Here is a 227590-nt window from a genome sequence, read left to right on the forward strand (position 1 = left end):
CCCGAACGTTTTCCGGCGCACCCCCTTTGCCATGCTGGAGATCTTCGTGCTGATGGCCCAGCACCCCGAGATCAAGGGCGTGCGCGCCGACACCGTGCGCTTGCTGCGCGAGCATCGCCACCTGATCGACGACAAGTTCCGCAACGATATCCGCAACACCAGCCTGTTCATCGAGCTGTTCAAGTGCGAAATCGGCATCCACCGCAACCTGCGGCGGATGAACCGCTACGGCATCCTCGGCCGCTACCTGCCGGAGTTCGGCCTGATCGTCGGGCAGATGCAGCACGACCTGTTCCACATCTACACGGTCGATGCGCACACCCTCAACCTGATCAAGCACTTGCGCAAGCTGCAGTACACCCCGGTTTCCGAGAAATTTCCGCTGGCCAGCAAGCTCATGGGCCGCCTGCCCAAGCCCGAGCTGATCTACCTGGCCGGCCTCTACCACGACATCGGCAAGGGTCGCCAGGGCGATCACTCCGAGCTGGGCGCAGTGGACGCACAGGCCTTCTGCGCGCGCCACCAGCTACCGGCCTGGGACAGCCGGCTGATCGTCTGGCTGGTGCAGAACCACCTGGTGATGTCTACCACTGCGCAACGCAAGGACCTTTCCGACCCTCAGGTGATCAACGACTTCGCCCTGCACGTGGGCGACGAGACGCGCCTGGACTACCTCTACGTGCTGACCGTGGCCGACATCAACGCCACCAACCCCAGCCTGTGGAACTCCTGGCGGGCGAGCCTCTTGCGCCAGCTCTACACCGAGACCAAGCGCGCCTTGCGCCGGGGCCTGGAAAACCCGCTGGACCGCGAGGAGCAGATCCGCCAGACCCAGAGCGCCGCACTCGACATCCTGGTGCGCGAAGGGACCGACCCGGACGACGTCGAACAGCTCTGGTCGCAACTGGGTGACGACTACTTCCTCAAACACACCGCCGCCGACGTGGCCTGGCACAGCGACGCGATCCTCCAGCAGCCGGCCGACGGCGGGCCGCTGGTACTGATCAAGGAAACCACCCAGCGCGAGTTCGAGGGCGGCACGCAGATCTTCATCTATGCCCCCGACCAGCACGATTTCTTCGCCGTGACCGTGGCCGCCATGGCCCAGCTCAACCTGAACATCCACGACGCCCGGATCATCACCTCGAGCAGCCAGTTCACCCTCGACACCTACATTGTGCTCGATAACGACGGCGGCTCGATCGGCGACAATCCGCAGCGGGTCAGGCAGATCCGCGACGGCTTGACCGAAGCGCTTCGCACCCCCGAAGACTACCCGACGATCATCCAGCGCCGGGTGCCGCGCCAGCTCAAGCACTTTGACTTCCCGCCGCAGGTGACCATCCTCAACGACGCCCAACGGCCAGTGACCATCCTCGAGATCACCGCCCCGGACCGCCCCGGCCTGCTGGCACGGATCGGGCGGATCTTCCTGGAGTTCGACATCTCGCTGCAGAACGCCAAGATCGCCACCCTAGGCGAGCGCGTGGAGGACGTGTTCTTCATCACCGACGCCGACAACCAGCCGCTGTCCGACCCGCAGCTGTGCAGCCGCCTGCAGGAGGCCATCGTCCGGCAGCTGCAGGCCGGCCAGGCCAGCGATGCCAGCCCCACCCGCATGACCTTTTGACGATAACGAGACCTTGCGCCAATGAACCCAGCACTGACCCAGCTCCAGCCCTACCCGTTCGAGAAACTGCGTGCCCTGCTGGGGAGCGTGAAACCGGCGGCGGACAAACGCCCGATCGCCCTGTCGATCGGCGAGCCGAAGCACGAATCGCCGGCCTTCGTCGCCAAGGCCATGACCGACAACCTCGACAAGCTGGCGGTCTACCCCAGCACCCTGGGCCTGCCGGCCCTGCGCCAGGCCATCGGCCAGTGGTGCGAGCGGCGCTTCGGCGTGCCGGCCGGCTGGCTGGACGCCGACCGCCATATCCTGCCGGTCAACGGCACCCGTGAGGCGCTGTTCGCCTTCACCCAGGCCGTGGTCGATCGCTCCGCGGACGGCCTGGTGGTCAGCCCCAACCCGTTCTACCAGATCTACGAAGGCGCGGCCCTACTGGCCGGCGCCACGCCGCACTACCTGCCCTGCCTGGAAAACAACGGTTTCAACCCGGATTTCGACGCCGTGCCGGCCGACGTCTGGAAACGTTGCCAGATCCTGTTCCTGTGCTCCCCGGGCAACCCCACTGGCGCCCTGGTGCCGATGGACACCCTGAAAAAGCTGATCGCCCTGGCCGACGAGCACGACTTCGTGATCGCCGCCGACGAGTGCTACAGCGAGCTGTACTTCGACGAGGAAACGCCACCACCGGGCTTGCTCAGCGCCTGCGCGGCACTGGGCCGAAATGACTTCAAGCGCTGCGTGGTGTTCCATAGCCTGTCCAAGCGCTCCAACTTGCCGGGCTTGCGCTCGGGCTTCGTCGCCGGCGACGCCGAAATCATCAAGCCGTTCCTGCTGTACCGCACCTACCACGGCTGCGCCATGCCGGTGCAGACCCAGCTGGCCAGCATCGCCGCCTGGCAGGACGAGGCCCATGTACGCGAAAACCGCGACCAGTACCGCGCCAAGTACGACGCCGTGCTCGACATCCTGCAGCCGGTGCTCGACGTGCAACGCCCGGACGGCAGTTTCTACCTGTGGGCCAAGGTACCGGGCAGCGATGCCGACTTCACCCGCGACCTGTTCGAGGCCGAGCATGTGACCGTGGTGCCGGGTTCGTACCTGTCCCGCGAAGTAGACGGAGTCAATCCGGGCGCCGGGCGCGTGCGCATGGCCCTGGTCGCGCCGCTGGCCGAATGCATCGAGGCGGCCGAGCGGATTCGCGCGTTCCTGGGCCGCTGATGGCAGGCGCCCCTCCTCACAGGGGGGCGCAATCTCTATCGAGACAAGCATTAAGTACCGCTGGTGCAGAACACTGGCGACCGATAGTTGGCACCTATCAACCCCTGAAGGTGCACAACCATGTCCGATACTCTCGTGGCAAACGCGATCTACCGTCTACGCCAGAAGCTGCATCTGCCCCAGGCGATAAAGCCGCGCAAGAAACGCTCGGTGGCCGATCACTCTGTATTCTGGCGCCCCGGCCAGACACTCAGGATCTCGTTCATCGGCACGCCATGCCCCTGGCTCAAGAAATCGATTTTCGACACCGCGTGCCAATGGCTGAAATATGCCAACCTGAACTTCGAGCTCCTGGACAACGATGTCGACAAAGCCGAGATCCGCATCCAGACCGATGTGCAGGAAGGCGTGAATTTCAGTTTCCTGGGCAACCAGGCCTTGGACGTGGGCGGTGCCACCATGGCATTGGGGGTCAAGCTGTCGGACCCGCTGTTCGAGCCGTTCGTACTGCATGAGTTCGGACACGCATTGGGGATGGAGCATGAGCACCAACACCCAAGGGCCAACATACCCTGGGACCTTGACGCGGTGCGCCAAATGCTGGCCGTGGTCCTGGCCGACGAGGCCAACAACCCGAATGACCTCGACGACCTGATCGAAGAGGACCTTGCCACTCAGTTCCTGCCCTTGCCCGACAACGGCGACCTGCTCATCCTGCCCTATGACAGGCGGTCGATCATGCACTACCCCATCAGGCAGAAACTCACGCGCCACGCGTTCAAGCGCAGCCATAACCTGAAAATCAGCAAAAAGGACAAGCGCTTCATGCGCCTGGTCTATCCGGCTTCATGCCAATAACTAGCGGACCTGCCCGAGGTTGGCCTCGCTCAGGTCCAGCTCGCCTAGCACCTGACGCACCACTTCGTCCCCGACCAGGTGCTGGCGATGCAACTCGTACAACTCCAGCCGCTGCGCACGCAGGGCCCGCAGGCGTAAACGACGTTCGAGCAGATCCATCTGCTCGGCCAACGCCCGGGCCTCGGCACTGTCGTTGTAGCTGTCCAGCTCATCGCGGTATTCGGCCATCAGCCGCGCCTTGAGCTCGGTGGCCAGGGTCGCCTGGGCGGCATCCTGCGGCGCGTTTGCATCGATCACCTCCTCGGCCTCAAGCGCATGGATCGCCGCCTCGGCGGTGCGCCGCCAGGCCTCCTGCACCTCCTGGTGCAAGCGCTCGTCCGGGCTCTTGGTTACCCCGCGCAGCAAGAGAGGCAAGGCAATACAGGCGCTGACCAGCGACAGCAAAATCACTCCGGCGGCGATGAAGATGAGCAGGTCGCGCTCGGGAAACGCCTTGCCCGCGCCGATCAGCAGCGGCACCGACATCACGCCCGCCAGGGTCACAGCACCACGTACGCCGCCCAGGGTCAGCAACCAGCAGGAGCGCGCGGTCGGCATCAGCACCAGCGCAGGCTTGCCGCGCCAGCGTCTGACCACGCCGATAGCCCGCCAGATGCTCTGCACCCAGATGAACCGCAACAGCACCAGCGCAGCGAAGATCGCCACCACATCCAGGCAGCGCCAGGCCAGGGTCGTCCAGGCTGCGGCTTCGTCGGTCACCACTGCCTTGATGATGTCCGGCAATTGCAGCCCCAGCAGCAGGAAGATCAGGCCGTTGAAGGCAAACTCCAGCAGCGACCAGACGCTGCGATTGAGCAGGCGCGTGCTGGTCTGCCGGGGCAGCAGGTCCAGCCAGCTCTGCATCATCCCGGCAGCCACCGCCGAGAGAATGCCGGATACGCCGAGCCGTTCAGCCAGTACGTAGGCGGCAAAGGGCAGCAGCAGCATGAATACCACGTGAGTCGCCGGGTCGTCCCAGCCGCGGGTGATCATCCACATACGCAGGCGCCCAACCAGCCAGCTCAGCGCCACCCCCACCGCCAGGCCGCCGAGGGCGACCAGGATGAAGGTCAGGCTGGCCTCGGTCAACGAGAACACTCCGGTGATCGCCGCCACCAGGGCAAACTTGAAGGTCACCAGGCCCGAAGCGTCATTCATCAGCGCCTCGCCCTGAAGCATGTGCATCAGCGGTGTCGGCAGGCGGTCCTGGGTGATGGCCGAGACGGCCACGGCGTCGGTGGGCGACAGCACCGCCGCCAGGGCGAAAGCCACCGCCAGCGGAATGCTCGGCAACAGCCAGTGGATGAAGTAGCCGGCGCCGACCACGGTGAACAGCACCAGCCCCACCGCCAGCGCCACCACGGGCCCGCGGATACGCCACAGTTCGCGCTTGGGCATGCGCCAGCCGTCGGCGAACAGCAGCGGCGGCAGGAACAGGAAAAGGAACAGCTCCGGGTCCAGCGCCACGTGCAGGCCCAGGGTCGGCCAGGCCAGCAAGGCGCCGGCGCCAATCTGCACCAGCGGCAGGGGCAGTGGCAGCACCCGCCCGACCAGTTTCGACACGCTCACCAGCATCAGCAGGATTAGAACGGTATAGGCTGACTGCATCGGCAAGCTTCCTGTTTGATCGGAGAAACCACAGCGAGGCGAAACATCGCCATTGAAACAATATGTTAGCGGGGACTCGCTATCGTGGACCGCTGCACGATAGTCGCAGCCTGGCCGGGAATGTGTAACACAATGCTACGCGAGAAGCGGTGAAACACATCGGCGACGCCTTCCAGCCCGCAGCCGTGGCGCCAGCCCCATCGATACCGCATAATCGGCCCACCCAATCTTCAAGGAGCATCGGGGACGCCTGGCCCGACCAGGCAGCCCCAGGCATTCAATGGCTTACACTCTCTACGGCATCAAAGCCTGCGACACCATGAAAAAGGCCCGCACCTGGCTTGAAGACAAGGCCATCGGCTACGACTTCCACGACTACAAGACCCAGGGCATCGACCGCGACAGCTTGAACCGCTGGTGCGACGAACATGGCTGGGAAGTCGTGCTGAACCGCGCCGGGACCACCTTCCGCAAGCTCGACGACGCCAGCAAGGCCGACCTCGACCAGGCCAAGGCCGTCGAACTGATGCTCGCCCAACCGTCGATGATCAAACGCCCGGTGCTCGACCTCGGCGAGCGTACCCTGGTCGGCTTCAAGCCTGACCTGTACGCCGCGGCGCTGGCCTGATCCCGCATTACGCTCCATCCCCTTTTCGTACGAGGTAATCGCATGTCTCAATCGCTGTTCAGCCTGGCCTTCGGTGTCGGCACCCAGAACCGCCAGGGCACCTGGCTGGAAGTCTTCTACGCACAACCCGTGCTCAAGCCATCCGCCGAGCTGGTCGCAGCCGTCGCACCAGTGCTGGGCTACGAAGGGGGCAACCAGGCCATCGCCTTCACCACCGCCCAGGCCGCCCAACTGGCCGACGCACTCAAGGGCGTCGATGCCGCCCAGGCCGCCCTGCTGACCCGCCTGGCCGAAAGCCACAAGCCGCTGGTCGCCACCCTGCTGGCCGAAGACGGCGCGCTGACCTCCACCCCAGAGGCCTACCTCAAGCTGCACCTGCTGTCGCACCGCCTGGTCAAGCCGCACGGCGTGTCGCTGGCCGGCATCTTCCCGCTGCTGCCGAACGTCGCCTGGACCAACCAGGGCGCGGTCGACCTGGCCGAACTGGCCGAGTTGCAACTGGAAGCGCGCCTGAAAGGCGAACTGCTGGAAGTGTTCTCGGTGGACAAGTTCCCGAAGATGACCGACTACGTCGTGCCGGCCGGCGTGCGTATCGCCGACACCGCCCGCGTGCGCCTGGGCGCCTACATCGGCGAAGGCACCACCATCATGCACGAAGGTTTCGTCAACTTTAACGCCGGCACCGAAGGCCCGGGCATGATCGAAGGCCGCGTCTCCGCCGGCGTATTCGTCGGCAAGGGTTCGGACCTGGGCGGCGGCTGCTCGACCATGGGCACCCTGTCCGGTGGCGGCAACATCGTCATCAAGGTCGGCGAAGGCTGCCTGATTGGCGCCAACGCCGGCATCGGCATCCCGCTGGGCGACCGCAACACCGTCGAGGCCGGCCTGTACATCACCGCCGGGACCAAGGTGAACCTGCTGGACGAGAACAACCAGCTGGTCAAGGTGGTCAAGGCCCGCGACCTGGCCGGCCAGACCGACCTGCTGTTCCGTCGCAACTCGCTCAATGGCGCGGTGGAGTGCAAGACTCACAAGTCGGCCATCGAGCTGAACGAGGCGCTGCACGCGCACAACTGAGAACCCGCCTGGGTTTGAAGTGATAAGATCGGGTCTGCTCCCAGGTTTTGCCTGTGGGCAGACCCGATTTTTCTTTCCAGGCCCCGCTAACATGTTCCAGCCCTCCCCCTGGCGTGCCGATTTCCCCGCCATCGGCGCCCTGCAACGGCAGCACCAGACCTACCTGGACAGCGCCGCCACCACCCAGAAGCCCCAGGCTCTGCTGGATGCCCTGGGTCATTACTATGGCCATGGCGCCGCCAACGTGCACCGCGCCCAGCACCTGCCCGGCGCCCTGGCCACCCAAGCCTTCGAGGGCACTCGCGACAAGCTCGCTGCCTGGCTCAATGCCGCCGACGCGCGGCAGATCGTCTTCACCCATGGTGCTACCTCGGCCCTGAACTTGCTGGCCTATGGCCTGGAGCACCGCTTCGAGGCCGGTGACGAGATTGTCGTCAGCGCGTTGGAACACCACGCCAATCTCCTGCCCTGGCAACAGTTGGCCCACCGACGTCAGCTGCGCCTGGTAGTACTGCCGGTGAACGATCTGGGGCAGGTAGATCTGGAACAAGCGCTGCAACTGATCGGCCCGCGCACCCGCGTGCTGGCGATCAGCCAACTGTCCAATGTGCTGGGGACCTGGCAGCCTCTGGCGCCGTTGCTGGCCCATGCCCGCGCCCAGGGCGTGCTGAGCGTGGTCGATGGCGCCCAGGGCGTGGTCCACGGGCGCCACGATGTGCAGCAGCTGGACTGCGACTTCTATGTGTTCTCCAGCCACAAGCTGTACGGCCCGGATGGCGTCGGCGTGCTGTACGGTCGCCAGCAGGCGCTGGCACTGCTGCGCCACTGGCAGTACGGCGGCGAGATGGTGCAGTTGGCGGACTACCAGGAGGCCAGCTTCCGCCCGGCACCGCTGGGATTCGAGGCCGGCACGCCGCCGATCGCCGGTGTCATTGGCCTGGGCGCCACCCTGGACTACCTGGCCAGCCTTGATGCCAATGCCGTGGCCGCCCATGAGGCCACCTTGCACCAGCACCTGGTGCGCGGCCTGGCCGATCGCGAGGGGGTTCGCCTGCTTGGCTCACCGCAAGCGGCACTCGCCAGCTTCGTCATTGACGGGGTGCACAACGCCGATATTGCCCATCTGCTGACCGAACAGGGCATCGCCGTGCGCGCCGGGCATCATTGCGCCATGCCGCTGCTCAGGCATCTGGGCCTGGACGGCGCGATCCGCGTGTCGCTGGGGCTTTACAGCGACAGCGACGACCTGCAACGGTTCTTCGACGCACTCGATCAGGGCCTGGAGCTGCTGCGATGAGCCTGTCGGCCGAGGCCAGCCAGGCGCTGGAGAGCTTCGAGCAAGCGCGCGGTTGGGAGCAGCGGGCGCGGTTGCTGATGCAATGGGGTGATCGGCTGGAGCCGCTGGACGACAGCGAGAAGATCGAGGCCAACCGGGTGCATGGCTGCGAGAGCCTGGTGTGGCTGGTGACCCAACAAGAAAAGGGTCAGTGGCATTTCAAAGCCGCTAGTGATGCACGGCTGTTGCGCGGCTTGCTGGCACTGCTGCTGGTGCGGGTGCAGGGCTTGGCGAGCGATCGATTGGCAGCGCTCGACCTGAGCGCCTGGTTTACCCAGTTGGGGCTTGAGCGGCAGTTGTCTCCGTCGCGCAGCAATGGGCTGCATGCAGTGTTGCTGAAGATGGCCGAACTCGCTACCCAAGCCTGAATCGCTGTTGGATTCATTGCGGGGCAAGCCCGCGATGACCTATTCGGCCTTGATCCGCTCAGAAGGCCGCCGCGCCCCGGCCACCAGCTTCTCCACGGCCTTGCTCGCCGCGACCATGCCGAAGGTCGCGGTCACCATCATCACCGCGCCGAATCCACCGGCGCAGTCCAGGCGCACGCCTTCACCGACAAAGCTCTTCTGCAGGCACACGCTGCCGTCGCCCTTGGGGTAGCGCAGCTGTTCGCTGGAAAACACGCACGGCACGCCATAGTTACGGCTGGTGTTGCGCGAGAAATTGTAGTCCCGGCGCAGGGTCGAGCGCACCCGTGAAGCCAACGGGTCGTTGAAGGTCTTGTTGAGGTCGCCGATCTGGATCTGTGTCGGATCGATCTGCCCGCCGGCGCCACCGGTGGTGACGATGGCGATCTTGCGGCGGCGGCACCAGGCGATCAGCGCCGCCTTGGCCATCACGCTGTCGATGCAGTCGATCACGCAGTCCATCTGCTCGGTGATGTGCTCGGCCATGGTCTCGCGGGTGACGAAATCGGCCACCGCGTGCACTGCGCAGGCCGGGTTGATCGCCCGCAGGCGCTCGGCCATCACCTCGACCTTGGCCCGGCCGACCTGGCCTTCGAGGGCGTGAGCCTGGCGGTTGGTGTTGCTCACGCAGACATCGTCCAGATCGAACAGGCTGATCTCGCCCACGCCGCTGCGGGCAAGCGCTTCGGCCGCCCACGAACCGACGCCGCCAATGCCGACGATGGCCACATGGGCCTGGCGCAAGCGTTGCAAGCCGTCGTCACCGTAGAGCCGGGCGACGCCGGCAAAGCGTGGATCTTCTGTGCTCATGCTGATACCCCGAAAAAACCGGCGCGCATTATAGGCCAAGCCATGGGGTCGCGGGCAAAGCGCACCACCCGATCATGCCGCCAGGGCATGCCAGAGCGGCCACGGGTTGGAAAAAGTCCTACCAAGCCTGCTTTAATGTCCTATCAAGTAACTATATCTGGACGACAGGCAGGCGGACTGAGAACTACATCCCCTGCCGATAATCCAACGGGTTACCTTCCTCGGAATCCGTGGCCCCACGCCCCAGCGGCTACGCCTCGCGCCCCTCTTCGGAACCTCGAACACCTATGCCATCACGCAAATTCGGTCTCAACCTGGTAGTGGTCCTGGCCATCGCCGCGCTGTTCACCGGGTTCTGGGCCTTGATCAACCGCCCGGTATCCGCCCCCGCCTGGCCGGAACAGATTTCCGGTTTTTCCTACTCGCCCTTCCGTCTCGGCCAAAGCCCACAGAAGGGCCAGTACCCCAGCGAGGATGAGATCCGCCAGGACCTTGAGCAACTGAACAAGCTGACCGACAACATCCGCATCTACACCGTCGAAGGTACCCAGGCCGAGGTGCCGCGCCTGGCCGAGGAGCTTGGCCTGCGCATCACCCTGGGGATCTGGATCAGCAACGACCAGGAACGCAACGAGCGGGAGATCGAAAAGGCCATCGGCCTGGCCAACACTTCGCGCAGCGTGGTGCGGGTGGTCGTCGGCAACGAGGCGTTGTTCCGCGAGGAAGTTAGCGCCGAGCAGTTGATCGGCTACCTCGACCGGGTCCGTGCCGCGGTCAAGGTGCCGGTGACCACCAGTGAGCAGTGGCACATCTGGAAGGAGCACCCGGAGCTGGCAAAACACGTCGACCTGATCGCCGCGCACATCCTGCCCTACTGGGAGTTCGTGCCCATGAAGGACTCGGTGCAGTTCGTCCTCGACCGCGCCCGCGAGTTGCGCAAGCAATTCCCACGCAAGCCGCTGCTGCTCTCGGAGGTCGGCTGGCCGAGCAACGGCCGCATGCGTGGCGGCGCCGACGCCACCCAGGCCGACCAGGCCATCTACCTGCGCACCCTGGTCAACACCCTCAACCGCCGCGGCTACAACTACTTCGTCATCGAGGCCTACGACCAGCCTTGGAAGGCCAGCGACGAAGGCTCGGTGGGCGCCTATTGGGGCGTGTACAACGCCGAGCGCCAGCAGAAATTCAACTTTGAAGGCCCGATCGTGGCGATCCCGCAATGGCGCGCCCTGGCCGTGGCCTCGGTGGTGCTGGCGATGATCGCCCTGGCCATCCTGCTGATCGACGGCTCGGCCCTGCGCCAGCGCGGGCGTACCTTCCTCACCTTCATCACCTTCCTGTGCGGGTCGGTGCTGGTGTGGATCGCCTACGACTACAGCCAGCAGTACAGCACCTGGTTCAGCCTGACGGTCGGTGTACTGCTGGCGCTGGGCGCCCTCGGGGTGTTCATCGTGCTGCTGACCGAGGCCCACGAACTGGCCGAGGCAGTGTGGATCCACAAGCGCCGCCGTGAGTTCCTGCCCGTGCAGGGCGACAGCGCCTATCGCCCGAAGGTCTCGGTGCACGTGCCGTGCTACAACGAGCCGCCGGAGATGGTGAAGCAGACCCTGGATGCCCTCGCCGCGCTGGACTACCCGGATTACGAAGTGCTGGTGATCGACAACAACACCAAGGACCCAGCCGTGTGGGAACCGCTCAAGGCCCACTGCGAGAAGCTCGGCGAGCGCTTCAGGTTCTTCCACGTCGCGCCGCTGGCCGGCTTCAAGGGCGGCGCGCTGAACTACCTGATCCCGCACACGGCCAAGGACGCCGAGGTGATCGCGGTGATCGACTCCGACTACTGTGTCGACCGCAATTGGCTCAAGCACATGGTGCCGCACTTCGCCGACCCGAAGATCGCCGTGGTGCAATCGCCCCAGGACTACCGCGACCAACACGAGAGCGCGTTCAAGAAGCTGTGCTACAGCGAATACAAGGGCTTCTTCCATATCGGCATGGTCACCCGCAACGACCGTGACGCGATCATCCAGCACGGCACCATGACCATGACCAGGCGCAGCGTGCTCGATGAACTGGGCTGGGCCGAGTGGTGCATCTGCGAGGATGCCGAGCTTGGCCTGCGCGTGTTCGAGAAGGGTCTGTCGGCGGCCTACGCCCACAACAGCTACGGCAAGGGCCTGATGCCCGACACCTTCATCGACTTCAAGAAGCAGCGCTTCCGCTGGGCCTACGGCGCCATCCAGATCATCAAGCACCACGCCGGCGCCCTGCTGCGTGGCAAGGGCAGCGAGCTGACCCGTGGCCAGCGCTACCACTTCCTGGCCGGCTGGCTGCCTTGGATTGCCGATGGCATGAACATTTTCTTCACCGTCGGCGCGCTGCTGTGGTCGGCGGCGATGATCATCGTGCCGCACCGGGTCGACCCGCCGCTGATGATGTTCGCCATTCCGCCGCTGGCGCTGTTCTTCTTCAAGGTCGGCAAGATCGTCTTCCTCTACCGCCGCGCGGTGGGCGTCAACCTGAAGGATGCCTTCGCCGCCGCGCTGGCGGGGCTGGCGCTGTCGCACACCATCGCCAAGGCGGTGCTGTACGGGTTCTTCACCAGCAGCATGCCGTTCTTCCGCACGCCAAAGAATGCCGACAGCCACGGTGTGCTGGTGGCGATCTCCGAGGCCCGCGAAGAACTGTTCATCATGTTGTTGCTGTGGGGTGCTGCACTGGGGATCTACCTGGTACAGGGGCTGCCGAGTTCGGATATGCGCTTCTGGGTAGCGATGCTGCTGGTGCAGTCGTTGCCATACCTGGCGGCGCTGGTGATGGCGTTGCTGTCGTCGTTGCCCAAGCCCTCCGAAAAGGTTGCAGAGCCACAACAGGCTTGAGATCGCCGGGGGCGCGTTGCGCCCCTTTCGCGACACAAGGCCGCTCCCACAGGATCACCGCAGCCCAGAAGGCCTGTGCAACTCCTGCGGGAGCGGCCTTGTGTCGCGAAAGGGCCGCACAGCGGCCCCATCGGCCCGTCAGTTTGATATAAGATAACGCCCCTCAGTTTCCCGCCTTGCCATGCCCCGGAGTCCCTCAATGACGGCCCCAGCCGAGCTCTCGCCTACCCTGCAACTGGCCTGCGACCTGATCCGTCGCCCCTCGGTCACCCCGGTCGATGCCGACTGCCAGACCCAGATGATGAACCGCCTGGGCGCCGTCGGCTTCCAGCTCGAGCCAATGCGTATCGAGGACGTCGACAATTTCTGGGCCACCCATGGCACCCAGGATGGCCCGGTGCTGTGCTTCGCCGGCCACACCGACGTGGTCCCCACCGGCCCGGTGCAGCAGTGGCAGCATGAGCCGTTCGAGGCGCTGATCGATGCCGACGGCATGCTCTGCGGCCGTGGCGCCGCCGACATGAAGGGCAGCCTGGCATCCATGGTGGTGGCCAGCGAGCGCTTCGTGCACGACTACCCGAACCACCGCGGCAAGGTCGCCTTCCTGATCACCAGCGACGAGGAAGGCCCGGCCCACCATGGCACCAAGGCCGTGGTCGAGCGCCTCAAGGCACGCAACGAACGCCTGGACTGGTGCATCGTCGGCGAGCCGTCCAGCACCACCCTGCTCGGTGACGTGGTCAAGAACGGCCGTCGCGGCTCGCTTGGCGCCAAGCTGACCGTGCGCGGCAAGCAAGGCCACGTGGCCTATCCGCATCTGGCGCGCAACCCGATCCACCTGGCCGCGCCGGCCCTGGCGGAACTTGCCGCCGAGCACTGGGACGAAGGCAACGCGTTCTTCCCGCCGACCAGCTTCCAGATCTCCAACCTCAACTCCGGCACCGGCGCCACCAACGTGGTCCCGGGCGAGCTGACCGCGCTGTTCAACTTCCGCTTCTCCACAGAATCGACGGTCGAGGGCCTGCAGCAGCGCGTCGCGGCGATCCTCGACAGGCATCAGCTGGAATGGAGCATCGACTGGGCGCTGTCGGGCCTGCCGTTCCTCACAGAGCCGGGCGATCTGCTCGATGCGGTGTCGTCGAGCATCAAGGCGGTCACCGGTCGCGAGACCCGTCCGTCGACCAGCGGCGGCACTTCCGACGGCCGCTTCATCGCCACCATGGGCACCCAGGTGGTCGAGCTCGGTCCGGTCAACGCCACCATCCACCAGGTGGACGAACGCATCCTGGCCAGCGACCTCGACCTGCTGACCGAAATCTACTACCAGACCCTGGTGCGGTTGCTCGCCTGATGCTCGCCTGCCCACTCTGCCAGGCACCCCTGGCGCGACTCGACAATGGCGTGGCCTGCCCCGCCGGCCACCGTTTCGACCGCGCCCGCCAGGGCTACCTGAACCTGCTGCCGGTGCAGCACAAGAACAGCCGCGATCCGGGCGATAACCAGGCCATGGTCGAAGCCCGCCGCGATTTCCTCGACGCCGGCCACTATGCGCCGGTGGCCCGGCGCCTGGCGCAACTGGCCGCCGAGCGCCAGCCACAGGCCTGGCTGGACATCGGCTGCGGCGAAGGCTACTACACCGCGCAAATCGCCCAGGCCCTGCCGGCGGCCGACGGCTACGCCCTGGATATCTCCCGCGAGGCGGTCAAGCGCGCCTGCCGCCGCGCCCCCGAGGTGACCTGGATGGTCGCCAGCATGGCCCGCGTGCCCATGGCCGATGCCAGCTGCGGTTTCATCGCCAGCGTGTTCAGCCCGCTCGACTGGCAGGAGGCCAAGCGCCTGCTGGCACCCGGCGGCGGCCTGATGCGGGTCGGCCCAACCAGCGGCCACCTGATGGAACTGCGCGAGGTGCTCTACGATGAAGTGCGCCCTTACGCCGACGACAAGCACCTGGCCCTGGTCCCCGAAGGCATGGCCCACGCCCACGGCGAGATTCTCGAGTTCCGCCTGACCCTGGCCGACGCCAAGGCCCGCGCCGACCTGCTGGCCATGACCCCGCACGGCTGGCGCGCCAGCGCCGAGAAGCGCGCGCGGGTGATCGACCAGCCCGAACCCTTCGAGGTCACCGTTTCCATGCGTTATGACTATTTCGTGCGCCAAGACTGAGCACACTGGAGCCCCCCATGCGTCAACCCGATATCGAGATCTACCTCAAGGACGACGACGTCGACCACAAGCAGATCGCCGACTGGCTCACCCAGGCCCTGGGGCCGTGCAGCGAATGGAAGCAGAAGGGCCAGACCTTCAAGTGCACGGCCGGTAACATTCCGGTCACTTGGTTACCGAAGGCTGTGGGAAAATGGAACAGCCTGTACCTGGAAAGCGACCAGACCCCGTGGGCCGACGACATCGCCTGCGCCCGGGCGGCATTCGCCGCGCTCAACGTCGAAGTGCGTTGCGCGCCAGGCAGCTGGACGGAGGAAGACGGGGAAGAAGATGCAGACCGTTGGATCCGCATCAGCGCCGACGGTGAACAGGAAATCACCTGGCGCACTCACTGAAGGCGTTCGCATCAGGCTGCAAGTTCCACGGTCAACTTGCAGCTTGAGCGTTAAGCCTCGAGGCTCAGAGCCCTACCACGTCCTCGGCCTGCAGGCCTTTCTGGCCTTGCACGAGGGCGTACTCGACCTGCTGCCCTTCGACCAGGGTGCGATGCCCCTCACCGCGGATAGCCCGATAGTGGACGAACACGTCCGCACCACCTTCGCGCTGAATGAAGCCATAACCCTTGGCATCGTTGAACCACTTCACATTCCCAGTCTCACGAGACGACATCTGAACTACTCCGGATTTTTATTTTGAAGATCGCCTTGCTGGCGCGGGTTCACCATCCGCGCCGACGCAGCTTGCACAAATATCCTGCAAGCGGCAGGCCGAGTATATGACAGGGAACAAAAAAAATTCATGACAGGGTCATTTTTGGCCGAATTTTGCTGAACTTACGCAGATACGGCAGACTAACGGGCTGTAAAACACGAAAACTTTCACCCAGGGCCCCACCCCATGACCCGTTCTCCCCTGCGCCGCCTCATCTTCGGCGCCCTGCGTCGCGTTCTCTACCTGTGGGTGCGCTCCGAAACCATCAACCAATCCTCGCTGACGCTCAAGCTCGACCGTAGCCGACCGGTGTTCTACGCCCTCTCCTCGCCGTCGCTCACCGACCTGGCCGTGATCGACCACGAGTGCACCAAGGCGGGGCTGCCACGCCCAGTGCTGCCGGTGGCTGTCGGCCCATTGCAGGAGCCTGCGGCGTTCTTCTACCTGACCCCCGAGCCTGACTGGCTCGGCCGCCAGGACAAACGCGGCGCGCCACCGACGCTGGAGCGCCTGGTTGCGGCGATCAGCCAGCACGCCGAGGAAGACGCGCAAATCATTCCGGTCAGCGTGTTCTGGGGCCAGACCCCCGCCAGCGAGTCGAGTCCGTGGAAGCTGCTGTTCGCCGACAGCTGGGCCGTCACCGGCCGCCTGCGCCGCCTGCTCAGCGTGCTGATCCTGGGGCGCAAGACCCGGGTGCAGTTCTCCGCGCCGATCCACCTGCGCGAACTGGTGCAGCACAACAAGGGCCACGAGCGCACCGTGCGCATGGCCCAGCGCATGATGCGCGTGCATTTCCGCAACCTGAAGACCGCGGTGATCGGCCCCGACATCTCGCACCGACGCAACCTGGTCAAGGGCCTGGTGCACGACCCGCTGGTGCGCCAGGCCATCAGCGACGAGGCCGACCGCGAGAAGATCCCCTACGCCAAGGCCGAGGCCAAGGCGCTGCACTACGGCAACGAGATCGCCTCGGACTACACCTACACCGCCATCCGCTTCCTCGAAGTGGTGCTCAGCTGGTTCTGGAACAAGATCTACGACGGCATCAAGGTCAACCACATTGAGCAGGTGCAGGGCATCGCCCCCGGTCACGAGGTGATCTACGTGCCCTGCCACCGCAGCCACATCGACTACCTGCTGCTGTCCTACCTGCTGTTCCGAAATGGCCTGACGCCGCCGCACATCGCCGCCGGCATCAACCTCAACATGCCGGTGATCGGCGGCCTGCTGCGCCGCGGCGGCGCCTTCTTCATGCGCCGCACGTTCAAGGGCAACCCGCTGTACACCGCGGTGTTCAACGAGTACCTGCACACCCTGTTCACCAAGGGTTTCCCGGTGGAGTACTTCGTCGAGGGCGGCCGTTCGCGCACCGGGCGCATGCTGCAGCCGCGCACCGGCATGCTGGCGATCACCCTGCGCAGCTTCCTGCGCTCCTCGCGCACGCCGATCGTCTTCGTCCCGGTGTACATCGGCTACGAGCGGGTGCTCGAAGGCCGCACCTACCTGGGCGAACTGCGCGGCGCCAGCAAGAAGAAAGAATCGATCTTCGACATCTTCAAGGTCATCGGCGCGCTCAAGCAGCGCTTCGGCCAGGTCTACGTCAACTTCGGCGAGCCGATCCGCCTCAATAGCTTCCTCGACGAACAGCAGCCCGGCTGGCGCGATCAGCCGCTCGGCCCGCAGTTCCGACCGGCCTGGCTCAACGACACCACCACCCGCCTGGGTGAGACCGTCGCCCGTCACCTGAACGAAGCTGCGGCGATCAACCCGGTCAACCTGGTGGCTCTGGCCCTGCTGTCGACCAGCCGCCTGGCCCTGGACGAGCGCGCCCTGACCCGCGTGCTCGACCTGTACCTGACCCTGCTGCGCCAGGTGCCCTACTCGCCGCACACCACCCTGCCAGAAGGTGACGGCAAGGCGCTGATCGACCACGTGCTGGGCATGGACCTGCTGGCCGAGCAGAAGGATGCGCTGGGCCGGATCCTCTACCTGGACGAAGCCAACGCGGTGCTGATGACCTACTACCGCAATAACGTGCTGCACATCTTCGCCCTACCGGGGCTGCTGGCGAGCTTCTTCCTCAGCAGCTCGCGCATGAGCCGCGACCTGCTGGGCCAGTACGTGCGAGCGTTGTATCCGTACCTGCAGGCCGAGCTGTTCCTGCGCTGGACGCCCGAGCAACTGGACGAGGTGATCGACCAATGGCTGACAGCGCTGGTCGAGCAGGGGCTGCTACGCCGGGAGCAGGACATCTACATGCGCCCGGCCCCCAGCTCGCGGCAGTTCGTCCTGCTGACGCTGCTGGCGCGCACCATCACCCAGACCCTGCAGCGCTTCTACATGGCCACCTCGTTGCTGCTCAACAGCGGCCAGCACACGCTGAGTGCCGAGGAGCTGGAGGAGCTGTGTGTGATGATGGCCCAGCGCCTGTCGATCCTGCATGGCCTGAACGCCCCGGAGTTCTTCGACAAGACCCTGTTCCGCCACTTCATCCAGACCCTGGTGCGCGAAGGCGTGCTGCAGCCGGACACCGATGGCAAGCTGGGCTACCACGACAAGCTCGCCGAGCTGGCCGAAGGCGTGGCCAAGCGGGTACTGTCGGCGGAGCTGCGCCTGTCGATCCGCCAGGTAGCCTTGCACCGCGATGAAACACCGGAACCTGTGGCGGTTGAGTGAACTGGCCCGATCCCGGTCTACCCGATACGCTGAACCTGCTCCATTCTGCCCATAAGGAAATCCCCATGATTCGCTCCTCCTTGCGCTTCACCACCCTGTGCGCCGGCCTGCTGCTGTCGGCCAGCGCCCTGGCCCTGTCGCTGGGCGACCTGTCCCAGAGCGACGCCTCCGGCGGCCTGAAGGACGCCCTCACCCAAGGCGCGCAGATCGCCGTCAAGCAATTGAGCACCCCCGGCGGTTTCAGCAACAACCCCGACGTGCGCATCGAGCTGCCGGGCAACCTCGGCAAGGCCGCCAAGGCCATGAAGATGTTCGGCAAGGGTGAACAGGTCGAAGCCCTGGAGACCAGCATGAACAAGGCCGCCGAGGCCGCTGTGCCGCAAGCCCAGGCGATCCTGGTGGACGCGGTGAAGAAGATGACCGTGACCGATGCCAAAGGCATCCTCAGCGGCGGCCAGGACTCGGCCACCCAGTACCTGAACAAGAGCAGCCGCGAGCAGATCCGCGCCAAGTTCCTGCCGATCGTCAAGCAGGCCACCGACAAGGTCGGCCTGGCCCAGCAGTACAACAACTTCGCCGGGCAGGCCGCAGGCCTGGGCGTGGTCGACGCCAAGAGCGCCAACATCGAGAACTACGTGACCGAGAAGGCGCTGGACGGTCTGTTCGAGATGATCGCCAAGCAGGAAGAGAGCATTCGCCAGAACCCGGCCGGTGCCGCGACCAGCCTGGCCAAGAAGGTGTTCGGCGCACTCTGAGGCGTCGGTTCCGATCGCGGGTCAAGCCCGCTCCCACCGTGGGAGCGGGCTTGACCCGCGATGTTGTCAGTCCTTCCTGACCCTGAACCACGCCGCATACAACGCCGGCAGGAACAACAGGGTCAACACCGTGGCGACGATCAACCCACCCATGATCGCCACCGCCATCGGCCCGTAGAACACGCTCCTCGACAGCGGAATCATCGCCAGCACCGCCGCCAGCGCGGTCAGCACGATCGGCCGGAAGCGCCGCACAGTGGCCTCGATGATCGCCTGCCAACGCGCCATCCCGGCGGCGATATCCTGTTCAATCTGGTCTACCAGGATCACCGAGTTACGCATGATCATCCCCGCCAGGGCGATGGTCCCGAGCATGGCGACGAAGCCGAACGGCTGGCGGAACACCAGCAGGAACAGGGTCACGCCGATCAGCCCCAGGGGCGCGGTGAGGAACACCATGAACATCCGCGAGAAACTGCGCAGCTGGATCATCAGCAGGCTCAGCACCACCACGATGAACAAGGGCATGCCGGCGTTCACCGAGCGCTGGCCACGCTCGGAGTCCTCCACTGTGCCGCCCACTTCCAGCAGGTAGCCATCGGGCAACCCGTCCTTGATCTGGGCCAGGGTCGGCTGGATCTGCTTGACCAGGGTCGCCGGCTGCTCCTTGTCGTAGATATCGGCGCGCACGGTGACAGTGGGCAAGCGGTTACGGTGCCAGATGATGCCTTCCTCGAAGCCGTATTCCAGGGTCGCCACCTGCGACAGGGCCACGCTCTGGCCGTTGTCGGTGGGTACCGCCAGGCTGCCTAGGTTACCCAACTCGCGCCGCTCCTCCGGGGTGCCGCGCAGGAGGATCTCGATCAGCTCGTTGTCCTCGCGGTACTGGCTGACGTTGCTGCCAGTCAGCGAGCTCTGCAGGAAGCTCGACAGGTGCGCGGTGCTCACTCCCAGCGCCCGGGCACGGTCCTGGTCGATATCCAGGTACACCGCCTTGCTCGGCTCTTCCCAGTCCAGGTGCACGTTGACCACATGAGGGTTCTCGCGCACCTTGGCCGCCACCTCGCGAGCCAGGGCGCGGACCTTCTCGATGTGCTCGCCGGTGACGCGGAACTGCACCGGATAGCCCACGGGCGGGCCGTTCTCCAGGCGCGTGACCCGCGAGCGCAGGTCCGGGAACTGCTGCTCGAGGGTGCCGATCAGCCAGCTGCGCAGACGCTCACGGTCCTCCAGCGACTTGGCCAACACCACGAACTGGGCAAAGCTCGCCGCCGGCAGTTGCTGGTCCAGCGGCAGGTAGAAGCGCGGCGAGCCAGTGCCGACGTAGGCGACATAGTTGGCGATGCCGTCCTGCTGCTTGAGCAGCGCCTCCAGCTGCTTGACCCGTTCGGCGGTGTTGTTCAGCGAAGCGCCTTCGGCCAGTTTCAGGTCGACCATCAGCTCCGGCCGGCCGGAGGCCGGGAAGAATTGCTGCGGCACAAAACGGAACAGCAGGATGCTGCCGACGAACGCGGCGATGGTCAGCACGATCACCGTCTTGCGCCGCCGCACGCACCACTCCACCACCCGCCTGACGCGCTGGTAGAACGGCGTGGCATAGGGGTCGGGGGCATGCCCGTCGGCGCCATGGCGGGCCGCGTGAAGCTTGGCCAGGTCCGGCAACAGGCGCTCGCCCAGGTAAGGCACGAACACCACCGCGGCGACCCAGGAGGTCAGCAGGGCAATGGTCACCACCTGGAAGATCGAGCGGGTGTACTCCCCCGTGCTCGAAGCCGCCGTGGCGATCGGCAGGAAACCGGCGGCGGTGATCAGGGTGCCGGTGAGCATCGGGAACGCGGTACTGGTCCAGGCGTAGCTCGCCGCCTTGAGCCGGTCGTAGCCCTGCTCCATCTTGATCGCCATCATCTCCACCGCGATGATCGCGTCGTCCACCAGCAGCCCCAGGGCCAGTACCAGCGCCCCCAGCGAGATCTTGTGCAGGCCGATGCCAAAGTAGTGCATGGCGGCGAAAGTCATGGCCAGTACCAGTGGGATCGCCAGCGCCACTACCAGGCCGGTACGCAGGCCCAGGGAGAAGAAGCTCACCAGCAGGACAATCGCCAGTGCCTCGATCAGCACCTGCACGAACTCGCCGACCCCGGCCTTCACCGCCGCCGGCTGGTCGGACACCTTGCGCAGCTCCATGCCCGCCGGCAGGCTCTGCGCCAGGCGGGCGAACTCGGCTTCCAGGGCCTTGCCGAGCACCAGGATGTCACCGCCGTTCTTCATCGACACCGCCAGGCCGATGGCATCCTCGCCCATGAAGCGCATGCGCGGCGCGGGTGGGTCGTTGAAACCGCGCTGCACGTCGGCGACATCGCTGATGCGGAAGGTGCGGTCACCGACGCGGATGGGGAACTGGCGAATCTGCTCGACGCTGTCGAAGCGCCCGCTGACCCGCAGTTGCAGGCGCTCGCTTGCGGTTTCGAAGAAGCCCGCTGTACTTACCGCGTTCTGCTCGCGCAGCGCCTGCTGCACGGCGGCCAACGGCACGCCCAGGGTGGCCAGCTTGACGTTGGACAGTTCGATCCAGACCTTCTCGTCCTGCAGGCCGATCAACTCGACCTTGCCCACGTCCTTGACCCGCTGCAATTGGATCTGGATACGGTCGGCGTAGTCCTTGAGCACGGCATAGTCGAAGCCGGCGCCGGTCAGGGCATAGATGTTGCCGAAGGTGGTGCCGAACTCGTCGTTGAAGAACGGCCCCTGCGCCTCGGGCGGCAGGGTGTGCTTGATGTCCGCGACTTTCTTGCGGATCTGGTACCACAGCTCGGGAATATCCGCGGAATGCATCGAGTCACGGGCCATGAAGGTGACCTGGGACTCACCGGGCCGCGAGAACGAGACGATCCGCTCGTACTCGCCGGTCTCCATCAGCTTCTTCTCGATGCGCTCGGTGACCTGGCGCGACACTTCCTCGGCGGTCGCCCCGGGCCACAGGGTGCGGATGACCATGGCCTTGAAGGTGAAGGGTGGATCTTCGCTCTGCCCCAGCTTGGTGTAAGACATGGCGCCGATCGCCGCCAGCAGGATCATCAGGAACAACACGATCTGGCGATTGCGCAGCGCCCAGGCGGAAAGGTTGAAACCCATCGGGACTTACTCCTTGGCCGCCAGGTTCACTTCACGATTGCTGCGGTCCACAGGCCGCACCTGTTGCCCTTCGCGCAGAACATGACCGCCCGCGGCGACCACCCAGTCGCCGGGCTGCAGTCCTTCGAGCACCGGCACGCTGTCGGCGCCATAGGCGCCCAGGCGCACCTGCGCACGCTCCAGGCGATTATCCTTGCCGACCCGCCAGACATAGGCCTGCCCGGCCTCTGCGGTCACCGCCGAGAGCGGCACCGCCAGTGGCGAGCGTTCGGCATGATCGATGAACACCCGGGCGCTCTGGCCGAGCTCGGCCGGCGTGGCATTGGAGGTGAAGGCGATGCGTGCGGCAAAGGTCCGCGAACGTGGGTCCGCCGCCGGAGAGAGCTCGCGAATCAGTCCCTCGAAACGCCGGTCAGGATGCGACCACAGTTCCACGCTCACCGCCTGGCCGACGGCAAAGCGGGCGAACTGCTGCTCGGGCAAGCCGATGGCCACTTCGCGCTCACCGTCGGCGGCGAGGGTGAACACGGTCTGCCCGGCGGCCACTACCTGGCCCACCTCGACCTGGCGCTTGGCAATCACCCCGGCCTGGGGCGCGCGCAGCACCGCGTACTCGGCCTGGTTGCCGGCCACTTCGAACTCGGCCTTGGCCTGCTTCAGCCGCGCCTGGCCGGCACGGTAGAGGTTCTCGGCGTTGTCGAACTGGGAGCGGCTGACCATCTGCCGGCCCAGTAGCTTCTGGTAGCGGTCGCGCTCGGCGCGCACCAGCGCCAGGTTGGCCTCGGCCGCCGCCAGCTGGGCGCGGTTGGCCTCCAGTTGCAGGCGCACGTCCTGGGGATCGAGTTCGGCCAGCGGCTGCTCGGCCTTGACCCGCTGCCCCTCTTCCACCAAGCGCTTGCTGACCTTGCCGCCAATGCGAAACGCCAGTTCGGGTTCAAAGCGCGCGCGCACCTCGCCTGGATAGCTGTCGGCCGAGGCCTGCGCGGGGTGCGGCTGGACCACCAGCGCCGGGCGCGGCGCGACAGGTGAAGCGGCCTCCTGGCCGCAAGCGGAGAGCAGAAGCACGGCGGCTGCCGGCAGGGCGAGGAACAACGCACGACGCAACATGATGAATGACCTTTGGCAGAGGGCGCATCGAATATTTATACTGGCGAGTATATTAAGTCAGCGAACCTGGCCGGGGAAGCGGGCGCGTTAGAGAAAATCCATAATAGTGTTGCGACGGATGCTGCAGCCGACACCTTCTCGACCCGGTAAGATGTGCCTCTTTCACATTGAATGCGGTCCCTCATGTCCAACGACGCACCCATCGGCCCAGGCCGGCCCAAGGACCTGGCCAAGCGCGAGGCCATTCTCGAAGCCGCCAAGCACCTGTTCCTCAGCCTTGGCTATGCCAACACCAGCATGGATGCGGTCGCGGCGGCGGCAGGTGTTTCCAAACTCACCGTCTACAGCCATTTCACCGACAAGCAGACGCTGTTCGGCGCGGCGGTCATGGCCACCTGCCAGAACCAGTTGCCTGACTTGATGTTCGAGTATCCGGAAGGGGTGGCGGTGGAGGATGTGCTGCTGAACATTGCCCGGGGGTTCCAGGCGCTCATCAGCAGTGACGAGGCGGTCAAGCTGAGTCGCCTGATCTTTGCCCTCGGCAGCCAGGATCCGGGGTTTGGGCAGTATTTCTACGAGGCGGGGCCGAAGCGGGTGATGGCCGGGATGGCGGCGCTGCTGCACTGTGTCGACCAGCAGGGGTTGCTGCGGATCGACAACCCGTTGCGGGCGGCGGAGCATTTCTTCTGCCTGGTGAAGGGGGCGCCGGATTATCGGTTGTTGCTGGGGTGCGCGCAGGCGCTGAGTGGGGATGAGGCTGAGGCGCATGTGCGGGAGGCTGTTGGGGTTTTTGTTCGGGCTTTTCGGGGGTAGTTCGGGTTCGGGTTCGGGGTGATTGTTTTGATTTTTTTATGCGCATTCGGGAAGTGTCAGATTTTTTGTGTGCGGGCCGGTAACGGCCTGCCGTCAGGCAGGCCCTGACTTTCACCAGGTCGGCCTGATGAACCGATCTCCGTACAAAATCGCGAATTGATTCATCGCACTTTTCCAATCATGCGCCGCTGAGCCCCAGTTCGCCGTGATGTTTCGCAGCCCCAGCCAGATCAGCTTGGTAGCTGCGTCATCGTTCGGGAAATGGCCTCGGGTCTTGATGATCTTGCGCAGCTGGGCATTGATACTCTCGATGGCGTTGGTGGTGTAGATCACTTTCCGGATGGCTGGTGGGAAGACAAAGAAGGGAATCACTCGATCCCAGGCGCGTCTCCAGGCCGCAACGACCGTTGGATACTGCTTGCCCCAGGGCCCGTTTTCAAACTCATCGAGTGCCTGCTCAGCCGCTTCGGCGTTGATGGCCTGGTAGATCGGCTTGAGCGCCTTGGCCAGTGCCCGCCGCTTGTCCCAGGCTGCAAAGTCCAGGCTGTTGCGGATCAGGTGCACGATGCACGTCTGCAGCGTCGTCTCTGGAAACACGGCGCTGAGAGCCTCTGGCATGCCTTTGAGGCCATCGGTCACGGCAATCAGCACATCCTCGACACCACGTGTCTTGAGATCGTTAAAGACCTTCATCCAGAACTTCGCACCCTCGGTGTTCTCGATCCAGATGCCCAAGATATCGCGCGTCCCGTCGGGTAGAACGCCCAGCGCCAAGTAAATGGCCTTGTTGCGCACCAAGCCTTCTTCGCGGATCTTCACCCGCAGTGCATCGAAGAAAATGACCGGGTACATGGGCTCCAGTGGCCGCTGCTGCCACGCGCCAATTTCTTCCATGACCTCGTCTGTCACAGAGCTGATGAAGTCGGGTGAGACCTCTGTTCCATACTGCTCGGACAGAAAGGCTCGGATCTCTCTGACCGTCATGCCACGGGCGTACATGGCGATGATCTTGTCATCGAAACCGGTGTACCGCCGCTCATGCTTGGGGATGAGAATGGGCGCAAAACTGCCGTCTCGGTCACGAGGAATTTCCAGCCGCAGCGGGCCATCGCCGGTCAAAACCGTCTTGCCACTCTTGCCGTTACGCTGGTTGGTTTCATCCTCTGGGCGCTGCGCGCCCGGCGGATAACCCAGGTGGTGGCCAAGTTCGGCGTGCAGAGCGCGTTCGATCAAGGCCTTCTTGAACGCCGCAGAGGCATCCTCGATAGCCTCTGCGGTCATCAGGCCCTCACCGAACTGCTCCAGCAGCTCTTTGGGGATTTTGGGCAGGTCACGCAAGGGTTTCTTTTTGGTTGGCATACATGCACCTCTTACTCATGTTATGCCCGAACACAAAATTTCTGACACCCTCCGCATTCGTAGAAGATAACGACATTTAGTCACCTTTCCGCCCTTACGGCGGCCTACTTTTGTCTTGGCAAAAGTAGGCAAAACCGTTCCGCTCCGTTCATCCGGCCCCTACGCTTCGCTTCGGGGTTCCCTCGCTCCGTTCTTGCTCCCGGGAGGACCGCGCTGAACGCCCCATCCTGGGGCGCAGCGCTTGACGGCCATCCATGGCCGTCACCTCCCTCCGCAAGAACTCCGCTCGGCCTCCTGAAGTCGCAATTGGCGGCGCCTGGACTATCGCGCGCTTAGAAGCAAGAGCAAGAGCAAGAAATGCGAAGTTAGTTGTTTTACAGTTCATTATGCATTGGCTATTCCAGCCCTTCCGCGGGGCGAGCCCGCTCCTACAGGATTATATATAACGTCGACTGTTGGGTGGGAGCGGGCTTGCCCCGCGATGCGATCGAAAGATTAATTAAGCTGCAACTAGCGACAGCTGCGCCAACCCAGGCGCCGCCCGTAACTTCGCGACTTCAGGAGGCCGAACGGAGGTCTTGCGGAGGGAGGTGACGGGCATGGATGCCCGTCAAGCGCTGGGGCCCAGGATGGGCCCTGCAGCGCGGCCCTCCCGGGAGCAAGGCCGGAGTGAGGGAACCCGGAGCGAAGCGCAGGGCCGGATGAATGGAGCGCAACGGCTTTGGTTACTTTGGCCAAGACCAATCTATGGTCACCCCATTTTTTGCAATACTGTTCATCAGATGGAATGGATGGCTTGCTTCAATCTATCCGGCGTCTATTGGGCTCGCATCCCGCGCCACGATGAGCATTCGCACCTGGCGATCCTAACAAAGTAGGCGGCTTCCAAGAGCCAATTGGTCGTTCAGGATCATCGCCAGGCCGATCGGCCGTTTATTTCATCTGTTGTTCAGCTATCGCAAAACCTGATGGTGAAACTCGGTGCAGCACAACGGGGTCAGGCGTTTATCGCGTCTGGCTCCGTTTTATATTGCGTGTGCCGAGTGGCAATGGCCCACGCAATGCGTGCCAGTTTGTTGGCCAACGCGCAGGCCACCACATTGGAGTGACGTCGCGCGAGCAATGAACGCACCCAATCGGCCAATGGGCCTTTCTGATACTTCAGGCGAAGCATGTAGACCCGTGCGCACAGCACCAGCAAATGCCGAAGGTTCTTGTCGCCACGCTTGCTGATCCCCAGCAAAGCTGGCCTACCACCAGTGCTGTACTGGCGGGGCACCAGACCTACAGAGGCCGCAAAGTCCCGGCTACTGCCGTACTGCCGAGCATCTCCCATTTCTACAGCCAGCAGGCTGGCGGTGATCGGCCCAACACACGGCATGCTCAGCAAACGACTGCCTAGATCATCGTCAGCCAGTTGGCTCTCCAGCTCTTTGTCCAACACCTTGATCTGCTCGCTCAAGTAGACGAAATGATCATGCAGGCGCTGCTGTAATGCGACGAGCCGTATTGGCAGGTCGTGCTCTTCAAGCACCGAAGCAAGGCGTTTGACCACTGCCAATCCGGTCGGCAGGCTGACACCGAATTCGAGCAGGAACCCATGCATCTGGTTCACCGTCTTGGTTCGGTCGCGGATCAATGATTCACGCATCCGATGAGAAACAGAGAGCGTTTGCTGCTCAGGCGATTTTGGCGTCACAAAGCGCATGGAGGGTCGGGAAGCGGCTTCGCAGATGGCTTGCGCATCGACGAAGTCATTCTTGTTGCTCTTGACGAAAGGTTTAACGAACTGCGGCGAGATCAGCTTGGCCTCATGATCCATCGCTTTGATTTCTCGCGCCAGGCAGTGTGAACCGGCACAGGCCTCCATCACTACCGTGCAAGGGGGATGATTGGCCAGAAACCGCATCATCTGCTGCCTTGAGCACTTCTTGCGCATTACCTCTTTGCCGAACTTGTCCTGGGCGTGCAGGTGGAAGGTATGTTTACCAATGTCGATGCCGATCAGGGTCACGCTGCTCATGATGACGGTCTCCGAAGTAAAAGCACCCTGCGAAAGCGTACGCCTCGCAGGGTGCCGGGGTGACCATCTCATTAAGTAACCCGCCGTAAGGGCGGAAAGGTGAATAAGCGTCGACATCACAAATGAATGCGCATACAACTTCAAAAACAAACACTACCCGAAACTAACGAACTAACGAACTAACGAACTAACGAACTAACGAACTAACCAACAGTCAAGCCTTCAAAGCCTTCTTGGGATATATATCGTACCGACTCGACTTCCCCTCCAGACTATGACTCGGCTTGGCCCCCTCGATAATAGGCGCCTTGCGCGGCCGCTTGACCACCACCCGATGCGTGGCCAACGCCAAAGCCGCCTCGAGCAAAGCCGGTGCATCCAGGTCATCACCGACCAAAGGCCGAAACACCCGCATTTCCTTCTTCACCAACGCGCTCTTGTCCCGATGCGGAAACATCGGATCCAGGTAGATCACCTGTGGCGCCTCCCCCTCCCAAGCCCGCATCCGCTCGATCGCATTACCAGTCAACAACCGCATGCGCGCAACGATCGGAGCAATCTCCTCATCGCCACGCGCCCGCACCAGACCATCCTCCAGCAGCGCGGCAATCAACGGCTGACGCTCGATCAGGGTCATCTGGCAACCCAGGCTGGCCAGTACGAACGCATCCTTGCCCAACCCCGCCGTAGCATCGAGCACCTGCGGCCGCACGCCCTGGGCGATGCCCACGGCCTTGGCGATCATCTGCCCGTTGCCACCGCCGTACAACCGCCGGTGCGCCGCCTGCCCCTCGACGAAATCCACCCGCACCGGCCCCGGCGCCTGCGGCCCGAGCTGCTGGATCTGCAGCCCTTCGTCCCCCAGCTGCACGGCGAATTCCGCGGCTTCATCGACCAACGGCAAGCCCAGCCGCTCGGCCCATGCCTCGGCCTGCGCCTGGAACTGCGGGGCCAGTGCCTCGACCCTGATACCTGCGCCTTGCTGCTGCTCTACCATCCGTTCCCGCACTCGAAAAAAATTAATGAAACCCCGGCCAGAGCCGATACAGGCAATATCCCGCTATTCTGCCAGAGCTCAACGTCCGCGACTGCCATGTCAGACACTCTTCCCATCGGCTTGACCTATTTGTCGCCCGTCGGCAACTACGGTCGACAGAATACCCAGGCACTGGGTGGCGTCAGCCATCTGTGGCAGGATTTCTTCGCCCGGGCCATGGCAGAGCAGCCGCAAGGCGAAGTCGACTCCTTCAGCCAGGCGCTGATGCAGTGCGACCAGGACAGCGGCGAACCAGTCGGCGGCGCCCGTGCCCTGGCGCTGATCGACGCCCAGCGCGCCCTGCCGGTTCACGACACCGAAGTAACCCCGCCCGAGCCCCTGTTCCTGCCCAAGGCGGAACTGGAAGCCAAGCTGCTGCCGCCCGCCCCCGAGCCCTTCGACACCGTCGAACTGATCGAGCAACAGCGCCAACTCGACATCAGCAACAGCTGGCTGCGCCCGGTGGTCATGAGCCAAGGCCACCCCATCGCTGAGCCCGGCCCCGGCCCATCGCCACGGCCGCTGTTCCTGCCGATCGCCGAGTTCGAGACCCATCTGCTCGATCCTGCGCCCGAACCCTTCGACGAGCAGACCCTGGCCAAGCAGCAGAACGACCTGGAATTCGATATCCACTGGGCGCGCCCGGTGGTGCTGAACAACGTGCGCGTGCACGCCTGAGTTCAACGGCAGATCTGCCAGAACCCCATGTCCAGGTGAAAGTGGTTGTGGTGCGCGGCATTGTAGTCCGGCCCCAGTGCCGTGCTGAAGCTTTCGCAGGCCGCCGCCTGCACTTGCCGCAGGAAGTCAGCCTTGGGGCCCTCTCCCCGCCAGTCCTGGGCCAGCACGATGCGCTGCCCATCCTTCAGACGAAAACCACTGATATCAAGCGCATTGGCCGTGGCATGCTGGCTGAGCCGGCCTTGCTTGCGGTGGTAGACATTGCGGCAGGCGAAACTGCCCAGATGATCGACCTGGGCCACCGACTGACCGAACACCCGCTGCGCTGCCGGCTGCAATCCATGCATTTCGAACAGTGCATAGGCCACCGCCAACGGACAACTGGCGAGGAAACTGCTGCTCAAGCGCGCCTGCCCACCCTCCACACGCCAGACGTTGCGCAGCGGGCAAGCGGCCTGCGGCGGGCTGTCACTCTGCGGTCGGTAACGCAGCGTGGTGGTCTGCAACGCCTGGCGGCATAGCTCGGGATCGTCGCGCAGGCGCGACAGCTTGTAAGGCGTCAGCAGATTCGGGGGCTGCCGAACATCCAGAGCGGCCCAGGGGTTCCAGGCAGCTGGCGGGCGCCAGCCCATCAACCAGGCGAGCAGCACAACCAACAGCAGGCTGAGCAACGCAATTAACGCTCTACCCATGGGCCCTCAACGGCGGAACAGGTCGTTGAGCTGGGCAAATGGCAGGGCCTGCTCGCCATAGCCGAAGGTGCCCTGCTCGCGGATCTCCAGCGCGGCCCGCTGGAAGGCGCCCAACGCCGCACGCGCCAGCGACGAGCCGACACTGATGCGCTTCACACCAAGGTCCTGCAGCTGATTCACGCTCAACGGTACCCCCGGCATGCCCATCAGCACATTCACAGGCCTGGGCGCTACAGCCTGCACCACTGCCCGGATCTCGTCGACGCTGCGCAGGCCGGGCGCGTACAACACGTCCGCTCCGGCCTCGGCATAGGCCTGCAGGCGGCGAATGGTGTCATCCAGGTCGAGGCGCCCGTGCAGCAGGTTCTCGGCGCGGGCACAGAGGGTGAAGGGGAAGGACAGGCTGCGGGCGGCCGCGACGGCGGCACGCACCCGTGCCACGGAAAGCTCGAAATCGTAGATCGGCGCATCGCTACGCCCGCTGGCATCTTCGATCGAACCACCCACCAGCCCCGCTTCGCCAGCGCGCTGGATGGTCCGGGCGCAGTCTTCCGGCAGGTCGCCGAAGCCGTTTTCCAGATCGGCCGCCACCGGCAACGGCGTGGCATCGACAATGGCACGGGCATTGTCGAGGGTCTCCTCGGGCGTCAGCGCGCCTTCGGCATCCGGCCGCCCGAGGCTGAACGCCAACCCGGCACTGGTGGTGGCCAGCGCCTCGAAACCCAGGCTGGCCAGCAACCGTGCGGAGCCGGCATCCCACGGGTTGGGAATGACGAACGCGCCATCACGCTCATGCAGTGCCTTGAAGGCTTCGGCTCGCAGGGTTTGCACATCCATGGTTCAACCTCCGACAGTCAGATCACAGTAACCCCAGTTGTTCGACCTCAGGGGCACGCGGCAATTCAGGCAGCGCCGCCAAGCCTGGCAACAGGCACATCAGGCGCTGGTGAAAACGCTGGGCCAGTGCCGCGGCCAGACGGTTGTCCGAGGTATGCAGGAAGACGTACGGGCGGCGCCCCTCCTCGATCCAGGCGGCGACCTTGTCGACCCAGGGCGTGAGAAAGCGCTCGTTGGCCTCGAGCTCGGGATGGCCGATGAACCGCACCTGCGGGTGCCGGGTAAAGGCCGCCGGGCGCGGCGGCACCTTGGGCTTCTTGGCCTGGGCATGGAGCACGGCGGGCTCGCGCGAAGCGCAGCTGAACAACGCACGCGGATCCAGGCAGATGCGCTCGACACCGCGTTCATGCAACAGGCGATTGAGTTGGCGCTCCTCCTCGCCACGGGCAAAGAACGCGTCGTTGCGCACCTCCACCGCCACCGGCACGCCGATCTCGTCGAGAAAGTGCGCTAGCTCTGCGAGCCGCGTCGGCCCGAACATCGCCGGCAACTGCAGCCAGTAAGGCGACACGCGTTCGCCCAAGGGCGCCATCAGCCGGGTGAAGTCCAGCGCCGAATCGAGCTGTTCGCGCAGGTCGCCCGCGTGGCTGACATCCCCTGGGAACTTGGCGGTGAACCGGAACCCAGCCGGCATGATCTGCGCCCAACGCTCTACCGTGGTTGGCGCGGGGCGGGCATAGAACGTGGTGTTGCCCTCGACGGCGTTGAATACCTGGCTGTACAGCCCGAGGAACTCGCTGGTACGGGCGTCGGCGGGGTACAGGTACTCGCGCCAGGCGTTTTCAGCCCAGGACGGGCAACCGAGAAAGTAAGGGAGGGGTGATGGCGTCATCCATCAAATGTACAGGTCCAGCCCCAGCACTTCCATCTCCCAGTCGGTGAAGCCGGCAGTGGTCAGGTAGCTGGCGAGCGCCGTTGAGGTCCGCCGGTCGCGGGCACGGGGGAAGATCAGGTCCTGCTGACGGGCCGGCAGGTTCTCGCCGCGACGGCTGGCGCGGCTGACCTGCGCGTCGATGTCCTCGATGATCTCGGCGTCGGCTTCGTCGATGGCTTCGTCACGCGCCGGCGCCTTGCGAGGCGCGCGCTTGATGGGGTAGCTCTGTGAGGAGAAGCCGTCGATACGCATGAAAGGGGCACTCAGGATCAATGATGGCAATTTAGCAGCATCAGGAATCCTTCGCTAATGCCCGAACTGATAACTGGACCACAGAACGCGCAAAAGGTTTTATCGTGAACGGCGATAGCCGACGAACTGCGTTCAACGCGCCTTGGGCGTAGCCACATTATCGCGCAGGTAAACCGGTTGCGCCTGCTCGGCGACGACCGCCTCCCCCCGCGCCCAGGCGAAACCGGCCAGAGTGAGGATGTCCAGTGCGCTGGGCAGGGCCACGGCATCGCTGGCCGCGACCTGCACGGCCAGCCGCTCGGCATAGCCCCAGCCGGTGCCGGCGCCGAACCAATCGCCCTCCAAGTCTTGCGGCAGCGCAACCCGATCGGGCGGCAGCACCGTTTCCTGGCCGATCAGACGCATCTCGCCCTGCTCGGCGCAGTAGCAGCCCCAGTACACCTCGTCCATGCGCGCATCGATGGCCGCGGCCACCTGCTGCACGCCTCGCTCACGCAGCGCGCCCTGGGCCAGCGCCGCCAGATTGGACACCGGCAGCACCGGACGCTCAAGAGCGAAAGCCAGCCCCTGGACCACGCCGATGGCGATACGCACGCCGGTGAAGGCGCCCGGGCCACGGCCAAAGGCGATGGCGTCCAGCGCGCTCAGCGCCACACCCGAGTCGGCCAGCAGTTGCTTGATCATCGGCAGCAGTTTCTGCGCGTGCAGGCGTGGGGCCACCTCGTAGTGACTGGTCACCTTGCCGTCGTACAGCAGGGCGACGGAACAGGCTTCGGTGGCGGTATCCAGGGCCAACAAGGTGGTCATCGAACGAGGTATCCAGGCGACAGGGGAAAAAGAGCGGCAGTATAAACGACAACGGCCCGCAAGCGGGCCGTCGTGACGCACGGTGATGGATCAGCTCAGGGCTGCCAGCACCTTGGCGGTGATCGATTCGACCGAGCCGACGCCTTCGATGTGGCTGTACTTCGGCTTGCCAGCATTGGCGGCCGACAGCTTCTGGTAGAAGTCCACCAGTGGCTTGGTCTGGCTGTGGTAGACCGACAGGCGGTGACGCACGGTTTCTTCCTTGTCGTCATCGCGCTGGATCAGGTCTTCGCCGGTGACGTCGTCCTTGCCTTCGACCTTCGGCGGGTTGTACTGGATATGGTAGGTACGGCCCGAGGCCAGGTGCACGCGGCGACCGGCCATGCGGCCGACGATCTCTTCGTCGTCCACGGCGATCTCGACCACGGCGTCGATGTCGACACCGGCGGCGACCATGGCTTCAGCTTGCGGGATGGTGCGCGGGAAGCCGTCGAACAGGCAGCCGTTGGCGCAGTCTGGTTGAGCGATGCGCTCCTTGACCAGGCTGATGATCAGCTCGTCGGAAACCAGCTGGCCGGCATCCATGACCTTTTTCAGCTCCAGGCCCAGCGGGGTGCCGGCCTTGACGGCGGCACGCAGCATGTCACCGGTGGAGATCTGCGGAATACCGAACTTCTCGGTGATGAACTTTGCCTGAGTACCTTTACCGGCCCCGGGAGCTCCCAGCAGAATTACGCGCATCTTGTGCTCCTCATATTTTTCTTTGCAAATCAACGGATTCGGCGCACAAGGCCAACTCCGGAAAATCGGACGAGACCGTAAAATCGGTCAAAAGGCTGCTCAAGATACACAGCGCCCGCCCCCCCGACAAGCGTCCAAAAGTGCCAGGAACGGGCCGCCCGCGGCTGGCCGGGGCACGGGTTGCGCCCGGCGCAACCGGCCGTCACGGGTTGGCGCAAGGCCAACCCGGCCCATCACCGAGACCGGTTTCGAACGACCTCAGCCGGTATTGCGCAAACCAGCCGCGATCCCCGCCACGGTCACCAGCAAGGCCTGCTCCAACGGGCTGTCCAGAGCGGCTTCACGGCTGCGCGAGCGCGCCAGCAGCTCGGCCTGCAGGCGGTGCAACGGGTCCAGGTAGGTGTTGCGCAGGCGGATGAATTCCAGGGTTTCCGGGCTGTGCGCCAGTAGCACCGGCTGCCCGGTCAGCCCCAGCACCACCTGGCACGACTGCGACAATAGGTCGCGCAGGTGCGCACCCAGCGGCAGCAGTTCGGGTTGCACCAGACGTTCGTCGTAGGCCTCGGCGATTTGTGCATCGGCCTTGGCCAGGACCATCTCCAGCATGTCGATGCGGGTACGGAAGAACGGCCATTGCTCGCGCATCTGCGCCAGCAGCGTCCCCTGTCCGCGTGCCAGGGCATTGTTCAGCGCCGTTTCCCAGCCCAGCCAGGCCGGCAGCATCAGCCTTGTCTGGGTCCAGCCGAATATCCACGGGATCGCCCGCAGGCTCTCGATGCCGCCGGCGCGGCGCTTGGCCGGGCGGCTTCCCAGCGGCAGGCGGCCGAGTTCCTGCTCGGGGGTGGACTGGCGGAAGTACTCGACGAAGTCCGGGTTTTCGCGCACCACGTCGCGGTAGGCCTTGACGCCATCGGCGGCCAACTGGTCCATCAACGCGCGCCAGGCCGGCTCCGGCGGTGGCGGCGGAAGCAGGGTCGCCTCCAGCACGGCGGCCAGGTAGAGGTTGAGGTTCTGCTCGGCAATGCCCGGCAAGCCGAACTTGAAGCGGATCATCTCGCCCTGCTCGGTGGTGCGGAAACGCCCGCCCACCGAGCCCGGCGGTTGCGACAGGATCGCCGCATGGGCCGGTCCGCCGCCGCGCCCGACCGTGCCGCCCCGGCCATGGAACAGCAGCAGCTCGACCTGGTGCTCGCGACAGATGCGCACCAGGTTCTCCTGGGCGCGGTACTGGGCCCAGGCCGCCGCGGTGGTGCCGGCGTCCTTGGCCGAGTCGGAATAGCCGATCATCACCTCCTGCGGCCCTTGCAAACCAGCGCGGTAGCCCGGCAAACCGAGCAGGCGTTCCATCACCGGGCCCGCGTTGTCCAGGTCGGCCAGGGTCTCGAACAACGGCACCACGCGCATCGACCGGGTCAGCCCGGCCTCCTTAAGCAACAATTGCACCGCCAGCACATCGGAGGCCGCGCCGGCCATGGAGATCACGTACGACCCCAGCGACGCCGCAGGCGCGGCGGCAATCTCGCGGCAGGTGGCGAGCACCTCGGCCGTCTCGGCCTGGGGCTGGAAATGCGCCGGCAACAGCGGGCGACGGTTGTTCAGTTCGGCCTGAAGGAACGTGATGCGTCGCTCCTCGTCCCACTCGGCATAGCGACCGAGGCCGAGGTAGTCGGTGATTTCCGACAGTGCATCGCGGTGGCGGGCGGCATCTTGGCGCACGTCCAGGCGCACCAGGAACAGGCCGAAGGTCACCGCGCGGCGAAGGCAGTCAAGCAACGGGCCGTCGGCGATCACACCCATGCCGCATTCATGCAGCGACTGATAGGCCAGTTCCAGCGGCGCGATCAGCTCGCGATTGTCCACCAGTACCGCAGCACTGGCAGGTTGTGTGCTCGTCAGCGAGGCATGGGCCCAGGCACGGGTGGCGCGCAGGCGATCGCGCAGTTGCTTGAGCAGGGCGCGATAGGGTTCGGCGCTGTCGCCGACCTTGTCTTTCAGCGCGGCGTTGGCCTGCTGCATGGAAAGCTCGGCGGCCAGGCCGTCGATATCGCGCAGGAACAGGTCGGCGGCCATCCAGCGCGCCAGCAGCAGGACTTCGCGGGTGACCGCCGCCGTAACGTTGGGGTTGCCGTCGCGGTCACCGCCCATCCAGGAGGCGAAGCGCACCGGCGCCGACTCCAGCGGCAGGCGCAGCCCGGTGGCCTCGAACAAGGCCGCGTCGACCTTGCGCAGGTGGTTGGGGATCGCCTGCCACAACGAGTGTTCGATGACCGCAAAGCCCCACTTGGCTTCATCCACCGGGGTCGGCCGGGTGCGACGGATCTCCTCGGTGTGCCAGGCCTCGGCGATCAGGCGGCGCAAGCGTTCACGCACCTGCTGGCGCTCGCCGGGAACGAGGTCGCGGTGGTCCTGCGCGGCCAGTTGCGCGGCAATGGCGTCGTACTTCTGGATCAGGGTGCGGCGGGCCACCTCGGTGGGATGGGCGGTAAGCACCAGCTCGATGTTCAGCCTGGCCAGTTGCCGGGCCAGCTCATCGTTGCCGTGGCCCGCCGCCTTCAGCCGCGCCAGCAGTTCCGGCAGCACCCGCGCCTCGAACGGCTCGGGCTGGTCGGCGTCGCGGCGCCGGATAAGCTGATACTGCTCGGCGATGTTGGCCAGGTTGAGAAACTGGTTGAATGCCCGCGCCACCGGCAGCAGGTCCTCCTCGGCCAGGTCGCCCAGGGTCGAGCTCAGTCGCTCGCCCTGCCCGCGCCGGTCGGCCTTGGCGCTGTGGCGGATGTCCTCGATCTTCTGCAGGAACGCCTCGCCATGCTGCTGGCGGATGGTCTCGCCCAGCAGTTCTCCCAAAAGGTGCACATCCTCGCGCAAGCGCAGATCGATATCACTCATCAGCCTTCTCCACTCCAGGAAACCGCATGCGCCCAAGAGTGCCCACTCGCGCCCGCGCCTGGCAAGCCAGAAGCGGCCAGAGCAACTAAAGTGAACACAGGACATCCGAAGCAATGCCACTACCAGGCTTTGACAGAGAGGTCATCATGAAAATTCGCCAACTCGCCGAGCACTGGGAACAGAACGCCGCCGGCCTCCTGAGTCCCACCGGCCATGTCCTGCACCTGGACATGGAAGCCGAAGCGCGCCTGGCCGCGCTGATCGACATGTACCCCAAGCGCAGCCCCGAGGAACTGCTGGGCGAATTGGTGGCGGCGGCGCTCGAGGAACTGGAAGCCAGCTTCCCCTACATCAAGGGCCAGCAGGTGATCGCCACCGACGAAGAAGGCGACCCGCTGTACGAGGATATCGGCCCCACACCACGCTTCCTGGCCCTCTCCCGACGCCACCTGCAAGCCCTCGGCAGGGTGCGCAAGGAGCCGTCGCACTGAACCTTTCCGGGTGCCGGGCGAAGCCCGGCATACCGTCATCCACGGCGGAAGTTCCAGGAAAAATCCGCTGACTGATTAGTCAGAAAAAAATACCTTTAGCGTGCAAATTTTTCTGAACTATTCAAAAAATGCCTGGGTCACAGCCAATAGCCATCACGGCAAAACCCTGTAAACACGGGCCTTTGCGCCCGACGCTGGCCACAGGGGAACAGCGATAGCCACCGCGTGGCATCGTCGTTTAACAGGAGTGACCCAATGGAGTTGACCACCATGAAGACCCGCATCGCACAACCTTCCTCCACTCACCTGCGCGGGCTCAAGCTGGCCGCGCTGGCCCTGGGCAGCAGCCTGGTGCTGGCCGGCTGCGCGGGCAAGCCGCCGACCGAGCAATACGCCGTGACCCAATCGGCGGTCAACTCGGCGGTCAGTGCAGGTGGCACCGAATTCGCCGCGGTGGAGATGAAGGCTGCCCAGGACAAGTTCAAGAAGGCCGAGATCGCCATGCACGACAAGCAGTACGACCAGGCCAAGCTGCTGGCCGAACAAGCCGAATGGGACGCCCGCGTCGCCGAGCGCAAGGCCCAGGCAGCCAAGGCCCAGAAAGCCGTACAGGATGCCCGCCAGGGTATCAACGACGTACGCGAGGAAGGCCTGCGCAGCGCCGAATGAGCCCTGCCCAGCCTCATGAGCCTTCGTTAACGATCAAAGGATGAACACTATGCGCAACTACGTCATGATTCCCGCCCTGCTGGCCTTGAGCGTGGGCCTTGCCGCCTGCTCCCACGACCCGAACGCCAACCTGGAGTCGGCCCGCACCAACTTCTCCGCCCTGCAGAGCGACCCACAGTCGAGCAAAGTGGCCGCGCTCGAGACCAAGGACGCTCAGGACTGGCTGAACAAGGCCGACAAAGCCTACATGGATCGCGAGGACTCGAAAAAAGTCGACCAGCTCGCCTACCTGACCAACCAGCGTGTCGAAGTGGCCAAGCAGACCATCGCCCTGCGTAGCGCCGAGGCCGAACTCAAGAACGCCGCCGCCCAGCGCGCCCAGGCCAAGCTGGACGCCCGCGACGCGCAGATCAAGAAGCTGCAGGACAGCCTGAACGCCAAGCAGACCGACCGTGGCACCCTGGTGACCTTCGGTGACGTGCTGTTCGACTTCAACAAGGCCGTGCTCAAGAGCAGCGCCTACCCCAACGTCACCAAGCTGGCCCAGTTCCTCCAGGAGAACCCTGAGCGCAAGGTGATCGTCGAGGGCTATACCGACAGCGTTGGTTCGGCCAACTACAACCAGACCCTGTCCGAGCGTCGCGCCGGTGCGGTGCGCATGGCACTGGTACGTGCCGGCGTCGATCCAGCACGCATCGTCGCCCAGGGCTACGGCAAGGAGTACCCGGTGGCCGACAACAGCAGCAACTCGGGCCGCGCGCAGAACCGTCGGGTGGAGGTGACCATCTCCAACGACAACCAGCCGGTGGCACCGCGCTCGGTGAGCCAGATCCAGTAATCGCTAGTGCTTGAGTGAAGAACCCCGCCTGATGGCGGGGTTTTTCATGGCTTGGGATTGAACATCGTGAAGGTGACGCCTCGCGGGGCAAGCCCGTTCCCACGCAAAAAACATCTTCTTGAAACCTGGTCTGGCACCGACCCCATCTGAAGGTCAGGACACGCTCACTGCACCTGCTGCGGCGTCTCCTGCCCCATGCAACGCACCGCGCGCTTGCGGTTGTCTACCAGCACCCCGGTCAGGCCCTTCTGCTCGGTGTCGAACAGCACCAGCACGCCATCGATGCACTGCGCCACCTGTGGCGCCGGCGTCAGCGAGACCTTGTAGTCTTCCCCCGGAATGGTCTTGAGCATGGTGAAATCCTGCAGCAACAGCGCATCCTCGGGCTTGGCGAAATGCAGGTAGCCGTAGTACCAGAGGGCTCCCACCGTCACGATGATGCTGCCGACACCGGTCAGGATCAGCGGGATGGCGTTGCGTTCTTCACTCATTGCTAGTTCTTCTCGTCAGGGTAGTTGGGTACTTCGGCCAGGCGGCGCAGGCCGTTGAAATGGGTAGGGTCTTCCAGGAAACGCAGCATCACCTGACGCCAGGTCGGATCGGCGAAGGTCTGCACATGGCCGCCCCGGGTCAATTGCAGCACCCGGGGCGGCGGCGCCTGGCGGTACAGGCGCAGGCCGTTGTCCAATGGTACGAGGTTGTCGTCGATGCTGTGGAAGAACAGCTTCGGCGGGCTGTCCAGGCGGGCGATCGAGTTGACCGCGCTGTCGCCGTCCGGCACCAACCACGACAGCGGCACCTGCAGCGGCCAGGTCATCCACGAAGTGCTCAGGGCATATCGCCCCACCGCCCGGTAGCTGGCGGGCACGCCATCGAACACCAGGGCGCTGAAGCGTCGGCGCTGCTCGGGGTGCTGGGCCAGGTAGTGGATGGCCATGGCCCCTCCGAGGCTCTGGCCGAGCAGCACCAGCGGCCGGCCCTGGGCCTGGGGCGCCTTGTCGAGCCAGTCCAGCGCCGCGCCGATGTCGCCGTACACTTCAGGCAATGTCGGCTTGCCCTGGGACAGCCCATAACCGCGATAGTCGATCATCAACACCTGGTAGCCTGCTTTCGGCAGCCAGTAGCTGCCGCCCAGGTGCCAGGCCAGGTTGCCGCCATTGCCATGCAGGTGCAGCACCGTGCCCTTGACCTCGACACCCTGCGGCACGGGCAGCCACCAGCCATGCAGGCGCGTGCCGTCGGCGGCGCTGAGGGTCAGGTCCTGATACTGCAGATGGGCCCTTTGCGGGGTGAACGGCTGACCGGGCTCGGGATAGAACAGCAGGCTGCTGCAACCGCCCAACAGCAGCAGCCCGAGGCCGAAGGCGAGGTGACGGCAGGCGTCAGAGAATGTTCGCGTAGTCGGCTTCAATACGGTCCAGGCTCAGGTGGTTGAGGAAGTTGGAGAAGCACATCCAGGCCGACAGCGCGTTGAGGTCGCGGAACTGCTCGGGCAGGTACTTGGGCGGTTCGACCAGCCCTTCCTCGACCAGCTGGCGCAGCGTGCGCATGTCTTCCAGGGTGGTCTTGCCGCAGAACAGCAAAGGGATCTGCTCGAGCTTGCCCTTCTTCACGGCCAACTGAATGTAGTTGTAAACCATGATGAAGCCCTTGAGGTAGGACAAGTCCTTGGTGAATGGCAGGCCGTTGGGCACCGAGCCACGGAACACCCGGCTGGCGTTGCTGTAGCTCTGCCCCATCTCGAAGCCCTGGCCGCGGAAGAACTCGAAGACCTGCAGGAAGTCGGCGCCCTCCTCCACCATGTGGATGGCACGGGTACGGTTGGTGAGCTTGCGCAGACGGCTGGGGTAGGAGGCAAAGGCGATCACCTCCATGAGGATCGCCAGGCCCTCCTGGGTCACCGTCGACGAGGGCGGGCCCTTGGCCAGGAAAGTACAGATCGGCTGGTTCAGCCCGTTGAGGGTAGTGCCGACGTGCACCAGGCCTTCATGCACTTCCAGGGCGCGCACGTCGCGGCTGTTGAACATGGCGTCGGCGCGCACCTTGATGTAGTCGGCCCCGGCCGCGGCGTCGGCAACGATGCCGTCGGACTCGAACACGCGGATGGTCTCCTCGGCCTCGCCGAACACCTTGTTCAAGCGACGCTGGAGGATCTCCACCGCTTCCTTGGCCGTGAGGTTCTTCGGCTCGTCCTTCAGGTCGCCGCGACCGTCGATGTTGTTCAGGTAATCCGAGAGCATCAGGCCCAGGTCGGCCAGGGTCGGGTCGCCGGCGTGGAAGGCGTCGGAGGCGGCGCCATAGAGCTCCTGAGAGATCAGCCCGAAGTCCTCGGTGCCGCGTGCCTCGAGCATGCGCACCACCATGCGGTATTCCTTGCACATGCGCCGCATGATCTGCCCGACCGGATTGAACTGGCCCAACTGCCGGGTGATGTCGCGCTCGATACTCTGGAACTCGGCCTTCACCGCGCTGGAGTCGAACGACAGCGGGCGGTTCTGGTAGTAGGCACGGTCCACCGCTGGTGGCTCCTTGCCCTTGGCCTTGAGAAAGCCCTGGCGGATGCCATCGTCCCATTTCACCGCGTCAAGCACGCGGATCGGGGTCTGCGTGGCGACGATGCGGTCGGACAGCGTGCGTATGGTCTGCTGGTACTCGTCCACGCGGGACTCCTTCTTGAAGCCTCATCGCGGGGCAAGCCCGCTCCCACAACCAGGAGCGGGCTTGCCCCGCGACGAGGCCGGTATGCTCACGGCTATTTACCGGAACGCTGGAAGCGCGCCACCTCGACGAACAGATCGGAGTTGGCGGGATCTTCCAGATACGCCAGCACCCGCTCGGTCGGGCTGTCGATCAGCACGCCCTCGCCGTTATCTTCCGGCACTTCGGTGTTGCGTCCGCTCAGTTCTTTCTTGGCGACAGCCTGCTGCACCTGCTCGACATCGAGGTTGTAGACCACCAGCTGCTTGCCGTCGATCACCTCGAAGCCACCGATCAGGAAATTGCCACCCAGGCGCTTGGGCACCCCGGCCGACAGGTACCAGCGGTTGCCGTGCCGGGCCACGGTGAAGGCGTATTCCTCGGGGGCCTTGCCCTGGGCACGGGCCACCGCTTTGTAGGTATTGCCACCCGCGCGGCTGATGCTCAGTTTCAGCGGCTGGCCCCAGGCATCCTTGCTGCTCCACTGCCCGAGCAGGGCCTTGGGCGCCGGCTGGTTGGCCGGCAGTGGCTCGTCGAACGTCACCAGACAACCGCCCAGCAGGAGGAATGACAAGGTCAACAACACCACACGCCAGGCTTTCATCAGGTTCTCCTTGAAAAGTCGTTCGCCACTCAGGCCGAAGCCAGCACCATCTGCAGGTATCGGACAAGGATAGCGAGCATCTGCTCATCGGCCTGCGCATTCGCATCCTTGAGCAGGCCCTGATATTCCATCTGCTCGATTATCGCCGTCAACATCTGGGCATCCTGCTCGGGCTGGCGCGAGCCGACAACCTGCAGGATCTGCCGTGCGCCATGCAGCAGGATCTGCTCGTGGGCCTGCACCAGCTCGGCCAGGCGCGGGCACAGCAGCGCCTCCTGGCGGAAGGCCTGCTCGGCCATGAGGAAGTCGCGGCGGTTGTTCAGCTGGCGCAGGACGTAGTCGGCCAGCATGCGCGCCACTTCATCGGCCAGGTGCGCCCGGGCCTCGGGGGTGCCGTCGCCCTGGGCCAGCAACTGGCGCAGCACACCTTCGGTGTTGGTCCACAGCTTGGCCATGTAAGCCGCGCTGCGTTCGACGTACTGGGCGAAGGTATCGGCCAGCAGGTCCTGGATATCCTTGAAGTAGTAGGTGGTGGCCGACAACGGCACGCCGGCCTCGGCAGCCACGGCACGGTGGCGCACGCCGCGCACGCCATCGCGCACGACGATGCGCATGGCGGCGTCGAGGATCTGCTGGCGGCGCTGCTCGCTGCCCTGGCGGACGGTCTTGCGGCCCTGATACTGCACGCTCTCGGCGACGGCGGTGGCGATACCGGCGGCACCCTGGTGGGGCATTGCGGGGGTCACTCTGGTTTACCTCACGAACAGTGGGTTGCCTGCCCGGCAATGAGGCCGGCACTGACAACATAAAGCTTCAGGCATGAAAAAGCCGCCTCGAAAGGCGGCTTGTTCAGATCGCTCAGGCCTGTGGACGCATGTGCGGGAACAGGATCACGTCGCGGATCGACGGCGAGTTGGTCAGCAGCATCACCAGGCGGTCGATGCCGATGCCTTCACCGGCGGTCGGCGGCATGCCGTATTCCAGGGCGCGGACGAAGTCGGCATCGTAGTGCATGGCCTCGTCGTCACCGGCGTCCTTTTCGGCCACCTGGGCCAGGAAGCGCTCGGCCTGGTCTTCGGCATCGTTGAGCTCGGAGTAGGCGTTGGCAATCTCGCGGCCACCGATGAACAGCTCGAAGCGGTCGGTCACGGCCGGGTTGTCGTCGTTGCGACGGGCCAGCGGCGACACTTCGAACGGGTACTCGGTGATGAAGTGCGGCTGTTCCAGCTTGTGCTCGACCAACTCTTCGAAAATCATCACCTGCAGCTTGCCCAGGCCTTCGTGGCCGAGCACCTTGGCGCCGGCTTTCTTGGCGATCTCGCGGGCACGGTCGACGTCCTGCAGGTCGGCGGCGGTGAGCTCCGGGTTGTACTTGAGGATCGAGTCGAACACCGACAGGCGCACGAACGGCTCGCCGAAGTGGAACACCTTGTCGCCATACGGCACGTCGGTGCTGCCCAGTACCAGCTGCGCCAGCTCGCGGAACAGTTCCTCGGTGAGGTCCATGTTGTCGCGGTAGTCGGCGTAGGCCTGGTAGAACTCGAGCATGGTGAATTCAGGGTTGTGACGAGTCGAAACGCCTTCGTTACGGAAGTTGCGGTTGATCTCGAACACCTTCTCGAAACCACCGACCACCAGGCGCTTGAGGTACAGCTCCGGCGCGATGCGCAGGAACATGGCCATGTCCAGGGCGTTGTGGTGGGTTTCGAACGGCTTGGCCGCGGCGCCGCCGGGGATGGTCTGCAGCATCGGGGTTTCGACTTCGAGGAAGTCGCGCTCGATGAGGAACTTGCGGATGTGCGAGATCACCTGCGAACGCACACGGAAGGTGTGGCGGGTTTCCTCGTTGACCATCAGGTCGACGTAGCGCTGGCGGTAGCGCTGCTCGGTGTCGGTCAGGCCGTGGTGCTTGTCCGGCAGTGGGCGCAGCGACTTGGTCAGCAGGCGCACGCGGGTCATCTCGACGTACAGGTCACCCTTGCCGGAGCGGGCCAGGGTGCCCTCGGCGCTGATGATGTCACCCAGGTCCCAGGTCTTGACCGCGGCCAGGGTCTCTTCCGGCAGGGTCTTGCGATTGACGTAGACCTGGATGCGGCCGGTCATGTCCTGGATGACCATGAACGAGCCACGGTTGAGCATGATGCGACCGGCGACCTTGACCGGGATGGCGGCTGCTTCCAGCTCTTCCTTGGTCTTGTCCGCGTACTGTTTCTGCAGGTCGTTGCAGTAGCTGTCGCGGCGGAAGTCGTTGGGGAAGGCATTGCCCTTGGCGCGCTCGGCGGCAAGTTTTTCCTTGCGCAGGGCGATCAGGGCGTTTTCTTCCTGTTGCAGGTCTTGCGCTTCGGTCTTGAGGTCGCTCATGTCGTCATTCTTTCCATCAGGTGTTCGTTGCCCCTGTCGGGCAGGGCACGCGATACGGGCCCTGGGCCTCGTATCGCGGCGGTGGTGTGCGGTTTACAGCCCCTGCTTGAGGCTCGCTTCCAGGTACTGGTCGAGGTCGCCGTCCAGGACCTTCTGACAGTCGCTGCGCTCCACGCCGGTACGCAGGTCCTTGATGCGCGAGTCGTCGAGCACGTAGGAGCGGATCTGGTGGCCCCAGCCGATGTCCGACTTACTGTCCTCCAAGGCCTGGGAGGCGGCGTTGCGCTTCTGCATTTCCAGCTCGTACAACTTGGCCCGCAGCATTTTCATGGCGGTGTCCTTGTTGGCGTGCTGGGAGCGTTCGTTCTGGCAGGCCACCACGGTGTTGGTCGGCACGTGGGTGATACGCACCGCCGAGTCGGTGGTGTTGACGTGCTGACCACCGGCACCGGAGGAGCGGTAGGTGTCGATGCGCAGGTCGGACGGGTTGATCTCGATCTCGACCTTGTCGTCGATCTCGGGCGAGACGAACACCGCCGAGAACGAGGTGTGGCGACGGGCGCCGGAGTCGAACGGGCTCTTGCGCACCAGGCGGTGCACGCCGATCTCGGTGCGCAGCCAGCCGAAGGCGTACTCGCCCTTGATGTGCACGGTGGCGCCCTTGATGCCGGCGACTTCACCTTCGGACAGTTCGATGATGGTGGCGTCGAAGCCGCGCTTGTCGGCCCAGCGCAGGTACATGCGCAGCAGGATGTTGGCCCAGTCCTGGGCCTCGGTGCCGCCGGAGCCGGCCTGGATGTCCAGGTAGGCGTTGTTCGGGTCCATCTCGCCGCTGAACATGCGACGGAACTCAAGCTGGGCGAGGGATTCCTCAAGCCCTTGCAGCTCGGTCTCGACATCGCTGACAGCGCCTTCATCGCCCTCCTCGACAGCCATGTCGAGCAGGTCCTTGCAGTCGGTCAGGCCGTTGGACAGTTTATCGAGGGTCTCGACCACCTGCGCCAGCATGGCGCGCTCGCGGCCCAGGGCCTGGGCGTACTCGGGTTTGTTCCAGACAGCGGCGTCTTCCAGCTCGCGGTTTACTTCGACCAGACGATCATGTTTGTGATCGTAGTCAAAGATACCCCCGAATGGACTGGGAACGCTCGGTGAGGTCCTTGATGGTGTTCAGGATCGGTTGGATTTCCATGGGCGGGCTGCTCTCGTGCGAATTCGGTGAAAAGCCCGCGAGTATAACCGAGTCTGGGGCCTGGCGGCAGACCCGCCGGGCGGTATGCGCTAATCCCTGTGCGTCCCAATCGACCCACTACGCCAGGATCAGCGTGCCTCCATGTGGGCAATCATCAACTGCACGCTCTCGTTCCCGCGAAACTCATTGACATCCAGCTTGTAGGCCAGCTCTACCCAGCGCACCGTAGGGTTCGGCCAGACCTCGCGATCGATGCCGAAGGCAATTCCGTCCAGACGCACCGCTCCGCACTCGCTCTTGAGTACCACCTTCAGGTGGCGCTCCCCCACGACGCGTTGTTCGACCAGCTGAAACACCCCATGAAACAACGGCTCTGGAAAGTGCTGTCCCCAAGGCCCGGCATTGCGCAATGCCCGCGCCAGGTCCAGGTGAAACTCTTCGACCGCCAGGGTGCCGTCCGACAACAGCCGACCAGTCAGGTCATCCTCACGCAACTGACGCCGCACCTCTTCATCGAACGCCTCGGCAAACGAAGGAAAGTTTTCGGCCGGCAACGACAGACCAGCTGCCATCGCGTGCCCGCCAAACTTGCTGATCAAGGCCGGATGACGCGCCGCCACGGCATCCAGCGCGTCGCGGATATGGAACCCCGGCACCGAGCGCGCCGAGCCCTTGAGCATCCCCTCCCCCGCATCGGCGAAGGCGATGGTCGGACGGTGGTAACGCTCCTTCAACCGCGAGGCAAGAATGCCGATCACCCCCTGGTGCCAGTCGGCGTCGAACAGGCACAGGCCATAGGGCATGGACTCGACTGGCAGGTCCTTGAGCTGGGCCAGCGCCTCGCGCTGCATGCCCTGCTCGATGGACTTGCGGTCCTGGTTCAGGCCATCGAGCTGCTGGGCCATGTCCAGCGCCAACGCCGCGTCCTCGCACAGCAGGCACTCGATGCCCAGGCTCATGTCGTCCAGGCGCCCGGCGGCGTTGAGCCGAGGGCCGAGGATGAAGCCCAGGTCGGTGGAAGTGATGCGTCGATGATCTCGCCGCGCCACCTCGAGAATAGCCTTGAGCCCGGGGCGGGCGCGGCCGGCGCGGATTCGCTCCAGCCCCTGGTGCACCAGGATGCGGTTGTTGGCGTCCAGCGGCACCACGTCGGCGACGCTGCCCAGCGCCACCAGATCGAGCAACTCACCGATGTTCGGCTGCGGCTGAGCCTCGTAGCGCCCCAGGATGCGCAGGCGCGCGCGCAGGGCCATCAGCACGTAGAAGATTACCCCCACGCCGGCCAGGGACTTGCTCGGGAACCCGCATCCCGGCTGGTTCGGATTGACGATGGCATCGGCGGCGGGCAACTGTTCGCCCGGCAGGTGGTGGTCGGTAACCAGCACCTTGAGCCCGGCGGCCTTGGCGGCCGCTACACCCTCGACGCTGGAGATGCCGTTGTCCACGGTGATCAGCAACTGCGGCTGGCGCTGCAGGGCGACCTCGACGATCTCCGGGGTCAAGCCGTATCCGTATTCGAAACGATTGGGCACCAGGTAATCGACATGCGCCGCGCCCAGCAGGCGCAGGCCAAGCACACCGACGGTACTGGCGGTGGCGCCGTCGGCGTCGAAGTCGCCGACAATGAGAATGCGCTGGCGCTGGTCGAGTGCCTCGACCAGCAGGTCCACCGCCGCATCGATACCCTTGAGCTGCTGGAATGGCAGCAGGCGCGCCAGGCTCTTGTCCAGTTCAGCCTCGGTCTGAACGCCACGGGCGGCGTACAGGCGTGTCAGCAGGGGTGGCAGGTTGCCCAACAATGGCAGGGGCGACGGCAGGGGACGGGGTTCGATACGCATGGGGTCTTCGATAATCTGGTGTGAATCAGGTCAGCCGCGCTCGCCGAGCAGCCACTGCAGCTGCACTTCGTGCTGGCCACGGTCGTCGGTGACGAACACCGTGCCTTCGCTGATCATCACATCCCACTTGATGGTGCGCGGCATGTCGGTGGCGAGGATCTCCAGCACGTCTTGCGGCACGGCGGCGATGCTCAGGTTCTTCAGGCCCTTGACTGCGCCAAGCACCTTGTTCTCCCAAACGCGCAAGCTGCCATAGGCCAACAGACTGGTGCGCTCGGTCCGCCGCGAGCACCAGGTCAGGCGGTCGGCGTCGGGCTGGCCAACCTCGATCCAGTGCAGGATGCGATCGTCCAGGCTTTTTTCCCACAGGGCCGCCTCATCGACGTCCGACAGGCCGCGACCGAAGGACAGCTGCTCGTTGTACCAGAGGGCATAGGCCAGCAGGCGCACGGCCATGCGTTCTTCGGTTTCCGAGGGATGACGGGCGATGGTCTGGCGAACGTTCTCGTACACGCCGCGATCGAGGTCGGTCAGATTCAGTTCGAACTTGTAGGTGGTGGACGGCTGGGCCATGGGCAATGGGCTTCTTGCGGGAGAAAGTCGCACAGTCTAACTGATCCGGGGCGCCAGCGCCGGATCAGACAACGCCGATATACCTGCCATCGCCGAGCTGTGATACAACCTGCCCTCACGCCCAGCCGCCACGGATGCCCCATGCCTACGCCCAGCAAACCCCTCGCCGGCCTGAAAGTCATCGAGCTCGGCACCCTGATCGCCGGCCCCTTCGCCTCGCGGATCTGCGCCGAATTCGGCGCCGAGGTGATCAAGGTCGAATCCCCCGATGGCGGCGACCCGCTGCGCAAGTGGCGCAAGCTCTATGAGGGTACCTCGCTGTGGTGGTTCGTCCAGGCGCGCAACAAGCAGTCACTGACCCTAAACCTCAAGCACCCGGAAGGCCGTGACGTGCTCAAGCGCCTGCTGGCCGACGCTGACATCCTGATCGAGAACTTCCGCCCTGGCGTGCTGGAAAAGCTGGGGTTGGGCTGGGACGTGCTCCATGCCCTCAACCCACGCCTGGTCATGGTGCGCCTGTCGGGCTTCGGCCAGACCGGGCCGATGAAAGACCAGCCGGGCTTCGGCGCGGTCGGCGAGTCCATGGGCGGGCTACGCTACATCACCGGTTTCGAGGACCGCCCACCGGTGCGTACCGGGATCTCCATCGGCGACTCCATTGCCGCGCTGTGGGGCGTGATCGGCGCGCTGATGGCCCTGCGTCATCGCGAGGTCAACGGTGGCGCGGGCCAGGTGGTGGACGTGGCGCTGTACGAGGCGATCTTCGCCATGATGGAGAGCATGGTCCCGGAGTTCGATGTGTTCGGTTTCATCCGCGAACGCACCGGCAACATCATGCCGGGCATCACCCCCTCCTGCATCCACACCACCGCCGATGGCCGTCACGTGCAGATCGGCGCCAACGGCGACGCGATCTTCAAGCGTTTCATGCAGGCCATCGGCCGCGACGACCTGGCCAACGATGCGGCCTTGACCACCAACGACGGCCGTGATGCCCGCCGCGACGAGCTGTACGGCGTCATCGACCGCTGGGTCAACAGCCTGCCACTCACCGAAGTAATGCAAACGCTGAACGAGGCTGAAGTACCGGCCAGCCGCATCTACTCCGCCGAGGACATGCTCGGTGACCCGCAATTCCTCGCCCGCGAAATGTTCCTCCAGGCTCGGCTGCCGGACGGCAAGCCCTTCAAGATGCCGGGCATCGTACCCAAGCTGTCCGACACCCCCGGGTCCGCCGAGTGGGTCGGCCCGGCACTGGGCGAACATACGGCCACGGTACTGGCCGGCCTGGGCTACGACGCTGCCGCCATTGCCCGCCTGCGCGCGGCCGGTACGGTGTGACCCACGCCCCATGGGTATCCGCCATCTGCCCATCGTACTCTGCCTGTTGCTGACCGCACTCGTGGGTCAGGTGGCCGAGGCCAGAGAACGCCTTTTGTGGCTGGTACGCGACCTGCCGCCATTCACCATCTTCGAAGGGCCGTCCAAGGGCCAGGGAGTGATCGACCAACTGTTGCCGATGCTGATCGCCCGGATGCCCGAGTACGACCACAGCATCGTCCGGGTCAACCGAGCCCGGGGCCTGCAGATGCTCCAGGAGCCCAGTTTCACCTGCGACCCGACCCTGCTGTGGACCCCCGAGCGCGCCAGATACGTGCATTTTTCCCAGCCATCGCTGGGCGTGCTCAGCACGGGTCTGATCGTGCGCAAGCAGGATCAGGCGCTGCTGGCGCCCTACCTCGAAGGCCAACAGGTCGACCTGCAGCGCTTGCTGACCGAGACCCGACTCAAACTGGGCATCGTCGCGGAGCGCAGCTACAGCACGCAGGTCGACGAGGTCCTGCGGCAACTGCCCGATACCGCCTTCAGCCGTCACTACGGCAACGATGCCACAGCCAGTCTGCTGCAGATGCAGCAATTGGGGCGCCTGCAACTGGTGCTCGGCTATTGGCCCGAGATGCGTTACCTGATCCAGCAGCACAATGGCTCGCTGGACGACTATAGTTTCCACCCCATCCTTGGCGTGAACCACTACCAATTCCTGCATATTGGCTGCTCGGACACCCCTCTGGGGCGTGAGGCGATTGCTCACATCGACCAGATGCTGCCGACCTTGCGTCGGGATACCTTGCCCGAACTTTATGCCCACTGGTTGGACCCAGGGCTGCGCGAGGGCTATTTGGAGCAGGCCAGGCATTTCTTCGAGCAGAGCGAACAGCCGCTACGCTGACGCTCCAGGAAACCTGCAGACTCGAGGCAAAAAGAAACCCCGGCCGCTGGGGAGGACGACCGGGGTCAAGCGAAAGCCCTCGGGGCTTCCAGTGACAGTCTTGACGGTACCGGAGCAAAGCACCATCGGACAGCCCTTGCTGATTCTGATGGGCGTATCAGGCAAAGGTTCCCTGCATCTGTCGTTGATGTTGCAGGGCGGCGATCACACAAGGCTGCAGGCGGCCTTCGGCGATCTGCAGGTCACGGTGCAGGCCATCGACCAGGTCGATCAGCAACTGCTGCTCCACCAACTGACGTGCGCAGACTCCGCGCTGGAGGATCAGCATCCCGTGCTCGTCATAGAGGGTCAACTGACGGCAGCCACGGCTATCGGCCGTGCCGAGCTGGGCCTGGTAAGGGGTGAGGGCTTCGTTGAGCAGTCTGCAGACTCTTTCCATCCGGATCACTCGCTGGCTAAGGTAAGGAAACTGACCTCCAGGCCCGACGGAAAGTTCGCCCTGGCCCGTTACCCTGAGCATGCGCAGCCAACGTGACAATTTCGATGCCCCCAATCGGCGGCCGACTAGAGGCGCTCCAAGGCCTGCTCCAGCCCTACCATCGACATCGGCCAGGACAGCTCCGCCAGCACGTTCAAGCCATGCTGGCGAGCTTCGAGCGCCAGGTCGATATCCCCTGCGCCGGCACACCCGACAAACAACAACCCACCCGCGCAGGAGGCCTGCACCAGGTACTTGAACAGACGCAGGGCGTGACGCCTGGGCATGCCCTGATCGAGCACCAGCACATCCACCGGCCGCTGCAGCCTCGTCGCGGCCGCTACGTCATCGGTAAGCCGGACGTTGTAGACACCCTGGGCATTGAAGGCCTGGTGCAACACCATCTGATAGTAGGGCCTGGCCTGGTGAATAAGGACATTGAGCTGATGCATGTGCCCCCCTTGGAGCATTGAGGCTTATAGGTGGAAGCATCCACTTTAGTAGGGAGAGGTATCTAACTACATGGGAAAAATCTGAAATCTCGAGCCTGTGGATGACAGGCACAAAAAAGCCCGTTCAGGACGGGCTTTCTCGTATCGGTTTGCTCTTAGAGTGGCTTGCCGCGATTGCCATGCTGGCTAACAAAGGCCTGCACCGTCTTCAGGTCGTTGGCCAGCACCGTGCAGCGCTCCTCACGGCTGAACAGGTCGCTCAGGTGCGCCGGCAGCTCCAGGGCCTTGGCGACACCAGCCTTCTCCACCGCCTCGGGGAACTTGACCGGGTGCGCGGTACCCAGCACCACCATCGGCGTATCCAGGCTGCGGCGGCACTCGCGGGCGGCCTTGACGCCGATCGCGGTGTGCGGATCGAGAACTTCACCAGTGGCCTTGAACACCTCGGCGATGGTCTCGCAGGTCTGCTCGTCGGTGACGGCCAGCGAGTCGAACAGCTTGCGCGCCTCGGTCCAGCGATCCTGCTCGACGCTGAAGCCGCCGCCTTGCTTGAAGGTGTCCATCAGTTGGGCAACTGCGGCGCCATTGCGACCGTGCAGGTCGAACAGCAGGCGTTCGAAGTTGGACGAGACCATGATGTCCATCGACGGCGACAGGGTCGGGTGCAAGGAATCCTTGACGTACTGGTTGCCGCTCATGAAGCGGTGCAGGATGTCGTTGCGGTTGGTCGCCACTACCAGCTGGCTGATCGGCAGGCCCATGTTGCGCGCCAGGTAGCCGGCGAAGATATCGCCGAAGTTGCCGGTCGGCACCGAGAACGCCACCGAACGTGCCGGGCCGCCGAGCTGCAGGGCTGCGTGGAAGTAGTAGACGATCTGGGCCATGATCCGCGCCCAGTTGATCGAGTTGACCGCCACCAGGCGGGTGCCCTTGAGGAACGACTGGTCGGCGAAGCTGGCCTTGACCATCTCCTGGCAGTCGTCGAAGTTGCCCTCGATGGCGATGTTGTGGATGTTGTCGCCGAGGATGGTGGTCATCTGCCGGCGCTGCACCTCCGACACGCGCTGGTGCGGGTGCAGGATAAAGATGTCGACGTTGTCGCAGCGGCGGCAGCCTTCGATAGCGGCCGAACCTGTGTCACCGCTGGTGGCGCCGACAATCACCACGCGCTCGCCGCGCTTGACCAGTACATGGTCGAGCAGGCGGCCGAGCAGCTGCAGGGCAAAATCCTTGAATGCCAGGGTCGGGCCGTGGAACAGCTCCATGACCCACTCGTTGCCGTTGAGCTGGCGCAGCGGCGCGACCGCGGCGTGGGCGAAGTTGCCGTAGGTCTCTTCGAGGATCTTCTTGAAGTCGGCGTCGGCGATGCTGCCTTCGACGAACGGACGCATCACCCTGAAGGCCAGTTCGTGGTAAGGCAGGCCCGCCCAGGAGGCGATTTCTTCCTGGGTGAAGCGCGGCAGGTTCTCGGGCACGTACAGGCCGCCGTCGCTGGCGAGGCCCGCCAGCAGGACGTCTTCGAAGTTCAGGGCCGGAGCCTGGCCGCGGGTACTGATATAGCGCATGGGTGCAAACCTTCGATGCTGGGCGCGGGCCGCCGTCGCGGCCCGCCGCCGGAATTAATTGAGCTGTTCGACGCGGATGCGCACGACCTTGCCGACCACGTCCTGGAGCGCTTCCAGGGCGACGATGGCGTCGTCGATGCGTTGCTCGACCACACGGTGGGTGAGCAGGATCATCGGTACCAGGCCGTCCTGCTCCTCGGCTTCCTTCTGCATGATCGACTCGATGTTGATGCCGCGCTCCGAAAGGATGCTGGCGACCTGGGCCAGCACGCCCGGGTGGTCCTTGGCCTGGATACGCAGGTAGTAGGCACTTTCACAGGCATCGATCGGCAGGATCGGATGAGCCGACAGCGCGTCCGGCTGGAACGCCAGGTGCGGCACGCGGTTCTCCGGGTCGGAAGTCATTGCACGGACCACGTCCACCAAGTCGGCGACTACCGACGACGCGGTCGGCTCCATGCCGGCACCTGCGCCGTAGTACAGGGTGGAACCAGCGGCGTCGCCGTTGACCATCACCGCGTTCATCACGCCGTTGACGTTGGCGATCAGGCGATCGTTGGGGATCAGCGTCGGGTGCACGCGCAGCTCGATGCCGTCGGCGGTGCGACGGGCCACGCCCAGGTGCTTGATGCGGTAGCCCAGGGCCTCGGCGTAGTTGACGTCGGCGGTGGTCAACTGGGTGATGCCCTCGGTGTAGGCCTTGTCGAACTGCAGCGGGATACCGAAGGCGATGGACGCCAGGATGGTCAGCTTGTGCGCGGCGTCGATGCCTTCGACGTCAAAGGTCGGGTCGGCCTCGGCATAACCCAGTGCCTGGGCTTCGGCCAGCACGTCGGGGAAAGCGCGGCCCTTGTCACGCATCTCGGTAAGGATGAAGTTGCCGGTGCCGTTGATGATGCCGGCCAGCCAGTTGATGCGGTTGGCCGACAGGCCCTCGCGGATCGCCTTGATCACCGGGATGCCACCGGCCACGGCGGCTTCGAAGGCGACGATGACGCCCTTCTCGCGGGCCTTGGCGAAGATCTCGTTGCCGTGCACGGCGATCAGCGCCTTGTTGGCGGTGACCACGTGCTTGCCGTTTTCGATGGCCTTGAGCACCAGGTCGCGGGCGATGGTGTAGCCGCCAATCAATTCGATGACGATATCGATCTCAGGGTTGCTCGCGACTTCGAACACATCAGCGGTAATGGGGGTACCGGTAATCTGGCAGTTCGGGTTCTGCGAGCGCATGGCAATCTGTGCCACTTCAATACCGCGCCCGGCACGGCGGGCGATCTCCTCGGCGTTGCGCTGAAGTACATTGAAGGTTCCGCCACCGACGGTCCCCAACCCACAGATGCCTACTTTGACCGGTTTCACTGTGAACTCCCCATAGAACGGCCGGCACCTGCGCCGACCGTGAAACATGCCGTCACCCCATGACGACGGCGTACTGAATTGATTACTTGCTCTCTGCCAGGGCCAGCTTGGCCACTTGCGGCGCCGGCTGGTAACCCGGAATCACCTGGCCATTCTGTAGAACGATCGCCGGCGTGCCATTTACACCAATCGACTGGCCCAGCTGGAACTGCTTGCTGACCGGGTTGGCGCACTTGGCGGCCTTGATCTCCTTGCCGTCGACCATCTTGTCCAGCGCCGCGCGGCGATCGCTGGAGCACCATACCGCCTGCAACTGCTCATCACCCGGCGAACCCAGCCCCTGGCGCGGGAAGGCGACATAGCGCACTTCGATACCACGACGGTTGAGCTCCGGCACTTCGGCGTGCAGCTTGTGGCAATACGGGCAGGTGGTGTCGGTGAACACGGTGATATGCGACTTGGTTTCACCCTTGGCCGGGTAGACCACCATCTCGCCGACCGGAATGCCGTTGATCAGCTTGGCAATGCCCTGGCGCTCGGTCTTCTCGGTGAGGTTGACCGGCTTGCCGTCCTGGATCTGGAACAGGTAGCCCTGCATGACGAACTGGCCGTCGGCGCTGGCGTACAGCACGCGACCGCCCTGCAGTTTGACTTCGTACAGGCCGTTGAGCGGGCTGCTGCTGACGCTCTCGACAGGCACTTCCAGCTCGAGGTTCTGCAAGGACTTGCGGATCGCCTGCTCGGCACCGGCATTGGCATCGGTGGCCGCGGCGACGGCAAAGGTACTGGCCAGCGCCAGGGCGGCGGCGGCGAAAATCTGGGTCACGCGCATGGGGTACTCCTGAAGGCGGACGGGGCCGTGGGGGCGTTGCTTGACCCTGGCGGGTGGCGAACATTCGGCCCTTGCAACAAACCGTCCAAGCCTACCACAACAAACTGGCGCAGTAGGGGTACTCAGGCACCGGTCGGCGGAACATGAAAAGCATTCATCCACGTGGATGGTGTTCGGCGTGCAACTGCTGCAGCCGGGCCTTGGCCACATGGGTGTAGATCTGCGTGGTGGACAGGTCGCTGTGGCCCAGCAGCATCTGCACCACGCGCAGGTCGGCGCCATGGTTGAGCAGGTGCGTGGCAAAGGCGTGGCGCAGCGTGTGCGGCGACAGCGGCTTGTCGATGCCGGCCACCCGCGCCTGGTGCTTGATACGGTGCCAGAAAGTCTGGCGGGTCATCTGCTCGCCGCGCTGGCTGGGGAACAGCACGTCGCTGGGGCGCCCATTGAGCAGCTCGGCGCGGCCATCGCGCAGGTAGCGTTCGAGCCACACCACCGCCTCCTCGCCCATCGGCACCAGGCGCTCCTTGCTGCCCTTGCCCATCACCCGCAGCACGCCCTGGCGCAGGTTGACCTGGTCCAGGGTCAGGCTGACCAGCTCGGTCACCCGCAGGCCACAGGCATAAAGCACCTCGAGCATGGCGCGGTCGCGCTGGCCGATAGCCTCGCCGAGATCCGGCGCCTGCAACAGGGCCTCGACATCGGCCTCCGACAGCGACTTGGGCAGGGGCCGGCCCAGTTGCGGCATGTCCACCTGCAACGTCGGGTCGACAGCGACCAGCCGCTCGCGCAGCAGGTAACGGAAGAACCCGCGTACCCCGGAAAGAAAGCGCGCGGTCGAGCGCGGCTTGTAGCCCTGGTCGAAACGCCAGGCCAGGTGGTCGAGGATCAGCTCGCGCCCGGCATCAGGCAGTGCCACGCCGTGCTCCTGCAGCCAGCCATTGAACAGCGCCAGGTCGCTGCGATACGAAGCGCGGGTGTTGTCGGACAGCCCCTTCTCCAGCCAGAGGGCATCGAGGAACTGGTCGATCAGGGGGTGGTCCAGTGCAGGCATGAAGACTCGGTGGCAAACGACGAAATGACGCTTAGTCTTTCATAACACGGCATGCAGAGGGAGCCCGCGTGAACGAACAGCAAATTCTTTTGAGTGTCGGCGGCATCGGCGCCGCCGCCCTGCTCTGCCAGTGGCTGGCCTGGCGCCTGAAACTGCCGGCGATCCTGTTCCTGTTGCTGTGCGGCATCCTCGCCGGGCCGGTGCTGGGCTGGCTGCAGCCGCAGGCGCTGTTCGGCCCGCTGCTGATGCCGCTTGTGTCGCTGGCGGTGGCGCTGATCCTGTTCGAAGGCAGCCTCACCCTGCACCTGTCGCAATGGCGCGAGATCGGCAGCGTGGTGCACCGCCTGGTCACCGTCGGCGCGCTGAGCACCTGGCTGGTGATCGCCCTGGCCACCCATTGGCTGCTGGGCTTCGACTGGCCCCTGGCGATCCTGTTCGGCACCCTGACCCTGGTCACCGGCCCCACGGTGATCGTGCCCATGCTACGGGTGGTGCGGCCGAAGGCGGCGATCGCCAACATCCTGCGCTGGGAAGGCATTGTCATCGACCCGATCGGCGCGCTGCTGGCGGTGGTGGTCTACAGCTTCATCATCGCCAGCGCCGCCGGCGAAGGCCTCAGCCACAGCCTGGCGACCTTCGCCGGGGTGATCTTCTGCGGCAGTGCGCTGGGGGTTGCCGGTGGCTGGCTGCTCGGGCAGGTCATGCGCGAACAGTGGTTGCCGGAATACCTGCACAACCTGGCCTCGCTGGCGGCGGTGCTGGGCATCTTCATCGCCGCCAACCAGATCGTCCACGAATCGGGGCTGCTGGCGGTCACGGTCATGGGCATGTGGCTGGCCAACATGCCCGGCGTGGACGTGCGGCAGATCCTGCATTTCAAGGAAAACCTCAGCGTGCTGCTGATCTCCGGCCTGTTCATCCTCCTGGCCGCGCGGCTCGACCTGCACGCGTTGCTGGCCCTGGGGCCGGCGGTACTGGGACTGCTGCTGGTGATCCAGTTGCTGGCGCGACCGCTTAACGTGCTGCTGTCGACCCTGGGCTCGCCACTGAGCTGGCGGGAACGGGCATTGCTGGCCTGGATCGCGCCACGAGGCATCGTGGCGGCGGCCGTATCGGCGATTTTCGCCATTCGCCTCGACCAGGCCGGGCACGAAGGCGCGCTGCTGCTGGTGCCACTGACCTTCGCCGTGATCATCGGCACCGTGGTGCTGCAAAGCGCCACCGCCAGGCCCCTGGCGCGCCTGCTGAAGGTGGCGGAACCGGCGCCGAGCGGGTTTCTCGTGGTCGGCGCCAACCCGCCTGCGCGGGTCATCGCCAAGGCCCTGCAGCAACTGGGTTGCCGGGTGCTGCTGACCGACTCGAGCTGGGAGAACATCCGCGCCGCGCGCATGGACAACCTGCCGACCTACTTCGGCAACCCCGCCTCGCAGCACGCCGACGCCCACCTCGACCTGGTCGGCCTGGGCCATCTGCTGGGGCTGTCACCGGCGGGCGAGCTCAACGCCCTGGCCTGCGCGCGCTTTCGCCATGACTTTGGCCAGGCCCGATTGTTCGTGCTGGCCAGCGGTCTTGAAAAAAAGCGCAGTGACAAGCATCGGGCCAGCGAGGAACATCGCGGACAATTACTCGGGTCGAGCCCGATGACCTATGGGCAACTGGCCAAGCTGTTGCACCAGGGTGCCGAGCTGTACAGCACCACGTTGACCGAGGCCTTCGGCTGGGACGACTACCAGCACCTGCATGGCCCGCGGGCCACGCTGCTGTTCGCCCGGGACGGGCAAGGCTGGGTGCATGTGGCCAGCCCGGACAACCCTCTCAAGCCGCAGCCTGGGTGGACACTGGTGGCGCTGGTGGAGCCGGAACTGACCGAGCAGCCCGTAGCGCATTGACTTACGAATGGCCCGGCAATCAGGCCAACGGCAGCACCGGCACCGGGCGCTTGTCCTCGTCGATGGCGACGAAGCTGAACACGCCATGGATCGCCCGCTCCCGCCCGTCGAGGTACATGTTCTCGACGAACACATCCACCTGCACCTGCAGGCTGGTGTTGCCGACCTTGATCACCGTGCCCACCAGCTCAACGATCGAACCGGCCGGGATCGGGTGCTTGAAGTCGATACGATCGGTGGACACGGTCACCAGTGGCAGCCGGCAGAATCGGGTGGCGGCAATGAACGACACTTCGTCCATCCACGCCAGGGCGGTACCGCCGAACAAGGTGTTGTGGTGGTTGGTGGTGTTGGGGAACACCGCTTTGGTCACGCGGGTCACCGAAAACTCGGTGCGGCGCTGGATTTCCTGGTCTCGGGTGGTCATTTTCGGTCACATCGCAAGGGCGGGTTTCAGAAAACAAAAAAGCAGCCCGAAGGCTGCTTTTTTCTCGCAAGGCGGCCTAGGCCGCCAGGCAAACTGTACTCAGGACAGTTTTTCCTTGATGCGAGCGGCTTTGCCGGACAGGTCGCGCAGGTAGTACAGCTTGGCTTTACGCACGTCACCACGACGTTTCACGGCCAGGCTGTCGATCTGCGGGCTGTAGGTCTGGAAGGTACGCTCTACGCCAACGCCGCTGGAGATCTTGCGCACGGTGAAGGCGCTGTTCAGACCGCGGTTACGCTTGGCGATAACGACGCCTTCGAACGCTTGCAGACGCGAGCGGTCGCCTTCCTTCACTTTAACCTGGACGACAACGGTGTCGCCTGGTGCGAAGGTCGGGATCTCTTTGCTCATCTGCTCGGCTTCGAGCTGCTGGATGATCTTGTTGGTCATGCTGTGCTCCTAAGATGGATACTTGATCCACCATCGATACGTTTAACTATCGTCCCGCTCGCGGATGTATTCCTCGAGCAGCTTCTTCTCTTCTCCAGAAAGCGAGCGACTTTCCAGAAGATCGGCGCGTCGTTCGAAGGTCCTACCAAGGGACTGCTTCATCCGCCAACGCCGGATATGTGCATGGTTGCCACTTAGCAACACGTCGGGAACACGCTGATCCGCATACACCTCGGGTCGGGTGTAGTGCGGGCAATCCAGCAGACCGTCGGTGAAAGAGTCTTCCTCCGCCGAGTCCACATGCCCTAAAGCTCCGGGCAGCAGCCGTGTAACCGCATCGATCAGTACCATGGCCGGCAGCTCGCCACCGGAAAGCACATAGTCGCCAATCGACCACTCCTCATCGACATGAGCCTCGATAAAGCGCTCGTCGATGCCTTCATAACGACCGGCGATCAGGATCAACGATTCCTGTTCGGCCAGGCCTTTGACCGCTTGCTGGGTCAGCTTGCGGCCTTGTGGCGAAAGGTAGATCACCTTTGCCGATGCTCCGGTCGCCTGCCTGGCGCTAACCAGGGCGTCTTCCAGAGGCTTGATCTTCATCACCATGCCCGGACCACCGCCAAACGGCCGATCGTCCACGGTGTGGTGGCGATCTGTGGTGTAGTCCCGCGGATTCCAGCAGGTCACTTGCAGCAACCCCTGTTTCACCGCGCGGCTGGTAATGCCGTACTCCGTGATGGCCGAGAACATCTCGGGGAACAACGTGATGACGTCTACGCGAAGGTTACCCATCGTCTAGAAGTCCGCGTCCCACTCAACCCGCATTACGCCTGCTTCCAGGTCGATTGCCAGCACGCATTGCCCGGTATAGGGCAACAGACGCTCGCGATCATCCAGGCTGCCTGCGCAGGGTTTGACCACCATTACATCGTTCGCGCCGGTCTCCAACAGGTGATCGATCTTGCCGAACAGCTGTTCGTCCTGATTGATGACCTTCAGGCCCACCAACTGGTACCAGTAGTACTCGTCGGCTGCCAGGTTGGGTAAAAGGCTCCGCGGTATGCAGATTTCGTAACCGCTCAGAAGACGGGCTTCATCACGATCATCGAGGCCTTTGAGTTTTACGACCAGGCCCTTCTGGGAGCCACGACCGCTGACCAGCTCGACCTGTTTTACCTTGCCTTCGTGCTTGAGCGTCCAGCGCGGATAATCCAACAGGTTTTCAATCGGATCGGTAAAGGAATACACCTTCACCTCGCCGCGAACGCCGTGAACCGAAAAAATCTTGCCAACGACGATGAGGTCGTCAGCCTTTTCTGGCGTCGCGTTCATACTGCTCAGGCTGCAGCCTTGGCAGCTTCCTTCAGCAGCTGAGCAACACGCTCAGACGGCTGTGCGCCCTGGCTCAGCCAGTAGGTGACGCGCTCTTGGTTGACCGACAGCTTGACTTCGGCGCCCGATGCGATCGGGTTGAAGAAGCCAACGCGCTCAACGAAACGGCCGTCACGGGCGTTACGCGAGTTGGTCACGGTCAGGTGGTAGAATGGGCGCTTTTTCGAGCCGCCACGGGCCAGACGAATGGTTACCATGTGAACATCGTTCCTATAGTCGGTGCTGCAAAACTGAATGCCCAATGGGCACACGGGTGCCCAAAAGGCCGCATATTCTCGGGGAATACACGGACATTTGCAAATGCCTTTTTCGGCAATGCCGGGGCCTGCCGATCAGTTCTGCCGGTTTGGGCCACCTCGCGGCGGCCATGATCCCGCCATAGCGGGGGTCTGGCAGACTTCCTCATATAAGGAAGCCCGCCGGATTCTTTTACAGTTTCGGCATGCCGCCACCCGGCAGCATCCCGCCAAGGCCACGCATCATCTTGGCCATGCCGCCCTTGGCGGAGAATTTCTTCATCATCTTCTGCATCTGCTTGTGCTGCTTGATCAAGCGACCGATGTCCTGCACCTGGGTGCCGGAACCGAGGGCGATGCGGCGCTTGCGCGAACCGCTGATCAGGTCGGGGTCGCGACGCTCGGCCGGCGTCATGGAGTTGATGATCGCCTCCATCTGCTTGAACTGCTTCTCGGCCGCGCCCTGGGCATTGCCCATCTGCGACAGGTTCACGCCACCGATGCTCGGCAGCTTGTCCATCAGGCCGCCGAGACCGCCCATGTTCTTCATCTGCTGCAGTTGGTCGCGGAAGTCCTCGAGATCGAAGCCCTTGCCCTTCTTCAGCTTCTTGGCCAGCTTGTCGGCCTTGGCCTTGTCGATGTTCTGCTCGGCCTGCTCGATCAGGCTGAGCACATCGCCCATGCCAAGGATGCGCGAGGCAATGCGATCAGGGTGGAACGGCTCCAGGGCCTCGGTTTTCTCGCCCATGCCGATGAACTTGATCGGCTTGCCGGTGATGGCGCGCACCGACAGCGCGGCACCGCCACGGGCGTCGCCGTCGACCTTGGTCAGCACCACGCCGGTCAGCGGCAGGGCGTCGCCGAAGGCCTTGGCGGTGTTGGCCGCGTCCTGGCCGGTCATGGCGTCGACCACGAACAGGGTCTCGATCGGCTTGACCGCAGCATGCAGGGCCTTGATCTCGTCCATCATGTCGGCGTCGACATGCAGGCGACCGGCGGTATCGACGATCACCACGTCGATGAACTTGAGCTTGGCCTCGCGGATCGCCGCCTCGGCGATGGCCACTGGCTTCTGGCTGATATCGGACGGGAAGAAGGTCACCCCGATATCGTTAGCCAGGGTTTCGAGCTGCTTGATCGCCGCCGGACGGTAGACGTCGGCCGACACCACCATCACGCTCTTCTTCTTGCGCTCTTTCAGGTGACGCGCCAGCTTGCCGGCGGTGGTGGTCTTACCGGCACCTTGCAGACCGGCCATCAGCACCACGGCAGGCGGCGCGGCGTTGAGCGTCAGCTCTTCGTTGGCCGCGCCCATCAGGCTTTCCAGCTCGGCCTGGACGATCTTCACGAAGGCCTGGCCTGGCGTCAGGCTGCGCGACACCTCAGTGCCGACCGCGCGCTCCTTGACGCTGTTGACGAAATCCTTGACCACCGGCAGGGCGACGTCGGCCTCGAGCAGGGCCATGCGCACTTCGCGCAGCGTGTCCTTGATGTTGTCTTCGGTCAGCTTGGCCTTGCCGGTGACATGGCGTAGCGTCTGTGACAGGCGGTCGGTCAGGTTTTCGAACATGGTGATCCTTTCAGGCCCAGTGAAGCCGAGGTTTTTCAGATGCCCAGGTGAACATGTACACGCGCCGGGCAGAGCAAGGCGGCGATTATAGCGGAGACTGCTTCCTACGCACACCTCGCTCGGGACCACCGGCTAGCCCCACGATTGACACGCAGTCTTCCTTGCCCACCGCGATCTATGCCAAACTCCGTCCCTTTAGGGCTTGCCTGCCAGGACTTATGTTCTCTTCACCCAGCCTCATCCCCAATCTGCTCGCTGCCTTCCTCTATCTGGCCGCGTCCGTCTACCAGGCCACCGGGCTGGCCCGTGGCGCCCGCGCCGACAAACGGCTGCTGGGCCTGCTCGGCACGTTGGCGGTGGTCGCCCAGGGCGGCGCCCTGTTCTTCCAGCTGATCACGCCCCTGGGCCTGAGCCTGGACTTCTTCAGCGCCGCCAGCCTGATCGCCGTGGCGGTGATCGGCCTGACCCTGCTCGCCTGCCTGAGCATCCCAGTGGAGAACCTGCTGGTGCTGCTGTTCCCGCTTGGCGCGGTGACCGCGCTGCTGGCCCAGTTCGCCCCGCCCGGCACGGTGCCGCTGATCAACGAAGAGCCCGGCATTCTCGCGCACATCCTGCTGTCGATCCTGGCCTACGGTCTGTTCACCATCGCCGTGTTCCAGGCCCTGCTGCTGTTGCTGCAGGACCACCAGCTCAAACACAAGCATCCGTCCGGGCTGATCCGCAACTTCCCGCCGCTGCAGACCATGGAAAGCCTGCTGTTCGGCTTCCTCTGGGCCGGCTGGGTGCTGCTGTCGCTGTCGCTGATCTCCGGCTGGCTGTTCCTCGACAACCTGTTCGCCCAGCATCTGGTGCACAAGACCCTGCTGGCCTGCGTGGCCTGGATCGTGTTCAGCGTGCTGCTGTGGGGCCGTACCCGCCTCGGCTGGCGCGGGCACAAGGCTATCCGCTGGACCCTGGCCGGCTTCTGCCTGCTGATGCTGGCCTATTTCGGCAGCAAGCTGGTCCGCGAATTCATCCTGCATATCTGACGGTCGCCCATGGACACCCTGCCGTACGCCCCGCTGCTCGGCATCATCGCACTGGCGCTGCTGTGGTCGGCGTTGTTCACCGCGGTCGACAGCGCCCGCCAGCAAGCCACTGGCCAGGGCGACGCCACTCTCCCCGCGCAGGGCCTGGTGCTCGGCGCCAGCCTCGGCAAGTTGCTGGTGCTGGGCCTGGCCTGCCTGATCGGCCAGCGCTACGACGGTGAGCACGGTTTCTGGCTGGCGGGCCTCGGGGCCGCCTTCACCCTGCTGGTGCTCGCCGACTACCTGCCACGCCGCCTGGCCCGCCGCGACCCGCAAGCCTTCCTGAGTCTGGGCGATAACCTGCTTAAATGGCCGCTGGCGCTGCTGCAGCCGCTGGGCTGCCTGCTCGACGGCTGCGCCAAGCAGATCCTGCGCCCGTTCCGCGCGCAACCCACGGCGGTGGCCCTGCATCCGCAAGCAGACGACGACTTCGACGAGGACGGCCCGACTGACAGCACCCGCCACGGCCTGCTCGAAGGCCTGCAGGCACTGGACAAGATCACCGTCAACGACATCCTCGTGCCACGAAACGAAGTCGACGGCATCAACCTCGACGACCCCATCGAACGCATCATCGAGCAACTGATCGTCAGCCGTCACACCCGCCTGCCGGTCTACCACAACGACATCAACCAGGTCGAAGCGGTACTCAACACCAAGCTGATCAGCCACCTGCTGCCGCGAGCCGAGCTGACCCCTGAGAAACTCCAGGCGGCCTGTTACGAACCCTACTTCGTCCCCGAAAGCACCCCGCTGCAGATGCAGTTGCTGAACTTCCACAAGCAGCAGCGGCGCATGGGCGTGGTGGTGGACGAGTACGGCGAGGTGCTGGGCATCGTCACCCTGGAGGATATCCTCGAGGAGATCGTCGGCGAGTTCGAGGACGAGCAGAGCCTGGACAACCCTCACGTCCACCCCCAACCCGATGGCCGCTTCGTCATCGAGGGGACGGCCTCGCTGCGCGAGATCAACCGCACCCTTGGCTGGCACCTGCCCTGCGACGGCGGGCCGAAAACCCTCAACGGGCTGGTCACCGAGGCATTGGAAAGCATCCCGGCAAGCGCGGTATGTCTCAAAATTGGCAGATATCGGCTGGAAATCCTCGAAACCGAGGATAATTGCGCGAGCAAGGTACTGGTCTGGACACTGACTCGCTAGCTATACTCGAAACACGCTTACCCAGCCCTGCCGTCCCGCCCGCTATCCGCACCCAGCGCCCGACGGCCAGTCCGCACCACTGACACGCCCCGCGGTCCTGCTTCAGCACCCCGAACAGCAACCGCTCACCGCCTATCCCCTGGGCTATCGTCAGTCGCGCGACCAACAACAATACGCTCCGGCTCCCGTGTGCCCGTCACATGGGCCGTGCCCCATGGAGCATGACTGTCAGGGACCTTCGCATGACTACCAGCAGCACCTACGCCGAACCTGCCTCGGCAACACCGGTCAATTCGCCGGCCCGGGTGGCCACCGCCAGTTTCATCGGCACCGCCATCGAATTCTACGATTTCTACGTCTACGCCACCGCTGCCGCGCTGGTGATCGGGCCGGTATTCTTCCCGTCAGGCTCCGGCACCGCGCAGATGCTCGCTGCCTTTCTCACCTTTGGTATCGCCTTCCTCGCCCGCCCGCTCGGCTCGGCGCTGTTCGGCCACTTTGGCGACCGCATCGGGCGCAAGTCGACGCTGGTCGCCTCGCTGCTGCTGATGGGCGTGTCCACCACGCTGATCGGCGTGCTGCCCGGCTATGACAGCATCGGCGTCTGGGCGCCGATCATCCTTTGCCTGCTGCGCTTCGGCCAAGGCCTGGGGCTGGGCGGCGAATGGGGCGGCGCGGCGCTGCTGGCCACCGAGAACGCGCCACAGGGCAAGCGCGCCTGGTTCGGCATGTTCCCGCAGCTGGGCCCGTCGATCGGCTTTCTCGCCGCCAACGGCCTGTTCCTCACCCTGGCCCTGGTGCTCAGCGACGAGCAGTTCCGCGAATGGGGCTGGCGCATTCCGTTCCTGCTCAGCGCGGCGCTGGTGCTGGTCGGCCTGTACGTGCGCCTGAAGCTGGAGGAAAGCCCAGTGTTCGCCAAAGCGGTCGCCCGTCACGAACGGGTGAAGATGCCGGTGGTCGACCTGTTCGCCCGCTACTGGCTGCCGACCCTGCTGGGCGCGGCGGCCATGGTGGTGTGCTATGCGCTGTTCTACATCTCCACGGTATTCTCGCTCAGCTATGGCGTGACCACCCTCGGCTACAGTCGCGAGACCTTCCTCGGCCTGCTGTGCTTCGCGGTGGTGTTCATGGCCCTGGCCACGCCGCTGTCGGCCTGGCTCAGCGACCGTTACGGGCGCAAGCCGGTGCTGGTGGTCGGCGGCCTGCTGGCGATCGCCTCGGGTTTCACCATGGAACCGCTGCTGACCTCGGGCTCTACCACGGGCGTGGCGCTGTTCCTGGCCATCGAGCTGTTCCTGATGGGGGTGACCTTCGCGCCGATGGGCGCGCTGCTGCCCGAGCTGTTCCCGACCCATGTGCGCTACACCGGCGCCTCGGCGGCCTACAACCTGGGCGGTATCGTCGGCGCCTCGGCGGCACCGTTCTTTGCCCAGAAGCTGGTGAGCATAGGGGGATTGAGCTGGGTGGGAGGGTATGTGTCAGTGGCGGCGGTGATCAGCCTGATTGCCGTGTTGTGCCTGAAAGAGACGCGCAATACCGAGCTTTGAAGCAATCGCGGAGCAAGCCCGCTCCCACGCCAGGCTGATACTGGCGTGGGAGCGGGCTTGCCCCGCGATCGTTTCAGGTCAGAACTCGACTTTCACGGCTTGCGAAGCACGGGTCGCCTTGGCCCGGGCGGCCTCGACCGACTCGTCGCGAGCCAGGCACACGCCCATGCGGCGGGTGCCGTTGATCTCAGGCTTGCCGAACAGGCGAATGGCGGTATCCGGCTCGCTCAGGGCGGCGCCGAGGTTGGCGAAGCTGGTCTGCTGCGACTGGCCTTCCGGCAGGATCACCGCCGAGGCCGATGGACCGAACTGGCGCACCACCGGGATCGGCAGGCCGAGAATGGCCCGGGCATGCAGGGCGAACTGCGACAGATCCTGGGAGATCAGGGTCACAAGGCCGGTGTCGTGCGGACGCGGCGAGACCTCGCTGAACCACACCTGGTCGCCCTTGACGAACAGCTCCACGCCGAACAGACCACGCCCGCCCAACGCATCGGTGACCGCCTGGGCCACCCGCTGCGACTCGGCCAAGGCCTTCGGGCTCATGGCCTGGGGTTGCCAGGACTCCTGATAGTCGCCCTTCTCCTGACGGTGACCGACCGGCGCGAGGAAAGTGGTGCCGCCCACATGGCGCACGGTCAGCAGGGTGATCTCGTACTCAAAGTCGATGAAGCCCTCGATGATCACCCGGCCCTTGCCGGCGCGGCCACCTTCCTGGGCGTAGTCCCAGGCTTTTCGCAGGTCTTCGTCCCCGCGCAGCAGGCTCTGGCCCTTGCCCGAGGAGCTCATCACCGGCTTGACCACGCACGGGTAGCCCAGGTCGGCCACGGCCTTGGCGTAGTCCTCGTAGGTGTCGGCGAAGTGATACGGCGAAGTCGGCAGGTCGAGCTCTTCGGCCGCCAGGCGGCGGATGCCTTCGCGGTTCATGGTCAGCTGGGTGGCGCGGGCGGTGGGCACCACGTTGAAGCCTTCGTTTTCCAGCTCGACCAAGGTGGCGGTGGCGATGGCCTCGATCTCGGGCACGATGTAGTGCGGTTTCTCAGCCTCGATCACCGCGCGCAGGGCGACGCCGTCGAGCATGTTGATCACATGGCTGCGGTGCGCGACCTGCATGGCCGGCGCGTTGGCGTAACGGTCCACGGCAATCACCTCGACACCCAGGCGCTGCAGCTCGATCACCACTTCCTTGCCCAGTTCGCCGCAGCCGCACAGCAGTACACGGGTCGCGGTGGGCGACAATGGGGTTCCGATACGGGTCATTTCAGGTCCTCGAAGGCGTCCGGGGCCGCGCCACGCTGGCTGCCGCCCGCTGAAAAATGGACCGGTATTCTACATCAGGATGTGGCCACCGCGCGCCGTGCCCGCCAGGCCATGATCAACCAGACCGCCGTTACCCCGGCGAACTTCGAGGCCAGCGCCGTGCCGATCACCGCCGGGGTCAGCGCGCCGATCATGCCGAAGAAGATGAAGGTGTCGACCGGGATGCTCAGCGCCGAACTCAGCCACAGGCGGTCACGCAAAGGCCGTCGGGTGACGCTGAACACCAGCCAGTCGATCAGCTCGGAGACGAAGAACGCGGTGGCGCTGGCCAGGGCGATGGCCGGCTCCGACGTCGCGTAGGACAGCACCAGCGCCGCCAGCATGGCCAGCAACGCGCCGTGGCCGTAGCGGGTCTGCACCATGTCGCGCAGGATGAACACCAATCCGCCCCAGGCGGACCAGATCACGTCCAGGTGCGGCGCGCTGGAAAAGGCGTAGTTGATCAGCACCACGCTGCTGATGTAGGCGATGAGATAGAACATGGTCTTTGCGTTCGGTGGGCCAGCCGCACAGATTAGCGCCGGCCCCATCGTGGGACAAGCCCGCTCCCACGCCACCGGCGTCCCGTGTTACAGGCCAATCACCAGCCCCGCCGCCAGCGCCCGCTCATGGCATTTCTTGAGCACCTCCCGGCGCTGCTCGTTGTCCATCCGCCCCCAGCGGGTGATCTCGTCCACCGTGCGCTGGCACCCGGTGCAGATATCCTGCTCGTCCAGCGCGCAGATGCTGACGCAGGGCGAGGCCACGGGCCGTTCGTCAGTCTTCATCGATCACCAGCTCACGCGCATAGCGCTGGGCGTTGTGCACGTAGTGCGCGGCGCTGGCCTCGAGCATGCGCTTCTGCTGCTCGGTAAGCTCGCGCACCACTTTGCCCGGCGAGCCCATCACCAGCGAACCGTCGGGAATTTCCTTGCCTTCGGGGATCAGCGCATTGGCGCCGATGATGCAATGCTTGCCGATCCGCGCCCCGTTGAGAATCACCGCGTTGATGCCGATCAGGCTGTAGTCCCCGACCGTGCAGCCGTGCAGCATGGCGTTGTGGCCGATGGTCACGCCACGGCCGATGGTCAGCGGCGCCCCCATGTCGGTGTGCATCACCGTGCCGTCCTGGACGTTGCTGTCCTCGCCGATGTCGATCAGCTCGTTGTCGCCGCGCAGCACCGCGCCGAACCAGACGCTGGCACGCGCCTGCAGGCGCACCTTGCCGATCAGCGCGGCGTTGGGCGCGGTCCAGCTCTCGGGATGGGTCTCGACCCGCAGGTCGCCCAGGCGGTATTTCATGTATCGCTCCTCACGGTTGAACGCGGTGGCGGGGTGTACCCCGCTCAGTTCTTGATGAAACGCTCGGGTGGCTGGTGCAGGCTGATGCCGGCATCGAACAGCAGGTTGACCAGTTCGACGATCATGATCGCCGACAAGCCCCAGATCTTGTAGTCGCCGTAACGGTAGCTGGGCACGTACCAGCTGCGCCCCTGGTAGTCGATGCGATGGGTGTGATCACGGGGATCCTGACGGAAGAACGCCAGCGGCACGGTGAACACTGCGGCAATTTCGGCGTCATTGGCGCGGTACTCGACATAGTCGGGGATCAAACCGACGAACGGTGTCACCTTCAGGCCGTGCAACGAGATCACCGGGCTCAGCGGCCCGATCACCTCGACCAGCCCGGGCGGCAGGCCGATTTCTTCCTCGGCCTCGCGCAGGGCGGTGAACACCAGGTCGGGGTCTTCCGGATCGCGCCGACCGCCAGGAAAGGCAACTTCGCCGCCGTGGGTCGACAGGCCCTGGGCGCGCAGGGTCAGCACCAGCTCCGGCTCTTCGCTACGGGTAATGGGCAACAACACCGCCGCTTCTGGGAAACGGCGGTCCGTCTCCAGTGACGCGGGGGTATGGTTGCTCATTCGGCGAAGAAGCTCATCCAGCATTACGCACTCTCGTGTCCAAGGCCTGCCTTGCATGATGCACCAAAGCCGCGAGGCACCCAAGCCCCGCCCGCAGGCCGCTTGCGGTGGGCGGGCCGGGCGCGCCAAGATAGTCCGACCCCATTGGAATGAATGTAAGCATGAAATTCTGCAGCGCGTGCGGCCAACCGGTCACCCAGCGGATCCCCGAAGGCGACAGCCGCCTGCGGTATGTCTGCGACCATTGCCAGACCATCCACTACCAGAACCCCAACATCGTCGCCGGGGTGCTGCCCACCTGGCGTTCCCAGGTGCTGCTGTGCCGCCGCGCCATCGAGCCGCGCCGGGGCTTCTGGACCTTGCCCGCCGGGTTCATGGAGAACGGCGAGACCCTGGATGCCGCCGCCCGTCGCGAAACCGTCGAGGAGGCCTGCGCCCGGGTCGCCGAGATGAGCCTGTACCAGCTGTTCGACCTGCCGCACATCAACCAGGTACACGTGTTCTTCCGTGCCGAGCTGGCCGACCTGGACTTCGCCGTGGGCATCGAGAGCCTGGAGGTGCGCCTGTTCGAGGAACACGAGATCCCCTGGGGCGAGCTGGCTTTCCGCACCGTCACACGCACACTAGAATGCTATTATCGCGACCGCATCAGGCAGCACTACCCCATAGGCCATGAATACCTGCCGCCGATGAACGTTTCGTCGCCCACCATTTAAGTCTTCAGGGATACGGTTTCATGCGCTGGCTGCTTGCCCTCTTCTGCCTCAGTGTCGCCTCGGTGTCGCAAGCCGCCTTCACCGAGACCATCATCCGCAAGACACCGTCGGCCGTGCAGTCGCCGGCCCAGCCCGCCACTGGCGGCGCCCAGCAGGAACGGCTGATCGACAAGGTGCTGGTGATCAAGTCCGAACGCCGCCTGCAGTTGATCAGCCGCGGCGAGCCGCTCAAGACCTACCGCATCTCCCTGGGCAAGCAGCCCAAGGGCGCCAAGCAGCGCGAGGGCGACAAGAAGACCCCCGAAGGGCTGTACTGGCTTGACTGGCGCAAGGTCAGCGACCGCTACAACCTGGCCATGCACATCTCCTACCCGAACATCACCGACGCCGCCAAGGCCCGCAGCGAAGGCGTGCCCGCCGGCAGCATGATCATGATCCACGGCACGCCGATCAACGAGGAGTACCCCGAGTGGTACTTCCACACCCTCGACTGGACCGAGGGCTGCATCGCCATGCGCAATGACGACATGCGCGAGGTGTGGAGCATGGTCAAGGACGGCACGCTGATCGAAATCCGGCCCTGATCCTCTCGACACATCCGATTACGACGAAGGCCTGCCCTGCTCACGCAGGGCAGGCCTTTCTCTTTCGCCGTCAAACTCCGTTTCTGTAGATATCTGCTCACTTTTCCTACGCGACAAAGAGCATTCCTTCCCACAAAGTGATGGCATTGAGCCACATAAACGCCATCAACAGTCTTCTTAAAATTCCCGCAAATGATTACTCGATTTCGTACATCACTTGCGAGGTTCTCATGCAAAATCCTGCTCCCAAAACCAGTCCCGACACTTTACGCTGGGCTGTCTTTCTCGCCCTGCTGGGCACCACCCAGGTCCAAGCGCAAGGCGCCCTGACCCCGGCGCCGGGCCCTGGAGGTACCCCGATCATCGACAATGGCCACGGCGTTCCGGTGATCGACATCGTCGCACCCAATGCCAGCGGCCTGTCGCACAATCAGTTCCTCGACTACAACGTCGGCAGGCAAGGTCTGGTGTTGAACAACGCCCTGCAGGCCGGGCAATCGCAACTGGCCGGCCAGCTCGGCGCCAACCCGCAGTTCCAAGGCCAGGCCGCCTCGACCATCCTCAACGAGGTCATCAGCCAGAACGCCTCGAAAATCGAAGGCGCGCAGGAAATCTTCGGGCAGAAAGCCGATTACCTGCTTGCCAATCCCAACGGCATCACGGTCAACGGTGGCAGCTTCATCAATACGACCCGCGCGGGCTTCGTGGTGGGTAATGCGCACGTCCAGGATGGGCAGGTCAAACATCTCGACAGCCGTGATGCCCGCGGCGCCCTCAATGTGCTGGGGCGTGGCCTGAGCAATGGCGAAGGCGCCTTGGCGCTTATCGCGCCACGTATCGATGCCAAAGGCTTGCTGTTGGCCAAGGACGACCTGAACCTCACCGTCGGACGTAATACTGTCGATGCCGAAAACCGCGCAGTGCTGCAGCATCTGCCAGGCGTATCCGGATCCATTGACGCCAGCCTGCTCGGCTCGATGCGCGCCGGTCAGATTCGCATCGTGAGCACTGCCGAGGGCGCGGGTGTGCAGATCGGTGGGATGAACCTGCACGCGGAACGTGGTGACCTGAGCATCCAGTCAGCCGGTAACCTGGTGGTGCAAGGCGACGAACTACTCCAGACCAACCTCACCAGCAGCAACGGCAAGCTGGCGCTGAGCGCTGCGCACGATTTGCAGTTCACTGCGGCCAATGGCAAGGGCCGGCAAGTCGAGCTCAACGCTGGGAAGAACCTGACGCTCGATACCATTACCCGCGAAACCTTGCAGAAGGACCCTGTCGACTGGGTGAAGAAGAGTTGGTTCGTCACCACCGAAAGCCGCAAGGGCCTTACCGAGACCACCGATCGCAAGATTGTGAGCAGTCGCCTTGTGGCGCAGGACGATCTGGACCTGCTGGCAGGTAATGACCTGACGCTGAGCGCCGCACAGCTTGAAGCAGGAAGCACCCTGAACCTGCGCAGTGGCAACAAGATGACGATCGGCGCCGGCCTGGAAAGCCGCGATACCAAGGAACAGCACAGCCACACCATTTACCTTGACCGCACAGACACTGACGGCACGTCGCACACAGAGCAGGTCAAAGCCAGCACGCTCAAGGGCAACAAACTCGTTGCGCATGCCGGCAGCGACATGCAGGTCAGTGGCTCACACCTCAATGCCAAGCACCACCTCCAGCTGGACAGCAAGGGCGACTTGACCATTGAAAGCGCCGCGGAAAACGACCAGGGTCATCGCATCACTGGTGTTCGCGACTTCGTTGCCAGCGCCGGGGAAACGGCAACGGATTCAGGCCAGTACTCCGCGAAAATCGGTTACGAGCATTTGCACAAGGATGAAAATACAGCCTTGACTCGCCAGGTGGCGAGTTCGGTCAGTGCCGGCACCGTTTCCTTGGCCAGTGCTCGCAAGCTGACGCTCAAGGGCTCCGAGGTTCAAGCGAATGCCGGCAGTCTCACCGCCAACGCCAACGACATCGAACTTGCAGCGGCCTACGATAACGAGAGCAGACACACCCTCGACACCACCCGCGGCGCGGCGCTGAGCGCCACCATCGGGACCGAGCGTGTCGGCGTGAGCATCGACGGCTACCAGGGTCCGACCGTCGAGCTCCAAAGTCAGTCCACCGTTCAACGCAGCACGCTGAAATCAAGCGGTGACATGAAGATCGATGCCGCAAAGCTGGTTACCTCTGCCGCCCAGGTGCAGGCGCAAGGATCGCTGGAAATAAATGCTGACACGATCGACAACCAGGCGGCAGCCGACACCACGGTACGCGAGACCCTCCTGAGCAAGTGGGATGGAGGCCTGGGTGTCAGTGCCGACTATGCATACGTCACAGATCGCGCCAAGTACGCCTTCGACCATTTGCGCCAGTTGGCTACAGGCCAGAAAGCCGAATCGACGCTCAACGATTCGCAGAAGCCAAACCTGGAGGCAAAGCTGGCCCTGGAGCACCAGTCGCTCAAGCAGAGGGACACCACCAGCACGGCGCAGGTCAGCACATTCGAAGCAGGTCGAGTCATCGTTCAGGCCTATGACAGCATCAAGGACGAGGGCACCGACTACAACGCCAAGGCGGGTGATCTGCGGATCGTGGCGGGCGAACACCAGATGCTGGCCGCCAGTGATCGCACTACCCGTGAAACAAGCCGCATCAACGCAGGCGGTAACCTGCGCGTGGACAGCAAGACCTTGACGGATGTCAACGGCACGCTTGAAGGGCATGGGGGCTCCGAGGCGAGCCTGGGAGAAACCACGCTTGCCCGCGTTGGCAGTCTGCAGGGCAAGCATGGGGTTCAGGTCGCGCTCACGGGTAACGGACACTACGAGGGTACCCGCATCGACGGCGGCGAGGGTGCGGTGCGCCTGGATAGCCAAGGTGACCTGACACTGGCGGCTGTTCATGACCGCACCGTGGAGAAAACCACGACACTGGACGCAGGCCTGGCGCTGAAGGCGGGTGTCAACCTGATCGGAGCCAATGGCGGGGCGCAGGGTACTCTCAAACACCACACGCACGAGGCTCAGAACAGCAAGGCGCGAGTCGCGCAAATCGACAGCAAGCATGAGGTTGGGCTCTCCAGCCATGGCGACCTGCGTCTGGAGGGAACGCGCATCGGTAGCGGCACCGTGGCCACCGGCGATATCACGCTGCACAGTGAGGGTCTGCTGACCGTGGCCGCAGCCGGCGATACCGAAACCAAGGTGGGCGGTACCTGGGGTGGCAAACTGGATGGCTCGGGGAGCGCTGTGGGTGGCGGTCTGGGCGCTGAAGGCACCTTTGGCCGGACCAGCCAGGAAAAGCGTACCGCCGTCGGCGCGACGTTCGACAGCAACGGGGCGGTGCAGCTCACGAGCCTGGCCAGCAATGATGCTGCCCTCAACGTGCAAGGGTTGCAGGCCAGTGCTCGGAAGATCGGCCTCGAGGCTCGCAATGGTGGCGTGTTGATCGAAGCCGCAGGCAACACCGAACAACACGACAACCTCGATATCACCCTCGGCGCCGGAGCCAAGCTTTCAGCAATAGGACTGGGAGGCGCGAACGCCCTGGTCCAGCTTGACCTGGACACAAGCAACAACACGACCTGGAGCGACAGCCGTCTGCGCGCCGACACAGTCGAGTTACAGAGTAAAGGCGATACCCGTATCGAAGGTGCCCAGGTCGAAGCCCATCATGTCGCAGGCGAAATCGGTGGCGATCTGCTGGTGGCAAGTCGCAAGAACCAGACTGACGCCAAGGCCCTCAATGCCGATATCAAAATGAACCAGAAAGACGCCGCAGACGCTTCCGGTGATGCCAAGCCATCACTGGCGGACGCCTTCGACAAAGGCGACATCGGCGAAATCGTCAGTGCGCTCTGGAGCACGGTCACCGACAAGGTCACGCCGGCAATCAAGGGAGGCCTCTCCAGGAAGCTTGACGATACCGTCACACAACAGACCACCCTCTCCGGCACACAGGGCATCGACCTGGGCGTCGGGGGCACAACCCATCTTGTCGGCGCCAAAGTACAGGCCAGCGATGGCAAGGTCGACGTCGGGAGCAGCATTACCCGACAGAACCTCAGCGGCCGCGACTATCAGGAGGATACCAAGGTCAACGTAGACCTGACGCCAGGGGGCCTGACAAAGAGTGCGGTCGGTTTCTTAACCAGCCTGTTCCATGGCAAGGGTGAAGGCAACAGCAACAACAAGCCGTACGAAAGCAGTGGCCACGACACCACCACCGAGTACGTCTCGCAAATTGAGCAGGGCCGCAAGCGCTGAGGCGCGAACACCTGGCAAGCAGCGGCCCACAGGCCGCTGCACCTCCCCATCCAACCCTGAATCGCCGAGCTGGCGAGGACCGGTATCGGACCCAGACCCATGAACACCCGCACTTTCAGCCGCGTCTCATACCGAGCCGCGAGCATCCTGCTCGCCAGTATCTTCCTGGCCTGCCCATCGGCGGTAGTAGCGGCTCCACGCTGGATCGATCCGGCCGGCCAGGACCTACGCGACCAACAGCAGTCACTGCGAAAACTGGAACAGGACCGACGACTCGAACGCTGGGAACATTCACGGCCCATCGACAGAGCACACCGAAGCGAAACACCGTCCACCGAACAGGGTCAACGCTGCTGGGCAGTGAGTGGCGTGCGACTGGCGGGCAACCGAACACTTCGGTCCCAGCACCTTGAACCCACCGTACGCGCCTTGTCGTCCTCATGCATGGGCGCAGCAGAAATCGACCGATTGCTCAAGGCAATCACCCAGCAGTACGTGCAGGCCGGCTATCCCACCAGCCGCCCCTACGTTGCACGCCCCCCTGAACATGGCGCCCCACTGGATATCGTGATTGTCGAGGGCTTCATAGAATCGATCGAAATCACTGACCAGGGCCTGCCCCTGTCACTGGGCAACGCGTTTCCAGGCACACTCGGCCGCCCCCTGCATTTGCCGGATCTTGAGCAAGGCCTCGACCAACTTAATCGTCTGCGCGCCTACGACCTGGAAATGGCCCTGCTGCCTGGGGAGTTGCAAGGGGGGACCCGCGTCGTGATCAAACCTCGGCAGGTCTGCTCACGCGTGCACCTGGACGCCAGCATCGACAACCGTGGCGGTGAAACGACCGGCCGCCATCGTCTGAACCTGGGCCTGGGCCTGGACAGCCCGCTGGGTTTGAACGACGACCTGCGCCTGTCGTTCAACCGGACCGTTTTCGAAGCACCAGGACAAACCGAAGGCTTGAGCCTCCATTACAGCCTGCCTCACGGTCCCTGGACCTTCAGCCTCAACGCCAGCCAGATGCGCTACAGTGCCCCGGTGCCCCGGACCCGCTACAGCAGCAATGGCGAGAACGAGTTTTTCGGCCTTGGCGCGGAGCGTGTGCTCTGGCGCAATCGCCAAGGCATGCTCAGTGCCAGCACACGCGTGGACCGCAAGGCATTGACCAACCGCTTTGGCCCGGTGGTACTGGCGCTGCAGAGCCCGACCCTGAGTACCGTCGATGCCGGCCTCAATCTGCTGTGGCTGGAGAGCGGGCTATGGAACCTGTACCTGGGCGTGAGCAAGGGCGTGGACTGGTTCGGCGCCGACCAGCCCCACCACAACAAGCGTGCGCCCCGTCCGGACTTCACAAAGTACCGCGCCAACCTCCTGCACCTGCGCCAAGGCCCTGCCGAGCACCCATGGCGTTGGCAGAGTGAACTGGCCCTGCAATTCAGCACCGATGTCCTGCCCGCGATCGAACAGCAGCAGCTCAGCGATCACTCGGCCGTGCGCGGTTTTCGTCAGCACAACGTGACCGGCGCCAGTGCCGCCGTCTGGCGCAACACCCTCAGTCAGCCGCTGCCCTCGGGTTGGACCTGGCCTGTGCAAGCACGCCCATCGATAGGCCTTGACCATGGCTGGGCCCGCTATATGCGCGAGAGTCCCTCCCAGCGCCTGACCGGTGCCTCGGTGGGTATTGAACTGAGCGTCCCACGCAGCAGCCTGCGCCTGGACTACCAGCGCGCCCTGCATGCCAGCGATCGACGGCGCAAGGCGTTGGAACACGGTTTCTGGATAGCCCAGTGGTCCCTGAGCATTTGAGCTACCAGCTCAGCCCACGCTGCCCAATAGTGTCTTCCGGCCCCAGCCATTGCAGGCCGCGCAGCACCGGGGTCAGGCCGGCATCGGCCGACATTGCGAAATCGAGCTGCGCCCGCCGTGCCACCAGGTCGGCCTCCAGGCCGAGCTGGTGTTGGCCTTGGCGAACCAGCCCCGCGACCAGCCGCCAGCCCTGGCGACAGTCCATTTCCAGCGTCCCCTCCCCCAATCCCAGGGACCACGGGGCGCTCAAAGCCAGGTCGACCACCGTGATCCGCCCTTCGGCGGCCAGGCAACGCTGCCCCGAGCCTTGCAGGCTGATACCCCCTTGCCACTGCCCGGTCAGGCGGTATCCCAGGGCCGCGCTGGGCTGCGCGCCCACTGCCTGCAGCCCGGCCTGCCAACGCCACGGCCAGCCGCTCAGGCGCCCTTGCCAACCCTGACCTTGAAAAACCAACCGAACCTGCAGATCGCGCTGCCATGCTCGCCACGTCCATTGCACCGGTCCTGCCGCACCCAGCCGCTCGGCCTGCCCTTGCCACAGGCTGCCGCTCACGCCCTCGGCCGGTAGCCCGAACCCGGCGACCAACCAACGCGCTGGCAGCTCCACCAACAGCGTCAGGCAGAACACCAGGGCCATCCACAGGCCAGCCCGCCGCTTCATGGCCGCAGCCGCACGGTAAAGCGCAGCCCCTCGGTGTCCCGCTCCAATCCCCACCGCAAAGGCCGCGCGCCATCATCGCGCAGGGCCTGCAACCAGCCTTGCAGCGCCTGGGCATCGGCCACCTTGCCACGCGCCAGCCAGCCTTCGTCCTCGGGCTGCACCTCGGCGAGCTCGATGTGTCGCGCCTGGGCCGACTGGTGCAGCCCTTCCAGGGTCAATGCGGGTTGCTGCGCTTGCGCCGTCAACGATTCGGCCAGCGCCCGCCACTGCGCCTGCTCACGCCAATAGGCGATGCCCTCGCGCAGCGCCAGCAGCGCAACCAACAGCGCGACGACACCCCAGGCCAGCGATAGCCGATGCTGCTGCAACCATTCACGGTTCATGCTGCGCTCCCCAAGTCGAACACCACGCGGCGTGCCTCGTCTTCCACCTGGACGTGCACGCCAATCGCCGTGGCCATGTCCTGCCAGGGCGCGCCTGTGCCCTCGCCTTCCAGCTCCAGGTGCCAGCGCTGGCCGTCGTACCGCACCGCCCGCACCTGCCAGCCAGGGTGATCGTTCAACCAGGCATGGACCTGCGCCTGCACCGCGTCGAGCAGACGCAGGCGCACCTGGCTTTCACCGGCGTCGTCCCGCAGGCGCTTGAGCGCCAGCGCCGCCTGGCGTGGTGTCGCCTGGGGACCGGTCACCGCCAGCACCTGGGCGCGATAGACCTGGGCCTGTCGCCACTGTTGCGCACACCAGAGTCCGCCCCACGCCAGGGCTAACGCCAGGCAGGCGACGGCCAGGCGCGATTGCCCGCCCTGCAAGCGCGGGCGTGAGCGGGCCTGTCGCGCCTCGAACACCCCCGACAGGCCATCGAGCGGCACCAGCACTTCTGGCCATGGGCCCTCGATGCAGTCAGCGTCGTCGGCCAGCCAGTCCAACGTAGGCGGCAAACCGAGCACCTGTGGCCAGGCCAACCAACGTGCCTGGGCCTTGTACAGGCTCACCGTCCCTCGCCGCCAATGCCAACCCGACGCGCCCACGCTGTCGGGCAGCAGCTGGAACTCAGCCCAGCAACGCTCAACCGGCAGCGCCCAGGCGGAGCACTGCGCACGCCATTCATCCAGCCTCGCCCGCGCCACCACCAGCAATTGCACCTGCCCCGCGTGACGCCCGATACAGGCACACAGCACATCATCGGCGCCTTGCAGCAAGCGGTCTTCGACCAACAACGGCCACTCTTCGCGCTTGAGCCCGGGCGGCGCGGCCAGCTGGAAGTGGCTGCACTGCTCGCCGGGAACGATCAGGGCGACGCGCGCCTCGAGCCCTGGCGGTGGCTCCCCCAGTCCCTCGCGCACCGGACGGCCCTGGATCACCAGCAGCCACTCCCAGACCTCGCCTGGACGCAGCAACAACCAGGGTTGTGCCGGCGCCCGGCGGCGCCATTCAAGCTTCATGAGCGCCCCCAGGGCAGAACGAAGGTGCAGGTAGACGGTGCTCCATCACGCACTAGCTCCACGCGCACACCCCGTCCGGGGTGCGCCGGTTGTTCGGAAGGCCAGGCCAGCCAGCGGCCGGACTGGTGGTAGAGGATGTTCATCGCGCTGACCCGCTCCAACCGCTCGCGCATCACCCATTGCGGGGCTGCGGCGGCGTAGAGGTCGGCCGAGGTTTCCAGCAGCAGGCGCTGTTCGCGAGGCTCGAAACGCAAACGCTGGCGTTGCAGGCGCGAGCCGCCCTCGGCCTGGGGCCAGGCAGAGGCGGCCACCCACAGCAGTTGCTGGCGGTCGGGTTGCCAGTCGAGCCAGCGCGGCGCCAGCGGCAGGCGCTGTTCATACAGGCGGCGCAGCACCGGGCTATCGAAACGCCGCTCCAGGGCCAGGCAGAAATCCAGCACGCCGGTTTCGCGCACCTGTTCGTCAAGCCGCTCGCGCACCTTCAGCCAACCGTTGACCAGCGCCGACAGCAACACCCCGAGCAAGGCAGTGAGGGCCAGGGCCACCAGCAGTTCGATCAGGGTCATGCCTGCCTGGCGCCGCTTCATGGCCGCTCCAGGAACACGGTGTACTGCCCCAGCGGCAGGCGCTGGTCGCGGTCGGCATGCAGCAACAGTTCGCCACGACGCAGGTCGCGCACCCCGGTACGACGCAACTGCAGCTGCCAATGGCAGGCCTGCCCGCCCTCGACCAGCACGCCGCTGTCCTGGTTGGCCGCCGGCCAGTACTGCTCGACCGCGAAACGCGCCTGCAGCTCGCGGGCGCACAGCAGGCCCAGGCGATGCTGCTGCACGGTGTCCTGCACGGCCAGGCGCTGGCGCAGGACCTGGCTGGTGATCACCGCCAGGACCGCGGCGATGCCCAGGGCCACACTCACTTCGAGCAAGGTGAAGCCCCGTTGCCCGCGTTTCATGGCATCACGCTCACGCGCAACTGGCCGCTGCGGTCCCAGTCCCAACGCCGGCCGCCCTCGGCCCAGCGCCAGCGCACAGTGCCCGGGCGGGCCCAGCCATCGGGGGTGAACAGCAGCACGGGCGTCTGGCTGGCTGGCCAGTCCGGGCGCAGGCCCTTGGGCCAATCGCCCAATGCAACGGTTTCCACCTGCCATTGATCACCTTGACGGCGCACGAACTCAGGCCGCTGACCGTTCCAGCGTATCCCCCGCAGTTGCCCGGCATGGCGCGCCAGGTCGGCCTGGGCCACGGTGGCGGCGGCCAGGCGGTCGAGGGCCTGGTCGACGCTGCTCCTGCCGCTGTCGAGCCAGGCCACCGCCAGGCTGGTCATCAGCGCGGCGATGGCCAGCACCACCAGCAGCTCGAGCAGGCTGAAGCCACACTGGTGGATCGGGGTAGCGTGGGAGCGGGCAGACATTTCAGAGCGCCCAGTTGCCCAGATCGGCATCGAGCCCTTCGCCGCCCGGCACACCATCGGCGCCCAGCGAATAGACATCGACCCGGCCATGCTCGCCGGGCATGCGGTACTGGTACGGCGTACCCCACGGATCCTCTGGCAGTCGACGGATATAGCCATCGCTGCGCCAACTGCGCGGCAGCGGTTCCTGGGTCGGTTTCTTCGCCAGCGCCGCCAGGCCCTGTTCGTTGCTGGGGAAGCGCAGGTTGTCCAGGCGGTACATGTCCAGCGCCTGCTCCAGGGTCGCAAGGTCGGCCATGACCTTCTGCTTCATGGCCTTGTCCTGGTTGCCCAGCACGCTGGGCGCGACCACGGCGATCAACAGGCCGATGATGAAGATCACCACCATGATCTCCATCAGCGTGAAGCCACCCTGGCGGTTGCGTCGTTGTTGCATGAGAAGTCTCCTTGTCACAGTTGCAATCCCTGGTTGAGCTGCATGATTGGCAGCAGCACCGCCAGCACGATGAACAGCACCACCGCGCCCATCACCAGGATCATCAGCGGTTCGAACAGCGCCATGGCGGTGTCCACCTGGCGGGCGAAGCCGCGCTCCTGGTCATCGGCCACGCGTTCGAGCATGTCGGCCAGGGTGCCGCTGGCCTCGCCGCTGCCGACCATGTTCACCAGCAGCGGCGGAAACTGGCCGGCGCCGTCCAGCGCCCGGTGCAGGCTGGTGCCGCCCTGCACCTGCTGGCGTACCTGCGCCATGGCGGCATGGATACGCAGGTTGCCGACCGTCTCGGTGGCCACCTGCAGGGCTTCGAGCAGGGCCACGCCACTGCCGCAGAGAATCGCCAGGCTGCGCGCCAGGCGCGCGCTCTCCAGCACCTGCAGCAGCGCCCCGACACGCGGCAGGCGCAGCAGCAGGTCGTCGCGGCGCAGGCGCCAGTGCGGCTTGCGCAGCAGCCAGCCACCGGCCACTGCCAGCCCGATCGCCAGCGCCAGCAAGTACGGCCCGGCCTGGACCAGCCCCTGGCTGATGCCGATCAGCAGCGAGGTAATCAACGGCAGGCTCTGCCCGGAATGGGCGAACTGCTCGGTGAGCTTGGGCACCACGAAGGTCATCAAGCCAATCACCACCGCCAGCGACACGCCCATCAGCACCGCCGGGTAGATCAGCGCGGTACGGGCCTTGTGGCGCTGGCGCTGCACCTGCTCCAGGTGATCAGCCAGGCGCGCCAGCACCTGTCCCAGGCGCCCGGAGCGCTCGCCGGCCTCGACCAGCGCGCAGTACAGCCCGGTGAACGGCGCCCCTTGGCGTGCCAGGCTACGGGCCAGCCCCAGGCCTTCAGCGAGTGAACCACGCAGGGTCACCAGCACCGCATGCAGGGCTGGTTGGCGCAGTTGCCGCTCCAGCGTCGCAAGGGCATCGACCAGTGGGATGCCGGCACCGATCAGGGTCGCCAACTGGCGGGTCAGCTCGCACAGCTGGGCGCGGGTCAGGCGCTGGCGACGGGGCTGCGCGCTATCGTTGCGCTGCAACTGCCGGGCGAACAGGCCCTGCTCGCGCAGCAACTGGCGCGCATGCCGCTCGCTGTCGGCCTGCACGCTGGCCTTGTGCGCCTTACCGTTCATGTCCACGGCCTGATAGCGATAGGTCGGCATGCTCAGCCCTGCACCACGCGCAGCACTTCGGCCAGGCTGGTCTCGCCACGGGCCAGGCAATCGCTAGCCATGGCCACCAGGCTCTGCCGGCGGCCATCCAGGTAGGCCTGCATGGCCAGCTCGCTTTCGCCGTCGTAGAGCATCGCGACCAGCCCGGCATCCAGCTCGATGAATTCGTACAGCCCCAACCGGCCGACATAGCCGCTGTCCTGGCAATGCTCACAGCCGACCGGGTGATAGCTCTCGCGCAGGCTGCCCAGTTCCGGCCACAGCTCGCGCTCGGCGCTTTGCAATGGCCGAGCCACCGCGCAGCTGCACAGCCGCCGCACCAGGCGCTGGGCCAGCACGCCGCGCAGGCACGAGGCGATCAGAAACGGCTCGATGCCCATGTCACGCAGGCGGGTCACCGCGCCGACGGCGCTGTTGGTGTGCAGGGTCGACAGCACCAGGTGCCCGGTGAGGCTGGCCTGCACGGCGATCTGCGCGGTTTCCTGGTCGCGGATCTCGCCGAGCATGATCACGTCCGGGTCCTGGCGCAGGATCGCGCGCAGGCCGCTGGCGAAGGTCAGCCCGGCGCGGGGGTTGATGGCGGTCTGGCCGATGCCAGCGATGGCGTACTCGACCGGATCCTCGACGGTGAGAATGTTGCGGCTGCCGTCGTTCAGGCTGTTGAGGCTGGCGTACAGCGTGGTGGTCTTGCCCGAGCCGGTGGGGCCGGTGGACAGCACGATGCCGTTGGGCCGCGCCAGGCAGCCGCGCAGGCCGCGCAGCACGGCGGCGGGCATGCCCAGGTTGTCCAGCGCCAGCAGGCTGGCCTGCTTGTCGAGCACCCGCATCACCACCCGCTCGCCATGGATGCCGGGCAGGGTCGAGACCCGCACATCCACCTCGCGCCCGGCGGCGCGCAGGGTGATGCGGCCGTCCTGGGGCTGGCGCTTCTCGGCGATATCAAGCCGGGCCATGACCTTGATCCGCGACACCAGCATCGCCGACAGCGCCCGCGGCGGGCGCAGCACCTCGCGCAGGTGGCCGTCGACGCGCAGGCGCACCACCAGGCTCTGCTCGAAGGTCTCGATATGGATATCCGAGGCACGCAGGCGCAAGGCCTGGCCAAACAGGCCGTTGATCAGGCGGATCACCGGGGCTTCGTCGTCGCTTTCCAGCAAGTCCTCGATGCGCGGCATCTCGCTCATCAAGCTGTCCAGGTCGACCTGCTCGCCGATGCCTTCGATCAAGGCCTCGTTCGCCGCCTCGCCGGCCTGGTAGAGCTGGCCGAGGCGCTCGTCGAACTGCGCGCCGTCAAGGCGCTCCAGGCTGACCGGCAGACCATGCACGCGCAACAGCTCCTGCAACTGGTCGCTGTCGGCATTGCTGCGCAACCACAACTGCCAGCCGCCTTCGGTCGGTGCCATGGCCACGCCGCTCTGGCGCGCCAGGCGATAAGGCATCATCACCAGTCACCGCCTTCGAGGCGCGCCCGGCTGGAGGGGAACACCTGCAGCAACGGCAGGCCCTCGGCCAGGGACGGCAGCTTGAGCGGCGTGTTCTGTTGCAGGCTCTGGTACTTCTGCTGGCTCAGGCCGGCCAGGCTCTCGCCGTCACGCAGGATGCGCGGGCGGATGAACACCATCAGGTTCTGCTTGGTATTCTTGCTGGCGTCGGAGCGGAACAGCCGGCCCAGGTAGGGAATGTCGCCGAGCAGCGGCACGCGCTGGTTGCTGGTGGCAAGCTCGTCGCTGATCAGCCCGCCGAGGATCACCAGGCCGTTGTCCTCGACCATCACCTTGGTCTTGATCTCGCGCTTGTTGGTGATCACATCGCTGGCGGCGCTGGAGTCGGCGATCGACGACACCTCCTGGACGATGTCCAGGCGCACGCTGTTGTCGACATTGACCTGCGGCTTGATGCGCAGCTTCACCCCCACTTCCTTGCGCTCGATGGTCTGGTAGGGGTTGGCATTGTTCTGCGTGACGGAGCCGGTGACGAACGGCACCTCCTGGCCGACCAGGATCGACGCTTCGGCGTTGTCCAGGGTCAGCAGGGTCGGCGTGGACAGCAGGTTGAAGCCGCTCTTGCCCTTGAGCGCGTTGACCAGCATGGCGAAGTTGAAACCGCCGCCGATATGGCCGATGCCGGCGGTGGCGCCGGTGGTGGCCGACAGCAGCTTGCCGAGTTTTTCGTTGTCGCCGCTGCTGGCGGCACCGGCGATGCTGGCGATGTTCACCCCGTTGCCGCCGAAGTTGACGATGCCGGCGCCGAACTTCTCGTCGGCGAACAGCCACTGCACGCCGAGCTCCTGGGCGCTGCTGTCGGACACCTCGGCGATGATCGCCTCGACCACCACCTGCGCCCGGCGGATGTCCAGCTGCTCGACGATGCTGCGGAAGGCAGCCAGCTCGCTGTCCGGGCCGACCATCACCACGGCGTTGGTGCCCTCCTCGTACTCCAGGCGGATCCCCGAATCGCTGGTCGCCGGCACCGGCGCTGCGTCCTTGCCCTCGCCTTCGGCGGCTGGCACCGCGCCGGCCTGGCTCAGGCCGCGCAGCACCTTAACCACCTCGGCGGCGTTGGCGTGGCGCAGGTACATGACCTGGGTATTGCTGCTGCGCAGGTTGTCGCCGGGCCGGTCGAGCTGGGCCAGCAAGGCCCGCACACGCTCGCGGCTGTCGGCGCTGCCGCGTACCAGCAAGGCATTGCTGCGCGGGTCGGCGACCACCTGGGCGGCATCGCTGCCCTGCTCGCGGGCCAGCAGGCGGGTCACCAGGCCTGCGGTATCGGCGGCGCTGGCGTGCTTGAGCGGGATGACCTGCAACGGCTCGTCGCTGACCTGGTCGAGCTGGCGCAGCAGGCTGTCGATACGCTCCAGGTTGCTGCGCCAGTCGGTGACCACCAGCAGGTTGGCGGCCGGGTACGGGGTGATCACGCCGACCCGTGGGTCGATCAGTGGCTTGAGGATGCCGAGCATCTGCTCGCTGGCGGCGTTGCGCACATTGAACACGCGGGTGGCCACGCCATCGCTGCCCTCGGATTTCTTGCCGGCGCTTTCCACCGGCACCGGCTCCAGGCGCGCGGCCTGGTCGGGAACGATCTTCACGCTGCCATTGGGCAGGTCCACGGCGGCGAAACCCTGGGCCCGCAGTTGGGCCAGGAAGATATCGTAGATGGCGTCGGCGTCATGCCGATCGACCGTGCGCACGGTGACCTTGCCCTGCACCCGCGGGTCGACGATGAAGGTGGTGCCGGTGATGCGCGACACGCTGTCGATGAACTCACTGAGCTCAGTGTCGACGAAATTGACCTCGTACAGCGGCGTGCCGTCGTCGGCGAACACTTCCGGTTCTTCGGCCCGGGCCAGGGACATGCCGAGCATCAGCAGCCCGGCCAGACAGTACCTTGCGATCATCATTCATCCTTGGCGCTTGAAGCCGGTCACGGCGGGGCGTGGCGGCCAGGGCAGGCGCTCGCGCCGCCCGTTGTTGTCGAAAATCAGGCCATCGGCGTCGATGTCCTGCAGCACGATGCCCGGCGCCAGGCGCTGGCCACGGCCAAGGGTGCGCACCTGCTGGCCATGGCGCAGCACCACCACGCTGGCTGACAGCGGCTGGGCCTTGAGCCCGCCCAGGTAGGCCAGGGGCAGGCGGGTGATGGGGATACTTCCGTCATCGACGGGAGCCTGCCAGTGCTCCACCAGCAGGCCCGGCAGCGCGACGTCCGTCTGAACGGGCGCAGTGGCCGGCAGCGGCTGGCGGCTGAGCAGCAGCACGCATTGCGCCGCCAGCCAGCCGGCCAGGGTCAGCAAGGCGAAGGTGACCAGGCGCGAGGTCACGCCGCCACCTGGTGCGGGTGCCAGCCCGGATGGCCCTGGACGTAGCGCACCGCCGGCAATTGCAGGGTGGCCAGCGCCCAGCCCGGCGTCTGCCGGGTCAGCCAGGCTTCCAGGGTCTGCCACAGCGGTACGCCGGCCTGGGCGTCGAAGTGCAGGCCGAAGGTGCGGCACAGGCCCTCCACCGGCTGCAGGCCGATGATGCGCTTGCCGTTGGGGCTGTAGCTCACCTGCCAGTCCTGGCTCTGCCAGCGCGGCAGGTCCTGGCTGTTGTCCAGCAGCAGCGGGTCGCCGAACAGTTGCTCAGCGGCGTTCTCCAACACCTGTTCGACCTGGCGCGCCGGGGCTTCGACCACTGGCGCGGGGTAGCCACCGGTGAGGCTGATCAGGTGTTCACGGGTGATCGGCTCACCTGCCCGCAGCGGGAAGTCGTAACGCAGACCGGGCAGCAGCACCGGCATGCTCGAATCGTCGGCTAATGCCTGGTGCAGCAGGCGGTCCCAGCTGCCGCCACGGGTATCGCGGCGCCACAACGCCTCGGGGGCGCGGGCCAGGGGCTGGTCGAGCCAGGCGGCGTGGCCGCTGCGCTGGCGTTGCAGTTCGCCGCGCAGCTGGCTGGCGCGGGCCTGGGCTTGCGGTCCGAGGCTGTGCTCGAAGGCCGGAAAAAAACGCGCCTCGAACTGCCACTGGCCACCGGCCTGGCGGCAACGCAGGCGAAACGCGCCACTGGCCCGACAGCCGGCGAACAGCACCGGCACCCGCCGGCCACTGGCCTGGCTCGCCATTACCGGCGCGGGCCACAGGTCCTGGCCGCGGGCGCACAGCAGCACATCCACTTCCGGCACCCGCTCGGCCAGCCACAGACCGGGTCCGGTACCGACATCCGCCAGCGCCACCACCAGGTCGGCCTCGCGCCGGGCCTGCTGGAAGCTCGGTTGAAGGGACTGGTACCACTGTTTCAGGGAGGCTTTCTGGTCCTGGGCGTAAGGGTCGGTAACCCCCACAACCGCAATGCGCACACCTGCGCGCTGGAACACCTTGACGCCTTCAATGCCCAGCGCCTTGGCCTGGGTGTCGGCCAGTCCGGCGCCGAGGGTGATAGAAGAAGACTGGCGATAGAGCCCGGCGCTGCGCTGTGGCCACAGCACCCGCTCATCGCTGCTGACCCGCGCCTCGCTGCCCAGCAACTGGCTGCCCTGCACGCCGCTTTCGCCCTGAGTGAGGTAGGCCAGGCCACTGCCGTTCCAGCACTGGCCGTTCTCCAAGGTCAGGCAGTGCTCACTGCCAGCTTCGGCGCGCAATTGTTCGAGCAACGCTGCCAGCACCGCGTAACCACCCGTACGGGCTTGTCCGACCAGGCGGGCATCGAGCAATGGCGCCAGCTCCGGTTGCCCGGCACTGGCGTTGGGCCCGCTCATCCAGGGTGCACGACCCAGGTGGCTGACCGGTCCCAGGCGCGTGGCCGGCACCACGGCCTGGCCCGGCTGACGGGCATCGAGGGTGTCGGCCACATACAGCAGGTCCAGCGCCCGGTTGCTGCCGCCACGCGGCCCCGGCAGCGTGGAACAGGCACCGAGCAGCGGCGCCAGCGCACCGACGCCCAGCCACCCGATCACCTCGCGCCTGCCCATACTGCTTGCCATCGACTCCGCCATCCCTGTTCACGTTGGGCCCCGGATATTGCGGCGTTGGCGTGACAGTTTGATGGCAGAAATCCGCTGTTAATTCCAAAACAGCCTGGACTAGGCCTTTAGTAATAGCAGCGCGTTTTAAACGCCCTTTAACATTTCTGCCAATCAATCGACATACTTGCCGTCTAGAGTCGCGGTCTCCTTCAACTCAGCCAAAAAAGGACACCCTGATGAGTCGAGATACCGGCGATAACCTGGACCGGAACCTGAGCGGCAACCTGCCGATGGCCAGTGTCATGGACACCTACCTGAGCCGTCGCGCCGTGGTGCGCGGCAGCCTCGGCGCCGCCATCGCCATGATCGCCGGCACCGGCCTGACCGGTTGCTTCGACGGCGGCGGCGGCTCCGACAACGATGATCCGGCGCCCCAGCCGGAGAAACCGAAACTCAAGCTGGGCTTCAATTCCATTCCAGGCTCGCGCACCGATGCCTGCGTGGTCGCCGCCGGCTACAGCGCCTATGTGCTGGCGCCCTGGGGCACACCGCTGAACGCCACCGCCAACCCCTGGAAGGCCGATGGCAGCAACACCTCCACCGACCAGGCCAACGCCATGGGCATGCACCATGACGGCATGCACTTCTTCCCCATCAACGGCAGCTCCAGCGATGGCCTGCTGGCGATCAACTTCGAGTACATCGACACCGCCGCCCTGCACCCGGCCGGCCCCACCACCGTCGCCGGCAAGCGCCCGGTCGAGGAAGTGCGCAAGGAGATCAACGCCCACGGCGCAGGCGTGGTGCGCATCAGCAAGGTTGCCGGGCGCTGGCAGGTGGTCGATAACGACCCGCTCAACCGCCGCTTCACCACCGTCTCGCTGATGGACATCGCAGGCCCGATGCGCGGCACCGATCACGTCAAGACCAAGTTCTCCCCCACCGGCACCCAGTGCCGCGGCACCAACAACAACTGCGGCAACGGCTATACCCCGTGGGGCACCTACCTGACCTGCGAGGAGAACTGGCCCGGCATCTTCGTCAACAAGGGCACCCGCCCGGCCAACCAGGTGCGCATCGGCGTCTCCAGCAGCAGCGGCCAGTACAAGTGGGAAACCGCGGCCGGTGACGCCAGTGAAGTGGCCGGCGAGTTCGCCCGCTTCGACATCACCCCCACCGGCGCCAGCGCCACCGATGACTTCCGCAACGAAGCCAGCACCTACGGCTACATCGTCGAGATCGACCCGTACACCAGCAACACCCTGGCGGTAAAACGCACCGCCCTGGGCCGCTTCCGCCACGAAGGCTGCTGCCCGGGCCTGCCGGTGGCCGGCAAGCCGCTGGTCTGGTACACCGGCGACGACTCCAACAACGAGTACCTGTACAAGTTCGTCTCCGACGCCCTGTGGGACCCGGCCGATGCCAACCCGGCCGACCGTCTGGCCACCGGCGCCAAGTACCTGGACAAGGGCAAGCTCTACGTGGCCCGCTTCGACGCCAACGGCACCGGCGCCTGGCTACTGCTCGACGTCGCCACCCCGACCACCGGTGGCAGCACCCTCGGCGCGTTGTTCACCGATTTGCCGGGCATCATCCTCAACACCCGTGGCGCTGCCGACGCCGTGGGCGCCACGCCCATGGACCGTCCGGAGTGGACCGCCGTCAACCCGCTCAACGGCGACGTCTACCTGACCCTGACCAACAACAGCGCGCGCACCGCCGCCAAGGTCGACGCGGCCAACCCGCGCGGCCCGAACCGCCACGGCCACATCATCCGTTGGCACGACAGCGACGATCACAAGACCTTCACCTGGGACATCTTCGTGTTCGGCGCCAATGCCGCCGGCGCCCCGGACATCAACCGCTCCGGCCTGACCGAACTGAACCAGTTCGCCAGCCCCGACGGCATGAGCTTCGATAGCCGCGGCGTGCTGTGGTTCGAGACCGACAACGGCGAGGCCACCCTGACCAGCTACACCAACGACCAGCTGCTGGCGGTGATCCCCACCGACCTGGTGGACGCCAACGGCAAGCAGATCCCGATCAACGCCACCAACCAGGCGGCCCTGCGCCGCTTCTTCGTCGGGCCGAACGGTTGCGAGGTGACGGGCATCACCTTCACCCCGGACAACAAGACGATGTTCGTCAACATCCAGCACCCGGACAACTGGCCGACCACCGACAAGGCCACCGACGTCACACCGACCGGCACCTCGGTGCGGCCACGGGCTTCGACGGTGGTGATCCAGCGTAATGATGGTGGGGAGATCGGTACCCTCTGATCGATCGCCTTTCGACCCAATCGCGGGGCAAGTCGCATCGGCGCACCGCCGCTCCCACAAGGAATACGCAAGTCCTTGTGGGAGCGGCGGTGCGCCGATGCGACTTGCCCCGCGATCACGCTCTACCAGGCCCCTGCCTCCCTACCCCTGACCCGCACCTGCTGCGCCGGCACCCGCGCATGCCATTGCACCACGCCCAGCGCCTCGATCTGGAACTGGCTGCGCAGCGTGCGCCCCTCTTCCTCGAACGACAGCTGCAGCACGAAATGGCCGCTGTTGAGCAACAACCCTTCGCTTAGCCGGGCGAAGGTCTCGTCATCCACCGCGCCCAGCGCCTGGCGCAATGCCGTGGCATCCACATAGCCCGCCGCCGGCCGGCCGCTGATGATGCGGCTGAGCATCGAACGGGAAAACTGCCCCTCGTACAGGGCCTCCAGCAACGGCAGGTGCTCCAGCCCCAGGGCGTTGGCATTGAGTCGCCAGCCACCGGTCGATGGCAGTGCGCAGAGCATTCGGTAGCGGCTTTGTCGGCCACTGTCCGGCTCCAACAGCAGGTTGAGCTCACTGGTGTCGAGCATTGGCTGGTTGGCCGCCAACCGGGGTGGCTGCTGGCGCAGGTACTGGGCACTCTCGGCCCCTTGCAAGCGGGCATCGCTGTCGGCATCCAGCCAGTCGGCCAGGGCATCGACCAGCCGCTCGGCGGCCATGTCGTCGCCGAGCAGGTGGCGTAGCTGGCGCTCGGCCCGTGGACCGTCCTCGCCCAGCAGGGCATTGACGTTGAAGCATGTGTGCTGGTCGATCACCCGCAGTTGCGCCTTGCCGGCACCGAAGTCATAGGCCAACGGCTGCCCACGCAGGGCCTGCCAGAACAGCGGGCTGGCCCGCCAAGCCGGATCGCGCAGGGCCTGGGAGGCATAGGCCAGCCCGGCCTGCTCCATGGCCCGTACCTGCACCCGCTGGTGCAACAGGCGCACCTCGTCCACCTGGCGCCGGCCATCTTCCACCAGCCAGGCCAGCCCCGCCGCGAGCATCGCCAGCACCACCAGCACCATCAGCAGTGCCGCGCCCTGTTGTCGCCTGCGCCCCATCCCTGTCTTCCTGTCAGCGGTAAAAAGCGCCAGTCAACACGCCCGTTGTTTCAGCCAGATGGCAGTCATGTGCCCGTCATCTGCACAAGGCAGGATTGGCCTTCTTTTTCTTTGGCCTGACAGGAGTGGTCTTACATGGGTGGCATCGGAATCTGGCAATTGGTGATCGTGCTGTTGATCGTCTTCCTGCTGTTCGGCACCAAGCGTCTCAAGGGGCTGGGCAGTGATGTCGGTGAAGCGATCCAGGGCTTTCGCAAGTCCATGGGGGGTTCTGCCGACAATGGCGTCGAGCAGCAACCCCAGGTGCTGAACAATCAGCCGGTGCAGCAGGCGCAAACGGATCGTCAGGCCTGATGTTCGAGATCGGCTTCACCGAACTGCTGCTGGTCGGCATCGTCGCCTTGCTGGTGCTCGGCCCCGAGCGCCTGCCGGTGGCGGCGCGTACCCTCGGCCGTGGGCTGGGCCAGGCCCGTCGGGCGCTGAATGCGTTGAAGGCGCAGGTGGAGCGGGAGATCGACATGCCCGCCCTGGATGCCGCGCCGTTGCAGCGCCTGGAGCAGGAGATCCGCCAAGGCATCCAGCTCGACGCGACGCCGGCCAATGACCCGACCCCGGTCGTCCACACCAAGGAAAGCGCCTGATGTCCCTCGCCCTCGACCAGGCGGCGCGCATGCCGCTGACCGACCACCTGCGCGACCTGCGCAAGCGCCTGGTGCGCTGCCTGCTGGTGGTTGCGCTGGTGTTCTGCGGCTTGTTCCCTTTCGCCCAGACGCTGTACACGCAGATCTCCGAACCGCTGCGCCGCTACCTGCCCGAAGGCGCCAGCATGATCGCCACCAGCGTCACCTCGCCGTTCCTCACGCCGTTCAAGCTGACGGCGATGTGCGCGCTGTTCGTCGCCATGCCGCTGCTGCTGCACCAGGCCTGGGGCTTCATCGCCCCGGGGCTGTACCGCCGCGAACGGCGCATCGCCCTGCCGTTGCTGGTGTCGAGCATCCTGCTGTTCTACGGCGGCATGGCGTTCGCGTTCTTCCTGGTGTTCCCGATGATGTTCGGCTTCTTCGCCAGCGTGACCCCGGACGGGGTGGCGATGATGACCGACATCGGCTTGTACCTGGACTTCATCCTGGCACTGTTTTTGGCGTTCGGCCTGGCCTTCGAGATCCCGGTGGCGACCTTCATCGTGGTCTGGGCGGGGCTGACCGACGTGGCCACGCTGCGGCGCAGCCGGCCCTATGTGATCGTCGGCTGCTTCGTGGTGGGGATGATCCTGACGCCGCCGGATGTGTTTTCCCAGACCCTGCTGGCGGTGCCGATGTGGGTGCTGTTCGAGGTGGGGTTGCTGGCGTGTGGGTTGGTGCGCCGGGCGGGGTAGACCGATGGATTGTCGGGGCTGCTTTGCAGCCCTTTCGCGACACAAGGCCGCTCCCACAGGGACCGCACCATGGCAGAACTGGTACATATCCTGTGGGAGCGGCCTTGTGTCGCGAAAGGGCCGCATAGCGGCCCCCCGGGTGTCATGAGGTCTTCCTGTTCAACCCCACCTCCATGTCATCGATCAGCGCCTTGGCCATGGCACTGAGGATTCGCGCCGAGCTGCCGGCCAGCAGGTCACCCTCCATTTCCGCCTCGCAGGTCAGGTGGCGGATGCAGCCAAGCAGCACCGACAACTCGCTGAAGGCGTCCTCGAAGGAAACGCCTGGCTCGACCTTGAACAGGTCCAGGCAGACCGTGCGGCCTGCGGTGTGGCCGCGAGTCATGGTCGGACCTGCGGCTTGTGTTCGAGCAGGGCGCAGGCCAGTTGGCCGAGGTAGTCGCTGGCGGTGAACAGGCGGTCCTGGGCTTCTCCGGGTTCGGTCTTGAAGTAGATATCGAGGACATCGGAAATGGCGGTGGCCACTTCGACGGCGGCGGTCATGGCCTCATCGCGGGTGAGCGTGGAACGGATACTGATGAAGGGTCCGAGACGGGGCGGGTCAGGTACGCGTTTTTTCATTGGGAAGTTCCTTCGTGATTAACAGGAACCGCCACTTGATCGTTCTCACATAATTGGGTGGCAGCCGTACACGGAGTGAGAACCCGGTCACGAAGAAAACCGGTCAGGCAGAGCCTGCCCGCGCACGGCTGCCATAGCAGAGCGGCGTTCTTCGTGATGCGGGTTCTCACACCCGGTCACCAAATGTGGCGACCCGGTGAAGTTATCCCTGGGGTATTTCCCCGACAACGCGGCAGCTTCCGGCAAGCGCGTAGGATAGTTCCCAAGCTTTGCTGGCTGAAGCATTTGGTTTCAGGTTCGGAAATATCCGACAGTCTTTGAGATCGCCGGGGCTGCTGCGTAGCCCTTTCGCGACACAAGCCCGCTCCCACAGGATATGTGCCAGTTCTGCCATGGTGCGGTCCCTGTGGGAGCGGCCTTGCCGGGGCGCCGGACCGGTCGGAAAGGGGCGCAAAGCGCCCCCAGAATCAAGAACGAGATTCCTGATCGGACCAGTGGTATTGACCTGGTATTAAAGTGGTATTAATTTCCACCCAACAACAATACCGGACACCGCCCATGCGTCCTCTATCGGCCCTGCGCCCCGACGACACCAGCGCCACCCCGCTCTACCTGCAGCTGGCGCGCAACCTTGAGCAGGCCATCCACGCCGGCCAATGGACCGCCGACCAGGCGCTGCCCTCGGAGCGCACCCTCAGCGAAACCCTGGACATCTCCCGGGTCACCGCGCGCAAGGCCCTTGAGGTCCTGCTCGAACAAGGCCTGATCCATCGCATCCAGGGCTCCGGCACCTTCATCACGCCACGCCTCGAACAACCCCTGTCACGTCTGTCGAGCTTTAGCGAAATGCTGCGCATGAAGGGCTTCGTGCCCAGCTCCCAGTGGCTCGAGCGCAGCATCGGCACCCCGAGCAACGACGAACTGATCCGCCTCGGCCTGTCGCCCACCGACCAGGTGGTCCACCTCAAGCGCCTGCGCAAGGCCGACGATATCGTCATGGCGGTGGAGGTCAGCACCCTGCCCGCCCGACTGCTCGGCGACCCGCAGGCCATCGGCGATTCGCTCTACCAGCACCTCGACCGGCTCGGCCGCCCGGTGGTCCGCGCCCTGCAACACATCCGCGCAATCAACGCCAGCGACGAACTGGCCGCCCAGGTGGGCATCGCCCCCGGCACCGCCATGCTGCTGATGACCCGTATCGGCTACCTCGACGACAACACCGCCATCGAGCTGACCGACACCTACTGCCGCAACGACTACTACGACTTCGTCGCCGAACTGCGACGCTGACCGGAGCCCCCATGGACATCGCCAACATCCTCACCCCCGACGGCTGGGTGCGCGGACAACTGCACCTCGAAAACGGCCGCATCCGGGCCATCGAGGGCACGCCATGCGACCCGCAGACCAACGACCTGCCGTATCTGCTGCCCGGGTTCATCGACCTGCACGTGCACGGGGGTGGAGGCAGCGACATCATGCAGGGCGGCGACGCCTTCGCCACCATCGCCCGTACCCACCGGCGTTTCGGCACCACTTCGCTGCTGGCCACCACCATGACCGCGCCCCGCGAGGAGCTGACCCGCGTGCTCGCCGAACTAGGCGAACACCTCAAGCAACCGCGCCAGGGCGCGCGCATCCTCGGCGTGCACCTGGAAGGCCCGTACATCAACCCCGGCAAGCTCGGCGCGCAGCCGAACTTCGCCCACCAGGCGCTGCTCGACGAGGTCGAGCAATACCTGGCCCTGGCGCCGATCAAGGTCATCACCATCGCCCCGGAAATCGCCGGCCACCTGCCGCTGATCCAGGCCCTGAGCCAGCGCGGCATCCGCCTGCAGCTCGGCCATACCCTGGGCAGCTACGAAGAAGGCGTGGCAGCCCTGGAGGCCGGCGCCACCAGCTTCACCCACCTGTACAACGCCATGAGCCCGCTGCACCACCGCGAGCCGGGCATCGTCGGCGCGGCCCTGGCCCATGCCCGCTACGCCGAGCTGATTCCCGACCTGCTGCACGTGCACCCCGGCGCCATGCGCGTGGCCCTGCGCTCGATCCCGTGCCTGTACTGCGTGACCGACTCCACCGCCGCCGCCGGCATGCCCGACGGCGAATACCGCCTGGGCAGCCACACCGTGACCAAGTGCCTGGGCGGCGTGCGCCTGCCCGACGGCACCCTGGCCGGCAGCACCCTGACCATGGACCAGGCCCTGCGCAACCTGGTGAAGATCGGCCTGCCGCTGTCCGAAGCCTCCGAGCGCCTGTCCCGCCATCCCGCCGATTATCTCGGCATCGCCGACCGTGGCCGCCTGCAACCGGGCGCCTGGGCCGACGCGGTGCTGCTGGACCGCCAACTGAACCTGACCGCCGTGATGATCGAAGGAGAAACCGCATGAGTTCAAGGATGCTCGAAGAAGCCCGCGCCTGCGCCGAGGTCGTCGAACGTCAGACGCAGACGCTGGACCCGCGCCTGGAAACCCTGGCCGAACAGCTGCGCCGGCTCGATCCGCAAGTGGCGCTGACCGTGGCCCGGGGCAGCTCGGACCACGCCGCCAGCTACTTCGCCTACATCGCCATGCAGCAGCTGGGCCTGCCGGTGGCTTCGCTGCCGATGTCGGTGGTGACCCTGCAGCAGGCGCCACTGCGAGTACGTGGCCAAGTGGCGCTGGGCTTCTCGCAGTCGGGCCAGAGCCCGGACCTGGTCGACAGCCTGCGCCGCCTGGGCCAGTGCGGGGCGACCACGGTCTCGCTGGTCAACGCCGAAGGCTCGCCCCTGGAGCAGGCCTGCCAGCACCACTTGCCGCTGTGCGCAGGCCCTGAGCTGTCGGTGGCGGCGACCAAGAGCTTCGTCGCCACCCTGGCAGCCGGCGCCCGCCTGGTCGCCCACTGGGGCCAGGATCGCGCCCTGCAGGAAGCCGGCCTTGCCCTGCCCGCGCAGCTGCGCGAGGCCGCCGGGCAAGACTGGAGCCCGGCCATCGATACCCTGCGCGACAGCGAGCGCCTGATGGTGATCGGCCGCGGCGCGGGCTTCGCCATCGCCCAGGAGGCCGCGCTCAAACTCAAGGAAACCTCGGTGATCCAGGCCGAGGCCTTCAGCAGCGCCGAAGTGCGCCATGGCCCGATGGCCCTGATCGATGCCCAGTACCCGCTGCTGGTGTTCGCCCCCCGTGGCGTCGAGCAGGCCGGGTTGCTGCAGCTGGCCGCCGACATGCGCCAGCGCGGCGCCCGCGTGCTGTTGGCGGCACCAGCCGATATCGCCGGGCGCGACCTCACCCTGAGCGGCGCCGAACACCCGGCCCTGGACCCGCTGCTGGCGATCCAGAGCTTCTACATCATGGCCGCGGCCCTGGCCGAGGCCCGCGGCCTCGACCCCGACCAGCCGCGCCACCTGAGCAAAGTGACCTGCACGCAGTGAAGCCGCGAGGAACAGCGCATGCCCGACAATAACAAGATCATCCTCCATGCCCCGCTCGCCGGACCGCAGGTACCGCTGGACCAGGTACCGGACCCGGTGTTCAGCAGCGGCACCCTGGGCGACGGCGTCGCCATCGACCCGTTGAACGACGTGCTGCACGCGCCCTGCGCCGGTGAAGTGGTGCAACTGGCGCGCACTGGCCATGCGCTGACCCTGCGCGCGGCCAACGGCGCGGAAGTCCTCTTGCATATCGGTGTCGACACCGTGCAGCTGCAGGGGCGCGGTTTCTCGCCGCTGGTGGCGCTGGGCGACCAAGTGAAACAGGGACAACCGCTGGTGCGCTTCGACATGGACCTGGTGGCGCAGCACTGCGTCAGCCTGGTCACCGTGATGCTGGTCAGCAACGGCCCGGGCTTTGGCCTGACGCGACTGGATACAGGCGCTTCACGCCTGGGCGCGGCGCTGCTGGAGGTCGAGGCCACGGGCAGCGAAGCGCAGGCACGACCGGTCAGCCATGAGCGCGCACGCGGTCATGCCCGGGTCGCTCATCACGGCGGCCTGCATGCCCGCCCCGCTGCCCTGCTGCGCCAGACCGCGCAAGGCTTCCAGAGCCATGCCGTGCTGCGCTTCGCCGAGCACGAGGCCGACCTCAACAGCCTGGTGGCGGTCATGGGCCTGGGCGTTGGTGAAGGCGCCGAAGTCGAACTGATTTGCACCGGGCCGGACAGTCAGGCCGCGCTGCAGGCATTGATCGCCGCCGTGCAGACCGCCTCGGTCGGTGAACGCCATGCCCCCCACGTGCCCGCCAGTGCCGCCACGCCCAAGCCCAATGCAGAGCCCGGCGTGCTCAACGGTGTCTGCGCCGCCCCCGGCCTCGCCCTCGGGCCACTGGCGCGCCTGGACGGCATCAGCCTGCCGGCGGACAGCGGCGACAACGACCCCGGCGAGCAGCACCAGGCGCTGAACAGCGCCCTGGCCGAGGTCCGCCATGCCATCGACCGCGACTGGCGGCACCTGCCTCGCGGCCAGGAGGACGCGGCGGCGATTCTCGAGGCCCACCTGGCCCTGCTCGACGACCCGGCTCTGCTCGGCGATGCCCGCCAGCATATCGCTGGCGGCGTCGCCGCCAGCCATGCCTGGAGCCGCGCCATCGAGACCCAGTGCCAGGTCCTGCGCAGCCTGGGCAACCCGTTGCTGGCCGAGCGCGCCAACGACCTCTACGACCTGCAGCAGCGGGTGCTGCGCGCCCTGCTCGGCGAAACCCGGCAACTGCGCCTGCCACCGGCGGCCATCGTCGTCGCCCACGAACTGACCCCCTCCGACCTGCTGCTGCTCACCCGCCACGATGTCGCCGGGCTGTGCATGGCCGCCGGTGGCGCCACCTCGCACGTCGCCATCCTCGCCCGTGCCCGCGGCCTGCCATGCCTGGTGGCCGTGGGCGAAGCGCTGCTCGACCTGCCCGCCGGCACGCCCCTGGTGCTGGACGCCGACCAGGGCCGCCTGGAAACCCAGGCCGCCCCACAACGCCTGGCCGAGGTCCACTGCCACCTGCAGCAACGCCGCGAAATCCGCCAGCGCCAGCAGGCCGCCGCACAGCAAGGCGCGCGTACCCGCGATGGCCAGTTGATCGAGGTCGCGGCCAACGTCGCCAGCGCCGAAGAAGCCGCCCAGGCCCTGGCCCTGGGCGCCGACGGCATCGGCCTGCTGCGCAGCGAGTTCCTGTTCATCGACCGCCCCACCGCACCGGACGAGGCCGAGCAGCGCAACGCCTACCAGGCGGTGCTCGACGCGATGGCCGAGCGCCCGGTGATCATTCGCACCATCGACGTCGGCGGCGACAAGCAGCTCGACTACCTGCCCCTGCCGGCCGAGGCCAATCCGGTGCTGGGCCTGCGCGGCATCCGCCTAGGCCAGGTTCGCCCGGAGCTGCTCGACCAGCAACTGCGCGCCCTGCTCCAGGTCAGCCCGCAGCGGCGCTGCCGGATCATGCTGCCGATGGTCACCGAGGTCGACGAGCTGATCGCCATCCGCCAGCGCCTCGACCGGCTGGCCGCCGAGCTGGGCGTGACGGCGCGCGCCGAACTGGGGGTGATGATCGAGGTGCCGGCCGCGGCGCTGCTCGCCGAGCGCCTGGCCGAGCACGCGGACTTCTTCTCCATCGGCACTAACGACCTGTCCCAGTACACCCTCGCCATGGACCGTGACCATGCCGGGCTTGCGGCGCGGGTCGATGCCCTGCACCCGGCACTGCTACGCCTGATCGAGCTGACCTGCCAGGGCGCGGCGAAACACGGCCGCTGGGTTGGCGTGTGCGGTGCGCTGGCCAGCGATCCGCTGGCCACGCCGGTGCTGGTCGGCCTCGGCGTGGCCGAGCTGTCGGTCAGCGCGCCGCAGATCGGCGAGATCAAGGCCCTGGTCCGCCAGCTCGACGCCAGTGCCTGCCACCGCTTCAGCCAGGGCCTGCTGGGCCTGGCCAGCGCCGGGGCCGTACGCCAGGCCTGCCGCGACTTCGCCGCGCAATCCCACGCCCAATCCGCGGCCCCCATGGCCCTACAACAATAATCGGAGCGCACCATGTACCAGCACTTCATCCAGGGCCTGCAGCGGCTCGGCCGCGCCTTGATGCTGCCCATCGCCATCCTGCCCATCGCCGGCCTGTTGCTGCGCCTGGGCGACACCGACCTGCTCGACATCGCCCTGGTGCATGACGCCGGGCAAGCGATCTTCGCCAACCTGGCGCTGATCTTCGCCATCGGCATCGCCGTGGGCTTCGCCCGCGACAACAACGGCACCGCGGGCCTGGCCGGCGCCATCGGCTACCTGGTGCTGGTGGCGACGCTGAAGGTGATCGATCCGAAGATCGACATGGGCATGCTCGCCGGCATCATCTGCGGCTTGCTCGGCGGCGGCCTGTACAACCGCTTCAAGGACATCCAGCTGCCGGACTACCTGGCGTTCTTCGGTGGCCGGCGCTTCGTGCCGATCGCCACCGGGGTATCGGCGGTGTTCCTCGGGCTGCTGTTCGGCCTGATCTGGCCACCGATCCAGCACGGCATCAACGCGCTCGGCCAGCTGATGCTGGAGAGCGGCAGCATCGGCGCATTCTTCTTCGGCGTGCTCAACCGGCTGCTGATCATCACCGGCCTGCACCATATCCTCAACAACCTGGTGTGGTTCGTTTTCGGCAGCTTCCAGGCGGCCAGCGGCCAAGTGATCACCGGTGATCTGGCGCGCTTCTTCGCCGGCGACCCAAACGCCGGCCAGTTCATGACCGGCATGTTCCCGGTAATGATCTTCGGCCTGCCCGCCGCCTGCCTGGCCATGTACCGCCATGCCCTGCCACAGCGGCGCAAGCTGATTGGCGGGGTGCTGCTGTCGATGGCGCTGACCTCGGCGCTGACCGGGGTGACCGAGCCGATCGAATTCGCCTTCATGTTCCTGGCGCCGCTGCTGTACCTGATCCATGCGCTGCTGACCGGGCTGTCCATGGCCATCTGCGACCTGCTGGGGATCCGCCTGGGCTTCACCTTCTCCGGCGGCGGCATCGACATGGCCCTGGGCTGGGGGCGTTCGAGCAACGGCTGGCTGGTGTTCCCGGTGGGCGTGCTCTATGGGTTGGTCTACTACTTCGTGTTCGACTACTGCATCCGCCGTTTCGACCTGAAGACCCCCGGCCGCGAGGAACAGGCGGCCAGCCAGGCCGAGGGCAGCGATGCGCCACGGGCCCGGCGCTACATCGACGCCCTTGGCGGCGCGGCCAACCTGCAGGGCGTGGATGCCTGCACCACGCGCCTGCGCCTGGTACTGGCCGACCGCAACCTGGCCCGCGACCAAGACTTGAAGGCCCTCGGCGCCCTCGCCGTGGTACGCCCCGGTACCGGTGGCAGCCTGCAGGTGGTGGTGGGGCCGATGGCCGATGCGCTGGCCGACGAGATTCGCGGGGAACTGCCCCATGCGCGGGTGGCGCCGCCGGTTGCCGAGAAGGCCGCGGTGGTCACCGAGACGGTCGTCGCGGATCAATGGCTGCAGGCCCTGGGCGGGCGAGACAATCTGCTGGAGGCCCAGTGCGTGGCCTCGAGCCGGGTGCGGGTACGGGTCAGGGATGAGGGCAAGGTAGCGCAGGAACGCTTGATCGCGCTGGGATGCCTGGGGGTGAGTCCGCAGGCGGGTGGGGTGTGGCATCTGGTCGTGGGTAGCAAGGCGCCTGCGTTAAGCAGCGCTTTGCAGGGCTGAAAAGCATCGCGGGGCAAGCCCGCTCCCACAAGGTATCAACAGGCCTTGTGGGAGCGGGCTTGCCCCGCGATGTCATTCGACGCCGTTCTAGAAGTCAGCCAGTGGCCAAACCTCATAAGCCGGCGTTTCATACGGGTGGCTCTGCTTGAGCGCGGCGACCACCTGGGCGATCAGCGCATCAGCCACCACCAGCTCCACCTTCCACTCCTCGACCACCTCGACCTGGCCGCCCTGCCCGAGGTACGGCTGGCTGCCGTCCAACGGGCGGAACTGGCCCTGGCCAAGGGTCTGCCAGGCGCAGTGGTCGTAGTCGCCGATGCGCCCGCCTCCAGCGGCGAACACGGCGGCCTTGACCACCTCGACATGGCTGTCGGGGACGAAGAAGGCGAGTTTGTACACCCTTAGTTCACCCACACCCGCGCATTGCGGAACATGCGCATCAGGGCCGCGTCTTCCTGCCACTCATCCGGACGCCAGGAGTTCTGCACGGCGCGGAACATCCGCTCCGGGTGCGGCATCATGATGGTCACGCGGCCGTCGCGGCTGGTCAGGCCGGTGATGCCACGCGGCGAGCCGTTCGGGTTGGCCGGATAGGCTTCGGTGACCTTGCCGTGGTTGTCGACGTAGCGCAGGGCCACGCAACCGGACAGGTCGGCTTCCAGCAGTGCCTCTTCGCTGGCGAACTCGGCATGGCCTTCACCGTGGGCGATGGCGATCGGCATGCGCGAACCGGCCATGCCCTGCAGGAAGATCGAGTTGGACTTCTGCACCTCGACCATGGCCACGCGCGCCTCGAACTGCTCCGAGCGGTTGCGCACGAAGTGCGGCCAGTACTCGGTGCCCGGGATCAGCTCGTGCAGGTTGGACATCATCTGGCAACCGTTGCACACGCCCAGGGCGAAGCTGTCGGTACGCTCGAAGAAGGCCTGGAAGGCATCACGGGCACGGGCGTTGAACAGCGCCGACTTGGCCCAGCCCTCACCGGCACCCAGCACGTCGCCGTAGGAGAAGCCACCGCAGGCCACCAGACCTTTGAAGGCTTCGAAGTCGACACGGCCAGACAGGATGTCGCTCATGTGCACGTCGACCGCAGCGAAACCCGCGCGGTCGAAGGCGGCAGCCATCTCGACCTGGCCGTTGACGCCCTGCTCGCGCAGGATCGCCACTTGCGGGCGCACGCCCTTCTTGATGTACGGCGCGGCGATGTCTTCGTTGACGTCGTAGCCGAGCTTGACCGACAGGCCCGGGTTGTCTTCTTCCAGCAGGGCGTTGAATTCCTGGTCGGCGCAGTCGGCGTTGTCGCGCAGGCGCTGGACCTGGTAGCTGGTCTCGGCCCACTGGCGCTGCAGCAGGCGGCGCTCACCCTTGAACAGTTCTTCGCCTTCGAACTTGATCAGCACTTCACCGTTGTTGATCGGCTGGCCGATCACGGCGACGCAATCTTCGCCCAAGCCTGCAGCGCTGAACTGCGCCAGTACGTCCGGCGTGGCGTCCTGACGGACCTGGATCACTGCGCCCAGCTCTTCGTTGAAGAGGATGGCCGCGACTTTCTCGCGCTTGCTGGTCAGGTTGCCCAGTTCCAGGTCAAGGCCGCAGTGGCCGGCAAAGGCCATTTCCAGCACGGTGGTCATCAGGCCGCCGTCGGAACGGTCGTGGTAGGCCAGCAGGTGGCCGTCTTCGTTCAGGCCCTGGATCACGGCGAAGAACGCCTTGAGGTCCTCGGCATCATCGACGTCCGGCGCCTGGGCGGCCAGCTTGCCGTGGGTCTGCGCCAGGATCGAGGCGCCCATGCGGTTCTGGCCACGGCCCAGGTCGATCAGGATCAGGTCGGTTTCGCCCTTGTCCATGCGCAGTTGCGGGGTCAGGGTCTTGCGGATGTCGGTGACCGGGGCAAAGCCGGTAATGATCAGCGACATCGGCGAGGTGACGCTCTTCTGCTCGCCCGCTTCGCTCCACTGGGTCTTCATCGACATCGAGTCTTTACCGACCGGAATGGTGATACCCAGCTCCGGGCACAGCTCCATGCCGACGGCCTTGACGGTGTCGTACAGGCGGGCGTCTTCACCCGGGTGACCGGCGGCGGACATCCAGTTGGCCGACAGTTTGATGTCGGACAGCTTCTCGATGCGCGAGGCCGCCAGGTTGGTCAGCGTTTCGCCGATCGCCATGCGCCCGGACGCCGGGGCGTCGAGCAGGGCCAGCGGCGTGCGTTCGCCCATGGCCATGGCTTCACCGGTGTAGACGTCGAAGCTGGTGGCGGTGACGGCGCAGTCGGCCACCGGCACTTGCCATGGGCCGACCATCTGGTCACGGGCCACGAGGCCGGTGATGGTACGGTCGCCGATGGTGATCAGGAAGCTCTTGCTGGCCACGGCCGGGTGACGCAGGACACGCTCGACCGAGTCCTTGAGTTCCAGGGTGCTCGGGTCGAACTCATCGCCCAGCTCCGCTTCGCGGGTGACCGAGCGGTGCATGCGCGGCGGCTTGCCCAGCAGCACGTCCAGCGGCATGTCCACCGGGGTGTTGTCGAAGTGGCTGTCGGTGACGGTGAGGTGCTTCTCTTCGGTGGCCTCGCCGACGACCGCGAACGGGCAGCGCTCACGCTCGCAGATGGCCTGGAAGCGCTCGAAGTCCTCGGCGCTGACCGCCAGCACGTAGCGCTCCTGGGATTCGTTGGACCAGATTTCGTGCGGGGCCATGCCCGGCTCGTCGTTGGGCACGTTGCGCAGTTCGAAGCGGCCACCGCGGCCACCGTCGTTGACCAGCTCCGGGAAGGCGTTGGAGATGCCGCCGGCGCCAACGTCGTGGATGAAGGCGATCGGGTTCTTGTCGCCCAATTGCCAGCAGCGGTCGATGACTTCCTGGCAACGGCGCTCCATTTCCGGGTTCTCGCGCTGTACCGAGGCGAAATCCAGGTCGGCGGAGCTGGCGCCGGTGGCCACCGACGAAGCGGCGCCGCCGCCCAGGCCGATCAGCATGGCCGGGCCGCCGAGCACGATCAGCTTGGCGCCGATGGTGATCTCGCCTTTCTGCACGTGGTCTTCACGGATGTTGCCCATGCCGCCGGCGAGCATGATCGGCTTGTGGTAGCCACGGACTTCCTCACCGTGCGGGGTGTTGATGCCCTGCTCGAAGGTACGGAAGTAACCGGTCAGTGCCGGGCGACCGAATTCGTTGTTGAACGCGGCGCCGCCCAGCGGGCCTTCGATCATGATGTCGAGGGCATCGACGATGCGCTCAGGCTTGCCGTACGGCTTCTCCCAGGGCTGCTCGAAGCCCGGGATGCGCAGGTTGGAGACGGTGAAGCCAGTCAGGCCAGCCTTGGGCTTGGCGCCACGGCCGGTGGCGCCTTCGTCGCGGATCTCGCCGCCGGAGCCGGTGGAGGCGCCGGAGAACGGGGCGATGGCGGTCGGGTGGTTGTGCGTCTCGACTTTCATCAGGATGTGCACCGGCTCCTGTACCGCGCCGTACTGGCGGGTCTCAGGGTTCGGGAAGAAGCGGCCGGCGACGCTGCCGACGATCACCGAGGCGTTGTCCTTGTACGCAGACAGCACGCCTTCACTGTGCATCTGGTAGGTGTTCTTGATCATGCCGAACAGGCTCTTCTCCTGCGCCTGGCCGTCGATGTCCCAGCTGGCGTTGAAGATCTTGTGGCGGCAGTGCTCGGAGTTGGCCTGGGCGAACATCATCAGTTCGATGTCGTTCGGGTTGCGCTTGAGGCCCTGGAAGGCGTTGACCAGGTAGTCGATCTCGTCCTCGGCCAGGGCCAGGCCCAGGTCGATGTTGGCCTGCGCCAGGGCGGCGCGGCCACCGGCGAGGATGTCCACCGAGGTCATCGGCTTGGGCTGGGCGTGGCTGAACAGGTCGGCGGCGTCTTCCAGCTTGGCCAGCACGCGCTGGGTCATGCGGTCATGCAGCTCGGCGGCGAGGACCTGGGCGTCGGCGTCGGAAATATTACCGGCGACGTAGTAGGCGATGCCGCGCTCCAGGCGCTGGATCGACTGCAGGCCGCAGTTGTGGGCGATGTCGCTGGCCTTGGATGCCCAGGGCGAGATGGTGCCCAGGCGCGGCACGACCAGGAACAGGCGGCCAGCGGGCTCCTGCACCGGCACGCTCGGGCCGTACTTGAGCAGACGGCCCAGCACCTGCTGCTGGTCGGCGGTCAGCTCGCCGTCGACGTCGGCGAAGTGGGCGAATTCGGCATACAAACCAGTAACAGCGGGGACTTTCTGGCTCAGTTGCTCGAGTAATTTACCGTGGCGAAAGGCAGAAAGGGCAGGAGCGCCGCGCAGGATCAACATCGTCGGGACAGCCTCAGGAAGGGGTGTGCTTAGAGGCCGTGCATTCTAGCCTAATTCGCAGGCTTTCGGCACCCGCTCAACGCCAATGCTGCCGGGCGGTGGAACCGGACCCAGGGGTCAAAAAAACCAGGGCTTTTGATTGCGGTAGCGGCCGAATCGCGGGGCAAGCCCGCTCCCATGACCGGCTGCGCCCTGTCGCAGGCACAGCGACGTGCTACCAGACAAGCCACATATTGTCGAGATATGGCGCCGCCGGTCCTTTGCGTATACTGCACCCTATGTTCGCCCACACTGCTTTGCGCCAGCGATGCGCCAGATGGCTCCTCGCAACCGGACTCTTCCTGATGCTCGGTGCCTGCGTTGAAAAACCCAGCACCCTCGAACGCGTCAAGGAGGATGGCGTATTGCGCGTGATTACCCGCAACAGCCCGGCCACCTACTTCCAGGACCGCAACGGCGAAACCGGTTTCGAATACGAACTGGTCAAGCGCTTCGCCGACGACCTGGGCGTGAAGCTGGAGATCGAGACCGCCGACAACCTCGATGAGCTGTTCGACCAGCTGGGCAAGCCGTCCGGCCCGGTACTGGCCGCCGCCGGCCTGGTCAGCAGCGAGCGCCGTGCCGCCCAGGCGAAGTTCTCCCACCCCTACCTCGAGGTGACCCCACAGGTCATCTACCGCAATGGCCGCTCGCGGCCGACCAGCGCCAAGGGATTGGTGGGCAAGAAGATCATGGTGCTCAAGGGCAGCAGCCACGCCGACCAGCTCGCCGAACTGAAAAAGCAGAACCCGGGGCTGGAGTACGAGGAGTCCGACGCCGTCGAGGTGGTCGACCTGCTGCGCATGGTCGACGAGGGTCAGATCGACCTGACCCTGGTCGACTCCAACGAGCTGGCCATGAACCAGGTGTACTTCCCCAACGTGCGCGTGGCCTTCGACCTGGGCGACACCCGCGACCAGCGCTGGGCGGTAGCTGCCGGCGAAGACAACAGCCTGCTCAACGAGATCAACGAGTTTCTCGACAAGTCGCAGAAGAACGGCACCCTGCAGCGTCTGAAGGACCGTTACTACGGCCACGTCGATGTCCTCGGCTACGTCGGCGCCTACACCTTCGCCCAGCATCTGCAGCAGCGCCTGCCCAAGTACGAGAAGCACTTCAAGAACAGCTCCAAGGTCGAGCAGGTCGACTGGCGCCTGCTCGCCGCGATCGGCTACCAGGAATCGATGTGGCAGCCCGAGGTCACTTCCAAGACCGGCGTGCGCGGCCTGATGATGCTGACCCAGCGCACCGCCCAGGCCATGGGCGTGTCCAACCGCCTGGACCCCAAGCAAAGCATCCAGGGTGGCGCCAAGTACTTCATGCTGGTCAAGGACCAGCTCGACGACAGCATCAAGGAGCCAGACCGCACCTGGTTCGCCCTGGCCGCCTACAACGTCGGCAGCGGCCACCTCGAAGACGCCCGCACCCTGGCCAAGCGCGAAGGCCTGAACCCGAACAAGTGGCTGGACGTGAAAAAGATGCTGCCACGCCTGTCGCAGAAGCAGTGGTACAGCAAGACCAAGTACGGCTACGCCCGCGGCGGCGAGCCGGTGCACTTCGTGGCCAACATCCGCCGCTACTACGACATCCTCACCTGGGTCACGCAGCCGCAGCTCGAAGGCCAGGTGGCCGAGGGCAATCTGCATGTGCCGGCGGTGAACAAGGACAAGCCGGCGGAGCAGTCGCCGCCGATGTGATGCCATCGCGGGGCAAGCCCGCTCCCACGATATCGGTGGGAGCGGGCTTGCCCCGCGATCGATCATTGACCTTTCGCCCGCCGCGCCTTGAAGAACTCACTCAAGATCGTTCCGCACTCCTCTGCCAGCACACCCCCCTCGAACATCACCCGATGGTTGAGAAACCCCTGGCTGAAGAACTGCCCCTGGCTCTGCACGATCCCCGCCTTGGGTTCCAGCGCCCCGTAGACCACCCGCGCCACCCGCGAATGGACGATCAACCCCGCGCACATGCTGCAAGGCTCCAGGGTCACGTACAGGGTACTGCCCGGCAGCCGGTAGTTGCTGGCCGACTTGGCCGCGGCACGGATCGCCACCATTTCGGCGTGGGCGCTGGGGTCGCTGTCGATGATCGGCCGGTTGAAACCCTGGCCGATCACCTGGCCGTGCTGCACCAGCACCGCGCCCACCGGCACCTCGCCCAAGGCCGCGCCCTCGGCGGCCAGCTCCAGGGCCAGGCGCATGAATTCCTGGTCGCGGCTGCGATCGATGATCTGCGGTCGCATCAGACTACCGCGATCGCGGCCATCAGGCCGGTTTCCATGTGATCGATGACATGGCAATGGAACATCCAGGTGCCTGGGTTATCCGCCACCAGCGCCACCTGGGCCCGCTCGTTCTTGCCCAGCAGGTAGGTGTCGGTGAACCACGGCTCGACGATCTTGCGCCGATTGGAGGCGATCACCTTGAAACTCATGCCATGCAGGTGGATAGGGTGCTGGTACTGAGTCATGTTCTTCAGCTCGAGGATGTAGCTCTTGCCCTTCTGCAGCGTGGCGATTGGCCGGTCGGCGCAGGTCTTGTCGGTGATGTCCCAGGCCTGGCCATTGATCTGCCACAAGCTCGGCGGCTTGCCGTTCTCGGTGTTCACCGAGACCTTGCCGACCCATTCGAAATTGAAGTTGAGCTTCTCGGCGTTCTCCAGGTCCGGCTCGGCAACCGGGTTGGGCGGCAGGGCCTTGGGCCAGTCGCCGGGCGCCTCGCTGCTGGCCACCGAGCGCAGGGTGCCCAGGCGTACGAAGCCGTCTCGCAGGGAAACTTCCTCGCCCGCCTCGGGCATGCGGATGGCCAGACAGATGCGCATGCCCGGCCCAAGCCAGTACTCGTCGTCCAGCGGTCGCGGGGTCACCGGATTGCCATCGAGAGCGTAGATCATCGCCTCGCAGTTGCCCTTGAGGTTCAAGCGGTAAGTCCAGGTGTTGTCCAGGTTCAGCAGGCGTACCCGCACCACCTGCCCGGCCGGCAGTTCGGTGACCGACTCAGCCTGGCCGTTGATGGTGATCAGGCGCCCGGCGGTGCCGTTGCGGGCCGCCTCGCGGGGGATGCTGAACGGCAGCCAGGCGCCCTGCTCGTCCACGTGCCAGTTCTTCAGGCTCAGCGTGCGTTCGTGCCTGAAGCCGGTCGGTTCGCGTTCCTCGACGATCAGCGGGCCGACCAGGCCGCGCCCCAGTTCCTCGGAGCTGCTCACATGGGGGTGATACCAGTAGCTGCCGGCATCCGGCACACGGAACTTGTAATCGAAATATTCGCCGGGCTTGACCGGCAATTGCGACACGTACGGCACGCCGTCCATTTCCAGCGGCAGGCGGATACCGTGCCAATGGATGGTGGTCTCGACGGGCAGATGGTTGATGAAGCGCACCCGCAACCAGGTACCCTGGCGCACCCGCAGCTCGGTGCCCGGCGCCGACGGACCGAAGGCCCAGGCCTCGGTCTTGAAACCTGGTACCAGCTCGACGTCCAAGGGCGCTGCGATCAGCTCGTAGTCGTGCCCGGCGTTGTCGTCCTCGACCTTGCCCAGCCAGTAGCGTGCCGCGCCTCCGGCGCCCAGGCCTACCACCACCAGGCCGGTCAGGCCCTTGAGCATTTGTCGACGGGTAAAGGACATCGGTGCGGGTACCTCGTGTTTTGCACAATCAGTCTGCCAGCAATGGCCGGCGATGAAGGGCGAATACGATACACCTGCAAATAGGAAAGATTAAGTGAAGTGTTGTCGCAACGGCTGACAGGCAGGCCCCCCCCCGGCCAGCGCAGCCGAGACCGGACACTGCACCGAAAATGACTGCTCGGGCTAGCAATTCAACCAAGGCGCCTGCACTATCACGCACCGTCCCCGCACGCTGCGATTCGAGACTTTGCATCATGTGTTGTGCCCCTGGGTGAGCAGATACGCTTGTTGTCGGTGGATATCGACCAGCCTCCATAGCGTCTGGATGCTGATGTTCAGTGCGCTTTTGATCGCCTGCCAATCGCCGCGCGAGGCGCTGCAAGAACTGGCTGAAGAGCATGGCCGACATTTGCAGGTGCTGCCGGGCCACACCTACCCGCTCGTCATGCTAGCGCCGCCCCCCGCAGCAAAGTTAACCCGCCTGCGTGTCTACCTGGAAGGCGATGGTCACGCCTGGTCAACGGCCACTCAACCCAGCCTGGACCCGAGCCCGCACAATCTGCTGGTACCACGGCTGGCGCTCAATGATCCGACCCCGAATGTGTATTTGGCACGCCCCTGCCAGTTCATCATGGCCGCAGCCTGCCAACCCTCCCTGTGGACCCATCGACGATTCTCCAGTGAGGTGGTTACTCGCCTCAGCCAAGCGCTGGACCAGTTGAAGCAGCAATATGCCAACAGGGAATTCGAACTGGTGGGGTATTCAGGTGGTGCCGCCCTCGCCTTGTTGTTGGCGGCCCAGCGCAACGATGTTACCCAGGTGCAAAGTCTCGCTGGCAACCTCAGTCCACATCTGTGGGCAAGAATGAAAGGCTTGTCGCCACTCGAGGGCTCATTGGATCCGCTGGACTATCGCGATCGGCTTGCCTCGCTACCTCAACGTCATTTCATTGGAGCAGCAGACCCAATCATCCCTGCCAGCTTGGCCGATAGTTACCAACAGGCGCTTGGCTCCCCCCTCTCCCAATGTGTCCTTGTACAACAAGCAAGCCATGACAGAGGGTGGGAGGCAACATGGCGCCAGTGGGCTCAAACACCGCTGGCACCGCTCCCTTAAGACCTGGCCTGGACGAGGCTCTTCGCCTAATCGTTGAGTGCCGTTAGTACTGAGTGGCAGTTCCAAAAAGCTGCCGCGAAGCATTCTTTAGGCTTTTTAGTTCGGTTTTATCGTTTTCATGATGAATTTTCCTGCAGGCATCGTGTAGATTGCACGCGTTTAAAATCAGCACTTCACCGACACGCTGGCTGGGATGCCTATAACAAACGCTGATGCGCAGTGTTCCCTGCCGGTTTCTCCCTGTAAGGATACGACTGTCTTGAGCATCCACCTCTTGCGCCGCTCGCTGTTGGCGCTGTCTGTCGCCGCGGCTACTGCCCATGCCACACCCGCACCCGACTTCAACCATGACCTGAGTACAGGGGCCTACAACAGCTCCGGTGATGTATTCAACAACGTCACTTTCACCGGCACGTCGCAGAATGCAGGTGTAACGTTGGTTAACGTGACCCTGGCGGGCAACCTGGTCAACCAGGGCAAAATCAACCTGGCGGCTGCGAATACCAGCGATGTCCTGTCGGGTATCAGCATGACCCTCAACTCTACCGCCACCGGCGACCTGGTCAACCAGGGCGACATTACGGTAAACAGCAATAGCGCCATGGGGCTGGACCTGTACCTGGCGAAGATTACGGGTGAAGTGAACAACAACGGCAACATCGCTGTGACTGGCGAAGGTGCCAATGGCATGATGATCACCTCGACCCAGGCGAACATCAACAACTCGGTCACCATCACCGCTCGCGGCATCGACTCTGCGGGTATCGAAGTTGAGAACGCCCGCTTCACCGCTCAAGTGTTGGGTGGCGACTTCAAGACCGCTATCAACAATAGCGGGACGATCTCGGCCGATGGGGTGGGCATTCACTTTGTCAGCCTCGACCCCTCGGGCGGTTTCAGCATTTTCGCCATCACGCAGACAAGTGGCCTGATCGAAGGCGGCACTGCGGCAATTCTGGCGGACGACAACACCTCGCCCTCTTATTTCTACTGGCACGCCGGGCAAATAAAAGGTGACCTGCTGGGTTTGAACGGTGTGCTGGTGAGCGGTGAAGCGATATTCGATGGCTCGACCATCCGTGCCGGTTACGTCGATATCGACGGTGGTCGCCTGACGCTGCTCCGCCCACAGACGACCATCGTGGGCGGCCTGGACCTGGACAGCGACACTGCGCGCCTGCGTCTGCTGCTGGATAACGACACATTGCCTGAAACGCCGATTCTCAAAGTCACAGGCAACACCTACTTCTCTGAGGGTAGCCAGGTCGAACTGCAAGCTCGCTCCGACGACTTCCGTACACCAGCCCAGGGCACTCGTTACACCCTCATCAACTCAGGCACCTGGGAAGATCCGCAGAACTTGTCCGTGGTTTCCTCCTCGGCACTGCTCGAGGTGAAAAGCTTCGGCATCGAAGGCCAGGATCTCAAAGCGCTGGTCGCCACCCGCAGTGACGAGGCGATCACACAGGGCCTGCAGGATGCCAGTGGCTCGGACAACGCGGTGAACGCGATCAAGCCGCTCAAGAACACCGTCTTGGGCCTGATGGACGAAAGCGACCCGGTGTTCCAGCGTTTCGCCAACGCCGCCACCAACGAAGAACTGGCCAAGCTTGCCGAAACCCTGACCCCGGATGTCAGCCGTGGGGTGATTCATGCCGCCACCAGCGGCCAGAACCTGGTCACAAGCGCCATCAACCGTCGCGCCAGCAAAGCGCGCAACGGCCAGTCCTCCGGTGACGTCCTGGCAGAACAAGGCATATGGCTGCAAGCGCTGTCCAGCGATGCCAACCAGGACAGCCGCCGCGGCGTCGACGGCTACGACGCCAAGACACACGGCATTGCCGTGGGTGCGGACGGCAAGCTCGACGCCAATACCACCCTGGGCGTGGCGTACAGCTACCTCACCAGCAATGTGAAATCCGACCTGGGCAGCAAAACCGACGTCAGCGGCCATGCACTGACCTTGTACGGCAACTGGGCCCGTGACAACTTCTTCGTCGACACCTCGCTGATGTATGGCTGGAACGACAACGAGTCCAAACGCTACATCGCCGGTACCCGCGCCAAGGCCGACTACGACAGTGAAATCTTCGGCGTCAACGCCCTGGCAGGCTACACCTTCCAGCTCGACAAGCAGTGGCTGCTGGAACCACAGGTCGGTGCGCGCTATGCCAACGTGTCGATTGATTCGTACCGTGAAAAAGGCAGCTCAGCAGCCCTCAACGTCGGCAGCCAGCGCTATGAAATCGGCGAGATGGGCCTGGGCGCTCGCCTGGCGGCCGCTTTCGACGTGGGTGTAGGCACCCTGGAACCGGAAGCCAAGCTGATGGCCTGGCACGACTTCATCGCTGACAAGGCCAGCACCACCTCCACCTTCGTCCTTGGAGGCACCCCGTTCACCACCACGGGCGCGAAACCTGCGCGCGACAGCTACGAGCTGGGACTGGGTGCAAACTACCGCGTGGGCGCGTGGAGCGTAGGAGGCACGTACAACTACCTGGCCAGCAGCGGCTTCAACGCTGACACCTTCAGTGCGAACGTGCGTTACGACTTCTGATCAACGTCTTCGCCTGAAACGACAAAGCCCGCTGATGCGGGCTTTGTCGTTTCAGGCTGTCGGGCTATGCCGGACGCGGGATCATTCCCACTCGATGGTCGCCGGCGGCTTGCTCGACACGTCATAGGTGACGCGGGAGATGCCGTCGATTTCATTGATGATACGACTGCTGACGGTTTCCAGCAGCTCGTACGGCAGGTGCGCCCAGCGCGCGGTCATGAAGTCCACGGTCTCGACGGCACGCAGGGCCACGACCCAGGCGTAGCGACGGCCGTCGCCGACGACGCCGACCGACTTGACCGGCTGGAACACCACGAACGCCTGGCTGGTCTTGTGGTACCAGTCGGCCTTGCGCAGTTCTTCGATGAAGATATGGTCGGCGCGACGCAGGATGTCGGCGTACTCCTTCTTCACTTCACCCAGGATGCGCACGCCCAGGCCCGGGCCCGGGAACGGGTGGCGGTAGACCATGTCGTACGGCAGGCCCAGCTCCAGGCCGATCTTGCGTACTTCGTCCTTGAACAGCTCGCGCAGCGGCTCGACCAGCTTGAGGTTCATTTCCTCCGGCAGGCCACCGACGTTGTGGTGCGACTTGATCACATGGGCCTTGCCGCTCTTGGCGCCGGCCGACTCGATCACGTCGGGGTAGATGGTGCCCTGGGCGAGGAACTGGATGTTCTCCAGCTTGCTGGCCTCGGCATCGAACACGTCGATGAAGGTGCGACCAATGATCTTGCGCTTCTTCTCAGGGTCGGCTTCGCCGGCCAGGTTGTCGAGGAACTGCTTCTCGGCATCGGCGCGGATGACCTTGACGCCCATGTTCTCCTTGAACATGGCCATCACCTGGTCGCCTTCGTGCAGGCGCAGCAGGCCGTTGTCGACGAATACGCAGGTCAGCTGGTCGCCGATGGCGCGGTGCAGCAGCGCGGCAACCACGGAGGAGTCGACGCCGCCGGACAGGCCGAGCAGGACGTTGGCCGAACCGACCTGTGCGCGTACCTGGGCAATGGCGTCCTCGACGATGTTCGAGGCGGTCCACAGGGCTTCGCAGCCGCAGATGTCCTTGACGAAGCGCGACAGGATGCGACCGCCTTGCTTGGTGTGGGTCACTTCCGGGTGGAACTGCACGCCGTAGTAGCCCAGGGCGTCGTCGTACATGCCGGCGATCGGGCAGCTCGGGGTACTGGCCAGCACATGGAAGTTGCCCGGCATCTGGGTGACTTTGTCGCCGTGGCTCATCCACACGTCCAGGCCCAGCACGCCATCGTCATCGACATGGTCTTCAATGCCGTCGAGCAGGCGGCTCTTGCCGACCACGTCGACGCGGGCATAGCCGAACTCGCGCAGGTCGGAACCTTCGACCTTGCCGCCCATCTGCTCGGCCATGGTCTGCATGCCGTAGCAGATGCCCAGCACCGGGACCTTCAGGTCGAACACCGCTTGCGGGGCGCGTGGGCTGTTGGCTTCGTGGACCGACTCGGGGCCACCGGCCAGGATGATGCCGCGCGGGTTGAATTCGCGGATCGCTTCATCGTCCATGTCGAACGGGTGCAGCTCGCAGTACACGCCGATCTCGCGCACGCGGCGGGCGATCAGTTGGGTGTACTGGGAACCGAAATCGAGGATCAGGATGCGGTGAGCGTGAATGTCGAGGGCCATGACTCAATCTCGTCAGTGGAAATCGGAAACGACACGGGGCTGTCATGACAGCCCCGCTTGCTATTGCTTGAAGCCTCAGCCTACGCGGTAGTTAGGGGCTTCTTTGGTGATCTGCACGTCATGCACGTGGGACTCGGCCATGCCGGCACCGGTGATGCGCACGAACTCCGGCTTGGTACGCATCTCTTCGATGGTCGCGCTGCCGGTGTAGCCCATGGACGAACGCAGGCCGCCCATCAGCTGGTGGATGATCGCGGCCAGGGCGCCCTTGTACGGCACGCGGCCTTCGATGCCTTCCGGTACCAGCTTCTCGGCACCGGCCGAGGAATCCTGGAAGTAACGGTCGGAGGAGCCTTGCGCCTGTGCCATGGCACCCAGCGAGCCCATGCCGCGGTAGGCCTTGTAGGAACGGCCCTGGAACAGTTCGACTTCACCCGGGGCTTCTTCGGTACCGGCGAACATCGAGCCCATCATCACGCACGAGGCGCCGGCAACGATGGCCTTGGACAGGTCACCCGAGAAGCGGATGCCGCCGTCGGCGATCAGCGGCACGCCCGTGCCTTCCAGTGCGGCGGCGACGTTGGCGATGGCGCTGATCTGCGGCACGCCGACACCGGCGACGATACGGGTGGTGCAGATCGAGCCCGGGCCGATACCGACCTTGACCGCGTCGGCGCCAGCTTCAGCCAGGGCCTTGGCGGCAGCGCCGGTGGCGATGTTGCCGCCGATCACCTGCACTTGCGGGTAGTTCTCCTTGACCCAGCGAACGCGGTCAATCACGCCCTTGGAGTGACCGTGGGCGGTGTCCACCACCACCACGTCAACGCCGGCGGCCACCAGGGCGGCTACGCGCTCACCGGTGTCCTTGCCGGTGCCGACCGCGGCGCCGACGCGCAGACGACCCTGGTCGTCCTTGCTGGCCAGCGGGTAGGCCTTGGCCTTCTCGATGTCCTTGACGGTCATCATGCCCTTGAGGTTGAACTTGTCGTCGACGATCAGGACTTTTTCCAGGCGGTGCTTGTGCAGCAGCTCGCGGACTTCGTTCTTGTCGGCGCCTTCGCGGACGGTGACCAGACGCTCTTTGGGGGTCATCACGTCGCGGACCTTGGCGTCCAGGCGGGTTTCGAAACGCACGTCACGGGAGGTGACGATGCCGACCAGATCGCCGTTCGCCAGCACCGGAACACCGGAGATGTTGTTCAGGCGGGTCAGGTCGAACAGGTCGCGCACGGTGGCGTCGGCGTCGATGGTGATCGGGTCCTTGACCACGCCAGCCTCGAACTTCTTGACCTTGCGTACTTCGCCGGCCTGCTGCTCGATGGTCATGTTCTTGTGGATGATGCCGATGCCGCCTTCCTGGGCCATGGCGATGGCCAGGCGCGCTTCGGTCACGGTGTCCATGGCGGCGGAGACCAGGGGAATGTTCAGCTCGATGCCACGAGTCAAACGGGTCTTGAGACTGACTTCATTGGGCAGTACCTCGGAGTAGCCAGGTACAAGGAGGATATCGTCGAAGGTCAGGGCTTCTTGGCTGATACGCAGCATCGCGGGGGCTCCCGGGAGGGAAAAATGGAAGCGCGCCATTATACCCATCCATGGCGCGCCGCTCAATGCAAAATAAGGGCCTTCGGTCAGCCTTGCGGCAGTTTTACCTGCACCACCGCCACCGGCTGGTCCAGCCAGTCGGCGAAGCTGTCGAGGAAGGCCTGGGTGAACCCGGCCTCGCCCCAGTTATTGAAGATGAACCCCAGGTTGGAAAAGGCACACGGCTGCAGGTAGAGGAAGCCATTGATGTCGTCCTCGAAGCCGCACAGCGGGCAGGTGAAGTTGTCACTCACCCCCGGCATCCACTCCTCCAGGCTCTCGAACAGCGGCTCGCCCACCTCGCGCCGGCATTCCGGGCAGCCGGCCTCCTCGAGAAAACCGTCGGTGGGGGTGTAGATGCAGCGCTTGAGCATCACCTCCAGGCCATTGACCTGCTCACCGAACGGCAGTTTCTCGGGGTGCAGGGCCACCTTGCGCGCCCCTTCGGCCAGGGCATGGCCCATGCGATTGCCGGTGCGGCCACAGGTGCTCAACTGCTCCTCGACGATTTTCTCGCGCACCAGCCAGCGCAGGATCGCGCGGGCCCGGGCTTCGTGGACCGGCACGGTGGACAGCTTGGGGACGATGATGCTCTGGGTGTTCATGCTTGAGGCGGGCCTGGGAACTGCGGTAAGGACGCAATTCTACCGCCTGCTCAGGCGCTCAGGTAGCGACCGATCAACGCCAGGCCGCTGGCCAGCACCAGCCAGGTGACCAGCCGCACGAAGGCCTCGCGGGACAGCCTCAGCGTCAACCGTCGACCCAGCCAGGTACCGATGAACATCACCGGCAGCAGGCAGGCGGCCAGCAGCAACAGGCTGGCGTCGGCATACACCCCGGCGATCAGGAACAGCGACAGGCGCACCACCGTGCTGCAACTGATCAGCGCGACCTGGGTCGCCCGCACCTGCTCCTTGGCCTCCAGCCGCGCACTGAGGTAGATCGCGTACAGAAAACCACCACTGCCGAACAGGGCGCCGAACAACCCGCCTACCGTCCCCATGGGCACCGCCCAGGCGCCCGACAGGTTCGCCGGCCGTACCTTCACCGCCAGGCCATAGACCGCATAGGCGGTGACGAACAGCCCCATCAGCAACAGCAGCACATCGGACTTCAGGCGCAGCAGGAACACCACGCCCAGCGTGCAGCCCACGGCCATGAACGGCAGCAGCCTGAGCAGTTCGCCGCGCACCACGTCGCGCCGCGACGGTAGCAGGTTGCCGAAGGCGGCGACGAAGTCCAGCAGCACCAGCAACGGAACGATCCGCGACAATGGCATGAAATGGATCAGCACGGGGCCAGCGACCAGCGCGGTGCCGAAACCGGCGATGCCGAAGACGATATAAGCCACCCCCACACCTAGCAGGATGGGTAGCCAGTCGAGCATGGAAAACGACAGTTGAGCGAGCATCGCAGCAATTCCTCGGGAGACCCCAGAAGGTTAGCCAGCGACAAGCCATGCCGACTAATATGCCTTTACGCCAAGAGATATCTGAAAAAGGCATGACATGACCTCGATCCGCCAACTGCGCTACTTCGTCGAAATCGCCGAGGCCGGCAGCTTCAGTGCCGCCGCCGAGCGGCTGTACATCGCCCAGTCGGCTCTCAGCCGACAGATCAAGGAACTGGAGCTGCACCTGGGGTCCGCGTTGTTCGAACGCACCGCGCGCCAGCCACGGCTGACCGCCGCAGGATTGGCTTTCCTCGACCGCGCCCGACATCTGCTGGCCGACCTGGACAAAGCCGAACGTCTGGCCCGCGAGGTGGGCCAGGGCCTGCGTGGCAGTCTGCGGCTGAACCACTCCAGTACCGTGCCGTTGACTGGACAACTGCTGCAGCGCCTCGGCACCTACCTCGCGGACAACCCCGGCGTCTCCCTGGAGATCGCCCAGCAATCGTCGGAGGCGCAACTTCAGGACATCGCCGAGGGCCGCCTGGAAATCGGTCTGCTGCGCCTGCCGGTGCTGCGCCAGCACGAGGGCGTGGAGTTGCATGCGCTATTCGACGAGCCCCTGCTGCTGGCGGTGGCGGCGAGCCATCCACTGGCCACGGCTGGCAGTGTCCGACTGGGGCAACTGCGCGAGGAACGCTTCATTTCCATACCCCATCGTCAGCGCGGCGGCTTGAGCTACCTGTCGGCGTCGCTGTGCATGAACGAGGGATTCTTTCCCCAGGCGGCGCAGGTGGTATCGCGCAAGACCACCCAACTGCAGCTTATCCAGGCTGGGTTCGGGGTGGCGTTGCTGCCCCTGAGCATGCGCGAAATCGCCCCGCCCTCGGTCACCTTCGTGCCGCTGACCGAGGCCTGCCAGAGCACCGTGGCCCTGGCCTGCCGACGCGACGCGGGAGCGCTGTCGAGAAAGCTACTGGACAGCCTGCGCTTGCCACAGGGCGATCAGGGCATGTAGCGCTCCACCAGCGCAAAGATGATCGCCGCGGTTTCGGCATCCAGTACACCGTCAAAGTTGCCTGGCCGGAAATGCAGCTGGAACGCCCTGAGCACTGCACGCACCTGGGCCGGATCGGGGCTGGTCGGGAAGCTGTAGCCGTAGGTACGCAGCTTGGCGAGGACGACCTTGACCTGCGGCAGGCAGCCCGCGAAGCGCTGCTGGTAGTACGCCTTGCGCGCCTCGTCATACCAGGCACCGATACCGGCCTGGTGCAGCGCCTGCCAGGGAAAAGCGGCACCCGGGTCGCTCTTGCGGCCAATGGCGATGTCGCTGTGGCCGACCACCTGGGTCGGCGTGATGTCCGGATAGCGCTGCAGGATCGCCTGGCCCAGCTGGATCAAGGCCTCCACCTGTTGGGGGTGATAGGGCGGGAACACGAACTGGCCGTTGCTCACCGACGCCTGGCTGACGATCTCGATGCCGATCGACGTATCGTTCAGGTTGCTGCGTCCGGCCCAGCCGCTGACACCCGCGTGCCAGGCGCGCTCGTTCTCGTCGACGAGGTTGAAGGTGCGCATCGCGTCGAAACCTGCACTGGTGAAGCTCGGATCGGATGGGTCGGGCACCAGGTAATGGGCGCTGACCTGGGGACCGTTGACCAGCGCATTGATCGAGCCGTTGAAATTGACGGCTGTGTAATGCAGCACCAGGAATCGCACCCGTCGGTTGAACGCCTTGGAGCGGTAGGTGTAGGCGTCTATGGGATACATGGCGAATCTCCTCATGGAATCAGGCGCCCAGCGTGCATCGCCGGATATCGGGGCCGACAGCCGGAAATGCTCCCAAGGTGGGGCGTGCCAGCAGCCGGCACAGTGCATCCGCGCGACGGCTCCTTTATGATGCCCGGCATGATCAGAGACCCTTTCGAACGACTCGGCCTGGACCGCGAGGTCCTCACCGTCAGCCAGCTCAACGGCCGCGCCCGCGTGCTGCTCGAGGACGTATTCCGCAGTGTCTGGGTGGAAGGCGAGATTTCCAACCTCGCCCGCCCGGCCTCCGGCCACATGTACTTCACCCTCAAGGACAGCGGCGCGCAGATCCGCTGCGCGCTGTTCCGGCAAAACGCCGCTCGCGTGCGCCAGGCCCTGCGCGATGGCCTGGCGGTCAAGGTGCGCGGCAAGGTTTCGCTGTTCGAGGGCCGCGGCGACTACCAGCTGATCCTCGACACCGTCGAACCGGCCGGTGACGGCGCCCTGCGCCTGGCCTTCGAGGCGCTGAAGGAAAAGCTCGGCGCCGAGGGGCTGTTCAGCACCGAACGCAAGCAGCCGCTGCCGGCCCATCCGCGGCGCATCGGCATCGTCACCTCGCCCACCGGCGCGGTGATCCGCGACATCATCAGCGTGTTCCGCCGCCGTGCGCCGCAGGTCGAGCTCAACCTGATCCCTACCGCCGTGCAAGGCCGCGAGGCCATCACGCAGATCGTCCGCGCCCTGCAGATGGCCGACCGGCAGGGCTTCGACGCGCTGATCCTGGCCCGTGGCGGCGGCTCGCTGGAAGACCTCTGGTGCTTCAACGAAGAGGCCGTGGCCCGTGCCGTGGCCGCCTGCGTGACGCCGATCGTCAGCGCCGTGGGCCATGAGACCGACGTGTCGATCAGCGACTTCGTCGCCGACGTGCGCGCCCCCACGCCATCAGCCGCCGCCGAGCTGCTCGCCCCCGACAGCAGCGGCCTGCAGCAGCGCCTGGACAGCCTGCAGCGACGCCTGTTGCTGCGCATGCAGAGCCGTCTGGCCCATGACCGCCTGCGCGTCGAGGGCCTGACCCGACGCCTGCGCCACCCGGGCGAGCGCCTGCGCCAGCAGGCCCAACGCCTGGACGACCTGGACATGCGCCTGCGCCGCGCCTTCGCGCTGAACCTGCGCCAACGCCACGAACGTCTCGGCCGCCTCGACATGCGCCTGGCCGCACAACACCCGGGACGCAACCTGAAACTGCTCAAGCAGCGCCTGGACAGCCTGGCCGAGCGCCTGCCACGGGCCATGCGCGAGGTGATCAAGGACCGCCGCCAGCGCTTCCAGGCGCAGTTGCAGACGCTGCAGGTGGTCAGCCCATTGGCCACCCTCGCCCGCGGCTACAGCATCCTTCTCGACGAGCGCGGCCAGGCCATCCGCAACGCCGCGCAGACCCACAACGGCCAGCGCCTGACTGCCCGCCTCAACGAAGGCGAGCTCAAGGTGCGGGTCGAGGACAACCACCAGACTCCGGTCACCCTCTCGCTACTGGACTGACACATGCCCCGCCTGTTCGCGCCCCTGCTCGCCCTTGCCCTGCTGCTGCCGCTCACCGCGGCCCAGGCCAGCTACATCACCCGCACCCTCGACAAGCCGGTGCCCGGCGGCGTGGCCGTGGTCAACCTGGGGCCGGCCGCCAGCGCGCCGAGCGCCCGCTTCGACGGCAAGCCGGTGCTGGTGGTGAAGGAGCAGGACAACTGGCTGGCCATCGTCGGCATCCCGCTCACCCAGAAACCCGGTAGCGCCGTGCTCACCCAGGGGGGGCGCGACATCCGCTTCAGCGTGGGCAGCAAGAAATACCCCGAACAGCACATCACCCTGAAGAACAAGCGCCAGGTCAACCCCGAGCCCGAGGACCTCAAGCGCATCGACCGCGAGCTGGCCGAACAGGTCAAGGCCTACCGCAGCTTCAGCCCGGCCCTGCCGAGCAACCTGATTCTCGACAAGCCCGTCAACGGCCCGCTGTCGAGCAAGTTCGGCGTGCGCCGCTTCTTCAACGGCGAGGAGCGCAACCCTCATGCGGGCCTTGACTTCGCCGTGCCGGCCGGCACGCCGATCAAGACCCCGGCCAATGGCAAGGTGATCCTGGTGGGCGACTACTTCTTCAATGGCCGCACGGTGTTCGTCGACCATGGCCAGGGCTTCATCAGCATGTTCTGCCATATGTCGAAGATCGACGTGAAGCCAGGGCAGGTGCTACGCCGTGGCGAGGTGGTGGGCCGCGTGGGTTCGACTGGCCGGGCCACCGGGCCGCACATGCACTGGAACGTCAGCCTCAACGATGCGCGGGTCGATCCGGCGATTTTCATCGGCGCGTTCCAGCCCTGAAAGCGCAATCGCGGGGCCAGCCCGCTCCCACGCAGCCGACGGTGGCATCGTGGGATCGGGCAGGCCCCGCGATTTGCGCAACAAAAAAACATCACGCAATAAAATATCAACAAGACCAATTAAGCGGCCAGAAAAACTCATAAGATTCGTTTTTTTAAGCATTCCTCTCAATTTTTCCGCAATGCTTGCCATCCCCCAACCCACTGGTTAGGGTTGAGCCTATGAACATCTTCAGCACCCTGCTCCGACAACACCGCAGCCTCTGCCTGGTCAGCGCCCGACTACCAGGGTGAATCGCGTCGCCTCGCCTTTTTCTCTCGTTTTCGTTTGGCAGGCCCGATCACGGCCGCACATAAAAAGGATTGCTTCCATGACCATGCTCAAAGACCCTTCGAAGAAATACCGCGCGTTCCCGACCATCGACCTGCCCGACCGTACCTGGCCGTCGAAGACCATCACCCAGGCACCGATCTGGTGCAGTTCCGACCTGCGTGATGGCAACCAGTCGCTGATCGAGCCGATGGACTCGGAGAAGAAGCTGCGGTTCTGGAAGACCCTGGTGCAGGTGGGCGTGAAGGAAATCGAAGCCTCGTTCCCGTCGGCCTCGCAGACCGACTTCGACTTCGTGCGCACTCTGATCGAAGACGGCCACATCCCGGACGACACCACCATCCAGGTGCTGACCCAGGCCCGTGAAGACCTGATCGCCCGTACCTTCGAATCCCTGCGCGGGGCCAAGAAGGCCATCGTCCACCTGTACAATGCCACCTGCCCGTCGTTCCGCCGCATCGTCTTCAACCAGGACAAGCAGGGCGTGAAGGACATCGCGGTCAACGCCGCCAAGCTGTTCGTCAAGTACGCCGCCCAGCAGCCGAACACCCAGTGGACCTTCCAGTACTCGCCTGAAACCTTCAGCGCCACCGAACTGGAGTTCGCCAAGGAAGTGTGCGACGCGGTGATCGAAGTGTGGAACCCGACTCCTGAGCACAAGATCATCCTCAACCTGCCGGCCACCGTCGAAGTCGCCACGCCGAACGTCTACGCCGACCAGATCGAATGGTTCTGCCGCAACATCAACCGTCGCGACAGCGTGATCATCAGCCTGCACACCCACAACGACCGTGGCACCGGCATCGCCGCCACCGAGCTGGGCCTGATGGCCGGCGCCGACCGTGCCGAAGGCTGCCTGTTCGGCAACGGCGAGCGCACCGGCAACGTCGACCTGGTCACCCTCGCCCTGAACCTCTACACCCAGGGCATCGACCCGCAGCTGGACTTCTCCGACATCGACGGCGTGCGCAAGGTCGTCGAGGAGTGCAACCAGCTGCCGGTGCACCCGCGTCACCCGTACGTCGGCGACCTGGTCCACACCGCCTTCTCCGGCTCGCACCAGGACGCCATCCGCAAGGGCTTCGCCAAGCAGCAGGACGGCGAACTGTGGGAGGTGCCGTACCTGCCGATCGACCCGGCCGACATCGGCCGCAGCTACGAGGCGGTGATTCGCGTCAACAGCCAGTCGGGCAAGGGTGGCATCACCTACCTGCTCGAGCAGGAGTACGGCATCAGCCTGCCGCGCCGCATGCAGATCGAGTTCAGCCAGGTGGTACAGGGCGAGACCGACCGTCTCGGCCTGGAAATGACCGCCGAGCAGATCTACAAGCTGCTGCAGAAGGAGTACCTCCAGGCCAACGCACCGTATGCGCTGGTCAGCCACCGCCTGCAGGAAGAGAACGGCAGCAGCCACGTGCAGGTGGAAGTCTCCGGTGAAGGCGAGACCACCCTGCACTGGCACGGCAAGGGCAACGGCGCCTTGGAAGCGCTGGTCGCCGGCCTGCCGGTCAACGTGGAGATCATGGACTACAACGAGCACGCCATCGGTGCCGGCACCAACGCCAAGGCGGCGGCGTACATCGAACTGCGTGTGGCCGGTGGGCGTCCGGTGCATGGCGTGGGCATCGACGAGAACATCACCACCGCCAGCTTCAAGGCGCTGTTCAGCGCGCTGAACCGGTCGCTGAGCCAGCAACAGGCCAAAGCGGCTTGATGCGCTGATCGTCCAGAAGAGCCCGCAGAGATGCGGGCTTTTTTGTGCGCGCACGATGAGATTAACAGGCTGCAGAAAGCAGGCCATTATTTAGCCTTCATTCATGGGTATACTGCGCGAGCCCTCCCCCACTCATGCAAGGAGCACCATGAGCTATTGCCTGGCGCACGCACCGCGGCACCGCCCGCTGGAATGCAATCGATGAGCATCCCATTGAGTGAACGGATCGGCGCCATGGGGCTGGTTGACCAACTGCGTCATCGCGAAATGGCCATCCAGGAGCACCTTGACTTGCCTCGGCGCCGGGCCGAAGTGGCCGAAGGCATTCGCACTTACTACCAGAGCCATGGCATCGCCTTCGACGAAGCAACGGTCGAGGAAGGCGTACGTCAATTCTTCGCACGACGCCTTGAATTCCAAGCCCCTGCACTGGGCTTCACACAACGTCTGCTGACTCGTCTGGCCATGGCCTACCGACCGCTGCTAAAAGGCGTGGCCTACAGCGTGCTGCTGATCGCCTTGGGCCTGGGCACACTGTTTCTGGTGGAGAGTGGACTAAACATCCGGGCGGGCCTGAGTGCCGACCAATTGGCCATTGATGTCCAGCTGTTGCAGATGGATTTAGCTGCGCAGCGCCAGCGTTTGGAGCAATCCAAGGCGCGTCAGTCACGCCAACCGGTTCCAGTGGTGGCGGATCTGCTCATCAAGGTCGAGCGTCTGCTGCCCAGCCCCAGCCAATCATTAAATGTCGTACGACCCGATCCGATCACCCGCGACAACCGCGCGCCCTTCAATGCTCGAATCGAACAAGCGTACTTCGTGTTGGCCGGCGCGCAAAACAACCTGGCAAAGGCCAGAAAACGACTCAACCGCGTGGAGCACGTCTACATCAGCCTCGACCGGCAGCAGCAATTGCAGGATCGCCTGAATGCCGTGCCGCTGCCCAAGGCCGATCATGAGCAACTGGCTGACTGGCTCAACCGTGCCGGTGAAGATATCGCCAAGCTGCAACTGGAAAAGGCCGACTCCACCCTCGACGCAGTGAAAGACTACCTGATTTACGCCGCAGAACCCCTGACCATCGAGCTGATCGATCGCCCCGGCATCAAGTCGGGTGTGGAGCGCTGTTACGAAAACGCCGGCTGCAGTCCGAACAGCACCCGAGGCAAAAGCTGGTATCTGATCGTCGAACCCTTCGACGCTGCCGGTAAGCAGACGTGGGCGCCGGTGACCAGCGTGGAGACCGGCAAGACCCGTTGGGCCAATCGTTTCGGTGTCCGCGTCAGTTACGACGAGTATCTGCGGGTCCGGCAGGACAAGCTCGAAGATGGCCATATCAGCCAACGCCTGATCGGCAGAAAACCGGTGAACAGCCTGAGCATACACTTCAGCCAGAGCACCTACGCTACCCCCGACATGATTCTGGAATGGTAATGCCATGACACCGATCGCCCTTGTCAATGCGCTCGAACACAACTCGCGCCAAGCCGAACAGACCAGACGTGACGCTGAGCAAGCGCTGTATACCCAGCTTGACCAAGAAGCCCGACTGGAAGATCAGATCACCTCGAAGCTGGGCCAGATTGCCGCCCTGCAGCTGAATATCGCCCCCGATCAAGACCTGCATACGCGGCTGTTGTTCGAGCAGCGCGAGTACGCCCGAGCGAACCTTATCCAGGCGCTCGAACGAGTCGAGCATTTGATAGCCGCCCAACTGGATAAACGTCAGCAAGTGCGCAGTGATCTCGGCCAACTCGATGCCCAGGCCCAGCGTCTGCTCGACGAGGATCCTGCTTTCGCCCAATTGCTGGGACAACTGAATGCGGCCCGGCAAGCCGAACAGCAGTCCGATGCGGGTTACGAGGAAATCCGCAACGAGTGCGCCAACAAACTGGAGGGTTACAAGAGCAACCCGCTCTACCGTTTCCTCAAGGCCTGTAGCTATGGGACCGAACAATACCGGCCTTACCCCTTCCAGCGCGTACTGGACAACTACCTGGCGCGCAAGGTCGACTTTCACGTCAACTACGCCAACGAACAGACCTTGCTGGCCATGTACACGCGCAACGAGACCCAGCGCCAGACCCTCGCCCAGGCGCGGCAGCAATTGCAGGCGCAACACCAGCAGCATCTGGAAAAAGCCCGAGAAGCAGCTGGCATGCGGGCCCTGCAGGTCGAGGAACAAGAGCTGGAAGTGTTGTTGAGCGAGGCCAAGGCCGACGCCAGCTCACTGCATGCTCAACTGGCCGACTTCAATCAGCAACGCGATCCCCATCTGTTGCAGATTCGCCAGAGCATCACCGACAGGCTCAGGGCACGCCCCTTGGCCGAGCTGATCATCGAGGCAGCCAAAACACCTAGCCCGGACGACGATGTCCTGGTAGGCGACCTGCAGTTGCTACACGCGCGGCTACGGGAGATTCAGCAACCGCTGAGGAGCCTGCGCGACCAGAGTGACAACCAGCGCCAACGCTATGACCGGGCCAAGACCCTGGAGTACGCGCTGCGCGATGCCCATTACCGCGATCAAAGCCATGTGTACCAGCTGCAGCAGCCCATCGAACAAATACTCGACGACTACATGCGCGGCCAGCTGGAACAGTCCGACGTGCAGCGCTTGCTCGATGAAGGTCGGCAGTTCGTGTCGCCACAGCTTCCAGTTGACGACCGGAGCAACTCGACCAGCTCCCATGGCAGCAGCTTCTCCACGTCAGGCAGTTTCGGTGGAAGCGGTTTCAGCACCTCCAGCAGTTCCGGCGGTGGTGGTTTCCGTACAACCAACAGTTTCTGAATCGCGCAACTCAATTGCAAATATCCACTCAGGCAAGGATCACCATGAGCCTATACCTCGAACGCGCCCTCGACGGCCTGCGCAAAATCGGCATCGCCTTCGGTCAGGCGCCCCAGCCAGCACCAGTACTGACCCTGCTGGACAAGGTCGCGCACTACGACAACCAGCGTGTCACCGGCATCGCCGCAGTACTGCAGCAGGCGTCACTTTTCAACCAGACCGTACGCGAGCAGATCGCCGGGATGGATATCTCTCACCGCTACATGGATATCACCGACAGCTTCACGTCAATTCGTGAAGATGCGGCTGCCATGGCCACATGGATGGACGATGGTCGCCTGGATACCCTCGAACGCCTCAAGCTGGCCTGGATGCGCATGCTGCGAGGCTCGATCCCGAGCCGATTCGAGGACATTCGCAAGCACTACCTCGACGTGTGCGCGGCCGCCAGCGACCAGATCACTCGCGAAAGCCTGATCCTGGAAGCGTACATGGACTTCCGCCTGGCCATGAAGACTGCCGAGGTTGATGCCCAGCAAGTGCTGGCCATCGCCGGGCAGTCCCTGCAGGAGTGCAGCAGTGCCCTGGACTCCGCCAACGCTACCGTGGCGGCGGCCGCAAGCGAAGAGCCAGCCCGCATCGCGGCACTTGAGCTGGTGCGTGACGAAGCGGTGCGAGCCCTGCAGAACGAAGACAAAAGCTACCAGATCGTCAAGGATATCGCTGACGACCTACGGGTCGGCTACAACACCGCCGAGATGGTTTTTGCCCGCATCAGCCAGGTGCATGTGGTCAAGGAGCGTCAGTACCAGCGAATGGTGTCGTTCTTCGCCACTAACGAAATCGTGCTCACCAGCCTTGCGGTTTCGTTCACCGCCAACCAGGGCATGGCCGAGGCCACCCATACCCTCAACGCCACCACCTCCGGTATCAACAAGGGCCTGGAAGCCCTGGGCGAGCTGGGCAACCAGCAACTGGGGGCGGCGATGAAAGCCAGCTATGGCTCGACTCTGCGCGTCGAATCGGTGCGCGCCCTGGCCCAGGCCACCCTGGATTTCCAGAATGACATGAAAGGCCTCACCGAAACCTACCGTGCCGAGTCGAGTAAGGCCGCGCTGGAAATTTCCACCGCAGTCGAAGACGCCAAGCGCGCCTTCGCCTCCTTGCTGAGCAAAGCCGCGCAATGAGCAATGGCTCGCTCAGCGAACAGATGGGGGCCATGGCCCTCGTCGGCGAGCTGCGCCTGCAGCAGCGCCAGGTTCAGGAGCATCTGGACCTGGCGCTGCGTCGCGCCGAAATCGTCGAACGCATTCGTGGCTACTACCAGCGCCAGGGCATCGCTTGCGATGACAGCCTGATCGAGCAAGGGGTACGCGAGTTCTTCGCCCGCCGTCTGCGGTTCGAGGCGCCGCAACTGTCCTGGCCCCGCAGGTTGCTGGCGGGGATGCTCCTGCGCCGCAGGCTGCTGGCCTGGGGGGGCTGACGTGGGTCGCCTTGCTGGGCGGTGCCCTGCTGACGGCAAATCTGCGCCAACCTGTGGCGCCCACCCGACCGACCGAGGTCAGCGCCCCTACCCAAAAGGGCCTGGGGGTGCCAGCGCCAGCCTGGACAAGGGAAGCGGACCGAGCGGCGCACCAGGCACGCCTGGACCAGTACACTCAGTTGATGGCCCGCTTGGAAGCCATGCCGCTACCGGAAGACGTGCGCGCCAAGCTGCTGCCGTTCGCCCGTTCCACCGGCGCGCTGGTGGCCGATCATGGGCCGGCCAAGGCCATTCAGGCATTGCGCGAGCTGCAGGTGTACGTCGACTACACCGAAGCGCAGCTGCAACTGCACATCCCCGACGGCGCCGGAGAGATATCCGGTTACGAACGCTGCCGCAAGACCTCGGCGTGCCAGCCAGGCAGCGAGGACGGCAAGGCATGGTTCCTGGTGTTTCAGGCACGCGACCCGCAGGGCAAGGTGGTGACGATGCCGCTCGCCAACGGCCACACCGGCGCGATCGCCCTCACCGACTCCCTCGGTGTGCAGGTCACCCACGCGCAGTACCTGAAAGCCCAGCAGGTCAAGCAGGCCAAGGGCCGCGTCGATAATCCGGTCATCGGCCGCAAGGATGCCTACAACCTAAGCAGGCACTTCGACAATCGCGTCTTTGCCGGTAGCAGCTTCGACAATCCGGCCGACACCAACCAGTCCATCGTCTCCGCCAGCTTCTGATGACCCGCCAATGACCGTCTCACTTTCCGAACAGATGGGGGCCATGGCCCTGGTCGACGAGTTGCGCCACCAGGAACTCGCACAGCAGGAGCACCTGGATCTGCCGAAGCAGCGCAGCGAAGTAAGCGAACGCATACGCAGCTATTACCAGCGCAACGGCATCCATCATGAACAGACGCATGTCGAACAGGGCGTTCGGGCATTCTTCGCCCAACGCCTGGTCTTCGAAGCGCCGCCGCTGAGCAGGTGGGAGCGCTTGCTGGTGCGCCTGGCCCTGTCGCCCTCGCTGCTGATCCCGCCAACTGCGGCCGTACTGGCTGTCGGCGCCCTGAGCTGGCACTGCTTGCTGGTTGGATATGACCGAACCATGACACCCGATACCCTGTTCATCGCGATCGACACCTACACCCGTAGCACCCTGCTGGCGCAGCGTGAAGCCGAAGAAGACTTGCGTGAGGCCATTGCTCGCGAGGTCAGGCTTGAGTGTCTGATGACCGAGAAACTCAATGAACTTGCCAGTTTCCAACTGGAACACGGTCCAGAGCTTGATCCTGAGACCCGACAACTGCTGGCCGAACGCGAAAGCGCACAAGCCGAGCTGCACGACCACATCGATCGCCTGCAACGGCTGATCAAGGCACGCCTCGAGACTCAGCGCCACCTACAGACACGCATCGGCACACTTGAAACCCAGGCCCGTACTCAACTTGAGAAAGACCCGGCATACCTGAGCCTGACTGCGCACATTCGCCGAGCGCTGGACAACGAGCCGCAAGCCGAACTGGCTTATGTGGAGATCCGCGACGAGTGCAGGGCAAAGCTGGTAGCGTACTGGAACAACCCAATATTCCGCGCCCTGGTATTACGCGACTACGCAACCGAGCGCTACAGACCTCGCTTGCTGCGTACCTGGCTCGATGACTTCCTCGCCCGCAAGGTGAGTTTCCAGGTAAACCAAGCCAACGAACAAATGCTCCAGGCAATGCTCGACCGCAATGAAGTACAAAGGGAACAGCGCATGCGCGACAGGGAGCAAATGGGACGTGAACACCAGGCGTATCTGGACGAGGCGTACCATAGGCTGGGCTTGCCGGCGCTCTGGGCACAGGACGATGCTCTCGACCACGAACTGTCCGAGGCGAAGGCCGAAGTCGATGCCTGGTACCTGCAATTGAGCGCCTTCAACCAGGGGCGGGATCGCAACCTGCAACGCATTCGCGAGCAGCTCACTGCGAAACTCAAGACCCGCCCGCTTGCGCAACTCATGCAGCACGCCGCCGCCACACCGGATGAGGCCGATGATGCGTTGGTGAGTGAGCTTCAGGGCTTGCACCCACGCCTGCTTGAACAGCAGGAGGCCAGCACCAGGCTGCTGCAGGTGCGTGACCGCGCGAGCTTCGACCATCAGCGCGCGCTGGCACTGGATCGCGCCTTGCGCAACGACTTTTACCAAGATCGCAACAGCCGCTACATCACCCCTCGTCCGATCAGGCAGTTCATCGAGGCCTACCAGCGAGGCGAGATGGACCTGCAGGCGATCAAGACCCTGCTTACCAGCGCACGGCCCCTGATCGACCCCAGCCGACCTGGCAGCGGCTGACAATTATCGGCCTAAATGACTCAGGCAAAAAAAAGGTTCTTCGCGGAGTCTGGGGGAAGAGCGAGTTGACAGTCAGGGAAGCAGGTAAATTGGCAGTCGCCAAACACACCCTTCACCTGTCCCTGCTGTCGCCGTGCATCCTATTGATCTTGCCGCTTTCTGGCCAGGCTACGACGCCGTTACCTGTCGCCCATCTACCGATAACACCCTCCTCATTGAGCTTGAACCTCAAGCCGGCTCTCTTCCTAAGTGCGGGCGTTGTGGCCAGTTCAGCCCGTTGATTCACGATCGCCGGATTCGTCTGGTGCGTGATCGTGATCTGTTCGATCAGCGCGTCCTGCTTCAACTACCAGTGCGCCGAGTCGATTGCCTGAGTTGTGGGCGGGTGACCGAGCGGATCGACTGGTTGGAGCCAGCATCTCGGCTGACCCAGCGGTTACGGATATGGCTCGAAAGCTTGCTGCGGCTGCTGCCGATCAGCCACGTCAGCCAGCTCACCGGCCTGCATTGGCACACCCTCAAAACGCTCGATAAACGACGCCTTCAAGCCGAGGTAGGCAACTTCGATTCAACCGGTGTCCGCCGCCTGGTGATGGACGAGTTCGCCCTGCACAAAGGGCATCGCTATGCCACGGTCATCATGGATGCCGAGCGAACGCGGGTATTGTGGGTCGGCCACGGCAACAGCCGCGAGGCGGTCCGCCCGTTCTTTGAATTGCTCGGCAAGCACTGCCAGCAGATAGAGGCGGTGGCCATGGACATGAACACGGCTTTTGATTTGGAGGTGAAGAAGCATTGCCCGCAAGCCGAAGTGGTGTACGACCTGTTTCACGTCGTCGCGCGCTACGGTCGGGATGTGATCGACCGTATCCGGGTTGACCAGGCCAACCTCCTGCGCGAAGACAAGCCGGCACGAAAGGCGGTCAAGCAAAGCCGCTGGCTGCTGCTGCGCAATCGCAACAACCTGAAGGACGGACAAGCCGTGCAGCTTCAAGAACTACTCGCGGCCAACCAGCCGCTGGCTACGGTCTATGTCCTCAAGGATGCGCTGAAGGATGTCTGGTTCGCCCCCAGCGTACGAGAGGGCTGGCGCCGCTGGCGAACCTGGTTGCGGCACGCCCGGGACAGCGGCCTCGCGCCGCTACAGCGCTTCGCTCGCAACCTGCGCAAATACGCCCGAGGCATCCTCGCCAGTGCCAACTTCCATATGCATACCAGCGTCCTTGAGGGCGTCAACAACCGCATCAAGGTGATCAAGCGTATGGCCTATGGTTTTCGGGACTCGGAATACTTTTTCCTGAAAATCAAGGCTGCCTTCCCCGGGAAAGCGCGATGAACCAAAAAAAAGGGGCGCCGACCAAGCGCCCCACAAGCCGTGTAGCACACAACGAAATCTGTCAGTCCAGCAATGCCATCGCCTCGGCGCTACACGCCTCGATCCGCGCCCAGTCGCCGTTCTTGATCCAGCTGCTGTCGAGCATCCAGGTGCCGCCCACGCACATCACATTGGGCAGCGCCATGTAGTTGCGCACGTTGGCCGGGTTCACCCCACCGGTCGGGCAGAAGCGAATGTCGCCGAATGGGCCGGCAAAGGCCTTGATCGCCGCCACGCCACCACTGATCTCCGCCGGGAACAGCTTGAAGCGACGGTAGCCGAGGGCATAGCCCATCATGATCTCCGACGGCGTGCTGATACCCGGCAGCAGCGGAATGTCGCTGTCCACGCCCGCTTCGAGGATGTCCTGGGTGATGCCCGGGGTAACGACGAACTGCGCGCCAGCGGCCTCGACGGCGGCGAACATGCCACGGTCGAGCACGGTACCGGCACCGACGCACAGCTCGGGGCGCTGCTCACGCAGCACCTGGATGGCCTTCAGGCCATGTTGCGAGCGCAGGGTCACTTCCAGGGTGCGGATGCCGCCTGCGGCCAGGGCGTCGGCCAGGGGCAGGATGTCTTCCTCACGGGCGATGGTGATCACCGGCAGGATGCGCGCCTTGTCGCAGATCGTGTCGATCCGCGCGGCTTTGTCGGCCATCGAGAGCAAAGGCTGTGGGCGTTCGAGGGTGGTCATGACAATGGGTCCTTGGCTCATGGGCACCAGTAGATGTCCAGGGGGTCGTGAAGAAAGGCGCGAATCGGCATTTCGGTAGGGTCTTCGGCCGCCAGGGCAGCACGCAAGGTGGTGAGCTTGCCCGCGCCTTGCACGGACAGGGCGATGAAACCGGCGCCGGCCAGCAGCGCGCGGGTCATACTCAGGCGCTGGTGCGGCACGCTCGGCGCCAGCATCGGCAGGCAGCGACGCTCGCCGACCTTGGCCAGGCCCTGGCGCAGGTTGGGGCTGGCCGGGAACAGCGAAGCCGTGTGGCCGTCGTCGCCCATGCCCAGCACCAGCACATCGATCGGCGGCAGATCGGCGAGGACCTGGTCGGCCTGCTCGGCGGCGGCCTCCAGGGTCGCGGCGCTCTGGTACAGGCCGATGAAACGCGCCTTGGCCGCACCGCCCTTGAGCAGGTGACGGGCCAGCAGGCCGGCATTGCTGTCGTCGTGTTCCACCGGTACCCAGCGCTCGTCCGCCAGGCTCACGGTGACCTTCGACCAGTCCAGCGCCTCTGCCGCCAGCTTCTCGAGAAACGCCACCGGGCTGCGGCCGCCGGACAGCACCACGCAGGCCTGGCCCTTGCGGGCGATGGCCTGGCGCAGGCGCTCGGCCACATCATGGGCCAGGGTCGCCGCCAGGGTTTTCGCATCAGCCAGCTGATGCGCCTTCACCGTCGCCGGCAGTTGCAGTTCAGATATCGCCATACCAGGCCCTCCCATCGCGAGTGATCAATGCAATCGAGCTCATCGGCCCCCAGGAACCGGCCGCATAGGGCTTGGGCGCGTCGCCGCTGGTCTTCCAGCCGGCGATCAGCTGATCGCACCATTTCCAGGCGTATTCGATCTCGTCCTTGCGCACGAACAGGTTCTGGTTGCCGCGCATCACTTCCAGCAGCAGACGCTCGTAGGCATCCGGAATCCGCGCGCTGCGCCAGGTGTCGGAGAAGTTCAGTTGCAGCGGACCGCTGCGCAGCTGCATCCCCTTGTCCAGGCCCTGTTCCTTGGTCATCACCCGCAGCGAAATGCCTTCGTCCGGCTGCAGGCGGATGATCAGCTTGTTGCCGATCTGCAAACGCTGTTCCGGGGCGAAGATGTAGTGCGGGGTTTCCTTGAAGTGGATGACGATCTGCGACAGCTTCTGCGGCATGCGCTTGCCGGTGCGCAGGTAGAACGGCACCCCCGACCAGCGCCAGTTGCGGATATCGGCGCGCAGGGCGACGAAGGTCTCGGTATCGCTCTGGGCGTTGGCGTTGTCCTCTTCCAGGTAGCCCGGCACCGGCTTGCCGTCACTGAAGCCGGCAATGTACTGGCCGCGCACCACATGGGTGCTCAGGCCTTCGCCGGTGATCGGTGCCAGTGCCTTGAGCACCTTGACCTTCTCATCGCGGATGCTGTCGGCCGACAGGTCGCTGGGCGGGTCCATGGCGATCAGGCAGAGCAGCTGCAGCAGGTGGTTCTGGATCATGTCGCGCAGCTGGCCGGCCTTGTCGAAGTAACCCCAGCGGCCCTCGATGCCGACCTTCTCGGCGACGGTGATCTCCACGTGGGAGATGGAATTCTGGTTCCACTGGGTTTCGAACAGGCTGTTGGCGAAGCGCAGGGCGATCAGGTTCTGCACCGTCTCCTTGCCCAGGTAGTGGTCGATGCGGTAGACCCGGCTCTCGGGGAAGAACCGCGCCACGGCGTCGTTGACCCGGCGCGACGACTCCAGATCGTGGCCAATGGGCTTTTCCAGCACCACGCGGGTGCGCGAGGCCAGGCCGGCCTTGTCGAGGTTCTCGCAGATCGCGCCGTAGACCGCCGCCGCCGTGGCGAAGTAGGCGATCAGCGGCTGCCCGCTCGGCGCCTGTTCGGCCAGGGCCTGGTAGCCCTCCGGCTCGACGAAGTCCAGGTGCAGGTAGCTCAGGCGCCCGAGGAAGCGCCCCAGGGAAGCGGCATCGATCTCGGCCTCCGGCACATGGCGGCGCAGATGGGCCTCGATGCTGTTCAGGTGGTCCTGCACGCTGCCCGGCTCGCGGGCCAGGGCCAGCAGGCGGGTATCCGGGTGCAGGAGGTCGGCGCGGTCGAGCTGGTAGAGCGCGGGAAACAGCTTGCGCAACGCCAGGTCGCCGAGGGCGCCAAAGAGGGCGAAGGTGCAGGGTTCGACACTGATCGCGGCCATGATGTTGGTTCTTTTATAAATGTTGGACTAGGAATACCGGTTTCAACCCTGCATTTCAAGGGTTAATGTAGTAAAAACCACAACATCGAATACAGCCATTACAGACAAGTGGTGTGACAATCTTACCGACAGTACGATACACGCCACCGCAAAAAGCCAGCTTCCGACCCAAGGACACACCATGGACCGCGTGCGCAACCTCCTGGAACAGATCCAGGGCCGCCTCGACGAGCTGAACAAGGCCGAACGCAAAGTCGCCGAAGTCATCCTGCTCAACCCGCAACAGGCCACCCGCTTCAGCATCGCCGCCTTGGCCCAGGCGGCCAAGGTCAGCGAACCGACGGTCAACCGCTTCTGCCGCTCGTTCGGCGTCAGCGGCTACCCCGAGCTCAAGCTGCAGCTGGCGCAGAGCCTGGCCAGCGGGGCCGCCTATGTCAGCCGCGCGGTGGAGGCCGATGACGATCCGGCCGCCTACACCCAGAAGATTTTCGGCAGCGCCATCGCCTCGCTGGACAGCGCATGCCAGGCGCTCGACCCGCAGCAGGTCAGCCGCGCCGTGGACATGATGATCCAGGCCCGGCAGATCCACTTCTTCGGCCTCGGCGCCTCGGCCCCGGTGGCCCTCGACGCCCAGCACAAGTTCTTCCGCTTCAACCTCGCCGTGTCGGCCCATGCCGACGTGCTGATGCAGCGCATGCTGGCCTCGGTTGCCCACACCGGCGATCTGTTCGTGATCATTTCCTACACCGGGCGCACCCGCGAACTGGTCGAGGTGGCGCGCCTGGCCCGGGAAAACGGCGCCTCGGTGCTCGGCCTGACCGCCGCCGGCTCGCCCCTGGCCCAGGCCTGCAGCCTGAGCCTGCACATCCCGCTGCCGGAAGACACCGACATCTACATGCCGATGACCTCGCGGATCATCCAGCTCACCGTGCTCGACGTGCTGGCCACCGGCATGACCCTGCGCCGCGGCGTGGACTTCCAGCCGCACCTGCGCAAGATCAAGGAAAGCCTCAACGCCAGTCGCTACCCGATCGAGGACGACGACCTCAACTGAGCCGGTGCGCCTGCAGCCGCAGGTGCGCCCGCTCCCCCGGCGCCAGGCTCAGGCCCTCGCCACTGCCGCTGGCCGCCTCGACGCAGACGAAGCCCTGGCATTCGCGCCCGGTCACGCCCATCAACGGGCGATTGCCCGGGTGCCAGACCACAGTGTCATCGCTGTCGCCGGTGTCGATGCACAGCTCGCGCTGCCAGTCCGGATCCTGCAACTGCACCTTGGGTGTGCCGGGATAGACTTTCTGGCAACCGCCCTTGAGGGTCAGCGCGCCGTCCTCGCGGCAGGCCTGGCGATTGAGGCGATCGTAGCCTTGGATATCCTCGAGCCCGGACAGCGCTATCTTCGACACGTCGCTGATTCGCCAGTAGGCCAGCAGCGCATGGCTCAGCTGACACGGCTCGCTGTCCTGGTGCTCGGTGCTCAGGCTCAGTTCCATGCTCGCGCCAAGCCGGGCGTGCAGGTCGACCTGCCAGTCGCACAGGTCCAGGCGCCACTTGAGGGCCACGCCCTGCTCGTCCTCAAGGCTGTCCACCAGCTTCCAGTCCAGCAGGCGCGCCCAGCCGTGGGCCGGCCACAGGTCCTCGCTGGGATGACGGCCATACCATGGCCAGCACACCGGCACGCCACCGCGGATGGCGCCCACCTGCGGCCACTGCTCGGCGCACCACAGCCAGGGCTTCTCGCCGGCCGGCTGGAAATGCAGCAGTTGCGCGCCCTGGCGGCTGAACACCGCTTGGCAGCTTGGGTGGTCGATGATCAGCACATCGCGCTGCTGGTAACGCTCCCACTCGAAGGTCGGCCTGGGCCGTTGCGAGGTGAAGAAGCGATGTAGCGGATGTTCAGGCATGGTTCTGAGCTCTTTTGTTGTTTGAGATAGCGCTGTCTCACCCCGTGCCCGCTAACCACTGCTGGCCAGTGGTTAGCGGTAGGTCGAGATGGATGGCGTAAATTTACAACAATTTTTCTCAGAATGACGACTGAATCTTCAACCCCGCGACCAGCGCGTTATCCACGTCGTCCACACCGCCCGGGCTCTTGATGTACTGCAGGTTCGGCCGCACGGTCAGCCAGTTGGTGACGTGGAAGCCGTAGTAGAGTTCGGCGTTGTACTCGGTGTGCTGCAGCGGCACGAAGCCCGGATTGTCGTAGTCGTTGATACCGCTCTGGGCATTGAGCAGCTCGGCGCGCTTCTTCACGTCGTCATTGACGTGGATGCGGGCGATGCCGAAGCCGATGTCGTCCTTGGGTCGGGCGTCGAAGGCACCTTTGTAGACCAGGCCGACCTGCTGGTAGTTGTCGACCACGTTGGTGGCCTTGTCGTGCACGGTGAAGTTGGCGAACAGGCTCAGGCCGCGATTGACGTCGCCGGCATGGGCGGTGACCTGCTGCTGCGCCACCACCCACCAGCCGTGCTTGCTGGAGTGCGACTTGAACGCCGCGCCGGTCAGCGCCTGCGGGTTGCCGTTGATGTCGTCGTACACGTCGTCGGCCTTGGCGGTGCTGTAGTAGTAGCCCAGGCGGTACTCGCCCGGCAGGCCGTTGACCTTCGGCGACCACACCGCCTCCACCGGCAGGATCGCGCCCTTGGTGCCACTGCCGCTGAGCTTGAAGCCGTTGCCGGTCTCCAGGTTCGACGGGTTCTGCTCGTAGGCGCCGACCTGGACGAAGAATTCCGGGGTGATGTTGTACTTGACCCGCAGCGCCCACTGGCTGACCGGCCAGTTGTACCAGATGCCGCCGACCCAGTTGCCCACCTGCGAGCCGCAGAAGGCCAGGTTCTGGAAGTCGCAGGGGAAGCTGTTGAAGTCCTCGCCCTCGCCGAAGCGGCCGACTTTCACATCCAGCGCGCCGTCGAAGTACTTCTGCTTGACCCACATCTGGGTCAGGCGCCAGGTCTGGCCGCGCCCCCAGACTTCCTGCACCGAGCTGAACTGCCCGGCACGCGGGTCGCTGATGCGGTCGTTGGACAGGTTGCGGCCGCTACGCTCGGTGATCGCCAGCTTGAACTCGGTGTCCTTCCAGCCGAAGATCTTCTCCAGGTCCAGGTGCGCACCCAGGGCGAACTGGTCGCTGTAGCGCGCGGTCTTGTCGTTGTTGTAGCCGCCGTGCAGGTTGCCGGCCACCTCGCCGACGTAGTCGAGGGTGAAGTCGTAGCCCTTCTCCAGCAACTCGGTGCGGGTGCCGCCCCAGTCGCCGGTCATCCATTTCGATTCCGACGAGAAAGCCTCGGCGGCCTGGGCCCCGCTGCTGCCGACCACGGCCAGCAGTGCCAGTGAGCCCAGTGTCCTGATGCGATTGCGATGTTCCATCCCTTTGCGTCCTCTTTTCTTGTTATTAACAGAACGAATCAACGGCCTGATCTTTCCTGTGGGAGCGGCCGCCGTTCTTAACGGCCTTTGAAACGCGTCACGTTGTCCTTCACGGCGGTGGCGGCAAGGTCCAGGCGTTCGCCGCTGCCGGCGTCGAACAGCAGAACCCGCGCCGGGTCGAACTGCAGGTTGAGGCTGTCACCGACCCGGCATGCCACATCCGGCGCCAGACGGCAGCAGACCTTGGTTTGATTGAGGGTGACGAACACCAGCAGGTCCGGGCCGGTGGGCTCGGTGACCTGCACTTCGGCGCGGATGCCCGGCAGGCCATTGCCCTGCTCCGCCCCCAGGGCGATCTGCTCCGGGCGCACGCCGAGGATGATCTCGCGACCTTCCAGCTCGTCCGCCACCACGCCCAGCGGCAGCTCGCAGCGCGCCTGGCCGCTGTCGAGCAGCGCCAGCACGCGACCGTCCTGCTTCGTCAAGCGCACCGGAATGAAATTCATCGGCGGCGAGCCAATGAAGCTGGCGACGAACAGGTTGGCCGGGTCGTTGTAGATCTGCTGCGGCGTGCCGAACTGCTGGATGATGCCGTCCTTCATCACCGCCACCTTGTCACCGAGCGTCATCGCCTCGATCTGGTCGTGGGTGACGTACACCGTGGTGGTCTTCAGGCGCTGGTGCATCAGCTTGATCTCGGTGCGCATCTCCACCCGCAGCTTGGCATCGAGGTTCGACAGCGGCTCGTCGAACAGGTAGATCTTTGGCCGGCGCGCCAGCGCCCGGCCCATGGCCACGCGCTGTTGCTGGCCACCGGACAGCTGCCCGGGCTTGCGCTCGAGCAGGTGCTCGATCTGCAGCAGCTTGGCGACCCGCGCCACCTCTTCGTCGATGGCGGCCTGGGACATCTTGCGGATCTTCAGGCCGAAGGCGATGTTGTCGCGCACGTTCATGGTCGGGTACAGCGCGTAGGACTGGAACACCATGGCGATGTCGCGGTCCTTGGGGCTCATGCCGCTGACGTCCTCGTCGTCGATGAGGATCGCCCCGCCACTGATACTCTCAAGGCCGGCGATGCAGTTCATCAGCGTCGACTTGCCGCAGCCCGAGGGGCCGACCAGGATCAGGAACTCGCCGTCCTTGATCGCCAGCTGGATGTCCTTGAGCGTGTCCGGCAGGCCCACGCCGTAGGTCTTGTGCACATTGCGAAGTTCGAGTGTTGCCATGACTTACCCCTTGACCGCGCCGGCGGTCAGCCCGCGCACGAAATACTTGCCCGCGACCACGTAGACCAGCAGCGTCGGCAGCCCGGCGATCATCGCCGCGGCCATGTCGACGTTGTATTCCTTGGCCCCGGTGCTGGTGTTGACCAGGTTGTTGAGGGCCACGGTGATCGGTTGCGAGTCGCCGCTGGAGAACACCACGCCGAACAGGAAGTCGTTCCAGATCTGGGTGAACTGCCAGATCAGGCAGACCATGATGATCGGCGTCGACATCGGCAGGATGATCCGCCCGAAGATGGTGAAGAACCCGGCGCCGTCCAGCCGCGCGGCCTTGACCAGCGCCTCGGGGATGCTCACGTAGTAGTTGCGGAAGAACAGCGTGGTGAAGGCCAGGCCGTACACCACATGCACCAGCACCAGCCCGCTGGTGGTGCTGGCCAGGCCCAGCTTGCCGAGGGTGAACGAGGCCGGCAGCAGCACGGTCTGGAACGGCAGGAAGCAGCCGAACAGCAACAGGCCGAAGAACAGCTGCGAGCCACGGAAGCGCCACATCGACAGCACATAGCCGTTGAGCGCGCCAATGGCCGTGGAAATCAATACCGCCGGCACGGTGATCAGGATCGAGTTGACGAAGTAGCCGCTGACCGTGGCCCAGGCCTTGCTCCAGCCGATGGCGGTGAACACGGTGGGCCAGCTCAGCAGGTTGCCGCTGCCGATGTCCTCGGGGGTCTTGAAGCTGGTCAGCAGCATCACCACCAGCGGCACCAGGTACAGCAGCACGGCCAGCAGCAGCACGGCGTGGACGGCGACGCGGCTGAGGTTCAGCGCCGGTTTGTCGATCGGGCTAGTCATGGCGTTTCCCCCGCAGCTCGGAGTACAGGTAAGGCACGAGGATTGCCAGGATGGCGCCCAGCATGAGGATCGCGCTGGCCGAGCCCATGCCCATCTGCCCGCGGCTGAAGGTGAACGAGTACATGAACATGGCCGGCAGGTCCGAGGAGTAGCCCGGGCCACCAGCAGTCATCGCCGCCACCAGGTCGAAGCTCTTGATCGCGATGTGCGAAAGGATCATCAGCGAGCTGAAGAACACCGGGCGCAGGCTGGGCAGCACCACGGTCCAGTAGATGCGCGGCAGGCTGGCGCCGTCGAGCTGGGCGGCGCGGATGATCGACGGGTCGACGCCACGCAGACCGGCGAGGAACATCGCCATGATGAATCCCGAGGCCTGCCACACGGCGGCGATCACCAGGCAGTAGACCACGCGATCGGGGTCGATCAGCCAGTCCAGGCGAAAGCCTTCCCAGCCCCAGTCGCGAAGCAGCTTGTCCAGACCCATGCCGGGGTTGAGCAGCCACTTCCAGGCGGTACCGGTGACGATCATCGACAGGGCCATGGGATACAGGTAAATGGTGCGGATGAAACCTTCGCGGCGGATGCGCTGGTCAAGCAGCACGGCAAGGAACACGCCGATGGCCAGGGTGATGCCGATGAACAGTCCACCGAACAGCAGCAGGTTCTTGCTCGCCACCCACCAGCGGTCGTTGTCGAACAGCCGGGCGTACTGCGCCAGGCCCGCCCACTTGTAAGTAGGCAGGAAGGTCGAGGTGGTGAACGAGAGGACGAAGGTCCACAGGATGTAGCCGTAGAAACCCACCAGGACGATGAACATGCTCGGCGCCAGCACCAGCTTCGGTAGCCAGCGCTGCAGCGCGTCCAGGGGGGATGCCCGCAGGCGGGCGGTTGCTGTGGTCATGGTTCAGATCTCGTTTCGAGAACGACTCGGAGCCCTGTGGGAGCGGCCTTGCGTCGCGAGAGGGCTGCGCAGCAGCCCCGGGGCTTGATGAGCTAAGCCGGAGGGACTGTCCTGCTGGGTTCCGGGACCGCTACGCGGTCCTTTCGCGACACAAGGCCGCTCCCACAGGAAGCCTCGCCAGACAAGGACTACTGAGCCGCCTTCACCGCCGAGTAGAGTTTCTTCGCCGCATCCGCAGGATCGGCCTTAGGATCGTTGATGTAGTTGGTCACCACATCGAAGAACGCCCCCTGCACCGCCAGCGTGGTGGCCATGTTGTGCGCCATGCTCGGTTGCAGGCCGCCGGTCTTGGCGTCGGCCAGGAAGTCCTTGGCCGCGGTCTGGGCGCAGCTGTCGAAACCGTACTTGCCCATGTCGGCGAGCATGTCGTTACGCACCGGGATCGAGCCTTTGTTGATGCTGAAGACCTTCTGGAAGTCCTCGCCCAGCACCTTGCGGGCGATGTCCTGCTGGCCCGCTGCGGTACCCTTGTCCTTCTGCTTGAACACCACCAGCGAGTCGATGTTGTAGAGGAAGGCCTGGTCGGTGCCTGGGAAGGCCACGCACTGGTAGTCCTTGCCGGCGGTCTTCTTGGCCAGGGTCCATTCGCTCTTGGCCCAGTCGCCCATGATCTGCATCCCGGCCTTGCCGTTGATGACCTTGGCCGCCTCCAAGTTCCAGTCCTGGCCCTTGCCGTCAGGGTCCATGTAGGTGGCGACTTTCTTCAGCTCGGTGAGCGCCTTGACCATCTCGGGACCGGTCAGGGCATCCTTGTCCAGTTCGACAAGGGCCTTCTTGTAACCCTCGACGCCCATCACCGAGAGCACCACATTCTCGAACACGGTGCTGTCCTGCCACGGCTGGCCACCGTGGGCCAGTGGGATGAAACCGGCGGTCTTGAGCTTGTCGGCAGCGGCGTAGAATTCATCGAGGGTGGTCGGGGCCTTGTCGATACCGGCCTTCTTGAACACTTCCGGATTGATCCACAGCCAGTTGATACGGTGGATGTTCACCGGCACGGCCACATAGTCGCCGTCGTACTTCACGGTGTCGGCGACTTTCTTGTCGAGCAGGCTATCCCACTTCTCTTCCTTGGCAACGTCCTTGAGCACATCGGTGTCGAGCAGGCCGGTGGATGCCCACTCCTGGATATCCGGGCCTTTGATCTGCGCCACTCCAGGGGGGTTACCGGCCACCGCGCGACTCTTGAGCACGGTCATGGCGGTAGAGCCACCGCCCCCGGCCACGGCGCCGTCCTTCCAGGTGAAACCGTCCTTCTCGACCTGGGCCTTGAGCACATCGACCGCGGCCTTTTCACCGCCGGAGGTCCACCAATGGACGACTTCCACACTGCCTTTGGAATCGGCGGCCTGGGCACTGAGGGAAAACAGGGAGGCAAAGGAGATCGCGGCGGCGAGACGAAGCGTCGAATGCATGGGAATACCTTTCTTGTTGTTATGCGAGGCAAGACTGTCGCTTGCATGGCATGGAGTGTAGGGAGCCCGCGCCCGCCGCCAGGTAACGAACGGATGCGCGAATGTCATCGTTTGGTTACAAAGCCAGGGCCGTGGCCAGGCTCGGCGCCAGCGGCAGGCGGGGCAGCAGCAGGGCCTGGTAGGCGTGGTAGAGGTCGGGTTTGCCGCCCCAGATCCGCGCGCTGGGCAGCAGCGCCGGGTCCAGCTCGTGATGCCAACTGCCGTGGCCGCGGTCGATGAAGTGGCTGGCGATGAAGTCCCAGAAGCAGCGATACCAATGTTCATATTGCGCCTCGCCGGTACGTCGCAACAGGGCCGCGGCGGTGGCGCTGGCCTCGGCATGCACCCAGTGCAGGCGTTCGCGCACCACCGGTCGGTTGCGCCAGTCCAGTGTATAGACCAGCCCCGGGGCGCCATCAGCCTGCCAGGCATGGCGGCAGGCACTGTCGAACAGGCCCCTGGCGGCGGGCAGCAAAGCAGCCGGCGCCGGCAATTGCGCCCGCTGCAGGGCCGCTTCCAGGTGCAGCACCAGACGGGCCCATTCGAAGGCATGGCCGGGCGTGGTGCCGTAGGGACGGAAGCCGTCGGCGGGGTTGTCACGGTTGTAGTCGGGTAACGCCTGCCAGAGCGCGTCGAAATGCTCGGTGACCCGCAAACCATCGGCGGCGGCCTGGGCCAGGATCAAGCGTTCGACGATCCGCAGGGCGCGGCGCAGCCACAGCGTGTCGCCGGTCACATCGGCCAGGGCGAGAAACGCCTCGACGCCGTGCATGTTGCTGTTGGCGCCACGGTAAGCCTCCGCGTGCCCCCAGTCGCGGGAGAACGACTCGCGCAAGGCGCCCTCCTCCTCGCACCAGAAGCGCTGCTCGATGACCCGGACCACGGCATCGAGCAGTGCCTGGGCCTGCGTGATACCCGCTACCACCGCCGAGCTGGCGGCAAGGGCGACGAAGGCATGCAGGTAGGCGGCCTTGCCAGTGTCGCCGTGGCCTTCGGGCTGGGCGTACCAGCCGTCGTGCTCCTGGTCGCGCAGCGGGCCCAGCAGGGCCTCGACGCCATGCTCGACCAGCTCGCGGCAACCCGGAACGCCCTGGATATGCGCCAGGGCGAAGCTATGGGTCATGCGCGCGGTGTTCATGGTCTCGGCCAGGGCGCAACGGGGCAGGCGGCCTTCGTCGTCGAGGTTGCCGAACCCCTGGGGCAGGCGCGAAGCCCTGGCGAAGGCAAGCAGGCGCAGGGCCTCGGCGTCGAGCCAGGCATGGTGTGTCGGGGAGTCGATCCAGCGGTTGGCCATGGACGTGGTCTTCCTTGTTGTTGTCAGCCGATTCTAGTCAGCCGTCCTGGCTGGCATGTCACGAAGACCGGCTCGATTGTCACCATCTAGTGACATCAGGCCCCGGTAGGAGCGTGTCAATCGGTTGTACGGGGTAGGTACAAGGTCACCCGCAGTCCACCCTCACGCAGGTTGAACAGGCTCACCTCGCCACCATGGCTGTGGGCAATGTTGCGCGCGATCCCCAGCCCCAGCCCATAGCCCTGCTGCTGCCCGGCCAGCCGGAAATGCGGCTCGAACACCTGCTCCAGGCGCTGCTCCGGCACCCCCGGCCCCTGGTCGTCCACCTGCAGGACAAAGCTCTCGGCACTGTCGAGAATCCGCAGGTGCGCCCGCTCGCCGTACTTTATGGCGTTATCGATCAGGTTGCCGATGCAGCGGCGCAGGGCCAGTGACTTGCCGAGGTACGGTGCCAGCGCCTGCCCCTCGAGGGTGATGCGCCCGTCGCCGAGGTAAGGCTCGGCGAGCATCTCCAGCACCTGGTTGAGGTCAATCGGCTCGATGTTCTCGTGAATGTCGGTGTCCTTGACGCATTGCAGCGCCCCCTTGACCAGCAGCTCCAGCTCGTCGAGGTCGCGGCTGAACTTCGCTTGCAGCTTCTCGTCCTCGAGCAGTTCGACCCGCAGCCGCAGGCGCGTGATCGGTGTGCGCAAGTCATGAGAGATGGCGCTGAACAGCTGGGCGCGCTCGGTGAGATAGCGGCTGATCCGCTCGCGCATGCTGTTGAACGCCCGCCCCACCTCGACCACTTCGCTGCCGCCGCCCTCGGCCACCGGGGCCACATCGGCGCCCAGCGACATTTCCCGCGCCGCCCGCGCCAGGCGCTTGAGCGGCCGGCTCTGCCAATGCACCAACAGGCCGATGAACAGCAACAGCAGGGCAGTGGTCATGGCAATGAAGCCGATCTGCTGACGCGGCAGGCGCTCGGCCTCGAGGCTGGTGTAAGGCTCGGGCAGCAGCGAGGCGATGTACAGCCACTCGCCCTCACCCAGGCGGATCTGGGTCACCAGCACCGGCGGGTTGAGCGGCTCCAGGGTCAACGAGTAGTGCGCCCAGGAGCGAGGCAGCTCATCGAGCTTCAGGCCGCTGTTGAAGATCCGCAGGTCGTCGGGGCTGACGAATTCGACGGAGATTTCCATCTGCTGGCCCAGGCGCTCATGCAACACGTCCTGGAACACGTCGATCACCGCCTGCTTGCGCGGGGTGATCGGCAGCACCGGCATATCCAGCGGCTTGACGTTGAGCGAAACGAAGAAGCGCGTTCCGCCCATGCTGCGCAACTGGTCGAGGACCATGGGCCGGTAGGCCACCGGCAGCGAACGGAAGTAGCTGACGCTGGCGCTCATCGAATGAGCCAGGCTGCCGGCGCTGGCACGCAGGCCCTGCAGCTGGCTGGCGCGCAGTTGCGCCACCCAGATCAGGCTCGACAGCCCCTGGGCCAGCAACACCACCAGCAAGGTCAGCAGCAGCATGCGCCCCAGAAGCGAGCGCGGCAGCAGGCGCCAGCGGCGTTCGCTAGGCCGGGCAGACATTGGCCGCCAGCAGGTAGCCGCTGCCGCGCACGGTGCGGATCAGCCGAGGGGGTTTTTCCGTGTCGCGCAGGCGCTGGCGCAGGCGACTGACCGCCATGTCGACGATACGGTCCAGCGGCATCGGCTCGCGCCCGCGGGTGGCGTTGCCGATGGTGTCGCGGTCGAGAATCTGCTGCGGGTGGTCGAGGAACAGCTTGAGCAGGGCGAAGTCGGCGCCGGAGAGGATCACCTCTTCGCCATCGCGGTGGAACAGGCGATGGCTGACCGTGTCCAGGCGCCAGTCGTCGAAGGCCAGTACCGCGCTGGCCGGCGCCGCCTGAGCGAAATCGGCGCGACGCAGCAAGGCCTTGATGCGCGCCTGCAGTTCACGTGGACTGAAGGGTTTGCCGAGGTAGTCGTCGGCACCCAGCTCCAGGCCGATGACCCGGTCGGCCTCGTCGGAACTGGCGGTGAGCATGATGATCGGCACCCGCGCCTGGCGTGGATGCTGGCGGACCCAGCGGCACAGGCTGAAGCCATCCTCGTCGGGCAGCATCACGTCGAGGATCACCAGGTCATAGGGGTTGGCATCCAGGGCACGGCGAAAGCCCTGGCCATCGGGTTCGGCATGGACCTGCAGGCCGCAGCGGGCGAGGTAGGTCTGCAACAGTTCGCGGATGTCCTGGTCGTCATCGACCATCAGGATCGATTTGCCGGCAGTGGTCACAATGGTCAGTCCTCTTGTTATTCGCAGATCTTAGTGTCTGCTGTGAGGGCCAATCGCCGATGCGACTTGCCCCGCGATGACGCTCAATGATCCAACGCTTGCTGCAAGGCCACCCCGGCACCCAACAACCCGGAAAACTCCGCCGTCACCAGCCATACCGGCACCCCGGCGAAATAACCACTCATGCAGCCCTTGTCGGCGAAACTCGCGGCGAATCCGCTGCCCAGGAACAACTCGGCGAAACGCGGAATCACCCCACCGACAATGTAGACCCCACCCCGGGCGCCCAGGGTGAGCACATTGTTGCCCGCCACCCGCCCGAGGAAGCGGCAGAACTGCTCGATCACCGCCAGTGCCCGGGGCTCGCTGGCCAGGGCCGCGTCGGTAATCTGCGCCGGAGTCTTGTGCGTCGGCGTGGCGCCGTCGAGCACACAGATCGCCTGGTACAAGCGCACCAACCCACCGCCACTGAGCACCGTCTCGGCGCTGACATGTCCGATCTGCCGGTGAATCTCCTGGTGGATCGCCGCCTCGCGGGCGTTGCCCACCGGCAGGTCGACATGCCCGCCCTCCCCCGGCAGCGCCAGCCAGTGCTCGCCCAGGCGCAGCAGGCTGCCCACGCCCAGGCCGGTGCCGGGGCCGATCACCAGCGCCGGGCGCGACGGATCGGCGTGGCCTGCGCAGACCTCGCGGAACTCACCGTCGCGCAGGCGCGTCATGCCCAGGGCCATGGCGGAAAAATCGTTGATCAGCAACAGGCGCTCGACCTGCAGCGTCTGGCAGAACGCGCTGCGGCTCAGGCGCCAGTGGTTGTTGGTGAAGCGGAATTCGTCGCCGTCCACGGGGCCGGCCACTGCCAGGCACACCGCCGCCAGGCCGCCACGGGCAATGCCCTGGTCGGCGAGGTAGGCCTCGATGGCCTGCTCGGGGCTGGTGTAGTCGGCGGTGGCCAGCACCTGGACCGCCTGCAGCTCATTGTCGCGCCACAAGGCGAAACGTGCGTTGGTGCCGCCGATGTCGCCGACCAGCAAGGCCTTCATTTGAGATTCTCCAGGGCCGAGGTGAAGGCGCTCGCGCCCTGTTCGGCCGAACTGAACGCCACGCGCATGAAGCCGAACAGCTCGCGCCCGCAGCCCAGGTCGTTGCCCGTGGGCGGCTCGGGCAGTTCACGGCTGGCCAGCTCCTCGGCCGAGACCATGATCCGCAGCGTGCCTTCGGCACCATCGACACGCACGATATCACCATCGCGCACCCGCGCCAGCGGGCCGCCATCGAAGGCTTCCGGGCACACGTGAATGGCCGCCGGAATCTTGCCCGAGGCGCCGGACATGCGCCCGTCGGTAACCAGCGCCACCTTGAAGCCGCGATCCTGCAGCACACCGAGGAAGGGTGTCAGCTTGTGCAGCTCAGGCATGCCGTTGCAACGCGGGCCCTGGAAGCGCACCACGGCGACGAAGTCGCGCTCCAGCTCTCCGGCCTTGAACGCATCGGCCAGCGCTTGCTGGTCGTGGAACACCCGGGCGGGCGCCTCGACCACGCGATGCTCCGGCGCCACCGCCGATACCTTCATCACGCCGCGCCCCAGGTTGCCCTCCATGACCCGCAGGCCGCCCTCGGCGGAGAACGGTCGTGCCACCGGGCGCAGAATGCTTTCGTCGAGGCTGTCCTTCGGCCCTTCGCGCCAGACCAGTTGGCCATCTTCGAGGAACGGCTCTTGGGTATAGCGGCGCAGGCCATGCCCGGCCACGGTGTTGACGTCCTCGTGCAGCAGGCCCGCGTCGAGCAGTTCGCGAATGAGGAACGCCATGCCGCCGGAGGCCTGGAAGTGGTTGATGTCGGCCTTGCCGTTCGGATAGACGTGGGACAGCGTCGGCACCACCTCGGACAGGTCGGCCATGTCCTGCCAGGTCAGCTGGATGCCGGCGGCCTGGGCGATGGCCGGGATGTGCAGGGTGTGGTTGGTCGAGCCGCCGGTGGCGTGCAGGGCAACGATCGAGTTGACCAGCGCCTTTTCGTCGACGATCTCGCCGATGGGCATGAAATTGCCGCTGGCCTTGGTCATGCGCGTGACCTGGCGCGCGGCCTCGGCGGTGAGGGCGTCGCGCAGCGGCGTATACGGGTTGACGAACGAGGCGCCCGGCAGGTGCAGCCCCATCACCTCCATCACCAGCTGGTTGGTGTTGGCGGTGCCGTAGAAGGTGCAGGTGCCCGGACCGTGGTAACTCTTCATTTCCGATTCGAGCAATTGCTCGCGGGTGGCCTTGCCCTCGGCGTAGCGCTGGCGCACATCGGCCTTTTCCTTGTTGGAGATGCCCGAGACCATCGGCCCACCCGGCACGAAGATGGTCGGCAGATGACCGAAGCGCAACGCGCCCATCATCAGGCCGGGAACGATCTTGTCGCAGATGCCCAGCATCAGGGCGGCGTCGAACATGTTGTGCGACAGGGCGATGGCGGTGGACATGGCGATCACTTCGCGGCTGGCGATGGCCAGCTCCATGCCCGGCTCGCCCTGGGTCACGCCATCGCACATGGCGGGCACGCCGCCGGCGAACTGGCCGACCGAGCCGACTTCGCGCAGGGCCTGCTTGATCTGTTCGGGGAAGTGCTGGTACGGCTGGTGCGCCGAGAGCATGTCGTTGTAGGCCGAGACGATGGCCACGTTGGCGGCGTTCATCAGGCGCAGGGTCTGCTTGTCCTCGCCGCCACAGCCGGCCACGCCATGGGCGAAGTTGGCGCACTGCAGGCTGGCGCGCATGGGTCCGTCACTGGCCGCCCCACGGATCAGCTCAAGGTAGCGTTCACGGGTACGGCGGCTGCGGGCGATCAGCCGTTCGGTGACCTCAAGGATGCGCGGATGCATGTACTGGACTCCAGGCTAACTGTGGGGCGGCCTCCACTGGCCATTTCCCCTCCAAACGATTGCGACCTAGGCTGTAGAAACAGGTGCCTGGACCGTTCGAAATGGGGCTGACCCGACCACTCGTTGTATGTTTAAACAAAATACTGCCAGCAAAAAGGCTTGTTTTCTATCTCTCGGTGAATAATCTTGTAATTCCAACAACAAAACCGTTTCAGTGAAGCTGCTCTTTGTGCCACAGGCTTCACCCGACTGCCAGAGGTAACGCCATGACCCTACGCATCGCCATCAACGGATTCGGCCGCATCGGACGCAACGTCCTGCGCGCACTGTACACGCAGGGCTACCGCCAGGACCTACAGGTCGTCGCCATCAACGACCTGGGCGACAGCGCGATGAACGCCCACCTGCTCAAGTACGACAGCGTCCACGGCATTTTCGAAGCCAGCGTCGAGGCCGACCATGAAAGCCTCACCGTCAATGGCGACCGCATCGCCGTCAGCGCCATCCGCAACCCCGCCGAATTACCCTGGAAGACCCTGGCCATCGATGTGGTGTTCGAGTGCACCGGGCTGTTTACCGAACGCGCCAAGGCCGCCGCGCACCTGACGGCCGGCGCCGCCAAGGTCATCGTCAGCGCGCCGGCCAAGGGCGCCGACGCCACCGTGGTGTACGGGGTCAACCACGACGTGCTGCGCGCCTCGCACCAGATCATCTCCAACGCCTCGTGCACCACCAACTGCCTGGCGCCGATCGCCCAGGTGCTGCACCGCGAGTTCGGCATCGAGCAAGGCCTGATGACCACCATCCACGCCTACACCAACGACCAGGTGCTTACCGACGTCTACCACGGCGACCCGTACCGCGCCCGCTCGGCCACCCAGTCGATGATCCCGAGCAAGACCGGCGCCGCCGAAGCCGTGGGCCTGGTGCTGCCGGAGCTGGCCGGCAAGCTCACCGGCATGGCCGTGCGGGTGCCAGTGATCAACGTGTCGCTGATCGACCTCACGGTCAACCTCAAGCGCGAGGCCAGCGCCGACGAAGTCAACCAGCTGTTCCTCGAAGCCAGCCGCCACTCGCGGGTGCTGGGCTACAACGCCCTGCCGCTGGTGTCGTGCGACTTCAACCACAACCCGCTGTCGTCGATCTTCGACGCCAACCACACCCGCGCCAACGGGCGCATGCTCAAGGTGCTGGCCTGGTACGACAACGAATGGGGCTTCTCCAACCGCATGCTGGACAACTGCCTGGCGTTGTTCAACGCCAGGTGAATGTTTACGCGATCCCTTGCAGGTGATCGTGCAGAGAGCTGTATCCCTGTGGGAGCGGCCTTGCGTCGCGAAAGGGGCGCGTAGCGGCCCCAGATTCTGAGCCATCTTCGAAATTGCCGGGGCTGCTGCGCAGCCCTTTCGCGACGCAAGGCCGCTCCCACAGGGGGGTAGTTCCCTACGCGACAGCGTAGCCCGCAGGGCTGGGTGGTCTCCTAAAGAGACCGCGTTAGCCGCAAGATTTACCTGTTCGTGACATTTCCACGCTTGACCTGGAGCATGGATGATAAGCATTATCATTCACCCGAAAACGCCCAGGTTTCCCCGTGAGTCAGTCCCGGTTCAACTCCGTGTTCCTCAGCCAGCGCCTCTCCCTGCTGCGCACCTTGCAACGCATGGTGGGCAACCCCAGCACCGCCGAGGACCTGCTGCAGGAAACCTACCTGCGAGTCACCCGCGCCCTGGGCGAGCGGCCGATCGAGCACCTCGAACCCTTCGTTTTCCAGACCGCCCGCAACCTGGCCCTGGACCACCTGCGCGCACGTCGGGTGCAGGCGCGCACGCTGGTGGACGATGTGCCCGAGCAGGTCCTGCACAATGTCGCCGCCCCCTCGACCAGCAGCGAGGACGCCGCCCACGCCGAGCAACTGCTCAAGCACCTGAGCGTCAGCCTCGGCCAGCTCAGCGAACGCCAGCAGCGCATCTTCATCCTCAGCCGCCTGCACGGCGCCAGCTACCTGGAAATCGCCGACCAACTGAAGGTCTCGGCCAGTACGGTGCAGAAAGAGCTGAAACTGATCATGGCCATCTGCATGGGCGTGGCCGATCGTCACCAGTGATGCGACCGCTCGCCACTGGCCTGCGCAAAGCCCTTGCCATGGGCAAGGTCTGCACTGATCATGCGCAAAAAATGCCCGATGCAAGGATCCTCCGTGACCGACCACCGCCCCCCTCGCCCGTCACCTGCCGAGCCTGATGCCCGCGCCCGTGCCCGCGAGGAGGCGCTCGACTGGTTGATCCGCCTGCAATGCGCCAGCGAGGACGACACCCGCGCCTTCGAGCACTGGCTGGGGGCCGAGCCGGAAAACGCCGAGGCCTATGTCGAGGCCGAAGCGCTGTGGAACGGCGCCTCGCTGCGCCAGGCCGCCGGCCAGTTGCAGCATAGGCGCAAGCGCTCGCTCGCCGGGCGCCTGCGCAGCCACTGGAAACCGCTGGCCACCGCCGCCGTGCTGCTGGTCGGGCTGTTCACCTTCGGCAACCTGCCGGTGCGCCTGCAGGCCGACCACCTGACCGTGGTCGGCGAACGCCAGCGCCTGGAGCTGGACCCGGGCGCCAAGGTGCTGCTCAACACCAACTCGGCCTTCGCCAGCGACGAGCACGAGGGCCGCAAGGTCGCCCGCCTGCTGCAGGGCGAGGCGTACTTCCAGGTATCCAATACCAGCCAGCCGCCCCTGGAAGTCCAGGCCGGCCCGTTGCGCGCCAGCGTGCGCGACACCGACTTCGCCGTGCGCTACCTCGATGGCGAGGCCCAGGTGCGGGTACAGCGCGGTGATGTCGACCTGCAGGCCGCGAGCGACCAGCGCATCCGCCTGAGCGCCGGCGACAGCATCAGCGTCGGCCCCAAGGGCTTCGGCCAGCGCCAGCGTCCCGACATGAGTAAGGACCTGGCCTGGATCGAGGGCCGCCTGGTGTTCGAGAACTGCCCGCTGAGCCAGGTGCTCGCGGAAGTCCGCCGCTACTACCCTGGCTGGATCATCAACCGCAACGCCCACCTGGAGCAGGTCGCGGTCACCGGCAACTACCGCCTCGACCAGCCGCTGGAAACCCTGCGCGCCCTCGCCCATATCACCTCGGCGCAACTGCATGAGTACCCTGCCGTGGTGATTCTCAACTGACCCTGTAAGTTTTTTTACGCGATCACCCTGGCTCGCCCGTCTCGTTATAGCCAATACGATTGATTCTCGTTCAAAAACGAGAACAAGCACCGCCTATAACTCACGCGCGACAGGGAGCGCTTTCGATGCCCACAGGTCAGACCCGCCCGTCCACTTCTTCCCGCCGTCGCGGGCAATTATCCCTGCTGACCCTGGCCCTGCTCGCCAGCGGCGCTTGCAGCCTGCCGGCGCTGGCCGTGGAACCGGCCCAGGCCAGCAGCCCGCGCATGGGCGACTACCGTTTCGCCATCGCCCAGCAGCCGCTGGTCGAGGCCATCAACGCGTTCAGCAAGGTGACTGGCTGGCAGGTCGGCTTCAGCGCCGAGCTCGCCGACGGTGTGGCCTCGCCAGGCGTGCAGGGCTCGCTGGCCCCGGAAGCGGCGCTGCAGCGCCTGCTGCGCGGCACCGGCCTGGGCTATCGCAAGATCGGCAACGGCAACGTGGTGCTCGAACGCCAGTGGGCCGGCAACGCCATCGCCCTGCAACAGGTGACCGTCAGCGCCACCCGCAGCGCCCAGGATGTCAGCCAGGTGCCAAGCACCGTCAGCGTGCAGACCCGCGAGCAGCTGGATCGGCAGAACGTCAATGACATCAAGCAACTGGTGCGCTACGAGCCCGGCGTCTCGGTCGGCGGTGTTGGCCAGCGTAGCGGACTGAACGGCTACAACATCCGGGGCATCGACGGTGAACGTATCCTGACCCAGGTTGACGGTGTGTCGATCCCCGACAGCTTTTTCTACGGCCCCTATGCCCAGACACAACGCAACTACGTCGATCCGGAGATCGTCAAGCGGGTGGAGATCCTCCGCGGTCCTGCCTCGGTGCTGTACGGCAGCAATGCCATCGGCGGCGCGGTAAGTTACTTCACCCTCGACCCTGAGGACATCATCAAACCCGGTAACGATGTCGGCGCCCGCCTGAAGACCGGCTACAGCTCAGCCGACGAAAGCTGGTTGACCTCGGCCACTGTCGCCGGCCGCCAAGGCGACTTTGACGGCCTGCTGCATATCAGCCAGCGCAACGGCCACGAAACCGAATCATATGGCAAGCATGGCGGCACCGGTCTTGGCCGTAGCGAGGCCAACCCCGAGGACGTGCGCACCACTAACGTCCTGGCCAAGCTTGGCTGGGACTATGCCGACGATGCCCGGTTGGGATTCACCTACGAGCACTACAAGGATGACCGCGACCAGAACATCCTGAGCGCGGTGGGTGGTCCATTCATTCCTGGTCGCGGCGCCTCAAACATGTACCGCATGCGTCAGGGCAACGACACCGTCACCCGAGAACGCTTCGGCATCAACCACAAGTTCGGCCTCGACAGCCTGGTTGCCGATCACGCGAAATGGAGCTTGAACTACCAGATTGCCAAGACCGATCAACGCACAGACGAACTGTACTTCGCCAGTGGCCGCCAGGTGTTTCGCGATCGCCAGACTACTTACAAGGATCGCCAGTGGGTCTTCGATGGCCAGTTGGACAAAGCGTTCAGCATTGGCGCCACTGACCACCTGCTGACCTACGGCACAACGCTCAAGCACGAAAAGATCACCGGCGCGCGAAGCGGCACCGGCACCTGCCTGAACGTCGGAGGTAGCTGCACCGCCATCGGCCAGAACAGCCCCAGTGACGGCCAGGCGTTGGTGAGCGATTTCCCGGATCCAACCGTGAACACCTACAGCCTGTTCGCTCAGGATGAGATCCGCTGGAACAACTGGACCTTCCTGCCAGGCGTGCGATATGACTACACCCGCATGGAACCAGAGATGACTGCCGAGTTCCTGCGCGGTATCCAGGGCACTGGCGCCGCGCCGGGCAGTATCGATGACTCGGACAAGAAATGGCATCGGGTCTCGCCTAAATTTGGCGTGACTTACGCATTCAACGACAACTACACCTGGTACGGTCAGTACGCCGAGGGCTTCCGTACCCCGACCGCCAAGGCCATGTACGGCCGCTTTGACAACCCTACGCTCGGCTACAGCGTCGAGCCGAACCCAAACCTCGAACCAGAGAAGAGCAAGAGCTACGAAACGGGCCTGCGCGGCAGCTTCGAGGCCGGCAACTTCGACGTGGCGGTGTTCTACAACAAGTATCGCGACTTCATCAACGAGGACGCAGTACAGTCGGCAAACCTTGGCTCGACCTTCCAGGCCAACAACATCAAGCACGCCACTATCAAGGGCGCAGAGTTCAAGGGTCGCTTGAACCTCGACCACTTCGGTGCAGCACAGGGCCTGTACACCCAGGGCTCGCTGGCCTACGCCCATGGTCGCAATGACGATAACGGCCAGCCGCTGAACAGTGTCAACCCGCTGACCGCAGTCCTCGGGTTGGGTTACGAAACCTCCAACTATGGCGGCCTGCTTAGCTGGACCCTGGTCAAACGCAAGGACCGGGTCGACGATTCCACCTTCTTCGCCCCCGATGGTGCCAGCAAGCAGTTCCGCGCCCCTGGCTATGGCGTACTGGACCTGACCGGTTTCTACAAACTGACGGACGACATCACCGTAAACGCAGGGCTCTACAACCTGACCGACAAAAAGTATTGGCAGTGGGATGACGTCCGTGGCTACGACGCGCTTGGCGAAGCAGGCGTGACCCAACCAGCCAACCTTGATCGGCTGACCATGCCGGGGCGCAACTTCGCCATCAACTTGGTGTGGGATATCTGATCGGCTGAAAAGGGCGGCGCCCGCGATGCAGGTGCCGCCCGTTTCAAGTCATGAGAATGATTTCACTTCGCAGGTGAGGTTTTTTTACTGTCCCGCGTCTTCTGTTTCGTCTTGTCACTAGACGCCCCATTTTCCAAGGATGCCCCCATGACCGCCCCTTCCACCGAACGCGCTGCCCTGCGCTCCCAGCGCCTGAACCAGGTCACCCACGCCCCGCACACCGAGCTGGACGCCCTGGTGAAGTCGCACAAGCCGTTCGACAGCCGCGAAAGCTTCGCCCGCTTCGTGGTTGCCCAGTACCTGTTCCAGTCCGAGCTGCAGGCGCTGTACACCGACCCGCAACTGATCGCCATCGTGCCCGACCTCGCCGCGCGCTGCCGCGCCGAACAGGCCCGCCTGGACCTGGCCGACCTCGACACCGAAGTGCCCGCGCCCTTCGCCGGCGCCCTGGGCAAGCCGAGCCTGGGCGAGGCACTGGGCTGGATCTTCGTCTCCGAAGGCTCCAAACTGGGCGCCGCGTTCCTGATCAAGCGCGCCGTGGCCCTGGAGCTGTCCGAGACCTTCGGTGCCCGTCACCTGGGCGAACCGGCGGGCGGCCGTGCCGAGGGCTGGAAGCAGTTCACCCGCATCCTCGACAGCCTGGAACTGTCGCCCGAGGAAGACGCCGCCGCCGAGCGTGGTGCGGTCGCTGCCTTCGAGCGCTTCACCGAGCTGCTCAAGCATGCCTACGCCGCCGACGCCGCGCTGGCCTGACACGCTTTACCCGGCCGCCTGCGGGCGGCCACACCGTTGCAGTGAGACCATGACCCGAATCGCCCGCTCGAAACTGTCCCGCCTGCTCTACGCGATCCTGGCCTATGTCAGCCTGGGCATTGGCCTCGTGGCCATCGTCATCCCAGGGCTGCCCACCACCGAGTTCATCCTCCTCGCCGCCTGGGCCGCGACCCGCAGCTCGCCGCGCCTGTCCGCCTGGCTGGAGAACCACCGGCTGTTCGGTCCTATCCTCTACAACTGGCGCAACGGCAAGGTGATCCAGCGCCGCGCCAAGGTCAGCGCGACCATCAGCATGCTGCTGTGCGCCGGCTTGATGCTGACCGTTCTCGAACACCACTGGCCGGTGTTCCTCGCCATCGCCGGCATGACCCTGGGCAACCTGTGGATCTGGTCACGCCCGGAACGTCCGACGCCACCAGGCGCTGTCGAACTGCAAGGTTGATTCATTTGCGCTGCGGCGCCAAATGACAGCGACGTTGCGACGGCGCCTGCAAGTCAAAGGTTCAACAACCCCGAATACAGGGCATACGCCGCCAGCCCCGCCCCCGCCAGCACCGCCGCGAAGATCAGTTTCTCCCACGCGCTGAACAGCACCTGCCCCTGCTCGCGCTTGGCCCGGGCGAACAGGATCACCCCGGGCGCATACAGCAGCGCCGACAACAGCACGTACTTGAGCCCTCCGGCATACAGCAGCCAGATCGCATACAGCAGCGCGATCACCGCCACCAGCAGGTCCTTGCGCCGCAGCCCCGCCTGCCCCTGGTAGCCTTCACCGCGCCAGGCCAGCAGCACGGCATAGGCCGCCGACCAGAAGTACGGCACCAGAATCATCGACGACGCCAGGTAGATCAGGCTGGTGTAGGTCCCCGCCGAGAACAGAGTGATCAGCAGAAACCCCTGGATCATCACATTGGTCAGCCACAGCGCGTTGGCCGGTACCTGGTTGGCGTTCTCCCGCGCCAGGAAGCGCGGCATGGTCTTGTCCCGGGCGGTGGCGTAGAGGATCTCGGCGCACAGCAGCGCCCAGGAGAGCAGTGCACCGAGCAGCGACACCGCCAGGCCGATGCTGATCAACAACGCCCCCCAGGGCCCGACGATATGCTCAAGCACCGAGGCCAGCGAAGGGTTCTGCAGACCGGCCAGCTCCGGCTGGGTCATCACCCCCAGCGACAGCACGTTGACCAGCACCAGCAGCGCCAGCACGCCGAGAAAACCGACCACGGTGGCCTTGCCCACATCCGAGCGATGCAGCGCCCGCCCCGAGTAGACACTCGCCCCCTCGATGCCGATGAACACGAACACCGTCACCAGCATCATGTTGCGCACCTGCTCCAGCACGCTGCCGAACTGCGGATTGCTCAGCCCCCAGATGTCGCGGGTGAAGATGTCGGCGCGAAAGGCGAAGGCGGCGATGACGATGAACATCAGCAACGGCACGACCTTGGCCACGGTCGTCACCTGGTTGATGAAGGCGGCTTCCTTGATGCCGCGCAGCACCAGGAAATGCACCGCCCACAGCAACAGCGAGGCACTACCGATGGCCACTGGCGTGTTGCCTTCGCCAAACACCGGAAAATAGAAGCCAAGGGTACTGAACAGCAGCACGAAGTAGCCGACGTTGCCCAGCCAGGCACTGATCCAGTAACCCCAGGCCGAGGAGAACCCCATGTAGTCGCCGAACCCGGCCTTGGCGTAGGCATAGACCCCGGAATCCAGCTCCGGCTTGCGGTTGGCCAGGGTCTGGAAGACGAACGCCAGCGCCAGCATCCCCACCGCGGTGATGCCCCAGCCGATCAGCACCGCCCCGACATCGGCGCGGGCGGCCATGTTCTGCGGCAACGAGAATATCCCGCCGCCGATCATCGAGCCGACCACCAGCGCGATCAGCGCCCCCAAGCGCAGTTTCTGTCCCGGTTCGCTCATGGGGCTCCTCGTGCGCAGGCGCGCGTGAACAACGTATTGTCCGACATTATTGTTACAAGTTTTTTATCAAATAAAGCCATTAAACCTATAGCACTCATAACCATGCTGTCTATCCCGGCACCTTAATAAAAACCACATTAGTCGACTACTTGTCGGTTCGTCTAAACCCGTCGCTATTTGCTGTGAAAAATTTGCGAAAGCCGCAAAACGGACTAACTTCTCAGTTCGCAGGCGAAACGGAGCGTTTGCTCTGGAAGTACATGGAGGTGCCAGCACACAAGGCCTGCGTCAGAGCTGTCGGCATCCTCCAGGAGGCGCATGAGGGATTTTTCTGATCTTCATGCAGGCATGAACTGATCTAAGTCAGCGAATGATCCAGGCGTCAGATTTATTCTGAGGTCAACTTTCTCCTGGTACGGAGTCGTTAAATGTCTGATTCTCCCGGAAAACTAAAACTGGGTGCACTCGTTGCACTTGTCGTCGGCTCGATGATCGGTGGCGGGATCTTCTCGTTACCCCAGAACATGGCCGCCAGCGCTGGCGTCGGCGCCGTGCTGATCGGCTGGGCCATCACCGCGGTGGGCATGCTCACCCTTGCCTTCGTCTTCCAGACCCTGGCCAACCGCAAGCCTGATCTTGACGGCGGGGTATACGCCTACGCCAAGGCCGGTTTCGGTGACTACATGGGCTTTTCCTCGGCCTGGGGCTACTGGATCAGTGCCTGGCTGGGCAACGTCGGCTACTTCGTGCTGTTGTTCAGCACCCTGGGGTATTTCTTCCCGGTGTTCGGCGAAGGCAACACCCCGGCGGCGGTGATCGGTGCTTCGATCCTGCTATGGGCCGTGCACTTCCTGGTGCTGCGCGGCATCAAGGAAGCCGCCTTCATCAACTTGGTCACCACCGTGGCCAAGGTCGTGCCGCTGGCGCTGTTCGCGCTGATCTGCCTGTTCGCCTTCAAGCTCGATGTCTTCACTGCGGACATCTGGGCGGTCGGCACGCCGGAGCTGGGCAGCGTGATGAACCAGGTGCGCAACATGATGCTGGTCACCGTGTGGGTGTTCATCGGCATCGAGGGCGCGAGCATCTTCTCCTCCCGTGCCGAAAAACGCTCTGACGTCGGCAAGGCCACGGTCATCGGCTTCGTCACCGTGCTGCTGTTCCTGGTGCTGGTCAACGTGCTGTCGCTGGGCGTGATGACCCAGCCGGAGCTGGCCAAGCTGCAAAACCCATCGATGGCCGCGGTGCTGGAACACGTGGTCGGCCACTGGGGCGCGGTGCTGATCAGCGTCGGCCTGATCATCTCGCTGCTGGGCGCCCTGCTGTCGTGGGTGCTGCTGTGCGCCGAGATCATGTTCGCCGCCGCCAAGGACCACACCATGCCGGAGTTCCTGCGCCGCGAGAACGCCAACCATGTGCCGGCCAACGCCCTGTGGCTGACCAACGCCATGGTGCAGATCTTCCTGGTCATCACCCTGTTCTCCAACAGCACCTACCTGTCGCTGATCTACCTCGCCACCTCGATGATCCTGGTGCCCTACCTGTGGTCGGCAGCCTACGCGGTGCTGCTGGCGGTGCGCAGCGAGACCTACGAACAGGCCCTGGCCGAACGCAAGAAAGACCTGATCATCGGCGGCATCGCCCTGCTCTACGCGATCTGGCTGCTGTACGCCGGCGGCGTGAAATACCTGCTGCTCTCGGCCCTGCTCTACGCCCCTGGCGCGATCCTGTTCGCCAAGGCCAAGCGCGAAGTTGGCCAACCGATCTTCACCAGCGTGGAAAAACTGATCTTCGCCGCCGTGGTCGCGGGCGCCCTGGTGGCAGCTTACGGCCTGTACGACGGCTTCCTGACTCTCTGAACCCCACGTCTTCGCTTTACAGGAGGATTCACCATGTCCACTGAGAAACAGAAATACGGCGTCCATTCCGAAGCCGGCAAGCTGCGCAAAGTGATGGTCTGCAGCCCGGGCCTGGCGCACAAGCGCCTGACCCCGAGCAACTGCGACGAACTGCTGTTCGACGACGTGATCTGGGTCGACCAGGCCAAACGCGACCACTTCGACTTCGTCACCAAGATGCGCGAACGCGGCGTCGATGTGCTGGAGATGCACAACCTGCTGACCGACATCGTCCAGCAACCCGAAGCGTTGAAGTGGATTCTCGACCGCAAGATCACCTCCGACACCGTCGGCGTCGGCCTCACCAATGAAGTGCGCAGCTGGCTCGAAGGCCTCGATCCACGCCACCTGGCCGAATTCCTGATCGGCGGTGTGGCCGGTCAGGACCTGCCGGAAAGCGAAGGTGCCAGCGTGGTCAAGATGTACAACGACTACCTGGGCCACTCCAGCTTCATCCTGCCGCCACTGCCCAACACCCAGTTCACCCGCGACACCACCTGCTGGATCTACGGCGGCGTGACGCTCAACCCGATGTACTGGCCGGCGCGACGCCAGGAAACCCTGCTGACCACCGCCATCTACAAGTTCCACAAGGAATTCACCAACGCCGACTTCCAGGTCTGGTACGGCGACCCGGACAAGGACCATGGCAACGCCACCCTCGAAGGCGGCGACGTGATGCCGATCGGCAAGGGCGTCGTGCTCATCGGTATGGGTGAGCGCACCTCGCGCCAGGCCATCGGCCAGCTGGCACAGAACCTGTTCGCCAAGGGCGCGGTGGAGAAAGTCATCGTCGCAGGCCTGCCCAAGTCCCGCGCCGCGATGCACCTGGACACCGTGTTCAGCTTCTGCGACCGCGACCTGGTCACGGTCTTCCCGGAAGTGGTCAAGGAGATCGTGCCGTTCATCATCCGTCCGGACGAAAGCAAGCCTTATGGCATGGACGTGCGCCGCGAGAACAAGTCGTTCATCGAGGTGGTCGGCGAGCACCTGGGGGTCAAGCTGCGCGTGGTCGAGACCGGCGGCAACAGCTTCGCCGCCGAACGCGAACAGTGGGATGACGGCAACAACGTGGTGGCCGTGGAGCCCGGCGTGGTCATCGGCTACGACCGCAACACCTACACCAATACCCTGCTGCGCAAGGCCGGGATCGAGGTCATCACCATCAGCGCCGGCGAGCTGGGCCGGGGCCGCGGCGGCGGTCACTGCATGACCTGCCCGATCGTGCGCGACCCTATCGACTACTAAACGTCCATCGCACCCGGTCGCCTCCACGAGACAGCGGCCGGGCACCTCACCGAATCCAAGGAGAACCGTCATGGCGTTCAACATCCACAACCGCAACCTGCTGAGCCTCGAACACCACAGCACCCGCGAGCTGAAGTACCTGCTGGACCTGTCCCGCGATCTCAAGCGCGCCAAGTACACCGGCACCGAGCAGCAGCACCTGAAGGGCAACAACATCGCCCTGATCTTCGAGAAGACCTCGACCCGCACCCGCTGCGCTTTCGAAGTCGCCGCCTACGACCAGGGCGCCAACGTCACCTATATCGACCCAAACTCCTCGCAGATCGGCCACAAGGAGAGCATGAAGGACACCGCCCGCGTGCTTGGGCGCATGTATGACGCCATCGAGTACCGTGGCTTCAAGCAGGAGATCGTCGAGGAACTGGCCAAGTTCGCCGGCGTGCCGGTGTTCAACGGCCTGACCGACGAGTACCACCCGACGCAGATGATCGCCGACGTGCTGACCATGCGTGAGCACAGCGACAAGCCGCTGCACGACATCAGCTACGCCTACCTGGGTGACGCCCGTAACAACATGGGCAACTCGCTGCTGCTGATCGGCGCCAAGCTCGGCATGGACGTGCGCATCGCCGCGCCCAAGGCCCTGTGGCCCCATGATGACCTGGTCGAGCGCTGCCAGAAATACGCCGAGGAGAGCGGCGCGCGTATCACCCTGACCGAAGACCCGAAAGCCGCGGTCAAGGGCGTCGACTTCGTCCACACCGACGTCTGGGTATCGATGGGCGAGCCGGTCGAGGCCTGGGGTGAGCGCATCAAGCTGCTGCTGCCCTACCAGGTGAACAAGGAACTGATGAAGTCCACCGGCAACCCACGCACCAAGTTCATGCACTGCCTGCCAGCGTTCCACAACTCCGAGACCAAGGTCGGCAAGCAGATCGCCGAACAGTACCCGCACCTGGCCAACGGCATCGAAGTGACCGATGACGTGTTCGAGTCGCCGGCGTGCATCGCCTTCGAGCAGGCGGAGAACCGCATGCACACGATCAAGGCGATCCTGGTGTCGACGCTGGCTGATCTCTGACAGCGGCCTTGACTCTGTGGGAGCCGGCTTACCGGCTCCCACAGGTCCCGACCAGACTATTACATTTGCGCCAAAGGACATTTCCCATGCGTATCGTTGTTGCATTGGGCGGCAACGCCCTGCTGCGCCGCGGCGAGCCGATGACCGCCGACAACCAGCGCGCCAATATCCGCACTGCCACCGAACAGATCGCCAAGATCCACCCCGGCAACGAACTGGTCATCGCCCACGGCAACGGTCCGCAGGTCGGCCTGCTGGCCCTGCAGGGGCTGTCGTACAAGGCAGATGAGGCCTATCCACTGGACGTGCTCGGCGCCGAGACCGAGGGCATGATCGGCTACATGATCGAACAGGAGCTGGGCAACCTGCTGGACTTCGAGGTGCCGTTCGCCACGCTGCTGACGCAGGTCGAAGTGGACGCCAACGACCCGGCGTTCAAGGACCCGACCAAGTTCATCGGCCCGGTCTACGCCAAGGACGAGGCCGAGCGCCTGGCCAAGGAAAAAGGCTGGGTGGTCAAGCCGGACGGCGACAAGTACCGCCGCGTGGTGGCCAGCCCAAAACCCAAACGCATCTTCGAGATCCGCCCGATCAAGTGGCTGCTGGAAAAAAGCAGCATCGTGATCTGCGCCGGCGGCGGTGGTATCCCCACCCTGTACGACGAAAACCGCAAGCTCAAGGGTATCGAGGCGGTGATCGACAAGGACTTGTGCTCTGCCCTGCTGGCCGAGCAACTGGAAGCGGACCTGCTGATCATCGCCACCGACGTCGATGCGGCGTACATCGATTTCGGCAAGCCGACGCAGAAGGCCATCGCCCAGGCCCACCCGGACGAACTCGAGAAGCTGGGCTTCGCTGCCGGCTCCATGGGACCGAAGGTCCAGGCCGCCTGCGATTTCGCCCGTCACACCGGTAAGGTGGCGGTGATCAGCTCGCTGGAGAACATCGAGGACATCGTCAAGGGCACCGCCGGCACGCGGGTTTCCACCGCCAAGCCCGGTATCAGCTACCGTTGAATGCAGTTGGCGGGCGCCGGGCGCCCGCCGTTTTCAACCTTCCGGAGGAGTCTGCCATGGCCCAGTACGCGCCCGGTCATGTACACATTGAGCGCACCGCGCTGAACACCAACGACCACAGCTACGACCTCAATATCGAATACGAGGCGGCGACCGACCCCAAGGAAGGCAGAGGTATCCAGTTCCGCATGCACGGCCACATTGAGGGCAAGACCGTCGATGAGAAATTCTTCCTGGCCAAGGACCAGGTACTGCCGAGTTTTCTGATGCAGTTGAGCCGCAAGGCCCAGTCGTACCTGCCGCCACCGAAGAAGTTCGAGAACCTCGGCTCGCCGCACAAGCTGTATGACTACATGTTCGAAGACATTCGCACCACGCTGGATGTGAAGTCGGGCGACCCGATCAGGCCCGACCATCTGGAGTAATCCCAATCGCGGGGCAAGCCCGCTCCCACAAACCACGGGGCAGCGGGCTTGCCCCGCGATTGGGTTTCCACCATGGCCGAGGCATACTGACGCCCATCCCGGCCAAAGCCTCGCTCATCATGCGCATCCACGTCAGCTTCATCGACCGCGTCGGCATCACCCAGGAAGTCCTGGCCCTGCTCGGCGCCCGCAACCTGAACCTCGATGCCGTGGAGATGGTCCCGCCAAACGTCTACATCGACGCCCCGACCCTGAGCCCCGCCGTGCTTGAAGAGCTGCACGACGCCCTGCTCGAGGTGCACGGCGTGCAGTCGGTGGAAGTGGTCGACATCCTCCCCGGCCAGCGCCGCCACCTGCAGCTCGACGCCCTGCTCGCCGCCATGAGCGACCCGGTGCTGGCGGTGGACAGCGCGGGCAAGGTGCTGCTGGCCAACCCGGCGCTGATCGCCCTGTGCGGACGTGAGTCCGCCGGGCGTTCGGTGGGCGAACTGTTCGGTGATCCGGACCTGCTCCAGGCCCTGCTGGACAACAATTTCCACCTGCCCATGCGCGAAATGCAGTTGAACGGCCAGAGCCTACTGCTCGATGCCACGCCGATCACCCACGCCGGCGGCCTGCTGACCCTTTACCCGCCCAACCGCATGGGCGAGCGCCTGTCGGCGCTGCACCACGATCACGCCGAGGGTTTCGACGCCATGCTCGGCGACTCACCGGCAATCCGCACCCTCAAGGCCCGCGCCTTGCGCGTGGCCACCCTCGATGCGCCACTGCTGGTGCACGGCGAGACCGGCACCGGCAAGGAACTGGTGGCCCGTGCCTGCCACGCCATCAGCAGCCGCCATGCCGCGCCGTTCCTGGCCCTCAACTGCGCGGCGCTGCCCGAGAGCCTGGCCGAGAGTGAACTGTTCGGCTATGCCCCCGGCGCCTTCACCGGCGCGCAACGTGGCGGCAAGCCCGGGCTGATGGAGCTGGCCAACCAGGGCACGGTGTTCCTCGACGAGATCGGCGAGATGTCGCCCTACCTGCAGGCCAAGCTCCTGCGTTTTCTCAGCGACGGCAGCTTCCGCCGGGTCGGTGGTGACCGCGAGGTGAAAGTGGATGTGCGCATCATCAGCGCCACTCACCGCGACCTGGAACGCATGGTCGCCGAGGGCACCTTCCGCGAAGACCTGTTCTACCGCCTCAATGTCCTCAACCTGCAGGTGCCACCGCTGCGCGAGCGCGGCCAGGACATCCTGTCGCTGGCGCATTTCTTCATGCAGCAGGCCTGCACCCAGATCCAGCGCCCGGCCTGCCGCCTGGCCCCGGCCACGCACCCCGCACTGCTGGCCAACCCCTGGCCGGGCAACGTGCGCCAGCTGCAAAACGTGATCTTCCGTGCTGCGGCCATCTGCGAAAGCAACCTGGTAGACATCGGCGACCTCGACATCGCCGGCACCTCGGTGGCCCGTGGGCAGGATGGCGAGGTAGCAAGCCTGGAACAGGCGGTGGGGGATTTCGAGCGCGAACTGTTGCAGCGGCTGTATGCCAGCTACCCCTCGACCCGGCAGCTGGCGGGACGCTTGCAGACTTCGCACACGGCCATCGCCCAGCGCTTGCGCAAATATGGAATCCCAACCAGAGGTTGAAGCAGGCGTATCAATTGTATCGATTTCATTACGCCGTATCGATATCGGTACACATCCATTTGCATGCGTCTTTGCAAGGGTTTGATCCCGCAACGCTTTTGATTCCCGGCCTACCTGTATCGATTTCGTTCCATAAAAATGACAAAAATCCTACTATACTTAGACAAGTAATTGATTATTAAGGATTTTTAGTAGCTGGCCGCATTATTGCTAAGGGAATTCCAACCTTAAGAGCGCGGAGCCTACCGCGCCCAACGCCCCCTGCTTCCCGAGGAATTCCCATGAGCGAGTTGCGTTTCACCGAAGATCACGAATGGCTGCGCGTCGAAACTGACGGCAGCGTCACCGTGGGCATCACCGCCTACGCCCAGAACGCCCTTGGCGACGTGGTCTATGTGCAACTGCCGGAGCTGCAGCAGTACGACAAGGGCGCCGAAGCCTCCACCGTGGAATCGGTCAAAGCCGCCAGCGGCGTGTACATGCCGCTCACCGGTGAAGTGGTCGCTGTCAATGAAGGCCTGAACGACAGCCCCGAGCTGGTCAACGAAGACCCGCTGGGCGAAGGCTGGTTCTTCCGCTTCATCCCTGCCGACATGAGCGAAGTGAACGCCCTGCTCGACCAGGACGCCTACGACCGCCTGCTCAAAGCCAACGACGACGCCTGAGGTACCGCATCATGACCATCAACCTCGGCACCGCCAACGAGTTCATCGCCCGTCACATCGGCCCGCGCGCCGCTGACGAGCAGGCCATGCTCACCACCCTGGGCTTCGACTCGCTGGAAGCGATGACCGCCGCCGTCATCCCCGACAGCATCAAGGGCACCAGCGTGCTCGGCAGCGACGACGGCCAGAGCGAGGCCGACGCCCTCGCCGCGCTGAAGGCGATTGCCAGCAAGAACCAGCTGTTCAAGAGCTACATCGGCCAGGGCTACTACAACACCCACACCCCGGCACCGATCCTGCGCAACCTCCTGGAAAACCCGGCCTGGTACACCGCCTACACCCCGTACCAACCCGAGATCTCCCAGGGCCGCCTGGAAGCGCTGCTGAACTTCCAGACCCTGATCAGCGACCTCACCGGCCTGCCGATCGCCAACGCCTCGCTGCTCGACGAAGCCACCGCCGCCGCCGAGGCCATGACCTTCTGCAAGCGCCTGTCGAAGAACAAGGCCAGCCACGCCTTCTTCGCCTCCGTGCATTGCCACCCGCAGACCCTCGACGTGCTGCGCACCCGCGCCGAGCCGCTGGGCATCGAGGTGGTGGTGGGCGACGAGCGTGAACTGGGCGACGTCAGCGCCTTCTTCGGCGCCCTGCTGCAGTACCCGGCCAGCAACGGTGACGTGTTCGACTACCGCGAAGTGGTGCAGCGCTTCCACGCCGCCGGCGCCCTGGTGGCCGTGGCCGCCGACCTGCTGGCCCTGACCCTGCTCACCCCGCCGGGCGAATTCGACGCCGACGTGGCCATCGGCAGCGCCCAGCGCTTCGGTGTGCCACTGGGCTTCGGTGGCCCGCACGCGGCCTACTTCGCCACCCGCGATGCGTTCAAGCGCGACATGCCGGGCCGCCTGGTCGGCGTATCGATCGACCGCTTCGGCAAGAGCGCCCTGCGCCTGGCCATGCAGACCCGCGAGCAGCACATCCGCCGCGAGAAGGCCACCAGCAACATCTGCACCGCCCAGGTGCTGCTCGCCAACATCGCCAGCATGTACGCCGTGTACCACGGCCCAGCCGGCCTCAAGCGGATCGCCGAACGCACCCACGCGCTGACCGCGATCCTCGCTACCGGCCTGACCAAGCTGGGCATCAAGGTCGTCACCGGCGATTTCTTCGACACCCTGACCCTGGCCACGGGAGAGAGCACCAGCGCACTGCACGACAAGGCACGCGCCCAAGGCATCAACCTTCGCCAGGTCGACGCCGCCCAGCTGGGCCTGTCGCTGGACGAAACCAGCACCCAGGCCGATGTCGAGGCCCTGTGGCAGCTGTTCGCCGACGGCCAGGCCATCCCTGACTTCACCGCCCTGGCCAACACCATCGCCGTGCGCCTGCCGGCCGGCCTGCTGCGCCAGTCGGCAATCCTCGAGCACCCGGTGTTCAACCGCTATCACAGCGAAACCGAGCTGATGCGCTACCTGCGCCGTCTGGCCGACAAGGACCTGGCGCTGGACCGCAGCATGATCCCGCTGGGTTCGTGCACCATGAAGCTCAACGCCGCCAGCGAGATGATCCCGGTGACCTGGGCCGAGTTCGGCAACCTGCACCCGTTCGCCCCGGCCGAGCAGAGCCAGGGTTACCTGCAGATGACTACCGAGCTGGAAGCCATGCTCTGCGCCGCCACCGGCTATGACGCCGTGTCGCTGCAGCCCAACGCCGGTTCCCAAGGCGAGTACGCCGGCCTGCTGGCGATCCGCGCCTACCACCGCAGCCGCGGCGACAGCCACCGCGACATCTGCCTGATCCCGTCCTCGGCCCACGGGACCAACCCCGCCACCGCGCACATGGCCGGCATGCGCGTGGTGGTCACCGCCTGCGACGCCCGTGGCAACGTCGACATCGACGACCTGCGCGCCAAGGCCATCGAGCACCGTGAGCGCCTGGCGGCGATCATGATCACCTACCCGTCGACCCACGGCGTGTTCGAGGAAGCCATCGGCGAGATCTGCGCGATCATCCATGACAACGGCGGCCAGGTGTACATCGACGGCGCCAACATGAACGCCATGGTCGGCCTGTGCGCCCCGGGCAAGTTCGGCGGCGACGTCTCGCACCTGAACCTGCACAAGACCTTCTGCATCCCCCACGGCGGTGGCGGCCCGGGTGTCGGCCCGATCGGCGTCAAGTCGCACCTGGCGCCGTTCCTGCCCGGTCACGCCGCCCTGGAAAACACCCAGGGCGCGGTCTGTGCCGCACCGTTCGGCAGCGCCAGCATCCTGCCTATCACCTGGATGTACATTCGCATGATGGGTGGCGCCGGTCTCAAGCGCGCCTCGCAGATGGCGATCCTCAACGCCAACTACATCGCCCGCCGCCTGGAAGAGCACTATCCTGTGCTGTACACCGGTGGCAACGGCTTGGTGGCGCATGAGTGCATCCTCGACCTGCGTCCGCTCAAGGACACCAGCGGCATCAGCGTCGACGACGTGGCCAAGCGCCTGATCGACTTCGGCTTCCACGCCCCGACCATGTCCTTCCCGGTGGCCGGCACGCTGATGATCGAACCGACCGAAAGCGAGTCCAAAGAGGAACTGGACCGCTTCTGCAACGCGATGATCCAGATCCGCGAGGAGATTCGTGCCGTCGAGAACGGCAGCCTGGACAAGGACGACAACCCGCTGAAGAACGCCCCGCACACCGCGGCGGAGCTGGCCGGCGAATGGACCCACGGCTATAGCCGCGAGCAGGCGGTGTACCCGCTGCCGAGCCTGGTGGAAGGCAAGTACTGGCCACCGGTGGGCCGCGTCGACAACGTGTTCGGCGACCGCAACCTGGTCTGCGCCTGCCCGTCGATCGAGAGCTATCAGGACGTCTGATAGCTCTTCCATGTAGGAGTGAGCCTGTGGGAGCAGGCTTTGTGGGAGCGGGCTTGCCCCGCGATTTGCGGTATCGGCCCTATCGCGGGGCAAGCCCGCTCCCACGCAGTCCACTCCCGCGCATGCCGACTCACCCAGGAGGTTGCACCATGTCCCTGAGCGTCTTCGACCTGTTCAAGATCGGCATCGGCCCCTCCAGCTCGCACACGGTCGGGCCGATGCGTGCCGCCGCGCGCTTTGCCGAAGGCCTGCGCCGTGATGGCCTGCTGGCCGGTACGGCCACGGTCAAGGCCGAGCTGTACGGCTCGCTCGGCGCCACCGGCAAGGGCCACGGCAGCGACAAGGCCGTGCTGCTGGGCCTGGAAGGCGAACACCCCGATACCGTCGACACCGAGTCCATCCCAGCCCGCTTGCAGGCGATCCGCGACAGCGGCCACCTGCGCCTGCTCGGCGAGCACGAAATCGTCTTCGTCGAGAAGCAGCACCTGGCGATGATCCGCAAGCCGCTGGACTACCACCCCAACGGCATGATCTTCCGTGCCTTCGACCAGGCCGGGCTGCAGATCCGCAGCCGCGAGTACTACTCGGTGGGGGGCGGCTTCGTGGTCGACGAGGACGCGGCGGGCCATGACCGCATCGTCGAGGACAGCACCGTGCTGCCCTACCCGTTCAAGACCGGCAAGGAACTGCTCGGCCATTGCACCGCGCAGCACCTGTCGTTCAGCCAGGTGATGCTGGCCAACGAAGCCGCCTGGCGCCCGGAAGCCGAGACCCGTGCCGGCCTGCTGCGCATCTGGCAGGTGATGCAGGACTGCGTCGAGGCCGGCTGCCGCCACGAGGGCATCCTGCCCGGCGGGCTCAAGGTCAAGCGCCGGGCGCCGGCACTGTATCGCCAGCTCAGCCGCCATCCGGAGGCGAACCTGCGTGATGCGCTGTCGGTGCTCGACTGGGTCAACCTTTATGCCCTGGCGGTGAACGAGGAAAACGCCTACGGCGGCCGCGTGGTCACCGCACCGACCAACGGCGCGGCCGGCATCGTCCCGGCGGTGCTGCACTACTACATGCGCTTCGTCCCCGGTGCCAATGAGGACGGCGTGGTGCGCTTCCTGCTCACCGCGGCGGCGATTGGCATCCTCTACAAGGAAAACGCCTCGATCTCCGGCGCCGAGGTCGGCTGCCAGGGCGAGGTCGGCGTGGCCTGCTCGATGGCCGCCGGCGCCCTGTGCGAAGTGATGGGGGGTACCCCGCAACAGGTGGAAAACGCCGCCGAGATCGGCATGGAACACAACCTGGGCCTTACCTGCGACCCCATCGGCGGGCTGGTGCAGGTGCCCTGTATCGAGCGCAACGCTATGGGCTCGGTGAAGGCGATCAACGCGGTGCGCATGGCCCTGCGCGGCGACGGGCAGCATTACGTCTCACTCGACAAGGTCATCCGCACGATGCGCCAGACCGGCGCCGACATGAAAAGCAAATACAAGGAGACCGCCCGCGGCGGTCTGGCCGTCAACATCATCGAATGTTGACCCGAACAAAAACGAGGAGTCACCGATGTCCGAAACACTGCACAAGACCCCACTGCACGCCCTGCACCTGGAGCTGGGAGCACGCATGGTACCCTTCGCCGGCTACGACATGCCGGTACAGTACCCGCTGGGCGTGCTCAAGGAGCACCTGCATACCCGCGAGCAGGCCGGCCTGTTCGACGTCTCGCACATGGGTCAGATCATCCTGCGCGGCAGCGACGCCGCCCGTGCCCTGGAAACCCTGGTGCCGGTGGACATCGTCGACCTGCCGGTGGGCATGCAGCGCTATGCCATGTTCACCAATGCCGAGGGCGGCATCCTCGACGACCTGATGGTCGCCAACCTGGGTGACGACACCCTGTTCCTGGTGGTCAACGCCGCCTGCAAGGACCAGGACCTGGCGCACCTGCGCAAACATATCGGTGATCGCTGCGAGATTCAGCCACTGTTCGAGCAGCGCGCCCTGCTCGCCCTGCAAGGCCCGGCGGCGGTCAAGGTGCTGGAGCGCCTGGCTCCGGAAGTGACCGGCATGACCTTCATGCAGTTCCGCCCGGTCAGCCTGCTCGGCAACGACTGCTTCGTCAGCCGCTCGGGCTACACCGGCGAGGACGGCTACGAGATCTCGGTGCCGGCCGCCGCCGCCGAAGCCCTGGCCCGCCGCTTGCTGGCCGAGCCCGAGGTCCAGCCGATCGGCTTGGGCGCGCGCGACTCGCTGCGCCTGGAAGCCGGCCTGTGCCTGTACGGCCACGACATGGACACCACCACCACCCCGATCGAGGCCAGCCTGCTGTGGGCCATCTCCAAGGTGCGCCGCGCCGATGGCACCCGCGCGGGCGGCTTCCCTGGCGCCGACACCGTGTTCGCCCAGCAACAGGCTGGCGTCGCGCGCAAGCGGGTCGGCCTGCTGCCCCAGGAACGCACGCCTGTGCGTGAGGGCGCGCAGATCGTCGACCAGGCTGGCAAGGTGGTCGGCGAAGTGTGCAGCGGCGGCTTCGGTCCGACGCTCGGCGCGCCCGTGGCCATGGGCTATGTCGATAGCGAACATGCGGCCCTCGACACGGCGTTGTTTGCCGTCGTCCGTGGCAAGCAAGTTGCCCTGAAGGTCAGCAAAATGCCTTTTGTGGCACAACGTTACTACCGTGGCTGAATGAGTGGATTGGACGGGTTCGACATATTCGTTTTCGAACCTGTCCAATAACTTCTGAACATAGCGCCAGCCCAGGCGCCACGCCGTTTCCGACAAATCGTTCGGTTATCGGGAAAACCCCGATTTTCACCCGCTGGAAGGGCTTGTTTTTCGCTCGGCAGTTGGCGTAGAGTCATCGCACTGTGTTTGCATGGGTCGCAACAGTTCGTGACCTGGGCCAGTAGCCGCAATCTGCTACAACCCGTTCGACGTCTCTTACTTTCCTGCAACCCAGCCCGGTAATCTTTCGCATAAAAAATGATGCGAAAGTAACTGTCATTAAAATTGAGTTTCATAGGAAGAAAGACAATGTCGACTCGTCAGAACGGTACCGTCAAGTGGTTTAACGACGAAAAAGGTTACGGCTTCATCACCCCAGAAAGCGGTGCTGATCTGTTTGTTCACTTCCGTGCCATCGAAGGCAACGGCTTCAAGAGCCTGAAAGAAGGCCAGAAAGTCTCCTTCGAAGCCGTGCAAGGCCAGAAAGGCCTGCAGGCTGATAAAGTTCAAGTTCTCGATAAGTAATTACCGGGACACAAAAAGCCCCTGCCAAGTGCAGGGGTTTTTTTTTGCCCGTAGAATGGCGGCCTCGCCATTCGGAGCCGTCCTGCATGTCCAAGCCCCTGCTCTCACCCCAGGGTGATTTCCCCCCCGTCGGCCTGGGTCGCCGGCTGGCGGCGATGTTCTATGACTTCCTGCTGTGCACCGCCCTGCTGATCGTCACCGCCGGCGCCTACAAGATGATCCAGATGGCGATCATCGGCGAGGCGCGCATGCGTGAGCTGACAGAAGCCGGCGCGCTGGATGGCGACCCGCTGCTGTCGACGATCCTGCTGTTCGCCCTGTTCGGCTTCTTCGCCAAGTTCTGGACCCACGGCGGCCAGACCCTGGGCATGCAGGTGTGGGGGGTGCGGGTGCAGAACGCCGACGGCAGCGCCATCAGCCTGTGGCAGGCGCTGCTGCGCTTTCTGGTGTCGATCGCCTCGTGGCTGTGCCTGGGGCTGGGGTTCTTCTGGTCGCTGATCGACAAGCGCCAGCGCAGTTGGCACGACATCTACTCCGAGACCCAGCTGGTGCGCCTGCCCAAGCGCAAGAAGTAGCCTCGGCGGACATCATCTTCATGTTGCGCACAAAAAAGCCGACCCCAGGGTCGGCTTCTTTTGTGTGGCTCAGGCCATCAACCCGCCCGGCGCATCAACCACAATCCGGCCAGCGCGCAGATCCCAGCGGGGATCACCACTGCCAGCAACGGTGGGAAGCCGAACACCTGGCTCGATGGCCCCAGCAGGTCCCCGGCGATGCGGAACACGAAGCCCACCAGCACGCCAGTGAACACGCGCTGACCCAGGGTCACGGAACGCAGCGGGCCGAAGATGAACGAGATCGCCATCAATACCAGCGCCGCGGTGACCAGCGGCTGCAGGACCTTGGTCCAGAACGCCAGCCAGTAGCGCGAGTTGTTCAGCCCCTGGTCGGCCAGATAATGGATATAGTCCCACAGCCCGGTGATCGACAGCGACTCCGGCGCCAGCACCACGGTGTTGAGCAGCTCCGGCGTCACCGAGACGTCCCACACTTCCTCGGGGCTCTTGACCACTTCGGTGTGGTCGCCGCGGAAGTAAGTGGTGGAGACATCGTTGAGCATCCACTTGCCTTCGACGTACTGCGCCCGGCGGGCGAAGCTGGAGGTCTGGATCTTGCGCTCGGCGTCGAAGCGGTAGCGGGTCACGCCCAGCAGCAGGCCATTGGGCTGCACCGAGTTGATGTGCACGAACTCCTCGCCCTGGCGGTGCCACATACCGCGCTTGGAGCTTTGCGCCTCGCCACCGCCCTGGGCCAACGAACGGTCGGCCTGGGCCTTGTTCTCGGTTACCGGGGCCACGTACTCGCCGATCAGCAGGCCGACCAGCATCAGCACCAGCATCGGCTTCATCACCGCCCAGACGATGCGACCGATGGACACACCGGCGGCGCGCATGATGGTCAGTTCGCTGCTGCTGGCCAGGCTGCCCAAGCCGATCAGGCAGCCGATCAGGGCCGCCATCGGCAGCATGTCGTAGAGCCGCCGAGGGGCGGTCAGCAGGACGAAGCTGCCAGCGTCCAGGAAGGTGTAGGTCGCGCTCAGGTCATTCAGTTCGTCGATCAGGGCGAACAGCGACGCCAGGCCGAGGATGATGCCGAGCACGGCGACGATCGCCAGCAGCACGCTCTTGCCGATGTAGCGGTCCAGTTTAACCACGGGCCACCTCCGCACGACGGGCAGCGCGCTTGAGACGCAGCGGCTCCCAGTACATCAGCGCCAGGCCGATCAGCAGGAACAGGCCATGGACCCACCACATGCCCAGCGAGATGGGCAGCTTGCCCTTCTCCAGGGCGCTACGCACGGAAATCAGCATCGTCAGATAGGCCATGTACAAAAGGATCGCCGGCAGCAGCTTGAGGTAGCGGCCCTGGCGTGGGTTGACGCGCGACAGCGGCACCGCCAGCAACGTCACGACGAACACCAGCAGTGGCAGCGACAGGCGCCATTGCAGCTCGGCACGCTCGCGAATGCCTTCCTGCCCGAACAGTTCGGAAGTCGGGATCGCTTCGCGCTCGGTGACTTCCTCGGCGACTTCCGGCTTGGGCAGCAGCACGCCGTAGGTGTCGTACTTGATCGCCCGGTAGTCGGCCTGGCCTGGGTTGCCGTCGTAGCGGTAGCCGTTCTCCAGTACCAGGTAACGGTTGCCGTCGGCCTGCACTTCCTGGTGGCCCTTTTCGGCGACCAGCACCGAAGGCGCGCGGTCCTTGGTCTTGTCCTGGTTGAAGCGTTTCTCGGAGATGAACACCCCGCCGAGCTTGATGCGGTCATCGGACAACTGCTCGGTGTAGGTCACCCGGGAGCCGTCGCGCAAGGTCTGGAAACGGCCCGGCACCAGGGTGTCGAACTCGGTCAGGGCATCCTGCTGGGCGATGATCTTCTGCACCTGGGCAACGCCCAGGGGCGCCAGGCTCAGGCTCAGCCAGGCGACCAAGAGGGCCACCAGCGCCGCCGGCACCATGGTCACGGTCAGCAGGCGTTGCTGGCTCATGCCGGTGGCCGACAGCACGGTCATCTCGCTTTCGAGATAGAGCCGGCCATAGGCGAGCAGGATGCCGAGGAACAGCCCCAGCGGCAGGATCAGTTGCAGGAAGCCCGGCAGGCGGAACCCCATGATCATGAACAGCACGCTTGGATCGAGCGCGCCCTGGGCCGCCTGGGCCAGGTATTTGATGAAGCGCCCGCTCATGATGATCACCAGCAGCACGGCGCTGACGGCGCTCAAGGTCACCAGGACCTCGCGGGACAGATAACGAAAGACGATCAAACCAGACACTCCTGGGTTGTCAGGGGCGGACAGCCAAACGAACGATTCGGACAGCCAAGACCAATGCCGGTTCGCCAAGGCGAACCTCCATGTAAAAGTGCGCGCATTATCCTGTGATTGACCGCGCCTGTCACTTGGCCACGCAGCATGGCGCATATCGGGGTTGTCATTGTGCTCGCGGCAGGCTCAAACTGGCAGCTTTTCCGCTGGCAGGCATCGCCCGCCAGCCGCGTGTTCCGAGCGCCTGCACAAGACAGCGCCCACTGACAGACAGATCATTCGGGGACCCCAGACATGGAATTGGTTGTAAAGAGCGTAGCCGCTGTATCCGTCAAGACCGCGACCTTGGTCGTACCCGTCGGTGAAGGGCGCAAGCTCGGCGCCACCGCCAAGGCCGTCGACCAGGCCAGCGAAGGCGCGATCAGCGCGCTGCTCAAGCGTGGCGACCTGGCCGGCAAGCCGGGCCAGACCCTGCTGCTGCACAGCCTGCCGGGCCTGAAAGCCGAGCGCGTGCTGCTGGTCGGCAGCGGCAAGGACGAAGCCCTCGGCGATCGCGCCTGGCGCAAGCTGGTCGCCAGTGTTGCCGGCGTACTCAAGGGACTGGGCGGCAGCGACGCCGTGCTGGCCCTGGACGACATCGCCGTCACCGGCCGCGACGGCCACTACGGCAAATACCGCCTGCTGGCCGAGACCCTGCTCGACGGCAACTACGTGTTCGACCGCTACAAGAGCCAGAAGGCCGAACCCCGCGCCATCAAGAAAGTCACCCTGCTCACCGCCAAGGCTGGCCAGGCCGAGGCCGAGCGCGCCGTCAAGCACGCCAGCGCCATCGCCACCGGCATGGCCTTCACCCGCGACCTGGGCAACCTGCCGCCGAACGTCTGCCACCCGAGCTTCCTCGCCGAGCAGGCCAAGGACCTGGGCAAGGCACACAAAGGCCTCAAGGTCGAGGTGCTGGACGAGAAGAAGATCAAGGACCTGGGCATGGGCGCGTTCTACGCCGTGGGCCAGGGCAGCGACCAGCCACCGCGGCTGATCGTGCTCAACTACCAGGGCGGCAAGAAGAGCGAGAAACCGTTCGTGCTGGTCGGCAAGGGCATTACCTTCGACACCGGCGGCATCAGCCTCAAGCCCGGCGCCGGCATGGACGAGATGAAATACGACATGTGCGGCGCCGCCAGCGTGTTCGGCACCCTGCGCGCCGTGCTCGAGCTGCAACTGCCGATCAACCTGGTGTGCCTGCTGGCCTGCGCCGAGAACATGCCGAGCGGCGGCGCCACCCGTCCGGGTGACATCGTCACCACCATGAGCGGGCAGACCGTCGAGATCCTCAACACCGACGCCGAAGGCCGCCTGGTGCTGTGCGATACCCTCACCTACGCCGAGCGCTTCAAGCCACAGGCGGTGATCGACATCGCCACCCTGACCGGCGCCTGCATCGTCGCCCTGGGCAGCCACACCTCGGGCCTGATGGGCAACGACGACGCGCTGGTCGGCCAACTGCTGGACGCCGGCAAGCGTGCCGACGACCGCGCCTGGCAGCTGCCGTTGTTCGACGAGTACCAGGAGCAACTGGACAGCCCGTTCGCCGACATTGCCAACATCGGTGGGCCGAAGGCCGGCACCATCACCGCCGGCTGCTTCCTGTCGCGCTTCGCCAAGGCCTACCACTGGGCGCACCTGGACATCGCCGGCACCGCCTGGATCAGCGGCGGCAAGGACAAGGGCGCCTCGGGTCGTCCGGTGCCACTGCTCACCCAGTACCTGCTGGACCGCGCCGGCGCCTGATGGCGCAAGATCGGTGGCGCCCCGCGCGCCACCGGTCGGCACTGAACGATCATGAGCAAAGTCGATTTCTACATCCTGCCCAGCGACTCGCTGTCGGTGCGGCTGGATTTCGCCTGCAAGCTGTGTGAAAAGGCCTGGCGCCTCGGCCACCGGATCTACCTGCACTGCCAGGACGAGGCGCAGCGCAGCGAGCTCGACCTTCGCCTGTGGCAGTTCAAGGGCGAGGCCTTCGTGCCCCACGACCACGCCGAACAGCACCCGGACGCCATTGTCGCGCTGGGTGTCGGCACTGATGCCGGCGAACACCGTGACCTGCTGATCAACCTGGGCGGCGATGTTCCCGCCTTCGTCGGCCAGTTCGAGCGGGTCGCCGAGATCGTCGTCGAGGAACCGGCCATCCGCCTGGCCGCCCGCGAGCGATTCCGTTTCTACCGCGAACAGGGCTATGCTCTGCAAGATCACCGCTTACAGCGACTCTGACGACGATGGACAAGCAGCTGAACTCCCTGACCCATTCCGCCCACCTGCTCGACGACCTCGAGTCGATCCGCGAGCTGCTGGGCGACGCCGACCTGCAACCGCCGCTGCTGACCGAGACGGTGGAGCAGATTCCCCTGTTGCTCGACGAGCCGAGCGTTGCGCCGCCCGTCGCCGAGGCAGCGCCGGTAGCGGCCCCGGCACCTGAAGAGGATGCCCAGACCCGCCGCCAGGACACCCTGCTGCACCTGGACGCCGAACTGCGCGCCGCCGCGCAACTGATCATGCAGGACGTGATCAACGACTTTACCCCGCACATCGAGACCGAAATCAAGCGTCGCCTCGATGCACGGCTGGAGCGGTTGCTCAAGCGCTCCGAGTAACCATTCGTCCGGATCGCGGGGCAAGCCCGCTCCCACGACAACACGTGGGAGCGGGCTTGCCCCGCGATGGGCGCTACACCTGTCTTGAAGCGCGCAGCTTGGTTATACTTCCCGGCTTTCCCGAATTAATGCCTAAGGGTCCCGCCGCGCATGGATAAGACCTACCAGCCGCACGCCATCGAAACTTCCTGGTACAACACCTGGGAGTCCGAGAACTATTTCGCTCCACAAGGTGCAGGCGAGTCCTACACCATCATGATCCCGCCACCGAACGTGACCGGCAGCCTGCACATGGGCCACGGTTTCAACAACGCGATCATGGACGCGCTGATTCGTTTCCGCCGCATGCAGGGTCGCGACACCCTGTGGCAACCGGGCACCGACCACGCCGGTATCGCCACCCAGATGCTGGTGGAGCGCCAGCTCGAGGCCAAGGGCCAGAACCGTCACGACCTCGGTCGTGAGAAGTTCCTGGAGAAGGTCTGGGAGTGGAAGGATCAATCGGGCGGCAACATCAGCCGCCAGATCCGCCGCCTGGGCTCGTCGGTGGACTGGAGCCGCGAACGCTTCACCATGGACGACGGCCTGTCGGAAGCGGTCAAAGAGGCTTTCGTGCGCCTGCACGAGGACGGCCTGATCTACCGCGGCAAGCGCCTGGTCAACTGGGACACCAAGCTGCACACGGCGATTTCCGACCTCGAAGTGGAGAACCACGACGAGAAGGGCCACCTGTGGAACCTGCGCTACCCGCTGGCCGACGGCGCCAAGACCGCCGAAGGCAAGGACCACCTGGTGGTCGCCACCACCCGTCCGGAAACCCTGCTCGGTGACGTCGCCGTCGCCGTCAACCCGACCGACGAGCGCTACCAGGCGCTGATCGGCAAGTTCGTCGAACTGCCGCTGGTCGGCCGCCGCATCCCGATCGTCGCCGACGACTACTGCGACCCCGAGTTCGGCACCGGCTGCGTGAAGATCACCCCGGCCCACGACTTCAACGACTATGAGGTCGGCAAGCGCCACAACCTGCCGCTGCTCAATATCTTCGACAAGAACGCCACCGTGCTGGCCGCCGTGCAGGCGTTCAACCTCGACGGCAGCGTCAACGAAGGTATCGACACCTCGCTGCCAGCCCAGTACGCCGGCCTCGACCGCTTCGTCGCGCGCAAGCAGATGGTCGCCGACCTGGACGCCCAGGGCCTGCTGGTCAGCATCGACGACCACGCCCTGAAGGTCCCGAAGGGCGACCGTTCCGGCACCGTCATCGAGCCGTGGCTGACCGACCAGTGGTATGTCTCCACCAAGCCGCTGGCCGAGCCTGCCATTGCCGCCGTGGAAGACGGCCGCATCCAGTTCGTGCCCAAGCAGTACGAGAACATGTATTTCTCCTGGATGCGCGACATCCAGGACTGGTGCATCAGCCGCCAGCTGTGGTGGGGCCACCGCATCCCGGCCTGGTACGACGAGGCCGGCCAGGTCTACGTCGGCCGCGACGAGGCCGAAGTGCGCGCCAAGCACAACCTGGGCAGCGAGGTAAAACTGCGTCAGGACGACGACGTGCTCGACACCTGGTTCAGCTCGGGCCTGTGGACCTTCTCCACCCTGGGCTGGCCGGAACAGACCGAGTTCCTGAAGAAATTCCACTCCACCGACGTGCTGGTCACGGGCTTTGACATCATCTTCTTCTGGGTCGCCCGGATGATCATGCTGACGATGCACCTGATCAAGAACGAGGACGGCACCCCGCAGGTACCGTTCAAGACCGTCTATGTGCACGGCCTGGTCCGCGACGGCCAGGGCCAGAAGATGTCCAAGTCCAAGGGCAACGTCCTCGACCCGCTGGACATCGTCGACGGTATCACCCTCGACGCCCTGCTGGAAAAACGCACCAGCGGCATGATGCAGCCCAAGCTTGCCGAGAAGATCGCCAAGCAGACCAAGGCCGAGTTCCCCGAAGGCATCGCCAGCTACGGCACCGACGCCCTGCGCTTCACCTTCTGCTCGCTGGCCTCCACCGGTCGTGACATCAAGTTCGACATGGGCCGCGTCGAAGGCTACCGCAACTTCTGCAACAAGATCTGGAACGCCGCCCGCTACGTGCTGGACAAGGGCGAGGACTGCGGCCAGAACGGCGAGGCCTACGAGCTGTCGCTGGCCGACCGCTGGATCATCTCGCAGCTGCAGCGCACCGAAGCCGAGGTTACCCGTCAGCTCGAGCAATTCCGCTTCGACCTGGCCAGCCAGGCCCTGTACGAGTTCATCTGGAACCAGTACTGCGACTGGTACCTGGAGCTGTCCAAGCCGGTGCTGTGGGACGAGAACGCCCCGGTCGAGCGCGCCCGTGGCACCCGCCGCACCCTGGTGCGCGTGCTGGAAGTCGCCCTGCGCCTGGCGCACCCGTTCATGCCGTTCATCACCGAAGAGATCTGGCAGCGCATCGCGCCGCTGGCCGGTATCGAAGGCAAGACCATCATGCTGCAGCCATGGCCTGAAGCGAATGAAAGCCGCATCGACGCCGCCGCCGAAGGCGACATCGAGTGGCTCAAGGAGCTGATGGTGGGCCTGCGCAACATCCGCGCCGAGATGAACATCGGCCCGGGCAAGCCGCTGCCGCTGTTCCTGAAGAACGCCAACGCCGACGACCAGCGTCGCCTGCAGGAAAATGAAGCCCTGCTGAAGAAACTGGCCAAGGTCGAGTCGTTCACCGTGCTCGGTGAGCAGGACGAAGCGCCGCTGTCGGCCACCGCGCTGGTGGGTGACCTACTGGTGCTGGTGCCGATGGCCGGCCTGATCGACAAGGACGCGGAACTTGCGCGCCTGAGCAAGGAGATCCAGCGCCTGCAGGGCGAGGTCCAGCGCGTGGGTGGCAAGCTGTCCAACGCCGCCTTCGTCGACAAGGCACCGCCTGCGGTGATCGAGAAGGAACGCGCCAAGCTGGCCGAGTCGGAGCAGGCCCTGGCCAACTTCACCGAGCAGCATGCGCGGATTGCGGCGCTGTAACAACCTGATAGACCGCTGGGGCCGCGTTGCGGCCCTTTCGCGACACAAGGCCGCTCCCACAGGACGGCGCCAGCTTGAAAGGCGCCACTATCCTGTGGGAGCGGCCTTGTGTCGCGAAAGGGCTGCAAAGCAGCCTCAGGGCCTGCAACACCGGATCCGACCATGACCAACAAACCCACCCTGCATCCGCGCAATCGCCACCAGGGCCGCTACGACTTCCCCGCCCTGATCAAGGCGCACCCGGACCTGGCCCGCTTCACCATCACCAACCCCTACGGCAAGCCCAGCATCGATTTTGCCAACCCCGAGGCCGTGCGGGTGTTCAACCGCGCCCTGCTCAAGGCCCAGTACGGCATCCAGCACTGGGACATCCCGACCGACTACCTGTGCCCGCCGATCCCCGGCCGCGCCGACTACATCCATGTGCTGGCCGACCTACTGGGCGAAGACAACGGCGGCGAAATCCCCCGCGGCGCCCAGGTGCGCGCCCTGGATATCGGCGTCGGCGCCAACTGCATCTACCCCCTGCTCGGCCACAGCGACTACCGCTGGCGCTTCACCGGCTCCGACATCGACGGCGTGGCCCTGGCCTCGGCCAAGGCCATCGTCCAGGCCAACAAGCTCGACAAGGCCATCAGCCTGCGCCAGCAAGCGCAGCCCAGGCACATCCTCAGTGGCTTGCTGCAGGCCGACGAACGCTTCGACGTCACCCTGTGCAACCCGCCGTTCCACGCCTCCCGCGAGGAAGCCACCCGCGGCAGCCAGCGCAAGTGGAAGAATCTCGGCAAGCAGGACCCCAAGCGCAAGCTGCCAGTGCTGAACTTTGGCGGACAGAACAACGAACTGTGGTGCGAAGGTGGCGAGATCCGCTTTGTCAGCCAACTGGTCGCTGAAAGCGTGCAGTACGCGGCCCAGGTGCTGTGGTTCACCAGCCTGGTGTCCAAGGCCAGCAACCTGCCGGGCATCGAGGCGGCCTTGAAGAAGGCCGGGGTGAAGGCCGTGCGCATCGTCGAGATGGGCCAGGGGCAGAAGCAGAGCCGCATGGTCGCCTGGAGCTTCCAGGACGACAGCGCACGCCAGCAATGGCATGCCGCGCGCAAATCATAGGCATGAAAAAACCGCGCCCGGGCAAGCCGGGCGCGGTTTCGTCAACGCATCAACAATTACTTGTTGATCGAGTCGGTCAGCACTTTGGCTGGAACGAACTTGACGACTTTCTTGGCAGCGATTTCGATGGCAGCGCCAGTCGAAGGGTTGCGGCCGGTACGGGCAGGACGCTCGGAGACTTTCAGCTTGCCGATGCCTGGCAGGGTGATTTCGGCGCCGTTTTCCAGTTGGTCGGCAACGATCTGGCCCAGTTGCTCCAGAGCAGCGCGCGCGGTGGTTTTCGGCGCGTCGATGGATTCAGCGATGTCGGCAATCAGTTGGTCTTTGGTCAGTGCCATGGTGGTGTTCCTTCCCTATCAAATCAGAGGTTGTGCAGCATGCTAGGTCGGTGGTCGGGCCAGCCCGGGACAATCCAGAGGCCGCGTCGATCGCGTATGTAGATACGCAAATCGGCGTTTGGTTCGACACCGCGCAAGCGATCTGCCAGCAATGCGCCACCCAAGGGGCGCAAGACCGCGCAAAGCTACCACAGGAATCGAGAAATATCCGCTGTCGACATTGATTTTGTGCAGGTTTTTCGGGGGTTTTCGGAAAAATCGCAAAAAAATGAACAAAAAACGAACAACTGGCATTTGCGCCAATATCTGGCCACTGCATCACCCCCGCCCTGAGGTAAACTGAGCGACTTTTGCAGCGCGGCTTTTCACCGCTCAGACCACCGAGAATTCCATGCCAATCCGTCATTGCATCGTTCACCTGATCGACAAGAAGCCCGATGGCAGCCCCGCCGTGCTCCATGCGCGCGACAGCGAACTGGCAGCCTCCGACGCCATCGAGAACCTGCTGGCCGACCTCAACGACAGCTACAACGCCAAGCAAGGCAAAGCCTGGGGCTTTTTCCATGGCGAGTCCGGCGCCTACCCGTTCAGCGGCTGGCTCAAGCAGTACCTGGATGAGGAAAAGGACTTCGCCGCCTTCAGCCGCGTCGCCGTCGAGCACCTGCAGAAGCTGATGGAAGAGTCCAACCTTTCCACCGGTGGCCACGTGCTGTTCGCCCATTACCAGCAGGGCATGACCGAGTACCTGGCCATCGCCCTGCTGCACCACAGCGAAGGCGTGGCGGTGAACGCCGAACTCGACGTCACACCGTCGCGCCACCTGGACCTGGGCCAGTTGCACCTGGCGGCGCGGGTCAACCTGTCCGAGTGGAAGAACAACCAAAACTCCAAGCAATACATCTCGTTCATCAAGGGCAAGAACGGCAAGAAGGTCTCGGATTATTTCCGCGACTTCATCGGCTGCCAGGAAGGCGTCGACGGCCCGGGTGAAACCCGCACCCTGCTCAAGGCCTTCAGCGACTTCGTCGAGAAAGAAGACCTGCCGGAAGAGTCTGCCCGGGAAAAAACCCAGACCCTGGTCGACTACGCCACCACCCAGACCAAGCTGGGCGAGCCGGTGACGCTGGAGGAACTCTCCAGTCTGATCGACGAGGACCGCCCCGAGGCGTTCTACGACCATATCCGCAATAGCGACTACGGGCTGTCGCCGGAGATTCCGGCCGACAAACGTACCCTCAACCAGTTCCGCCGCTTTACCGGGCGTGCCGAGGGGTTGTCGATCAGCTTCGAGGCGCATTTGCTGGGCTCGAAGGTGGAGTATGACGAAGAGGCTGGGACGCTGGTGATCAAGGGCTTGCCGACGCAACTGGTCGATCAGTTGAAGCGACGCAAGGACTGAGATCGTCGGGGCGCGTTGCGCCCCTTTCGCGCCCCACAGGCGATCACGTTTCCCTGTGGGAGCGGCCTTGCGTCGCGAAAGGGCAGCAAATCAGTCCCAGCGATCTATCATGACCACGGACGAAACCCGCCCCACCGTCGGCGAGACCACTACCCCCCGAATCCGGCATAGGACGCCACCAACGCCTCCTTCGCCGCCTTGCGCAGCTTCTTCACCAACCGCTCCTGGCGCAACGCCTCGCCCTTGTCCGGCCACTGCTCCACATACACCAGCGCCTGCGCCGGGCTGGTCTTGAAATAACGTGCGCCCTGCCCTTTCTGATGCTTGATGAAGCGCCGCTGCGGATCATCGCTGATACCGCAGTACAACGAGCCATTGGCGGCACGCACCAGGTAGACGTACCAGGGTTTGCAGTCGGGGGAAGGCGCTGTTTCGCTCACGGCTCGGTTCGGTGCAACGGAAGAAGGCCGCCAGCTTAACGCCTCAGCGCGCCTGCTGGAATGCGCGAAGCCCCTTGAATGCCTGCTGGCGCACCTTGTTCTGCAACATCGGCGTCCAGCCCAGCAGGACGCCCGGCATGCCCAGCGCCTGACGCGCCCAACGCCACAGGTCGAAGGTATCGTCGTGCTGGCAGATCAGCCCGTCGCGGATCACGAAGCGCGCCTGGATATCGTTGACCACCACCCGCCCGGTCTGGCTGAACAGGTAGGTCGCCACCCAGTGCGCGCCATCGCTGCGCACGTCGTCGAAGGTCAGGGTGAAGTCCTTGGCGCGGGCGGTGAGCATCCGCCACATGTCACCCGCGTCACGCCCGCGCAGGGTGCCGAAGACTGGGTCGCTGAAGACAATGTCTTCGCTGTAGCAGGCCACCATGGCCTCGGCGTCCAGACGCTGGAAGGCCTGGTAGAAACGGGTGATCAGGGCGCTGCTGGCATCGCTCATGGACTGTTCCTGCGCTAGGTGCGAAACCCGCAAGATACTGCCTGGATGCCAGCAACACCATGCCCATTCGCGTCGTGAATGACGATCACGGATCAAGCCAGAGCCTCAAACGTGCTCGCTGCTGACCTGCACATGCAGCGCCCGCCCGGCGCCGAGACCGAACAGGATCGCCCCGACGCCCAGCACCGCGAAGATCCAGCCCACCGCGCTCCAGCCACCGGTCAGATCATGCACCAGCCCTACTGCGAATGGCCCCATGGATGCCAGCGTGTAGCCCACGCCCTGGGCCATGCTCGACAGGTTCGCCGCCACATGGGCGTCCTTGGAGCGCAGCACGATCAGGGTCAGTGCCAGGGCGAAGGTGCCGCCCTGCCCCAGCCCGAGCAGGATCGCCCAGCCCCACAGCCCCTCGATCGGCGCATACAGGCAACCGAACAGCCCGCCCAGGGTCACCAGCATCACCACCACGATGGCCAGGCGCTGGTCCTTGCCCCGCGTGGCCAGCCAGGGCGCGCTCAGGGAGCTGATCAGTTGCACGATCACCGAGCCGGACAACACCAGCCCCGCCTCGGTCGGGCTCAGCCCGCGGCCGATCAGGATCGAAGGCAGCCAGCCGAACACGATATAGGCCAGCGATGACTGCAGGCCCATGTAAAGCGTCACCTGCCAGGCCAGCGGATCGCGCCACAGCCCGCGCACGCGGTAGGCCACCTTGTGCACGCCATGGCCCTGACGGGACTGGGGCAGCCAGACCAGCATCGCCAGCAAGGCAGGCAGCAGCCAGAAGCCCAGCCCCAGCGCCCAGCTGTCATCGAAGTGGCGGGTCAAGGGCACCGTGGCCCCGGCGGCCATCGCGGCGCCCAGGCACAGCGCCATGGTGTAGACGCCGGTCAGGGTACCGGCGTGCTGGGGGAAGTCGCGCTTGACGATACCTGGCAGCAGCACGCCGATGATGCCGATGCTCGCCCCCGCCATCAGGCTGCCGAGGAACACACCAGTGGCGCCCAGGGTGCTGCGCACCAGGATGCCCAGCGCCAGGGTCAGCAGGATGCCGAAGATCACCCGCTCGCTGCCGAATCGTCGCGCCAGGATCGGCGCCAGCGGCGCGAACAGCCCCAGGCACAGTACCGGCAAGGTGGTCAGCAGCCCGGCTTGCGATGCGCTGAGCCCCAGCCCTTCGGATACCTGACCGAGCACCGGCGACATGCTCGACAGCGCCGGGCGCAGGTTCAGCGCCACCAACACCAGGCCCAGCAGCAACAGCCAGGGCCTGCGCAGCACCACGGGCTGTTGCTGGACCTGCTCGTCGTCGGCTTCGGCGTCGATCAGCAGTTCATCGAGCTCCGCCTCACGGGGAGCGGTGTTGCGGGTCAGTTGTTCGGCCATGGCCTTCTCGTTGTCAGGATTCGATGAGTGTCCGGCTCAGGTGCTTGGCCCGTTCCGGATCGCGTTGTTCGAGGGCGTCGAGGATCTGCCCGTGCAGGTCGAACACGGCCTGGCAACGGGGGACGCTGGTCATGTTGTGCTGCAGGGCGGCGCGGACCACGCTGGAGAAGTAGCGGTACAGCTCGCTCAGGGCGGGGTTGTGGGCGGCGTCCACCAGGCGCTGGTGGAACACCAGGTCGCATTCGACGTAGGCGTCGACATCGCCATGGAAATGTCGCGCGCTGTGTTCCAGGGCCTCGCGCAGGGCCTGCAGGTCGGCGTCGGTGCGGCGCACGGCGGCCAGGCCGATGGCTTCTGCTTCAAGAATATGGCGGGTTTCGCGGGCGTGTTCGACTGCGCAGCGGGACATGACCTGCACGGCCTGCAAGGGGTCCACGGCGGTACGCAGGTAGCTGCCGTCGCCCTGGCGGATTTCCACCAGGCCGCTGAAGGCCAGGACGCGCATGGCCTCGCGGACGGTGTTGCGGCTGATGCCCAGGTCGCTGGCCAGCTCCGGTTCGGTGGGCAGGCGCTGGCCTATCGACCAGGTGCCCTTGGCGATGCGGTCGCGGAGCTGGTCTACGGCTTGTTCTACCAGGGAGCGTTTGATGAGCGGGGTCACGAGGTGGGTACGTCCAGTCATCGGATGAATTTTCTTGGGGTTGGACGATAGCGGTTGGGGGGGGATTGGGCAAGGGTTCGGGTTTCAGGGTGTGGGTTCGGGTTTCAGGGTGTGGGTTTTGAATTTTTTATGCGCATTCGTAGACGATATCGACATTTAGTCACCTTTCCGCCCTTACGGCGGGTTACTTAATGAGATGGTCACCCCGGCACCCTGCGAGGCGTACGCTTTCGCAGGGTGCTTTTACTTCGGAGACCGTCATCATGAGCAGCGTGACCCTGATCGGCATCGACATTGGTAAACATACCTTCCACCTGCACGCCCAGGACAAGTTCGGCAAAGAGGTAATGCGCAAGAAGTGCTCAAGGCAGCAGATGATGCGGTTTCTGGCCAATCATCCCCCTTGCACGGTAGTGATGGAGGCCTGTGCCGGTTCACACTGCCTGGCGCGAGAAATCAAAGCGATGGATCATGAGGCCAAGCTGATCTCGCCGCAGTTCGTTAAACCTTTCGTCAAGAGCAACAAGAATGACTTCGTCGATGCGCAAGCCATCTGCGAAGCCGCTTCCCGACCCTCCATGCGCTTTGTGACGCCAAAATCGCCTGAGCAGCAAACGCTCTCTGTTTCTCATCGGATGCGTGAATCATTGATCCGCGACCGAACCAAGACGGTGAACCAGATGCATGGGTTCCTGCTCGAATTCGGTGTCAGCCTGCCGACCGGATTGGCAGTGGTCAAACGCCTTGCTTCGGTGCTTGAAGAGCACGACCTGCCAATACGGCTCGTCGCATTACTGCAGCGCCTGCATGATCATTTCGTCTACTTGAGCGAGCAGATCAAGGTGTTGGACAAAGAGCTGGAGAGCCAACTGGCTGACGATGATCTAGGCAGTCGTTTGCTGAGCATGCCGTGTGTTGGGCCGATCACCGCCAGCCTGCTGGCTGTAGAAATGGGAGATGCTCGGCAGTACGGCAGTAGCCGGGACTTTGCGGCCTCTGTAGGTCTGGTGCCCCGCCAGTACAGCACTGGTGGTAGGCCAGCTTTGCTGGGGATCAGCAAGCGTGGCGACAAGAACCTTCGGCATTTGCTGGTGCTGTGCGCACGGGTCTACATGCTTCGCCTGAAGTATCAGAAAGGCCCATTGGCCGATTGGGTGCGTTCATTGCTCGCGCGACGTCACTCCAATGTGGTGGCCTGCGCGTTGGCCAACAAACTGGCACGCATTGCGTGGGCCATTGCCACTCGGCACACGCAATATAAAACGGAGCCAGACGCGATAAACGCCTGACCCCGTTGTGCTGCACCGAGTTTCACCATCAGGTTTTGCGATAGCTGAACAACAGATGAAATAAACGGCCGATCGGCCTGGCGATGATCCTGAACGACCAATTGGCTCTTGGAAGCCGCCTACTTTGTTAGGATCGCCAGGTGCGAATGCTCATCGTGGCGCGGGATGCGAGCCCAATAGACGCCGGATAGATTGAAGCAAGCCATCCATTCCATCTGATGAACAGTATTGCAAAAAATGGGGTGACCATAGATTGGTCTTAACTCGCCGTCCGCGGCCAAAGTAACCAAAGCCGCCCCGCTCCGTTCATCCGGCCCCTACGCTTCGCTTCGGGGTTCCCTCGCTCCGTTCTTGCTCCCGGGAGGACCGCGCTGAACGCCCCATCCTGGGGCGCAGCGCTTGACGGCCATCCATGGCCGTCACCTCCCTCCGCAAGAACTCCGCTCGGCCTCCTGAAGTCGCAATTGGTGTTGCCTGAACTACCGCGCGCTTAGAAGCAAGAGCAAGAGCAAGAAATTCGAAGTTAGCTGTTTGACAGTTAGTTATATATTGGCTGCCCCGCGATACGATCGAGAGATCAACTAAACTTTCAACTAGCGACAGCTGTGTCAGTTCAGGCGCCGCCCGTAACTTCGCGACTTCAGGAGGCCGAACGCAGGTCTTGCGGAGGGAGGTGACGGGCATGGATGCCCGTCAAGCGCTGGGGCCCAGGATGGGCCCTGCAGCGCGGTCCTCCCGGGAGCAAGGCCGGAGTGAGGGGACCCGGAGCGAAGCGCAGGGCCGGATGAATGGAGCGCAGCGTTTTTTGGTTACTTTTTGTCGCGTTTGACAAAAAGTGACCCGCCGGAAGTGTCAGATTTTTTGTGTGCGGGCCGGTAACGGCCTGCCGTCAGGCAGGCCCTGACTTTCACCAGGTCGGCCTGATGAACCGATCTCCGTACAAAATCGCGAATTGATTCATCGCACTTTTCCAATCATGCGCCGCTGAGCCCCAGTTCGCCGTGATGTTTCGCAGCCCCAGCCAGATCAGCTTGGTAGCTGCGTCATCGTTCGGGAAATGGCCTCGGGTCTTGATGATCTTGCGCAGTTGGGCATTGATACTCTCGATGGCGTTGGTGGTGTAGATCACTTTCCGGATGGCTGGTGGGAAGACAAAGAAGGGAATCACTCGATCCCAGGCGCGTCTCCAGGCCGCAACGACCGTTGGATACTGCTTGCCCCAGGGCCCGTTTTCAAACTCATCGAGTGCCTGCTCAGCCGCTTCGGCGTTGATGGCCTGGTAGATCGGCTTGAGCGCCTTGGCCAGTGCCCGCCGCTTGTCCCAGGCTGCAAAGTCCAGGCTGTTGCGGATCAGGTGCACGATGCACGTCTGCAGCGTCGTCTCTGGAAACACGGCGCTGAGAGCCTCTGGCATGCCTTTGAGGCCATCGGTCACGGCAATCAGCACATCCTCGACACCACGTGTCTTGAGATCGTTAAAGACCTTCATCCAGAACTTCGCACCCTCGGTGTTCTCGATCCAGATGCCCAAGATATCGCGCGTCCCGTCGGGTAGAACGCCCAGCGCCAAGTAAATGGCCTTGTTGCGCACCAAGCCTTCTTCGCGGATCTTCACCCGCAGTGCATCGAAGAAAATGACCGGGTACATGGGCTCCAGTGGCCGCTGCTGCCACGCGCCAATTTCTTCCATGACCTCGTCTGTCACAGAGCTGATGAAGTCGGGTGAGACCTCTGTTCCATACTGCTCGGACAGAAAGGCTCGGATCTCTCTGACCGTCATGCCACGGGCGTACATGGCGATGATCTTGTCATCGAAACCGGTGTACCGCCGCTCATGCTTGGGGATGAGAATGGGCGCAAAACTGCCGTCTCGGTCACGAGGAATTTCCAGCCGCAGCGGGCCATCGCCGGTCAAAACCGTCTTGCCACTCTTGCCGTTACGCTGGTTGGTTTCATCCTCTGGGCGCTGCGCGCCCGGCGGATAACCCAGGTGGTGGCCAAGTTCGGCGTGCAGAGCGCGTTCGATCAAGGCCTTCTTGAACGCCGCAGAGGCATCCTCGATAGCCTCTGCGGTCATCAGGCCCTCACCGAACTGCTCCAGCAGCTCTTTGGGGATTTTGGGCAGGTCACGCAAGGGTTTCTTTTTGGTTGGCATACATGCACCTCTTACTCATGTTATGCCCGAACACAAAATTTCTGACACCCTCGACCCGCCGTAAGGGCGGAAAGGTGAATAAGCGTCGACATTGCAAATGAATGCGCATAAAACTTCAAAAACAAACATCAACCAACCATAAACCCCAAATAAACAAACGCCAGAAATTCATAAAGAAACCCCCGGCGCTCACCACATAACCCACGTCAACCAAACGGCCGCAACCCCTGCCTCATCCCAAACAGGAACAACAGCAGATCATGATCCGGCTCAGCCCGCCCCTGCTCTACCTTGGCCACCCGTGGCAACGGACACACCCCACCGACCTCAGCCTTGCTGAAGACCGTGGGCCGCGGCTGCTCCCAGGCCGCCGCCGCCGCCGTGGTCACCGCCAACGCCGCGACCAGGAATAAAGCTCGAGCGATTTCTAGTTTCATTGCTCTAAACCTTTGACCGCGCTGCCAAACGCCATTTGGTAAAAGTAGAGCAAGGTCTGCCATTCCGCCTCGTTGAACGACGAGTGGCGTCGCAACTGCCGCAGGTCGTTATAGGCCGCACGCTGGCAACTGATCCGCCGCCGACACTTCTCCAGGTCCAGCAACGCCACTTCCACCCGCGCCAACTCGCCCTCGCCCACCACCTTGACGAACACGTGCTTGCCGTACAGGCAGCCATGCTGCCAATGCCCCAGGTGCATGCGCGCCAGGTTGTCCGCGAGGTCCTTGAGCATGCGCTCATGCACGGCCTGCGGGTAATGCTCACGGGCCCCGGAGGCATGCCAGGCATCGAGGTCGACGAAACCCTCGAGCGCCTCGCTGACCAGCAAGGCCCGCCACTGATGATCAGCGTCCCGCTCGGCCCCGGCATAGACGATCCGCGGTACCCTGACGCCCAGTTGCTCGAAACTGTTCAGTGCATCGAGTTCGCGCAACACCGTGGGGCGCCCGAACGGATGCAGCAGGCTGCGGTAGATGTGCCCGACCTGGCGTTTGGCATACAGCAGATGCCCCTCGCCGTCGCTCAGGCGCTGCACGCCACTCTCGCCGCCACGCCGCTGGTTGGGTTCCTCGACCCACTCTCCCTGCTGCTGCCAGTAAAAATCAAACTGCCTGGACTGATTCTGCGCTACCGCCATCACTCGTTACCCCTTGCGCAATACGTAAACTCGCCACATGGCATAGAACGGCAGAAAGTCGAGTCGTTCCTGAATTCTGAATCCTGCTGACACAAATTCTTCTTCAACTGTAGCCGCGGGTAACACGAAGCGGTTCTGATAGCCGTCCTGCGTCGTCCGCGCACTGCGCCTGGCTTCGAGCTTGCGGCGGCGCCAGGCCTTGAAATTGCCATCCACCCACAGCGAAAGGATCACGCTGTCTCGGCTAACCCTTTGAAATTCCGAAAGAATTTTCTTCCGATGGAGCGGATCGCCAATATGGTGGAACAAGCGCATGCAAAAAATGCTGTCGACCGCGTTATCCGGAAGGTCGATGGCGAACGCGGAAGTCTGCAAGGGGCGTACCCGCGCAACCACCTCTGGCGGTTGTGACGCACAGGCTGTCTCGATCATCGCCGCTGAATTGTCCGCGCCGATGATCACGCGGTTGGCCTTTTCCGCCAGCAGCGGCCAGAACCTTCCGGCGCCGCAGGGCAGGTCGAGCACCAGGCCAGGCTCACCGGCCAGCGCCAGGGCACGGCGGGCCAACTGCTCGTCACGCTGGTGGGACAAGCGCCGAGCCAGGCCATCCTGGTGCTTGAGGAAGTACTCCCGGGCGTGATTGCGGTCGTACTTGTCCGAGAATTCGAGTTTGATGGGGCTACGCATTGGACATCTCCTGACTCCAGTGCGCTCACCATAGGTACGCAAGCGTTGGAATCAGGTCATGTCGATGTGAAAAATCTGTCAGCACCAAATGCAGGTGTTACAGGAGGTTAATCGGGATCCAATAGCCCATCCTGGCTTTCACCGTCCTGCACCACTTTCGTGCCCTGGCTCAGGTCGACCTGGAAGCGGCAACCATGGGGCAAGGTCGCGGTCAAGGTGACGCGCCAACCCTGATCGTCACAGATGCGCTGCACCAGCGACAGGCCCAGGCCCAGGCCCTCGCCGCGGCGCTCGTCGCCACGCACGAACGGCCGGAACATCGCCTCGCGCTGCTCCTCCGGAATCCCCACGCCACTGTCCTCGACACAGAAGCCATTGGCCTCGAGACTCAGGCGAATGTAGCCACTGTCAGTGTAGTGCGCCGCGTTGCGCAGCAAGTTACCCATCACCGATTGCAGGAAGGTGGCGTTGTACAGCACCGGGCTGGCACTGACCCGCCCCTCGTAGTAAAGCGCCAAGCCCTTCTGTTCGATGGTGTCGCGCCATACACCGATCAGGTCGTCGCCCACCTCACGCAAGGTTGCCCGCGATGCGATGGCGCCTTCATCGCGCTGTGCACGGGCCAACATCAGGAACGTCTTCACCAGTTCGCGCATTTCCTCGGTCGCCCGGGCGATGCGTTCAACCTGGCTGCGCGCGCGCCCATCAAGGCCGGGGTTCTCCATCAGCAACTCGCACGAAGTCGCCAGGACCATCAGCGGCGTGCGCAGCTCATGGCTGACGTCGCTGGTGAACAGCCGCTCACGGGTCAAGGCATCGCGCAGGCGCCCCAGGGTATCGTCGAAGGCGACTGCCAGCTGGCCGACCTCGTCCGCCGCGTAGTCCGGCGCCAACGGCGGCGCAAGGCCCAGCAACTGGTCACGGTGGCGGACCTGGCGCGCCAAGCGGATCACCGGCGCCATCACGCGCCGCGCCAGCAACCAACCAAGGATCACCGCAAGGGCCAGGCTGAGCACGAAGCCGACCACGACCACGGCGAACAACACCCGCTCGCGCTCCTCGAAATCGCTCTGGTCCTGCAGCAGCACATAACGCCGACCGTCGACGATCTCGACCATGGCATGATACGAGAGCTGGTCGCGAAACACCTCGTGGAAGCCGGCATCCAGGTGGCGCAGGTCCTTGGGCAACTCGAAGTCATCGCGCCCGCCGCTGAAATAGAACAACTGGTCGGGGCGTGGCCGATGGCTCCAGTCGCTGACGCTGTCCATGCGCAGCAGGCGTTGCAGATCACCGCCAAGCACCGACGAGATCAGGCGTTCCTCGACCAGGTGCACCGTGGCGACGATGCCGAAGGCGAAGGCCCCGGCCACCAGCGCGCTCATCAGCGCGAAAGCGATGATGATGCGCTGGGCAAGGCTCTGTTTAAACTCCATCGCGGCCCTCGGCGAGGCGATAGCCGACGCCATGGACGGTATGCAGCAGGGGTTTGTCGAACGGTTTGTCGATCACCTGGCGCAACTGGTGGACGTGACTGCGCAGGCTGTCGCTGTCCGGACAGTCGTCGCCCCACAAGGCTTCCTCCAGCACCTCGCGGCGCAATACATGGGGGCTCTTCTGCATCAACACGGCCAGCAGTTTCAGGCCGACCGGGTTGAGCTTGAGCAGGCGCCCCTGACGAGTCACCTCCAGGGTATCGAGGTCGTAGCTCAGGTCGGCGACCTGCAGGGTACGCCGACCACCACCCTGGGCGCGACGCAGCACCGCCTCGATGCGCGCCGCCAGCTCGGACAGCGCGAACGGCTTGAGCAGGTAGTCGTCCGCGCCCGAGCGGAAGCCTTGCAGGCGGTCGTCCAGCTGGTCGCGGGCGGTGAGCATGATCACCGGCGTGTCGCGCCGGGCATCCTCGCGCAGGCGCTTGCACAGCGTATAGCCATCGATGCCCGGCAACATGATGTCGAGCACGATCAGGTCGTAGTGTTCGGTCGCGGCCAGGTGCAACCCGGACAGGCCATCCTGGGCACAGTCGACGGTGTAGCCCTTCATGCCAAGGTAGTCGGCCAGGTTGGCCAGAATATCGCGGTTGTCTTCAACCAAAAGAATGCGCATCGAGGTCTCCTGTGCGGCGCTTCGCCGGGCGCGGCAGGCGCAGCTTACGTCCAATGCCCGCATGGTGCCATGCCCTGGCTCGAAATCACCGAACTTGACAGTTTTTTCACCGATCATTCACGCACACAGGATAGCGGGCACCCGACAATGCACGGTCTTTTCCACCCTCTGGAGTCATCATGCAGTCATCCGTGCGCCCTCGCCCGATCAACCCGTGGCTGTACCTGGGCATCCCTTTCGTTACCGCCATGGCCTTGATCCTGCTCGAATGGACGCCGCTGGACATGGATGTGGCCAACCTGTTCTACGACCCGGCTGCCGGCCAGTTCATCGGTCGCCACAGCTACCTGCTGGAAAACATCCTGCATGACCGGGTCAAGCAGGGCGTAATCGTCTTCGGACTGCTGGCCGTGGTCGGTTTCGCCCTGAGCTTCGTCTGGCAACGGCTGGCGGGCTGGCGCCGTGAACTCGGCTGCCTGGTATTGGCGTTGGGGCTGTCGACGGCCTTCGTCACGCCGCTGAAGAAAGTTACCCAAGTGCAATGCCCGTGGAGCCTGACCCAATTCGGCGGCAAGGAGACCTACAGCAAGCTGCTGGAGCCACGCCCTGCGACCGACAAGCCCGGACTGTGCTGGCCAGGCGGGCATGCCGCGACCGGGTTCTGCCTGTTCGGCCTGTTCTTCATGCTGCGCGATCGCCGTCCGCGCCTGGCACGGGTGGCGCTCGCGGTAGCCCTCGTGGCTGGCGCGGGACTGTCGGTCGGACGGATGATGCAGGGCGCGCACTTCCTGTCACACAACGTATGGACGGCGGTGTTCTGCTGGTTGATCGGGCTGGGGTCGTATTACCTGGTGCTGTATCGCAGCGGGGCCGCCAGGGCCCCCGTGGCAGAACACAGCGCCGTTCGATGAACAATCGCGGGGCAAACCCATCCTTGCGATGACGCCAGAACAAACGAAAAAGCCCCGCACTAGGCGGGGCTTTTTCTGGGTACAGGGGGTAAGGCTGGCTTACATCATGCCGCCCATGCCACCCATGCCGCCCATGTCAGGCATGCCAGCAGCTGGCTTGTCTTCCGGCAGGTCGGCAACCATGGCTTCGGTGGTGATCATCAGACCGCCGATCGAAGCTGCGGCTTGCAGGGCCGAACGGGTGACCTTGGCTGGGTCCAGGATGCCCATCTCGATCATGTCGCCGTATTCACCGGTAGCGGCGTTGTAGCCGAAGTTGCCCGAACCTTGCTTGACCTTGTCAGCGACAACGCTTGGCTCGTCGCCGGCGTTGGCAGTGATCTGGCGCAGCGGGGCTTCGACGGCGCGACGCAGCAGGGCGATACCGACGTTCTGGTCTTCGTTGTCGCCTTTGAGGTTGGCAATGGCAGCCAGGGCGCGAACCAGGGCAACACCACCGCCAGGCACCACGCCTTCTTCGACGGCTGCACGGGTAGCGTGCAGGGCGTCTTCGACGCGGGCTTTCTTCTCTTTCATTTCGACTTCGGTGCCGGCACCGACCTTGATCACGGCAACACCGCCAGCCAGCTTGGCCAGACGCTCTTGCAGCTTCTCACGGTCGTAGTCCGAAGTGGTGTCGGCAACCTGGGCACGGATCTGGGTGACGCGGGCCTGGATGTCGGCTTCTTCGCCAGCACCGTCGATGATGGTGGTGTTTTCCTTGGACAGGATCACGCGCTTGGCGTTACCCAGGTGCTCCAGGGTGGCGGTTTCCAGGGACAGACCGATCTCTTCGGAGATCACGGTACCGCCGGTCAGGACGGCGATGTCCTGCAGCATGGCCTTGCGGCGGTCGCCGAAGCCCGGGGCCTTGACCGCGGCAACCTTGACGATGCCACGCATGTTGTTGACCACCAGGGTGGCCAGGGCCTCGCCCTCGACGTCCTCGGCAACGATCAGCAGCGGACGACCGGCCTTGGCAACGGCTTCCAGTACTGGCAGCAGCTCACGGATGTTGGAGATCTTCTTGTCGACCAGCAGCAGCAGCGCGCCTTCCAGCTCGGCAACCATGGTGTCCGGCTTGTTGACGAAGTACGGCGACAGGTAGCCACGGTCGAACTGCATGCCTTCTACGACAGACAGTTCGTTTTCCAGGCCCGAACCTTCTTCGACGGTGATCACGCCTTCTTTACCGACTTTTTCCATGGCTTCGGCGATGATTTCACCGATGGAGTTGTCGGAGTTGGCGGAGATGGTGCCGACCTGGGCGATGGCCTTGGAATCGGCGCATGGCTTGGACAGGTTCTTCAGCTCGGCGACGACGGCGGCGGTGGCCTTGTCGATACCGCGCTTGAGGTCCATCGGGTTCATGCCGGCGGCAACGGCCTTCAGGCCTTCGTTGACGATGGCCTGGGCCAGGACGGTGGCGGTGGTGGTGCCGTCACCGGCGGCGTCGTTGGCCTTGGAAGCGACTTCCTTGACCAGCTGGGCGCCCATGTTCTCGAAGGCGTCCTTGAGCTCGATCTCTTTGGCGACGGAAACGCCGTCCTTGGTGATAGTCGGCGCGCCGAAGCTCTTGGCCAGGACCACGTTGCGGCCTTTCGGGCCCAGGGTCGCTTTTACCGCGTCAGCCAGAACGTTGACACCAACCAGCATTTTCTTACGGGCGGAATCGCCGAATTTTACGTCTTTAGCAGCCATGATCGTTTAATCCTTGAAATTCTTTGGAGTAACGGGAAGTCGGGGAAATCAGGCTTCGATAACGGCCAGGATTTCGTTCTCGGCCATGACCAGCAGGTCTTCGCCGTCGACTTTCACGGTGTTGCTGCCCGAGTAAGGGCCGAAAACCACTTTGTCACCCACTTTCACGGCCAGCGCGCGTACTTCGCCGTTGTCCAGGATACGACCGGTGCCGACGGCAACGACTTCGCCGCGGTTTGGTTTTTCAGCGGCCGAACCCGGCAGGACGATACCGCCAGCGGTTTTCGATTCTTCTTCGCTGCGACGGATGACGACGCGGTCATGCAGAGGACGAAGCTTCATTGTCGATCTCTCCCAAATTGTGGTTTTCATCGGCCGGTGTCGACACCGGCGGGTTGATTCGATCCGGCGTTGCCGGGGGTGGTCCGCACAGGGCGAACCACCTATGTCATGTCTGGTGTCGCCACCAGAAACCTTGCGGTGACACATACATGAGGCCGCTAAAAACAATTACAAGGCTTGCGCGGAAAATTTTTCAAAACGTCATCGTGGAAGCGGGCCTGTCCCGCGATGAGCCCAACCCAGAGGCCATCGCGGGACAAGCCCGCGCCCACGAAAAATCGGTGTTATTTGTCGCGACGCTCGTACTCGCCCTCGATCACGTTCGGACGATGGCCGCCATCGCGGGGCTGCGCCTGGAACGGATCATCCTGGAACGCACGCTGGCGCAGAGCCTGTTCCTCGGCGCGGCGACGCAGCCGACCGGCCACCAGGCGACGGGTGAACGGCAGCAGGCAGAGCAGGCCCAGCACATCGCTGATAAAGCCCGGCAGCAGCAACAGGCCGCCACCGACGGTGAGCATCAGGCCCTGGAACATGTCCTCAGCCGGCAACTCGCCGCGCTGCAGGCTTTCCCGGGCACGCAGGGCAGTGGCCAGGCCGGCAACGCGCATCACCAACACACCCAGGGCGGAACCGGCGATGATCAGCAGCAGCGCCGGGAAGAAACCGATGGCCGCGCTGACCTTGACGAAGACGAACAGCTCCAGCACGGGGAAAAGCAGTAACAGCAGTAGAAAAGCACGCATCAAGGGTTCCTCGACGGAAGAGAATCTTCCTGTAAGACCATCAAATGGATGCCTCGACGCCTGTTTTCAACCCTCGACGCTTTCCGCAACCGGCCACTGGTCAGCGCGGGCCAGCAAAACCAAGGCTTCACGAACTTGTGTCGGCGTGTTGCAGGTACTCGGGAAAGCCAGCCAGTATACCGCCTGGCCGATACGCAGATGCATGCCTTCGCTGTCGATACCAACCATTTCGGCCGGCGCCGTGCGCGGCAGGTCGGTCAGTTCGACGTAATGGGCGATGGCATTGGCGTGGTCGCTGTTCATGTGCTCGATCATGCTGGCCTCGGCCTTGCCCGCAAAGGGATTGCTCAGGGTCACCTGGTCGAGCCAGTGGATCGCGCCGAAGCCACCGATGTAGCGGTGGCGTACCGGCTCGAGCACCCAGAAATCGAAGTCGTGGGCCTTGTGGTAGTTGGCCGATTCAGGGAAGTACCGGTAGTAGCGGGCCGCGGCAGCCTCGATGGCCGCTTCGTCGGTCAGCTTGCGCGCCTCGGCCATCACCGTCAGGCGCCCGACCGCCTGCACGTCCTCGGCGTCGCGCTCGCCCACCAGCAGTGAACACTTCGGATCTTTCTGCAGGTTGTGGGTGTGCTGGGCGATACGGCTGATGAGGATCAGCGGATGGCCCTCGGCGTCCAGGCAGTAAGGCACCACCGAACCGAAGGGATAGCCGGGCATGGACTTGGAGTGAGTCGAGAGGACGCCGCGGTACTCCTTGAGCAGCAGTTCCCGGGCGGGGCGAAGGGCGTTGGTACTCACTGGAAAGGCTCCTGACGACGGACTGGATGGGTGACAAGATAAGCATTATCACCCGCCGCTGCCACTGGGCCTGCTGCCGTGTAGATCTACGCATATCCCTGAGCGGCCTTGTGTCGCGATAGGGCCGCAACGCGGCCCCGGCAATGTCTGCCTAGTCGCTGAGATCCTGGGGCCGCTGCGCAGCCCTATCGCGACACAAGGCCGCTCCTACACCAAAAGCACGCTGCCGACTTACCAGGTAACGCCGAACCCTGCGGTATAGCGAGTCTTGTCCAGGTCGCTGTCGCTCGTGCCCTTGATCAGGTCCTTCTCCGCCTTGAGGTTGAGCGAAGCCCACTCGGTCACCTTGTAGCGCAGCCCCATCTCGGCATCCAGCGAGTAGTCGGCCACGCCGCCCAGCGGCTTGCCGAATTCGCCATTGGTGAAGAACTCCACTTTCTTGCCGATCAGGTAGCGGTTGTAGTCCCACTTCACGGCGGCGGAATAGAAGTTGTCCTTGCCACCGTCGCGGTACTCGAAATCGGTGCGGTTGATCAGCGAACCCAGCGAGAACGCACCCAGTTCGTCATCCCAGAACTGATAGCCCGGGCCGGTACCGATGGTGCGCTGGCGCGCCAGGTCCTCGATATGATCGCGCTTGTACTCCAGGCGCCCCTGCCAGAACCACTTCTCGGTAATGAAGCGGTCCAGGGCGTACTCGGCGCTCCAGTTGTTGGTGGTGGTGACGTCGTCCTTGGTCTCGCGGTTGTACTCGCCCTCGGCGTTGTGCCGCCAACGGCCATGGCGGGCGGTGGTCTTGAAGCTGACGTCGTAGTCATCGCTGTCGGTCTCGGCACGCTTGTAGTCCATCGCCACATCGACATTACCCTTCCACAGGAAGTCCTCGACCAGCGGTCGCGGCTTCATGATCTGCTCGATGCTGGCCAGCTCGACGGTCTTCGGCGCATCGCCGTTGGCCAGGGTCACCTTGCCCGGCTCGGCGGCCTTGAGCGACTTGGCCTTCTCGCCGGAGTAGGCGTCCTGCTTGACCAGCAGTTCCCGGTCGCTCTCCAGTGTCTGCACCTGTTTCCAGTCCAGAGCGATCGAGCCGCCATAGGGCGTCTCCAGCAACAGCTTGCCGCCGTCGAAGACCTTGATCTTGCCGCTCAGGCGGTCACCGTTCTTCATCCACACGGTGTCGGCGAGCACAGGGGTACAGAGCGACGCGGTGATGAGGCAAAGCAGGGTTCTAGAAGACATAAGCGCAATTTGGGTTCGATTCGACGAAAAAGCCGGGCATTATCCAGATACCGACAACCTGAGCAAGGACAGACCCAGACCATGCCGATGAGTTCCGCTCGCATTTGCCCGGACCGCCTGTCCGGTTTCATTCACAGGCCAAATACCCCGTGACCTCGACGCCACCGCCCGCTGTGCCGGAGGATGCCGAGGCCCGACGAATGGCACTGTACTCGGTGCTGGGCCAGGTCCCCGCCGGCAAGGTGGTCAGCTATGGGCAATTGGCCGAACTGGCCGGCCTCGGCCGCGCGGCGCGCTGGGTCGGACGCACCCTAGGGCAGTTGCCGGCGGACACCCGCCTGCCCTGGCACCGGGTGCTGGGTGCCGGTGGCCGACTGAGCCTTGCCCTGGGCACGCCATCGGGCGACGAACAACGCGCCCGCTTGCGCGCAGAAGGCGTGAATGTGGCCAATAATCGTGTGGATATGGCACGCCATGGCTGGCGTCCAATGGAGCACAGCGGTTAGAGTGCGCGCTTTGTTTTCGCAAACCTTGAGGCAGATGTTGGCCCATGCCCCGTAAAACCTGGCGCGCTGCGCTCGCTGCCTATGCCAGCCCGTCAACTTTGGTGCTTTTGCTGCTCGGATTCGCCGCCGGCCTGCCGTATATGCTGGTGTTCTCGACGCTTTCGGTCTGGCTGCGCGAGGCGGGTGTGGCGCGTGAGACCATCGGCTATGCCAGCCTGATCGGCCTGGCCTACGCCTTCAAGTGGGTCTGGTCGCCGCTGCTCGACCAATGGCGCCTGCCGCTGCTCGGTGGCATGGGCCGTCGTCGTTCGTGGCTGCTGCTGTCCCAGGTGCTGGTGGTGCTCGGGCTGGTCGGCATGGGCTTCTGCGACCCGCAGAAACACCTTTCGTGGCTGATCGCCCTGGCGGTGCTGGTGGCCTTCGCCTCGGCCACCCAGGACATCGCCGTCGACGCCTACCGCCTGGAGATCGCCGACGACCAGCGCCAGGCCGCCCTGGCCGCCAGCTACATGGCCGGCTACCGGGTCGCCGCCCTGCTCGCCACCGCCGGTGCACTGTTCTTCGCCGAGTGGTTCGGTTCCACCGGGTTCAGCTACCTGCACGAGGCCTGGACCGGTACCTACGTGCTGTTCGGCGTGCTGATGCTGCCCGCGCTGTTCACCACCTTGGTGATGCGCGAACCGCCGGTGCCCCTGCGCACCCAGCTGTCGGCGGCCCGCTACGGGTTGATGCACCAACTGGCCTCGGTGTTCGTGCTGATCATCCTGCTGGTCTCGGTGCCGGCCAGCTTCACCCAGCTGTTCAACACCGACTGGGCCAGCGTGGTGTTCGGCGACTCGTCCATGCTCGACCTGTTGCTCGAAGACCGTGCTTTCCTGCGCCTGATCCTCTATGTGCTGCTGACCTGGGCATGCCTGTCGTCCCTGGGCCGCCGCGGCCTGGCGCCGGTGCTCACGCCGGTCAACGACTTCATCACGCGCTACCGCTGGCAGGCCCTGCTGCTGCTCGGGCTGATCGCCACCTACCGCATGTCCGACACGGTGATGGGCGTGATGGCCAACGTGTTCTACATCGACATGGGTTTCACCAAGGACCAGATCGCCAGCGTCAGCAAAATCTTCGGCCTGATCATGACCCTGGTGGGCGCCGGTGCCGGTGGCCTGCTGATCGTGCGCTTCGGCATCCTGCCGATCCTGTTCATCGGCGGCGCGGCCTCGGCGGCGACCAACATCCTGTTCCTGATGCTGGCCGACATGGGCCCGAACCTGGAAATGCTGGTGGTGACCATCTCGCTGGACAACTTCAGTTCGGGGCTGGCCACATCGGCCTTCGTCGCCTACCTGTCAAGCCTGACCAACCTGAAGTTCTCGGCCACCCAGTACGCACTGCTGAGCTCGATCATGCTGTTGCTGCCGCGTTTGATCGGTGGCTATTCCGGGGTGATGGTGGAGAAGTTCGGCTACCACGACTTCTTCCTGATCACTGCGCTGCTTGGCGTGCCGACGCTTGTGCTGATCGCCCTGCACTGGCGGCAGGAGGTGGGTCGGGGAAAGCCGGTGCCGGTGGAGAGTCCGGCGGCTGAACAAAACTAGGCCTTCTCCGGCCTTATCGCGGGGCAAACTCGCTCCCACATATTCAGCCTGAATGACTGACTGCGTGGGAGCGGACTTGCCCCGAGATGTTTCTACTGGGTCACAGCCCCTTTCCCCGAACGTCCGCCTACCACGAACCACAGCGGCCACAGCGCCAGCGCGCCCGCCACGCCTGCGGCCAGGGCGAAGTGCATCAGGCTCGCACCCGCGCCGAGCATCGCCAACACCGCGCCGCCCAGCCCCAGCAAGGCGATGGTGATCATCCCCAGCATCGCCGATACCAGCCCCTTGCTCTGTTCGCTGGAGAACAGCGTCATGCGGTACAGCACGGCGTTGGCCACGCCCAATCCCAGCGCATACAGCGACATGCCGGCCACCACGCTGGGCACCGTCGGCCGATACCAGGTCGCCGCAACCATCAGCGACAGCCCTGCCAGGTATGGCCACAGGGCCCCGCGCACCAGTGACGGCAGCGGATAGCGATCAGCGATTCGATTGATGATCAGGTTGCCCAGGATCAGCCCGCCGAACACCGGCAGCTGCCATAGCGCGTATTCCAGGGTGCTCAGGCCCTCGTCATGGATCAGCAGCACCGGAGACAGGCCGATCCAGCCGATCAGCGGCAGCCCCACCAACCCCAGCGCCGCACTGCCGGCCACAAAGCGCCGATTGCCCAGCAACTGACCGTAGCCTGCCAGCAATGGCAGCAGGTGGATGGGCGTGAACGGCAGGCGCGAACCGTCGCGACGCTCCACCCCCAGGGTTTCGGGCATCAGCCGGTAGAGCAGCAGCCAGCACAGCACCGCGCCCGCGGCAAACGCCACGAACAGCCAGCGCCAGTCCAGCCACTGCAGCATCAGGGTGCCCACCAGCGGGCCGAGCAGTGGCGACAACAGGGCGATATTGGCCAGCAGGGCCATCATGCGCACCGCGTCGGCCTCGCTGAAAGCCTCGTTGAGCGCCGGGTAACTGACTGTGACCACAAAACCCAGGCCGATGCCCTGCAACAGGCGCAACAGGTTGAACAAGCCGATGTCCTGCACCCAGAAGGTCGCCAGGCACGCCAGGCCGAAGAAGATGCAGCCGCCCAGCAGCAACGGGCGCCGGCCGTAGCGATCCGCCAGCGGGCCGATCAGCCATTGCAGCAGCACTCCGCCCAGCAGATAGAGGTTAAGGGCGTGGGGAATGTACTCGGTGCTGGCGTGAAGGTCGCCGACCACCACCGGCATGGCGGGCATGACCGCGTCGCTGGCGAGGTAGGTCAGCAATTCGAACAGCGCCAGGGTCAGACCGAACAGCAAGGCGCGCAAGGGGGTGATATACAGCAAAGGTTTCATGGCGGACATCGGGGTTTAAGGCAGGATCAGGGTATATGCCAGATATGGCAGCGCCTGGCTGTGAACAAGTGTAAAAGAACGGGGCCGCTTCGCGCCCATCGCCGGCAAGCCGGCTCCCACAGCGATTGCACATCACCTGAAAGGGTCCGCCTGTCGGCCCCCGCCAACCGCTCTGGAACCTCTATTCCCCACAGATGTTGCGTGGTTAAGCGCCCGGGCCGGTGCTATGATCCTGCCCTCGCGTCGCAAAGAGTACAAACTCGCCGACGCTCATCAGGCCACCCGTGAGGCCTGGCGCAAACCGCAAACAGACCTGAATCAGGAGATCCACCATGGCTTTTGAATTGCCGCCGCTGCCGTACGCCCACGATGCCCTGCAGCCGCACATCTCCAAGGAAACCCTGGAGTTTCACCACGACAAGCACCACAACACCTATGTCGTGAACCTGAACAACCTGGTCCCAGGCACCGAATTCGAAGGCAAGACCCTGGAAGAGATCGTCAAGAGCTCTTCGGGCGGCATCTTCAACAACGCAGCCCAGGTCTGGAACCACACCTTCTACTGGAACTGCCTGTCGCCAAACGGCGGCGGCCAGCCAACCGGCGCCCTGGCTGACGCCATCACCGCCGCGTTCGGTTCGTTCGACAAGTTCAAGGAAGAGTTCACCAAGACTTCGGTCGGCACCTTCGGCTCCGGCTGGGGCTGGCTGGTGAAGAAGGCCGACGGTTCCCTGGCCCTGGCCAGCACCATCGGCGCCGGCTGCCCGCTGACCAGCGGCGACACCCCGCTGCTGACCTGCGACGTCTGGGAACACGCCTACTACATCGACTACCGCAACCTGCGTCCGAAGTACGTCGAGGCCTTCTGGAATCTGGTCAACTGGGCCTTCGTTGCCGAGCAGTTCGAAGGCAAGACCTTCAAGGCCTGATTGTTCGCCTTGAATGCAAAAGACCCGGCCTGAGTGCCGGGTTTTTTGTTTCACGATGACTCCAGCCCGGTAGTTCGCTGGACTGCGACGTAGCCCGATACAACAGGTTTATCAATAGCTTACGCGCGTCCATCATATGCCGGTGCTTTCTGAAACTTGACCCGGTTCTCCCTCGCGCCGCTCCTATCTGGCTCCTGGAATCCGGGTCGTTCCAAGGAGTCATCATGGCAAAGATCAAGCTCACCAAGACCGCCGTAGAGTCGGCGCAACCCCAGGCGAAGGACATCGAACTACGGGATACCGTCGTGCCCGGCTTCCTTTGCAAGATTACCCCGACGGGACGCCGGGTGTTCATGCTCCAGTACCGCACGAACTCTGGCCAGCCCCGCAAGCCCTCGCTGGGACTCTACGGGGAGCTAACCGTCGAACAGGCGCGGGTCAAAGCGCAGGACTGGCTGGCCGAGGTTCGCCGGGGTGGTGATCCCGGCGGTGCCAAGGCCGAGGCGCGCAAGGCGCCCACGATGGCCGAGTTGTGCAAAAAGTTCATGGAGGACTACTCCAAGAAGCGCAACAAGGTCAGCACGCAGGACGGCTACCAGGGCGTCATCGACCGCAACATCATCCCGCTGCTGGGCCGCAAGAAGGTGCATGACGTGAAGCGGCCCGACATTGCGGGGCTCATGGAAAAGCTGGCCTACAAGCCGACCGAGGCCAACAAGACCTTCGGCGTGCTGCGCAAGATGTTCAACTTGGCCGAAGTCTGGGGCTTCCGCCCGGACGGTACGAATCCGTGCCGCCACGTCCCGATGTACCCGCCGGGCAAGGAAACCCGGCTCATCGTGGACGAGGAAATGGTGCGGATCTTCCGCCAGTTGGAGAAACTGGAGGCGGAGGGGCTGGAGAACTACGTCATCCCGTTGGCGATCCGGCTGCAATTCGAGTTTGCGGCGCGGCGCTCCGAAATCTGCCCGCTCGAATGGAGCTGGCTGGACTTCGAGAACCGGCGCGTGGTGTGGCCCGACAGCAAGGTTGGCGGCATTTCCAAGCCCATGAGCGAGGAAGCCTATCGGCTGCTTTCGACGGCGCCGCGTCTGGAAGGCTGCCCTTACGTCCTGCCGTCGCCGAACGACCCGGCCAAGCACCTGACCTTTGGCGAGCACTATGGCGGCTGGTGCCGGACGCTCAAGGCCGCCAGCGTGCCGCACGTAGGCACGCACGGCATCCGTCATCGCTCGACCACCGACATTGCCAATTCCGGTGTGCCGACCAAAGTGGGAATGAAGCTGACGGGCCACAAGACCGTGGCGATGTTCATGCACTACGTCCACACCGAGGACAAGCCGGTGCGCGAGGCGGCCGAGCTGGTGGCCAGCCGCCGCCAAGCCATCACGGGCGCGCGGCAGCTTGCGGAGGCGGTGGCATGAACGGGCGCCGGCCATCAGCAGCATCGCTCGCAGCGCCCGCGGCGCTGCTGGGCGACATTCGGGCACTGATCGAGGCGGCGCGCAAGCGCGCCGCCTCGACGGTGAATAGCGAGCTTACGATGCTCTACTGGCGCATCGGCCAACGCATCCACACGCAGGTCTTGGACAGGCGCCGGGGCGCCTACGGCAAGGAAGTTCTGCCCACCTTGGCTGCGCAGTTGGTGGAGGAGTACGGCAGCAGCTTTGCAGAGCAGAACTTGCGCCGCATGGTGCAGTTCGCCGCCACCTTCCCCGACGAGCGAATTCTCGTATCACTGATACGAGAATTGAGCTGGACGCACTTCATCGCCCTGATGCCGCTGAAAGACCCGCTCCAGCGGGACTACTACGCACAGATGGCCAGCACCCAACGCTGGAGCGTGCGGACGCTGCGCGAGCGTATCGACTCGATGCTGTACGAGCGCACGGCGCTTTCCCAAAAGCCGGAAGAAACCATAGCGCAGGAGTTGGCGACCCTGCGCGATGCGCAGCGCATGTCGCCGGCCCTGGTCATGCGCGACCCGTACATCCTCGACTTCCTGGGCCTGCGGGACACTTGGCAGGAAGGCGACTTGGAAGCGGCGATCATCCGTGAAATGGAGTCCTTCCTGCTGGAGCTGGGCGCGGGCTTCTCATTCGTCGCCCGGCAGAAGCGCATTCCGATCGACGACGAGGATTTCCACCTTGACCTTCTGTTCTACAACCGCAAGCTGCGGCGGCTGGTTGCGGTGGAGTTGAAGGTAGGTGACTTCAAGGCGGCCTACAAAGGGCAGATGGAGCTTTACCTTCGGTGGCTAGACAAGCACGAACGGGAGCCGGAGGAAGCCTCGCCGCTCGGGATCATCCTTTGCACCGGCAAGAAGCGCGAGCAGATCGAATTGCTGGAGCTGGACAAGTCCGGCATCCACGTTGCCGAGTATCTGACCGCCTTGCCGCCGAGGGGCGTGCTGGTGGAGCGGCTGCAACAGGCAACGCAACGGGCGCAGTTGCAAATCGAGCAGCGCAAGACGGACAACGAGTAGTCCTGTCCCAAGCAGTCGGGCGTCCCGGCGTGCCGCCGTCGCGCTGTCGTGCTGCGCATCGAGCTTCGCTGCGCGAGTCTCGCCCCTGTCGGGCTTCCATCACTGACGCCTCCGTCCCGGCTCGTTGATCCGGGCCTGCGCGCTCCGCTTGCCAAAAATCGACTCTGTGCAGTGGGCGGGTGTGGGCGGTCTTGCTGTTCCCTTCACCGTATCACGGCGTTCTCGCCGTCAAGGGCGGCGCGCGCCATGCGCGCTTGCGTCCTGGCGGCCGTCTGCGACCCCTGACTGCTTGCGCTGCGCCGTGCTGCCGCCGGTTCCGGGCAATTCCGCCCGAGCAACCGGAGCACGATCATGTCGCAACTGTCCTTTCCCTCGTTCGATTCCTGTCTGCTGGTGCGCGACGCGCACGGGCGCTATCTACCGGCATCGGCCGACGACATTCTGGAAGCTGCGCGCCAGGTCATTGACCGGAAAATGCAGCGCGGAGCAGAGTTCACTTCGCCGGCGGCGGTCAAGGAATACTTGCGTACAAAGTTGGCCAGCTTCGAGCATGAGGTGTTCGTAGTGCTGTTCATGGATACGCGCCATCGTCTGATCGAATACAGGGAGATGTTCCACGGCACTATTGACGGTGCGTCGGTGTATCCGCGCGAAGTGGTCAAGGAGGCGCTGCGGCTCAATGCGGCGGCGGTCGTCGTTTCGCACAACCATCCGAGCGGAAACCCCGAGCCGAGCGCGGCTGACCGGGCGCTGACCCAGCGGCTCAAGGAAGCGTTGGGTCTGGTGGACGTGCGCGTGCTCGATCACATCATCGTTGCGGGCAACGAAACGGCATCGTTCGCCGAGCATGGGCTGATCTAGCCCAAGGGGCTTCGGCCCCTTTTTGCTGCGCCTGGTGGCATAGCTATGGCCCTCGCGGCCTGATGCTCAGGCCGTCGCAACCTGAATCATCTCGTCGTAATGTTTCTTGTCCACCTCTTCCAGCCACTGGAAGATGTTCCCGATGACGCTGTGGCTTTCGCCTGCCAAGTTTTCTGCGGATTCCTCTGTTATCTCAATAACGTCGCTATGTGAATACTTATTGATAAAGCGGTAGATTTTTTCTTTAAGCTCTGGTGTCGTGATGGTGCAATCTTTTAGGCCAGCCTCCATCAATTGACTAATGTCGCTTCGCCGCCTTGGATATTTGAAGGTAAAAAACGATTCAACAAGCTTTCGGGCGAGGTTGGCGGTCAAGAACGCCTCATCTCGATTGAGTGTCGTGTGCGCCCTATATTCGTAAAGCTTCTTGAAGATATAGTGGTACTCGCGACGTCCCCCCGAGATTGAGTAGCGAAGCGGTTTGGAGTCCAATCCTCAATGAGAAGGAGATTGGACGTGAAGAAGCGCTTTTCCGAAGAGCAGATCATCGGCTTCCTACGCGAAGCTGAGGCCGGCATGCCCATCAAGGACCTCTGCCGCCAGCATGGCTTTAGCGAGGCCTCGTACTACCTGTGGCGCAGCAAGTTCGGCGGCATGAGCGTGCCCGACGCCAAGCGGCTCAAGGACCTGGAGGCGGAGAACACACGCCTGAAGAAGCTACTGGCAGAACAGGTCTTCGAGAACGACGTCATCAAGGATGCGTTGCGAAAAAAGTGGTGACCGCACCGGCGCGCAGGCTGCTGGTGCGGAGCATGGTCGAGAAGGGATTGAGCGAGCGGCGAGCGCTGACGGTGGTGCGGATGAGCGCTAGCGCGCTGCGCTATGAGCCTCGGGCCGACCGCAACGTTGAGCTGCGCGAGCAGATCGCTGCGCTGGCGCATCGGCACAGACGCTACGGGGTGGGCATGATCCATTTGAAATTGCGGCAGAAAGGGCTTGTCGTGAACTACAAGCGAGTGGAGCGCCTGTATCAGGAAGCGGGCCTGCAGGTGCGTCGCAGAAAGCGTAAGAAGGTGCCGATAGGCGAGCGCCAGCCCCTCCTGCGGCCGTCCGCTGCCAATGAGGTGTGGTCGATGGACTTCGTGTTCGACCGCACCGCGGAAGGCCGGGTGATCAAGTGCCTGACCATCGTCGACGACGCCACCCACGAGGCTGTGGCCATCGAAGTGGAGCGGGCAATTTCCGGGCAAGGCGTGTCCAGGGTGCTGGACAGGCTGGCCATGCAGCGCGGCTTGCCACGAGTGATCAGGACAGACAACGGCAAGGAGTTTTGCGGTAAGGCGATGGTGGCCTGGGCTCACGAAAAGGAAGTTGCCCTGCGTCTGATCGAACCAGGCAAGCCGAACCAGAATGCTTACGTCGAGTCTTTCAACGGGCGTTTACGCGATGAATGCCTCAACGAGCACTGGTTCCCGACATTGCTTCATGCCCGTACCAGCATCGAAAGCTGGCGGCGCGACTACAACGAAGAAAGGCCCAAAAGAGCGCTTGGCGGACTAACGCCCGCCCAGTACGCCGCGCAGTTGGCGACGAAGAAAGATAACATCAGCACCGGACTCTAAACCCGCCCACTACTCAAGCCGGGGGGACGTCGCTCGGAACCGTAGTTCTTGAGTGAGTCGTCGGCATCCACAAGTAGGGAGTGACGAGGGGAGCCAGGTGGCGCATCCAGGCGATAAAAGAAGCAATTCTCGGCGTTGCCTTTTTTGACTCGATTCCTATTGGTGCCAGTGAACCAGTCTCTCACTAGCTTAAAGTAAGTGAAGTTGTGAGTCAGCACAAAAAGTTGCTTGGCTTCAGTGCATTGCGTTCTCAAAAACGAGTAGGCGTGAAACAAGTGATTAGAATCAAAGCTTGAGACCGGATCGTCAACGACGACGATCGTATCCTTGATGTTATTTCCATTTTCTTTGAGCTTCGTGATGAAATAGACAAATGCAATCGCAGTCTTCTCACCTTCGCTCAAATTCCCATCGTGCTCACCAACCCCGTTTCTGATGATCTCATAGCCTTTCTTCTTCTGATTGAAGTTCAGGCAAAGCTCAGAGCGGCCAATGAAGCGATGCAGGATGTCATTGAACTCCTTTGCCCCGACCGTTTCATTCGAGAGCGCCGCTTCTATGGCTCCGACCTCTAGACTAATTTTTTCAATTTCCTTATGGTCGTTCTTTGCTTCTGACTCAAGGTCATTGCACTTCTTCTCACTTCCAGCATAGTCAAACTCTTGCACCTCAGCCGCAGCAAAGTGAAGCTCCAGTGCCACCTTGCTTTTTGAGGTCTCAGATTTGAAATTTGAAGTCTTATTGTTGTGCTTTCCAACGAGAGCAACAATCGACTTCAGGATGTCATTGAAATTGGTGACATCGTCTTCAACCACATCCGAGATCTGAATGTCTGTCTTCCCAGGGTCTGTGATCTTGGCCTTCAGGGCTTCCCGCCAGGCGTCCATTTGCTGGTCGATCTTTTCAGCAGCAGTTGCGTAGTCCTTTTGAAGCTTTTCTGCCTCGGCCGATAGTTCTTTATAAAACTCGGTCGATGCGGGAAACTGATTAGCTGGAGCGCCTTGAGATTCAATCCATGTCGCCGCATTCTGAAGTCGGCTCTGAAACTCCGTGAACTCCTTGCTGAAGTGGGCAGCAAGCGCCTCGGCACGAAGCTGGGCGAACGGAGAGCCGCAGAACTCGCAGGATTGCGAGTCGTGGTTTTTATGGATTTCCAAGCCTGCTTGAACCCATTCGCGGATGTCCGGGTTATCGGTAAGCCGCTGGATTGCTTGATTGACCGCCGTAGTCCCAATCAAATCTCTGATGCGGCCCGCCGCTTTCTTAAAGTAGTCCGGCTCAATGGCCGTTGAGGCGAAAGCAATGCTTGGAAGCTGATCTGGCTTGGCGGCATTCGTAAGGTCGATAACCCTCTCATCTGGAAGAACCGACTCCGCCTTGATAATTGTCTCGCCGTTATTCTGTATGAAGTTGGAGAGCTTGCGGCGGTCGTAATTCAAGTAATAACTGTCGCTCGTATCAATCGCCTGAAGTCCAAGCTTCATTTTCTTGGCAGCATTGGTCAGGAACTTCTCTAATGCCTCACGCTGCTTCTTGATATCGCTTTGCTTGTCGTCGTGAGCCTTCTTTTTCGACTGAAGCTCGCTCTTCAGCTTCTCCAGCTTCTGCAAGTCATCAATCTTCTCTTTCGCAATAAGAAGGATGCTCTTTACGGATTTGTCCCAATCAATGTTCTCATGCACGAAGCGTTGATTGAAAACATGAATATTCAATTGGGATGAGTGGAGTGTGGATTCCGTGATCGTTGAGCCATCCTCCAGAACTACTGAAAATTGGCCCGTGCTGAAGCGGGGAACCATCGAGCGAAGCTCAAAGCAAGAGAATAGATTCGATAACGTTGACTTGCCTGTTCCATTCCAACCATAGACCAGGTTGTACCGGCCGAACTTTTGGATCTTCGTTCCATTGAAGTCGCTGAAGATTCGAGCCTGTAAATCCAATTGTGTAACCGCCCACGAATAAGTAACTTTTTCAAAAGGATACCTTCGTGGGTAAGCAAATGGACCAAGACAAACTCAAAGCACTGGCTGCTGAGCTGGCCAAAGACATCAAGTCTGAAAAAGATCTCGGCACCCTCACCCAACAGCTGATCAAGCTCACCGTCGAAACCGCGCTCAATGCCGAAATGGACGAGCATCTGGGCTACGAGAAACACGCCCCACAAGGCCGCGGGACCGGCAACAATCGCAATGGCTATTCCACCAAACGCCTAAAAGGGCAGCACGGAGAAGTCACCATCCAGGCTCCTCGTGACCGTAACTCGTCCTTCGAGCCTCAGTTTGTCCGCAAGGGCCAGTCCCGCCTGACCCAGATGGACGACCAGATCCTCGCCCTCTACGCAAAGGGCTTGAGCACGCGGGATATCGTTGACGCATTCAAAGAGATGTATGACGCCGACATCTCGGCGGGGCTGGTATCGAAGGTGACCGAACGTGTCATCGAGCAGGTCCACGAATGGCAAAACCGGCCGCTGGATCCGCTCTATCCCATCGTTTATCTGGACTGCATTGTGCTGAAGATCCGCGCGAACCAGAGGGTGATCAACAAGTCGCTCTATCTGGCACTGGGCATCAATATGGAGGGTCACAAGGAGCTGCTGGGCCTGTGGCTGGCCGAGACCGAAGGGGCAAAGTTCTGGCTATCGGTCCTGACCGAGCTGAAGAATCGCGGCTTGGAAGACATCCTGATTGCGTGTGTGGACGGTCTCAAGGGCTTCCCTGATGCGATTGCTGTGGAGTATCCCCAGACCAAGGTGCAACTGTGTATCGTCCACATGGTGCGCAACTCGCTGCGCTATGTCTCCTGGAAGGACTACAAGGCGGTGACGGCGGATCTGAAGCAGATCTACCAGTCTGCGACGGAACGTGAGGCTCAGCAGGCGCTGGCGGCCTTCGGCGAGCGCTGGGATAGCCAGTACCCGCAGATAACGCGCTCCTGGCAGGGCAACTGGGATAATCTGATCACACTGTTCGAGTATCCCCCCGCCATCCGGAAGGTGATCTACACCACCAATGCTATCGAGTCGCTGAACAGCGTGCTGCGCAAGGCGACCAAGCAAAGGAAGCTCTTCCCGACCGATGACTCGGCGCTAAAAGTGGCGTACCTTGCGATACAGCAGGCCTCCAAGAAATGGACTATGCCGATCCAGAATTGGAAGCTTGCCCTAAATCGCTTTATTATCGAATTCGGTGATCGCCTGAACGGTCACCTGTAATGGAGTGGGCAGTTACACAGAATTATTTACAGGCTCGAAGATTCCGAACTGTTTGAGGCGGTTGATGCAGACAATCATCTCTAGATCTCCGTGTTCTTGCTTTCCCATCATTAGCTTGCGAAACAAATGGTAAACGAAGAGTCCTCTTGCGTCTCCGCTTCGCGGATCGCGCTGCTCCAGGTTCGCTAGTCGCTCATCCCTGGCGGGACTGGCTTCGCCAGCCTTCCGCATCGCTGACGCCTACGGCCCGGCTTCCAGCTTCGGGCCTGCGCGCTTCGCTTGCGTGCGGTCAGCACAAAGGGATGGCCGTTGCCTTGTCCAGCCGTCTCCCCTGACTTCATCACCTTACCCGCGACCGTAGCCCGCGCCCGTGTGCCGTCAAGGCGCGCAGGGCCGTGTCCTCGGCTGCGCCTGCGGGCCGCACCCACCCTGCGCTTGGCTCCTTGACGGCCCCCGTCCGCGCGCTCCTTTGGCCGCGGGCGATGAACTCAGGAAAGACGGTGGCAACAGGGCCAACCGGGTTCCTCGTGCCGACCGCACCAAACAGCCGAAAGGCTGGGCTCCGAATCTAGAAATCCGGTGTGCGGTGTGAACAGCAAACCTCTTTTGTCAGGAGAAAGACCATGCAACTCGCATCCCGTTTCGCTTTCCGCTCCCCCTCGCTGCGCAGCGATTACCCGCTGTCCGACGACCAGATTCACCGCGTGGCCCCGTCCATCTTCGCGGATGCCCCGCACGAGAGCCGTTCGCAGCGGTACGCCTATATCCCCACCGCCGCCGTGCTGACCGAGCTTCGCAAAGAAGGCTTCCAGCCTTTCATGGTGACGCAAACCCGCGTGCGCGACGAAGGCAAGCGCGAGCACACCAAACACATGATTCGCTTGCGCCATGCCAGCCAGATCAACGGCGCGGAGGCCAACGAAATCGTGCTGCTGAACTCGCACGACGGCACCAGCAGCTATCAGATGCTGGCCGGAATGTTCCGGTTCGTGTGCAGCAATGGCCTTGTTTGCGGCAACACCGTGGCCGATGTGCGAGTGCCCCATAAAGGCGACGTGGCCGGTCTGGTCATTGAGGGCGCTTACGAAGTCTTGAGCGGTTTCGATCGGGTGAAGGAATCGCGCGATGCCATGCGCGGCATCACCTTGGACGATGGCGAATCCGAAGTGTTCGCCCGCGCCGCGCTCGCCCTCAAGTACGACGACCCCGACAAGCCCGCGCCCATCACGGAATCGCAAATCCTGATGCCGCGCCGCTTCGACGACCGCCGCCCCGACCTGTGGAGCGTGTTCAACCGCACCCAAGAAAACCTGACCCAAGGCGGGCTGCGTGGCCGCAGCGCCAACGGGCGCCGACAGCAAACCCGCCCGGTGCAGGGCATCGACCAAAACATCCGACTGAATCGCGCCCTCTGGCTGCTGGCCGATGGCATGCGCCAGTTGAAAGCCTGAATCCCCACGCGGCAGGGGCAGGCAGCAGCCCTTGTCGCTTTCTTCGCTGCTGCATTCCTGAACCGATAGGAGTTATCACCATGAACGCCGTTACCCAAACCGAAGCCCGCGCCATCAACACCGCCGCCGCTATCCCGCTGGAAGCCGCTGACCCGACCAAGAACCTGATTCTGGTTCCGCTGTCGCGGCTGGTGTCGCGCCCCACTGGCCGCAACGTGCGCAAGACCCCGCGCATGTCCATTCCCGAACTCGCCGCCAGCATCCAGCGTGTCGGCCTGCTGCAAAACCTCATCGTGATTGCCGCCGCCGACGGCGAGCATTACGAAGTCGTGGCCGGTGGCCGTCGCCTCGCAGCGTTGAAGCTGCTGGCGAAGAAGCACCGCATCAGCAAGGAATGGGAGGTGCCTTGCCTGCAGGTGGCCGATGGCACCGCACGCACGGCCAGCCTGACCGAGAACGTGCAGCGCGAAGCCATGCACCCCGCCGACCAGTTCGAGGCGTTCGCCGCGCTGGTGGCCGAAGGCCGCAGCATCGAGGATATCGCAGCGGATTTTTCCGTCACGCCGCTGGTGGTGCAGCGCCGCTTGAAACTCGCCAACGTCTCGCCGCGCCTGCTGGCCGACTATCGCGCCGAGGCCGTGAGCCTTGACCAGTTGATGGCCCTTGCCATCACCGACGACCACGCCGCGCAGGAAGCCGCGTTCTACGATGCGCCGACATGGCAGCGCAGCCCGCACAACCTGCGCGACCGTCTGACCGAACGCGAAATCGACGCCTACCGGCATCCGCTGGTGCGCTTTGTCGGGCTGGACGGCTACGAGCAGGAAGGCGGTGGCATCCGCCGCGACCTGTTCGCGGAGGGCGACAAAGGCGTGTATCTGACCGATGCCGCACTGCTGGAACGGCTGGCGCAGGACAAGCTGGCAGGTATCGCCGCCAAGGTGCAGGCCGAGGGCTGGGCGTGGGTGGATGCCACGCCGGGCATGACCCATGCCGATCTGCAAGCCTTCCAGCGTGCGCCAAGGGAACGCCGCAGTCCGAACAAGCGCGACGCGCAGCGCATCGAGAAGCTGCAAACCAAGCTGCACGAACTGGCCGAAGCCGTGGATGCCGCGCTGGACGACGAAGACGAAGAAAAGGCCGATGCCTTGCAGGAAGAAGGCGAACGCCTGGGCGAGCAGTTGCAGGCGCTGGAAGAAGGCTTGCTGGACTATGCGGCCAATGTGAAGGCCGCAGCCGGTGCCATCGTCACCATCGACCGCGACGGGCAGGCCGCGATTCATCGCGGGCTGCTGCGCGAAGCCGAAGCCAAGGCGCTGCGCACGCTGGAACGACTGCGGCAGGGTTTCGGCAGCGAAGGCGAAGCCGCAAACGAGGACGAAGGCGAGGACGACGAGCAGCCCAAGACCGCCACCATGTCCGACCGACTGGCGCAGCGGTTGAGCGCGCACCGTACCGCCGCGCTGCAAATCGAAGTGGCCCGGCATCCGCAAGCCGCGCTGGCCGCCGTGGTGCATGGCATGGTGCAGACCGTCTTGCAGGAAAGCCACTACGGCCACGACCTGCCGCTGGGCGTGCGCCTCACGGTGCAAGACCGGCTGGAAGGCATGGCCCCGGACTGGCCGGAATCACCCGCCGCCGTGGCGCTGCGCGAACTGCAACAGGTGGCAGGCGAAACCTTGCCGGAGGACAGCGCCGAACTGTTCGCCGCGCTGCTGGCGAAATCACAGGATGAACTGGTGCGGCTGCTGGCCGTGTGCTTAGCTTCCACGGTGGACGTGGTGACGCCTCGCGCCACGCCGCACCAGCCCGGCGCGGAACTGGCGCAGGCCGTGGGGCTGGATATGGCCGCGTGGTGGCAGCCCACCAATGAGGGTTACTTCCGGCATGTGCCGAAGGCCGCGATTCTGGAAGCCGTTGGCGGGTTCGCGCCCTCGCACGTCACCCGACTGGCGAAGTTGAAGAAGGGCGACATTGCCAGCGAAGCCGAACGGCTCGCCGCTGGCACCGGCTGGATGCCCGCCATCTTCCGCACCGAAGGCCCGCAGCAGGCCGGGCAGGACGCGCCGGCGGATGGCGAAGCCGAAGCACAGGAAGAAGCGGCCGCCGTGGCGGATGTCCAGCCGCAGGCCGAGGCTTTGGCCGCGTGACTTCGCACCGTAGATAGCGCCCCGGTTCCGGCCGGGGCGCTTCATATTGAGGATGCCTGCCATGACCCACCAACCCGCAAACCGCCCCCGTATGGCTGCGACCTATGCCTCCGGCACGGTGCGCGCCCGCCGCTGGCACGGCGACGGCGACGTGCGCGGCTACCGTCCGCCGCGTGGCTGGACGGCCCGCGCCGACCTGACCGATCTGCATCCCCTCACGGGCCGCGCCTTGCCGCGCGCCGTGTGGTGGATCATCGAAACCAAGAAATAACGAGCCGCACCGGCCCCAAGCCGTGCCGCCTTGGGGCCGGTGGTCGAAAACTCCGGGCGCGGCGGTGGCCGCGCCCGGTTTCACTGCTAAAAAAAAGCCCCATCGCCGCCTTCGGTCGGCGGCGATGGGGCCACGCACAAGGGCGCTCGTGCGCGAAATCCACGAAGCCAGCAAGTGTGGCGGCGCATCGCGCCGCCAACGATTCGACCGAGCCCCGCCGCAATGGGCGGGGCTGGTGTGGCTACGCCCCGGCTTGCTGCGGCAGGTTGCACGAAAGCGTGCCGTCCCCGACGCTGGCGGTTCGTTGTCTGTACGTCACGAAAGACGGTTCACCGACACGCCGCCCAGCCTCGCTTCTATGGAGCTTCCACACCACGCCTCAGTATGTGGCCGTGAGCTGCGGCAGGGGCGCTCTGGCCTTGTCGTCGGGGCATTGACCTGGCCCGCGTCAGGGCGCAAGCCGGTGCAGCCGTCACGCGGGGATGCCGAGTTGGCCACGTCTCCATTCGGGAGCGGGCGGCCTGTGCGTCCTTGTCTTGTTGTGAATCCTGGCGGTGGCGCGGCTGCGCCTTGGGCTTCATGGCCGCAACCTTGCAGCGAAAACAATTTCCCCTGCGCTGCGCGCATTCCTCGCGGGACAAATTCTTTTCGCTTCCAGGTTCTCCACGTTGTTGCGACCGCTGCGCGGTGCGACCAGCCCATCCCCCGCCGGCCGGATCACAACAAGGACGCACTGGCGCGACCTTGTTCAACCCGAAAGGAGAAACATCATGGCTAACATCGGCACCTTCACCGCAGAGAAAGACGGCTTCACCGGCACGCTTCGCACCCTGACGCTCAACGTCAAGGTCAAGCTGGTTCCCAACGACAAGGGCGACACCGAGAACGCCCCCGACTTCCACCTGCAAGCGGCTGGCCACGAAGTCGGCGCAGCGTGGAAGAAGACCAGCGAGGCCGGGCGGGAATACCTGTCCGTATCCATCGACGACCCTTCGTTCCCGGCGACGGTCTATGCCCGCCTGATCGAGAACGAGGACGGCACGCACGACCTGATCTGGTCGCGCAACAAGCCGAAGGCGGCCTGACAGCCGCTTACCGCGTCCCGCCCACTGCGGCGGGGCGCGATGCTGCTGATCGCAGCACCGCACGCGCAGGATTTCTGCTGCTGCCGCGTGCTGGATACGCCCGTCACCGCGGGCCTGCATGCGTGCCTTGTGGCTCGCAATCCGTGTCAACGAGCGGTGTGTGGCGTGTCGGCGCTGTAAGCGCCGCCGGGCTTTCGGGCTTCGCCCCGTGCCGGCAAGCCGTCACGGCCATCCGGCTTCAATCCCTCACGCCTTCGCGCCTGCGGCGCTGCGCGCTCCGCTTGCTGCAATTCAGTACCACACGCCAACGCGCTACGGCGTGTCGGGCTCTTCCAATATCGCCCTGAGTTCCTGGCGCACCTGTGCCAGCAATTCATCAGCTTCGCGGGTGCTGTCACCGGCATAAGCCAATGTGAGCAGCGTGAGCGGATGCACTTCCATGACCTCGCACAGATCGGCCAGCTTCTGGATGGTTGGGCTTTTCAGGTCGCGCTCCAGCGTGCTCATGTAGGTGCGACTGGACACGTTGGAGAACGCTTCCTGGCTCAAACCACGCGCCTTCCTTACCGTCCGAATCGCCGCTGCCAATGAGTTCTTCGCTGCCACCTATGGTTTCCCCAAAAAACCAAGATGACAGCCCATTGCGCCCTATAGGACTACAATCTATAGTGTTCATTTGGTGGTGATGTTTTCCTTTTCCGTGCTTTTACGGAGATCCGCATCTGCGGATTTCCTCAGACCCAGGGAACCGCGTCCGTGTCTTTCCTGACTTCCACCAATACGCCTTCGTGCCTCTCCGCTTTTGCGGCTTCGTGCGCTTGCGCATACGTGCATCCGTCCGCAGGCACAGATGCGCCTCGGCGATTGCGTGTGTTCGTGGAAGGGGCGCGGCCTTGACCACGCTTGTCACCGAGGAAGACCGGGTGCACCTACTGGCCCACGGCCTCACCCGCGCCGCAGGCCAGGAATGTGACCCGCTGCCCGTGGTGCGCCTGTTCACACCGGACGCACATGCGACCTGGCTATTGGCCGCGCTCGATCCGACCGATGGCGATACGGCCTACGGCCTGATCGACCTCGGGATCGGGATGCCTGCCCTGGCGACGGTGAAGCTGTCCGATCTGGCGTCCATCGTCGGGCCGCTCAAGCAGCCCGTGATACGAGATCGGTACTTCCAGCCGACGCGGCCGCTGTCGGAATACGTTCGACTGGCTCAGGAAAACGGTTCGATCACCGATTGACGCATTCCAGCGCGACCAGGCAAAAAGTATCGCATTGTGACTATTTCGGTCTTAGCCAAGACCTGGCAAGTCTTGATCCGCATGCTTGCACCAGGGTGGTGCGCTCCTGACCAAAACAGTCATGATGCCAGGCGCGAGATTCGGCACGGTGTTCAATGCTGCACCCCATTTCCGGGCGGTGCAGTCGTCGCATTTAGACGATTTCGGCAATGCACTGGAGCGAATCTGTCTTGACACCAGCAGTTAAAGCGTAACCCGAGTTTGATGACCACTTGATGGCGATTCGATAGCTCCCGCACAGCGGAATTGTGGCGACGTTCCCAGAAACAGGGAGGTTTCGCCATGACTGACCGCAGCAGCCAACACTGGTATCCCACGGCCGCGTATCTCTACACGCTGCACCTCGATGGCCCAGCGCTGGCTTGGGAGTATTTGCGCAGGAATGCAAGCTACCGGCGCGACTGGCTACGCCGGCGTCGCAAGCCAGATGCGGCGCAGGCCTGGGGCCTGCGCCTGCTGGAAGATCCCGGCCTGGATGCGCGCGATGCACATCCTGCTTGGTTCCCCGATCACGACGGCGTGGTGCAGCTATACCCCGACGCCGACCCACCACCCGATGCGCATACCTTCGAGTTCTGGCGCATTCCTGGGCGCAAGCAACTGACCCACGACGGCAAGCGCCTGGTGCTTGTATCGCATTGGCCAGGCTGCTGCGTTCGGCTCGCACTCGCACCCGACCTAGAAGATGGCTCGGCCTATCTCTACGCCACACGCGCCTGCGCCACGCCCTGTGCGCGCTACCGCACGCTCGCTGCGAAGCTGGATGCGCTATCTGCCGCAACCGTGGCCGCGCCTGTGGCAACAGCCCGCTCTCGCCCCACGCCCGCCGCGCTGCTGGAACTGCATACCTTGCAAGCGCTCGACGCGACCCTCGCGGGAGCCTCTTTGCGCGAAGTGGCCGAAGGTCTGTTCGGCGCGGATGCCGTCGCGGCCGACTGGCACAAAGACAGTGCATTGCGTGCCCGCGTGCGGCGGCTGGTACGCCGCGGCGATGAGCTGATGCACGGCGGCTACCGCCGACTAGCGCAGCTTCCAATGTTCCCGTCGCATTAGGGGGGACGTTTCTCGACCCGTGCGAATCGTCCCTTAGCAAGAAGCCTTGCTTTCTTGAGAGTGCCTCTATCCGGCCGCGTGGTGTGGCCGGGCTTGATGGAGGTACATCCCATGCGACCTGCTCCCTCGCGGCCTGCCGCCGCTGCCGTCACTGCGACCTCGCAGCCTCAACGCTACCTGACAAACGACGAAGCCGCCGACTACCTGCGGCTGTCGCCGCGCACGCTGGAGAAGCAGCGGGTGATCGGCGGCGGCCCCAAGTTCCGCAAGTTCGGCCGCCGCGTCATGTACGCGGTGTCCGACCTCGATGCCTGGGCCGACCAGCGCAGCTACGAGGCCACGTCCGATCCCGAATACGCCGAGCGCCACGCGGGCGACTACCGTGATGGCCGCTGATCGTCGGCGCGTGGGTGGCCTTCGCCATGTCCAGCCCGCCAGGGCAAGCCTTGCCGCAGCGCGAACAGCTCGATCTGTTCCGAGCGCTGCCGGGCGACATGGCGCCACGCGATTCCCAGGACTTGATGGCCTTTCCGTTCTTCTCGCTTGCCAAGTCGCGGCGCACGGCGCCGATCGACTTCCGCAGCGGGAACGTCACCATTCGCGTGGAAGGCACGCAGGAGCACGGCATCGCAACGATATGGGATGCCGACGTGCTGATATGGGCCGCCTCGCAGATCGTGGAGGCGCGCGACGCGGGCCTGCGCCCGTCGCGCTGGATACGCGCCACGCCTTACGAGATTTTGCGCTTCATCGGGCGCGGCACGTCCCTCAACGACTACCAGCGCCTGAAGGCCGCCCTCGACCGGCTGCAATCGACCACGGTGGCCACGTCCATCCGCGAAACCACGGGAAGGCGCTTGCATCGCTTCTCGTGGATCAACGAGTGGAAGGAACTCGCCGACGCCAGCGGCACCCCGCTGGGCATCGAGCTGATCTTGCCGGACTGGTTCTATGCCGGCGTGCTCGACGCCGCCCTGGTGCTGACCATCGACCCGGCCTATTTCCGCTTGAAAGGCGGTATCGAACGCTGGCTGTACCGCCTGGTGCGCAAGCATGGCGGGCGGCAGGAGCACGGCTGGCAATTCGACTTCCGACACCTGTACCGCAAATCCGGCAGCGCGGCCCGCTTCTCGGACTTCGCCTACGACGTGCGCGCCCTGGTGGCGCGGCAGTCGTTGCCCGGCTACGTCCTCGGCATCGAGCGGATGCCGGACGACAACACCGAGCTGCTGACCTTCCGGCCCGTGCCGCACGCGGCACGGGGATAACTGCGGGAGAACCTGTGGACGGCCTCGTGCTATCAGGAGTACCGGGTATCGTGCTATCAGGAGTACGACCCTCGTGCTATCAGGAGTACGAAAACGCCGGAAAGCCAACAACGGCGCGGGTTTGCGTTCCCTCTAACTTACCTAACAAGAAATACATAACTTTTAGTAGAAGCGCGCCGTTTCGGTGGACAACCACGAAATGGCACGCCCAGGCCGGCTTTCCAGCTCGGAGGGCCGCGCCATGATCTTCGCGTTTCTCAACCAGAAAGGCGGCGTCGGCAAGACCACGCTCGCCACGCACATCGCCGGCGAACTGGCGATGCGCGGCCTGCATGTCATCCTGCTGGATGCCGACCCGCAGGGGTCATCGCTCGACTGGACGCAGCGGCGTAGCCAGCAGGGCCTGCCCCGTCTGTTCAGCGCCGTGGGCCTTGCCCGCGAAACGCTGCATCAGGAAGCGCCAGAACTCGCCAGGCGGGCCGATCACATCATCATCGACGGCCCGCCGCGCATCGCCGCCCTCGCGCGCTCCGCGCTGCTGGCGGCCGAGCGCGTGCTGATCCCCGTGCAGCCCAGCCCCTACGACGTATGGGCTTCTGCCGAGATGGTCGCACTGATCCGCGAAGCACAGGTGTTCCGGCCAGCGCTACGCGCGGCCTTCGTCATCAACCGGCGCGTCAGCACCACCATCATCGGCAGGGAGGCACGGCAATCGCTGGCCGAACAGCCGCTGCCCGCGCTGCGCTCGGAGATCCACCAGCGCATCGTCTTTGCCGACAGCGTAGCCGCTGGCCGGCTCGCCCGCGAAACCGCGCCCGACAGCGCCGCTGCCCGCGAGATCGCCGCGCTCACCGACGAACTGCTGCGGTGGCCGACATGACTGGAAAGCCATCACCACGCAGCAAGCGCGTCGGCATCGGTGTACGTCCCCCAGCGAATCCGCACGCCGAAGCGTGGATTCGCCAGGGCGACGCAGATGCCTTGCAGAAAGGCGACCTCTACACCGCTCGACTGACGCTTGACATCACGCCCGCCATGCGGGCGCGCATCAAGGTGTCGGCCTTCACGCGAGGCGTGACCGTAGCCGAACTGCTGCGCAGCCTGCTGGAGCGGGAGTTTCCCCCGGAGGGCACGCCGTGAACGCATCCGCTTCGACCGCCCACACCCCCAAAGCAAGTGCGCCCACGGCTGCACCGCCGCCGGCGCCTTCGACACTCGCCGGCCAGGCCGGCAACGTGCCGCTGACGCGCGTGGCGCTGACCTACATCGAACCCCGCTTCAAGCTCTACCTGCGCTTCGGCGAACCGGCGCGCACGCTCCAGCTCGACCGCTGGCGGCGCTGCGCCGTGTTCCTGCCGAACGCGGTTCTGTGCCGCATCCGTTGGCAGGCCAACGACTACGGCACGATCCGCTGGCAGCTCATGGTGATGCAGACCGCCACGCCGCTGGACGCCGTGCAACGCATCCCCGGCGTGCAGCCGGGCGCGCGTCTGCTGTTGCACGCCGAAGGCGATGCCAACGTTCGCGCCGTGCTGGAACGCATCGACGACATCGAGGCGCTGGGCATCGCAGCCGCAGACACATCGCCCGCGTACTGGCGCACGCTCGCGAACCGGCTCGCAGCGCGCTCGGCGTTACCCACATACACCACAGAACGGCACGCCGCCTGGCTGGCAGGGAGGGCATTGCCATGACCACGATTTCCACGACCGGCCCCGTGCCGCATCCTCGCTCGCGCCTGCGCACTCGCCTCGTGCTGGCAGGCTTCGCCACCGTCGGCCTCGCTGCGCTGGCCTGGGCTGCGTTCGTGCAGCCCCTGCCGCGAATGGCCTACAACCCGTCCGACAGCGTGGCGGTCGGTTGGTATCGCATCGAACCGTTCGACCCGCGCACCGCCTCGCGGCCACGTCCGCTGTCCGTGGACAGCATCGTGCTGGTGCCGCTGCCCGACAGGGCCGCCATGCTGGCTGCGCAGCGCAGTTACCTACCGACCCGCGTTCCGCTGCTCAAACGTGTGGGCGCAGTCGCGCCACAACACGTCTGCATCGTCGCCGGCCAGGTTCGCATCGACGGCGTGCCGGTGGCCGCCGCCCTGCCTGCCGACCGGCAGGGCCGACCGCTGCCATCCTTGCAGCTTTGCCGCCGTCTCGAACCGGGCGAACTGTTCCTCTTGAGCGTGACCAACCCAGCGTCGTTCGACAGCCGCTATTTCGGGCCGGTCAGTGCATCCACCGCGATCGGCGTTGCGCATCCGATCTGGCTGGAGACACGTCCATGATGGCCGCCGATTCGCTGCACTTTGCCGCGCCTCTCATCGTGCCATCGGGCATGTCGTTCTACTGTTCGTCGCCTTGTCATCGCACGTGCAGTGCGGGTGCATTCGCACCGCACTTCGCGCTGCCTTCGGCGCAGCCGTCCAACGTGCAGGCGTCTTGCCTCGAACGCGCCTGGCCTGCGGCCATTGGCGTGTTCGCCGGCGGGCTGGCTGCTGGTGCAGCAGCGCCGCCGGGCCGCCGATGCCCGGAGCGGGAGCGAGGGGCAAAGGCGGAAGGCAAGACAAAAGGACGCGGCACCGGGCCGCGTCGAAGGCCTGTCTGCACATGGGGGTGGCGCGGCACGGAGCGGCTTTGCCGCCGTGCCGCGTGGGGCGCGAGGCCCGCGCCAATGCAGGCATGTCCGCGTGCTTCGCACGCCCGGAGACGCCGGAGCTTGCCAGGGGCGCTGCCATGACCGACCGCCGCGACGACGATTTCCGGGTGCGCCCTGGCGCGCCGAAGAACCGAGGCAAAGGCCAGGGCCAGAGCTTCGTTTCCAAGGTGCTCAAGCGGGCTGGCAAAGCCAGCGGCGGCAAGTCGGCGGTGCGCCGTCCTGTCGCTGGCGGGAGCGGCCAGCACGCGGGCCAGCGGCCCGGCTCACGGCTTGGGCGCGGCCATACGGCAGCGCGCTTCGCAGGTGCAAAGCTGACACCCATGTCACGGCGCGTGACCGTCAAGACGCTGCTGGTCAACCAGCGCAACGCCAGCCCGCAGTCGCTCGCCAAGCACCTGCGCTACATCGAGCGCGACGGTGCCGGCCGGGACGGCGAGCCGGGCCGTGCCTACGGGCCGCAGACCGACCATGCCGACCTCGATGCCTTCAAGGAACGCTGCCAGGACGACCGACACCATTTCCGTTTCATTGTTTCCCCGGAAGACGGAGCCGAGCTGGACGACCTGCGCACCTACACCCGGCACCTGATGAACCGCATGGAGGCCGACCTGGGAACGCGGCTGGATTGGGTGGCGGTCGATCACTGGAACACCGACAACCCGCACACGCACCTGATCGTGCGCGGACGCGACGATACCGGCAGAGACCTCGTCATCGCGGGCGACTACATCGCCCACGGCTTCCGCCATCGCGCCGCCGAGCTGGCGACGGAATGGCTGGGGCCGCGCACCGAACTGGAGATCCAGCAGACCTGGCAGCGCGAGGTGAAGCAAGAGCGGTGGACGAGCCTCGACCGCACGTTGCAGCGCGAGGTCGGCGAGGATGACCGGGTGCGGATCGAACGCTTCAACGAACCGACGTTGCAACGCCAGCGCCTGCTACTGATCGGCCGGCTGCAACGCTTGCAGCGGCTCGGCCTGGCCGACGAGGTGCAGCCCAGCACCTGGGCCATCCATGCCGACGCTGAGAAGACCCTGCGTGCCCTGGGCGAGCGTGGCGACATCATCCGCACCATGCAGCGCGCCATGAGCGGCCAGCCGCGCGAGCTGGCGGTATTCGAGCCGGCCGACGACGGCCGTACCCTCGTCGGCCGCGTGGCCGCCAAGGGGCTGGCCGACGAGCTGCACGACCGCGGCTATCTGGTCATCGACGGCGTGGACGGCAAGGCCCACTACGTCGCTTTGAACGCCCGCGACGAACTGGCGAGCTACCCCACCGGCGCGGTGGTGGAGGTGCGTGGTTCCGCCGAGGTACGGGCGGCGGACAAGAACATCGCCGCACTGGCGAGCGATGGCCTGTACCGTACCGATCATCACCTGGCGATCGAGCAAGGCCGAGCCAAGCCCGGCCGCGACCCGCAGGAAGTCGTCGCGGCCCACGTCCGACGGCTGGAAGCCCTGCGCCGGGCCGGCATCGTGGAGCGCGTGGCGGAAGGGCTATGGAAAGTGCCGGACGACCTATCCGAGCGTGGGCGCCAGTACGATGCGCAGCGACTGGGCGGCGTGGCCGTGGACCTGAAATCTCACCTGCCGATCGAGCGGCAGGCCCGCGTGATCGGCGCCACCTGGCTCGACCAGCAACTGATCGGCGGCGGCCGGGGATTGGGCGACCTGGGCTTTGGTGGCGATGCCAAGCAAGCCTTGCAGCAGCGCGCCGACTTCCTCGAAGAACAGGGGCTGGCCCAGCGGCGTGGGCAGCGGGTGATTCTCTCCCGGAATCTGCTGGAAACGCTGCGCAATCGGGAGCTGGCGCAGGCCGCCCAGCACATTGCCGCCGATAGTGGGTTGGAGCATCGGCACGTCACAGACGGGCAGCGCGTAGCCGGCATCTACCGGCGCTCGGTCATTCTCGCCAGCGGTCGCTATGCGCTGCTCGATGACGGCATGGGGTTCAGTCTGGTGCCTTGGCGGCCGATAATCGAGCCACGACTGGGGCAGCAGATCGCCGCGACTGTACGCGGCGGCGGTGTGTCATGGGAGGTTGGACGGCAACGAGGTCCTGGGATTGGATAGGGGCCGTAGGCTGTCGTACCGAGTTAAGGTGTCGAGCAGCGTTCTGGCCCTAGCTTCTGTGCTCCGTTAAGGCGACTAGTCTGTGCTTATCGCCGACGCTGTGGGTGCATGGTTGCTTGCCGATTCCGGTGCAACTCGCAAACGCGCTGCCCCGACCTGAACTGCCCATTCAACGATCTGCCCGGCCAACACGTCCGTCGCGACACCGAACGCGCTCACCACATCTGCCTCTCGCTTGCTGCCTGTAGCTTGGATTGCTTCGAAGCGTCTACTGGCAATAGCAGTCCGTTTGGCCGGATCGACCAGTTGCACATCGAGCCGAACCCGAACCGCGGCGATCGCTTCAGTGCCGCGGTATTCGAGCTGGAACGCCCGTAGCGTACTGCGCAACTCCATATCGGCGCTCATTGGCGTGCTATCGGTAATCACCGAAGTCGACCGCCCATCGCGCATGAAGGCTTCGACGATTCGGTCGCGTAGCAGCACCGGTGCGGGGTCGGCCCAACGCACTCCTTGCCAAGCCGACAAGCGACCATCGGGCTGCGCAATGAAAAGCCGCTCCGAATCCAGGACGCGACTACTCTCAGGGGCGTAGACGCGCAGCGCCCCAGGTCCAGGAACGGCGCGTGGCGTACTCTCCGCCTGGGCGATGTGATAGTCGGGCAGTTTGTAGGTGACCATTGGAGCTGTTTTGGGAAGCACACTGCACGCGGACAAGCCGAGTACTAGCGTCATAGTCGCGGCAGCGACGGGAATCATCCTGGCGGAAGTGTTCACGGCTTGGTTTCCTCAATGTTCTCTCCACCGAGCAGGTATTGCGCCGGATTGCGATCCAGTCGGCGCAGCACGGTGTTTAGATTGGCCAGCGCCTGCTGGAGTTCGTGCATGGCAGGGCCTGTGGCGGCCATGCCTTGGTTCAGCGATTCCTGATTGTTTTGCAGTAGCGTCTCAACCCTGAAAGCGGCGCGTTCGAGGGATGCCGTTGCATCACGCGTGTTCACCATGATTTGCTTACCATCGTTATTTAGTAGCAGGTTGGCATCGCGAAGAGTGCTATTTGCTTGGCGCACGGCAGCTGTCGATTCTCTGCTTGCTTCGGTCAGATTGCTGATTAACGTCGCGATCTCGGCCCTCTGGTCAGCGACCGCGCCCGTAGTCTGTTCGAGATTCACTAGACTGCGGTGCACAAGAGCCAAATTCTCCTTCGACAGTAACTCCTGCGTGCGCAGCAAGATGCCGTTGAGTGTCGTCATGCTGTTACCCTCGCCGGAGACCAGGGATGCCATCGCCGAACGTGGCGCGAGGATCAACGGTTCCTCGTCCTCTTTCCGATCCAGCAATGGCACGTTTGGCCCACCGTCGCTCAACTCGATCACCGCGTTGCCGGTAATTCCCGTGATGACCAATTCAGCGCGGGTATCCTGCCGGACCGGGATGGTGGCATTGATACGCACGCGCGCTATCGCCCGCCTTGGGTCAGGCGGCGAAAGAGAAAGTGCAACGACTTCGCCAATCGTGATTCCGCTGTACTGAACCTGGCTGCCGGGCGTAAGCCCGGTCACTGGCTCATCGAACATGATCCGGTAATACTGGTAATCGTGGTCGGAACGTGTGTCGCTGAGCCAGAGCGCGAAGCCGATACCAATCGCACCGAGCAGCACGACGAACAGACCAATGAATACATGATGGGCACGTGGCTCCATGATCAGACCACCTCGTTTTCAGAGTGTAAATATTGCGTGCGCCCAGCCCAATGCGTGCGCGACGGAAGAATGATGCAGATGCGGAAGGGTTTCATGGCTGCGTCTCTTGGCTGGAAGCACCAGTGGCCTGTGCGGCCGCACGGCCACGGGGGCCGTGAAAGTATTCCTGTATCCACGGGTGCTTGAATCGCTCGACTGCCTCGATGCCGTCGTTGATGAGTACCTTCTGGTTCGCCAGGACCGCGACACGGTCGCATATGGTGTACAGCGTATCGAGGTCGTGGGTTACCAGAAACACCGTGAGACCCAGTGCATTGCGCAGGGTCAGAATCAATTGGTCGAAAGATGCAGCCCCGATTGGATCCAGTCCTGCGGTGGGTTCGTCAAGAAACAGGATGTTCGCATCAAGCGCCAAGGCTCTCGCCAGTGCTGCTCGTTTCACCATGCCTCCGGACAACGAGGCCGGATATTTGTCTCCCGCTCCGGCAGGCAACCCCACCAAGCCCAGCTTGCTTCTTGCCAAACGCTCGGCAAGAGGCCGCGCCAGACCGACATGCTCGATTAAAGGAAGAGCGACGTTCTCCAAGACGGTCAGCGATGAATACAACGCGCCCTTCTGGAACAGAATGCCGAACCTTCGCTCCATACGCGCGCGTGCAAGCCATTGGGCTCGCAGTAGGTCGCGCCCCCCGATACGGACCACGCCCGAATGCGGCTTCTGCAGCCCGACGATGCTACGCAAGAGCACGGATTTCCCGGTGCCTGATCCTCCCACCACGCCAAGGATTTCCCCGCGTCGCACGTCCAGGTCCAGGTCCTGATGGACCTGCTGGGTTCCAAACCTGTTGTCTAGGCCGCGCACTTCAATAGCGTGTCGCACACCGTTGTCGGTGTCTTCCTTCACCGCGCTCACCAGCCCATCTCCATGAAGAACAGTGCAGCGATGGCATCGATCAGGATCACCATGAAGATTGATTGCACAACACTAGAAGTCGTGTGGTCGCCTACCGACTCAGCGCTACCGGCGACCTTGAACCCTTCATGGCAGCCGATAGCGGCGATCATCACCGCGAAGAGCGGGGACTTGCTCATTCCGACAAGAAAATGGCGCACCTCGATTTTTTCCTGCACGATGGCAAGGAACTGTGCAGGAGGAATCTCCAAGCTCAGTGCGCATACAGTGGCGCCGCCCACAATGCCAGCCAAGATGCCTACTAATGTGAGCAGTGGCAAGGACACAAGAAGCGCCAGCACGCGTGGCAGCACCAGCAACTCGATGGGGTCGAGCGCGTTGGAGCGAAGCGCATCGATCTCTTCATTTGCCTTCATCGAACCGATTTGGGCGGTATACGCGCTTGCGGTACGGCCTGCAATCAATATGGCCGGGAGCAGCACTCCGAACTCGCGCATGAACGAGAAGGCGACCAGATGCACCGAGAAGATGCTCGCACCGAAGTTGGCCAGCACCGTTGCGCCCAGGAACGCCACCACCATTCCTACCATGAAGCTCAGTAGCGCCACGATGGGAATGGCGTCCACCGCTGACCGCTGGATTTGAGCGATCACCGAGGTCGTGCGCCAGCGACGCGGGTGACGAACGGTACGGCTCCATGTTTCGATGATCTGACCCACGAACCCGGCCAGACCAAGACACGCACGACAGCCCTGTTCCACGGTCAGGCCTATGCGTCCCAGACCGCGGAGCAGAGGATTCCCGCTCACCGCTGCTTTGTCCGTCTTCTGCTGAGCGGTAGCAGCGGCGGCAAGCGCTTTCATTAGGGCGAGGCGATCCGGGGACAGATTTGGAGCTGCCTCCGGCCGGTCGAGTATCGAGTCTGGCCCGAGAATTTCCACCAGCAGAGCCGCGCCGGCGGTGTCCAGTCTCTGGACTTGCGTCCAGTCGAGCAAGGGAGTGGCGTACCCCTCGGCATGGCTGATGCGGGCGGCGGACACGGATTTTGCCAGACTGGCGTAGTGCTCTATCGTCCAGTCGCCACCCGCCAGCCATTTGTGATCACCGCCGACCATGGCATCCTGCCGGAGCCAAGCCTGTGAAGCGTTGCTCATGGCTGCGTGTCCCGCCAAGCGCTGTCGATGCGCTCGATGCAGTTCGTGATCGCCGCTTTGGCATGACCCAGCAATGTGTACGAACCGGCGAACTCTTTAATGACGTTGCCGCGCTCGAAGCAACTGGCGGCAGCAACGCGTCGTCCCGTACTTACATCGACTGCTTCGAACTCTAGGCTGGCACCGCCCGTCGTCACGGGTCCAACCAGCAGGGTCGTCATTGCATTGACTGCCCGATTCGGTGTCTGCAGTTCGGTGACCGCTACACGCACCCGAACCTGTCCCGTGCCACCTGGGGTGGCGGGACTTTTGCCTTCCTGGCGTTTCAGTTCGCTCGTCACATGGTCTAGCACTTCACGCTGCTGCGCGTCATCGAGCCCATCGATGCGACCCGAGGCGGTCTTGATCTGCGCATCTTCCACCACGACAGCGGCATAACGCTTGGGCTCGAATCCCGCTGCGCGGTACATCAGTACGTTCTCGTATCGTGTCGGCGATAACTTCTCGTAGTCGCCGAGAAATCCGGAGCGCGTCATGCTGTTGGTCGCGCATCCAGAGAGCGCGGCTGCTACGCAAAAAAAAATGCCGCCGCGGATCAATGCAGTTTTGCTCTTCATAATGGGTCTCCTTGATCAAACGAAACTAAGACAGGCAATGCCTGCTGCGATGAGGGCGGTGCCAGACCAGCGCGTCACTGATGCGAGATCGCCTAGCAAGAGGGCGCCGATACCCAAGTTTCCAAGTAGCCCGATTCCTGCCCAGGCTGCAGAGGCCGCGCTGATCGGAATCCGCTTGAGCGCGAGCCACAAAAGTGCGCCGCTGGCCGCCATGCACGTCACTGCCACACAGAGGCCGACCCAGCGCGTCGGACCGCCCGCCGTGATGGCCCGCAGGCCCAATGGATAGCCCGCTCCTAGAACCCCTGCGGCAATGACAATCGACCAGGATTTCCAGATCAGCGGATGGATGCTGAATCGCATAAGCCTAGCGAGACATACGGATGAAGCGTGGGTACATACGAATTCTGAGAATGCGCA

Annotated in this window: 207 protein-coding genes (1 of these 207 running past the window's edge); 99 read left to right on the forward strand and 108 right to left on the reverse strand. The window is 64.4% G+C overall.

All coding sequences use genetic code 11. From position 1 onward, the window contains the following. From K5H97_RS22855 to K5H97_RS22865, 3 genes are all read left to right on the forward strand, one after another. Window positions 1–1630, forward strand: partial view of a [protein-PII] uridylyltransferase gene (locus K5H97_RS22855; protein WP_028690680.1) — the 3' portion only. 1073 nt of this gene lie to the left of the window's left edge; only the last 1630 of its 2703 coding nucleotides appear in the window; the start codon falls outside the window, past its left edge; its stop codon occupies window positions 1628–1630. 21 nt (window positions 1631–1651) lie between these two features. Further along, a complete protein-coding gene (gene dapC / locus K5H97_RS22860; protein WP_028690681.1) occupies window positions 1652–2845 on the forward strand; it encodes a succinyldiaminopimelate transaminase in 1194 nt (397 codons plus the stop codon). 120 nt (window positions 2846–2965) lie between these two features. Next, the gene (locus K5H97_RS22865) at window positions 2966–3703 is read left to right on the forward strand and encodes a zinc metalloprotease (RefSeq protein ID WP_051555671.1); all 738 of its coding nucleotides are present in this window, start codon (window positions 2966–2968) and stop codon (window positions 3701–3703) included. On the opposite strand, the gene K5H97_RS22870 is transcribed toward K5H97_RS22865, so the two are convergent. Continuing rightward, window positions 3704–5350 carry a Na+/H+ antiporter gene (locus K5H97_RS22870; protein WP_028690682.1) on the reverse strand — a complete coding sequence of 549 codons (1647 nt, stop codon included), beginning with the start codon at window positions 5348–5350 and terminating at the stop codon, window positions 3704–3706. It lies immediately after the preceding gene. 280 nt (window positions 5351–5630) lie between these two features. Between K5H97_RS22870 and K5H97_RS22875 the strand changes: the two genes are divergently transcribed. The 4 genes from K5H97_RS22875 to K5H97_RS22890 all read left to right on the forward strand — a co-directional run bounded on the left by K5H97_RS22875 (window position 5631) and on the right by K5H97_RS22890 (window position 8759). After that, window positions 5631–5978, forward strand: coding sequence for an ArsC family reductase (locus K5H97_RS22875; protein WP_028690683.1), 348 nt, complete (start codon window positions 5631–5633; stop codon window positions 5976–5978). A 42-nt stretch (window positions 5979–6020) separates the two neighbouring features. Beyond that, window positions 6021–7055, forward strand: coding sequence for a 2,3,4,5-tetrahydropyridine-2,6-dicarboxylate N-succinyltransferase (dapD, locus tag K5H97_RS22880; protein ID WP_028690684.1), 1035 nt, complete (start codon window positions 6021–6023; stop codon window positions 7053–7055). 91 nt (window positions 7056–7146) lie between these two features. After that, window positions 7147–8352 (forward strand): cysteine desulfurase, encoded by a 1206-nt coding sequence (locus K5H97_RS22885; RefSeq protein WP_028690685.1) that lies wholly within the window; start codon window positions 7147–7149, stop codon window positions 8350–8352. Beyond that, complete coding sequence (locus K5H97_RS22890; RefSeq protein WP_028690686.1) at window positions 8349–8759, forward strand: SufE family protein; 411 nt, start codon at window positions 8349–8351, stop codon at window positions 8757–8759. The genes K5H97_RS22885 and K5H97_RS22890 overlap by 4 nt, the downstream gene beginning before the upstream one ends. A 39-nt stretch (window positions 8760–8798) precedes the next feature. On the opposite strand, the gene tcdA is transcribed toward K5H97_RS22890, so the two are convergent. Then, entirely contained in the window at window positions 8799–9608 is an 810-nt protein-coding gene (gene tcdA, locus K5H97_RS22895; RefSeq protein WP_036986092.1) for a tRNA cyclic N6-threonylcarbamoyladenosine(37) synthase TcdA, read from the reverse strand. A gap of 287 nt (window positions 9609–9895) precedes the next feature. Between tcdA and K5H97_RS22900 the strand changes: the two genes are divergently transcribed. The 4 genes from K5H97_RS22900 to K5H97_RS22915 all read left to right on the forward strand — a co-directional run bounded on the left by K5H97_RS22900 (window position 9896) and on the right by K5H97_RS22915 (window position 15045). Next, on the forward strand, window positions 9896–12487 hold the full coding sequence (locus K5H97_RS22900) for a glycosyltransferase (protein ID WP_028690688.1): 2592 nt from the start codon (window positions 9896–9898) through the stop codon (window positions 12485–12487). A 199-nt stretch (window positions 12488–12686) separates the two neighbouring features. Next, window positions 12687–13838: a succinyl-diaminopimelate desuccinylase gene (dapE, locus tag K5H97_RS22905; protein WP_028690689.1), complete on the forward strand. Its 1152-nt coding sequence runs from the start codon at window positions 12687–12689 to the stop codon at window positions 13836–13838. Beyond that, a complete protein-coding gene (locus tag K5H97_RS22910) occupies window positions 13838–14650 on the forward strand; it encodes a putative RNA methyltransferase (RefSeq protein WP_028690690.1) in 813 nt (270 codons plus the stop codon). Before dapE ends, K5H97_RS22910 begins: the two co-directional genes overlap by 1 nt. Before the next feature lie 17 nt (window positions 14651–14667). Then, window positions 14668–15045 (forward strand): hypothetical protein, encoded by a 378-nt coding sequence (locus K5H97_RS22915; protein ID WP_028690691.1) that lies wholly within the window; start codon window positions 14668–14670, stop codon window positions 15043–15045. A gap of 64 nt (window positions 15046–15109) precedes the next feature. Here K5H97_RS22915 and K5H97_RS22920 read toward each other — a convergent pair whose 3' ends face one another. Next, on the reverse strand, window positions 15110–15319 hold the full coding sequence (locus K5H97_RS22920) for a cold-shock protein (protein WP_011535295.1): 210 nt from the start codon (window positions 15317–15319) through the stop codon (window positions 15110–15112). A gap of 228 nt (window positions 15320–15547) precedes the next feature. On the opposite strand from K5H97_RS22920, the gene plsB reads away from it, so the two are divergent. Further along, window positions 15548–18037: a glycerol-3-phosphate 1-O-acyltransferase PlsB gene (gene plsB / locus K5H97_RS22925; RefSeq protein WP_028690692.1), complete on the forward strand. Its 2490-nt coding sequence runs from the start codon at window positions 15548–15550 to the stop codon at window positions 18035–18037. A 65-nt stretch (window positions 18038–18102) separates the two neighbouring features. Next, entirely contained in the window at window positions 18103–18792 is a 690-nt protein-coding gene (locus tag K5H97_RS22930; protein ID WP_028690693.1) for a DUF4197 domain-containing protein, read from the forward strand. A 66-nt stretch (window positions 18793–18858) separates the two neighbouring features. On the opposite strand, the gene K5H97_RS22935 is transcribed toward K5H97_RS22930, so the two are convergent. Then, window positions 18859–21924: an efflux RND transporter permease subunit gene (locus tag K5H97_RS22935; RefSeq protein WP_028690694.1), complete on the reverse strand. Its 3066-nt coding sequence runs from the start codon at window positions 21922–21924 to the stop codon at window positions 18859–18861. A gap of 6 nt (window positions 21925–21930) precedes the next feature. Further along, a complete protein-coding gene (locus K5H97_RS22940) occupies window positions 21931–23031 on the reverse strand; it encodes an efflux RND transporter periplasmic adaptor subunit (protein WP_028690695.1) in 1101 nt (366 codons plus the stop codon). A gap of 171 nt (window positions 23032–23202) precedes the next feature. On the opposite strand from K5H97_RS22940, the gene K5H97_RS22945 reads away from it, so the two are divergent. Then, window positions 23203–23844, forward strand: coding sequence for a TetR/AcrR family transcriptional regulator (locus tag K5H97_RS22945; protein ID WP_028690696.1), 642 nt, complete (start codon window positions 23203–23205; stop codon window positions 23842–23844). A gap of 111 nt (window positions 23845–23955) precedes the next feature. On the opposite strand, the gene K5H97_RS22950 is transcribed toward K5H97_RS22945, so the two are convergent. From K5H97_RS22950 to K5H97_RS22960, 3 genes are all read right to left on the reverse strand, one after another. Further along, entirely contained in the window at window positions 23956–25203 is a 1248-nt protein-coding gene (locus K5H97_RS22950) for an IS256 family transposase (protein WP_060489951.1), read from the reverse strand. A gap of 997 nt (window positions 25204–26200) precedes the next feature. After that, on the reverse strand, window positions 26201–27226 hold the full coding sequence (locus K5H97_RS22955) for an IS110 family RNA-guided transposase (RefSeq protein WP_222577998.1): 1026 nt from the start codon (window positions 27224–27226) through the stop codon (window positions 26201–26203). Window positions 27227–27440: 214 nt separating this feature from the next. After that, a complete protein-coding gene (locus tag K5H97_RS22960; RefSeq protein WP_028691558.1) occupies window positions 27441–28223 on the reverse strand; it encodes a class I SAM-dependent methyltransferase in 783 nt (260 codons plus the stop codon). Window positions 28224–28319: 96 nt separating this feature from the next. Between K5H97_RS22960 and K5H97_RS22965 the strand changes: the two genes are divergently transcribed. Continuing rightward, the gene (locus K5H97_RS22965; protein WP_028691559.1) at window positions 28320–28940 is read left to right on the forward strand and encodes a hypothetical protein; all 621 of its coding nucleotides are present in this window, start codon (window positions 28320–28322) and stop codon (window positions 28938–28940) included. A 2-nt stretch (window positions 28941–28942) separates the two neighbouring features. Here K5H97_RS22965 and K5H97_RS22970 read toward each other — a convergent pair whose 3' ends face one another. The 7 genes from K5H97_RS22970 to ppc all read right to left on the reverse strand — a co-directional run bounded on the left by K5H97_RS22970 (window position 28943) and on the right by ppc (window position 36089). After that, window positions 28943–29632, reverse strand: coding sequence for an extensin-like domain-containing protein (locus tag K5H97_RS22970; protein ID WP_028691560.1), 690 nt, complete (start codon window positions 29630–29632; stop codon window positions 28943–28945). Window positions 29633–29638: 6 nt separating this feature from the next. Continuing rightward, complete coding sequence (locus tag K5H97_RS22975) at window positions 29639–30469, reverse strand: isocitrate lyase/PEP mutase family protein (RefSeq protein ID WP_028691561.1); 831 nt, start codon at window positions 30467–30469, stop codon at window positions 29639–29641. A 22-nt stretch (window positions 30470–30491) separates the two neighbouring features. After that, window positions 30492–31361 carry a DUF72 domain-containing protein gene (locus tag K5H97_RS22980; protein WP_028691562.1) on the reverse strand — a complete coding sequence of 290 codons (870 nt, stop codon included), beginning with the start codon at window positions 31359–31361 and terminating at the stop codon, window positions 30492–30494. Window positions 31362–31364: 3 nt separating this feature from the next. Continuing rightward, a complete protein-coding gene (locus tag K5H97_RS22985) occupies window positions 31365–31655 on the reverse strand; it encodes a hypothetical protein (RefSeq protein WP_028691563.1) in 291 nt (96 codons plus the stop codon). A 132-nt stretch (window positions 31656–31787) separates the two neighbouring features. Further along, window positions 31788–32462, reverse strand: coding sequence for a tRNA (adenosine(37)-N6)-threonylcarbamoyltransferase complex dimerization subunit type 1 TsaB (tsaB, locus tag K5H97_RS22990; protein WP_028691564.1), 675 nt, complete (start codon window positions 32460–32462; stop codon window positions 31788–31790). A 90-nt stretch (window positions 32463–32552) separates the two neighbouring features. Beyond that, the gene (gene adk, locus K5H97_RS22995; RefSeq protein WP_028691565.1) at window positions 32553–33203 is read right to left on the reverse strand and encodes an adenylate kinase; all 651 of its coding nucleotides are present in this window, start codon (window positions 33201–33203) and stop codon (window positions 32553–32555) included. A gap of 258 nt (window positions 33204–33461) precedes the next feature. Beyond that, window positions 33462–36089 carry a phosphoenolpyruvate carboxylase gene (ppc, locus tag K5H97_RS23000; protein WP_028691566.1) on the reverse strand — a complete coding sequence of 876 codons (2628 nt, stop codon included), beginning with the start codon at window positions 36087–36089 and terminating at the stop codon, window positions 33462–33464. Between the two features lie 146 nt (window positions 36090–36235). Here ppc and K5H97_RS23005 point away from each other — a divergent pair, with 146 nt between their 5' ends. The 3 genes from K5H97_RS23005 (at window position 36236) to K5H97_RS23015 (ending at window position 38087) form a co-directional block, all read left to right on the forward strand. After that, on the forward strand, window positions 36236–36580 hold the full coding sequence (locus K5H97_RS23005) for a hypothetical protein (protein WP_028691567.1): 345 nt from the start codon (window positions 36236–36238) through the stop codon (window positions 36578–36580). A gap of 255 nt (window positions 36581–36835) precedes the next feature. Continuing rightward, entirely contained in the window at window positions 36836–37249 is a 414-nt protein-coding gene (locus K5H97_RS23010) for a DUF4398 domain-containing protein (protein WP_028691568.1), read from the forward strand. 49 nt (window positions 37250–37298) lie between these two features. Next, window positions 37299–38087, forward strand: coding sequence for an OmpA family protein (locus K5H97_RS23015; protein ID WP_028691569.1), 789 nt, complete (start codon window positions 37299–37301; stop codon window positions 38085–38087). 164 nt (window positions 38088–38251) lie between these two features. On the opposite strand, the gene K5H97_RS23020 is transcribed toward K5H97_RS23015, so the two are convergent. The 9 genes from K5H97_RS23020 to K5H97_RS23060 all read right to left on the reverse strand — a co-directional run bounded on the left by K5H97_RS23020 (window position 38252) and on the right by K5H97_RS23060 (window position 47349). Further along, the gene (locus K5H97_RS23020; RefSeq protein ID WP_028691570.1) at window positions 38252–38578 is read right to left on the reverse strand and encodes a hypothetical protein; all 327 of its coding nucleotides are present in this window, start codon (window positions 38576–38578) and stop codon (window positions 38252–38254) included. Window positions 38579–38580: 2 nt separating this feature from the next. Further along, complete coding sequence (locus K5H97_RS23025; RefSeq protein WP_028691571.1) at window positions 38581–39498, reverse strand: alpha/beta hydrolase; 918 nt, start codon at window positions 39496–39498, stop codon at window positions 38581–38583. Further along, window positions 39470–40747: a flavohemoglobin expression-modulating QEGLA motif protein gene (locus K5H97_RS23030; protein ID WP_028691572.1), complete on the reverse strand. Its 1278-nt coding sequence runs from the start codon at window positions 40745–40747 to the stop codon at window positions 39470–39472. Before K5H97_RS23030 ends, K5H97_RS23025 begins: the two co-directional genes overlap by 29 nt. Before the next feature lie 92 nt (window positions 40748–40839). Then, window positions 40840–41388, reverse strand: a complete 549-nt coding sequence (locus K5H97_RS23035) for a LolA-like protein (RefSeq protein WP_028691573.1) — start codon at window positions 41386–41388, stop codon at window positions 40840–40842. A gap of 29 nt (window positions 41389–41417) precedes the next feature. Then, window positions 41418–42122, reverse strand: coding sequence for a TetR/AcrR family transcriptional regulator (locus K5H97_RS23040; protein WP_028691574.1), 705 nt, complete (start codon window positions 42120–42122; stop codon window positions 41418–41420). Between the two features lie 124 nt (window positions 42123–42246). Then, window positions 42247–43749 carry a lysine--tRNA ligase gene (gene lysS, locus K5H97_RS23045; RefSeq protein ID WP_028691575.1) on the reverse strand — a complete coding sequence of 501 codons (1503 nt, stop codon included), beginning with the start codon at window positions 43747–43749 and terminating at the stop codon, window positions 42247–42249. 93 nt (window positions 43750–43842) lie between these two features. Next, window positions 43843–44938 (reverse strand): peptide chain release factor 2 gene (gene prfB, locus K5H97_RS23050; protein ID WP_139121065.1). Its coding sequence is split into 2 segments (ribosomal slippage): window positions 43843–44865 and window positions 44867–44938, totalling 1095 coding nucleotides; the frame shifts between segments, so codons are not numbered across the junction. A 128-nt stretch (window positions 44939–45066) separates the two neighbouring features. Beyond that, window positions 45067–46776, reverse strand: coding sequence for a single-stranded-DNA-specific exonuclease RecJ (recJ, locus tag K5H97_RS23055; protein ID WP_028691577.1), 1710 nt, complete (start codon window positions 46774–46776; stop codon window positions 45067–45069). A 30-nt stretch (window positions 46777–46806) separates the two neighbouring features. Further along, window positions 46807–47349, reverse strand: a complete 543-nt coding sequence (locus K5H97_RS23060; protein ID WP_028691578.1) for a YaeQ family protein — start codon at window positions 47347–47349, stop codon at window positions 46807–46809. 141 nt (window positions 47350–47490) lie between these two features. On the opposite strand from K5H97_RS23060, the gene K5H97_RS23065 reads away from it, so the two are divergent. Together K5H97_RS23065 and K5H97_RS23070 are read left to right on the forward strand one after the other, a co-directional pair. After that, entirely contained in the window at window positions 47491–48690 is a 1200-nt protein-coding gene (locus K5H97_RS23065) for a CaiB/BaiF CoA transferase family protein (protein WP_028691579.1), read from the forward strand. A 10-nt stretch (window positions 48691–48700) separates the two neighbouring features. Beyond that, window positions 48701–49579: a TIGR02285 family protein gene (locus K5H97_RS23070; protein ID WP_028691580.1), complete on the forward strand. Its 879-nt coding sequence runs from the start codon at window positions 48701–48703 to the stop codon at window positions 49577–49579. A 157-nt stretch (window positions 49580–49736) separates the two neighbouring features. Here K5H97_RS23070 and K5H97_RS23075 read toward each other — a convergent pair whose 3' ends face one another. From K5H97_RS23075 to xerD, 6 genes are all read right to left on the reverse strand, one after another. Next, entirely contained in the window at window positions 49737–50018 is a 282-nt protein-coding gene (locus tag K5H97_RS23075; protein WP_028691581.1) for a DUF3509 domain-containing protein, read from the reverse strand. A gap of 125 nt (window positions 50019–50143) precedes the next feature. Next, on the reverse strand, window positions 50144–50509 hold the full coding sequence (locus tag K5H97_RS23080) for a response regulator (RefSeq protein WP_036986284.1): 366 nt from the start codon (window positions 50507–50509) through the stop codon (window positions 50144–50146). 155 nt (window positions 50510–50664) lie between these two features. Further along, complete coding sequence (gene thrC, locus K5H97_RS23085) at window positions 50665–52074, reverse strand: threonine synthase (RefSeq protein WP_028691582.1); 1410 nt, start codon at window positions 52072–52074, stop codon at window positions 50665–50667. A 54-nt stretch (window positions 52075–52128) separates the two neighbouring features. Further along, window positions 52129–53433 (reverse strand): homoserine dehydrogenase, encoded by a 1305-nt coding sequence (locus K5H97_RS23090; RefSeq protein ID WP_028691583.1) that lies wholly within the window; start codon window positions 53431–53433, stop codon window positions 52129–52131. 82 nt (window positions 53434–53515) lie between these two features. Beyond that, entirely contained in the window at window positions 53516–54265 is a 750-nt protein-coding gene (locus K5H97_RS23095; protein ID WP_028691584.1) for a thioredoxin fold domain-containing protein, read from the reverse strand. A 154-nt stretch (window positions 54266–54419) separates the two neighbouring features. Then, window positions 54420–55316 (reverse strand): site-specific tyrosine recombinase XerD, encoded by an 897-nt coding sequence (gene xerD, locus K5H97_RS23100; protein WP_028691585.1) that lies wholly within the window; start codon window positions 55314–55316, stop codon window positions 54420–54422. A 68-nt stretch (window positions 55317–55384) separates the two neighbouring features. Between xerD and K5H97_RS23105 the strand changes: the two genes are divergently transcribed. After that, window positions 55385–57205, forward strand: a complete 1821-nt coding sequence (locus K5H97_RS23105) for a cation:proton antiporter (RefSeq protein WP_028691586.1) — start codon at window positions 55385–55387, stop codon at window positions 57203–57205. A 19-nt stretch (window positions 57206–57224) separates the two neighbouring features. Here the strand turns inward: K5H97_RS23105 and K5H97_RS23110 are convergent, their stop codons facing one another. The 6 genes from K5H97_RS23110 to ffh all read right to left on the reverse strand — a co-directional run bounded on the left by K5H97_RS23110 (window position 57225) and on the right by ffh (window position 61283). Next, window positions 57225–57632 (reverse strand): acyl-CoA thioesterase, encoded by a 408-nt coding sequence (locus K5H97_RS23110; RefSeq protein ID WP_028691587.1) that lies wholly within the window; start codon window positions 57630–57632, stop codon window positions 57225–57227. A 99-nt stretch (window positions 57633–57731) separates the two neighbouring features. After that, the gene (gene rplS, locus K5H97_RS23115; RefSeq protein WP_011535315.1) at window positions 57732–58082 is read right to left on the reverse strand and encodes a 50S ribosomal protein L19; all 351 of its coding nucleotides are present in this window, start codon (window positions 58080–58082) and stop codon (window positions 57732–57734) included. Window positions 58083–58124: 42 nt separating this feature from the next. Beyond that, window positions 58125–58877: a tRNA (guanosine(37)-N1)-methyltransferase TrmD gene (gene trmD / locus K5H97_RS23120; protein ID WP_028691588.1), complete on the reverse strand. Its 753-nt coding sequence runs from the start codon at window positions 58875–58877 to the stop codon at window positions 58125–58127. Window positions 58878–58880: 3 nt separating this feature from the next. Beyond that, window positions 58881–59417, reverse strand: a complete 537-nt coding sequence (rimM, locus tag K5H97_RS23125; protein WP_028691589.1) for a ribosome maturation factor RimM — start codon at window positions 59415–59417, stop codon at window positions 58881–58883. Between the two features lie 5 nt (window positions 59418–59422). Beyond that, window positions 59423–59674, reverse strand: coding sequence for a 30S ribosomal protein S16 (gene rpsP, locus K5H97_RS23130; protein ID WP_011535318.1), 252 nt, complete (start codon window positions 59672–59674; stop codon window positions 59423–59425). A gap of 232 nt (window positions 59675–59906) precedes the next feature. Further along, on the reverse strand, window positions 59907–61283 hold the full coding sequence (ffh, locus tag K5H97_RS23135) for a signal recognition particle protein (protein WP_028691590.1): 1377 nt from the start codon (window positions 61281–61283) through the stop codon (window positions 59907–59909). Between the two features lie 218 nt (window positions 61284–61501). Between ffh and K5H97_RS23140 the strand changes: the two genes are divergently transcribed. From K5H97_RS23140 to K5H97_RS23150, 3 genes are all read left to right on the forward strand, one after another. Next, complete coding sequence (locus K5H97_RS23140) at window positions 61502–62311, forward strand: cytochrome C assembly family protein (RefSeq protein ID WP_028691591.1); 810 nt, start codon at window positions 61502–61504, stop codon at window positions 62309–62311. A 9-nt stretch (window positions 62312–62320) separates the two neighbouring features. After that, entirely contained in the window at window positions 62321–63508 is a 1188-nt protein-coding gene (locus K5H97_RS23145) for a transporter associated domain-containing protein (protein WP_028691592.1), read from the forward strand. A 242-nt stretch (window positions 63509–63750) separates the two neighbouring features. Then, window positions 63751–65055 carry an MFS transporter gene (locus K5H97_RS23150; protein ID WP_028691593.1) on the forward strand — a complete coding sequence of 435 codons (1305 nt, stop codon included), beginning with the start codon at window positions 63751–63753 and terminating at the stop codon, window positions 65053–65055. 78 nt (window positions 65056–65133) lie between these two features. Here the strand turns inward: K5H97_RS23150 and purT are convergent, their stop codons facing one another. From purT to K5H97_RS23175, 5 genes are all read right to left on the reverse strand, one after another. Next, window positions 65134–66315, reverse strand: coding sequence for a formate-dependent phosphoribosylglycinamide formyltransferase (gene purT, locus K5H97_RS23155; protein ID WP_028691594.1), 1182 nt, complete (start codon window positions 66313–66315; stop codon window positions 65134–65136). A 74-nt stretch (window positions 66316–66389) separates the two neighbouring features. Then, window positions 66390–66857: a VUT family protein gene (locus K5H97_RS23160; protein ID WP_028691595.1), complete on the reverse strand. Its 468-nt coding sequence runs from the start codon at window positions 66855–66857 to the stop codon at window positions 66390–66392. 87 nt (window positions 66858–66944) lie between these two features. After that, window positions 66945–67142 carry a DUF1289 domain-containing protein gene (locus K5H97_RS23165; RefSeq protein ID WP_028691596.1) on the reverse strand — a complete coding sequence of 66 codons (198 nt, stop codon included), beginning with the start codon at window positions 67140–67142 and terminating at the stop codon, window positions 66945–66947. Beyond that, entirely contained in the window at window positions 67132–67656 is a 525-nt protein-coding gene (locus K5H97_RS23170; protein WP_028691597.1) for a gamma carbonic anhydrase family protein, read from the reverse strand. The genes K5H97_RS23165 and K5H97_RS23170 overlap by 11 nt, the downstream gene beginning before the upstream one ends. A gap of 44 nt (window positions 67657–67700) precedes the next feature. Continuing rightward, the gene (locus K5H97_RS23175) at window positions 67701–68300 is read right to left on the reverse strand and encodes a CoA pyrophosphatase (protein WP_028691598.1); all 600 of its coding nucleotides are present in this window, start codon (window positions 68298–68300) and stop codon (window positions 67701–67703) included. A 137-nt stretch (window positions 68301–68437) separates the two neighbouring features. Between K5H97_RS23175 and K5H97_RS23180 the strand changes: the two genes are divergently transcribed. The 4 genes from K5H97_RS23180 to K5H97_RS23195 all read left to right on the forward strand — a co-directional run bounded on the left by K5H97_RS23180 (window position 68438) and on the right by K5H97_RS23195 (window position 75650). Beyond that, complete coding sequence (locus K5H97_RS23180) at window positions 68438–68992, forward strand: NUDIX hydrolase (RefSeq protein WP_028691599.1); 555 nt, start codon at window positions 68438–68440, stop codon at window positions 68990–68992. Window positions 68993–69012: 20 nt separating this feature from the next. After that, window positions 69013–69576, forward strand: a complete 564-nt coding sequence (locus K5H97_RS23185) for a L,D-transpeptidase family protein (protein WP_028691600.1) — start codon at window positions 69013–69015, stop codon at window positions 69574–69576. A 146-nt stretch (window positions 69577–69722) separates the two neighbouring features. After that, window positions 69723–73844, forward strand: a complete 4122-nt coding sequence (locus tag K5H97_RS23190) for a hemagglutinin repeat-containing protein (protein WP_162175270.1) — start codon at window positions 69723–69725, stop codon at window positions 73842–73844. Between the two features lie 99 nt (window positions 73845–73943). Further along, window positions 73944–75650, forward strand: a complete 1707-nt coding sequence (locus tag K5H97_RS23195) for a ShlB/FhaC/HecB family hemolysin secretion/activation protein (protein ID WP_081791601.1) — start codon at window positions 73944–73946, stop codon at window positions 75648–75650. A gap of 1 nt (window position 75651) precedes the next feature. Here the strand turns inward: K5H97_RS23195 and K5H97_RS23200 are convergent, their stop codons facing one another. The 12 genes from K5H97_RS23200 to K5H97_RS23255 are packed head-to-tail and all read right to left on the reverse strand — an operon-like array spanning window position 75652 to window position 86275. Continuing rightward, window positions 75652–76311, reverse strand: a complete 660-nt coding sequence (locus tag K5H97_RS23200; RefSeq protein ID WP_028691602.1) for a general secretion pathway protein GspN — start codon at window positions 76309–76311, stop codon at window positions 75652–75654. Beyond that, on the reverse strand, window positions 76308–76694 hold the full coding sequence (gspM, locus tag K5H97_RS23205) for a type II secretion system protein GspM (protein WP_028691603.1): 387 nt from the start codon (window positions 76692–76694) through the stop codon (window positions 76308–76310). Before gspM ends, K5H97_RS23200 begins: the two co-directional genes overlap by 4 nt. Beyond that, window positions 76691–77752: a GspL/Epsl periplasmic domain-containing protein gene (locus K5H97_RS23210; RefSeq protein WP_028691604.1), complete on the reverse strand. Its 1062-nt coding sequence runs from the start codon at window positions 77750–77752 to the stop codon at window positions 76691–76693. Before K5H97_RS23210 ends, gspM begins: the two co-directional genes overlap by 4 nt. After that, window positions 77749–78339 carry a prepilin-type N-terminal cleavage/methylation domain-containing protein gene (locus K5H97_RS23215; protein ID WP_028691605.1) on the reverse strand — a complete coding sequence of 197 codons (591 nt, stop codon included), beginning with the start codon at window positions 78337–78339 and terminating at the stop codon, window positions 77749–77751. The genes K5H97_RS23210 and K5H97_RS23215 overlap by 4 nt, the downstream gene beginning before the upstream one ends. Then, window positions 78336–78704: a type II secretion system protein gene (locus K5H97_RS23220; protein WP_028691606.1), complete on the reverse strand. Its 369-nt coding sequence runs from the start codon at window positions 78702–78704 to the stop codon at window positions 78336–78338. Before K5H97_RS23220 ends, K5H97_RS23215 begins: the two co-directional genes overlap by 4 nt. Continuing rightward, the gene (gene gspH / locus K5H97_RS23225; RefSeq protein ID WP_028691607.1) at window positions 78701–79162 is read right to left on the reverse strand and encodes a type II secretion system minor pseudopilin GspH; all 462 of its coding nucleotides are present in this window, start codon (window positions 79160–79162) and stop codon (window positions 78701–78703) included. The genes K5H97_RS23220 and gspH overlap by 4 nt, the downstream gene beginning before the upstream one ends. A gap of 1 nt (window position 79163) precedes the next feature. Then, complete coding sequence (gene gspG, locus K5H97_RS23230; protein WP_028691608.1) at window positions 79164–79598, reverse strand: type II secretion system major pseudopilin GspG; 435 nt, start codon at window positions 79596–79598, stop codon at window positions 79164–79166. A gap of 14 nt (window positions 79599–79612) precedes the next feature. Further along, window positions 79613–80809 carry a type II secretion system inner membrane protein GspF gene (gene gspF / locus K5H97_RS23235; RefSeq protein ID WP_028691609.1) on the reverse strand — a complete coding sequence of 399 codons (1197 nt, stop codon included), beginning with the start codon at window positions 80807–80809 and terminating at the stop codon, window positions 79613–79615. Between the two features lie 2 nt (window positions 80810–80811). Then, window positions 80812–82260: a GspE/PulE family protein gene (locus K5H97_RS23240; protein WP_028691610.1), complete on the reverse strand. Its 1449-nt coding sequence runs from the start codon at window positions 82258–82260 to the stop codon at window positions 80812–80814. Further along, window positions 82260–84212 (reverse strand): type II secretion system secretin GspD, encoded by a 1953-nt coding sequence (gene gspD, locus K5H97_RS23245; RefSeq protein ID WP_036986285.1) that lies wholly within the window; start codon window positions 84210–84212, stop codon window positions 82260–82262. The genes K5H97_RS23240 and gspD overlap by 1 nt, the downstream gene beginning before the upstream one ends. A gap of 3 nt (window positions 84213–84215) precedes the next feature. Continuing rightward, window positions 84216–84635: a pilus assembly protein PilZ gene (locus tag K5H97_RS23250; RefSeq protein ID WP_036986278.1), complete on the reverse strand. Its 420-nt coding sequence runs from the start codon at window positions 84633–84635 to the stop codon at window positions 84216–84218. Beyond that, entirely contained in the window at window positions 84632–86275 is a 1644-nt protein-coding gene (locus K5H97_RS23255; RefSeq protein WP_028691613.1) for a bifunctional UDP-sugar hydrolase/5'-nucleotidase, read from the reverse strand. Before K5H97_RS23255 ends, K5H97_RS23250 begins: the two co-directional genes overlap by 4 nt. A gap of 218 nt (window positions 86276–86493) precedes the next feature. Here K5H97_RS23255 and K5H97_RS23260 point away from each other — a divergent pair, with 218 nt between their 5' ends. Then, window positions 86494–88539: a PhoX family protein gene (locus K5H97_RS23260; RefSeq protein WP_028691614.1), complete on the forward strand. Its 2046-nt coding sequence runs from the start codon at window positions 86494–86496 to the stop codon at window positions 88537–88539. A 122-nt stretch (window positions 88540–88661) separates the two neighbouring features. On the opposite strand, the gene gspK is transcribed toward K5H97_RS23260, so the two are convergent. Next, window positions 88662–89627, reverse strand: a complete 966-nt coding sequence (gspK, locus tag K5H97_RS23265; protein WP_028691615.1) for a type II secretion system minor pseudopilin GspK — start codon at window positions 89625–89627, stop codon at window positions 88662–88664. Window positions 89628–89762: 135 nt separating this feature from the next. Between gspK and tatA the strand changes: the two genes are divergently transcribed. The 3 genes from tatA to tatC are packed head-to-tail and all read left to right on the forward strand — an operon-like array spanning window position 89763 to window position 91002. Further along, window positions 89763–89981, forward strand: coding sequence for a twin-arginine translocase TatA/TatE family subunit (gene tatA / locus K5H97_RS23270; RefSeq protein ID WP_028691616.1), 219 nt, complete (start codon window positions 89763–89765; stop codon window positions 89979–89981). Continuing rightward, on the forward strand, window positions 89981–90268 hold the full coding sequence (gene tatB / locus K5H97_RS23275; protein ID WP_028691617.1) for a Sec-independent protein translocase protein TatB: 288 nt from the start codon (window positions 89981–89983) through the stop codon (window positions 90266–90268). Before tatA ends, tatB begins: the two co-directional genes overlap by 1 nt. Then, window positions 90268–91002 carry a twin-arginine translocase subunit TatC gene (tatC, locus tag K5H97_RS23280; protein ID WP_028691618.1) on the forward strand — a complete coding sequence of 245 codons (735 nt, stop codon included), beginning with the start codon at window positions 90268–90270 and terminating at the stop codon, window positions 91000–91002. Before tatB ends, tatC begins: the two co-directional genes overlap by 1 nt. Window positions 91003–91144: 142 nt before the next feature. Here the strand turns inward: tatC and K5H97_RS23285 are convergent, their stop codons facing one another. Both K5H97_RS23285 and K5H97_RS23290 read right to left on the reverse strand, forming a co-directional pair. Beyond that, entirely contained in the window at window positions 91145–91387 is a 243-nt protein-coding gene (locus K5H97_RS23285) for a DUF3077 domain-containing protein (RefSeq protein WP_028691619.1), read from the reverse strand. Beyond that, window positions 91384–91623 carry a hypothetical protein gene (locus K5H97_RS23290; protein WP_028691620.1) on the reverse strand — a complete coding sequence of 80 codons (240 nt, stop codon included), beginning with the start codon at window positions 91621–91623 and terminating at the stop codon, window positions 91384–91386. Before K5H97_RS23290 ends, K5H97_RS23285 begins: the two co-directional genes overlap by 4 nt. 558 nt (window positions 91624–92181) lie before the next feature. Between K5H97_RS23290 and K5H97_RS23295 the strand changes: the two genes are divergently transcribed. Genes K5H97_RS23295 through nagE form a run of 5 tightly spaced genes read left to right on the forward strand, consistent with a single transcriptional unit; the run spans window position 92182 to window position 99265 of the window. Then, window positions 92182–92913, forward strand: a complete 732-nt coding sequence (locus K5H97_RS23295; protein WP_028691621.1) for a GntR family transcriptional regulator — start codon at window positions 92182–92184, stop codon at window positions 92911–92913. A gap of 11 nt (window positions 92914–92924) precedes the next feature. Next, window positions 92925–94013: an N-acetylglucosamine-6-phosphate deacetylase gene (gene nagA / locus K5H97_RS23300; protein WP_028691622.1), complete on the forward strand. Its 1089-nt coding sequence runs from the start codon at window positions 92925–92927 to the stop codon at window positions 94011–94013. Continuing rightward, window positions 94010–95032, forward strand: a complete 1023-nt coding sequence (locus K5H97_RS23305) for an SIS domain-containing protein (protein WP_028691623.1) — start codon at window positions 94010–94012, stop codon at window positions 95030–95032. Before nagA ends, K5H97_RS23305 begins: the two co-directional genes overlap by 4 nt. 18 nt (window positions 95033–95050) lie before the next feature. Beyond that, window positions 95051–97594: a phosphoenolpyruvate--protein phosphotransferase gene (gene ptsP / locus K5H97_RS23310; protein ID WP_028691624.1), complete on the forward strand. Its 2544-nt coding sequence runs from the start codon at window positions 95051–95053 to the stop codon at window positions 97592–97594. Window positions 97595–97606: 12 nt separating this feature from the next. After that, window positions 97607–99265 (forward strand): N-acetylglucosamine-specific PTS transporter subunit IIBC, encoded by a 1659-nt coding sequence (nagE, locus tag K5H97_RS23315; RefSeq protein WP_028691625.1) that lies wholly within the window; start codon window positions 97607–97609, stop codon window positions 99263–99265. Between the two features lie 87 nt (window positions 99266–99352). Here the strand turns inward: nagE and K5H97_RS23320 are convergent, their stop codons facing one another. Further along, window positions 99353–99664: an NGG1p interacting factor 3 protein, NIF3 gene (locus K5H97_RS23320; protein WP_028691626.1), complete on the reverse strand. Its 312-nt coding sequence runs from the start codon at window positions 99662–99664 to the stop codon at window positions 99353–99355. A gap of 2 nt (window positions 99665–99666) precedes the next feature. Beyond that, on the reverse strand, window positions 99667–103566 hold the full coding sequence (gene purL, locus K5H97_RS23325) for a phosphoribosylformylglycinamidine synthase (RefSeq protein ID WP_028691627.1): 3900 nt from the start codon (window positions 103564–103566) through the stop codon (window positions 99667–99669). A 278-nt stretch (window positions 103567–103844) separates the two neighbouring features. Here purL and mltF point away from each other — a divergent pair, with 278 nt between their 5' ends. Next, entirely contained in the window at window positions 103845–105302 is a 1458-nt protein-coding gene (gene mltF / locus K5H97_RS23330) for a membrane-bound lytic murein transglycosylase MltF (RefSeq protein WP_028691628.1), read from the forward strand. Window positions 105303–105364: 62 nt separating this feature from the next. On the opposite strand, the gene tadA is transcribed toward mltF, so the two are convergent. Next, entirely contained in the window at window positions 105365–105847 is a 483-nt protein-coding gene (tadA, locus tag K5H97_RS23335; RefSeq protein WP_028691629.1) for a tRNA adenosine(34) deaminase TadA, read from the reverse strand. Beyond that, the gene (locus K5H97_RS23340; protein WP_028691630.1) at window positions 105847–107229 is read right to left on the reverse strand and encodes a multicopper oxidase family protein; all 1383 of its coding nucleotides are present in this window, start codon (window positions 107227–107229) and stop codon (window positions 105847–105849) included. Before K5H97_RS23340 ends, tadA begins: the two co-directional genes overlap by 1 nt. 331 nt (window positions 107230–107560) lie before the next feature. Between K5H97_RS23340 and K5H97_RS23345 the strand changes: the two genes are divergently transcribed. Both K5H97_RS23345 and K5H97_RS23350 read left to right on the forward strand, forming a co-directional pair. Further along, a complete protein-coding gene (locus K5H97_RS23345; protein WP_036986280.1) occupies window positions 107561–108346 on the forward strand; it encodes an alpha/beta hydrolase in 786 nt (261 codons plus the stop codon). 259 nt (window positions 108347–108605) lie between these two features. Then, window positions 108606–110903: an autotransporter family protein gene (locus K5H97_RS23350; RefSeq protein ID WP_028691632.1), complete on the forward strand. Its 2298-nt coding sequence runs from the start codon at window positions 108606–108608 to the stop codon at window positions 110901–110903. A gap of 81 nt (window positions 110904–110984) precedes the next feature. Here the strand turns inward: K5H97_RS23350 and guaA are convergent, their stop codons facing one another. The 4 genes from guaA to K5H97_RS23370 form a co-directional block, all read right to left on the reverse strand. Continuing rightward, on the reverse strand, window positions 110985–112562 hold the full coding sequence (gene guaA, locus K5H97_RS23355) for a glutamine-hydrolyzing GMP synthase (RefSeq protein ID WP_028691633.1): 1578 nt from the start codon (window positions 112560–112562) through the stop codon (window positions 110985–110987). Window positions 112563–112637: 75 nt separating this feature from the next. Further along, window positions 112638–114107 (reverse strand): IMP dehydrogenase, encoded by a 1470-nt coding sequence (gene guaB, locus K5H97_RS23360; RefSeq protein ID WP_028691634.1) that lies wholly within the window; start codon window positions 114105–114107, stop codon window positions 112638–112640. Window positions 114108–114193: 86 nt separating this feature from the next. Further along, window positions 114194–114751, reverse strand: coding sequence for a hypothetical protein (locus tag K5H97_RS23365; RefSeq protein ID WP_023628476.1), 558 nt, complete (start codon window positions 114749–114751; stop codon window positions 114194–114196). Window positions 114752–114801: 50 nt separating this feature from the next. Then, window positions 114802–115557: a sulfite exporter TauE/SafE family protein gene (locus K5H97_RS23370; protein ID WP_028691635.1), complete on the reverse strand. Its 756-nt coding sequence runs from the start codon at window positions 115555–115557 to the stop codon at window positions 114802–114804. A 97-nt stretch (window positions 115558–115654) separates the two neighbouring features. Here K5H97_RS23370 and K5H97_RS23375 point away from each other — a divergent pair, with 97 nt between their 5' ends. Beyond that, entirely contained in the window at window positions 115655–116554 is a 900-nt protein-coding gene (locus K5H97_RS23375) for a LysR family transcriptional regulator (protein ID WP_028691636.1), read from the forward strand. Here the strand turns inward: K5H97_RS23375 and K5H97_RS23380 are convergent. Then, window positions 116542–117306 (reverse strand): N-acetylmuramoyl-L-alanine amidase, encoded by a 765-nt coding sequence (locus K5H97_RS23380; protein WP_028691637.1) that lies wholly within the window; start codon window positions 117304–117306, stop codon window positions 116542–116544. The genes K5H97_RS23375 and K5H97_RS23380 overlap by 13 nt on opposite strands. Before the next feature lie 138 nt (window positions 117307–117444). On the opposite strand from K5H97_RS23380, the gene xseA reads away from it, so the two are divergent. The 10 genes from xseA (at window position 117445) to K5H97_RS23430 (ending at window position 129643) form a co-directional block, all read left to right on the forward strand. Continuing rightward, window positions 117445–118824: an exodeoxyribonuclease VII large subunit gene (xseA, locus tag K5H97_RS23385; protein WP_028691638.1), complete on the forward strand. Its 1380-nt coding sequence runs from the start codon at window positions 117445–117447 to the stop codon at window positions 118822–118824. A 3-nt stretch (window positions 118825–118827) separates the two neighbouring features. Further along, on the forward strand, window positions 118828–119655 hold the full coding sequence (locus K5H97_RS23390; protein WP_028691639.1) for a M23 family metallopeptidase: 828 nt from the start codon (window positions 118828–118830) through the stop codon (window positions 119653–119655). Window positions 119656–120025: 370 nt separating this feature from the next. Next, the gene (leuA, locus tag K5H97_RS23395; RefSeq protein ID WP_028691640.1) at window positions 120026–121699 is read left to right on the forward strand and encodes a 2-isopropylmalate synthase; all 1674 of its coding nucleotides are present in this window, start codon (window positions 120026–120028) and stop codon (window positions 121697–121699) included. 30 nt (window positions 121700–121729) lie between these two features. Then, window positions 121730–123133 (forward strand): DUF6384 family protein, encoded by a 1404-nt coding sequence (locus tag K5H97_RS23400; protein ID WP_155952703.1) that lies wholly within the window; start codon window positions 121730–121732, stop codon window positions 123131–123133. A 4-nt stretch (window positions 123134–123137) separates the two neighbouring features. Continuing rightward, complete coding sequence (locus tag K5H97_RS23405) at window positions 123138–124490, forward strand: hypothetical protein (RefSeq protein WP_028691641.1); 1353 nt, start codon at window positions 123138–123140, stop codon at window positions 124488–124490. Between the two features lie 44 nt (window positions 124491–124534). Then, complete coding sequence (locus K5H97_RS23410) at window positions 124535–125677, forward strand: hypothetical protein (protein ID WP_028691642.1); 1143 nt, start codon at window positions 124535–124537, stop codon at window positions 125675–125677. Next, complete coding sequence (locus tag K5H97_RS23415) at window positions 125674–125973, forward strand: DUF6384 family protein (protein ID WP_051555709.1); 300 nt, start codon at window positions 125674–125676, stop codon at window positions 125971–125973. The genes K5H97_RS23410 and K5H97_RS23415 overlap by 4 nt, the downstream gene beginning before the upstream one ends. A gap of 107 nt (window positions 125974–126080) precedes the next feature. Continuing rightward, complete coding sequence (locus tag K5H97_RS23420) at window positions 126081–126707, forward strand: DUF6384 family protein (RefSeq protein WP_143496120.1); 627 nt, start codon at window positions 126081–126083, stop codon at window positions 126705–126707. Window positions 126708–126717: 10 nt separating this feature from the next. Beyond that, a complete protein-coding gene (locus K5H97_RS23425) occupies window positions 126718–128307 on the forward strand; it encodes a DUF6384 family protein (RefSeq protein ID WP_051555710.1) in 1590 nt (529 codons plus the stop codon). Window positions 128308–128440: 133 nt separating this feature from the next. After that, complete coding sequence (locus K5H97_RS23430; RefSeq protein ID WP_003464938.1) at window positions 128441–129643, forward strand: ISL3 family transposase; 1203 nt, start codon at window positions 128441–128443, stop codon at window positions 129641–129643. A gap of 61 nt (window positions 129644–129704) precedes the next feature. Here K5H97_RS23430 and K5H97_RS23435 read toward each other — a convergent pair whose 3' ends face one another. Genes K5H97_RS23435 through zwf form a run of 3 tightly spaced genes read right to left on the reverse strand, consistent with a single transcriptional unit; the run spans window position 129705 to window position 132566 of the window. Continuing rightward, entirely contained in the window at window positions 129705–130379 is a 675-nt protein-coding gene (locus K5H97_RS23435; RefSeq protein WP_028691960.1) for a bifunctional 4-hydroxy-2-oxoglutarate aldolase/2-dehydro-3-deoxy-phosphogluconate aldolase, read from the reverse strand. 17 nt (window positions 130380–130396) lie between these two features. Beyond that, a complete protein-coding gene (pgl, locus tag K5H97_RS23440) occupies window positions 130397–131110 on the reverse strand; it encodes a 6-phosphogluconolactonase (protein ID WP_028691961.1) in 714 nt (237 codons plus the stop codon). Beyond that, entirely contained in the window at window positions 131097–132566 is a 1470-nt protein-coding gene (zwf, locus tag K5H97_RS23445) for a glucose-6-phosphate dehydrogenase (RefSeq protein ID WP_028691962.1), read from the reverse strand. Before zwf ends, pgl begins: the two co-directional genes overlap by 14 nt. A 190-nt stretch (window positions 132567–132756) precedes the next feature. On the opposite strand from zwf, the gene hexR reads away from it, so the two are divergent. Continuing rightward, on the forward strand, window positions 132757–133620 hold the full coding sequence (gene hexR / locus K5H97_RS23450) for a DNA-binding transcriptional regulator HexR (protein ID WP_172402443.1): 864 nt from the start codon (window positions 132757–132759) through the stop codon (window positions 133618–133620). On the opposite strand, the gene K5H97_RS23455 is transcribed toward hexR, so the two are convergent. From K5H97_RS23455 to edd, 11 genes are all read right to left on the reverse strand, one after another. After that, complete coding sequence (locus K5H97_RS23455) at window positions 133613–134467, reverse strand: D-hexose-6-phosphate mutarotase (protein ID WP_028691964.1); 855 nt, start codon at window positions 134465–134467, stop codon at window positions 133613–133615. The genes hexR and K5H97_RS23455 overlap by 8 nt on opposite strands. Window positions 134468–134585: 118 nt before the next feature. Next, complete coding sequence (locus tag K5H97_RS23460) at window positions 134586–135929, reverse strand: carbohydrate porin (RefSeq protein ID WP_028691965.1); 1344 nt, start codon at window positions 135927–135929, stop codon at window positions 134586–134588. A gap of 77 nt (window positions 135930–136006) precedes the next feature. Continuing rightward, window positions 136007–137155 carry an ABC transporter ATP-binding protein gene (locus tag K5H97_RS23465; RefSeq protein ID WP_028691966.1) on the reverse strand — a complete coding sequence of 383 codons (1149 nt, stop codon included), beginning with the start codon at window positions 137153–137155 and terminating at the stop codon, window positions 136007–136009. A 3-nt stretch (window positions 137156–137158) separates the two neighbouring features. Beyond that, entirely contained in the window at window positions 137159–138004 is an 846-nt protein-coding gene (locus K5H97_RS23470; protein WP_028691967.1) for a carbohydrate ABC transporter permease, read from the reverse strand. Then, complete coding sequence (locus K5H97_RS23475; protein WP_028691968.1) at window positions 137997–138905, reverse strand: carbohydrate ABC transporter permease; 909 nt, start codon at window positions 138903–138905, stop codon at window positions 137997–137999. The genes K5H97_RS23470 and K5H97_RS23475 overlap by 8 nt, the downstream gene beginning before the upstream one ends. Window positions 138906–139093: 188 nt before the next feature. Continuing rightward, window positions 139094–140380: an ABC transporter substrate-binding protein gene (locus K5H97_RS23480; RefSeq protein WP_028691969.1), complete on the reverse strand. Its 1287-nt coding sequence runs from the start codon at window positions 140378–140380 to the stop codon at window positions 139094–139096. Between the two features lie 115 nt (window positions 140381–140495). Continuing rightward, window positions 140496–141713, reverse strand: coding sequence for a D-mannose isomerase (locus tag K5H97_RS23485; protein ID WP_028691970.1), 1218 nt, complete (start codon window positions 141711–141713; stop codon window positions 140496–140498). A gap of 116 nt (window positions 141714–141829) precedes the next feature. Continuing rightward, entirely contained in the window at window positions 141830–143284 is a 1455-nt protein-coding gene (locus K5H97_RS23490) for an ATP-binding protein (protein WP_028691971.1), read from the reverse strand. Next, the gene (locus tag K5H97_RS23495; RefSeq protein WP_189662194.1) at window positions 143268–143963 is read right to left on the reverse strand and encodes a response regulator; all 696 of its coding nucleotides are present in this window, start codon (window positions 143961–143963) and stop codon (window positions 143268–143270) included. The genes K5H97_RS23490 and K5H97_RS23495 overlap by 17 nt, the downstream gene beginning before the upstream one ends. 110 nt (window positions 143964–144073) lie before the next feature. Further along, window positions 144074–145030 (reverse strand): glucokinase, encoded by a 957-nt coding sequence (locus tag K5H97_RS23500; RefSeq protein ID WP_028691973.1) that lies wholly within the window; start codon window positions 145028–145030, stop codon window positions 144074–144076. After that, complete coding sequence (gene edd, locus K5H97_RS23505; RefSeq protein WP_028691974.1) at window positions 145027–146853, reverse strand: phosphogluconate dehydratase; 1827 nt, start codon at window positions 146851–146853, stop codon at window positions 145027–145029. The genes K5H97_RS23500 and edd overlap by 4 nt, the downstream gene beginning before the upstream one ends. Before the next feature lie 266 nt (window positions 146854–147119). Here edd and gap point away from each other — a divergent pair, with 266 nt between their 5' ends. The 6 genes from gap (at window position 147120) to K5H97_RS23535 (ending at window position 153943) form a co-directional block, all read left to right on the forward strand. Next, window positions 147120–148121 (forward strand): type I glyceraldehyde-3-phosphate dehydrogenase, encoded by a 1002-nt coding sequence (gene gap, locus K5H97_RS23510; protein ID WP_028691975.1) that lies wholly within the window; start codon window positions 147120–147122, stop codon window positions 148119–148121. Between the two features lie 323 nt (window positions 148122–148444). Next, window positions 148445–148957, forward strand: coding sequence for an RNA polymerase sigma factor (locus tag K5H97_RS23515; protein WP_028691976.1), 513 nt, complete (start codon window positions 148445–148447; stop codon window positions 148955–148957). Between the two features lie 93 nt (window positions 148958–149050). Then, window positions 149051–150013 (forward strand): FecR family protein, encoded by a 963-nt coding sequence (locus K5H97_RS23520; RefSeq protein ID WP_028691977.1) that lies wholly within the window; start codon window positions 149051–149053, stop codon window positions 150011–150013. 125 nt (window positions 150014–150138) lie between these two features. Next, on the forward strand, window positions 150139–152727 hold the full coding sequence (locus K5H97_RS23525) for a TonB-dependent receptor (RefSeq protein ID WP_028691978.1): 2589 nt from the start codon (window positions 150139–150141) through the stop codon (window positions 152725–152727). Window positions 152728–152874: 147 nt separating this feature from the next. Further along, complete coding sequence (locus K5H97_RS23530; protein ID WP_028691979.1) at window positions 152875–153480, forward strand: biliverdin-producing heme oxygenase; 606 nt, start codon at window positions 152875–152877, stop codon at window positions 153478–153480. Between the two features lie 49 nt (window positions 153481–153529). After that, the gene (locus K5H97_RS23535; RefSeq protein WP_028691980.1) at window positions 153530–153943 is read left to right on the forward strand and encodes a YbaN family protein; all 414 of its coding nucleotides are present in this window, start codon (window positions 153530–153532) and stop codon (window positions 153941–153943) included. A 53-nt stretch (window positions 153944–153996) separates the two neighbouring features. Here K5H97_RS23535 and arcD (K5H97_RS23540) read toward each other — a convergent pair whose 3' ends face one another. Then, entirely contained in the window at window positions 153997–155424 is a 1428-nt protein-coding gene (arcD, locus tag K5H97_RS23540; RefSeq protein ID WP_028691981.1) for an arginine-ornithine antiporter, read from the reverse strand. A gap of 428 nt (window positions 155425–155852) precedes the next feature. On the opposite strand from arcD (K5H97_RS23540), the gene arcD (K5H97_RS23545) reads away from it, so the two are divergent. The 12 genes from arcD (K5H97_RS23545) (at window position 155853) to K5H97_RS23600 (ending at window position 170061) form a co-directional block, all read left to right on the forward strand. After that, on the forward strand, window positions 155853–157280 hold the full coding sequence (arcD, locus tag K5H97_RS23545; RefSeq protein ID WP_028691982.1) for an arginine-ornithine antiporter: 1428 nt from the start codon (window positions 155853–155855) through the stop codon (window positions 157278–157280). Between the two features lie 33 nt (window positions 157281–157313). Next, window positions 157314–158567 (forward strand): arginine deiminase, encoded by a 1254-nt coding sequence (gene arcA, locus K5H97_RS23550; protein WP_028691983.1) that lies wholly within the window; start codon window positions 157314–157316, stop codon window positions 158565–158567. A 70-nt stretch (window positions 158568–158637) separates the two neighbouring features. Continuing rightward, window positions 158638–159648, forward strand: coding sequence for an ornithine carbamoyltransferase (locus K5H97_RS23555; RefSeq protein WP_028691984.1), 1011 nt, complete (start codon window positions 158638–158640; stop codon window positions 159646–159648). Between the two features lie 86 nt (window positions 159649–159734). Continuing rightward, a complete protein-coding gene (arcC, locus tag K5H97_RS23560) occupies window positions 159735–160664 on the forward strand; it encodes a carbamate kinase (RefSeq protein ID WP_028691985.1) in 930 nt (309 codons plus the stop codon). 56 nt (window positions 160665–160720) lie between these two features. After that, window positions 160721–161089 carry a DUF5064 family protein gene (locus K5H97_RS23565; RefSeq protein ID WP_028691986.1) on the forward strand — a complete coding sequence of 123 codons (369 nt, stop codon included), beginning with the start codon at window positions 160721–160723 and terminating at the stop codon, window positions 161087–161089. Window positions 161090–161208: 119 nt separating this feature from the next. Further along, window positions 161209–162717: a sigma-54-dependent transcriptional regulator gene (locus K5H97_RS23570; RefSeq protein ID WP_028691987.1), complete on the forward strand. Its 1509-nt coding sequence runs from the start codon at window positions 161209–161211 to the stop codon at window positions 162715–162717. A gap of 281 nt (window positions 162718–162998) precedes the next feature. Further along, complete coding sequence (gene gcvH, locus K5H97_RS23575; protein ID WP_028691988.1) at window positions 162999–163382, forward strand: glycine cleavage system protein GcvH; 384 nt, start codon at window positions 162999–163001, stop codon at window positions 163380–163382. An 11-nt stretch (window positions 163383–163393) separates the two neighbouring features. Then, entirely contained in the window at window positions 163394–166249 is a 2856-nt protein-coding gene (gene gcvP, locus K5H97_RS23580) for an aminomethyl-transferring glycine dehydrogenase (protein WP_028691989.1), read from the forward strand. A gap of 149 nt (window positions 166250–166398) precedes the next feature. Then, a complete protein-coding gene (locus K5H97_RS23585; protein ID WP_028691990.1) occupies window positions 166399–167775 on the forward strand; it encodes an L-serine ammonia-lyase in 1377 nt (458 codons plus the stop codon). 25 nt (window positions 167776–167800) lie between these two features. After that, the gene (gcvT, locus tag K5H97_RS23590; protein ID WP_028691991.1) at window positions 167801–168922 is read left to right on the forward strand and encodes a glycine cleavage system aminomethyltransferase GcvT; all 1122 of its coding nucleotides are present in this window, start codon (window positions 167801–167803) and stop codon (window positions 168920–168922) included. 348 nt (window positions 168923–169270) lie between these two features. Then, entirely contained in the window at window positions 169271–169486 is a 216-nt protein-coding gene (locus tag K5H97_RS23595; protein WP_028691992.1) for a cold-shock protein, read from the forward strand. Window positions 169487–169572: 86 nt separating this feature from the next. Further along, window positions 169573–170061, forward strand: coding sequence for an RDD family protein (locus tag K5H97_RS23600; RefSeq protein ID WP_028691993.1), 489 nt, complete (start codon window positions 169573–169575; stop codon window positions 170059–170061). Between the two features lie 77 nt (window positions 170062–170138). Here the strand turns inward: K5H97_RS23600 and lptG are convergent, their stop codons facing one another. Both lptG and lptF read right to left on the reverse strand, forming a co-directional pair. Continuing rightward, window positions 170139–171200, reverse strand: coding sequence for an LPS export ABC transporter permease LptG (lptG, locus tag K5H97_RS23605; protein WP_028691994.1), 1062 nt, complete (start codon window positions 171198–171200; stop codon window positions 170139–170141). Next, window positions 171193–172308 (reverse strand): LPS export ABC transporter permease LptF, encoded by a 1116-nt coding sequence (gene lptF / locus K5H97_RS23610; RefSeq protein WP_028691995.1) that lies wholly within the window; start codon window positions 172306–172308, stop codon window positions 171193–171195. The genes lptG and lptF overlap by 8 nt, the downstream gene beginning before the upstream one ends. Before the next feature lie 294 nt (window positions 172309–172602). Between lptF and K5H97_RS23615 the strand changes: the two genes are divergently transcribed. The 5 genes from K5H97_RS23615 to rlmF all read left to right on the forward strand — a co-directional run bounded on the left by K5H97_RS23615 (window position 172603) and on the right by rlmF (window position 179060). Continuing rightward, a complete protein-coding gene (locus tag K5H97_RS23615; protein WP_028691996.1) occupies window positions 172603–174096 on the forward strand; it encodes a leucyl aminopeptidase in 1494 nt (497 codons plus the stop codon). Between the two features lie 51 nt (window positions 174097–174147). Then, a complete protein-coding gene (locus tag K5H97_RS23620) occupies window positions 174148–174576 on the forward strand; it encodes a DNA polymerase III subunit chi (RefSeq protein WP_028691997.1) in 429 nt (142 codons plus the stop codon). 5 nt (window positions 174577–174581) lie between these two features. Then, on the forward strand, window positions 174582–174956 hold the full coding sequence (locus tag K5H97_RS23625; RefSeq protein ID WP_028691998.1) for a hypothetical protein: 375 nt from the start codon (window positions 174582–174584) through the stop codon (window positions 174954–174956). 150 nt (window positions 174957–175106) lie between these two features. Continuing rightward, the gene (locus tag K5H97_RS23630; protein ID WP_028691999.1) at window positions 175107–177953 is read left to right on the forward strand and encodes a valine--tRNA ligase; all 2847 of its coding nucleotides are present in this window, start codon (window positions 175107–175109) and stop codon (window positions 177951–177953) included. A gap of 162 nt (window positions 177954–178115) precedes the next feature. Then, window positions 178116–179060 carry a 23S rRNA (adenine(1618)-N(6))-methyltransferase RlmF gene (gene rlmF / locus K5H97_RS23635; RefSeq protein ID WP_028692000.1) on the forward strand — a complete coding sequence of 315 codons (945 nt, stop codon included), beginning with the start codon at window positions 178116–178118 and terminating at the stop codon, window positions 179058–179060. 56 nt (window positions 179061–179116) lie between these two features. Here rlmF and K5H97_RS23640 read toward each other — a convergent pair whose 3' ends face one another. Continuing rightward, complete coding sequence (locus K5H97_RS23640; RefSeq protein WP_011535502.1) at window positions 179117–179398, reverse strand: HU family DNA-binding protein; 282 nt, start codon at window positions 179396–179398, stop codon at window positions 179117–179119. A 391-nt stretch (window positions 179399–179789) separates the two neighbouring features. On the opposite strand from K5H97_RS23640, the gene yejK reads away from it, so the two are divergent. Further along, window positions 179790–180797 (forward strand): nucleoid-associated protein YejK, encoded by a 1008-nt coding sequence (yejK, locus tag K5H97_RS23645; RefSeq protein WP_028692001.1) that lies wholly within the window; start codon window positions 179790–179792, stop codon window positions 180795–180797. A 149-nt stretch (window positions 180798–180946) separates the two neighbouring features. On the opposite strand, the gene K5H97_RS23650 is transcribed toward yejK, so the two are convergent. The 4 genes from K5H97_RS23650 to K5H97_RS23665 all read right to left on the reverse strand — a co-directional run bounded on the left by K5H97_RS23650 (window position 180947) and on the right by K5H97_RS23665 (window position 183807). Beyond that, window positions 180947–181237: a GIY-YIG nuclease family protein gene (locus tag K5H97_RS23650; RefSeq protein ID WP_028692002.1), complete on the reverse strand. Its 291-nt coding sequence runs from the start codon at window positions 181235–181237 to the stop codon at window positions 180947–180949. Window positions 181238–181280: 43 nt separating this feature from the next. Continuing rightward, on the reverse strand, window positions 181281–181739 hold the full coding sequence (locus K5H97_RS23655) for a nuclear transport factor 2 family protein (protein ID WP_028692003.1): 459 nt from the start codon (window positions 181737–181739) through the stop codon (window positions 181281–181283). A gap of 105 nt (window positions 181740–181844) precedes the next feature. Next, the gene (locus K5H97_RS23660) at window positions 181845–183125 is read right to left on the reverse strand and encodes a CynX/NimT family MFS transporter (RefSeq protein WP_028692004.1); all 1281 of its coding nucleotides are present in this window, start codon (window positions 183123–183125) and stop codon (window positions 181845–181847) included. 13 nt (window positions 183126–183138) lie between these two features. Next, window positions 183139–183807: a FadR/GntR family transcriptional regulator gene (locus tag K5H97_RS23665; RefSeq protein ID WP_036986447.1), complete on the reverse strand. Its 669-nt coding sequence runs from the start codon at window positions 183805–183807 to the stop codon at window positions 183139–183141. Between the two features lie 242 nt (window positions 183808–184049). On the opposite strand from K5H97_RS23665, the gene K5H97_RS23670 reads away from it, so the two are divergent. Continuing rightward, window positions 184050–185075, forward strand: coding sequence for an IS110 family RNA-guided transposase (locus K5H97_RS23670; RefSeq protein ID WP_197867106.1), 1026 nt, complete (start codon window positions 184050–184052; stop codon window positions 185073–185075). Between the two features lie 907 nt (window positions 185076–185982). Here the strand turns inward: K5H97_RS23670 and K5H97_RS23675 are convergent. From K5H97_RS23675 to colR, 6 genes are all read right to left on the reverse strand, one after another. Continuing rightward, on the reverse strand, window positions 185983–187230 hold the full coding sequence (locus K5H97_RS23675; protein ID WP_060489951.1) for an IS256 family transposase: 1248 nt from the start codon (window positions 187228–187230) through the stop codon (window positions 185983–185985). Between the two features lie 206 nt (window positions 187231–187436). Then, window positions 187437–187667, reverse strand: coding sequence for a hypothetical protein (locus tag K5H97_RS23680; protein ID WP_028689699.1), 231 nt, complete (start codon window positions 187665–187667; stop codon window positions 187437–187439). Beyond that, the gene (locus K5H97_RS23685; RefSeq protein WP_028689698.1) at window positions 187664–188365 is read right to left on the reverse strand and encodes a lipopolysaccharide kinase InaA family protein; all 702 of its coding nucleotides are present in this window, start codon (window positions 188363–188365) and stop codon (window positions 187664–187666) included. The genes K5H97_RS23680 and K5H97_RS23685 overlap by 4 nt, the downstream gene beginning before the upstream one ends. A 6-nt stretch (window positions 188366–188371) precedes the next feature. Further along, the gene (locus K5H97_RS23690; protein WP_028689697.1) at window positions 188372–189052 is read right to left on the reverse strand and encodes a class I SAM-dependent methyltransferase; all 681 of its coding nucleotides are present in this window, start codon (window positions 189050–189052) and stop codon (window positions 188372–188374) included. Between the two features lie 107 nt (window positions 189053–189159). Next, on the reverse strand, window positions 189160–190488 hold the full coding sequence (locus K5H97_RS23695; RefSeq protein WP_028689696.1) for a sensor histidine kinase: 1329 nt from the start codon (window positions 190486–190488) through the stop codon (window positions 189160–189162). Continuing rightward, on the reverse strand, window positions 190478–191161 hold the full coding sequence (colR, locus tag K5H97_RS23700) for a two-component system response regulator ColR (protein WP_028689695.1): 684 nt from the start codon (window positions 191159–191161) through the stop codon (window positions 190478–190480). The genes K5H97_RS23695 and colR overlap by 11 nt, the downstream gene beginning before the upstream one ends. Window positions 191162–191340: 179 nt before the next feature. Between colR and K5H97_RS23705 the strand changes: the two genes are divergently transcribed. After that, window positions 191341–192072, forward strand: a complete 732-nt coding sequence (locus K5H97_RS23705; protein WP_028689694.1) for a phosphatase PAP2 family protein — start codon at window positions 191341–191343, stop codon at window positions 192070–192072. 99 nt (window positions 192073–192171) lie between these two features. Here K5H97_RS23705 and groL read toward each other — a convergent pair whose 3' ends face one another. The 5 genes from groL to K5H97_RS23730 all read right to left on the reverse strand — a co-directional run bounded on the left by groL (window position 192172) and on the right by K5H97_RS23730 (window position 196937). Next, window positions 192172–193812 carry a chaperonin GroEL gene (gene groL, locus K5H97_RS23710; RefSeq protein ID WP_028689693.1) on the reverse strand — a complete coding sequence of 547 codons (1641 nt, stop codon included), beginning with the start codon at window positions 193810–193812 and terminating at the stop codon, window positions 192172–192174. A gap of 48 nt (window positions 193813–193860) precedes the next feature. Beyond that, entirely contained in the window at window positions 193861–194154 is a 294-nt protein-coding gene (locus tag K5H97_RS23715; RefSeq protein ID WP_028689692.1) for a co-chaperone GroES, read from the reverse strand. A 284-nt stretch (window positions 194155–194438) separates the two neighbouring features. Then, window positions 194439–194900, reverse strand: coding sequence for an FxsA family protein (locus K5H97_RS23720; protein ID WP_028689691.1), 462 nt, complete (start codon window positions 194898–194900; stop codon window positions 194439–194441). A gap of 66 nt (window positions 194901–194966) precedes the next feature. After that, window positions 194967–195698 carry a HugZ family pyridoxamine 5'-phosphate oxidase gene (locus K5H97_RS23725; RefSeq protein ID WP_028689690.1) on the reverse strand — a complete coding sequence of 244 codons (732 nt, stop codon included), beginning with the start codon at window positions 195696–195698 and terminating at the stop codon, window positions 194967–194969. 231 nt (window positions 195699–195929) lie between these two features. After that, a complete protein-coding gene (locus K5H97_RS23730) occupies window positions 195930–196937 on the reverse strand; it encodes a DUF481 domain-containing protein (RefSeq protein ID WP_028689689.1) in 1008 nt (335 codons plus the stop codon). A 200-nt stretch (window positions 196938–197137) separates the two neighbouring features. On the opposite strand from K5H97_RS23730, the gene K5H97_RS23735 reads away from it, so the two are divergent. Further along, the gene (locus K5H97_RS23735; protein ID WP_050703864.1) at window positions 197138–197443 is read left to right on the forward strand and encodes an MGMT family protein; all 306 of its coding nucleotides are present in this window, start codon (window positions 197138–197140) and stop codon (window positions 197441–197443) included. Between the two features lie 44 nt (window positions 197444–197487). After that, window positions 197488–199035: an AmpG family muropeptide MFS transporter gene (locus K5H97_RS23740; RefSeq protein ID WP_028689687.1), complete on the forward strand. Its 1548-nt coding sequence runs from the start codon at window positions 197488–197490 to the stop codon at window positions 199033–199035. Between the two features lie 92 nt (window positions 199036–199127). On the opposite strand, the gene K5H97_RS23745 is transcribed toward K5H97_RS23740, so the two are convergent. Continuing rightward, window positions 199128–200372 carry an MFS transporter gene (locus tag K5H97_RS23745; RefSeq protein ID WP_028689686.1) on the reverse strand — a complete coding sequence of 415 codons (1245 nt, stop codon included), beginning with the start codon at window positions 200370–200372 and terminating at the stop codon, window positions 199128–199130. A 332-nt stretch (window positions 200373–200704) separates the two neighbouring features. Between K5H97_RS23745 and K5H97_RS23750 the strand changes: the two genes are divergently transcribed. From K5H97_RS23750 to radC, 4 genes are all read left to right on the forward strand, one after another. Further along, window positions 200705–201301, forward strand: a complete 597-nt coding sequence (locus tag K5H97_RS23750) for a superoxide dismutase (protein ID WP_028689685.1) — start codon at window positions 200705–200707, stop codon at window positions 201299–201301. A 224-nt stretch (window positions 201302–201525) separates the two neighbouring features. Continuing rightward, window positions 201526–202725 (forward strand): tyrosine-type recombinase/integrase, encoded by a 1200-nt coding sequence (locus K5H97_RS23755; protein WP_014603550.1) that lies wholly within the window; start codon window positions 201526–201528, stop codon window positions 202723–202725. Then, window positions 202722–203786 carry a PDDEXK nuclease domain-containing protein gene (locus tag K5H97_RS23760; protein WP_016487843.1) on the forward strand — a complete coding sequence of 355 codons (1065 nt, stop codon included), beginning with the start codon at window positions 202722–202724 and terminating at the stop codon, window positions 203784–203786. Before K5H97_RS23755 ends, K5H97_RS23760 begins: the two co-directional genes overlap by 4 nt. A 351-nt stretch (window positions 203787–204137) precedes the next feature. Next, the gene (gene radC / locus K5H97_RS23765) at window positions 204138–204647 is read left to right on the forward strand and encodes a RadC family protein (RefSeq protein WP_016487841.1); all 510 of its coding nucleotides are present in this window, start codon (window positions 204138–204140) and stop codon (window positions 204645–204647) included. Between the two features lie 66 nt (window positions 204648–204713). Here radC and K5H97_RS23770 read toward each other — a convergent pair whose 3' ends face one another. Next, the gene (locus tag K5H97_RS23770) at window positions 204714–205139 is read right to left on the reverse strand and encodes an AAA family ATPase (protein WP_248691141.1); all 426 of its coding nucleotides are present in this window, start codon (window positions 205137–205139) and stop codon (window positions 204714–204716) included. A gap of 6 nt (window positions 205140–205145) precedes the next feature. Between K5H97_RS23770 and K5H97_RS23775 the strand changes: the two genes are divergently transcribed. Beyond that, a protein-coding gene (locus K5H97_RS23775; protein ID WP_088100414.1) for an IS3 family transposase occupies window positions 205146–206269 on the forward strand; the annotation gives its coding sequence in 2 pieces (ribosomal slippage) (window positions 205146–205422 and window positions 205422–206269; 1125 coding nt in all). Here the strand turns inward: K5H97_RS23775 and K5H97_RS23780 are convergent. Continuing rightward, entirely contained in the window at window positions 206266–208209 is a 1944-nt protein-coding gene (locus K5H97_RS23780; protein WP_248691140.1) for an AAA family ATPase, read from the reverse strand. The genes K5H97_RS23775 and K5H97_RS23780 overlap by 4 nt on opposite strands. A 59-nt stretch (window positions 208210–208268) precedes the next feature. Between K5H97_RS23780 and K5H97_RS23785 the strand changes: the two genes are divergently transcribed. From K5H97_RS23785 to K5H97_RS23805, 5 genes are all read left to right on the forward strand, one after another. Then, window positions 208269–209483, forward strand: a complete 1215-nt coding sequence (locus K5H97_RS23785; protein WP_028689681.1) for an IS256 family transposase — start codon at window positions 208269–208271, stop codon at window positions 209481–209483. 623 nt (window positions 209484–210106) lie between these two features. Beyond that, entirely contained in the window at window positions 210107–210934 is an 828-nt protein-coding gene (locus K5H97_RS23790) for a DUF932 domain-containing protein (RefSeq protein WP_003092327.1), read from the forward strand. A gap of 80 nt (window positions 210935–211014) precedes the next feature. Then, entirely contained in the window at window positions 211015–213084 is a 2070-nt protein-coding gene (locus tag K5H97_RS23795; RefSeq protein ID WP_006379606.1) for a ParB/RepB/Spo0J family partition protein, read from the forward strand. Window positions 213085–213145: 61 nt separating this feature from the next. Next, window positions 213146–213355: a hypothetical protein gene (locus K5H97_RS23800; RefSeq protein WP_016487839.1), complete on the forward strand. Its 210-nt coding sequence runs from the start codon at window positions 213146–213148 to the stop codon at window positions 213353–213355. Between the two features lie 770 nt (window positions 213356–214125). Further along, window positions 214126–214440: a DUF736 domain-containing protein gene (locus K5H97_RS23805; RefSeq protein ID WP_001273857.1), complete on the forward strand. Its 315-nt coding sequence runs from the start codon at window positions 214126–214128 to the stop codon at window positions 214438–214440. 312 nt (window positions 214441–214752) lie between these two features. Here the strand turns inward: K5H97_RS23805 and K5H97_RS23810 are convergent, their stop codons facing one another. After that, the gene (locus K5H97_RS23810; protein WP_006379425.1) at window positions 214753–215046 is read right to left on the reverse strand and encodes a helix-turn-helix domain-containing protein; all 294 of its coding nucleotides are present in this window, start codon (window positions 215044–215046) and stop codon (window positions 214753–214755) included. 287 nt (window positions 215047–215333) lie between these two features. Here K5H97_RS23810 and K5H97_RS23815 point away from each other — a divergent pair, with 287 nt between their 5' ends. The 9 genes from K5H97_RS23815 to K5H97_RS23855 all read left to right on the forward strand — a co-directional run bounded on the left by K5H97_RS23815 (window position 215334) and on the right by K5H97_RS23855 (window position 222783). After that, window positions 215334–215681, forward strand: a complete 348-nt coding sequence (locus K5H97_RS23815; protein ID WP_016487838.1) for a DUF2958 domain-containing protein — start codon at window positions 215334–215336, stop codon at window positions 215679–215681. Between the two features lie 342 nt (window positions 215682–216023). Continuing rightward, window positions 216024–216794, forward strand: coding sequence for a DUF2285 domain-containing protein (locus K5H97_RS23820; protein WP_006379424.1), 771 nt, complete (start codon window positions 216024–216026; stop codon window positions 216792–216794). A 111-nt stretch (window positions 216795–216905) separates the two neighbouring features. Continuing rightward, entirely contained in the window at window positions 216906–217190 is a 285-nt protein-coding gene (locus K5H97_RS23825) for a helix-turn-helix transcriptional regulator (RefSeq protein ID WP_001247107.1), read from the forward strand. A gap of 26 nt (window positions 217191–217216) precedes the next feature. Next, a complete protein-coding gene (locus K5H97_RS23830; RefSeq protein WP_022652188.1) occupies window positions 217217–218062 on the forward strand; it encodes a replication initiator protein A in 846 nt (281 codons plus the stop codon). 241 nt (window positions 218063–218303) lie between these two features. Next, window positions 218304–218942 carry a ParA family partition ATPase gene (gene parA, locus K5H97_RS23835; RefSeq protein WP_003092312.1) on the forward strand — a complete coding sequence of 213 codons (639 nt, stop codon included), beginning with the start codon at window positions 218304–218306 and terminating at the stop codon, window positions 218940–218942. Continuing rightward, window positions 218939–219202, forward strand: coding sequence for a hypothetical protein (locus tag K5H97_RS23840; protein WP_022652187.1), 264 nt, complete (start codon window positions 218939–218941; stop codon window positions 219200–219202). Before parA ends, K5H97_RS23840 begins: the two co-directional genes overlap by 4 nt. After that, window positions 219199–219756, forward strand: coding sequence for a DUF2840 domain-containing protein (locus K5H97_RS23845; RefSeq protein ID WP_006379346.1), 558 nt, complete (start codon window positions 219199–219201; stop codon window positions 219754–219756). Before K5H97_RS23840 ends, K5H97_RS23845 begins: the two co-directional genes overlap by 4 nt. Next, on the forward strand, window positions 219753–220340 hold the full coding sequence (locus tag K5H97_RS23850; protein ID WP_006379345.1) for a S26 family signal peptidase: 588 nt from the start codon (window positions 219753–219755) through the stop codon (window positions 220338–220340). The genes K5H97_RS23845 and K5H97_RS23850 overlap by 4 nt, the downstream gene beginning before the upstream one ends. Window positions 220341–220788: 448 nt before the next feature. After that, window positions 220789–222783: a relaxase/mobilization nuclease and DUF3363 domain-containing protein gene (locus K5H97_RS23855; protein ID WP_016487835.1), complete on the forward strand. Its 1995-nt coding sequence runs from the start codon at window positions 220789–220791 to the stop codon at window positions 222781–222783. 75 nt (window positions 222784–222858) lie between these two features. Here the strand turns inward: K5H97_RS23855 and K5H97_RS23860 are convergent, their stop codons facing one another. The 6 genes from K5H97_RS23860 to K5H97_RS23885 form a co-directional block, all read right to left on the reverse strand. Further along, window positions 222859–223560 carry an ABC-type transport auxiliary lipoprotein family protein gene (locus K5H97_RS23860; protein ID WP_016487834.1) on the reverse strand — a complete coding sequence of 234 codons (702 nt, stop codon included), beginning with the start codon at window positions 223558–223560 and terminating at the stop codon, window positions 222859–222861. Then, the gene (locus tag K5H97_RS23865) at window positions 223557–224486 is read right to left on the reverse strand and encodes an MlaD family protein (RefSeq protein ID WP_016487833.1); all 930 of its coding nucleotides are present in this window, start codon (window positions 224484–224486) and stop codon (window positions 223557–223559) included. Before K5H97_RS23865 ends, K5H97_RS23860 begins: the two co-directional genes overlap by 4 nt. Before the next feature lie 91 nt (window positions 224487–224577). After that, window positions 224578–225366 carry an ABC transporter ATP-binding protein gene (locus tag K5H97_RS23870; RefSeq protein WP_028689679.1) on the reverse strand — a complete coding sequence of 263 codons (789 nt, stop codon included), beginning with the start codon at window positions 225364–225366 and terminating at the stop codon, window positions 224578–224580. Window positions 225367–225395: 29 nt separating this feature from the next. After that, window positions 225396–226553 carry an MlaE family ABC transporter permease gene (locus K5H97_RS23875; RefSeq protein ID WP_016487831.1) on the reverse strand — a complete coding sequence of 386 codons (1158 nt, stop codon included), beginning with the start codon at window positions 226551–226553 and terminating at the stop codon, window positions 225396–225398. Beyond that, the gene (locus tag K5H97_RS23880) at window positions 226550–227170 is read right to left on the reverse strand and encodes a DUF3313 family protein (protein ID WP_016487830.1); all 621 of its coding nucleotides are present in this window, start codon (window positions 227168–227170) and stop codon (window positions 226550–226552) included. The genes K5H97_RS23875 and K5H97_RS23880 overlap by 4 nt, the downstream gene beginning before the upstream one ends. 15 nt (window positions 227171–227185) lie before the next feature. Then, window positions 227186–227533, reverse strand: coding sequence for a DMT family transporter (locus K5H97_RS23885; RefSeq protein WP_032665245.1), 348 nt, complete (start codon window positions 227531–227533; stop codon window positions 227186–227188). Window positions 227534–227590 lie beyond the last annotated feature (57 nt).

This window comes from Pseudomonas mosselii, from assembly GCF_019823065.1.
Taxonomy (GTDB): domain Bacteria; phylum Pseudomonadota; class Gammaproteobacteria; order Pseudomonadales; family Pseudomonadaceae; genus Aquipseudomonas; species Aquipseudomonas mosselii.

What these genes read in the sequence shown, in the direction of transcription:
- gcvH (WP_028691988.1), top strand. Translation starts at nt 162,999, where the DNA reads ATGAGCGAGTTGCGTTTCACCGAAGATCACGAATGGCTGCGCGTCGAA.
- xseA (WP_028691638.1), top strand. Translation starts at nt 117,445, where the DNA reads ATGATCAGAGACCCTTTCGAACGACTCGGCCTGGACCGCGAGGTCCTC.
- K5H97_RS22910 (WP_028690690.1), top strand. Translation starts at nt 13,838, where the DNA reads ATGCTCGCCTGCCCACTCTGCCAGGCACCCCTGGCGCGACTCGACAAT.
- K5H97_RS23240 (WP_028691610.1), bottom strand. Translation starts at nt 82,260, where the DNA reads ATGATGCCTTATCGCCTGGCGCGCCAGAGCGGCGTGGCCATGGCACCG.
- K5H97_RS22980 (WP_028691562.1), bottom strand. Translation starts at nt 31,361, where the DNA reads ATGACGCCATCACCCCTCCCTTACTTTCTCGGTTGCCCGTCCTGGGCT.
- guaA (WP_028691633.1), bottom strand. Translation starts at nt 112,562, where the DNA reads ATGGCCCTCGACATTCACGCTCACCGCATCCTGATCCTCGATTTCGGT.
- K5H97_RS23740 (WP_028689687.1), top strand. Translation starts at nt 197,488, where the DNA reads ATGCCCCGTAAAACCTGGCGCGCTGCGCTCGCTGCCTATGCCAGCCCG.
- K5H97_RS22965 (WP_028691559.1), top strand. Translation starts at nt 28,320, where the DNA reads ATGTCAGACACTCTTCCCATCGGCTTGACCTATTTGTCGCCCGTCGGC.
- K5H97_RS23005 (WP_028691567.1), top strand. Translation starts at nt 36,236, where the DNA reads ATGAAAATTCGCCAACTCGCCGAGCACTGGGAACAGAACGCCGCCGGC.
- K5H97_RS22900 (WP_028690688.1), top strand. Translation starts at nt 9,896, where the DNA reads ATGCCATCACGCAAATTCGGTCTCAACCTGGTAGTGGTCCTGGCCATC.
- K5H97_RS23840 (WP_022652187.1), top strand. Translation starts at nt 218,939, where the DNA reads ATGACTGGAAAGCCATCACCACGCAGCAAGCGCGTCGGCATCGGTGTA.
- adk (WP_028691565.1), bottom strand. Translation starts at nt 33,203, where the DNA reads ATGCGCGTAATTCTGCTGGGAGCTCCCGGGGCCGGTAAAGGTACTCAG.
- arcC (WP_028691985.1), top strand. Translation starts at nt 159,735, where the DNA reads ATGCGTATCGTTGTTGCATTGGGCGGCAACGCCCTGCTGCGCCGCGGC.
- K5H97_RS23495 (WP_189662194.1), bottom strand. Translation starts at nt 143,963, where the DNA reads ATGGTCGATGACGACCAGGACATCCGCGAACTGTTGCAGACCTACCTC.
- parA (WP_003092312.1), top strand. Translation starts at nt 218,304, where the DNA reads ATGATCTTCGCGTTTCTCAACCAGAAAGGCGGCGTCGGCAAGACCACG.
- K5H97_RS23750 (WP_028689685.1), top strand. Translation starts at nt 200,705, where the DNA reads ATGGCTTTTGAATTGCCGCCGCTGCCGTACGCCCACGATGCCCTGCAG.
- K5H97_RS23640 (WP_011535502.1), bottom strand. Translation starts at nt 179,398, where the DNA reads ATGGCACTGACCAAAGACCAACTGATTGCCGACATCGCTGAATCCATC.
- zwf (WP_028691962.1), bottom strand. Translation starts at nt 132,566, where the DNA reads ATGGCCGCGATCAGTGTCGAACCCTGCACCTTCGCCCTCTTTGGCGCC.
- K5H97_RS23260 (WP_028691614.1), top strand. Translation starts at nt 86,494, where the DNA reads ATGAGTCGAGATACCGGCGATAACCTGGACCGGAACCTGAGCGGCAAC.
- K5H97_RS23785 (WP_028689681.1), top strand. Translation starts at nt 208,269, where the DNA reads ATGGACCAAGACAAACTCAAAGCACTGGCTGCTGAGCTGGCCAAAGAC.
- K5H97_RS23570 (WP_028691987.1), top strand. Translation starts at nt 161,209, where the DNA reads ATGCGCATCCACGTCAGCTTCATCGACCGCGTCGGCATCACCCAGGAA.
- recJ (WP_028691577.1), bottom strand. Translation starts at nt 46,776, where the DNA reads ATGCGTATCGAACCCCGTCCCCTGCCGTCGCCCCTGCCATTGTTGGGC.
- ffh (WP_028691590.1), bottom strand. Translation starts at nt 61,283, where the DNA reads ATGTTCGAAAACCTGACCGACCGCCTGTCACAGACGCTACGCCATGTC.
- K5H97_RS23215 (WP_028691605.1), bottom strand. Translation starts at nt 78,339, where the DNA reads ATGAAGCGGCGCCAGGCAGGCATGACCCTGATCGAACTGCTGGTGGCC.
- guaB (WP_028691634.1), bottom strand. Translation starts at nt 114,107, where the DNA reads ATGCTGCGTATCAGCCAAGAAGCCCTGACCTTCGACGATATCCTCCTT.
- K5H97_RS23195 (WP_081791601.1), top strand. Translation starts at nt 73,944, where the DNA reads ATGAACACCCGCACTTTCAGCCGCGTCTCATACCGAGCCGCGAGCATC.
- K5H97_RS23470 (WP_028691967.1), bottom strand. Translation starts at nt 138,004, where the DNA reads ATGACTAGCCCGATCGACAAACCGGCGCTGAACCTCAGCCGCGTCGCC.
- K5H97_RS23210 (WP_028691604.1), bottom strand. Translation starts at nt 77,752, where the DNA reads ATGAAGCTTGAATGGCGCCGCCGGGCGCCGGCACAACCCTGGTTGTTG.
- K5H97_RS23095 (WP_028691584.1), bottom strand. Translation starts at nt 54,265, where the DNA reads ATGCGCGTGACCCAGATTTTCGCCGCCGCCGCCCTGGCGCTGGCCAGT.
- K5H97_RS23390 (WP_028691639.1), top strand. Translation starts at nt 118,828, where the DNA reads ATGCCCCGCCTGTTCGCGCCCCTGCTCGCCCTTGCCCTGCTGCTGCCG.
- K5H97_RS23585 (WP_028691990.1), top strand. Translation starts at nt 166,399, where the DNA reads ATGTCCCTGAGCGTCTTCGACCTGTTCAAGATCGGCATCGGCCCCTCC.
- K5H97_RS23800 (WP_016487839.1), top strand. Translation starts at nt 213,146, where the DNA reads ATGACCCACCAACCCGCAAACCGCCCCCGTATGGCTGCGACCTATGCC.
- K5H97_RS23305 (WP_028691623.1), top strand. Translation starts at nt 94,010, where the DNA reads ATGAGTTCAAGGATGCTCGAAGAAGCCCGCGCCTGCGCCGAGGTCGTC.
- ptsP (WP_028691624.1), top strand. Translation starts at nt 95,051, where the DNA reads ATGCCCGACAATAACAAGATCATCCTCCATGCCCCGCTCGCCGGACCG.
- K5H97_RS23670 (WP_197867106.1), top strand. Translation starts at nt 184,050, where the DNA reads ATGAGCAGCGTGACCCTGATCGGCATCGACATTGGTAAACATACCTTC.
- K5H97_RS23065 (WP_028691579.1), top strand. Translation starts at nt 47,491, where the DNA reads ATGCCTACGCCCAGCAAACCCCTCGCCGGCCTGAAAGTCATCGAGCTC.
- dapD (WP_028690684.1), top strand. Translation starts at nt 6,021, where the DNA reads ATGTCTCAATCGCTGTTCAGCCTGGCCTTCGGTGTCGGCACCCAGAAC.
- K5H97_RS23165 (WP_028691596.1), bottom strand. Translation starts at nt 67,142, where the DNA reads ATGAAGACTGACGAACGGCCCGTGGCCTCGCCCTGCGTCAGCATCTGC.
- gspG (WP_028691608.1), bottom strand. Translation starts at nt 79,598, where the DNA reads ATGCAACAACGACGCAACCGCCAGGGTGGCTTCACGCTGATGGAGATC.
- K5H97_RS23480 (WP_028691969.1), bottom strand. Translation starts at nt 140,380, where the DNA reads ATGCATTCGACGCTTCGTCTCGCCGCCGCGATCTCCTTTGCCTCCCTG.
- lysS (WP_028691575.1), bottom strand. Translation starts at nt 43,749, where the DNA reads ATGAGCGACCTCAAGACCGAAGCGCAAGACCTGCAACAGGAAGAAAAC.
- K5H97_RS23880 (WP_016487830.1), bottom strand. Translation starts at nt 227,170, where the DNA reads ATGAAGAGCAAAACTGCATTGATCCGCGGCGGCATTTTTTTTTGCGTA.
- K5H97_RS23080 (WP_036986284.1), bottom strand. Translation starts at nt 50,509, where the DNA reads ATGCATCAGCTCAATGTCCTTATTCACCAGGCCAGGCCCTACTATCAG.
- K5H97_RS23380 (WP_028691637.1), bottom strand. Translation starts at nt 117,306, where the DNA reads ATGTATCCCATAGACGCCTACACCTACCGCTCCAAGGCGTTCAACCGA.
- K5H97_RS23875 (WP_016487831.1), bottom strand. Translation starts at nt 226,553, where the DNA reads ATGAGCAACGCTTCACAGGCTTGGCTCCGGCAGGATGCCATGGTCGGC.
- edd (WP_028691974.1), bottom strand. Translation starts at nt 146,853, where the DNA reads ATGCATCCGCGCATCCTTGAGGTCACCGAACGGCTGATCGCCCGCAGC.
- K5H97_RS23020 (WP_028691570.1), bottom strand. Translation starts at nt 38,578, where the DNA reads ATGAGTGAAGAACGCAACGCCATCCCGCTGATCCTGACCGGTGTCGGC.
- K5H97_RS22955 (WP_222577998.1), bottom strand. Translation starts at nt 27,226, where the DNA reads ATGAGCAGCGTGACCCTGATCGGCATCGACATTGGTAAACATACCTTC.
- K5H97_RS23035 (WP_028691573.1), bottom strand. Translation starts at nt 41,388, where the DNA reads ATGAAAGCCTGGCGTGTGGTGTTGTTGACCTTGTCATTCCTCCTGCTG.
- K5H97_RS23690 (WP_028689697.1), bottom strand. Translation starts at nt 189,052, where the DNA reads ATGCGTAGCCCCATCAAACTCGAATTCTCGGACAAGTACGACCGCAAT.
- K5H97_RS22875 (WP_028690683.1), top strand. Translation starts at nt 5,631, where the DNA reads ATGGCTTACACTCTCTACGGCATCAAAGCCTGCGACACCATGAAAAAG.
- K5H97_RS23490 (WP_028691971.1), bottom strand. Translation starts at nt 143,284, where the DNA reads ATGTCTGCCCGGCCTAGCGAACGCCGCTGGCGCCTGCTGCCGCGCTCG.
- gspM (WP_028691603.1), bottom strand. Translation starts at nt 76,694, where the DNA reads ATGAACCGTGAATGGTTGCAGCAGCATCGGCTATCGCTGGCCTGGGGT.
- K5H97_RS23465 (WP_028691966.1), bottom strand. Translation starts at nt 137,155, where the DNA reads ATGGCAACACTCGAACTTCGCAATGTGCACAAGACCTACGGCGTGGGC.
- arcA (WP_028691983.1), top strand. Translation starts at nt 157,314, where the DNA reads ATGTCCACTGAGAAACAGAAATACGGCGTCCATTCCGAAGCCGGCAAG.
- colR (WP_028689695.1), bottom strand. Translation starts at nt 191,161, where the DNA reads ATGCGCATTCTTTTGGTTGAAGACAACCGCGATATTCTGGCCAACCTG.
- K5H97_RS23140 (WP_028691591.1), top strand. Translation starts at nt 61,502, where the DNA reads ATGTTCTCTTCACCCAGCCTCATCCCCAATCTGCTCGCTGCCTTCCTC.
- rlmF (WP_028692000.1), top strand. Translation starts at nt 178,116, where the DNA reads ATGACCAACAAACCCACCCTGCATCCGCGCAATCGCCACCAGGGCCGC.
- K5H97_RS23820 (WP_006379424.1), top strand. Translation starts at nt 216,024, where the DNA reads ATGACTGACCGCAGCAGCCAACACTGGTATCCCACGGCCGCGTATCTC.
- K5H97_RS23075 (WP_028691581.1), bottom strand. Translation starts at nt 50,018, where the DNA reads ATGGAAAGAGTCTGCAGACTGCTCAACGAAGCCCTCACCCCTTACCAG.
- K5H97_RS23530 (WP_028691979.1), top strand. Translation starts at nt 152,875, where the DNA reads ATGACCGCCCCTTCCACCGAACGCGCTGCCCTGCGCTCCCAGCGCCTG.
- K5H97_RS23485 (WP_028691970.1), bottom strand. Translation starts at nt 141,713, where the DNA reads ATGGCCAACCGCTGGATCGACTCCCCGACACACCATGCCTGGCTCGAC.
- K5H97_RS23220 (WP_028691606.1), bottom strand. Translation starts at nt 78,704, where the DNA reads ATGAAACGCGGGCAACGGGGCTTCACCTTGCTCGAAGTGAGTGTGGCC.
- K5H97_RS23675 (WP_060489951.1), bottom strand. Translation starts at nt 187,230, where the DNA reads ATGCCAACCAAAAAGAAACCCTTGCGTGACCTGCCCAAAATCCCCAAA.
- gspD (WP_036986285.1), bottom strand. Translation starts at nt 84,212, where the DNA reads ATGATCGCAAGGTACTGTCTGGCCGGGCTGCTGATGCTCGGCATGTCC.
- rimM (WP_028691589.1), bottom strand. Translation starts at nt 59,417, where the DNA reads ATGAACGCGACGCCAGAAAAGGCTGACGACCTCATCGTCGTTGGCAAG.
- arcD (WP_028691982.1), top strand. Translation starts at nt 155,853, where the DNA reads ATGTCTGATTCTCCCGGAAAACTAAAACTGGGTGCACTCGTTGCACTT.
- gap (WP_028691975.1), top strand. Translation starts at nt 147,120, where the DNA reads ATGACCCTACGCATCGCCATCAACGGATTCGGCCGCATCGGACGCAAC.
- K5H97_RS23060 (WP_028691578.1), bottom strand. Translation starts at nt 47,349, where the DNA reads ATGGCCCAGCCGTCCACCACCTACAAGTTCGAACTGAATCTGACCGAC.
- dapE (WP_028690689.1), top strand. Translation starts at nt 12,687, where the DNA reads ATGACGGCCCCAGCCGAGCTCTCGCCTACCCTGCAACTGGCCTGCGAC.
- K5H97_RS23755 (WP_014603550.1), top strand. Translation starts at nt 201,526, where the DNA reads ATGGCAAAGATCAAGCTCACCAAGACCGCCGTAGAGTCGGCGCAACCC.
- K5H97_RS23555 (WP_028691984.1), top strand. Translation starts at nt 158,638, where the DNA reads ATGGCGTTCAACATCCACAACCGCAACCTGCTGAGCCTCGAACACCAC.
- K5H97_RS23715 (WP_028689692.1), bottom strand. Translation starts at nt 194,154, where the DNA reads ATGAAGCTTCGTCCTCTGCATGACCGCGTCGTCATCCGTCGCAGCGAA.
- K5H97_RS23010 (WP_028691568.1), top strand. Translation starts at nt 36,836, where the DNA reads ATGGAGTTGACCACCATGAAGACCCGCATCGCACAACCTTCCTCCACT.
- arcD (WP_028691981.1), bottom strand. Translation starts at nt 155,424, where the DNA reads ATGAGCGAACCGGGACAGAAACTGCGCTTGGGGGCGCTGATCGCGCTG.
- K5H97_RS23370 (WP_028691635.1), bottom strand. Translation starts at nt 115,557, where the DNA reads ATGCTCGCTCAACTGTCGTTTTCCATGCTCGACTGGCTACCCATCCTG.
- K5H97_RS23255 (WP_028691613.1), bottom strand. Translation starts at nt 86,275, where the DNA reads ATGGCAAGCAGTATGGGCAGGCGCGAGGTGATCGGGTGGCTGGGCGTC.
- K5H97_RS23525 (WP_028691978.1), top strand. Translation starts at nt 150,139, where the DNA reads ATGCCCACAGGTCAGACCCGCCCGTCCACTTCTTCCCGCCGTCGCGGG.
- K5H97_RS22870 (WP_028690682.1), bottom strand. Translation starts at nt 5,350, where the DNA reads ATGCAGTCAGCCTATACCGTTCTAATCCTGCTGATGCTGGTGAGCGTG.
- K5H97_RS23180 (WP_028691599.1), top strand. Translation starts at nt 68,438, where the DNA reads ATGAAATTCTGCAGCGCGTGCGGCCAACCGGTCACCCAGCGGATCCCC.
- K5H97_RS22920 (WP_011535295.1), bottom strand. Translation starts at nt 15,319, where the DNA reads ATGTCGTCTCGTGAGACTGGGAATGTGAAGTGGTTCAACGATGCCAAG.
- ppc (WP_028691566.1), bottom strand. Translation starts at nt 36,089, where the DNA reads ATGAGTGATATCGATCTGCGCTTGCGCGAGGATGTGCACCTTTTGGGA.
- K5H97_RS23680 (WP_028689699.1), bottom strand. Translation starts at nt 187,667, where the DNA reads ATGAAACTAGAAATCGCTCGAGCTTTATTCCTGGTCGCGGCGTTGGCG.
- K5H97_RS23145 (WP_028691592.1), top strand. Translation starts at nt 62,321, where the DNA reads ATGGACACCCTGCCGTACGCCCCGCTGCTCGGCATCATCGCACTGGCG.
- K5H97_RS22950 (WP_060489951.1), bottom strand. Translation starts at nt 25,203, where the DNA reads ATGCCAACCAAAAAGAAACCCTTGCGTGACCTGCCCAAAATCCCCAAA.
- K5H97_RS23200 (WP_028691602.1), bottom strand. Translation starts at nt 76,311, where the DNA reads ATGAAGCGGCGGGCTGGCCTGTGGATGGCCCTGGTGTTCTGCCTGACG.
- K5H97_RS23400 (WP_155952703.1), top strand. Translation starts at nt 121,730, where the DNA reads ATGCGGGCTTTTTTGTGCGCGCACGATGAGATTAACAGGCTGCAGAAA.
- K5H97_RS23285 (WP_028691619.1), bottom strand. Translation starts at nt 91,387, where the DNA reads ATGACTCGCGGCCACACCGCAGGCCGCACGGTCTGCCTGGACCTGTTC.
- K5H97_RS22960 (WP_028691558.1), bottom strand. Translation starts at nt 28,223, where the DNA reads ATGGTAGAGCAGCAGCAAGGCGCAGGTATCAGGGTCGAGGCACTGGCC.
- K5H97_RS23620 (WP_028691997.1), top strand. Translation starts at nt 174,148, where the DNA reads ATGAGCAAAGTCGATTTCTACATCCTGCCCAGCGACTCGCTGTCGGTG.
- K5H97_RS23435 (WP_028691960.1), bottom strand. Translation starts at nt 130,379, where the DNA reads ATGACCACCCTCGAACGCCCACAGCCTTTGCTCTCGATGGCCGACAAA.
- K5H97_RS23735 (WP_050703864.1), top strand. Translation starts at nt 197,138, where the DNA reads ATGGCACTGTACTCGGTGCTGGGCCAGGTCCCCGCCGGCAAGGTGGTC.
- K5H97_RS23600 (WP_028691993.1), top strand. Translation starts at nt 169,573, where the DNA reads ATGTCCAAGCCCCTGCTCTCACCCCAGGGTGATTTCCCCCCCGTCGGC.
- K5H97_RS23665 (WP_036986447.1), bottom strand. Translation starts at nt 183,807, where the DNA reads ATGACTGGACGTACCCACCTCGTGACCCCGCTCATCAAACGCTCCCTG.
- K5H97_RS23705 (WP_028689694.1), top strand. Translation starts at nt 191,341, where the DNA reads ATGCAGTCATCCGTGCGCCCTCGCCCGATCAACCCGTGGCTGTACCTG.
- radC (WP_016487841.1), top strand. Translation starts at nt 204,138, where the DNA reads ATGTCGCAACTGTCCTTTCCCTCGTTCGATTCCTGTCTGCTGGTGCGC.
- K5H97_RS23175 (WP_028691598.1), bottom strand. Translation starts at nt 68,300, where the DNA reads ATGCTGGATGAGCTTCTTCGCCGAATGAGCAACCATACCCCCGCGTCA.
- gcvP (WP_028691989.1), top strand. Translation starts at nt 163,394, where the DNA reads ATGACCATCAACCTCGGCACCGCCAACGAGTTCATCGCCCGTCACATC.
- nagE (WP_028691625.1), top strand. Translation starts at nt 97,607, where the DNA reads ATGTACCAGCACTTCATCCAGGGCCTGCAGCGGCTCGGCCGCGCCTTG.
- plsB (WP_028690692.1), top strand. Translation starts at nt 15,548, where the DNA reads ATGACCCGTTCTCCCCTGCGCCGCCTCATCTTCGGCGCCCTGCGTCGC.
- K5H97_RS23720 (WP_028689691.1), bottom strand. Translation starts at nt 194,900, where the DNA reads ATGCGTGCTTTTCTACTGCTGTTACTGCTTTTCCCCGTGCTGGAGCTG.
- K5H97_RS23865 (WP_016487833.1), bottom strand. Translation starts at nt 224,486, where the DNA reads ATGGAGCCACGTGCCCATCATGTATTCATTGGTCTGTTCGTCGTGCTG.
- K5H97_RS23885 (WP_032665245.1), bottom strand. Translation starts at nt 227,533, where the DNA reads ATGCGATTCAGCATCCATCCGCTGATCTGGAAATCCTGGTCGATTGTC.
- K5H97_RS23375 (WP_028691636.1), top strand. Translation starts at nt 115,655, where the DNA reads ATGACCTCGATCCGCCAACTGCGCTACTTCGTCGAAATCGCCGAGGCC.
- K5H97_RS23535 (WP_028691980.1), top strand. Translation starts at nt 153,530, where the DNA reads ATGACCCGAATCGCCCGCTCGAAACTGTCCCGCCTGCTCTACGCGATC.
- K5H97_RS22945 (WP_028690696.1), top strand. Translation starts at nt 23,203, where the DNA reads ATGCGGTCCCTCATGTCCAACGACGCACCCATCGGCCCAGGCCGGCCC.
- K5H97_RS23500 (WP_028691973.1), bottom strand. Translation starts at nt 145,030, where the DNA reads ATGAAGGCCTTGCTGGTCGGCGACATCGGCGGCACCAACGCACGTTTC.
- K5H97_RS23830 (WP_022652188.1), top strand. Translation starts at nt 217,217, where the DNA reads ATGTCCAGCCCGCCAGGGCAAGCCTTGCCGCAGCGCGAACAGCTCGAT.
- xerD (WP_028691585.1), bottom strand. Translation starts at nt 55,316, where the DNA reads ATGCCTGCACTGGACCACCCCCTGATCGACCAGTTCCTCGATGCCCTC.
- K5H97_RS23695 (WP_028689696.1), bottom strand. Translation starts at nt 190,488, where the DNA reads ATGGAGTTTAAACAGAGCCTTGCCCAGCGCATCATCATCGCTTTCGCG.
- K5H97_RS22890 (WP_028690686.1), top strand. Translation starts at nt 8,349, where the DNA reads ATGAGCCTGTCGGCCGAGGCCAGCCAGGCGCTGGAGAGCTTCGAGCAA.
- K5H97_RS23565 (WP_028691986.1), top strand. Translation starts at nt 160,721, where the DNA reads ATGGCCCAGTACGCGCCCGGTCATGTACACATTGAGCGCACCGCGCTG.
- K5H97_RS23855 (WP_016487835.1), top strand. Translation starts at nt 220,789, where the DNA reads ATGACCGACCGCCGCGACGACGATTTCCGGGTGCGCCCTGGCGCGCCG.
- rpsP (WP_011535318.1), bottom strand. Translation starts at nt 59,674, where the DNA reads ATGGTAACCATTCGTCTGGCCCGTGGCGGCTCGAAAAAGCGCCCATTC.
- K5H97_RS23170 (WP_028691597.1), bottom strand. Translation starts at nt 67,656, where the DNA reads ATGAAATACCGCCTGGGCGACCTGCGGGTCGAGACCCATCCCGAGAGC.
- K5H97_RS22915 (WP_028690691.1), top strand. Translation starts at nt 14,668, where the DNA reads ATGCGTCAACCCGATATCGAGATCTACCTCAAGGACGACGACGTCGAC.
- K5H97_RS23850 (WP_006379345.1), top strand. Translation starts at nt 219,753, where the DNA reads ATGACCACGATTTCCACGACCGGCCCCGTGCCGCATCCTCGCTCGCGC.
- K5H97_RS23625 (WP_028691998.1), top strand. Translation starts at nt 174,582, where the DNA reads ATGGACAAGCAGCTGAACTCCCTGACCCATTCCGCCCACCTGCTCGAC.
- K5H97_RS23595 (WP_028691992.1), top strand. Translation starts at nt 169,271, where the DNA reads ATGTCGACTCGTCAGAACGGTACCGTCAAGTGGTTTAACGACGAAAAA.
- K5H97_RS23660 (WP_028692004.1), bottom strand. Translation starts at nt 183,125, where the DNA reads ATGGCCGAACAACTGACCCGCAACACCGCTCCCCGTGAGGCGGAGCTC.
- K5H97_RS22970 (WP_028691560.1), bottom strand. Translation starts at nt 29,632, where the DNA reads ATGGGTAGAGCGTTAATTGCGTTGCTCAGCCTGCTGTTGGTTGTGCTG.
- K5H97_RS23415 (WP_051555709.1), top strand. Translation starts at nt 125,674, where the DNA reads ATGAGCAATGGCTCGCTCAGCGAACAGATGGGGGCCATGGCCCTCGTC.
- K5H97_RS23615 (WP_028691996.1), top strand. Translation starts at nt 172,603, where the DNA reads ATGGAATTGGTTGTAAAGAGCGTAGCCGCTGTATCCGTCAAGACCGCG.
- K5H97_RS22935 (WP_028690694.1), bottom strand. Translation starts at nt 21,924, where the DNA reads ATGGGTTTCAACCTTTCCGCCTGGGCGCTGCGCAATCGCCAGATCGTG.
- nagA (WP_028691622.1), top strand. Translation starts at nt 92,925, where the DNA reads ATGGACATCGCCAACATCCTCACCCCCGACGGCTGGGTGCGCGGACAA.
- K5H97_RS23425 (WP_051555710.1), top strand. Translation starts at nt 126,718, where the DNA reads ATGACCGTCTCACTTTCCGAACAGATGGGGGCCATGGCCCTGGTCGAC.
- K5H97_RS22940 (WP_028690695.1), bottom strand. Translation starts at nt 23,031, where the DNA reads ATGTTGCGTCGTGCGTTGTTCCTCGCCCTGCCGGCAGCCGCCGTGCTT.
- K5H97_RS23365 (WP_023628476.1), bottom strand. Translation starts at nt 114,751, where the DNA reads ATGAACACCCAGAGCATCATCGTCCCCAAGCTGTCCACCGTGCCGGTC.
- tsaB (WP_028691564.1), bottom strand. Translation starts at nt 32,462, where the DNA reads ATGACCACCTTGTTGGCCCTGGATACCGCCACCGAAGCCTGTTCCGTC.
- rplS (WP_011535315.1), bottom strand. Translation starts at nt 58,082, where the DNA reads ATGACCAACAAGATCATCCAGCAGCTCGAAGCCGAGCAGATGAGCAAA.
- K5H97_RS23745 (WP_028689686.1), bottom strand. Translation starts at nt 200,372, where the DNA reads ATGAAACCTTTGCTGTATATCACCCCCTTGCGCGCCTTGCTGTTCGGT.
- K5H97_RS23040 (WP_028691574.1), bottom strand. Translation starts at nt 42,122, where the DNA reads ATGCCCCACCAGGGTGCCGCCGGTATCGCCACCGCCGTCGCCGAGAGC.
- K5H97_RS22930 (WP_028690693.1), top strand. Translation starts at nt 18,103, where the DNA reads ATGATTCGCTCCTCCTTGCGCTTCACCACCCTGTGCGCCGGCCTGCTG.
- K5H97_RS23760 (WP_016487843.1), top strand. Translation starts at nt 202,722, where the DNA reads ATGAACGGGCGCCGGCCATCAGCAGCATCGCTCGCAGCGCCCGCGGCG.
- leuA (WP_028691640.1), top strand. Translation starts at nt 120,026, where the DNA reads ATGACCATGCTCAAAGACCCTTCGAAGAAATACCGCGCGTTCCCGACC.
- K5H97_RS23795 (WP_006379606.1), top strand. Translation starts at nt 211,015, where the DNA reads ATGAACGCCGTTACCCAAACCGAAGCCCGCGCCATCAACACCGCCGCC.
- gcvT (WP_028691991.1), top strand. Translation starts at nt 167,801, where the DNA reads ATGTCCGAAACACTGCACAAGACCCCACTGCACGCCCTGCACCTGGAG.
- gspK (WP_028691615.1), bottom strand. Translation starts at nt 89,627, where the DNA reads ATGGGGCGCAGGCGACAACAGGGCGCGGCACTGCTGATGGTGCTGGTG.
- tcdA (WP_036986092.1), bottom strand. Translation starts at nt 9,608, where the DNA reads ATGAGCACAGAAGATCCACGCTTTGCCGGCGTCGCCCGGCTCTACGGT.
- tatB (WP_028691617.1), top strand. Translation starts at nt 89,981, where the DNA reads ATGTTCGAGATCGGCTTCACCGAACTGCTGCTGGTCGGCATCGTCGCC.
- K5H97_RS23460 (WP_028691965.1), bottom strand. Translation starts at nt 135,929, where the DNA reads ATGGAACATCGCAATCGCATCAGGACACTGGGCTCACTGGCACTGCTG.
- K5H97_RS23345 (WP_036986280.1), top strand. Translation starts at nt 107,561, where the DNA reads ATGTTCAGTGCGCTTTTGATCGCCTGCCAATCGCCGCGCGAGGCGCTG.
- K5H97_RS22885 (WP_028690685.1), top strand. Translation starts at nt 7,147, where the DNA reads ATGTTCCAGCCCTCCCCCTGGCGTGCCGATTTCCCCGCCATCGGCGCC.
- K5H97_RS23685 (WP_028689698.1), bottom strand. Translation starts at nt 188,365, where the DNA reads ATGGCGGTAGCGCAGAATCAGTCCAGGCAGTTTGATTTTTACTGGCAG.
- K5H97_RS23805 (WP_001273857.1), top strand. Translation starts at nt 214,126, where the DNA reads ATGGCTAACATCGGCACCTTCACCGCAGAGAAAGACGGCTTCACCGGC.
- K5H97_RS22865 (WP_051555671.1), top strand. Translation starts at nt 2,966, where the DNA reads ATGTCCGATACTCTCGTGGCAAACGCGATCTACCGTCTACGCCAGAAG.
- tadA (WP_028691629.1), bottom strand. Translation starts at nt 105,847, where the DNA reads ATGCGACCGCAGATCATCGATCGCAGCCGCGACCAGGAATTCATGCGC.
- K5H97_RS23110 (WP_028691587.1), bottom strand. Translation starts at nt 57,632, where the DNA reads ATGACCACCCGAGACCAGGAAATCCAGCGCCGCACCGAGTTTTCGGTG.
- K5H97_RS23655 (WP_028692003.1), bottom strand. Translation starts at nt 181,739, where the DNA reads ATGAGCGATGCCAGCAGCGCCCTGATCACCCGTTTCTACCAGGCCTTC.
- K5H97_RS22985 (WP_028691563.1), bottom strand. Translation starts at nt 31,655, where the DNA reads ATGCGTATCGACGGCTTCTCCTCACAGAGCTACCCCATCAAGCGCGCG.
- K5H97_RS23455 (WP_028691964.1), bottom strand. Translation starts at nt 134,467, where the DNA reads ATGCCTGAACATCCGCTACATCGCTTCTTCACCTCGCAACGGCCCAGG.
- K5H97_RS23185 (WP_028691600.1), top strand. Translation starts at nt 69,013, where the DNA reads ATGCGCTGGCTGCTTGCCCTCTTCTGCCTCAGTGTCGCCTCGGTGTCG.
- K5H97_RS23475 (WP_028691968.1), bottom strand. Translation starts at nt 138,905, where the DNA reads ATGACCACAGCAACCGCCCGCCTGCGGGCATCCCCCCTGGACGCGCTG.
- K5H97_RS23630 (WP_028691999.1), top strand. Translation starts at nt 175,107, where the DNA reads ATGGATAAGACCTACCAGCCGCACGCCATCGAAACTTCCTGGTACAAC.
- K5H97_RS23730 (WP_028689689.1), bottom strand. Translation starts at nt 196,937, where the DNA reads ATGTCTTCTAGAACCCTGCTTTGCCTCATCACCGCGTCGCTCTGTACC.
- K5H97_RS23410 (WP_028691642.1), top strand. Translation starts at nt 124,535, where the DNA reads ATGAGCCTATACCTCGAACGCGCCCTCGACGGCCTGCGCAAAATCGGC.
- K5H97_RS23790 (WP_003092327.1), top strand. Translation starts at nt 210,107, where the DNA reads ATGCAACTCGCATCCCGTTTCGCTTTCCGCTCCCCCTCGCTGCGCAGC.
- thrC (WP_028691582.1), bottom strand. Translation starts at nt 52,074, where the DNA reads ATGCGCTATATCAGTACCCGCGGCCAGGCTCCGGCCCTGAACTTCGAA.
- groL (WP_028689693.1), bottom strand. Translation starts at nt 193,812, where the DNA reads ATGGCTGCTAAAGACGTAAAATTCGGCGATTCCGCCCGTAAGAAAATG.
- K5H97_RS23825 (WP_001247107.1), top strand. Translation starts at nt 216,906, where the DNA reads ATGCGACCTGCTCCCTCGCGGCCTGCCGCCGCTGCCGTCACTGCGACC.
- K5H97_RS23070 (WP_028691580.1), top strand. Translation starts at nt 48,701, where the DNA reads ATGGGTATCCGCCATCTGCCCATCGTACTCTGCCTGTTGCTGACCGCA.
- K5H97_RS22975 (WP_028691561.1), bottom strand. Translation starts at nt 30,469, where the DNA reads ATGGATGTGCAAACCCTGCGAGCCGAAGCCTTCAAGGCACTGCATGAG.
- tatA (WP_028691616.1), top strand. Translation starts at nt 89,763, where the DNA reads ATGGGTGGCATCGGAATCTGGCAATTGGTGATCGTGCTGTTGATCGTC.
- K5H97_RS23015 (WP_028691569.1), top strand. Translation starts at nt 37,299, where the DNA reads ATGCGCAACTACGTCATGATTCCCGCCCTGCTGGCCTTGAGCGTGGGC.
- K5H97_RS23340 (WP_028691630.1), bottom strand. Translation starts at nt 107,229, where the DNA reads ATGTCCTTTACCCGTCGACAAATGCTCAAGGGCCTGACCGGCCTGGTG.
- tatC (WP_028691618.1), top strand. Translation starts at nt 90,268, where the DNA reads ATGTCCCTCGCCCTCGACCAGGCGGCGCGCATGCCGCTGACCGACCAC.
- K5H97_RS23150 (WP_028691593.1), top strand. Translation starts at nt 63,751, where the DNA reads ATGACTACCAGCAGCACCTACGCCGAACCTGCCTCGGCAACACCGGTC.
- trmD (WP_028691588.1), bottom strand. Translation starts at nt 58,877, where the DNA reads ATGGGTAACCTTCGCGTAGACGTCATCACGTTGTTCCCCGAGATGTTC.
- mltF (WP_028691628.1), top strand. Translation starts at nt 103,845, where the DNA reads ATGTTCGCCCACACTGCTTTGCGCCAGCGATGCGCCAGATGGCTCCTC.
- K5H97_RS23160 (WP_028691595.1), bottom strand. Translation starts at nt 66,857, where the DNA reads ATGTTCTATCTCATCGCCTACATCAGCAGCGTGGTGCTGATCAACTAC.
- gspF (WP_028691609.1), bottom strand. Translation starts at nt 80,809, where the DNA reads ATGCCGACCTATCGCTATCAGGCCGTGGACATGAACGGTAAGGCGCAC.
- pgl (WP_028691961.1), bottom strand. Translation starts at nt 131,110, where the DNA reads ATGGCGATATCTGAACTGCAACTGCCGGCGACGGTGAAGGCGCATCAG.
- K5H97_RS23290 (WP_028691620.1), bottom strand. Translation starts at nt 91,623, where the DNA reads ATGAAAAAACGCGTACCTGACCCGCCCCGTCTCGGACCCTTCATCAGT.
- K5H97_RS23295 (WP_028691621.1), top strand. Translation starts at nt 92,182, where the DNA reads ATGCGTCCTCTATCGGCCCTGCGCCCCGACGACACCAGCGCCACCCCG.
- dapC (WP_028690681.1), top strand. Translation starts at nt 1,652, where the DNA reads ATGAACCCAGCACTGACCCAGCTCCAGCCCTACCCGTTCGAGAAACTG.
- K5H97_RS23405 (WP_028691641.1), top strand. Translation starts at nt 123,138, where the DNA reads ATGACACCGATCGCCCTTGTCAATGCGCTCGAACACAACTCGCGCCAA.
- yejK (WP_028692001.1), top strand. Translation starts at nt 179,790, where the DNA reads ATGCCAATCCGTCATTGCATCGTTCACCTGATCGACAAGAAGCCCGAT.
- gspH (WP_028691607.1), bottom strand. Translation starts at nt 79,162, where the DNA reads ATGTCTGCCCGCTCCCACGCTACCCCGATCCACCAGTGTGGCTTCAGC.
- purL (WP_028691627.1), bottom strand. Translation starts at nt 103,566, where the DNA reads ATGTTGATCCTGCGCGGCGCTCCTGCCCTTTCTGCCTTTCGCCACGGT.
- purT (WP_028691594.1), bottom strand. Translation starts at nt 66,315, where the DNA reads ATGACCCGTATCGGAACCCCATTGTCGCCCACCGCGACCCGTGTACTG.